Source organism: Cutibacterium sp. LaCa_89 (assembly GCF_058177555.1).
Genome location: NZ_CP190889.1, coordinates 2,012,758 through 2,243,443 on the forward strand (window position 1 = coordinate 2,012,758; position 230,686 = coordinate 2,243,443).

Sequence of the window (230,686 nt, forward strand, 5' to 3'; positions counted from 1 at the left end):
GGGTTCCGAGGCTCTCGGCGTACTCCTCGTCAACCGGGCCGGCACCGATCTCGATGCCCTCGGCGTCGGCATTGAGCTCACGCGTCAGACCGAACAGCTCGACAAGGGTCTTGCCGGCAGAAGCGACGGCGTCGCGCGGCTGAATGCTCGGCTTGGTCTCGACGTCGACGACGAGCTTGTCGAAGTCGGTGCGCTGCTCGACTCGGGTGGCCTCGACCTTGTAGGTGACCTTGAGGACCGGGGAGTAGATGGAGTCGACGGCGATGCGACCGATCTCGGAGTTCGGGTCGTCGTTGAGGGCGCTGGACACATAACCGCGTCCACGCTCGACGATGAGCTCCATCTCGAAGCGACCATCGTCGTTAAGGGTGGCGATGTGCAGGTCCGGGTTATGGATGGTCACACCGGCCGGCGGGTTGATGTCAGCAGCGGTGATCTCGCCGGCGCCGGACTTGCGCAGGTACATGGCGACGGGCTCGTCCTCCTCAGAGGAGAGGACCAGGCCCTTGAGGTTCAGGATGATCTCGGTGACGTCCTCGACACAGCCCTCGATGGTGGAAAACTCGTGCTGGACTCCCTCGATCTTGATGCTCGTCACAGAGGCGCCCGGGATGGACGACAGCAGGGTGCGACGCAGCGAGTTGCCGATGGTGTAGCCGAAGCCGGGCTCCAGGGGCTCGATGATGAACTTTGAGCGGAACTCGGAGACGGACTCCTCGGTGAGGGTGGGACGCTGTGCGATGAGCATGTTTTCTACCTTTCGCGCCGACCGCTATATGAAGGCGCAGAGGGGAACAGGATGACGGGAACTCCCCGCCGCGAGGTTATTCAGTTGTTGCATCCCCGGGCCGACCGAAGTCGGCCCGGGGAAAGCTGGGCTGCAAGGGGTCACCCCTCATCAGCTTCCAGGTGGCCTCAGAGCAATGCGCAATCACCGAGCCGGTGAAGATACGCAGTAACTTGGCCCCCTCGGGGATCCAAGGGGGTGACCTCTCGGATCACTTGGAGTAGAGCTCGACGATGGCCTGCTCGTTGACGTCGACGACGATCTGCTCACGGGTGGGCAGCTGGTGGATCAGGATGCGTCCCTTGTTCGGACGCACCTCCAGCCAGGCCGGAACGTCGCGGGTCTCGAAGGTCTCGCGGGCGACGACGATCGGGTAAAGGTCCTTGGACTTCTCGCGAACGTCGATGATGTCGTGGGTGCTCACGCGGTAGGAAGGAATGTTGACCTTCTTGCCGTTGACCAGGAAGTGGCCGTGGCTGACCATCTGGCGAGCCTGACGACGGGTGGCAGCAAGTCCGGCGCGGTACACGACGTTGTCGAGACGCGACTCGAGGATCTGCAGCAGGACGTCACCAGTCTTGCCCTGGGCGCGATCCGCCTCCTCGTAGTAACGACGGAACTGCTTCTCCAGCACGCCATAGGCGTAACGAGCCTTCTGCTTCTCGCGCAGCTGCAGCGAGTACTCGGAATCCTTGGTACGACCGCGACCGTGGACACCCGGAGGGTACGGACGACGCTCGAAGGACTTGTCGTTGCCGACAAGGTCAGTCCCGAGGCGACGGGACTTCTTGGTGAGGGGGCCGGTGTAACGGGCCATTGTGTATCAGTCCTTTGCTCTCGGAGTGGGTCAGACGCGGCGGCGCTTCGGCGGGCGGCATCCGTTGTGCGGAACGGGGGTGACGTCGGAGATCGGACCGATCTCCAGGCCGACGGCCCCGAGGGAACGGATGGCGGTCTCACGGCCGGAACCGGGACCCTTGACGAAGACGTCAACCCGCTTCATGCCATGCTCCATGGCGCGACGTCCAGCGGCCTCGGCGGCCATCTGAGCGGCGAACGGGGTGGACTTACGAGAGCCCTTGAAGCCGACGGTGCCGGCAGAGGCCCACGAGATCACCGCACCGGAAGGATCGGTGATGGCGATGATGGTGTTGTTGAACGTGCTCTTGATGTGCGCCTGTCCGGCGACGACGTTCTTCTTCTCCTTGCGGCGCACCTTGGTCTTGGGTGCAGCCTTGCGGCCTGCAGTAGCCATGTGATGTCTCTCCTGAAATCAGTGTGATCTGCGCATCGATGAAGGTTGGTGAGTGCCCGATGGGCAGTGACTCACTTGGCCTTCTTCTTGCCGGCGACGGCCTTCTTCTTGCCCTTGCGGGTACGGGCGTTGGTGCGGGTGCGCTGACCACGGACCGGCAGTCCGCTGCGGTGACGACGGCCCTGGTAGGTGCCGATCTCGATCTTGCGGCGGATGTCAGCGGCCACCTCACGACGAAGGTCACCTTCGACGTGGTAGTTGGCCTCGATGTGGTCACGCAGAGCCACGAGCTGATCGTCGGTCAGCTCGTGGACGCGCAGGTCACCGCTGATTTCGGTGGCCTTCAGAGTCTCGGTGGCGCGAGTGCGGCCGATTCCGTAGATGTAGGTCAGGGCGACCTCGAGGCGCTTGTCGCGCGGCAGGTCAACTCCGATGAGGCGTGCCATGTGGCATCCCTTTCTTGTTCGTTCGACCCGAACGAAGTCGAGCCGCGAAGGTGTCCGGCGTGGAGCGTCCTCGTCATTCCTGGGAACGATGGGCGGTGTCTGACCGTCCGACGAGGCCCCGGCCTTCGTCCGGGGGTGGTGGCCCAGATCCGTGCTCGATGGTTTCGAGCGGGGCTCCGGGACGTGCTTCCACGGTGTCCCGGGCAATGCCCGGGAGGTCTGCACCAGCGTGTGCAACCGGTGCGTTTTCTGTTGTGCAGTTCAATTGTTCACCGCTCCCACCTGGCGGGTGGGCCTGACGGTGGACCTCAGGGGTCGAACCCCTGCATTCCTGCTGACCGTCGCGTGGACGATCTGCGATCCCGTCGCGGCGTGGGCTCAGCCCTGACGCTGCTTGTGGCGCGGGTTGTCGCAGATGACCATCACGCGGCCGTGGCGACGGATGACCTTGCACTTGTCGCAGATCTTCTTGACGCTCGGCTGAACCTTCATGAGATTCTCTTTCGCGTAACGATCCCCTGGCGGGAACCTGGGTGGTGCGCCGTTAAGCGCTTGGCAATGAGCCGCAGCTCACTTGTGGCGGTAGACGATCCGACCGCGAGTGAGGTCATAGGGCGACAGCTCAACGACGACACGGTCCGACGGCAGGATTCGGATGTAGTGCTGACGCATCTTGCCGCTGATCGTGGCAAGAACGCGGTGCCCGTTCTTGAGTTCGACACGGAACATGGCGTTGGGCAAAGCCTCAACGACAGTTCCCTCCAGTTCGAGTGCTCCCTCTTTCTTGGCCATTACGTCCCATCTGTCCGCTGGCCGTACCCCCTGCGGGTACGGCTGTTGGCTCCGCACAGAAGGAGCCAACAGCTAACGATACCTGCTTGATGCCGTCGCCCCAAATTGGCGGCGGCGTCACCACCAGGCCGTGCCGGTAGAGAACCGAGACGAGATCAGAACCGCGGTGTCAGGCCCGTGAACTCAGCGATGAAGGCGAGTTTGTCAGCGGACGCATCGATGCGGGAAGCACGGGGACGCCCGGCACCATGCCCCACCGACTGGTCGATGCGGGTGAGGATCGGGGCGTCCCCTCCCTGGGCTCGCTGCAGGGTGGCGGTGAACTTGTGGCTGTGGGCCGGCACGACGCGATCGTCGTGGTCACCGGTCATGACGAGGGTCGCCGGGTAGTGGCGTCCCTCCCCCACGTTGTGCAGCGGCGAGTAGGCCAGCTCGACCTCGAAGTCGTGGGTGTCCTCCGGGTTGCCGTAGTCCGACATCCATGCAGCCCCCGAGGAGAACTTGTGGAACCTCAGCAAGTCGAGCACTCCGACCTCGGGAACTGCCGCAGCTAGTAGCTCCGGACGCTGGGTGAGCACGGCACCGACCATCAGACCACCATTGGAACCACCACTGATTGCCAGGGTGGCTGGGGTCGCCAGTCCGGCCTCGACGAGGTCAAGGAGAACGGCGATGTGGTCGTCGAAAACGTGCTGCTTGTTGTCGAGAACACCGTCGCGGTACCACTCGGATCCGAACTCGCCACCGCCACGAGCGTTGACGAGGGCGACCGCACCGCCGGCCTCCATCCACGCCTGCCACAGAGGGGAATGGGTGTTGGTGATGGTGATGTCGAATCCGCCATATCCGTAGACGATGGTCGGCAGCGGCCCGGTCGCGTCGTTGGACTCGTCGCGCATGTACCAGTAGGGCACCTGGGTGCCGTCGACACTCGTGGCATGACGACGCTCCACACCGGCATGGAACTGGCCAACCTCGGCGGACTGAATCTTCTCCAACTCACCGGATGCGGCGTCGAGGTGGTAAACGACGTTCGGGCTGCTCGGGCCCGTGGCGTGAATGAATACGTCGGGTTGGTGCTCGTCGGGAGCGGTGAGATGGACGTCACCAGCCTCGATGTCGACGTCACCGAGATGCTTCCCTGAAGTAGACCATCGGCTAATGCGCGGCGAGACGTCAACCATGTACACGGCGACGAGGGTCTCCCCGGCCAGGACCACCGTCGACAACGGGTACTCCGAGGACGCAATGACCTCGCTCGGAGTTGGTTCGTCCGCCGCAAGGTCGATGGCGACGAGTCGGTAGGTCGGGGTGATGTCGTCAGTGAGGACAAAGAACGTTGAGCCGACGATGCCGACGGGATGATGACTCGCGTCAGCCTCGGCAATGCGACGCCCTTTCTCGACCACGGAGTGTCCGTCGACGAGGTGATGACGGAAGACCGTCAGCCCGCTGTTGTGGGAGGTGCCGATGATGTCGCTGACGACCACCCAGCCCTCCCCGGTGCGATCGCCGTTCTCGTCGGTTTCGTGACTGATCCCACCCCAGTAAAAGGTCCCCTCCGGGCCAGCCGGAAGCACCTCGGTCCGCTCACCAGTGTCGGTGCGGACCATGACAAGACGTGGGTCGCCCGCGGCCTTGGTGACCGCGGTCTCGCCAGTTTCCTTGTCCGGGAAGTCCAGGACGAGCAGGCTCACTGAATCTGGGAACCAGCTGACCGTACTGAACTTGGTACGGATTCCGGGGTCGCGCTCCTCGCCGGTGGCCACGTTGCGGAGGGTGAAGGAGGTCCAGTCCGAGCCGGCTACCGAGCTCGCCCACGCCAGGGTCGAGCCGTCGGGGCTGATGGCCGCATCCTTGAGGGAGGTCGTACCGTCCTCGGACCAATCGTTGGGATCGAGGAGAGTGATGGGACGATCGAACAGGTCGCGCCAGTCCTCGGCCGCCTGAACCACTGGCTGGGCGGCATCACCGTCGTCGTGCCACATGAGATAGCGACCGCCACAGTGCTTGTCGATCGTGTCGCCAGGAAGGGAGTACAGCTCAGTGAGTCGGTTGCGGAACGCCTCCCGGGTTCTCAGCTTGGTGAAGGCTTCCTCGGTGAAGGCTCGCTGTCGTTCCACCCAGTCGACGGTGTCGGGGGAATCGGCGTCCTCGAGCCAGCGGTACGGGTCTTCGATGGTGCGCCCGTGGAGGATCTCGACAACGTCGTCACGGCGAGTCTGTGGGGCAGGGCCTATGGCAAAGCTCATGGCAGACATACAACCACCCTCGTCAACCCCTGTTGTCAGGCTGCCCGGACACGACCCAGGTGGTCACCGGCACCGACGATCTCCAGAATGTGCTGCTCGACGCACTCCCAGTCGTACATGACTTGGTGCCAGGTGATCCGGACGACGAGATAGCCGCGGGAAACGAGTTCAAGATCACGACGACGATCGTTGGAATATGCGAAGGCATCCGTGTGGTGTGCCACCGAATCGACTTCGATGACGAGCCGGCTCCCCACCAGCATGTCGACTCTCCCCACGCCACCGATGCTGGCCTGAGTTCTCACTGGGAGACCGACGCGGCGTAACCGGCATCGGACGAGGGACTCGGCACCTGAGTCGGCCCAGCCGAGGTCGGGAAGGATGCGCCGACCCGCCGGTATCGGCGAAAGACACTCCTCAAGCCGTTCGCGAGTGAGTACCCCTTTCCGCAGCACAGAGTCGAGGACCGCCACGGCTTCATCATGATCGAGGCAGCGCACGACTGACTGCACGGCAATGTCGGGCGGATCGACCGCCATGATGGGGGCAGCGCGACGAGGCGCGGGACAGGAACGAACAGCCGGGTACAGTGGTTCGCGGTGGCCCCGGCAATGGATCTGCGAATCGAGCGGCGACCAGACCCCGATCATCTTCAGAGCACTGACACACCCCAGGACGCCTCCTGCCCTCACCGCGGTGACGACGTCGTGGTCGGCATCCGGTAGGGCCCACCAACCCATTCTCAGCCAGCTGAGTTCACCCCTCTTCTTCGCTGACCGGATCGCTTCACGATCGAGGCCGAAGCACGAAAGCACACCTGTGGACACCACACCGCCGGGGCAGAGCTCGGATGGCACACCATGGCTCGCAACATCAGAAGTTCTCACATTGACAGTTATCGTCAACGCAAGCCAGATCCTTCACTTGTCCACAGGTATTTTTTGGTGCGGCGGTTGGCTGTTACGTGGGGACAACTACACGGAGCTGCCAAAAATTAGGGCAAATACACGATGGTCACGTTACCAAGCACAGTTTTTGGCAGCTCCGTGTAGTAACGACGAGTTCCGAACCTGGTTGAGCCGCAGAGAATCCCAGATAGGGCGTGTCGACCCTCTACCCCCACAAAACAATGGTCGCCGGGACCAACGTCCCGGCGACCACCACAAGAACTCAATCTCAATCAAGAGGCCCGAATGGCACTCCGCGCTTCTCGAGTTCGGCCTTGCCGCCATCGGGTTCGGACAACACCCACAGACCCTTGCTGGTCACGGCAACGGTGTTCTCCCAGTGGCTGGCCCACGAGCCGTCCACCGTGACAACCGTCCACTCGTCGTCCAGGGTGGCAGTGTCCTCCATACCGAGAGTCGCCATCGGCTCGATGCACAGCACCATACCTTCGACGATCTTCGGGCCACGTCCAGCTCGGCCCCAGTTGGGGACGTCCGGATCCATGTGCATCTCGGTGCCGATCCCGTGGCCGGTGTACTCACGGATGATCCCGTAATCACGGTCGTGGGACTCCAGGGAGGCCTGTACAGCAGCGGAGACGTCACCGATGCGAGCACCGGCCGCGACCTTGGCAATGCCGGCCCACATGGACTCACGGGTCACCTCGGACAAGGCCCTGGCCTCCTCGCTGACGTCTCCCACCAGAACCGTTCGGGCGGCATCACCGTGCCACCCGTCGACGATGGCTCCGTAGTCGATGGAGACGATGTCGCCGTCCTTAAGCTCGCGATCACCGGGGATGCCGTGGACGATGGTCTCGTTTGGGCTCACACATGCCACGCCCGGATAGGGCGGCAGGCCCCAATCTCCCCCGTAATTGAGGAAGTTAGAACCCGCGTTGTGACGCTCGAGCACCTCGCGGCCGGCCCGGTCGATGTCAGCGGTGGTGGCCCCCGGCACGGCAACCGCTCTCATAGCCTCCAAGCCCTCGGCGACGACCAGTCCCGCCCGACGCATCTTGCAGATCTGGTCGGGTGTCTTGATCTGGAATCGATTGCGGCCCAGCACGTCAGTTCTTCGAATCGAGAGCAGCGAAGATGCGCTGGCGCACCTCGTCGATCTCACCGACGCCGTCAACCGGAACGAGAATGCCGGCCGATCGGTAATGCTCGAGGAGCGGCTCGGTCTGGGAGGAGTAGACCTTCATACGGTTGCGGATGGTCTCCTCGTTGTCGTCGGTACGCCCCTCGATCTCAGCACGCTTCAGCAGACGCTGGGTGAGCAGCTCGGGGTCGACGTCGAGGCTGATGACTGCGTCGAGCTCCTGACCGTGCTCCTTGAGATAAGCGTCGAGGGCCGCGACCTGATGCATGTTGCGGGGGTAGCCGTCGAGCAGGAAGCCGTTGGCGGCGTCGTCCTGGTGGAGGCGATCGACGACGATGGCATCGGTCAGCTCGTCGGGGACGAGGTCGCCGGCATCCATAATGGCCTTGACCTTCTTGCCCAGCTCAGTGCCGTTCTTGATGTTGGCACGGAACATGTCGCCGGTGGAGACCGCGGGCACGCAGTAGTGCTCAGCGATGGCGGTGGCCTGAGTTCCCTTGCCTGCGCCCGGGGCGCCCATGATCAGCAGTCTCATGATGACAGGAATCCTTCGTAGTGTCGTTGCTGCAACTTGCTTTCAACCTGTTTGACGGTGTCCAGCGCCACACCCACGATGATGAGGATGCTCGTACCTCCGAACGGGAAATTCTGGTTCGCCTTGAGGTACACGAACGCGAGCGTCGGGATCATCGAAATGAGGCCCAGGTACAAGGACCCAGGTGCCGTCAGCCTCGACAACACATAGGCCAAGTAGTCCTCGGTGGGCTTCCCGGCCCGGATGCCGGGAATGAATCCACCATACTTCTTCATGTTGTCACTCATCTCGACGGGATCGAAAGTGATGGCCACGTAGAAGTAGCAGAAGAAGATGATCAGCAGGAAATAGACGATGTTGTAAATCGGGTGATCACCACGCTGGAAGTAGTGACCAATCCATTTCGCCGCGCCGGTCTGCGGTCGGAAGGTGGCGTAGAGCACCGGCAGGTACAGGATCGACGAGGCGAAGATGACCGGGATGACGCCGGACTGGTTCACCTTCAGCGGAATGTAGGTCGTGGAGCCGCCGAACATCCGACGCCCGACCATCCTCTTCGCATACTGCACCGGGATTCGCCGCTGACCCTGCTCGATGAAGACGACGGCTGCCATGACGAGCAGACCGATGACGATCACCAAGCTAAACACGAACCAGGCGTGGGCCTGACCAGCACCGTTACGAGCAACCTTGATGGACCACAGGGAATCGGGGAAGCGGGCAGCGATCTGGGTGAAGATCATGATCGACATGCCGTTGCCGATACCGTGCTCGGTGACGAGCTCACCCATCCACATGACGATTGTCGTGCCTGCCGTCATCGTCAGGATCATGACGATGATCTCGAAGATCGAGGTGGAGTACACGACCGGCAGGGCGCAGCCGGTGAACAGACGTCCCGAGGTTGCCAGGGTGACGAAGGCCGTCGCCTGCAGCAGGCCGAGCACCAGGGTGAGGTAACGGGTGTACTGAGTGATCTTGTTCTGGCCGGACGCGCCCTCCTTCTTGAGGGTCTCCAGCTTCGGGATGACGACGGTCAGCAGCTGCAGGATGATCGACGCCGTGATGTAGGGCATGATGCCGAGCGCGAAGATCGCCAACTTCAGCAGGGCGCCACCCGAGAACAGGCTGATCATCGAGTACAGACCGGCAGAGGACCCGGAACTCGCCTGGCTGACGCACGTGTTGATGTTAGACACGTTGACGTTCGGGACGGGGATGACGGACCCGAGCCTGAAAACCGCCAGGATGAAGAGCGTGAACAGGATCTTGCGGCGAAGATCCGGCGTTCTAAAGGCATTGGCGAAGGCGGAAAGCATCCGGGCCCTCTCCCATCTCGTGGACTACTGACTACGCAGATCCAACCCCCATGACGCGCTGCAGGCAAACGTCTGGGAGCATGGACACAGCGGGGGTAGCCTATCAACTCACGACGGGAATACCCACGTCGCCGCACACCACCACTTGTCTGACCCCGTCTGGAGCGCCATGAGACCGCCGATCATCATCTCCTCGCATCGAGGACGAATCGGCGTCGGGACCGTCCTCGCGGTGATCATCGTGCTGACGATTCTCGACCTCATTCGATCCGGTCTGGCTGGATTGACGAACCTGCCCGCCCTGCTGCTTTTCGTGTGGCTGACGTGGATCATTTGGGGAGTTGCCGAAATTCGGATCAATGACGATGGAGTGACCGTCGTCAATCAATTCCGAATTTGGGACGTTCCCTGGCGTCGAATCACCGAGGTCACCGGGCGTTGGGGGCTGGCGCTGACGGCCGAGCGTCGTCCTGACGCCGAGGGGATACGCAAGCCACGCACGATCTCGGCGTGGGCTGCCCCGGCACGCGGCACGGCCACCGCGATGAAGGGCAATGCCGACCACGTCCCGCAGGTCATCGTCGGTTCCGAGCTTCCGATGAGGTGGTCGCTGGATTCCCACTCGACGGCTCGTCTCATCGAGATGGAGAGGATCGAGCGTCGTCCCGTGGCCAGGGCGACGGCTGCGACGCAGACCAAGCAGGGGCCGGTCCAGAAGAAGCCCAGGGACGGGATGTCTCGTGACGGAGAAATTCAGGTTCACCCGAACTGGATGACGATCTGCATCACGGTTGTGCTCGTCGCTGCCGTCATTATCATCTGACGGGATCTTTCCCCCGATCAGGGCCCTCGAAGCTCGTCAAGTGGCCGAGGTCGCACCCCAGAAGCTCACGCTGTAAACTAAGGGCCGTCCGAGGCCGTGTGCCCCGGGACCGACAACTGTGACGGAGAAGCCGGTGAGAGTCCGGCGCTGTCCCGCAACCGTGATGCCGTATGGCTGAGCCGGATCGCCGAATCAGTTGAGCGTTGATGCCATGTCGTGGGTTACGTGGCGTGACGATCCTCTCGTTCGTCGCGGCGACCCACCGAGAGGAGCCTGATGGGTCGCCGCCCAGTCACCATTGCGAGCCTGCTGACATTCACGTGTGCTGCGGGGTCGATGGTGGTCGCCCCCATCAATGCCGAGGGGGCGGGATTCCACGAGGGGTGGTGTCAGAAGGACGAAGGTTTCGCGGTAGTCCTGTACTGGCCGGCCAAACCCGCGGACGTCAAGCCCGAGGTTCCGGGCAACCTCAACTCGAAGACTCTCGTGCGATGCATCATCGGATCGCACAACGTTTCTGGTCCCGACGGCAGGGCGGACGCCCTGACCCTGGCTGGTTTCTCGCATGATGGCGGCACCGGTCAGATCGTCAACAGGATAAACGATATCGAGGCCGACCCCTACGCCGAAATCCCAGCGACGTGGTGGTACCACACCGGCACCTGGGAGGAGGGTTCCGGTGGCCGCTGGGACGAGACTCCCCGTTGGGATCCGAATCTCAAGATCAACGGGTTCAGCGTTGTTGTGTTCTCCTCCGACAACGAACAACTCCCTCCCATCACGCCCACATTCGCTAAGGGCGGTGACCACGGCGACGAACCAGGGCCAGGTCCCGGCCCGGGCCCCGGACCATCGACCGGCCCGACCGGCAAACCCAGTCACGGACCAGGGCATGGCGGAGACAAACCGTCCCACGAGCCTGGTCACGGCCACGGTGGGGACCATCACAACCGTCCTAACCCGACGGCACCGAAGCACAGCACCGGACCGAAGCCCGGCAAGAACCACGACAATACGGACAGCCGCCCCAACACCATCGCGACCGCCCGTCCGACCACCACGTCACCTACGCCGTCTCCTCGCCCGTCGTCCCCCTCGACCACCCCGAGCTCGCCGACCCCGACCCCCAGCGCGTCCTCTCCCGCTGCGAGTGCCGGCTCCTCGCTGGCCCCGCAGTCATCCTCCTCCCCAGTGTGGGGACGTGAGGACCGCACGCGTCGCTCTCCCAACAAGGGTGAACACGAAGGTGCCCCGTGGTGGGTACCGGTCGGTGTCGGAGTCATCACCCTGGTTGGCCCGGCTTTGGCGGCCATCGGTCGTCGTCACTCCCGTCGTCCTGATCGGGAGGACGAAGAATGAGCCACATCTCCACAATGAGTGCGGCGGCGGTCGCCCTTCTGACGATCTCCGTCAGCGCTGTGGCCGGGGCCGCGCCCGCCCACGCCGAGCAGAGCGCCCAGACGACCAGCCTGTGTTCTGGAGCGAAGGTGTGCAGTCTGACCACTGATCGATGGCTACGTGAGGGAACGACCCCAAGGGTGATCGTACGCGGGAATCCGAATGTCCGTGGCACGGTGCGAATATTCCGGGTCTCCATCACGGACAACGCGTTGACCGGATTCGAGCCGATCGGCAAGGGGGCCAATTTCTACACCGATGCACAGGGCGTCGCTGATGTGTTGGTCCCGATCGGCTCCTCCCCGGAAATTGGTGAGGGCGGCTGGGCCTTGGTGAGCCTCTCCGACGTCCAGGGCCTCGACACCACCCGGATGCCGGGCCAATTCGTCCCCTTCGGCTCCCTTATACCGCATTTACAGGGTGACGGTTATTCTGAGCGTAAACCTGCCGGCCAGACCCTCGACATGCAGGCCGTCGGTGCGGTCCCAGGCGAGAACTACCGGGTGCAAGTCAAGCAGGGCAACACTTGGCACGACGCCACCGCGACCGGCGAGATTCCTGAGGCTGCCGCCAATCCCTCACGGATCAGCCACATCCGCTGGACAGTGCCGCGCGGACTAACGGGTACGAAACACGACGTCAGGGTGCAGTCGGTCACTGATCCACAGCGGACGACCTCGTGGACGCTCATTCCGACCGTCGACGGGGTCAAGGCTGCTCGCAGTCCGTTGTTCACTCCTCCGCCGGTCGGCACCAATCTCGGCGTACCGACGACTGATCGGGGCGACCATCCCGAGGGAGCCATCAAGGCTGCCACCGGAGTCCTCTTCGGTGTCGGAGTCGTCTCCGCCCTCGCCCTCACCACCACGTCCCGCCCCAAACGCCGCAGGGGTAAGGACGCCAACCGCGCACAGCAGGCATCCTCCGGCGAGGTGAGTATTTCATGACGGTCTCGCGCATTCACTCCACCTCAGCAACCCCGATCCCGGCCTGGGCATGGGGAGCTGAGCTCCTCGTCCTGGCGGCCATCGCCGTCTCGACGACAAATCTCCTGCTTCTCGCGGTGATGTGGGTGTGCCTCGTGGCCACCCTCGCGATGTTGGGTAACCGTCCGGGAGCGTTTGCCATGGCTCAACGGCTGTCAGGAGTCGTCTGTGTGTGGTGGATCATCATGGCGATCGTCAGCCCCTCGGCGGATCCGACCTTGGGCTCTGTCATGTGGCGGTTGCCGACGTGGAATCCCGGGCCGGGAGTTCGCCTCGGTGGCGTCATGACGGCCTCGGGTCTCCTGCTGACCGCGACGTCCACGCTGAGAGCTCTCGTCCTGGTTGTGATCGCGGGCGTCGGCATATCAGCAGTGCGACCAGCCGATGCATCAGCTGCGGGACGTCGCCTGTTGGGCTCGTGGTCTCCTGCCCTGGAACCCTGCGCTGCCCTACCTGCCGCCTTGGATCGCCACGCTGTCTCCGCGTCGATGCGTCCTGCCGAGATCGCCGCAACGACCCGTGAAGAGGCGTCCGGGCTGGCTCGACGACACCGTCCGCTGGCCGCCTGGACTGCCCCGGTACGCGCGTTGATCCTTGTCATATGCATGACGGTCCCGGTCGTCGCGCTGGTGTCCAAGCATCCGTTACCCGGAATCGACCAGCCCACGACCGCCTTGTTGACCTTGATAGTGGCGATTCTCCTCACCTCCTTGTTGCCGACCGGGGAGCCCATCGGGACGATCTCGGGACCCAGCCTCGTCGTGGCGATCCTGGCCGTCCTCACTCTCGCACTGTGGGTGATCGGCGCCGACAAGTCTGCGGTCGCTCCCCACCCGGGTTGGCCGCCGATCCCGGTCGCCGGCCTCATCTGCGCCGTTGCACTGCCCCTAGTCGTTGCTGTTACCACCCCGCGTCGTCGTCAGGAGGTGCCAGCGTGATTGTTCTCGATGACGTGACGGTGTGGCTGCCCGGCCGAGGTACCGTCGTCAACGACGTCACCTTCTCCCTCGATGCTGGCACCGTGACGTGTCTCGTCGGTCGTCGCGGATCAGGGGCGACAATGCTGCTCCGGCTATTGGCCGGACAATTGCCGGCTGGTGCCCGAGTGCAGGGAAGGGCCCTCATTGATGGCACCGACGTCATGGACCTGGGGCCAGATCTCCTCGCGGAGACGACCCAGATCATCGACACTGACCTGCTGACCTTGGCAGATCTACCAGATTCGGATTCCGTCGAAGTCGGCCCATGGACTCGTCGTCCTCCCGGCACATGGCCACTCGACGTCCGAGCTCAGCTTGCGGCATCCCTCGTCACCCCTGCCGTGGCAAACACGCAGGGAATCATCCTCGTCGACCACCCGACCTCCGGGCTCAATAATTCACAACGCGATGTCCTCACCACACGGTTGCGCGAACTCGCCGATCGTGGCGCAACGGTGCTGTGGGCCGATCACGACCTTGACGCTGTCTGGGCCGGAGCCGACCGCATCGTGGAGATGTCAGCAGGATCCGTCGTGTCCGACTCACCTGCTGGGTCCTGGGTGCCCCAGGGCCTTCCGCTACCGATTGGCCGAGCTCTGGCTTCCTTGGCAGGTCACCAAGACTCTGCTATCCCCGCCGGCACCCTCCCCACCGTCTTCTCGGGCCTACCCCGGCCCCGCCACGACCACGAGCACCGCACCGGGCCTGTCATGACGGTGATCGACTGCCACGATCTCGGTCTGGAAGGTCCTGACATCGTCATCCATGATCGTGAGTCACTGGCCATCGTCCGAGCTGAGGACCTCGCCGACGCCACTGACCTCAAGGCTACTCACGACCCGGACGCCCCAGTCCGTCCGGAACCGGTCGCCTCGCAGTTGTTGCATGCACTCCCCCGACCGGGCCGCTCTCTGTCCTCGGCGTCGCTACGTCCCAGCCAGGACCTGCACAAGCTGGCAGGTACGACTGAGTTAGCGTCGCGACGCCAACGTGACCTGTCCCGCGGTGAACGAGCATGGCTCCGTGTCCACGACCGCTTGAGGTCACTCGATCCACTGTTTCTCGCCCATGCCGACCACGACCTCGACCCAATCGAGAGGTCTCAGGTCTCCGAGAGCCTCTTCGACGAACCGGCCGGTCTGCGCATTGTCACGACCCGAGACGTGGAATTCCTGGTACGAGCCGTCCATCGTGTCATCGTCATCGATGGTCATCGCGTCATTGCAGACCGGTCTCCGCTGGCCCTGGGGCTCGCTCCCCTCACCCGGGTCGGGGCACTCACCGGTTCCCAACACCACATGACCCTGGGTGACGTCATCGACTCCCTCGATCTCGTGGAGGGGAGGACGTCATGACGACCACCAGCACAGCCGCCGCCCGGGCAGAACGTCCTAGCCGTTGGCGCACAATCGGCGCGACCTCAGGCCCCCTCAGCCGCACCATCGCCATCGTCCAGGTCCTACTCGGCGTCATCTGGCTCACTTGGCCGGTGTGGAGTTCCCGTACCACCGCCCTCCAGACCCAGGCCGAGTCAACTGCACCATGGCTCGTCGCCGCCCAGATCGGCGTCAGCGCTGTCCTGACAGTCGTCCTCGTCCGCGAGACCAGGTCCGCCCGTCCTCTCAGCTTGGTGCTGGGTGCAGCCGTCCTCGCGGCCGGGGTCCGTGCCGCCCTGGCTCCGGGGGCCAACGGCATCGAGCCGGTCTTCTGGATTCCCATGCTCGTCGGCGCAGTGCTGGGAGCGCCCGGTGGCGTACTCGCGGGAACTCTCACCTGTCTGGTCTCATCGGCCGCCATCGGCACGGTCGCCACCCCACTCGCAGGGCAGCTCGTCGTCTGGCAGCTGTGGGGGTTGGCCGGAGCTGCCATGGTGCGATTGCGCACCGTCACGACCTGTCTTGCCGGCACCCTGTGGTGCCTGGCCCTCGGCCCGATCACCGGACTTCTGCTCAACCTCATGGGATGGGCGTGGACCGAGGCCGACCCCGGGCAGTCCTTCCTCGCCGGGCTCGGCCCGCTCAAGGAGACACAACGTCTGTGGAGCTGGACGAAAGCAACCTCACTGGCCTTCGACATGACCCGAGCCATCGTGAACGCCGCCGTCTGGCTCGTCGTGATCCCGTTCGTCATTCGTGCCCTGCGTCAGGCGCTGGCCCCGGATCGGCGCGCATCGGCGCGGGTGAGACCCGTCATCTCAGCCGTCGACGCCAAGGCCCTCGACAAACGAGGTCTCAGTGGCCTCACCAATTCCTTCCAGACCATCACTCACCCCTCAGGAGACGACGATGACACACCGCACTGACGCCGACGTCCCGACATGTCCCCCACTCGGTAAGCCGGAGCTGAGCTGGGCCGCGGATCGACTCGGCGCTCTGTCGACCGCATTCAGCAATCGCGTGGTGGGGCAGTCCGCCCTGCGCACCAGCCTGCTGGTGGCGATGCTGGCCCGTGGGCACGTGCTGCTCGAGTCGGTCCCCGGGCTGGCGAAGACCCTCGCGGCCTCCACATTGGCCTCGGCGGTCGACGGGTCCTTCACCCGCGTGCAGTGCACCCCTGACCTGCTGCCGTCCGACATCATCGGCACCCAGGTCTTCGACCAGTCAACGGCAACCTTCCGCACCGAGCTGGGCCCGGTGCACGCCAACATCGTCCTGCTCGACGAGATCAACCGTTCCAGCGCGAAGACTCAGTCCGCCATGCTCGAGGCGATGCAGGAACGTCAGACGTCGATCGGTGGCGTCATCCACCCATTGCCCGACCCCTTCATGGTGTTGGCCACCCAGAATCCCATCGAGGAGGAAGGCACCTACGTCCTCCCCCACGCCCAAATGGACCGTTTCCTGCTCAAGGAGGTGCTCGACTACCCGGACGTCTCCGAGGAACTCGAGGTCCTCAACCGCGTCGAGGACGGATCGATCGACGCACCGGCGACCCCAGCAGTGAGCACCAACGACGTCCTCACCTTGCAAGACCTCACCCGTCGTGTCGTAGTCGACGAGGCCATCAAGCGCTACATCGTCGACATCGTCGCGGTGACGCGTCGCCCCGAGACCGTCCTGTCGGATTCCGCCGCGCGTGCCATCGAGTACGGTGCCTCCCCGCGTGCCTCGATCGCTTTCATGTCCGTTGCGCGTGCTCTGGCCCTGCGGGACGGTCGCGCCCATGTCATCCCGGAGGACGTTGTCACCCTGCGTCACGCCGTGCTGCGTCACCGTCTGGTCCTCAGCTTCGAGGCCCAGGCCCAACGAGTGCGCCCCACCGACGTCATCGACGCCATCTTCGAGGCGGTGCCCACCCCGTGACCGTGACCACCCGCACTTCCGCCAGCGTGCTGAGCAGCCGGGAGCGAGCCCTCATCCAGGCCGTCCGCTCCCGAGTGCCGCTGATGTTGCGGCGCCGGGTGGAGTCCCTCCTCGACGGCGATCACGACTCGGTCCACGTCGGTCGCAGCATCGACTTCAACGACCTGCGCGCCTATGCCCCCGGCGATGACGTCAAGGACGTCGATTGGAAGGCCACGGCCCGCTGCGGGGAGTTGCTCATCCGTCGTCACGTCGCTCAACGACAGGCCACCCTCATGGTCGGGGTCTGCGGTACACCGACGATGCGCGGTTGGTGCGACATGGACGTGACGAAGGCCCATCTGGCGGCGGTGGTGACCGCGATCATGGCCCAGATCGCCATGGACCATGGCGACCGGGTCGCCATGGTCTGCGCCAGGCCTGACAGGACGTCCTCGTGGCGTCCGACCGTCCGCATGCCACAAGTGGAACGGATGCTCCACGAGATCATCAGCCTCGTGGGGGCCAGCGGCTCCCCCGGCCCCCACGTCGTGGAAACGGTGCTCGGGACAGCCACGAATGCCATGCGACGCCCTGGGTTGCTTCTCCTCATCCGTGAAGACGAGGAGTTCACCTCGGCCCAGGCCAATGCATTGAGCCGAGCCACAGTGCGTCACGACGTCATCGTCGTCACCCTCACCGACATGCTGGCCACGGATTCCAGGCTTGCCGGCCGCACCATCATGGCAGCCGATGGTGGCCCTTCCGTGATGCAGGAGGTTCTTGACGACCGTCGGCTCCGCGAGGCGGCCGCTTCCGCCCAGATCGACCTCGCCCGGCGCAGCGACGCCATGCTCGATGATCTCGGTATCGCCCATGCTCGAGCACAGACCGTCTCCGAGGCGCCGGAGGCCCTAGCCCTGGCCCTGTCGCGACGCGGGAGGCGACCATGATTCTCCTCAAGATCAATCCCGCCGTTCCCATCCCCACCCATTGGTGGATCCTCGTCGCCGTCCTTGCTGCCATCTGCATCACCGTCCTGGTTGCTCTCGTCGTGATGTCTCGGCGTCATGACGTCAGCGAGGAGCCCCGCGATGACGTCGCACAGTTGTCATCCGAGTGCCTCAGGGCCCTCGACGACGTCTCCGCCAGGTTGAGCAAGGACCTCTCCCCACGCCAAGCCTGTCAGGAGGCCAGCCAGATCGTGCGTCGCTTCATCGGCCTGGTCAGCACGGAGAATGCCGACTACCTCACCGCCTCCGACCTGTCGCGCGTTGCTCGACGTGAGCCCCGGCTGCAACCAGCCGCTGCATTTTCGGAGCAGGCCCGTGACGCCTGCTTCGGCCCGCAGCCCGACGAGTCCCGTGCTCACGACCTCATCGAGTCTGGACGGGAGGTGGTGACCTCATGGCACTGATGCAATGGCCATTCGCCATCGTCGCTGCCATCGTCATACTTGCGGTCGTCATCGCGGCATTCCTGTGGCCACTCAATCGGCGCCGTCGGATCCAGCACTCGGCAGTCCCACTGGACCACCTGGACCGGCTGCGGGCCCTCCCCCGCTACCAGCACCTCGTTCAGGCTCGACTTCGACGCCACCTCATCCAGGTGGTGTGCGTTCTCGTCGCCGCGACGTGCCTGGCGGCGTTGGTGGGCCGTCCCGCAAAACCCGACGAGGATTGGCAGCAACGTCGCAACCATGACGTCGTGTTGTGCCTCGACGTCTCCGGGTCCATGGCCGACGTCGACCGTGACGTCATCGGGGCCTACCGGAAGCTAGCGGACAGCCTTGGCGGTAACCGGATCGGGCTGGTGGCCTTCGACTCGGCTGCCGTGACGATCTTCCCGCTCACCGACGACGCCGACTACATCGACTCCCAGCTCGCCCAGTTCTCCCATGACCTGGACCGTGGACCCATCCCGGGATCCCGGGCAGGCGCGAGCGGTTCGAGCCTCATCGGCGACGGTCTGGCCTCCTGCCTCCAACGCTTCGACGGTTCTGACGATCGACGCGGGCGCACCGTCGTACTGGCCACCGACAATCAGCTCTCCGGAACACCAATCTTCAGCCTCAACGAAGCGATCCGCCAGGCCGCCAGGGAGAAGGTCCTCGTCCAGGGGATTGCCCCCTCGGAGGCAGATGCCACCGCGGTGTCGGTCCTTCATGATGCCGTGGCACACACGAGAGGCGACGTCACCCTGGTCACCGGAACGAATCTGGAGGACCAGGATCGCATCATCACAGCGGTGAGTGACCAGGAGGCGCGTACAACCGCCGCAACCGCCCGGTGGACCCAGGTCGACGTCGTCCTACCCTTCGGGGTGCTGGCCTTGGTGTGCCTCGTCGCGGCGACGGCGATGGAGATTGCCCCAAGGCGTCGGGGGGAGGACTCATGACCGTCAGTCCCGACTGGATCCTTCTCGTAGTGGCCATCCTGGCAACACTCGCCCTGGCTGCCATTGCGGTGACGACACGACGCCGTTCCTCCCCCCGATCTAACGCGGCGATGTGGTGCCGGGTGCTCGCTGCCCTGCTGCTCGTGGGAGCGGCTCTGTGCCCCGGGAGCGCCGACACCTCACGCAGCAACGAGGCAGCCGGCGCCGAGGTCGTCGTCATCGTCGACCGCACCACCTCGATGGGAGCAACCGACTTTGACGGTAAGCCACGAATGTCTGGGGTGACCGCTGACCTCGTCTCCCTTGCCGCCGCGATGCCGTCAGCACGGGTGACCGTCATCGCCTCGGACAACCAGGCACGGATCGCTCTACCTCCCAGTACCGACCCAGCCGCTCTGCGCGCCCTCGCCGAGACCCTGGGCTGGCGAGAAACGGTGAACGCCACCGGTACGGACATCGGCCTGGCCGAGCCACTGGCCCGCCGGATGCTCGTCATGGCACGAAAAAGCCGCCCCGCCGCGAAGAGGTATCTGGTATACATGGGCGACGGCGAGCAGACGGCGTCCTCGGCTCCACACAGCTTCTCCGACATCTCCGGACTCATCGACGGCGGCTTGGTCCTCGGCTACGGGACGACCTCGGGAGGCACCATGCCCATTCGCCCTCGTGCCACTGAAAAGGTGACCAGGAATGGCTCGGCTGCGGTGTCCCATGCTGATCCGCAGACCTTGCGAACCATGGCCGGGCAGATGGGCGGACGGTTCCTCCAGCGCGATGCCACCAGCAAGGTGGCCTGGTGGGAGAACCCGCTCCAGCAGCCGGTAAATCGACAGCCTGGACGCATTCGCCACTGGGCCTGGTGGTTCGCCGCAACCGCCCTGATCTGCGAGATGGCGGATGCCTGGCTCAGCGTGCGGGCATGGCGTCGGATGCACAAGGAGGTGACGTGATGGCGACCCTGGAAAGACCAGGACGTGGTGGCATGCACGGCGTCAGGACACCGTGGACGCTACGAGTTGGAGCTGGAGTCGTCACCCTCGTCGCCCTCGCGGCAGCAGTTCTTCCCGCGCGGACAATGATCCTCGTTGATCATGGACGAGCGGACCTTGGCCGGGGGGATGCCGCCAGCGCCGAGGGGAAGTTCACGTCCGCCGAGAAGTTGGCGACCATCGACAAATGGATCGCCCCCTATGACACCGGGGTCGCTCGGTACACCCGTGGCAACTACGACGGGGCTGCCAGCAAGTTTGAGAAGGCCGCCGGTCTGGCCCCTGATGAGGAGCAGTGCTGGGTTCGTCTGAACTGGGCGTGGTCATTGGAGGCGTCGGCTGATCGCTATGCCGAGGCCGACAACCGCGACGAAGCCCTCGTGCGGTGGCGTCAGGGCAAGGATGTACTCACTGACGCGAGCTGCACCTCGTCGTCCCAAAAAGCTGCGGCGAGCAACACCAGGTCTCGACTCGATCGCAAGCGCCAGAATGGTGGCGGAGGAGATGCCGGTGAGGAAGCGGATTCCTCCGGTCAGCAGAACAAGAAAGATGAGCTCGAGGATAAGCTCAGGAAGGCTCAGGAACAGCGTCAGAAGGCGCTCGACCAGGCCAATACCTCCCAGAAGGACTCGGGTTCCGGCACTGGAAGGACGTGGTAGCTCACCGGTACGCGTCCATCCCCGGAACTCGAAGCCGTGGCCGCGAACAGATCTCATCGTCTGGCACGACCCGCGCGCGAGATGACGAGGGGCCCCGCCGTAGTGGCGGGGCCCCTCTGTCACCCAAAAATCAGACTCCTGTAGAAGGAAGTCCAAGATGGCGCGTGAGATCGTCCGGGAAGGACGGATTCACCGGGATGTTGCCCTGATGAGGTCCGCGCTTGTCCGGAGAGGTCGACGGAGCCTGAGTCGGTGTTGCCGCAGGGTCGACAGTCGGAGTTCCGGTAGGAATGACCGTGGGAGTCATCGTCGGGGACACCGTGGGCGTCTCGGTGGGGGCGGCAGTCGGCACAACGGTCGGGGTCTCCGTCGACGTAGGGGTCGGAGTCACCGTAGGGGCGACAGTCGGAGTTCCGGTAGGAACGGCCGTGGGAGTCATCGTCGGGGACACCGTGGGCGTCTCGGTGGGGGCGGCAGTCGGCACAACGGTCGGGGTCTCCGTCGACGTAGGGGTCGGAGTCACCGTAGGGGTGACAGTCGGCGCTGGAACCGCAGCCGTCACAGGCTGAATCAACGTCCCGGTGAAGTCCTCGGAGTGGCTGGCGGCGTCCTTGTGCGACCACGTCCAGGTGTAACCATCGCTGGCCTCTGGATAAGTCACTGTGTCACCCGATACCGTCACACCTTCAGGAGCGATGAATTCAGCCTTGGAGCCGTCGGCAGCCTTCGCCATCGGAACCGCAACCTGTTGCTGGGCAAGAACGGGCGCGGCCGTCACAGTCTGCCATCGGGCACGCAGACCCATGAATGCGATGCTCTTCACGGCCGACAGCGGGGACAGGTCGGAGATGTGGTTTGAGCTGAGCCCCACTTTGGTGAGATTCTTCATCCCGGCCAGAGCGGAAACATCGGAGATCTCGTTGTTGTCGAAACCGACCTCAACGAGGTTCGTCAACCCCTTGATAGGGGTCAGGTCGGAGACCTTGTCACCGTTGAGGAACAGCTTCTTCAATGAGGTGGTACCGGAGATCCCGGACAGATCGGCCAAGTTGACATTGTTGTTCGCCACCAAACGGGCAAGCTTGGGAAGCGCGCCCAGCCCGTCGAGGCTGGTGATGCCCGGATACTTGTACTTGCCGCGCCTGTTCTGGTTGATCGTCAGGTCCGTGAGACTCGTCAGCGAGGACAGCGGCTTCACCGTGGTGATGGGGTTCTGATCCAGGCTCATCGTCCTGAGATTCCCCAGACCCGCGAGCGGAGCCAAATCCTTGACGTGGTTGTTGGGCAGGTAGAGCGTCTCGAGCTTCGTCAGACCGGCAAGCGGATCGACGCTCTCAATCTCGTTGGTCGTCAGGTACAGGGTCTTGATGTTCGTCAGGGCCTCAGCTCCGGTGATGTCCTTGATGCCCTTGTCGATGCACTTGACCTCAGTCAGCGCACCAAGATTCTCAGCCGTCAGCGGCTTACCGGCACCTACGGCATCCTGGAGACAGGACTTGAAGTTCGCATCGGGGATATCGACGAGCTTCGGTGGTTCGGGAGCCGCGACGACATGGACAGTGATGGACCCGTTGAAGTACGTCGAGGCGTCACGGAACTGCCACACGTAGTCGCCAGCAGAGGGATAGGTGACGTTCTTGCCCTTGATCTTGACACCCTCAGGCACTTCGCGGTCGGCCACGAAGGTCGTACCGTGATGGTCGACAGCTGTCGGGACGGGGACCTGAACCCCGGCGGTGGCCGAGTCACCGTCAACGGCCTGGAAATTCGAGGTGATGTCGGCGTCACCTAGACCCTTGATGTCTTTGAGCGCGGATAGGTCACGGATGTGGTTCTTGCCGACGTCCAGCCGGGACAGCTTCGTCAAGGACCTAAGAGGCGCGACGTCGGTGATCTCATTGCTGTTGACATCCAGGCTGAAAATGCCAGTCGAGGAGGCCAACGGCTTGAGATCACTAATCTTGTTACCCGACAGAAAGGCTTTTCCCAGACCGGTCAGCCGATCAAGGCCGGTGAGGTCCTTGATTCCCATATTCCGGCAACTCAGGCTCGTCACGCCAGCAAGTTGATCCTTGGAAGGGGTAGTGGTGTCCAACTTGTCAGTGATGCACTTCTGCAGGGCCTTATCAGGAATCTCGAAGGACGCTACCGGAGTCGTCGGGGCTGGATCAACCTTCGGCTTCCAGGTCGGAGGAACCTCCCACGGGCCATCAATGAGCATGTAATGCCAGGCCTCGATCGAGCCAGGCTTCGGGTGGTAGTTGCTGGCACCTAGCTGCGAGTACTCCCATTTTGTCTCGGCATTCCTACCAGCCGGCTGACCATGAAAATAACCCCAATAGGCGTAAAATTTATCGGGGTTCTCCGGATATCCATTGATTGAATCAATGAACATTCCCAGGTCGCCACCGAAATCGGTGCTGCCGATGTCGAAACCGGCTGACTTCAACGCCTCCACCCCAGTGGAGAACTTCGACGCGCAGCCGGTGTCGACATGCCCGTCATCACGCTCGGCATACACGAACACGTGCTTCTGATCGATGCACTTCTGCGCCTCATCGTCGTACGACGTCGCCGGTGCTGCCGACGCCGGAACGAATGACACGATGGCCATCGGTATGGCCATGGCCACAGACAACACCACGGCCAACCCCTTGAACCGTCTCACAGGTCCTGCCTTTCACTGCGTGGACGCTTCGTCGTCATCCAAAGACAGGACCGACCATTCCGCTGTCCACGACGGAATTGAGTACGAGACATCTCAACGACGGTGATCCGACTTTGCCGACATCTCTGTCGAACTACACGGTTGCGGGACAGTCCTGGATTCACACCAGGTTCCCCATCGATGAAACCACCAAGATCCTAACATAAGGTGTTCTCGTCGCCGAACCCGAATGTGGACATGTGGTGGCGCCAAGCCTAGACTGACACCGCGACCGCAGGGGAATTCGGTGTGAATCCGGAACTGACCCGCAACCGTGAGGGGCCCACCCCCGAGTCGGAGTACCTGGGTTGTCGAAGGAATATCACACACCGTCGAGGACTGCGGTGAGTTCGACTCAGGGGCCCTTCCCGTCCGGAGCGCAACGCAGCCTCAGGAAGAAGGCCCGCCACATGACCAGGCTCAATCAATGGGTCGCCGGCCTCGCCGCCGGTGCGCTCGTCGCATCGCCGTTCGCGGCACCAGCGTTCGCTGACCCGCAGCCCGCGCCATCCCATGCAGCCATCACCGCCACCATTGATGACGGCTCTGCTCCCTACTGCTTCGATCCGCCGGCCAACCCGGTCAAGGGTGCCATGTGGGCCGGATCGGTCAACGACACCGCCGCCACCAGCAAGTACGTCGCCAAAGCCGCCGACTGGCTCGCCCAGAAGTGGCAGGAAGACCCGACAAACTACAGACAGGCCGGCGGCATCGCCGACGGCATCATCGCCCTGGTCGGCTCAGACGCCCATCCCGACGTCGTCAAGGAAATGACCACAGCCCTCAAGGAAGCCGGCCCGAAGTACGTCGACAAGAACCCGGCTGGCCTGGCCAAGGTGATCATGACCGCCGAAATTCTCGGCGAGGATCCCACCTATTTCCTCGGCAAGGAAACCGGAAACCTCTGGATCAAGCTCGCCAGCTACATCAACGATGACAGCCCAGGCATGAAGAACCGCGTCACCATGTACTGGGGCCCACACCTCATCACCATCGCACTGACCCGCGCCAACCGCCCGGTACCAACGAAGATCCTCGACAAACTGCTGTCCACCCAAGGCACCCAAGGTGACGATGCCGGCGCTTTCGGATACACCAAACGAAACCAAGACGGCACGAAAACCTTCGTCGGCGACCCCGACTACACCGGCATCGCCCTGTCCGACCTCACCCTCCTCCAACGCAACCCCCACCTCATCCCAGACGGCTACCACACCAAAATCGACACTGCCGCCAACAACGCCACCACATGGGCCATCAACACCAAAACCCACGACGACGGCGACTACTGGGAAACCTACTCCGCAGCCAACTCCACCGGCATGCTCGCCAGCGCCCTCGCCGAGCGTGGCGAGGACATGAAATCCGTCAAGCAATGGCTCATCCGCCAACAAAACCTCACGAAAGTCGGCGCATGGCAAGCCCAACGCAACGACCACGAACCCAACATCATGGCCACCGACCAAGCCATCATGGCCATCACCGGCCACGGCTACGCCTCAACATGGTCCGGCAAAACCCCCAAAAACACCCCAACCTGCACAACCACCCCAACCACCAAGCCCACTGTCACCCCAACCACCAAGCCCACTGTCACCCCAACCGGCAAGCCCGGTGACATGGGCGGCGCCCAGAAGTGCATCGCCGTGGGCCATGTGTGGGTCTACGTTGAGCAGCGCGACGGCACCTCCGAGGGTGCTTGCGCCTCGAAGTTCGGCAATGGTCTGGAGGCGCTTGAGTCCGCCGGATTCATCGTCAAGGCCGAGGGCAGCATGGTCACCATGATCAACGGCTACCCGACGAAAACCGACACCCACGAGGCGTACTGGTCCTACTGGCACGCCACCCCGGCTGGCGCTGACAAGTCGGCGACATGGGAGCACTCGAGGACCGGCGCCGCGAGCGCCCAGCCCAAGGCCGGATCCATTGAAGGCTGGTACTTCAAGTCCTCCGCCGCTGACTGGAATGCTGGACCGAGCTGGGATGCCCGTCTAACACCATACGACCCCTCGGCTACCCCGACTCCGAATCCGAGCGTGACCCCGACCCAGACGCCGAAGCCATCCGTCTCCCCGACAGTGGCCCCGACCGTCACTCCCACCGGCACACCGACGATGACCCCGACCGGATCGGCCACTCCGACGCCATCCGCCACCGAAACGGCCACCGCAACTGGATCGGCCACCGCAACGGCTACTGCCACGGCACCCGCCCCAGTGACACCAGCCCCGGTCGGCCCGTCGAACCGTCCCTCGGATCGTCCGACAGCGCTGCCGCGTACCGGCGTCTGAGACAGCTGCTGGGTCGAATACTCTCCTCTGAGGCATGATCGTCAGGTGAGTATTCCCCGCATCGAGAGTCGGCGAGCACTCCGACCCATGGTTGGAGTGCTCGCCGCTGTGTTGTTCGCCACCCTGACCATCTTCTTCTCGGTCGCCGCGCAGGCCACACCTTCGCCGAGCGCCGATACCGGTCAGGCGAAAGCGATTGACGACTGCCTCAACGCCAAGAAGGTCTGGGTCTTCGTCATCACTGACGACGAGAAGGTACTGGCCAACCAGTGTGTCGACTCACCGTCCACCGGCGCCGACGTCCTCGAGAAGGCCGGAATCACCGTCAGCAAGAACAAGTCGGGTCTCATCTGCACGATGAACGATCATCCCGCTACCTGCCCCAGGACCTTCAACGGCCAGTACTGGGCGTACTACCACGCCTCTGGCGCCGGTGCCGCCTGGGACTACTCGAAGAAGGGCGCCGACCAGTACAAGCCAGCTGCCGGATCCATCGAAGGCTGGTGCTACAACAAGCCAAAGACCAAGTCCTGCACTCCCCCGAAGCTGGCTGCCGGGAGCGCTGCGGGCGTCTCTTACCAGTTGACCAGTAACAGCGCGAAGACGGGTCAGAACGCCGACACCTCGTCTGGCAGATCTACGTCCGGCCCGATTGCCACGGCCATCGTCATTGCCCTCGTGGTCATCGCCCTCATCGTCGCATTCGTCGTGCGTCGCCGCCAGTCCTGACCTGCACCACCAGGCGCAACGGCAGCGGGGGCCGGGGATCATGTCCCCGGCCCCCGCTTCTTACGTATGAGATTTCACCGTCACTTGACGTAGCCGATGTCCTCTGTGTGCACCCTCTGGAAGGTCGCAGCACCGAAGTTCGCCAAGTTTTTCGGGGTGGCGGTGAACATGATGCGACGGTACAACGGCAGCACCATCACATCGTCCCAAATGTGCTTGTCGGCCTCATTGGTGAGCTCGCGTCGCTTGTTGACGTCCATCTCAGTGTCGATCTGCGGGATGAGCTTCTCAATCTCGGGATCGATGATCTGGGTGTAGTTCGACTGCGACGGCTTCTTGGAGCCCTCAGCAGCAGCGCCATAGATCTGACGGACGTTGGCCATCGGGTACTGGGTGCCCTGCCAAGTGAACGCAATGACGTCGAAGGAGTGGTTCGTCAGCACCTTCTGCATATCGCTGGACGGAGTGTTGACGAGGTTGACCTTGACGCCGATCTTCGCCATGTCCTGCTTGAACAGCGCACCCTCATTCTCGGAGGTGGGCACGCCGGTCAGCTGAGCGTAGTTGATGGTGAGGGTCTTGCCGTCCTTGACGCGGTAGTCACCCTGCTTCTTCCAACCGGCCTCATCAAGTTGCTTCTCAGCAGCCTTCGGGTCGTACTTGTAGTCCCCGGAGTTGTCCTTGTAACCAGGCTGGCCCGGCATGAAGAAATGGTTGCCAAGCATCACCGAGTCAGCCTGGACCGGCAGACCGGCAAGGTCAGACTTGGCGATGGCCGGACGGTTGATGCCCTTGACGATGGCCTGTCGCACATTCTTGTCAGACAGATTGGCCGACTCGGCGTTGAAGGTGAAGTGGCGCCACTGCAGCGAACCGGCGGCACGCATGTCGGCGTCATCACGCTTCTCGGCAGTCTGGTACCCGTCCTTGGTGATGATGGTGTCGGCGACGTCAATCTCCTTGTTGGCGAACGCCTTGGTCTTGGCGGCATCCTCCATCTGCTTGAAGGTGACGGTGTCGAGTTTCGACTTCTCGCCCCACCACTTGTCATTACGCTTGACGGTCAGGGTCTTGGAGGCCTGATCCACCTTAGTGGGGATGAACGGGCCAGTGAACCAGTCAGGGTTCGGCTTCTTCCATCCCTCGTTGAAGGTCTTGGCGTCCTTCACTCCCTCCTTCGGCAGGACGGTGCTCATGGTGGAGGTCCAGTCCGGGTAGGTGTTTTTGAAGGTGATGACGACGTCAGTGTCCTTGTCGCCCTTCTCCACCGAGGTGATCTGGTTGAAACCATCGGTGGTGGCGGGAAGGAACTTGTCATCCTCGCCATTACAGGACTTCCAGGTGGCCTGGTAGTCGGTGTAGTCGATGACACGACCGGAGTTCCACTTGGCCTTCGGGTTGAGGTGCAGGGTGACGACCTGCTTGCCGCCCTTGGTCTCCACATCGGTCGAGGAGATGTAGTTCGGATTCGGCTTCGGGGTGCCGTCCTCGGTGTAGTAGAAGCTCTGGGCACCGATGAAGTCCCAGATGGTCGTTGCGAGGTCAACTGAGTTGTTGTCGACCTGCAGCGGGTTCCAGCCGGTCGGCAGGGGGCCGATCGCAAGGCGGAGGGTGCCGCCGTCCTTGATCTGGTCACGGGGCTTGATGTTCAGGGCAGCCAGCGGCGCATTCGCCGAGGTGGTCTTGTCACCCTTGTTCTGGTCGCCACCGGACTGGTTCTTCTGTCCGCAGCCGGTCAGGGCGAGGGAGCCCACAGCCAGAGCAGCCACTGCGGTCGTCAAGGTCTTGCGCACGGTAAACCTCCGCAAAGTTGAGGATCCTGTGGTGGATCATGATGGCTTGAGCTTGGCACTTCTCGCCCGGACCAACCAGCGAAACCAGCCTCAGAAGGCGGTTTCGTTATGAAATCTTGACCTTTCCTTGATCCAACCGTGATTTTCGTCAAGGTCACACCCGCCCATCGGTCAAGGCGCCGATGAGACCACCAGGTGGGCCCTGAACATGACGCGTGGGGTGGTGTCGTCGCAACGGCACCACCCCATGTCAGGGATTCACTGCGGCGGCTCAGAACACCCGGATCTCCTCGGGGAAGTGACATGCCGTGCGCCGGTCGATGTCCGGCTGCGGGTAGAACAGCTCGGGACGCTCCCCCATGCACGTGGCCTGGGAGGCCTCGTCGAGCTCCTTGAACTTCGGGCAGCGAGTGTGGAATGGACACCCGGGCGGCGGCGCGGCCGGTGACGGCAGGTCGCCCTCCAACAAGATGCGGTGGCGGTTGTGCTCCTTGGACGGGTCGGGCACCGGGATGGCCGACAACAAGCCCTGGGTGTACGGGTGCATCGGGTGGTCGAAGACCTCCGAGACCTCGCCCAGCTCAACGATGCGCCCCAGGTACATGACGGCAACACGGTTAGCGATGTGGCGGACCACCGACAGGTCGTGGGCGACGAAGAGATAGGACAACTCCAGCTTCTCGCGCAGGTCCTCCAACAGGTTCAACACACCAGCCTGAATCGACACGTCGAGGGCCGAGACCGGCTCGTCGAGCACCAGCAACTTCGGGTTGAGGGCCAGTGCACGGGCAATACCGACACGCTGCTTCTGGCCACCGGAGAAGTTCCGCGGGTAGCGGTTGGCGTGAGCGGGCTCCAAGCCGACCAAGGCCATCAGCTCGTCGACCCGCTCCGCGATCTTGTTCTTCGGGTAACCGTTGTACTTCAGAGGCTCGGCGATGATGTCGGCAATCGGAAGACGCGGATCCAGGGATGCCATCGGATCCTGGAAGACCACCTGGAGGTCCTGACGGGTCTCCTTGCGATCCTTCGCATTCATCCTGGCCGCGTCACGTCCCAGAACGACGACGGTACCCGCCTCCGGCTTGGCCAACTCGAGAATCGACATGATCGTCGTGGTCTTGCCACAGCCAGACTCACCCACCAGGCCGAGGGTCTCGCCCTTCTTGATCCGGAAGGAGATGCCGTCAACGGCATGGACGGTGCCAACGCGCCTCTTGAAGACCGCACCCTTCATGAGCGGGTAGGTCTTGACCAGGTCTTTGACCTCCAGGACGTCCTCAAGGGCCTCGCGGTCGGAGGTCCCAAGCGCTGCCTTGAAGCGGCTCTTGCGCTCCCCGACCTGCGGGTAGATCTCCGCGTACGTGCGGTCGATGAGCTCGGCGTGCCGTATGCAGGCGGCCTCGTGCTTGTCCAGGTCGGTGGGCGTCAGCTCAGGCTCGGCCTGACGACAGGCATCAATCGCCATCGGGCAGCGTGGCGCGAAAGGACAGCCCGACGGCAGGTTCAGCAGGGAGGGCGGGTTGCCCTCGACCGGGGTCAACGGCTCGTCCTTGTCAAGGTCAGGACGAGGCAGGGATCCCAGCAGACCGATGGTGTACGGGTGACGGGAGCGATAGAACAACTCGTCGACGTTGGCCCGCTCGACGATGCGACCGGCGTACATGACGGCCACCCGGTCGGCCAGACCAGCAACGACACCGAGGTCGTGGGTGATCATGACGACACCGGCGTGGGTCTCACGCTGGGCCACCCGCAGCAGATCGAGAATCTGCGCCTGGATGGTCACGTCGAGAGCCGTCGTCGGCTCGTCGGCGATGATGAGGTCGGGGTCGTTGGCGATCGCCATGGCGATGACGACGCGCTGACGCATACCACCGGAGAACTCGTGCGGGAAGGCCTTAGCACGAACTTCCGGGTTGGGGATGCCGACCATGTCGAGCAGCTCGAGGGCTCGGGCCCAGGCGTCCTTGTCGGACATGTTCGAGTGGACCTGAAGAGCCTCGACGATCTGGTCACCGATCGTGTACACGGGGGTCAGGGCGCTCAGCGGGTCCTGGAAGATCATGGCGACCTTCTTGCCTCGCACGTCCGACATCCAGTTGTCGTCACGTCCCAGCAGCTCGGTGCCGTGAAGCTTGATGGACCCCTCGACGCTGGCACCCTCGTCCAGCAGGCCCATCACCGACATCGAGGTGACGGACTTACCGGAACCAGACTCACCCACCAGGCCGACGACCTCGCCGGCATGAACGGTCAGGTTGACTCCACGCACGGCGTGGACGACGCCGTCCTCGGAGGGGAAGCGGACGTTGAGGTCCTTGATCTGCAGGACCGGCACACCCTCCTGACGTTCGGGAAGGGCGTCGGACAGGTTGGCCGCAGTGGCAGTTTTCTTGCTCATGCCTTACCACCAGACTTGGAGGAGGGATCGACGGCGTCACGCAGGCCGTCACCGATGAAGTTGACGCTCAGCAGCAGGATCACCAGCACACCGGCCGGGAACATGAACAGCCACGGTGAGGTCGTGACCGCCGTCATGCCGTCACCCAGCAGAGTGCCCAGGGAGGTCTCCGGCTTCTGCACGCCGAAACCGAAGAAGGAGAGCACCGTCTCGCTCATGATGGCCGCGACCACACCGAGGGTCAGGTCGATGATGAGGTAGCTGGCGATGTTCGGGATGACGTGCTTAACGATGATCGTGAACGGCGGCACCGACATGAAACGAGCGGCCGTGACGTAGTCGAGATTGACCACCGACAGGGTCATGGCGCGGACCACACGGGCCGACAGCATCCAGCTGAATGCCGACAGCAGAACGATCAGCAGGGCCGTCGAGGTGCTCTTGCCGGAGGTGTGCTGGCTCAGGATGGCGATGATGAGGAAGGACGGGATCACCAACAGCAGGTCGATGAACCACAGGATGATCTTCTCCGCCACCTTGCCGAAGTAGGCCGCGGCCGAACCGATGAGGGCGGCCAGGGTCTCGACGATGAGTGCGACGCAGAAACCGATGATGAGCGACTTGCGCAGACCCTCGACCGTCATGGCGAACAGGTCGAAGCCACCCTGGCTTGTACCGAACCAGTGGTACTGGTCCGGCGGCGCGAGGAAGGCGTTGTCATCAACCACCCAGTAGTCCCAGTTGGCGATGTACGGGCCGATGAGGGCCAGGAGGACGACGAGGGCGAGTCCGATGACACCGATCTTGGAGCCAACCGGACGCCAGAAACGGCGCAGGATCAGACGGCGACGCGACATGTGCTTGCCGTCACGCTCATTGCGTCCCGGCTTGTGCTTCTCGTTGCGCTCGGCAGCACTCAAGGCATCGGGACCTTTGATGGGGGCGCAGGGACCCGTCTTCGGGGTGTTGAGCTCAACGCTGAAGTTGTTGGTGGGTTCAGACATGACGGCTCCTCCTCATCGAGCCCGGACACGCGGATCGATGACCGCAATGAGGATGTCGGACAGAAGGGCACCCGTCAGGGTGCAGAGGCCGGAGAAGGCGACGACCGCGACCGAACCGTTGATGTCGTTCTGCTGAATCGACATCACGGAGTAGGAACCGACACCGTTCCAGGCGTAGACCTGCTCGGAAATGGTGGCACCGACGAAGATGTTGGCCACGCCGAAGGCGAAATAGGTGGCCATCGGGATGATGGCGTTGCGCAGCGCATGGTGACGGATGGCGCGTCCCTTGCGAAGACCCTTGGCACGTGCGGTACGGACGTAGTCAGCACCGAGGGTGTCGAGCATCAGGTTGCGCTGGTACCGCGAGTAGCTCGCCAGGCTCAACGCCGACAGGGAGATCGTCGGCAACAGCAGGTGCTGCATACGGCTGAGCAGCTCGGCCCCGAAGTAATTGCCGTGAGATCCGACCTCACCGATGAACTGGAAGAACTGCGTTCCGGTCGCCTGGTTGATGTGAATGGCACCGAGCTGCAGCAGGACCGCCAACACCATCGTCGGGGTCGAGATGAGCAGCAGACACAGGAAGGACACGATTCGGTCAGCGGCCGAGTACTGGCGGACGGCCGACCAGGCACCGACAGCGACACCGCCGACCATGCCGATAATCGTTCCACAGATCACGAGACGGACGGACACACCGATGCGGGTGCCAATCAGCGAGTTGATCGCGTCACCATGTGGGGTCCAGCCCCAGTTCCAATGCAGGAACACCATCTTCAACCACCGTTCGTACCGCACCCAAATGCTGGTGTCGGGGTTGATGTTGTAGTTGGTCAGTGACTGGTTGATCGCCGTCCAGTTGAGCTTCGGATTCGTCTGGTCGAAAGCGTTGCGCGGGTCCAGGGCGTACGAGGCGAGCAGGTATGCGAAGGAAACCGCAATGAACAACAGCACGACGTAATTGATGAGGCGACGCACCACGTATCTGAGCACGATCGTCCTTTCTCACAGTGTGCAGACCTGCCGGGAGGGCAGGTGGGCCGCCGGCGAGTGTGGCTGGGGAGTGACCCTGTCGGTAGTTTCTACCGCTGCACACGATTCGGCATGGGGTCATCTCGGCACGCAGGCCGTTTTGGTGCGTGTGATCTTACACACACCAAACCCCTGGGTTTGTCTGTTGAGACCAAAAGGGCAACGCATTTCGTCATTGCAAATGCACTGCACGGGCATATGACAGGAGGGACGGGAAACTGTGATGTTTCCCGTCCCTCACACGTCATTCGGTCGTGTTCACGACGTCACTTGATACTTGCAGGTTGACCTCAGCGCTTGGTGACGCTGCCGCCGGCCTTCTCGATCTTCTCCTGGGCCGACTTGGACCAGGCGTCGACGACGAGGTCAACCTTGACGGTCAGCTCGCCGGTTCCGAGAACCTTGACGAGCTCGTTGTCACGGACGGCACCGACGGCGACGAAATCGTCGACGGTGATCTTGCCGCCCTTGGGGAACAGGGCCTCGACCTTGTCCAGGTTCACGACCTGGTACTCGGTGCGGAACGGGTTGTGGAACCCGCCCAGCTTCGGGGCCTGCATGTGAATCGGCATCTGGCCGCCAGCGAAGAACTCGGGCACGTTCTTGCGTGCGCCGGTGCCCTTCGTACCGCGACCAGCGGTCTTGCCCTTGGAACCCTCACCACGGCCAACACGGGTCTTGGCCTTGTGGGCACCAGGAGCGGGCTTGAGATCATGGAGCTCAATAGCCATGTCAGTCCACCTCTTCCATGGTGACGAGGTGACGAACGGTCTGGACCATGCCGCGGAACTCCGGGCGATCCTCCTTGATGACCGTGTCACCGATGCGCTTCAGCCCGAGGCTGCGCAGGGTCTCGCGATGATTCGGCTTCGTGGAGATGCCGGACTTGATCTGGGTGATCTTCAGCTTGCTCATCAGTTGACCCCTGCCTTCTCCTCCATGCGGGCAGCAGCAGCGGCCTCGTCGGCCTCCTTACGGGCACGAAGCATGGCTGCCGGGGCGACGTCCTCAACGGACTTGCCACGGCGACGGGCAACCTCTTCGGGCTCCTCGAGCTGCTGCAGCGCGGCAACGGTGGCGTGAACCACGTTGATCGCGTTGGAGGAGCCAAGAGACTTGGCGAGCACGTCCTGCACGCCGGCGCACTCGAGAACGGCGCGGGCCGAACCACCGGCGATGACACCGGTACCGGGGGAAGCCGGACGCAGCAGGACGACGCCGGCAGCCTTCTCACCAATCACCGGGTGGGTGATGGTACGACCGACCAGCGGCACCTTGAAGAAGTGCTTCTTGGCCTCCTCGACGCCCTTGGCGATGGCCGCGGGCACCTCCTTGGCCTTGCCGTAGCCGACGCCCACGGTGCCCTCGCCATCGCCCACGACGACCAGCGCCGTGAAGCTGAAGCGACGGCCACCCTGGACCACCTTGGCGACGCGGTTGATCGCCACGACGCGCTCGAGATATTCATTCTGATTGCGGTTGCGATCGTTCTGGCCACGACGGTTGTCACGGCCACGACGCTCACCACCTGCACCGCCACCGCGGCGCTGGGTTCCACTCATCGTTGCTCACTTGCCTTTCGTGGGTCAGAAGTCGAGACCGGCCTCGCGGGCCGCATCGGCCAGCGCGGCGATCCGCCCGTGGTACTGGTTCCCGGCCTTGTCGAAGACGACCTTGTCGATGCCAGCGGCCTTGGCGCGTTCACCGATGATGGTGCCAACGCGGGCAGCCTTGGCGGTCTTGTCCCCGGGCATCTCGCGCAGCTCAGCCTCCATGGTGGAAGCCGACACGAGGGTGTTTCCGGCAACATCGTCGATGACCTGGACGAAGACGTGCTTCGACGAACGGGTCACGACCATGCGGGGACGCTCGACGGTCCCGAAGATCTTCTTGCGACCACGGGCCTGGCGACGAGCACGTGCCTTGGCGCGGTCGGACAGGCTCTTGCGAACAGTCAGGGTGCTTGCCATGTCACTTACCTGCCTTTCCAACCTTGCGACGGACGTTCTCGCCCTCGTAACGCACACCCTTGCCCTTGTAGGGCTCCGGCTTGCGAATCTTGCGGATGTTGGCCGCGGTCTCGCCGACGACCTGCTTGTCGATGCCCTGGACCGAGAACCTGGTGGGGTTCTCGACGGCGAAGGTGATTCCCTCCGGGGCGTCGACGATCACCGGGTGCGAGAAGCCGAGGTTGAACTCGAGCTGCTTGGGACCCTTGGACATCACGCGGTAACCCACGCCCTGGATCTCCAGCTTCTTCTCGTAGCCCTCGGTCACACCGATGACCATGTTGTTAATGAGAGTACGGGTGAGCCCGTGCAGCGAGCGGTTCTCACGCTCGTCGTCCGGACGCTCGACGAGGATCTCTCCCTCATCATTCCTGCTCACGGTGATGGGCTCGCGAACGGTGAAGTTCAGGGTTCCCTTCGGACCCTTCACCTCCACGTCCTGCCCATCAAGCTTCACCTCGACACCGGACGGGACGGCGATGGGAAGCCTGCCAATGCGCGACATTGATTACTCCTATCTGTCTCGTCGACGGTCACCACACGTAGGCGAGGACTTCCCCGCCCACGGACTTCTCGTGGGCCTGCTTGTCAGTGAGCAGCCCTTGAGAGGTGGAGATGATGGCAATGCCCAGGCCGCCGAGCACCTTAGGCAGGGCGGTGGACTTGGCGTAGACGCGAAGTCCGGGCTTGCTGATACGGCGAACGCCAGCGATGGAACGCTCACGGCTCTCGCCATACTTGAGAGTGAGGGTCAGGGTCTTGGCGACCTCGCCCTCCTTGGGTTCGTTGACCTTGTAGTCGGCGATGTAGCCCTCCGACTTGAGGATCTCGGCGATTCCGGCCTTGATCTTCGAGTGAGGCATCGACGTCTGGTCGTGGTACGCCTGGTTGGCGTTGCGCAGACGGGTCAGCATGTCTGCGATCGGGTCAGTCATGGTCATGGCTGGTTTGGCCTCTTTCTCACAACGGTTTCCCTGCTGCCGTCCTCCCCTGGGGCGTCCGGCTCGGGGACCTTCTGTGTTGTTCAGGTGTTTGTGGGGCGGGTTACCAACCCGCCGGGGCCTGGTAGGGCCCATGGATCTGCATCCTTGACGGACGCGCGCTGGTCACCAGGAGGACTTGGTGACACCCGGGAGCTGACCGGCGTGGGCCATCTCGCGCAGGCAGATTCGGCACAGGCCGAACTTGCGGTACACCGAGTGCGGACGACCGCAGCGCTGGCAACGGGTGTAAGCACGGACACCGAACTTGGGCTTGCGGGCCGCCTTGACCTTCAGAGCTGTCTTGGCCATCAGATCCTCACTTCTTCTTCTTCTTGGCGTAGTAGGCGGGACCGCGCTTGGTCTTCGCCTTCTTCGAGTCATCCTTCGCCTTGAACGGGAATCCCAGGTGCTTGAGCAGGGCCTTGCCCTCCTCGTTCGTCTGCGCGGTGGTCACGAAGGTGATGTCCATGCCACGGACGCGGTCGATCTTGTCCTGGTCAATCTCGAGGAACATGACCTGCTCGGACAGGCCGAACGTGTAGTTGCCCTTGCCGTCGAACTGGTTCGAGTTGAGTCCGCGGAAGTCGCGGATACGGGGCAGGGCCAGGGTCAGCAGACGGTCAGCAAACTCCCACATGCGGTCACCACGAAGGGTGACGTGGCAACCGATGGGCTGTCCCTCACGCAGCTTGAACTGAGCGATGGACTTGCGGGCCTTGGTGACCTGCGGCTTCTGGCCGGTGATGGCGGTGATGTCGCGAACGGCACCGTCCATGACCTTGGAGTCGTGAGCGGCGTCACCAACACCCATGTTCACCACGATCTTCTCGAGACCGGGGATGAGCATGGGGTTCTTGTAGTCGAACTCCTCCTGCATGGCAGGACGGATCTGCTCGCGGTACTGCTTCTTCAGACGAGGCATCTCGTGCGCGAAGGTGTCGGTGCTCACTTGGCCTCCTCCTTCTTGAGGTAGCGGACGCTGCGCTGAGCGGCGTACTCGGAGCCGTCAGGACGACGCTTGGTGACGTCCTCACGACGGTAGCCGACACGGGTCACGACGTCCTTGCCGTCGATCTTCGTCACGAGCTGGACGTTCGAGACGTGGATCGGGGCCTCGGACTGGATAATTCCGCCCTTGGTGGTGCCGCCCTGCGGGGTGGGCATGTCACGACGATGGTGCTTACGAATGTTCACACCCTCGACGACGACGCGCTCACGGGCCGGGTCCACCGAGAGAACCTCACCGATGGTGCCCTTGTCGTTTCCGGCGATGACCTTGACGCGGTCACCCTTCTTGATGTTGAGGGACTTCACTCAGATCACCTCCGGGGCGAGCGAGACGATACGCATGAACTTCTTCTCGCGCAGCTCGCGGGCGATGGGGCCGAAGATACGGGTACCACGAGGCTCCCCGTCGTTCTTGAGAAGCACGGCGGCGTTCTCGTCGAACTTGATGTAGGACCCGTCGGGACGGCGGTGCGACTTCACAGTGCGAACAACGACGGCCTTGACGACCTCGCCCTTCTTCACGTTTCCGCCGGGGATGGCGTCCTTGACGGTGCACACGATGGTGTCACCGAGGTAGGCGTAGCGACGCTTCGATCCACCGAGAACACGGATGCAAAGGAGCTCCTTCGCACCAGTGTTGTCGGCGACCTTGAGTCGCGTCTCCTGCTGGATCATGTCTTCTCCTTTGTCCCACTGGTTCCCTCCCGGGCCTGGTAGGACTGTTGAACACGAACCCCCTGGATTTTGCCAGGGGGCAACCCGTACCTCAGGGGGTACGCGGCTGTCGTCCGCGAGAGGTCCCGCCACCCTCGGGCGGCGCACGATGGCTTCCGTCTCCGTGGAGTCGGAAGCTCCGTACTGTGCTTGAAGGTGGGCACAGTCGCAAGACAACTTGAGCAGTTTAACTCTCTTCAGCCGGGATAGCGAATTGACGGCGACCTGGTGTAACGGCGGTGGTCTGGCTCCCCCGCCGGATGGCAGCGTGCACGGGATGGCAAGGCGCCGGATGTCCGGTCCTCAGACGGCCTCCTTGGGGCCCGCAGCGCCTGGTTCCTGGCTTCCTCCAGCTGCGCCACCCTTGCTCACCTGCGCCACTGTCGCGCACCTGCGCCTCGGCTCCCTGCTCAACCTGCGCCATTGTTAAGCAGTTGCGCCTCCGTTGCGCGTCCGAGCCGGGCAGTTGCCGACGTGAGGCCATCAGTTGCGCCATGGTTGTGCAGTTGCGCCGGGCAAACACGGCGCAACTGCACGTCCAAGGCGCGACCTGCTGGTGACATGACGCTGCACGGACAGACCCGCCGCCGACGTGCCTGACGTCGCAGTTATCCACAGCCCGGAGCCCCATTCGGCTATTTTGCGCAGGATTCCCATGGCATTCCTGCAATGACCGCGACAATCCCGAGGTTGTCCACAGATTCGCAATTCGCCCCTCCCCTTTTTCGTCTCCGCCGTGGCTGACTGCCTCCATGACGACCAATCGCAGAATTCACACCGTGACCTCACTCGCCGCATCAGGGACATCGCGACGAGCAATCGCCCGAGAGGTGAACGAAGGACGGTTAATCCCACTACGCCCCGGAGTATGGGCCAACGCGGGCGAGACGACGGCACGACAACACCAGTTGGACCTCGTCACGGCAGCCTCCTTCCTCGCGCCAACCTCGGCCCTCAGCCACGTGACAGCGTCCGCGGTTCACGCCCTTCCCTTGCCCTCGAAGGGCCTGGACCACCTCTGGGTGACGAACCCGCGCCCCGGCGGCGGCCACCGACGACGCCTCATGACGACGATCGGCCGAATGCTCCCACCGGAGCACGTCGTCGTCATCGACGGGCACCGGACAACGACCCTTGAACGGACCGTCATCGACATGGCCACTGAATTCGGCTTTGAAACCGGACTGATGACGGCCGATGCGGCGCTACGTCTCGGCGCGGATCCGCAGGTACTCGCTGATGTGTTGGAAACATGCGGTCGGCCTCGCGGGTTGGGCCATGCGCGTCAAGTTGTGGCGTTTGCCGATGGCAGGATCGAGAGTCCCGGAGAATCACTCATACGCGCGAAATGGCACTGCGTAGGCGTGCCGCAACCAGTACCGCAGTTCGTGATCCGGAACTCAACCGGCCAGTTTTTGGGCCGAGGAGACTTCGCATGGCCGGACGAACGCGTCCTGGCTGAATATGACGGTCGGACCAAGTACGGCTCTCTGTTGAAACCTGGCCAGAGCGTCCAGGACGTTATCATCGCCGAGAAGAAGCGGGAGGCTGGGATCGTCGACGCCGGTTGGACGGTACTTCGTTTTACCGTCAAGGACCTCGCCACTACCGATGGTTCGGCGCAGCGCATTCTTCGTGCCCTGGACCGCGCGAAGCGTGCTGCTGGGCCGCAGGCGGGGTGAAACAACGGCTACCGGGGGGCCATCGGAGCCGGTCGTTCTGACGACGTCATCGCGCCAGTCCACGCCACCTGCGCCTTGGACGTGCAGTTGCGCCGTCTTTGCCCGGCGCAACTGCACAACCATGGCGCAACTGATGGCCTCACGTCGGCAACCGCTTCGCCCGGACGCGCTACAGAGGCGCAACTGCTCACCAACGGCGCGGGTCGAGAAGGGAGCCGAGGCGCAGGTGCGCGACAGTGGCGCAGATAATCGGAGGCGGCGCAACGGGACGCCGGTCACTGACGCTACAGAAGACCAAGCCGTCACCCCCCTGTCGCAAGTGAACAGGAATGGCGCAGGTGCTCAACCGCGGCGCAACTGAGCACAGGTGGCGCAGGTAAACAACGACGGCGCAAATGGCCAGAGGCGGCGCAACTGCGCAAACTTGGCGCAGCTGGCTCGGGGCTTCATGGAGAAGTGGCTCACGTCAGTCCCGTGACGCGCATCCGTGCCACGTCCTCACTCCCACACGCGCCCACTCCTCGCGCCCACCAACACAACAAAGCGACCCACCCTCTCGGATGGGTCGCCTTGCAGCAAAACCTGGTGATCAGCTCACCAGTGGGTCACTTGGCCTTCTCGACGATCTCGAGCAGACGCCAGCGCTTGGTGGCGGACAGCGGACGGGTCTCCATGATCCGCACGCGGTCTCCCATGCCAGCCTCGTTCTTCTCATCGTGGGCCTTGAGGCGCACAGACTTGGTCATGACCTTGCCGTACAGCGGGTGCTTGACGCGGTCCTCGACCAGGACGGTGATCGTCTTGTCCATCTTGTCGGACACGACCAGTCCCTCACGGACCTTGCGGCGGGTCGTCCGCTCAGCGGTGTTCTCGCTCATGCTCAGGCCTCCTTATCGTTCTCGGGATTGGCAGCGTCGGGATCATCGACGATGTTGAGGTTGCGCTCCTGGAGCACGGTGTAGACGCGAGCGATGTCCTTGCGGACCTCACGCAGGCGAGCCGTGTTCTCGAGCTGGCCGGTCGCCGACTGGAAGCGCAGCCCGAACAGCTCCTCCTTGAGTTCGCGAACCTTGTTGCGCAACTCTTCACCGGAAAGCTGGCGCAGCTCAGCAGCAGAAAGCTTGGGCATCAGTTGTCACCGCCTTCACGGGAGATGAAACGAGCCTTCATCGGCAGCTTGTGGATGGCCAGACGCATGGCCTCGCGGGCCACGTCCTCCGGCACACCCGACAGCTCGAAGAGAACTCGTCCGGGCTTGATGTTGGCGATCCACCACTCAGGCGTGCCCTTACCGGAACCCATACGGGACTCGGCGGGGTGCTTGGTCATCGGGCGGTCCGGGTAGACATTGATCCACACCTTTCCACCACGCTTGATGTAGCGGGTCATGGCGATACGAGCGGCCTCGATCTGACGGTTGGTCAGGTACCCACCCTCGGTGGCCTGGATGCCGTAGTCACCAAAGGCCAGCTGGGTGCCGCCCTTGGCAGCGCCAGTCCGCTTGGGATGGTGCTGCTTGCGGTACTTCACTCGACGAGGAATCAACATGTCAGGCTCCTGCGTTCTCGGTCTGCGGGGCCGGGGTCTCGGCGGACTGCTGCTTGGCGGCCTCGGCGCGACGACGTCCACCGCGACGGTCGGGACGATCGCCCCGGCCACGACGGCCACCACGTCCACCGCGACCGCCCTGGGCGGCCTGGCGAGCAGCCTTCTGGGCAGCGCGCTCAGCACGGGTGCCAGTGACGTCGCCCTTGTAGATCCACACCTTGACACCGATGCGGCCGAAGGTGGTGCGGGCCTCGAAGAAGCCGTAGTCGATGTCAGCGCGGAGGGTGTGCAGCGGCACACGACCTTCGCGGTAACCCTCGGAACGGCTCATCTCGGCACCGCCCAGACGACCGGAGCACTTGATACGGATACCAAGCGCGCCTGCGTTCATGGCGGACTGCTGGGCCTTACGCATGGCCCGACGGAAGGCGACACGGGCAGCGAGCTGCTCGGCGATTCCCTGGGCGACCAGCTGGGCATCGGTCTCGGGGTTCTTGACCTCGAGGATGTTCAGCTGGATCTGCTTGCCAGTGAGCTTCTCGAGCTCACCGCGCACGCGCTCGGCCTCGGCGCCATTGCGCCCGATGACAATGCCCGGGCGGGCGGCGTAGAGGAAGATGGTCACGCGCTCGGAGCGACGCTCGATCTCGATGGACGAAATACCGGCGCGCTCCAGGTTCTTGTGGAGCCACTCCCGGATCTTGACGTCCTCACCCACGAGCTCGGCGTACTGCTTCTCGGCGTACCAGCGGGTCTTGTGATCGGTCGTCACACCGAGACGGAAACCATGGGGGTTGATCTTCTGGCCCATGTCAGGCTCCCTTCTCGGTCTCGGACTTGGCTGCAGCCGCCGGGCGACCCTTCTTGGCCTTCTTGGGGGCCGGACGGGCGTCCTTGGGCTCGACAACCACGGTGATGTGGGCAGAGCGCTTCAGGATTCGGCTGGCGGATCCCTTGGCGCGGGGACGGATGCGGCGCATGGTGACGCCCTCGTCAACGAAGGCCTGCGAGATGTACAGGTCTTCGGCGCGCAGACCCTCGGTCTGCTCGGCGTTGGCCATGGCCGAGGCGATGACCTTGCGAACCGGCTCAGCCGCGGCCTGCGGCTGGAACTTCAGCATGTCCACCGCGTCAGCGGCGTCCATTCCGCGAACCAGGTCGACGACGCGACGACACTTGCTGGCGCTCATCCGGACGTGACGCGCGATGGCGTACGAGCCGGGGCGATCGCCGAGCAGGGCGGCGCGACGGCTGGGCCTCTCAGTGTTGCTCATGAATCAGATCCCTCTCGTCAGCGCCTGCGCGCCTTCTTGTCGTCCTTCACGTGACCCTTGAAGGTTCTGGTCGGGGCGAATTCTCCGAACTTGTGCCCGACCATCGACTCGGTCACGAAAACCGGGACGTGCTTGCGACCGTCGTGCACGCCGATGGTGTGCCCGATCATGTCGGGGGTAACCATCGATCGACGTGACCAGGTCTTGATGACGTTGTGCGTGCCCGCCTCGTTCTGGGCAGTGACCTTCTTGGCCAGATGCTCGTCGACGAAGGGGCCCTTCTTCAGACTGCGTGGCATGTCTCAGACTCCCAATCAGCGCTTCTTGCCGGACTTGCGGCGACGCACGATGAGACGGCTGCTCGCCTTGTTCTTGTTACGGGTACGACCCTCGGGCTTGCCCCAGGGGCTCACCGGGTGACGACCACCAGAGGTACGACCCTCGCCACCTCCATGCGGGTGGTCGATCGGGTTCATGACCACACCACGGACGGTCGGGCGGATGCCCTTCCAGCGGTTACGGCCGGCCTTGCCCCAGTTGATGTTGGTCTGCTCGGCGTTGCCGACCTCGCCGATGGTGGCGCGGCAGCGGATGTCCACCATGCGCATCTCACCAGAGGGGAGGCGCAGGGTGGCGTACTTGCCCTCGCGGGCGACCAGCTGCACCGACGCGCCAGCGGAGCGACCCATCTTGGCGCCACCACCCGGACGCAGCTCCACGGCGTGAACCGTGGTACCGACCGGGATGTTGCGCAGCGGCAGGTTGTTGCCCGGCTTGATGTCGGCCTCGGGGCCGGACACCACGACGGTTCCCTGGCTGACGCCATCGGGGGCGATGATGTAACGCTTCTCACCGTCGGCGTAATGGAGCAGGGCAATGCGAGCAGTGCGGTTCGGGTCGTACTCGATGTGAGCGACCTTGGCCGGCACGCCGTCCTTGTCGTAACGCTTGAAGTCGATGATGCGGTAGGCCTGCTTGTGTCCACCGCCGATGTGGCGGGTGGTGATGCGGCCAGTGTTGTTGCGTCCACCGGTCTTGGGCTTGGCAACGAGCAGGGACTTCTCAGGGGTCGAGCGGGTGAGCTCGACGAAGTCCGACACGCTCGAGCCGCGACGGCCCGGAGTGGTGGGCTTGTGCTTGCGGATACCCATTGGTACTTCGTTCCTTCTCTCGCGGCTCAGGCGACCGGGCCGGTGAAGATGTCGATGCGATCACCCTCGGCGACGGTCACGATGGCACGCTTGGTATCGGGACGCTTGCCCATGCCGAAGCGGGTACGGCGTGCCTTGCCCTTGCGGTTCATCGTGTTAACCGAGGTGACCTTCACACCGAAGATCTGCTCGATCGCGATCTTGATCTCGGTCTTGTTGGCAGTCGGCTTGACCAGGAACGTGTAGGTGTTCTGGTCGAGCAGGCTGTAGCTCTTCTCGGAGACAACCGGGGCGAGGATGATGTCCCGGGGATCTCGGATCTTCAGCTCGCTCACTTGGCATCCTCCTTGTCGGAGTCAGACTTGACGGCGTTGACGAAGCCAGCGGCCTCAGCAGCCTCGGCGGAACGGAACCACACCTCAGCGATGGTGCGTCCGTACCAGGGCGACGTCGGGGCGTGGAACTTCTTGGAGTCCTCGTTGCCCTTGATGTCGAATCCGGCCGGCGGGTTGTCTCCGCGGAAGGAGTCCTCACCGTAGGGATGCTGGTCCGCAACGTTGGTCTCCGGGACCTCTGGCTCAGCGGCCAGGGCCTGGGTGCTGGCGCTGCGAGCACCGACGAAGGCGTCAAGTCCGGCCTGGCTGAACACGATGGTCCGCGCGTTGACGACGTCGTAGGTGTTGAGCTGATCGGCGGCCAGGACGTGGACCTCGTTGAGGTTGCGCACGGACAGCCAGGCGACCTCCTCGCTGCGATCCAGGACGACGAGCACCTTGCGGAGCTCGGCGAGACCGGAGAGGACGGCCTTGGCCTGCTTGGTCGAGGGCTTGTCACCGTCAACCAGGGAGGTCACGACGAAGATGCGATTGTCGCGAGCCATGTCGGACAGAGCCCCACGCAGAGCAGCAGCCACCATCTTCTTGGGGGTGCGCTGAGCGTAGGAGCGCGGCTGCGGACCGTGAACGGTGCCGCCACCGACCCACTGTGGTGCACGGGTCGAACCCTGACGGGCACGACCGGTGCCCTTCTGACGCCACGGCTTCTTGCCGCCACCGGAGACCAGGCCACGAGTCTTCGTGGCGTGGGTGCCCTGACGGGCAGCCGCGAGCTGGGCGATGACGACCTGATGGATCAGCGGAATGTTGGTGTTCGCGTCGAAGACGTCACCGGGAAGCTCAGCCGATCCGGCCTTCTTACCCTTGACGTCAAGGACGTCGATGGTCTTGGTCTCATTCATGCGGCATCCCCATTCTTGGCGGCCTTCTTGGCGGCGCTGCGGACGACGAGCAGGGACCCCTTCGGGCCGGGAACGGCGCCACGGACCAGCATGATCCCACGCTCGGCGTCGACGGAGTGAACCTGCAGGTTCTGGACAGTCACACGCTCGGCACCCATGCGGCCAGCCATGCGGAGGCCCTTGATGACCTTGCCTGGCGTCGAGCAGCCGCCGATGGAGCCCGGCGAGCGGTGCTTGCGGTGCACACCGTGGGTGGCACGCAGGCCGCCGAAGCCGTGACGCTTCATGACGCCAGCGGTGCCCTTGCCCTTGCTGGTGCCGGTGACGTCGACGAAATCGGACTCGGAGAACACGTCAGCGGTGATCTCCTGGCCCAGGGTGTACTCAGAGGCATCGGCGGTACGCAACTCGACGAGGTGACGTCGAGGGGTCACGCCGGCCTTCTCGAAGTGGCCGGCCTCCGGCTTGGTGACCTTCTTGGCCTTGACGGCTCCGATACCAAGCTGGACAGCGGAGTAGCCATCGGTCTCGGGGGTGCGCACCTGGGTGACGACACACGGCCCGGCCTGGATGACGGTCACAGGAACGAGCTTGTTGTGCTCGTCCCACAGCTGGGTCATGCCGAGCTTGGTGCCCAGCACGCCCTTGACAGTGCGTTCATTGGTCATGGTGCTCAACCTCACGGAAGCTTGATCTCGATGTCGACACCGGCCGGCAGATCGAGACGCATAAGCGAATCGACCGTCTTCGGGGTCGGCTCGAGAATGTCGATGAGCCGCTTGTGGGTGCGCATCTCAAAGTGCTCGCGGCTGTCCTTGTCCTTGTGGGGCGAACGGATCACACAGAAAACGTTCTTCTCAGTCGGCAGCGGCACCGGGCCGGCGACCTTGGCACCCGTGCGGGTCACCGTGTCGACGATCTTGCGCGCCGACGAGTCGATGACCTCGTGGTCGTAGGCCCGCAGCCTGATGCGGATCTTTTGTCCCGCCACAGTTGTTCCTTCTACTCGTCTCTGCCGCGTCCAAGATTCCCTGACATGGGAGTCCGGTACGCCCAGAGGGTTCCGGCGTGAGGAGCGAACTCCTCATTGGTCCCAACCTGACGATTTCCAACTGGTGTGAAAACCGGGAGGTCACATCACCCCTCCCCGACCCACGCGCTCGGGCGTGTCGCGCATCACAAGCCGCAGGACGCCCACCGCTCACCAGTCATCGAGGACCCCGTGAACACTGTGGATTTGTCTGTCGGCTTCCGATGCTGACCCGCTCCCGTGGGCCCGGCAGCGGACTCACCTTGGTGGTGACACCTCTGCCGTCGGGCGTCAGTGGCCGGGCTCGACCTCAAGGGTCACGAGCGTGACGCACTGCAGCCCCGTTCGGAGCAACTTGTACAGTCTGTCACCGATGAACCAACAAGGCAAATCGGAATGACGGCCTCTCTGAACCCCAGGGAATTGAATGGTGTTCAATGTTGAGCGGTCGCCAACGCCGAGGAGTCATCATGTCAGATCCATCGCAAACACCTACTGCCACGCCTTGGTGGAGTGTGCGGATGCGCGCGACCGGAATCATCGACGGGGAGCCGTACCACGTCAGCGGAGCCGAGTCGCTGGTGTCTCCGGACATGATCGGGCAGACGTTGACGGGGCTCACCCATCGCGCGCTCTCCCCTGGTCACACCGTCGAGGCTCGGCAGGTGCGACTCAGCCTGGATCAGCTCGACGTCGATCCCGCTGTCATCCCTATCCTGCCCGCAGACATCAACGAATGTATCGACATCGACTCCGCACATCACCACTTCCTTGACGTCTTGTCCCGATTCGTGCCCAACCCGGAGCAGGTCATGCGCATTCTCACCGCCGGACCAACGATGCGTGGGGCCGCCATGGTCGAGGTGGGCAGTGGACGACGGTTGGAAACCGATCCCTTACGTGGCGTTCGTGTGACTCGATTCGGGGATCTCACGGAATCTGCCCCGGGAACATCCTTGGCTCACAAGAGGCACCACCATGAAGCGGTCCTCCTCGCGAGCAAGGTTGCTGCTGCACCCGGAGTTCTCGCGGAACTCTGCATCTCCGACGATCCCCATTACACCCGTGGCTATGTCTGCGCCGACGGGGTGTACACAACGGTGACGAACGTCAAGGCCGATGGTGACCCCAACGGGGGGCGCGTCATTCTTGTCGACACCTCGTACGCGGATCCCGCCATGATCACGGACTGGTTGGAGAATCACCCCGTTCTCATCGGACCTGCCACCCACTCTCCCAGTACTCACACCACCGCGTCCTGGCATGACCACATTCGATCCCGTCTCGACTCGTGGCGGGCTTCCGGACTCGAGCGCCATCCACGCACCTTCTCGTCGTCTCAGGTTCCTGACGCCGTTACCACCGACGGTCCTGCCCTGCTGTTCTCGTCCTCTGATTACCTCGGCATGTCCACGGAGCCGGCCGTCCAGGAGGCCATGATCAACGTCGTCAGTGAGCTGGGATGCAGTTCTGGTGGCTCACGCCTCACGACAGGAACCTCGGTGGCACACCACCATGCTGAACATGAGATCGCCACCTGGTTGGGGTATCCCCAGGCAGTCCTCATGGCCAGCGGCTACCAGGCAAATGTCACGACCATGCAGCTGGTGGCAGGTCCTGACGTCACCGTCGTCTCCGATGCGGACAACCATGCCAGTCTCATCGACGGGTGTCGGTTGGCTCGGGCGCGCACGGTCGTCGTCCCTCATGCGGACCTCGATGCCATCGACCATGCCCTTGATCACGTCACCACCGAAAGAGCCATCGTGCTCACGGAGGGGGTCTACTCCATGGGAGGTGACGTCGCTCCCATTGCTGACCTCGTCCGGATCGCACGTCGTCACGGCGCTTTGACCATCGTTGACGACGCCCACGGGATAGGCACTGTCGGGCCCACCGGGCGTGGCGTCACCGAAGGTCTGCCCCAGGAACTGCGACCGGACGTCCTGCTGGGAACGGCCAGCAAGGCCCTGGGCGTCGAGGGCGGTTTCGTCTGCGTCTACGAGACCTTGGCAACGCTGATTCGAAACTGCGCACGAGGATACGTGTTCTCCAGCGCCCCCTCCCCCGCCGTCGTAGCTGCCGTGGCGGCATCCGTGCATCAGCTACGAACCGATGCCTCTCCCGTCCAGAGGCTCCAGACCACTGTGGCTCGCGCGCGCCGTGCACTCTTCGGGGCCGGGCTCATTCCCGCCCCTACAGCCAATGATCTCGGTCCGATCATCAGGGTTCCGGTGGGTCCCGAGGATCGTGCCATCGCGGCGCAAGAGGAGTTGGCACGACGGGGCCTCATGGTCGTTGCGGTCCGTTACCCCGCCGTCGCGAAAGGCGACGCAATCCTACGTATCTGCCTGACGGCACGTCACACAGACGAGCACATCAGGATTCTCGTCGCGTCCCTCAGCGAGGTCCTCGACAGCACTCTCAACGACGCACCACGGTGACGTTCTTCGGGAGGTCATAATACTGATGCAGGCCATCGACGACGGATCCACGCTGTCCCGCGTAGTCGGGCAACCAGTCCGGGGCAGGTAACGCCTTCGGGACGACGACCGTGTCGCGCTCCCCGCGACGCGCCAGGTCTACCTGGGCATTTACCTGTCGCCAGACACTGCCGTTGATCGTCGCTCCCTGGAGCATCCCCCACGCTCCCTGCAGGCCGGTGCCCAGGCATGCCGCCGTAGCGATGGTAACCAGAACCATAGCGAGCTGCGACCCCGGTGTCGCAGCCGCGAGTCGTCCACCAGATTCCATGGATGAGGCACCGCCGTCAACCTGGTTCGTGCCTCTCTGCGCCAATCCGACAGCAGCCCATGTCCACACCAACGCACTCATGGTGAAGACCACCAGACTTAAAAAGGACGTTCGTCCCCCTGGGGACCCTTGAATCATCGGGAGCGCGTAATAACCAAACGCCGCGCCCGTCGAAACCCCCACCATGCAGCATCCCGGTATGCGAGCAACCATCACAGTGAGCACCACAAGGATCACCATCACGACGCTAAAGCACACTCCAACCAACAGCCCGGTGGCCGAAAGGTACAGTCGAATATCTCCAACGAGCTTTCGTCGCGCGAGCACCGTAACAACTCGCAGGCTGGTCGCGGCCAGCCCGACAGATGCCACACAGAACAGTGCGAGGAGGATACCGATGGCGCGGCGATGGAATCCGCGTTTCATAACCACCAGGCACATGACGATGACTGACAGCATGATCGCAAAGAACACGACCGGGTAATTTGTGAGCGAATGGCTGACGGAGTGGACGACGAACGACACCCGTTTGGGAATCTCGCCAGTTATTTTCGGGTACGGGTACGGCCCCCCAAGTCGACGGCTACGTGCCCATAAACCGGGCATTCCCATTCTCGCAGTATTTCCCGCGGCCACCATGACCAGCGCCACCGCCCACCGAGTAGTCCATTTCCCTGCGGGTGTGATGAGCGCCATCGCGACGATTGCCCCGACGATTCCCGGCGCATTCAATTCATGATGAATACTTGCCACATAGGACAGCGCCACCGCCACCCACAAAACCCAGCCGTGGTCAACGTTCGGCCCCCGCTGGGACCACAGCAGGAGGATGGATACGATCCCGAGCGCTAAGCCCCACATGTAGCCGATGTTCGCAGCTATGAACATGATCGTGTCCCCACCCATGTTTGGCTCGATACCAATCAGGGTCATCGGCACGAGAAATGCACCTACGCCTGCCAACAAGTCAACACCGGGAGACACCACTCCCCGTAGATCCCGGATGAGGGCCCGCATCATGAGCCACAGTGCCAGCGACGTTGACAGGGATGAGAGCACGAGGGGAACACGAATCCATCCACCCATCGCCATGACGAGTTGCACCATCATGTCCGAGAAACGGCCATTACGCCCACCCAGATCGTATACGGTGAGCCGTGCAAAATCCGCCCAGTCGATACGACCGCTGGGAGTGCCAGATCGGGTGGCGAAATACAGATCATCGATATCCCACACAGGTGTCCGCCACACCAACGCCCAATAACAGGTGACGAGCACCCAGAACCACACTATTGGACGTCGCAGGAGCCCAGGCCTCGTCTCATCGTGTTCAATCACTACTCTGCTCTATCTCAGCCTCAAACCGCTCCATACGACGAAGAGTCGACCCCTTGCCGAGAATCTCCATGGCCTCGAACAGTGGCGGGGACACCCGCGAACCGGTGACGGCGACGCGGATCGGGGCGAAGGCGAGACGCGGCTTGATACCCATCTCGTCGCAGAGCTTGGTGCGCAGCGCCACCTGGATGGCATCGGCGGAGAAATCGTCAAGCCCCTTGAGGACCTCGGTGGACGCCTGCTGGATCTCGTTGGCTCCTGTCTTGAGCTTGGCCACGGAATCCCCATCGAAGACCAGGGCGTCGTCGTCGATCAGCAGGAATGCCAGCTTCGGCAGTGCCTCCGACAGCAGCACCAGACGCTCACGAATGAGTGGCATCGCGGCATGGATGATCTCACGGTCCTCACACGTCAGATCACGGCCGAGCACCTCCTGGGCCTGACCGGTGCGATCGGCGTACTCGAGCACGCGATCGGTGAGGTCCTCGGCGTCAAGACTGCGGATGTACTGGCCGTTGAGCCAGTCAAGTTTGGTGACGTCGAAGACCGGCCCGCCAGTGGAGACGCTCGCCCAGTCGAAGCGGGACACGAAGGAGTCGAGGTCCTCCATCTCCTGACCCTCGGCGATCGTCGGGTATGCCAGCAGCTGCAGGAAGTTGCGCAGCGCCTCGGGCAGATAACCCTGCTCACGGAACCACATCAACCGAGCAGCCGGGTTCTTGCGCTTGGAGATCTTGGACTTGTCGGTGTTGCGCAGCAGCGGCATGTGCGCGAACCTCGGCACCTCCCAGCCCAGCCACTTGTAGAGCAACAGGTGCTTCGGCGTCGAGGAGATCCACTCCTCACCACGAACGACCGTGTCGATGCCCATGAGATGGTCATCGACGACGACGGCCATGTGGTACGTCGGAAATCCGTCGGCCTTGAGGATGACCTGGTCATCGGGACGTGGGGCGTGGACCTTGCCGCGAATGAGATCGTCGAACTCCAGCTCGACGTCCTCAGGGATGAGCATGCGCACGACGGGTGTCTCGGTGAAACCCGGCAGCTTGGCCCGCTCCTCCTTGGACATGCCCAGACACATGCGGTCGTAACCGGTGTCCGGGGACTTCGCGGCCGCGCGCTCCTCGCGCAGTGCCTTGAGCCTCTCCTGGGAGCACCAGCAGCGGTAGGCGTGACCAGACTCGATGAGCTTGTCGACGAGCGGCTTGTAGGTGTCCAAACGCTCAGACTGCCGGTACGGTTCGTACGGTCCACCGACCCGCGGCGACTCATCGGGGGACAGGCCCAGCCAGTCAAGGGTCTCGTAGATCTGTTCCTCCGAACCCTCCACCAGACGGTTGCGGTCGGTGTCCTCGATGCGCAGCACGAACTGGCCGCCGGTGCGCTGTGCCCAAGCCTTGTCGAACAACGCCATGTAGGCCGTACCGACGTGAGGGTCTCCGGTGGGCGAGGGGGCGACGCGTGTGCGCGCGGGATGCAACTCAGTCATGATGCCTCGGAGTCTATCGGGAAGTACCGACAGACTCCGGTAAGGTTCCCGCCATGGCAGAACCCACTGGAACCCCGACTCCCGCCGCCCCGGCCGAGTCCGGCTCGGACTTCATTCATCAGGTCGTTCGCGCGGACAACGAACAGGGCACCTATGGAGGACGGGTCCAGACCCGGTTCCCACCCGAGCCCAATGGCTACCTGCACATTGGCCACGCCAAGGCCATTGTCACTGACTTCGGCGTCGCGGAGGACTTCGGCGGCATTTGCAACCTGCGTCTGGACGACACCAACCCGGGCACCGAGGAGGTTGAGTACGTCCAGTCGATCATCGAGGACATCGAGTGGCTCGGGTACTCCCCCGCCCACGTCGTCCACGCCTCCGACTACTTCGACAAGCTGTACGAGTGGGCCCAGTACCTCATCCGCGAGGACCTGGCCTACGTCGACGACCAGTCCCCCGAGACGATCCGCGAGCAGAAAGGCGGCTACGGCAAGCCGGGTATCGAGAGCCCCTACCGCGACCGTCCCGCAGCGGAATCACTCGACCTGCTCGAGCGGATGCGCAACGGCGAGTTCCCCGACGGCTCCCGCTGTCTGCGCGCCAAGATCGACATGCAGGCGGAGAACATGTGGCTGCGTGACCCGGTCATGTACCGCATCCGCCACCAGGCCCATCACTCGACCGCCACCACGTGGTGCATCTACCCCACCTATGACTGGGCCCACGGTCAGTCCGACGCCATAGAGGGTGTGACCCATTCGCTGTGCTCCCTGGAGTTCAACAGCCACCGCCCCCTCTACGACTGGTTCCTCGCCCATGTGCCGCTCGACGCCCCGGCCCCCAAGCAGCGCGAGTTCGCCCGTCTCGAACTGACCCACACCATCACCTCGAAGCGTCGCCTCAGGTCCCTTGTGACCGACGGCGTCGTCGACGGTTGGGACGACCCCCGCATGCCCACCCTGCGCGGGATGCGTCGTCGCGGCTACCCGGCTGCTGCCATCCGTGCCTTCTGCCAGGCCGTCGGTACCACCAAGAACAACTCCGTGAAGGCCATCGAGGAGTTCGAGTCCTTCGTGCGCCGCGAGCTCAACGCCACCACGCAGCGCCGCATGGCCGTCCTGCACCCGCTCAAACTGGTCCTGGACGGCTGGCCTACTGACGAGAACGGCAACCCGGTCGTCGAATGGTTCGAGCTCGTCAACAACCCGGAGAATCCTGATGACGGCACCCGGTGCGTCCCCTTCACCGGAGAGCTGTGGATCGAGGCCGACGACTTCCGCGAGGACCCGCCCCGCAAGTTCTTCCGCCTCTCCCCCGGTCGTGAGGTGCGTCTGCGTAGTGCCTACCTGGTGACGGCCACTGACGTCGTCAAGGACCCAGACGGCACCATCACCGAGGTTCACGCCAGCTATGACCCGGAGTCCCGCGGCGGCACCGCCCCCGACGGTCGCAAGGTGAAGTCGACGATGCACTGGGTGTCCGCCGCCCATGCCGTGCCGGTAACCGCGAACCTCTATGACCGTCTCTTCACCGCCGAGATTCCCGGATCGGAGAGCGGCGAGGCCCTCGACGACCTCAACCCGAACTCGCGCGAGACCCTCACCAACGTCATGGCCGAACCGGCCTTGGCCGAGGTGGCTCCCGGCGAGGTGGTGCAGTTCGAGCGGCTGGGGTATTTCGCGGCGGATCAGGACACCACGGTGTTCCACCGCACCGTTGGTCTGCGTGACGAATGGGCCCAGCTGCAGAGGCGTCAGGGCTGACCAGGTGTTGTTGACGGTGGTAATCATCAAATTGTCACCCGTCCGTCACTTCATTCGGCAAGGATGGTACCGCTTTCCCATCCCGTTGGAAGGACACCATCCATGCATGACAACCCACTTGGTACGAACCTGTCGCGTCGCGCCGTGCTGGTCGGCACCCTGGGGACAGGGCTCGCGATGACTGCTGTCGGGAATTCCTTCGCGTCGCCGTCGACGTCTTCCGCTCCCGCCACCGCAGGCTCTGCTGCCGGTGCCGCAACGCTGACGGTGCTCGCCACCACCGACATCCACGGTCACGTCTACGACTGGGACTACTTCGCCGACGCTCCCTACCCGCCGTCGGACAAGGGTCGGTCCTCGGCTCCGTTGGGCGTGAGTCGGGTGGCCACCATCGTCAAGCAGCTCCGCGCCGAGAAGGGTGCCGACTCCGTCGTCACGCTCGACAACGGTGACACCATCCAGGGCACCCCGCTGACCTACCTCTCTGCCAAGCAGCCCGAGAAACTTGGCCGCACCGAGGTCATGGCCCGCGCATTCAACCTCGTTGGTTATGACGCGGCCAACATCGGCAACCACGAGTTCAACTACGGACTCAAGGAACTCAACCGCTACAAGAACGACCTCGACGCCCCACTGCTGTGCGCCAACGTCATCGACCTCAAGACCGGCAAGCCGCTGACCCAGGGCACCCTCATGCTCACCAAGACCGTCGACGGCCACCAGGTCAAGGTCGGCGTCGTCGCCGTCACCACCCCTGGCTCGATGGTCTGGGACAAGGCGAACCTCACTGGCAAGGTCGACATCGCTGACCCGGTCAAGACCGCTGCGAAGTGCTCGGTCACACTGCGCAAAGAAGGGGCTGACGTCGTTGTCGTCCTCGTCCACGCCGGACTGTCGGAGGACCAGGCCGCCCCGGTCTACAAGGGTCTGCCAGAGAACAATGCCACCGTCCTGGCCAAGTCCGTTCCCGAGGTCGACCTCGTCGTCATCGGTCACACCCACCAGGACGACCCGGTCGAGATCGTCGACGGCATCTCGGGCCACAAGGTCGTCATCACCCAGCCCGACTATTGGGCCCGTTCAGTCTCCCAGGTGACGATCCCGCTCGACTTCTCCGACGGCAAGGCCTCCGTGCTCCACGACAGGGTCACCGTGAAGCCGCGTTACACCCGTGACGTCGAGGAGGACAAGGAGTTCGCCTCTGACTCCGAGCTGCAGGCCGGCCACAAGGCCACCGTCAAGTACGTCAACTCCGTCGTCGCCACCTCGACGACGAAGCTGACCACCGAGCGCTCGATGGTTGAGGACACCCCGATCCTCGACTTCATCGGCAAGGTCGAGGCCGACACCGTCGCCAAGGCGATCAAGGGTGGCAAGTACGACGGTATTCCGGTCATCGCCCAGGTCTCGCCGTTCTCACGCACCGCTGCCTTCCCGAAAGGCGATGTCAAGATCAAGGACATCGCTGGCCTGTACGTCTTCGACAACACACTGGCGGGCATCCTGCTCACCGGCAAACAACTCAAGGACTACCTGGAGTACTCCGCGAAGTACTTCAAGCAGGTCAAGAAGGGCGCCATCGTCAACCCGGCTCCGGCCAGCGAGGGCGGCGACACCCAGGCTGACTACCAGGGCAAGCCGGTGTGGGACTACAACTACGACGCCGTCACCGGTGTCAAGTACTCCATCGACGTCTCCAAGCCGGTGGGCAAGCGCATCCTGGGCCTGTCCTGGCAGGGCCAGCCGGTCGCCGACGACCAGAAGTTCGTCCTGGCCATCAACAACTACCGCATGAGCGGTGGCGGCGCCTACCCGCACGTCGCGGAGGCCCCGGTCGTCTGGGACGAGATCCTCGAGATCCGTCAGCTGCTCATCGACACCGCCTCGAAGATGAAGACCATCGATCCGAAGGACTTCTTCGATCGCAACTGGTTCCTCACCACGACTGGGGAGACCTGGCCGGCCACGGGCAAGCCCGGCGACGACACCAAGCCCGGCAACGGCTTCAAGCCCGGTTCCGGCGATCGTCCGACCACGTTGCCGCGCACCGGCGTCTGACCGGTTCCGACAACAGTTGAGCCTCGGCCCACCCGACTTGGTGGGCCGAGGCCCTTCTTGTCCTCACGACGTGGAAGAGTGTCCCGTGGCATCTGGCGAGGGCAACCTTCACCACTGACAATGAAAGGACGCAGCGCTGACAACCCAAATCGTTCCACGGAATCCCAGGCATGGACTCCCGGCTCGGCTGGGCAACCGACGTTGGCCGGCAAGGGTGCTGCGCCGTGCCAGCATTGCTGGCCTCGTCTTCGCCCTTTTCGGTCTGTGGACCGCCCTGACACCGTCCTTGGTCCCCCGGACCTGGTGGATGGTGGCCGTCAACGTGTGGTTGTCGACCCTTCTCGCCTATGGGGTCGGAGGGCTCATCGGGCGGATTTCCCGGTGGTTAGCTGAGATCACGCGCTTGCAGGTGATGATCTCAACTCACGCGGTCCGGGGCATCCGACGTAGCTGGTACGCCATTCTCGCCCTGATATCGCTGTGGATGTTCATGTGGTGCACGAGACAGCAGAAGCACGTCTCAGAGGAAGTCGGTCTGCCACGGAAGGTCTGGGTCGCGCAGACCGTTGGCGTGTTCACGGGGCTGATCCTCTTCACCGCGACGGTACTGCTCATCCGCCTCATCGCTCATGGCATCCGAAATCTGTACACCGGCGTACACCGTCTCATCGCCCAGCCGGTACTGGCAATTGTCGTCGTGGTGCTGAGCATCTCACTCCTGCTCTGGGCCACGAACAACGTCATCGTCAGGACGACGGCCAACGGTGTTGCCCACGTCATGGCTGAAACCAATGCGCAGACGGCCGCCGGACGGAAACCCCCGACGTCGCCCCTTCGGTCCGGGTCCCCCGCCTCGCTTCAGACCTGGGACAGCCTGGGCCGGGAGGGCAAGGACGCCGTCACTGACGGCCCCGACGCCGCCATGATCGGAAAGGTCACCGGTCAGTCGGCCAAGGAGCCCATCCGCGTCTACGCCGGGCTCAATTCCCGTCGCGACTACGTCGCCGAGGCGAATGGCGTTCTCGCCGAGCTCATCCGTACCGGGGCGTTCCATCGCAAGGTGCTCGTCGTCCAGAACGGCACCGGGTCCGGCTGGATCGAGGAGTGGTCGGTGTCGGCCGTGGAGTATCTCACCGGCGGTGACTGCGCGACGGCCACGATGCAGTACTCGTACCTGGGCAGCGTCGGGGCCTTCCTCCTGGACCGCGAATCTCCCAAAGAAGGTGCCCAGGCCCTGTTCAGCGTCATCCACGACTACTGGGCCACCCTGGCCCCCGAAACTCGTCCGAAGCTCTACACGAGCGGTGTGTCCCTGGGTTCTTACGGTGGTCAGTCCGCCTTCCCATCCATCGACGACATGATCGCCAAGGTTGACGGCGCCGTGTGGGTCGGAACCCCCGGGTTCACGCCGATCTGGAAGGATTTGGAGGCGAACCGACGAGAGGGGTCCCCCGCCATCGTCCCCGTGATCGACGATGGCCGAATCGTGAGGTTCATGGGTAATCCGGGCGAGATCTACCACGACCATTGGGGAGCCGCCTATCCTCCTTGGTCAGCCCACACACGCATCGCCTATGTACAGCACCCGTCCGATCCGGTGACGTGGTGGTCCCCCGAGATGATCTGGTCAGAGCCCGACTGGATGCGCGAGCGCGCTGGAGACGACGTCAATCCCCACATTCAGTGGACGCCATGGTCGAGTTTCTGGCAGGTCACGGCCGACATGGCCTTGTCGACGACTCCGCCTGGTGGGCATGGGCACAACTACCACAGCGAATTCATCCCCGTTTGGTCGGCGGTCCTCGGCATTCACTGCGATCGTCACATCATGGATGCCATCGCGAAAGCGATCCCCAAGACCTCAGCTCCTCGGTGACAAAGAGGCCCGTCGAAGTCTGTTGCGCGATGGTTCCTGCGAGCCCCTGGGGACGAGAACGGGCCCGTCCCTCACGCCAGTTGCGCCAGTTTTGTCTCACCTGCGCCTGCAAACGGTGGCGCAGGTGAGACAAAACTGGCGCAAGAACGGCTTGGCATGAGGGAGGGATGGACGGACGCCGCTGATCCACGTCATGCCACCGAATCTCCCAGCGGTACCCAGACATGCAACGAGGTCCGCCCCCGTGGGGACGGACCTCGTCAAAAACTCAGATCACATCACTTGATGATCTTGGTGACACGACCAGCACCGACGGTGCGACCGCCCTCACGGATGGCGAACTTGAGCTGCTCCTCCATGGCGATCGGGTGGATCAGGTGGACGGTCATGTCGGTGTTGTCACCAGGCATAACCATCTCGGTGCCCTCGGGGAGCTCAACAGTGCCAGTCACGTCCGTGGTGCGGAAGTAGAACTGGGGGCTGTAGTGCGAGAAGAACGGCTTGTGACGGCCACCCTCATCCTTCTTCAGAACGTAGACCTGGCCCTCGAAGTCGGTGTGCGGGGTGGTGGAACCGGGCTTGCAGAGGACCATGCCGCGAACGACGTCCTCCTTCTTGGTGCCACGGAGCAGAACACCGACGTTCTCACCAGCGCGACCCTCGTCGAGGATCTTGCGGAACATCTCGACGCCGGTGACGGTGGTCTTCTGAATCTTGTCGTGGATACCGACGATCTCGACCTCCTCGCTGGTCTTGACGACGCCGCGCTCAACACGACCGGTGACAACGGTGCCACGACCGGTGATGGTGAAGATATCCTCAATCGGCATGAGGAAGGGCTTGTCGAGGTCACGCTCAGGCTGCGGGACGTACTCATCCACGGCATCCATGAGGTCGAGGATCGACTGGGTCCACTTCTCGTCACCCTGGAGGGCCTGGAAGGCGGAGATGCGAACGACCGGGCAGTTGTCACCGTCGAAGTCCTGCGAGGTCAGCAGCTCGCGAACCTCCATCTCGACGAGCTCGATGAGCTCCTCGTCGTCGACCATGTCGCACTTGTTGAGGGCGACGACGATGGCCGGCACGCCCACCTGGCGGGCGAGCAGGACGTGCTCACGAGTCTGGGGCATCGGGCCGTCGGTGGCGGCGACCACGAGGATGGCGCCGTCCATCTGGGCAGCACCAGTGATCATGTTCTTGACGTAGTCAGCGTGCCCAGGGCAGTCGACGTGAGCGTAGTGACGCTTCTCGGTCTGGTACTCGATGTGGGCGATCGAGATGGTGATGCCGCGCTGACGCTCCTCGGGAGCCTTGTCGATCTGGTCGAACGGCGACTCCTCATTCAGCTCCGGGTACTTGTCGTGCAGCACCTTGGAGATCGCCGCGGTGAGGGTCGTCTTGCCGTGGTCGATGTGTCCGATGGTGCCGATGTTGCAGTGCGGCTTGGTCCGCTCGAACTTGGCCTTTGCCACTGGGGCTCCTTCTGGAATGTCGCCCGCTTGTGCACGGGACGCGTCATGTGGATATTCCTGGGAGGTTCCCAGGAACGTTTCTGGACGGGCCCCCGACCAGAGGTCAGGGAACTTGTCTCATTATTCTGCACGTGCCCAGGGATAGTCAAACCAGGTCTTTCCCTCCTGCTGGCCTCAATGCGCCAGCCGCCGCCACGACTGCACGCCGGATCCATGACCCGACGCGCCCCGTGGCAGCGGGCACCTCCATCGCTGGAGGAAAGGGCGCCTATTGCAGATCGTTTTCTGTCCACTGGCCACCGCCACTGTGGTCAGGCGGGTATCCGCCCGGCGGCGGAGGCACCGGGGCGCCGGGGTGCGATGGCCGCTGCTGATTCTGCTGCGTGTGACCCTGCACAGGAATTCGGTACTGCCCGTTCTGGGCAGCCCGCTGACGCGCGGCCTCAGCACGCTTCTTACTCCGTGCCCGAATAGCATCGCGCTTGAAGTAGGCCAGAACAGCGGCGGCGACAATGAGAACCCCGATGACGACCGCGGCAACGACTGGACCGGTCCGCAGGGTACTCGCACGGGCGCTGAACACCGTAGATTCGCCGGTTGTCCACGTCCTTTCAGAGCTGCCATCGTCGAACTTGCCGTGATCGGTAATGACCTTGAGTTCGCCCCTCGGCATCCAAGCTAAGGGGGTAATGGCGATCATCCAGTGGTTCTTGAACGTCGTCCGCTTCAGTTCGTTCTCTACAACCAGGGGAGAATCACTTCCCGAGTACTTCTTGCTGAAGGTGAGAGGGTCGTCGGCGCTCCCCTTGACCGTGTACCGGGTGGTGCTCTTGTCAGTTTTTTGCTCAACCGACCAGTTCCCGCCTCCCCGGAGCAGTGTTTTGACCTCCTCCTTGTTGTCCCCCAGGACAGCATTGTCGAAGGTCAGATTGGCCTCGTACGAGACCTCTCCCCCCGGGTTCAGGTGCACCGTTGTGCTGGTCTTCTTGGTTTCCAGCGGCACGTCCAACTTCAAAGGCGCGCTGCCCCTGATGATCTGAGTGCGCGTCTCGCCCTCGTCCGATGGCGCAGAAGAGTCCTCATCCACCCATTGCGACGGGTGGGTGACCACCATCACCGGGTCCCCAGCGTCGCGGGAGCAGATGGCCGAGCAGGAGACCTGACCGGTCAAGGACAGCGGAATCACGAATGACGCTGGTGTCCCACTGCTCGGGTCGCTCTGCTTCGCCTGTCCAGGGGTGATCTTGAAACTGCCAGACTTGTTGCCGAGAGCCTGAGCGACCCTCTTGTCGACGTCCTCCAGAGAGCCGGCCTTGATGGTGACCTTCTTGCCGACTGGGTAGGTCGACCAGAGCTGTTGGCGCACATCCTCGGGCAGGTCGTCACTCTTGGCGTCGGCGGCCTCACCATTGCCATCCTTGGTGGCCTGGTCGAGGAAGGCTTTGACCTTATTCTCTTTGTCAGCACCCCAGGCCTGCTCGGAGAAGTACCAGACGACGGCACCGACGTCCTTCATGCTCTTGAAGTTCAGCTGAACGACAACCTGGTCGAAACCGTTGTCAGCCACGTGCTCGACGTCCAGCGGCGTCCGCGAGGTGAAGTTCTTGCCTCCGATCGTCAACGTCATGTTGTTCTCGGAGTCGAGGACGTTCCCTACGTTGCCGGAATCAACGATTCCGTCCTGTTCCAAACCTTGCGGCAACCACTCAAGAAGATCCCGGGACGTGAAGTTCTCCTTGCCGACGACTCCGTTAACCAACGGGGTGTTGATGTTCTGGATGTCAGACGTCGGATCCTTGGAGCCGCCAATGATGGCGCGCACCTTGGTGAGGTAGTCCTGGGGACTGGAAAAGTCGAGTTGGAAGGAGGCAACCATCGACTTTCCCTGCATGTGTAAGCCGTTGTACGTCAGCTGCGAGGGAACATGCTTCTTGATACTTGTGTCGTAGACGCTCAACGGCTTGGCAAACACCTGCTTGGCTTCGTCGGAATCGTCATCGGTGAAGGTCATCGTCAAGCTCCGGGAACCCGAACCATCGTCGTTGACTTTGAGCGTTGTACCTATGACGGCACCGCATCCCGATAACACGAAGGCCATCGCCACGCACAGTGCCACGACACCACGCCGCATTGGCGCGCTGAGACGCCGCCCGCTCATCATCGGACTCATGATGACATGATCCCCCCGCTGACTACGGCGCAGAGCAGCCAGAGTAGGGCAACCACCACGACGTAAAAGCCAGTCCCGATGACGTGCGGGACGAGCGGGGAACGGGAATATGGCGGGAATCCTCCGGTCTTGTTCACGCCAGTGTAGAGGAGTAACTCACCAAGGAACTGGCACATCGCGCCGAGCGCCCACAGCACCACGAACCCTACCGGGACCAGGGCCCCGGAGGGCACAAACCACAGGAGGCTAACGACTGCGACGACGAAGGTGGAGGATAGGGTCGCGACCGAGTTGACGGTGTAGGCGACCTCCCAAGTCTGCCTGGACTGACGCCACGCGTATACCATCTTGATGAAGAGCGGACGTACCGCGAACACCACGGCGACAGCCAGGAACATGGTGAAGAACGCCTTCAGCCACGAACTGAACTCGAATCCGGTGACGTTATAGGTCTGACTGGGGTCGTCCGCACCGAACCAACCAAGGAAGCCGTGAGTCACGCGGTCGGCCCCGTTGTCGATGGAGGACGCCACCCGCCACATCAAGTTGGCGAAGGCGAAACCGGCAAATCCAGCCTGGGCAAGACCAGTCCAGAGCCAGAACTTCCGGGAGGCCGTGGCCAGATCAAAGGCCTCTACGACATCACCTCTCCAGATCCGACGGAGTACTCCCCACGCGTCAGCGAACCAGTTACCAGATGGTTGTACCGCAAGCGCCCCCTGATAGGGCTGCTGCATCATCGGCGCTTGACCAGCGGCGGGCATGGTCGGCAGGGGCTGCGTGGTGGTGTACCCGCCTTGCTGCGGACTCGTCTGGTGAGGGCCCGGGTGCGCAGGGTTCGGCACCATGCCGGGTTGGACGCCGGAACGTTGGCCCGGAGCCTGCGCCGGATAGACAGGGTAAGCAGCCGCCGTACCAGGCTGGGGCACGCTCTGCTGCCCAGGCTGGACACCCGGATGACCCATCTGCTGCCCGGGCTGAGGGCCTGGGGCGTAGGGACCGGAACGACCCTGGGCCTGCCACTCACTCCTCCAGCCTGGTCGAGGGCCATTGGGCTGATCAAAGCGGGGCCCTCCCTGAGGGCCCGGGAATCCCCCAGACTGGTGAAGCTGATTCGGGAGTGGCGGATTCGGCGGCATCGTCTGAGGCTGTTTCTGAGGCTCTCCGACCACGCTCGCCGGACCCGCAGCAAGCTGTCCGAAGCCCCCGTCAGGACGCCCGGGCTGGTCTGCCGGACCAGTGCTGCGACCATCAGCGAGAATCTCCGGCCCCGAGGGTGGTTGCGGCGTCGGCGTCGACGCTGGACGGATCACCGTCTGCGAAGGATCAATGGAATCGTAGGCGTTGTTGGATTGGTTACTGGCAGAAAGCTGATCGTGTTGTTCCTCGCCGTGACCGGATTCATCCGCCATGGAGGTCCCCTTAGTTCATGACAGGGGATTTGAATTCGTCAATCCCCGGTTCGCAATGTCAAATTCCGGCAAAAGTATAGCCCTATCTGAGACAGGTGATTACATGTGTATGCCTTGTTTGGGCTTTCATAACGTTTTGGCCCGGCCCCACATTGTGGAGCCGAGCCAAAACGTTCATGCAAAGTGAGCTTACTTGCCTCCGTTGGCCGCGGCGATGATCTCGTCAGCAACGGTGGACGGGCACTCTCCGTAGGAGTCGAACTCCATCGAGTAAGTCGCCTGTCCGGAGGTCTTCGAGCGAAGGTCACCGACGTATCCGAACATCTCGGACAGCGGGACCAGGGCGCGCACGACCTTGTTTCCGTGCTCCTCGACCATTTCCTGGATCTGGCCACGACGGGAGTTGAGGTCGCCGATGACAGTACCGAGGTAGTCCTCGGGGGTGGTCACCTCAACGGCCATCAGCGGCTCGAGCAGACCCGGGCTCGCCTTGCGAGCGGCCTCCTTGAAGGCCATCGAACCGGCGATCTTGAAGGCCATCTCGGAGGAATCGACCTCGTGGTAGGCGCCGTCGAGCAGGGTGACCTTGACATCCTCGACCGGGTAGCCGGCGAGAACACCGAACTGCATCGACTCCTGGACACCAGCGTCGACCGATGGGATGTACTCCTTGGGGACGCGACCACCGGTAACGGCGTTGACGAACTCGTAGCCGAAGCCAGGCTCCTGGGGCTCGATCGCGATGATGACGCGGGCGAACTGACCAGAACCACCGGTCTGCTTCTTGTGCGTGTACTCGTACTTCTCGACCGGCTTGCGCAGGGTCTCGCGGTAGGCCACCTGCGGCTTGCCGATATTGGCCTCCACGTGGAACTCACGCTTCATGCGGTCGATGAAGACGTCCAGGTGGAGCTCGCCCATACCGGCGACGATGGTCTGTCCGGTCTCCTCGTCGGTGTGGACGCGGAAGGTCGGATCCTCCTCGACGAGACGCTGAATGGCGTTCGACAGCTTCTCCTGATCGGCCTTCGACTTCGGCTCGATGGCCTGCTCGATCACGGGAGCCGGGAAGGTCATCGACTCAAGGATGATCGGGTTGCTCGGGTCGCAGAGAGTCTCACCAGTGGTGGTGTCCTTGAGGCCCATGACGGCGCAGATCATGCCAGCACCGATGCTCTCGATCTCCTCACGCTTATTGGCGTGCATCTGGTAGATCTTGCCGATGCGCTCCTTCTTGCCCTTGGTACCGTTGAGCACCTGGTCGCCAGCGTGCATGACGCCGGAGTAGACGCGCACGAAGGTCAGCTTGCCCAGGTGCGGGTCAGAGGCAATCTTGAAGGCCAGGATCGACAGCGGCTCGTCGTCGGAGGGATGACGCTGCAGTTCGACGGACTCGTCACCAGGCTTGAAGCCGGAGATGGCCGGGACGTCGAGCGGGGAAGGCAGGTAGTCGACGATGGCGTCGAGCAGCGGCTGCACACCCTTGTTTTTGAACGAGGTGCCACAGGTGACTGCAGTGAAGGCGGAAGCCAGCACACCGCGACGAATGGCGGCCTTGAGCTGGTCGATGGTCACCGAGTCCGGATCCTCGAGGTAGAGCTCCATGAACTCCTCGTCGTTCTCGGCGACGGTCTCGAGCATCTCGGCACGAGCGGCCTCCGCCTCGTCCTTCATGTCGGCCGGGATCTCCTCGGTCTCATAATGAGCCCCGAGCTCAGTCTCGCCACGCCAGGTCTTGGCGTTCATCTCGACGAGGTCAACGATGCCCATGAACTTGTCCTCGGCACCGATCGGCAGCTGCAACAGAACCGGGATGGCGTGCAGACGATCCTTGATGGTCTGCACACAGTGATCGAAGGAAGCACCGGTGCGGTCAAGCTTGTTGACGTAGCAGATGCGCGGAACGCCGTACTTGGCGGCCTGACGCCACACAGTCATTGACTGCGGCTCGACGCCGGCGACACCGTCGAACACGGCGACAGCACCGTCCAGAACACGCAGGGAGCGCTCCACCTCAACGGTGAAGTCCACGTGTCCGGGGGTGTCAATGATGTTGATCTGGGTGTCGTGCCAGAAGGTGGTGGTCGCGGCGGAGGTAATGGTGATGCCGCGCTCCTGCTCCTGCTCCATCCAGTCCATGGTGGCGGCACCGTCGTGGACCTCACCGATCTTGTACGACTTACCGGTGTAGTAGAGGATGCGCTCGGTCGTCGTCGTCTTGCCGGCATCGATGTGGGCCATGATGCCGATGTTGCGAACCTTGCTCAGGTCAATTTTGGCCACTGTTCTTGACCTCGAATCTTGGAGTTAGTGGTCTTCGTATGATGCTCGACGCAGATGAACCTGCGGTGAACCGCGAGGTTTTCTGGGCTGGACGTGATGGTGCCCCCTTCCCGACGGAAAGGGGGCCAACAATCACCAGCGGTAGTGGGCGAAGGCGCGGTTGGCCTCAGCCATCTTGTGGGTGTCCTCACGGCGCTTCACGGAAGCACCGAGGCCGTTGGAGGCATCGAGGATCTCGTTCATGAGACGCTCAGCCATGGTCTTCTCACGACGCTCACGGGAGAAGGCAACCAGCCAACGCATGGCCAGGGTGGTCTGGCGAGCGGGCTTGACCTCGACCGGCACCTGATAGGTGGCACCGCCGACACGGCGGGACTTGACCTCCAGGGAGGGCTTGATGTTGTCGAGCGCGCGCTTGAGGGTCTGCACCGGATCGGTGTTGGTCTTGGCGCGGCAACCCTCGAGGGCGGTGTAAACGATGTTCTGGGCGACAGTCTTCTTACCGTCGAGAAGGATCTTGCTCACGAGCTGGGAGACGAGAGGAGATCCGTAGACGGGATCGACCATCACTGGGCGCTTCGGCGCGGGTCCCTTACGAGGCATGGATCACTTCTCCTTCTTGGCACCGTAACGGCTACGGGCCTGCTTGCGGCCCTTGACACCCTGGGTGTCGAGGGAGCCGCGGACGATCTTGTAACGCACACCCGGGAGGTCCTTCACACGACCGCCACGCACGAGCACCATCGAGTGCTCCTGGAGGTTGTGTCCGACACCGGGAATGTAGGCCGTGACCTCGATGCCCGACGACAGGCGCACACGGGCGACCTTTCGCAGAGCCGAGTTCGGCTTCTTCGGCGTCGTGGTGTACACACGGGTGCACACGCCACGACGCTGCGGCGAGCCCTTGAGGGCAGGCGTGTTGTTCTTGCTGATCTTGTCAGTGCGGCCCTTGCGGACCAGCTGCTGGATTGTAGGCACCGGCTGGTATCTCTTTCCGTCTGGTGGGTTCGGAATTCCCTGGCTGTGCACCCCTCCATCGCTGCGTCGGGATCACCGCTGCCCCTCGCTGCAGATTGGGAGTGCCGTGCGAACTCCGCACGGGCAGACCTTCTCGCAGCAACTCGAGTGGTCGTTTGTCGCCATGCCAGGGCACGCACAAGTATCCGGTCGAACCGGACACGCGTTAACAGGGTATCTCCCGGGTTTCAGGGGGTCAAACTCAGCGACGCTGCAACGAGGCACACCGGAGGGGCGCCACAAAACCCCATGGAGGTCAAACTCCACGGGTGAAAAGCGCTGCGTCCGCAGCTCCTCAGGCGCCCGTTCGAGGAAGGGCTACCGGGCGAGACACAGGAGCACCCACGCCGCCCGCAGCCAGGAAGTTGCCATGGCCCTTGCCGTTGACCTGCCCCCTGACCGTTCCGTTGACGCGGAGGCTGCCCATGGCATGCATGGAGGGGAAGACGATCGGCGGGATGCTCACCGTCCCACCCTCAATCTTCGGCAGGACGATGGGACGTCCACTGACGTCGGGAAGGGTGATGGTGCCGCCCTTGACGTCGGGAAGGGTGATCGTCCCGCCCTTGACGGTCGGCAGGATGATGGGGCCAGCACTGACGTCCGGCAGGTAAACGGTGCCGCCACGAATCTCCGGAGGCACGATGCGGCGATGGTGAGTCGGCAGGCTGACGCCGACACTCACATGCACCGATGCACGATGAGTCGGGCGGGCATCCGCAGTGGCCCGGGATGTCGGAACGGGAACGGGAGCAACCTGGTGCGCACTTGCCCCCGGAGCCGTCCCTACGAAAACGGCCAGTCCCAAGCATGCTGCAACCATCCCCGTCAGAACTGTTCGCTTCATCCCGCTATCCCCTCGTAACACAGCAAGCACCTTAGCAGGCGTACCACCGCAGTCTACGCCTCCAATCACGCCTCGCCAGTCCGTCGTAGTACCACCGAACGGCGCACCGATCCGGCCTGCGCTCCAGACGGCTGATCAGTAAACTTGGCAGCAGCCTGGCCCCTCGACGCCCCCGCCGACTGACCACCATGCTGACCACCGGCAACCCAGGTGTCAGTCACAGGTCCATAAACGACGGCCTTGCCAGCGGAGATCGCAGCTTGCCGATCCCCCGCATGAACATGCAGAGATCCTCCCCAGCCCCGTCACCTCGACAAAGTCGAGATCAATAGCACCGATGTCAAGGACAACGGCACCCTGACCGACATTCAGGCCTCATACAAAAGCCTCTCCTCCCCACGTGGGGAGGAGAGGCTTTCGCAGCCGGGTCCTAGCCTCAGCTCAAATCACCCAGATCCAGATCGTCGAGCGGAACAGCCGCGCCCGACCCCGAACCGAAGTCATAGTCGAACGGGTCGTAGTTCATCGTGAACGCAGCAGCCTTGGCTTCCGCGGTCGGCTCCACCCTCATGTTGCGGTAGACCTCCAGGCCCGTTCCGGCCGGGATGAGCTTACCGAGGATGACGTTCTCCTTGAGGCCGACCAAGGTGTCCGTCTTGCCGTTGATGGCGGCATCGGTGAGCACCTTCGTCGTCTCCTGGAAGGAGGCAGCCGACAGCCAGGACTCGGTGGCCAGCGAGGCCTTCGTGATGCCCATGAGCACCGGACGACCCTCAGCCGGGCGACCACCCTCGGCGACAGCCTTGCGGTTGGCGTTTTCGTAGGAGTTACGGTCCACCAGCTCTCCAGGCATCATCTGGGTGTCACCGGACTCGATGACGGTGATGCGGCGAAGCATCTGGCGAATGACGATCTCGATGTGCTTCTCGTGGATGCCAGCGCCCTGGGTGTTGTAGACCTTCTGAACCTCCTTGACGAGGTACTCCTGCACCCGGCGAACACCGGAGATGCGCAGGACGTCCTGCGGGTCGGCGGTGCCACCCATGAGCTGCTCACCTGCGGCAACCCGCACTCCGTCACGAATGACACGGTGAGTGCCGTCGAGGTCGAACTCGAGACGGGCACGGCGCGGCAGCACGTACTCCACGTCCTCCTCGCCGTCGTCACGTACCAGGATGAGCTTGCGACGGTTGTCGGACTCGTCGATGCGGATGACACCAGCGGCCTCGGCCAGCGGCGACTTGCCCTTCGGGCTACGGGCCTCGAAGAGCTCGACGACACGGGGAAGACCCTGGGTGATGTCGTCACCAGCGACACCACCGGTGTGGAAGGTACGCATCGTCAGCTGGGTGCCAGGCTCACCAATCGACTGAGCAGCGATGATGCCGACGGCCTCACCGACGTCAACCAGGTGACCGGTCGACAGTGAACGTCCGTAGCAACGAGCGCAGCAGCCCTGGGCTGCAGTGCAGGTGAGCACCGAACGCACCTTGATCTGCGAGATACCAGCAGCGATGAGCTTGGAGATCTCCTCCTCACCGAGATCGGAGTTGGCCGCCACCACGACATTGCCATTGGCGTCGAGGGCGTCGGCAGCCAGGCATCGGGCGTACACCGCGGTGTCCAGCCCCTCGGCGCGCACCAAGTTGCCGTTGCCGGCGTCGACAGCAATGGTCTTGGGCATGCCACGGGTGGTGCCACAGTCCTCCTCGCGGACGATGACGTCCTGGGACACGTCGACCAGACGACGAGTCAGGTAACCGGAGTCAGCGGTACGCAGAGCGGTGTCAGCCTGTCCCTTACGACCACCGTGAGTGGAGATGAAGTACTCCAGAACCGTCAGGCCCTCGCGGAAGTTGGACTTGATCGGGCGAGGAATGATGTCACCCTTCGGGTCAGCCACCAGACCGCGCATGGCTGCGATCTGACGCATCTGGGTCATACTGCCTCGAGCGCCCGAGTCGACCATCATGTGAACCGGGTTGGTCTGGGTGAAGTTGGCCTCCATGGCGGAGGTCAGCTCAGCAGTGGCCTCGGTCCAGATCTGGATGAGGTCCTGACGACGCTCCTCCTCGGTCACGGCACCACGGTCGTACTCTCGGTCGACCTTGGCGGCGCGAGCCTCGTACCCCGCCAGAATCTCCGGCTTGGTCGGCGGGGTCTGGACGTCGCCGATGGAGACGGTCACGCCGGACAGCGAACCCCACTTGTAGCCGATGTTCTTGAGGTTGTCGAGGACGTGGGCCACCTCGAGCTGGGTCATCCGCTCGCTGAGGTCGTTGACGATCTTGCCAATCTGCTTCTTGCCGACGAGGTAGTCGACGTACGGGTAGTCGTCCGGCAGTACCTCGTTGAACAGGGCCTGTCCCAGGGTGGTGTCGAGGATGACGGAGCCGTCAGCGCGAACCGTCTCGCCGTGCGGCGGCACGACGCCCTTGAGACGCAGCTTGATCTTGGCACCGATCTCGAGCTCGCCGAGATCATGGGCCATGATTGCCTCGGCCAGCGAGGAGAAAGCACGTCCCTCACCCTTGAGGCCGTCAAGGGCCATCGTCAGGTAGTAGGCGCCGATGATCATCTCGTGCGAGGGCAGGGCGACCGGGCGACCGTCAGCCGGTTTGAGGATGTTGTTCGTCGACAGCATCAGGACGCGGGCCTCGGCCTGGGCCTCAGGGCTCAGCGGCAGGTGCACAGCCATCTGGTCACCGTCGAAGTCAGCGTTGAAGGCCGAGCAGACAAGCGGGTGAAGCTGGATGGCCTTGCCCTCGATGAGCTGGGGCTCGAAGGCCTGGATACCCAGACGGTGCAGGGTAGGTGCACGGTTCAGCAGAACCGGGTGCTCCTTGATGACCTCCTCGAGGACGTCCCACACCACGGGACGCTGACGCTCGACCATGCGCTTGGCGGACTTGACGTTCTGGGCGTGCTCGAGGTCGGCCAGACGCTTCATGACGAAGGGCTTGAACAGTTCCAGGGCCATGGCCTTCGGCAGACCGCACTGGTGCATCTTGAGCTGCGGGCCCACGACGATGACCGAACGGCCGGAGTAATCGACTCGCTTACCGAGCAGGTTCTGACGGAAACGACCCTGCTTGCCCTTGAGCATGTCGGACAGCGACTTGAGCGGACGGTTGCCCGGGCCACTCACCGGACGCCCACGGCGACCGTTGTCGAACAGCGAGTCGACGGACTCCTGGAGCATGCGCTTCTCGTTGTTGACGATGATCTCCGGGGCGCCGAGGTCAACCAGCCTCTTGAGGCGGTTGTTTCGGTTGATGACGCGACGGTAGAGGTCGTTCAGGTCCGAGGTGGCGAAGCGGCCACCGTCGAGCTGCACCATCGGGCGCAGATCCGGCGGGATGACCGGGACGCAGTCCAGGACCATGCCCTCCGGCGAGTTGCCGGACTCGAGGAAGGCCTGCACGACCTTGAGGCGCTTGAGGGCGCGGGTCTTCTTCTGGCCGCGGCCGGTCTTGATGATCTCGCGCAGCTTCTCGGACTCTGCGGCGAGGTCGAAGTCATGGAGACGACGCTTGATCGCCTCGGCGCCCATCGAACCCTCGAAGTACTTGCCGAAGCGCGACTTCATCTCGCGGTAGAGGATCTCGTCACCCTCAAGGTCCTGAACCTTGAGGTTCTTGAAGCGATCCCACACGGCGTCGAGACGATCGATCTGGCGCTGGGCCCGAGTCTCAATGTGCTTGAGCTCCTTCTCGGCGCCGTCCTTGACCTTGCGGCGGGTGTCAGCCTTGGCACCGTCGGCCTCGAGCTGAGCCATGTCCTCCTCGAGCTTGACCCGGCGGGCCTCCAGCTCGGAGTCACGACGCTGCTCCATGCGGGAGCGCTCGGTCTGCACCTTGGCCTCCAACGACGGCAGGTCGCGGTGGCGAGCCTCCTCATCGACGGCGGTGATCATGTAGGCCGCGAAGTAGATGACCTTCTCGAGGTCCTTCGGGGCAATGTCGAGCAGGTAACCCAGACGGGAGGGAACTCCCTTGAAGTACCAGATGTGGGTCACCGGGGCGACCAGCTCGATGTGTCCCATGCGCTCACGACGCACGTTGGAACGGGTCACCTCGACGCCACAGCGCTCACAGATGATGCCCTTGAAGCGGACGCGCTTGTACTTGCCGCAGTAGCACTCCCAGTCACGGGTCGGGCCGAAGATCTTCTCGCAGAAGAGGCCGTCACGCTCGGGCTTGAGGGTGCGGTAGTTGATGGTCTCGGGCTTCTTGACCTCGCCGTGGCTCCACGCACGGATCTGGTCGGCCGTGGCCAGGCCGATCTGCAACCGGTCGTAGTAGTTGGTGTCCAGCACGATTGTTCTCTTTCCCCCACCTGGGTGGGTGGTAGCCCCTCCTCGTCAGGAGGGGTTCCAGTCGGGGTGTCTGTGTGGGGCGGGTTGTCCGGGCCCGTCCCCACCCCCGTCAAACGGACTGTGTTCAGGGGGCCGGGGCGACGTCGTCGCCCCGGCAGAATGGGCAGGTCAGTCGGCCATGGCGTTGTCGGCACCGGGGCGACGCCCGATGTCGATACCCAGACCGGACCGGGTGTCCTCGTCGGAGGTGCGCAGATCGATCTCCTGGCCCTCCGAGTTGAGCACCTCCACGTTCAGGCAGAGCGACTTCATCTCCTTGACGAGTACCTTGAAGGACTCGGGGATGCCCGGCTCCGGGATGCTCTCGCCCTTGACGATCGCCTCGTAGACCTTGACACGGCCCGGAACGTCATCGGACTTGATGGTGAGCAGCTCCTGCAGCGCCCAGGCGGCGCCGTAGGCCTCCATGGCCCACACCTCCATCTCGCCGAATCGCTGACCACCAAACTGGGCCTTACCACCAAGGGGCTGCTGGGTGATCATCGAGTACGGACCGGTGGAACGGGCGTGGATCTTGTCGTCGACCAAGTGGTGCAGCTTCAGCATGTACATGTAGCCGACACCCACCTTGGACGGGAAGGGGTCGCCGGTACGACCGTCGAAGAGGGTGGCCTTGCCGTCGGCGTCGACGAGCATGTCGCCGTCGCGGGTCGGGTGACCGTACTGCAACAGACCGGTGATCTCCTCCTCCGTGGCACCGTCGAAGACCGGGGTGGCCAGACGGGATCCCTCGGGGACGTCGATGAGACCGACCTCGCGCAGACGCTCGGCCCAGTCGCCCTCGGCTTGGGTGATGTCCCAGCCGGAGTGGGCGATCCAACCGAGGTGCATCTCGAGCACCTGACCGACGTTCATACGGGAAGGCACACCCAGTGGGTTGAGGATGATGTCAACCGGGGTGCCGTCCGGCAGGAACGGCATGTCCTCGACGGGCAGGATCTTCGAGATGACACCCTTGTTACCGTGACGTCCGGCGAGCTTGTCACCGATCGAGATCTTGCGCTTCTGAGCGACGTAGACGCGAACCATCTGGTTGACTCCGGGGGCCAGCTCGTCACCGTTCTCGGCGTCAAACACGCGCACGCCGATGACGGTGCCCTCCTCACCGTGGGGAACCTTGAGGGAGGTGTCGCGGACCTCGCGGGCCTTCTCACCGAAGATGGCGCGCAGCAGACGCTCCTCAGGAGTCAGCTCGGTCTCGCCCTTCGGGGTGACCTTGCCGACGAGGATGTCGCCGGTACCGACCTCGGCTCCGATGCGCACGATGCCGTTCTCGTCCAGGTTAGCCAACATGTCCTCGGAGACGTTCGGGATGTCCCGCGTGATCTCCTCAGCGCCCAACTTGGTGTCACGGGCGTCGACCTCGTGCTCCTCGATGTGGATCGAGGTGAGGACGTCGTCGGAGACGATGCGCTGGGACAGGATGATGGCGTCCTCGTAGTTGAGGCCCTGCCACGGCATGAAGGCAGCCAGCATGTTGCGGCCGAGGGCGAGCTCGCCCTTGTCCGTTGACGGGCCGTCAGCAAGCGGGGTACCGACCTCGACACGCTGCCCCACCGTGACCAGCGGACGCTGGTTGATACAGGTACCGGCGTTGGAGCGACGGAACTTCTCCAGCTTGTAGGTCTGGTAGGTGCCGTCGTCGCAGGCGATGTCGATGAGGTCAGCACTCACCGACAGGACCGAACCTGCCTTCTCGGCGAGGGTGACGTCACCGACGTCAACCGCACAGCGGTACTCCATACCGGTTCCGACGAACGGAGCCTCGGTACGCACCAGCGGCACGGCCTGACGCTGCATGTTGGCGCCCATGAGGGCTCGGGAGGCATCGTCGTGCTCGAGGAACGGGATGAGGGCGGACGCCACCGACACCATCTGGCGCGGAGAGACGTCCATGTAGTCGACCTCGGAGTTCGGGACCTCGTCGGCCTCGCCGTGACGCTGGCGCACCAGGACGCGATCGTTGACGAAACGGCCGTCGTCATCGACCTTGGCGTTGGCCTGGGCGATGACGTGACGATCCTCCTCGTCCGCGGTCAGGTAGACGACCTGGTCGGTGACCTGCCCGTCGATGACCTTACGGTACGGGGTCTCGATGAAGCCGAAGGCGTTGACGCGGGCGAAGGAGGCCAGCGAACCAATCAGACCGATGTTCGGACCCTCAGGGGTCTCAATTGGGCACATACGACCGTAGTGCGACGGGTGGACGTCTCGAACCTCCATGCCGGCGCGGTCACGGGACAGACCGCCGGGTCCCAGGGCCGACAGACGACGCTTGTGGGTCATCTCGGCCAGCGGGTTGTTCTGGTCCATGAACTGCGACAGCTGGGAGGTTCCGAAGAATTCCTTGATCGCGGCTGTCACCGGGCGGATGTTGATCAGGGTCTGCGGGGTGATGGCCTCGATGTCCTGGGTGGTCATGCGGTCACGCACGACACGCTCCATCCGACCAAGACCGGTACGCAGCTGATTCTGGATGAGCTCGCCGACGGTGCGCAGACGGCGGTTGCCGAAATGGTCGATGTCGTCGGCCTCGACGACGATGTCGTCGCGTCCCTCGCGCGGGAGCATTTCGGTGCCCTCGTGCAGGGCGCACACGTAGTGGATCGCCGCGACAATGTCGTCGATCGTCAGCACCTGTTGGTCGAACGGCAGGGACAGACCGAGCTTCTTGTTGATCTTGTAACGACCAACCTTGGCCAGATCGTAGCGCTTCGGGTTGAAATAGTAATTCTCGAGCAGCTGCTGGGCGGCGTCACGGGACGGCGGCTCGCCAGGACGCAGCTTCTTGTAGATGTCCAGCAGCGCCTGATCCTGAGTCTCGACGCCGTGATCCTTCTCGAGGGTCTGACGGATCGACTCGTAGTCGCCGAACTCCTCGAGGATGCGGTCAGCGGTCCAGCCGAGGGCCTTGAGGAAAACGGTGACGTTCTGCTTGCGCTTACGGTCCAGACGAACTCCGACGGTGTCGCGCTTGTCGATCTCGAACTCGAGCCAAGCGCCACGCGACGGAATCACCTTGCACGTGAAGATATCCTTGTCGGAGGTCTTGTCGGCGGTCTTCTCGAAGTAGACACCCGGGGAACGCACCAGCTGGGAGACGACGACACGCTCGGTGCCGTTGATGATGAAGGTGCCCTTCGAGGTCATGAGCGGGAAGTCACCGATGAAGACCGTCTGGGACTTGATCTCCTCGGTCTCGTTATTCATGAACTCCGCGGTCACGAACAGCGGGGCCGCGTAGGTGGTGTCGCGATCCTTGCACTCGTCGACGCTGTGCTTGGGATCCTCGAAACGGTGATCCCGGAAAGACAAGGACATCGTCTGGGAGTAGTCCTCGATCGGGGAGATCTCCTCAAAGATCTCCTCGAGGCCGGACTTGGTGTTGATATCGGTGCGCCCCTCTGCAAGGGCGGCGTCCACATGGGACTGCCATATCTCGTTGCCAACAAGCCAGTTGAACGACTCAACCTGCAAGTCGAGAAGGTTGGGAACCTCCAACGGCTCGTGAATCTTGGCGAATGAGATTCGTCCCGACTGGGGCGAAATGGCGTTGGTGTTCTTCGACGCAGTGCGCGTGGCGGCCAATGTGCGGTCCTTCCGAGAACTCCTACAACCGACCCGTCGGCCGGCCTGGGGGCATGACAAACCGCCCATGTCAAGCATGGGCGATCGCTGGCTATGGTGCAAAGAATGAGTCTACGACATTATCACAAATAATGCAACCACAATCAGGGCGACCCAACCATCGGAGGAAGACGAGGGGCTCACCCGACGAGTTCTCGCCACAGCCCGAGGAGCAACGGATCGACCGGCGTTCCGACGAACGGGTGATACCACCCTTCGATCACATGACCAGCCAAACAGTTATTCCCGACCTGGCGGGGTGTGTCGTCGCCCGGAGCCCACCACAGGGTCGTTGTGATCGGTGCGTCCCCTCTTTCGCGGCGTACCACGGTGGCACTGTGGTACTCCTGGGCCCGGTCAGCCGGGCGATGTGCCGGCAGCAATGGGCCATGGTCGATGATGACGAGGTGGTCACCCTCCGCACTGAGATGATGCAAGGAGCGATGAGGACGAGCCGTACTTCCCCACCCAGCAAGGATTTCGGCGTCAGTGACGATGAGGGTCGCACCGGGGTCCAGTTGTGCCCGGCCCTCAGCGGTGGACCTGACGGTGAGCAGTGCACAGGTTGGTAGCGCCGGGGCACGGAGGCGACGCAACTGGCCGTTGACGATCTCAGCCACCGGATCACCGGCCACTTCCCCACACAAGATCTTGGCCCCAGCCACGTCCTCGGTGACGAGGGTGGGATGGCCGACGTGGGTCCGACCCAAGGTCACACCATTCCAACCCTCCGGTAGGCCAATCCCCTCGGGAACGCAGTCGACGGCCTCCAGATCAGCGGGGTCCTGCCACCAGTCATCACAGATGCCAGCACATTCGCGCATGACGACACTGCCGCCTCGACGACCGACGACCAGCAGGTATTCTGCCGGGGCTCCTTGCGGAACCGGGATCGGTAGATGGGCACCGGCCCACTCGGGATCCTCGGGAAGGGTGACCGAACCCTGACTCTCGGGCAGGTCCTCGGAGGACTCCTGGCACCACTGACTCGGCACGGCACGGATGAGGGCTGCCAGTATCTCCGCGAGCTCCCCCTCGGGTTCGACGACCAGCCACGGCAGGGCCGGGCACCCGGACGGTAGGACCCGCACACCGGATCTGTCCCACACGACGAGGATCGGCCCTTCCCCACCCAGCAGGACTCCCCCACAGCCCAGATTTCCGTCGCTGGACCGCCAGTCGTCCAGCGGGCCAAGGACGACAAGATCTCGGCCACCAGCAGTGACCACCCCAATGGGATCAGCCCCACAGACGCCAGACCCGCGCAGCCAGTCGACCTCAGGGCCACCAGCCCAAGGCCATTGCTCAATCCTTGTCCCGGTCATGACGTCACCCCGCAATCGCGATCATTTTCCCGCGTAGTGGAACACCGCTCGCGGTAACAGACACCACGAGGTCAGACTTACCACGTGGATCACCCTCTTTGACGTTCCACGCGCTGCCACCGTGGCCAGCGGTGTCCTTGTCAATCCAGTACTGCTTCTTGGGCTCTTGGTAAGCTGTCCGCCCCTTAACCTTGACCGAGAACTTACCAACGTCTACTCGATTAACTTTGCCAGGGACCACCAATCGCATGGGCAAAACAACCGACCCGCCCCCAGCGCATGCCGGAAGCACCTGCCCCTGCGTCGATATGGTCCCGGTCCTGGCCACTTCGACCGGTGCTCCGGCCGGATTGCACGGCATCGCCCCAGACGGCACCATCCTCATGGGCTCGCTGCCGATAACCGGAGGCTCGCTGGCTTGAGCCATCGGTATCACTGCTGCGCTCATCGCCAGGACAGCTCTGTAGCAAGCCCTCCAATAATGGTCTTTCGCATTGTCCCGCCATCGCTTATAGACATCACCGAAGCTCCCTGAGCCGGAGCATCGGTCAGCTTGTTGGGAATACATCCCATCTCGGTCAGGGAGAAGACTAAAATACGATTGCGCCGCCCCACAAGGGGGGCGGCGCAAAGTTTTTCAGTCGCCACTTCGGGCGACCCTCACCGGGTCACTTGAGGGTGACGGTGGCACCGGCGGCCTCGAGAGCCTCCTTGGCCTTCTCGGCGTCTTCCTTCTTGGCCTTCTCGAGGACGGGCTTCGGAGCGCCCTCGACGAGGTCCTTGGCGTCCTTCAGACCCAGGCTGGTGAGGCCACGGACCTCCTTGATGACCTGGATCTTCTTGTCGCCGGCCGACTCGAGGATGACGTCGAACTCGTCCTTCTCGTCCTCAGTGGCAGCGGCCTCGCCACCGGCAGCCGGAGCACCGGCAGCAGCGGCGACAGCCACGGGGGCGGCAGCGGAGACGTCGAAGGTCTCCTCGAACTGCTTCACGAACTCGGAGAGCTCGATGAGGGTCATCTCCTTGAAAGCGTCAAGGAGCTCTTCGTTGCTGAGCTTCGCCATGATGGGCGTCCTTTCACTCGTTGGTGTTGTCCTGGGCGGCGGACGCCTCAGGGGTCTCGGTTGTCTTGGGCTCCTGGTCGGAAGCCTCTCCAGCTCCACCGATCACGGACGGATCAGCAGCAGCCTTCTCCTGCAGGGCGCCGAGGCCGCGGGCGGCCTTGGACGGCAGGGCGTTGAAGACCACAGCGGCCTTCGTGAGGTTGGCCTTGAGGCCACCGGCGAGCTTGGCGAGGAGGACCTCACGGGACTCGAGATCGGCAAGCTTCTTGACCTGGTCGGCGTCGAGGACGTTGCCGTCCATCACGCCGCCCTTGATGACCAGGAGCGGGTTGTCCTTTGCGAAGTTCTTCAAACCCTTAGCCACGGAGGCCACGTCACCGTTGATGAAGGCGAGGGCGGTGGGGCCGACGAGCTGCTCGTCAAGTCCCTCGATACCCGCCTCCTTGGCGGCAATGCGGGTCAGGGTGTTCTTCGCAACGGCATAGGTGGCGTCACTCCCCAGTGAACGGCGCAGATCCTTGAGCGCCGACACGGAGAGACCGCGGTACTCGGTCAGCACGGTGGCGTCGGCCGAGGAGAACTTCTCCTTCAGCTCAGCGACCGCGGCGACCTTGTCAGGCCTAGCCATTGGGTCTCCTTCCCACTTCTCGTACGTCATGCTGGCAGCTGGGCTGTCAGCACCGGAGCCGCAGGGAGGACAAAAGAAAACCCCGGGGCACAGGCGCACGACGGGGTAGCAAAGCATCTCGGCGTTCACCTGCGCGGGCCATCCGTCACTCCGGGTGCTTGGCGGGAAACCCGGCCAGCGGTCTACGGCAACTTGCACAGTATAACTGACGGAGAGCGGTGGACCAAATTGAGCGGAAGGCCCCCGTTGCCCGCCCCAGCGACACGGGCCGACCACTCTCGGCATCACCCATGCCGTGCGGGGGAAGGCCTCGTCCAGGTCACGGACGCCGGAGTACCAGGCACAGCCCCGAAGACGGAGTTGGTGCAGTTGTTGTCCGCATCTGGTCCTTTGCGTGACCCCGCCCCCTGACATCACAGAACGGCCCCCGCAGCACCATGGCTGCAGGGGCCGTCGTCAGTCAGTTCGTCACTCAGCGACGCGAGCGGAGGCAGGATCGATCTGCACGCCCGGACCCATCGTCGAGGAGACGGTCACCTTGCGCAGGTAACGACCCTTGGCGGAGTTCGGCTTGAGACGCAGGATCTCGTCGAGAGCGGCGTAGTAGTTCTCAGCCAGCCTCTCCGGTCCGAAGGACACCTTCCCGATGAGGAAGTGGAGGTTGGCGTAACGATCGGTACGGAACTCGATCTTGCCACCCTTGATGTCAGAGACGGCCTTGGCAACGTCCATGGTGACGGTGCCGGTCTTGGGGTTCGGCATCAGGCCGCGGGGACCGAGGACGCGGCCCAGACGACCGACCTTGCCCATCATGTCCGGGGTGGCGACCACGGAGTCGAAGTCCAGGTATCCGCCCTGGACCTTCGCGATGAGGTCGTCGTCACCGACCTCGTCGGCGCCCGCAGCACGGGCGGCCTCGGCCTTCTCACCGGTGGCGAAGACGAGGACCCGTGCCGTCTTGCCAGTGCCGTTGGGAAGGTTGACGGTACCGCGAACCATCTGGTCGGCCTTCTTGGGGTCGACGCCGAGACGGATGGCCACGTCGACGGTCTCGTCGAACTTGGCCGACGCACCGGATGTGACTATGGCCAGACCCTCCTCCGGGGAGTAGAGCTGGTCGAAGTTCACCTTCTCAGCGGCTGCGCGATATGCCTTACTGCGCTTCATGTCTGGTTCCTTTCACCAGGTGTGGTGAGGGCAGCGCGTGCCCCTCCACAAGAACTGTCTGTGGGTTGTGAGCTTCAGGCCTCGACCTCGACGCCCATGGAGCGGGCGGTGCCGGCCACGATCTTCATGGCGGCCTCGACGTCGTTGGCATTGAGGTCAGGCATCTTGGTCTCGGCGATCTCGCGGGCCTGATCCTTGGTGATCTTGCCGACCTTGTGGGTGAGCGGGTTCTCGGTGCCCTTCTTGATTCCGGCAGCCTTCTTGATGAGCTCAGCAGCCGGCGGGGTCTTGAGGACGAAGCTGAAGGTGCGGTCCTCGTAGATGGTGATCTCAACCGGGACGACGTTTCCGCGCTGTCCCTCGGTCTGAGCGTTGTAGGCCTTGCAGAACTCCATGATGTTGACACCATGGGGACCAAGAGCGGTACCGACTGGCGGGGCCGGGGTGGCCTGTCCAGCCTGGAGAGCGACCTTGACGAGAGCCGCTACTTTCTTCTTAGCAGGCATTGATGGGTCCTTCTTTCGGTCGTGACGGCATCGGTTGATACCGCCAGTGCGAGTCCGGGCGTGACGAGCATCCGGACACAGACGCACCGATCAAGTCTAAGCGACTCGGCCGGTGGGTCCAAAATCAAGGGGTCGACGGTATGACCAGCAGGCATCACACCGGTGCTCGGCCAGCCGAAAGACGACGCGAGCCGAACCCATCACGGTCCGGCTCGCGTAGAGAATCGAAAAACTCTCAGATCTTCTCGATCTGGTTGAACTCGAGATCCACCGGGGTGGAACGTCCGAGGATCTCAACCAAGGCCTTGACACGCTGGTTGTTGGTGTTGATCTCGGTGATCTGGGCCGGGACGCCGGCGAAGGGGCCATCGGTGATCTGCACCGACTCGCCGACCTCGTAATCAGCGACCTCGACCTTCGGCTTGGCCTTGGGCGAGGGGGCCTTGTCGGCGTTCTCGTGAGCGACCTTGGCGACGACCGACGGCGTCAGCATCGTGACGACCTCGTCGAAGGTCAGTGGGATCGGGGTGGTCGACTGACCGACGAACCCGGTCACCGACGGGGTGTGACGCGCAATGCCCCACGAGTCGTCGGTCAGGTCCATGCGCACCAGCACATAACCGGGCAGGTACACCCTGGTGATCGTGCGGCGGGTGCCGTTACGGATCTCGACGACCTCTTCGGTGGGGACGACCGTCTCGAAGATGTAGTCCTCCATGTTGAAGTTCTGCACGCGGGCGTCGAGGTTCTGCTTCACCTTGTTCTCCATGCCGGAGTAGGTGTGCAGCACGTACCACTCGCCGAACTTCGAGGACAGTTCGTCGCGCAACTCCTCAATGGCGGCGTCGACGGCGTCCTGGTTGCCGGCATCGGCTGGCTCGTCCTCGTCGGACTTCTCCTCGTCGTCGGCAGCCTGGCCGATACCGAGGTTACGGGCGATGTCGTCATCCGAGGCTTCCTCGGACTTGTCGTCACCGAAGTCGAGGTTAATCTCAGGCTCCTTGGCGGAGTCCTCCTCGCCGAGATCTCCGAGGTCAATGTCGATCTGGTCGTCCTTCTTCTCGGTCTCGTCAGGGGTTAACACGTCGAGGTTGATCTCGACGTCGTCGTTCTCGCTGAAATGGGGGCTGTCAGTCACAGATCAATTCTCCAATGTGATCGTCAGTTGCCAAAGAGCTTGATGATGATCCATCCGAAGAGGACGTCCAAGCCACTGACGTAAGCGATGATGAGCAGAACGAAAACAAGGACGACGAGGAAGTACTGGCCCAGCTCGTCGCCGGTGGGCCACTTGACCTTGCGCAGTTCGGCAACCGACTGTTTCGTGAAGGTCACCGGGCCGGTGCGATGGCTGCCCTGTTCGGCAGCCTTCTGCTTGCTGCTCTGCTTGCGGACGGGAGCCTTGGTCAACTCGCGCTTCGGCCTAGGGCCAGCAGGCTTGGCAGCAGAAGCAGCTGCGGGCTTCCCGTCCACGGCGTCAGCTTCCTTGGCACCCTTGCGCACCGGCTTGCCATGTCGAGCTGGCTTGCCAGCGGCGTCCTTCTTGCGAACCGGACGGCTGGAACGAGCGGAAACTGCAGCCTTCTCGGCTTCCTCGAGCTGCTCGGGATCGTCGACCACCATGTCTTCGGGGTCGGCCTTGTCAGGAGTCTTGTCGACGACATCGTCAGGAGTCGTCAACTCCTCAGCCTCGGGATCGACGACGTCGTACTCCTGCGCCTCCGTAAGGTTGCGGGATGCAAGATCCTCCCCCCTCGGAGACAGCTCGCCCTCGACGGAAGGATCGTCTCCGTCACTGAGGTTTCGCTTCTCGTCGGTCACGCTGTTCCTTCGGGTCCTGCCTGACGGTTGGTGCCGTGGACCAGGACTTCGCCACGGCTGCGCACCAGGGATACGCCCCGCACATGCGTCTCGCAGGGCACGAGGGACTTGAACCCCCAACCTGCGGTTTTGGAGACCGCTGCTCTGCCAATTGAGCTAGTGCCCTTCGGCGCTGCCTGGTGGGCAACGCCAGCACAGGGAGTATAGGAGAGGATTCGGTCTCACGTCGAATCAGACTCGCAGGTCCTCTCCAAAACTCCCCGCCGGTCATCCATCACGCAGGGTGTCTGGCCGCGTACTGGTCCATGGTGTCAGTCCGCATCGCTTGTGCCAACTCCTGCATACCGGCCTCGTCGACGATGTCGTACTGCTGCCCGTCCTTTGACTTGCCGTAACCCTTGATCGGGGCCTGCACGGAGACGATGCCAGCCCCGGAGTCGAACTTGAGGCTGGTGGCCAGCTTGCGCACCTCCTTGTTGGTGAGCGCATCGTCGACCGTCATCGTCGAGCCGACGTCGGAGACCACCTGGGAGAACTTCTTCGGGTTCGTCAGCGTGTCCATCGAAAAGATCTTGTCGATCATCGCGGTGAGGACGGCGCGCTCGTTCGCTGCACGGTCCACGTCACCATGTGTGAGACTCTTGCGTTCGTGGACGTAGGCAAAGGCCGCGTCGCCCTCAAGGGTGACGCTGCCCTTGTCGAAGTGGTGACCGAGGCTGTCAAATTCCTGCGAGTTGTAGACCTGGATGCCGCCGAGGTCCCTGCTGAGCTGTTTGAACCCATTGAAGTCGATGACGACACCGTGGTCCATCTTGACGTTCGTCAGCTCCTCCAACACCTTGATCGTCAGAGGCATGCCACCCCACGAGTAGGCAGCGTTGATCTTGGCCTTGGAATCCTTCTTGACGACGTCATTGGCCGGGATCGTCACCCACATGTCACGCAGGAAGCTGATGAGGTAGAGCTTCTCGCGATCGGCGGGCAGGTAGGCAACCATGAGGGTGTCAGAACGGCCACGATCCCATCCGCGGGAGTCCGACCCGACGAGGACGAAGGTCTGTGCACCGGTCTCGACCGACGGCGGACGAGTGCCCTGAACCGCCACCGGGGCGCGATTGACGTTGTTCATACCAACATTGATCGACCGCAGGTAGTAGGCGATGATGCCGACGACGATGAGCAGCAGCGCCAGGACGATGACGAGGAAGACCTTCGGCCAACGACGCTTGCGTCTGGCCGCCGTTGCCGATGCCGCACGGTCCTCATCATCGTCGTCAGAGTGCTCCTCGAGAAGCTCATCGACGGTGGCGTCCTCCTCGTCCGGGTCATAACCGCGCCGTCCGGCAGTCGGCTCAGCACCCCCGGCGGGGAGTCCACGACGAGGTGCCTCGCTGGCGTCAGGGTCGACGCCGTTCTCGCCCTCGAAATCGTCCGGGTCGTCGAACAGATTGAGTCCGTCGTCGTGAGCCACGGGTATGCCCCCTCCTGCTGAAACTCAGCGGACCAGTAGGCCTTCAGGATACGCAACGCCAACGGCCCCACACACTTCTCGCGCGTGCGAGGCCAGCATACGGGGTTTCGCCGAATTGCAGAAAGGCCTCTCTCAGCTGGCGAAAAGCTTCTCAGCGGCTGCCAGCAGGACGCAGGTCGAGACACCTTCCATGGCCTCTCGCAGCTCGCCCATGCTAGGGAAGGACGGCGCCAGACGGATGGTGCGATCGTGCGGGTCATCGTGCAGCGGGTGAGACGCCCCGGCCGGGGTGAGGGCAATGCCGGCTTCCTTGGCCAGGGCTACCACGCGAGAAGCCGTGCCATCCATGACGTCGAGGGTGATGAAGTAACCGCCGGTCGGATGGGTCCACGTGGCGACCCCACGACCGCCGAGGCGGCTGGTGAGGATCTCGTCGACGAGGGCGAACTTCGGGGCGAGGATCTCGCGGTGGGCACGCATGAGCTTGCGAACACCCTCGGCGTCACCCAGGTACTTCGCGTGACGCAACTGATTGACCTTGTCAGGGCCGATCGAGCGGATCCCCGCATGCCCCAGGTACCAGTCCAGGTTGGCCTTCGAGGAGGCCAGGAAGGAGATGCCGTCGCCGGCGAAGGTGATCTTGGAGGTCGAGGCGAGCTCGAAGACGCGGTCAGGGTTACCAGCCTCCTCGGCCCACTGCAGCACTGGCAGCGGTGGACGCTCGGTGTCGGTCAGGTGATGCAGGGCGTAGGCATTGTCCCACCACATACGGAAATCAGGGGCGGCAGGCATGGACACCAGGGCACGAACGGTCTCCTCGTCGTAGACGACGCCGTTCGGGTTGGCGTACATCGGCACCACCCACATGCCCTTGACGGACGGGTCGGCGGCCAGTTTGGCCACCTCGTCGACGTCAGGGCCGTGCTCCCCCAGTTCCACCGGGATCATCTCGATACCGAGGTGCTCGCAGATGGCGAAGTGGCGGTCGTAGCCGGGGACCGGGGCGATGAACTTGACGTTCTGGCCGAACCACGGCTTCTCACCCGCGATGCCATGGACGAAGGCGAACATCGCGAGATCGTGCATGATCGACAGGCTGGAGTTGTCGGCAGCGATGATGTGATCGACGTCGACCCCCAGCAGTTCACCGAAGATACGGCGAATCTCGGTGAGTCCGCGGTTGCCTCCGTAGTTGCGGACATCCTGGCCGTCCTCGGCGTGGGAAGGGATATCAATCGTCAGCAGGTCCGCGTTGAGGTCAAGCTGTGCCGGGGAAGGCTTGCCGCGGGTGATGTTGAGAGAGACACCACGGGCGACGAGCTCGGCATGCTCATCGCTCAGCTGCTCGTGCAGGGCGGACAGGTCATCGGGGGACAAGTCGGTCAGCGGGGTCAGCATAGGCCAATTATGGCCCCTGGGTCCGCCACAATGACAGGCGACCCTCCACACCCGGCCATACGAGGTTGGAGGGTCGTCGGTCTGGACGAGTTCCATCGACCTCAGATGGCGCAACCGACGAGGCGTGGTTCAGGCACCAAGGTGATGCCGTACGCGTCGCGAACTCCCTCGATGATGGTGCGCGCCAGAGCAGTGAGGTCGTCGGAGCTGGCGCTGCCGCGGTTGGTCAGGGCCAGCACGTGCTTGGTCGACAGGCTAGCCGGGGAGTCCTCGGCCACCATGAACCCCTTGCCGTATCCGGCGTGGTCGATGAGCCATGCGGCGCTGGTCTTCACACGACCATCAGGCTGGACAAAAGCGGGTGCAGCCTCCGGAACCTCGTCGGGAGCCACCAACGGGTTGGTGAAGAAGGACCCCGCACTCCAGGTGTCGTGGTCATCAAGGTTGAGGACCATGCCCTTGCCACCACGCACCTCCAGGACGGTCTCGCGGACCTCGGAGGTGTTGGCCCTCTCTCCTGACTCGACCCCCAGACGACGCGCCAGCTCGGCATAGCGCACCGGGAGCGACCGAGTACCGAGGTTGAACTGCATGGTGACGTCCAGGACGACATAGCGGTCTGGTTCGGCCTTGAACCGGCTGGAGCGGTAGCCGAAGCCGCACTGGTCCGCGGTGAAGGTGCGCTGGGTGTCATCGACACGGTCCCAGGTACGCACCCGGGCGATGAACTCGCAGACCTCCACGCCATAGGCGCCGACATTCTGGATCGGCGTCGAGCCGACGAGACCAGGTATGCCGGAGAGGAACTCCGGGCCGATCCACTCCTGCTCGATGGCGTGGACGACGAAGTCGTCCCAAACCTGACCGGCGGCAACCGTCACCAGAGCACCACCGCATGAAGACACCTCGGCGGACAGTCCCGAGGTCGCGACACGCACGACGGTGCCGTCGAATCCATCGTCGCCGACGAGGACGTTGGAACCGCCTCCGAGCACAAGACAGGGCTCGCCGCGTCGATCGCAGTCGCGGACGGTTTGCAGGAGCTCGTCATTGGTCGTGGCGATGACGAGATGACGGGCCGGGCCACCCACTTTGAACGTCGTGAGCGGGGCGAGCGGGACGTCGTCCCCTCCGATGAGGGTGGTCGTCGCGCCCATCGCCTCGTGATGGATGGTGCTGCATGCCTCGGTGGGGTCGTCGTCCTCGTAGGGGCCGATGACAGTGGTACTCACTGCTCCCCCTGCTTGATGACGACCTCAACTCGTCCGAGAACGGACTGTCCGCCGCACTTGACGTCGACGCCAAGGATCGCGGTGTCATCAACAACCCTGCGAACCGTGGCGGCGACCTCGATGGACGCCCCCTCCTTGGTGTCGGGGACGAGCACCGGGCGAGTGAAGCGAGCTCTCTGGGACAGTACTTGCTCAGGCCCCCCGACCCACTCGATGACGGCACCCAGGGCCGCCCCCATCGTCCACATGCCGTGGGCAATGACGCCGTCCATGCCGGCCTCCCGGGCAGCACGGTCGCTGTGGTGGATCGGATTGAAGTCCCCTGACGCACCGGCATAGCGGACCAAGGTGGTCCGGGTGACACCGATGGCTCGCGGCCCGAATGTCTGACCTTCCGTCAGCTGCGCGCTCATGCATTCGCCTCCGGACGGGTATGCCACAAGGTCGAGGTGGCGTTGCCGAGATGCTCGCCATTGACATGGTCCAAGGAGACGTCGATACCGATGATGTCGGTGTTGCCCCGGGTACGAACCGAGGTGATCCTCAAGGTCGAGGTGACCTCGTCACCCTTGTGGAGAGGACGGATCCAGTTGAAGGACTGATCGGTGTGAATCATGTGCTCCAGCTGGAGGCCAAGCTGCTCGTCGTCGAACAGTGCCTCCCACGCCCGGGACGCCAACACCATGGCAAATGTGGGTGGAGCAATGGGGTCGTCACCCCGGTAGGCCGGAGCAGTGTCACCCAAGGCGGTGGCGAGCTCCCGGATCTTCTCCGCGGTAACGAGGTAAGGGTCTGTCGTCGGATACGTGCGCCCGACGTCATCAGGACTGATCGGCATGTCGTTCAGGCTATCCCAGACCTCCGACGCCACAGAACCCTTAAGAACGAGCGAAAAGACGAGGAGCCACCCTCAGGTGACCCCTCGTCAAAGGTTCTTGGATTGAAAACCCGACGTCAGCGGGTCTCGCGATGCGCGGTGTGCTTGTGGCAGCGCGGGCAGAACTTCGCCATCTCCATGCGATCAGGATTGTTACGGCGGTTCTTCTTGGTGATGTAGTTGCGCTCCTTGCACTCGGTGCAGGCGAGCGTGATCTTCGGGCGAACGTCGCCGGACTTCTTGGCCATCTTTCCTACTTTCGAGCCGTGTGGAGTGTGCGCTCCCGAGTTTCCCCGGTTTGTTTTGGTAGCGGAGGCGGGAATCGAACCCGCGACACAGCGATTATGAGCCGCTTGCTCTACCCCTGAGCTACCCCGCCATGTGATCCTCGGCGCCCATTCGGACCCGGCCCACCGGGCGAGTGGGGCCGATTCACACTCAGAGCCCCCAAGCAGAATCGAACTGCTGACCTTCTCCTTACCATGGAGACGCTCTGCCTACTGAGCTATAGGGGCAACGAATGAGAAAGCTACACGAGCTTCCAGTCGTTGGCAAATTGGAACCCGAATCCCCTGACCCCGGAATGAAACCCCTCGTGGGAACCGGTAATCAATCGAACCAGGTCGTTTCGCCTCCACCGTTTCCTCGACCGAACGAGTCGGCCAAGAATCCTGCCTTGGCGAAACCAACCCCCGAATCCATCCGACCCGGGGGTTGCGTGGCAGGTGTTGGATTCGAACCAACGTAGGCGAACCGACGGTTTTACAGACCGCTCCCTTTGGCCACTCGGGCAACCTGCCTTGCTGGCGCGAGCCAGCGATCGAAAATATTAGCAGGCATGCCGGCGTCGTGACCAATCCGGCCCGTCAACAAGCCCGACGAACCAGCCAGGACCACCGCATGTGGCCCTGTGATGAGGCTCCCCGTCCGCACGCCGAGTTGTACGATGCCGACATGTCAAGCGTCTCCTATGACCATCAGCACCCTCACATCGAAGAATTGATGACCCTGTACAACTCGGTTGGCTGGACCGCCTACACCACCCACCCGTACAAGATGGAGGGGCTGCTCGACCGAGTCGACCAGGTGCGATGTGCCCGGACCGACGGTGAACTCATCGGTTTCTCACGAGCCATCTCTGACGGCGTCCAGGTCGCCCTCATCCAGGACCTACTGGTTCATCCGAAGTGGCAGCGACATGGGATTGGCCGCCACCTGCTGACGTCGATGATGGAGCACTACTCGGGGCTGCGCCAGATCGTCCTACTCTCCGACGACATCCCCGAGATCATCGCCTTCTACGAGTCGTGTGGACTCCATGACATCGCCCGCGAGGAGGGAAAGGCCTTCGTCAGGTACCTCTACGAGTGATGCCGGAACAGTCGTCGCGTCACTGCGTCGTCACCCTGTGACAGACTCTCCCCATGCGCATCGCCAGCTTCAACGTGAACGGCATCCGAGCTGCCCTGAAACGGGGATTCTCCGACTGGATGGAGACCCGTGACTGCGACGTCATCGGCCTGCAGGAGGTGCGCTGCCGTCCCGCCGATCTCCCGGAGGGGGCGTTCGGCGATCGTCACGTCTCCTGGGCGCCGGGTTCGTTGGCCGGGCGCAATGGCGTCGCCCTGCTCACCCGCACTGCTCCGGCCGAGGTGAGATCCTGGGGCACCCACCTCGTCATGACCCCCGGAGAGACACCCAATCTCGACGAGATCCGCACCGGAATCACCGATCGACTACCAGCTGAGCTGCTTCCCTTCGCTGACGAGGGGCGCTACATCGAGGTTGATCTCGCCGACGCACCCGTCACGGTCGCCTGCCTGTACCTGCCCAAGGGAGCCACTCCGGACCCCAAGGACGAGAAGTCCATAGCCAAGCAGGACCGCAAGATGACCTTCCTTGCCGGGTTCCGTGAGTACCTGGCGACCCGACGCCAGGAGTGCGCGGCCCAGGGGCGTCATGTCCTTCTCATGGGCGATTTCAACATCGCCCATGAGAACGCCGACCTCAAGAACTGGAAGTCCAACCAACGCAACGAGGGATTCCTGCCCGAGGAGAGGCAGTGGTTCGACACCATCCTGTCTCCCGAGACCCTCGTCGACGTCGTGCGCGCCCAGCACCCTGACGTCGACGGTCCCTACTCCTGGTGGAGCTGGCGCGGCAAGGCCTTCGTTAATGACGCCGGATGGCGTATCGACTATCACCTGGCCTCACCGGAGCTGGCGAGGAAGGCCGTCACGGCCGAGATCGACCGCGACCCCTCTTACGCCGAGCGCACCTCCGACCACGCGGCCGTCGTCGTCGACTACGACCTGTGACTCAGGACGGGTCGAACATCTCCTCAACACGACGCACGGGGACGTCGGCCAGACTCTCGTGTGACCAGTGGGGGTTGCGGTCCTTATCGACCAGCTGAGCCCGCACCCCCTCACAGAAGTCCGAGTCGCGCATGAAGGAGCGCCCCAAGGCTCGATCAGTCTCCAAGACCTCAGCGAGTCCTGACGCACTCTCTGCCTTGATGACGGCTGCCAGCGCGACGGCCACCGACAACGGGCAGCGGGTCGCGATGTGCTCAGCGGTCTTGCGTGCGGCTTCCTCCGGGCGATCAGCCAGTCGACGACACACCTCGACCGGATCGTCGGTGTCGTAGCACTCCTGAATCCACACCGCGTCGCGGGCCAGCTGGCATGCGACTGGATCGACGTCAGCAGGATTGCCGTCGGCGTCAACGACCTCGTCCACCAGACCAGCCCACAGCGCCGAGGCTGCGTCGATGGAGGCTCCCGTCATGGCCAGGTGGCGCCCGACATGCCGTGGGGCGCGGGACAGCTCGAAAGACACACCGACGTCAGGCCACAGCCCAATACCCGTCTCCGGCATCGCCAGAACGAGGTCCTCTCGTGCCTCGACCTGCTTGAGGCGAAGGGCCAAACCAAGACCACCACCCATGGAGATCCCGTGCAGATGCGCGGTTCCGGAGTGGACCGCCGCGATCGCCGCATCAACGTCGTACTCGAAATCCAACCAGTCGCCGGCAGCCTCGGGATCTTCCAGAGCCAGCGACCTGAGCTCACGGATGTCAGCCCCGGAGCAGTAACCGCGCTCTCCCGCGCCTGACAGGTCGATACTGCGCGGCGAATCCTCGACGGCCTTCCCAATGGCCGCCAGCATCTCGCCGGACAACGAATTGATGGCTCGGGGGCGATCCAGGGTGATCGTCACATCGTCGGTACCGCTGATCTTCACCTCATCCATGACCCCAAGCCTGCCACCTTGCCGAATCACCACCCAGAAAAGCTGGTTGGCGAAGGCGTTCACCGATGGCGGGGACATGTCTCCTGCACCCATCCCACCAGAAACTCACGGTGGCACCTGCCCTCCTCACGATGTAGCCTCGGCTCGAACTTAGGCCCACCGAACTTTTAAGTTTTCACAGCTCAAAGGAGGCCTCCATGCATCGCTCCCTTCACGCCATGGTCATCGGGCTCGTCGCGGCAGTCGCGCTCGCCCTAACTGGCTGCAACGCTGCCAATCCCCCGAAATCGCACGACAAACCCGTCGTCCTCACCACCTTCACCGTGTTGCAGGACATTGCGAAGAACATTGCCGGCGACGACCTGACGGTCGAGTCGATCACCAAGCCCGGCGCCGAGATCCACGACTACGAGCCCACCCCCGACGACATCAAGAAGGCGTCGAAGGCCGATCTCATTCTCGACAACGGGCTGGGCCTGGAGCGCTGGTTCCAGAAGTTCGTGGAATCCGCCGACGTCCCGCACGTCGTCGTCTCCGAGGGCGTCAAACCGATGAATATCGCCGAGGACGAATACGCCGGCAATCCGAACCCGCACGCCTGGATGAGCCCGAAGAATGTCCAGATCTACACTGACAACATCGTCAAGGCCTTCAGCAAATTCGACCCCGACCATGCCAAGGACTACAAGTCCAACGGAGACACCTACAAGGAGAAACTCCAGAAGGTCACCGATGACATGACCCACCAGTTGTCCGCCCTGCCGCGCAATGAGCGTGCCCTGGTCAGCTGCGAAGGCGCCTTCTCCTACCTCGCTCGGGACACCGACCTGACCGAGAAGTACCTCTGGGCCGTCAATGCCAATCAGGAGGGCACACCGAAGCAGATCGCTTCGGCGATCGACTTCGTCAGGAAGAACAAGGTTCCGGCCGTGTTCTGCGAATCCACGGTCTCCCTCAAACCCATGAAGCAGGTCGTCAACTCCACCGGGGCGAAATTCGGCGGCACCCTCTACGTCGATTCCCTCTCCAAGGCCGACGGACCGGTCCCGACCTACCTCGATCTCATCAACTACGACGCCCGCACCATCACCGCTGCCCTCACCGGAAAGAAGTCATGACCGGATGTGTTGACGTCGACCATCTCTCAGTGCGCTACGGGGAGGTGGTCGCCTTGTCGGACGTCACCGTCTCCGTCGAGCCGGGTCGCGTCACCGGTCTCATCGGGATGAACGGGTCAGGCAAGTCCACCCTCTTCAAGGCGATCATGGGGATGGTTCGGCCCGAGCATGGCCGGGTCCTCATCGACGGCGACTCCCCCGCCAAGGCCCGTCGTCACGGCATCGTCGGATATGTCCCACAGGCCGAGGACGTCGACTGGTCCTTCCCGGTGTCGGTGCGCGATGTCGTCATGATGGGCCGCTACGGCCAGCAGGGATTCACCCGACGGCCACGCGCCGAGGATCGCGAGGCCGTGGCAGAAGCCTTGGAACGGGTTGAGCTGGCCGACCTGACGGATCGTCAGATCGGCCAGCTGTCGGGCGGTCAACGCAAACGCGCCTTCGTCGCTCGTGGTATTGCCCAGGGAGCTCGCGTCATGCTCCTCGACGAGCCCTTCGCCGGGGTCGACAAACGCAGCGAGGCGACGATCGTCAGACTCCTGCGTGACCTTGCCGACCAGGGAAGAACCCTCATCGTGTCCACCCATGACCTCCACGCCCTGCCCGACCTCGCCGACGACGCGGTCCTGCTGCTGCGCACCATCCTGTTCCACGGACCGGTCGCCGAGGCACTACGTCCAGAAAACCTCGCGTTGACCTTCGGGGTCGACGTCACCGAATCCGGGAGGATGGCATGAATGCCCTCGTGTGGCTCACCGAACCATTGAGTTACCAGTTCATGGTTCGCGCCCTGACGACCAGCGTCGTCGCGGCCGTCGTCTGTGCCCTGCTGTCGTGCTGGCTCGTGCTGGTCGGATGGTCCCTCATGGGGGACGCCGTCTCCCACGCCGTACTACCTGGAGTGGCTCTGGCCTACATCCTCGACCTGCCCTTCGCCCTCGGCGCCGTGGTCTTCGGCTTCCTCGCCGTCATCCTGATCGGGGTGGTCCGCGGCACCAGCCGGGTCAAGGAGGACGCTGCGATCGGCATCGTCTTCACGACGATGTTCGCCCTCGGTCTCATCCTGATCTCGACGACCCCGAGCCAGACCGACCTCAATCACATCATCTTCGGCAATGTGCTGGGCATCACGAAGGCCGACATGGTTCAGGTAGCGATCCTGGCCGGGATCAGCCTGCTCGTGCTGCTGCTCAAGCGTCGGGATCTCACCCTCTACGCCTTCGACCCCGTCCATGCCCACGCCATCGGCCTGTCCCCGCGCCTCCTCGGGGCTCTCCTGCTCGGGATGCTGGCACTGACGGCGGTCGTCGCCCTGCAGATCGTCGGGGTCGTTCTCGTCGTGGCGATGCTGATCATTCCGGGAGCGACGGCTTATCTGCTCACCGACCGATTCTCACGGATGCTCGTCATCGCGCCGAGCCTGTCAGCGCTGTGCACGGTAGTCGGCATCTACCTCAGCTACTGGTTCGACGTCTCCCCCGGCGGCCTGGTCGTCGTCGTGCAGGGCGTGGCATTCCTGCTCGTCTACCTCTTCAGCCCGCGCCACGGCGTCGTCACGCGGGCGCGTCGCCACAGGCGATCTCAGCCCTCGACGCTCACCCAGACGGCGTCAGTCGCTGAACGGCCCAGCGGTATGGCCCGATCGGCCACGGTCACCTCGATCGAATCGGAGTAAGGGGCACCCGGGCGCGGCTCCATCCGGGTACCAACGCCGATGCCGCATTCAGCCAGGAACTGCAGGAGACCGGGGTCACCGTCAGCCACCCTCTCGACGCGCACGACCACCCCGGGGTGGACGGCCGACAGCTGCACCGCCCCGTCCGGATGCTCAATGTCCCCGGCTCGGCTGGGAATCGGGTCGCCGTGGGGATCCTTGGTGGGGTACCCGAGCAACTCGTCGATACGGTCGACCATGAAGTCGGAGACAACGTGCTCGAGGGCCTCGGCCTCCTCATGGACCTGATCCCAGCGGTATCCCAGGGTTTCTGCCAGGAAGGTCTCGATGAGACGGTGGCGGCGCACCATCGCGACGGCGTGTTGGGCACCTTCCTCGGTCAGGGCAACTGACCCATACCGGGTGTGCTGAAGCATCCCCTGTTCGGTCAGCTTTCGAACGGCCTCGGAGACGGTCGAGAGCCGCACACCCACCTTGGCAGCCAACATCGAGGTGCCGACGGGGTCGTCAGACCACTCCTGGAGATTCCAGATCGCCTTGAGATAGGTCTGGGAACTCGCAGTCAGATTGGTCACAGACATGGCAGCAGAATACCGGTCACGACTGTTCGTGAGCTGTGTGCCGATGCGGAACGTGGACATCCTTGTGCGTCCACCCTTGTCCCAGGCTGCGCTCGTGCCAGACCAGTCGGGCTGCCAGCACCAGGACCAGAGCGACCCCAAGGGCCACCGCACTATTGCGCCACGACAGGTTGACGGCGTCGAAGGACAGCAGGATGACGGTGGTCCACACTGCCGGGCGCACGTACCGGGCGGCTTTGTCGATCAAGGGCAGCAACAGCGCTCCCCACAGCACGTACCAGGAGTGCAGGGCGGGCGCGCACAGTGCGACGGCGAGGAATCCCAGGGCCAGGAAGGACAGCGGCTTGCGGGGCAGCAGACGGATCGCCATGACGACGAGGAGTGCGGCTCCCACGAGCACGCCGATCGCCTGGGCGATGGGGATGACGGCAGCCGCCGCCTGGTGGGCCCCGAAGAGCCCGAGAATCATGCGCACCCCCATGCCGACGAGGGTGAATGGCGAAACCGTCAGCACCATGCCCGGGACATCGACGGCGTGGTACCAGCCGAATCCCAGACCGGATGCCCATGAAATACCCGCGAACACCGCCACCGAGACAGCGAGAGACCACACCGCTCTCCCCAAGGCTGGGAAGAGGTGACGGAGATGCCACGACTCCATGGGATGACGGATGAATGGCAATGCCACCGCGACCATGAGGGCCGGCTGCTTGACGGCCGCCGCCGCCCCGACGAGGACTGCTCCGAGGAGCCACGACCAGCTCGTCATGCATGCCAGCCACAACCCGATGACGACCAGCCCCATCATGAGGGAGTCGTTGTGGGCTCCGCCGATGAAGTCGACGACGAGGATCGGGTTGAGGGTGGAGAACCATGCGGCAAAGTGCGGGTCCCGACCGACTCTGCGCGCCACCCGTGACATCAGCAGGCCAATGGCGATGACGCCGAGAACGGCTGGGATCCGCATGAACACCGCGGACCAGTATGGGTTGTCACCGGTGAGATGGACGATCAGGTGCTGCACGGCCAGAGCCAGCGGGCCATAGGGGGTCTTGGTGTACCGCCATTCCTGGGCCACCTGGTCGGCGAAGGCCCCCGGCAGCAGACCTGGGTACCCCTCATAAGGGCTGATGTCGTTCTCCAGCAGCCACCCCTGCGCAGCGTAGGAGTAGGCGTCGTGACTGAAGATGGGTGGGGCGAGCAGGAAGGGCAGGCCCCATACGCCGAGGACGGCCCACGGGCGCAGCCCGGCGCGGATTCCCGGACGATGCTTGAAGTACCGACGCACATGCTTGGGAAGCGGCTCGGCGCCGAGGTCACGGGGCTCGCGGCCGGGACGCAAGCGAAGCCAGGAATCCACCAACAGACCGACACCGACAAGGACGAGGAGGGTTCCGACGATGCGCCAGGTCGAGCCACGCAGCCCGGCCTCGTCGAGCCGGGACCACCACGGTGAGTTCAACGGTAGATATGCCGGGGTCAGGGATCCGGCCGTGATGAGAATCGTCCCGACCAGTCCTTCCAGGACCGACCGGGACCGCCAGGCGCGCAGGTAGGCAACCCACTTGAGTTGGATGCGTCGACGCCAGCCAACCGGCTGCTTCACCGGCCACCGTCCGATCCCCACGCGCTGACGAGGTCCGTTCTCGTCTCCGAATCCGGTACCCGCTCGTCATTCCATGACAGGGCGTCAAACGGACACGACTCGATGCACATTCCGCAGTACATGCACAGTCCCCAGTCGATGGTGAACTCGTCGAGGACGGCGACGGTGCGGGGACGACGGGCGTCTGAGTCGGGAACGGATTCATTATGGGCGTCGATGGTGATGCACCAGGCCGGGCATGTCCGGGCACAGATGACGCAGGAGGTGCAGGCGTCAACGTCGAGGTCGATGGCGGAATGCCTCATGCTCGCCTCCTTCGTGCGGCCTGCCCTCGTCTGGTTTGTGTGGCTCCGGCATCTCGTCCGGCGCTCGATCGTGGACGTCGCCCTGACATGGCCGCGACGACCTCGACGTCAGAAATGTCCTCGCCGTCCTTGATACGTTGCCAGGTCTCGGGGTCGGGAACACCGGCCGGCAGGGCACGGCGTCGGCTCGCTGACGTCGAGGGGCCCGGGCCGGCCACGCCGGGCCACGTCGTCTCGGCTCGTTGCGCCAACACGACCTCCTTGCGCAGCGGCGGCTTGGGCGCGTCGCGGATGAGGAGGGCACGATTGTCAGCTCCCGGGCCGACGAAGGTCACCCCGAAGGAATCGTGGATCTCTCGCTGATACCAGGCTGCTCCCGCCACGGCGTCGACGACGGAGTCGAGGCTCCCGCCATCGCGTGGCACACGAGTGGAGACGGTGACGTCGTCGCCGTCATGGTTCTCGCATCGACAGACGACGATGATGTCGGGGTCCTGTCCGCGTTCGCCCACCCCGTCGATGGCCGTCAGATGGGCCAGCCACGGATGGGTGGACATCGCCTCGGCGACGGCATCATGCCACCTGTCTGCAGTGACATCAATGGTCGTCATGCTGCCTCCCGGGAAGAGGACAGGAAGCCGGTGAGAGCGTCCGGGGCCGGCGGGCAACCCGGGATCCAGTGATCGGCCTCGACACCGATCGCGGGGAGCCCGTCGACGACTGCCGCCGAGTCCCAATAGGGGCCACCGGCGCAGGAACAGGCCCCGAAGGCCACGACGTCGACCGGATGGTCCTCACGCAAGGTTTCAATGGTCGAGCGCACCACCGGCGCCAACACCGTCGAAATGGTTCCCGACACCACCGCGACGACCGGCGCCCCCGAGGGGGCGTCCTGACAGGTGGGGGCCGCAGTCGGCACTGCCGCCCCGCTCTCGACCCCACAACAGGCGAGGGCGAGGTCGACGACGTACACGGACTTGTCGGCGAACCAGTCGATGAACTTCACCGGGCCATCGTACCGACGATGTCGTCCAGCCAGATCTGTGCCGTGGGTAGGCGCTCAACCCAGACGATGGCCAAGTTCGACGAGCAGCGGCGCAATGGTAGCGTTGGGAGCCGGTTCCGAAGCATCCGGACGCGCCTCGCGGGTACGACCATTCGCCACCACGTGACACGTCCCCACCGGAGTCCCGCGACGAGAAAAGAGGTCAGAGTGCCTTCCACCGACACGGCACATCACACCACTGACGAGCGAGAGGTCCAGTCCCTCGACCGAGTCGTCATTCGATTCGCCGGCGATTCCGGCGACGGCATGCAGTTGACCGGTGACCGCTTCACCGCTGAGTCCGCCATCCATGGCAATGACGTCTCCACCCTGCCGAACTTCCCTGCCGAGATTCGTGCTCCCCAAGGCACCATCCCCGGCGTCTCGAGCTTCCAGGTGCATTTCGCCAATTACGACATCGCCACCCCAGGCGACCAGCCCGACGTCCTGGTGACCATGAACCCGGCTGCCCTGGCCGCCAACCTCGGCGATCTTCGCCGCGGCGGCCTCATCGTCCTTGATTCCGCCGAGTTCACCGCGAAGAACTTGAAGAAGGTCGGATACGCCGAGGATCCGCGTCACGACGGCACCCTGGAGTCCTACCAGGTCGTCGAGCTGGACCTCACCGGTCTGGCCGTGGCCGCCGTCGAGCCCTTCGGCCTGGGCCGCAAAAACTCCGAACGAGCCAAGAACATGTTCGCCCTGGGGCTGCTGACCTGGCTGTACGGGCGTCCGCTCGGTCCCTCCGAGAAGTTCCTGGCCGGCAAGTTCGCCTCCAAGCCGGAGATTCGCGATGCCAACATCGCCGCCCTCAAGGCCGGACATGCCTACGGCGAGACCTGCGAGCTGTTCCGGGTCCGCTACGAGGTGGCCCCGGCACCAATGCCCGAGGGCACCTACCGTCAGATCACTGGCAACCTCGCCACCGCCTACGGCCTCATCACCGGTGCCAACCGGGCCGGGTTGCAACTCTTCCTGGGCTCATACCCCATCACTCCGGCCTCCGACATCCTGCACGAGCTGTCCAAGCGCAAGTCCCACAACGTCGTCACCTTCCAGGCCGAGGACGAGATCGCCGGTGTCAGCTCCGCCATCGGCGCCTCCTTCTCGGGTTCCCTGGGCGTGACGACGACCTCCGGACCTGGTATGAGCCTCAAGTCCGAGGCCATCGGCCTGGCCGTCATGACCGAGCTGCCGCTCGTCGTCGTCGACGTACAGCGTGCCGGCCCGTCGACCGGAATGCCGACCAAGCCTGAGCAGGCTGACCTGCTGCAGGCAATGTTCGGCCGCAACGGTGAGTCCCCCGTCCCCGTGCTCGCGGCCAAGTCCCCGTCGGACTGCTTCGACACCGCTCTGGAGGCTTGCCGGGTGGCCGTGACCTACCGCACCCCGGTCATCATGCTGTCCGACGGCTACCTCGGCAACGGCGCGGAGCCGTGGAAGGTGCCGGACCTCGACGAGATCCCGCACATCGACCCGAACTTTGCCACCGACCCCAACTCCTCTGCTGCCGACGGCTCGCCGCGATTCATGCCGTACCACCGCGACCCGGAGACCCTGGCCCGTCCGTGGGCCTTGCCCGGGACCAAGGGTCTGGAGCATCGCATCGGCGGTCTGGAGAAGTCGGCTCGCACCGGCGCCATCTCCTACGACCCGTCCAACCACGAGGACATGGTCGCCACCCGAGCCGCCAAGGTAAAGGGCATCGCCAAGACCATTCCGCCGACCGTCGTCGACGATCCGTCCGGTGACGCTGACGTCCTGGTGCTGGGTTGGGGTTCCACCTACGGTCCGATCACCGCTGCGGTGCGTCGAGTCCGTGCTCGTGGCCTGTCCATCGCTCAGGCCCACGTGCGTCACCTCAATCCGCTGCCGGAGGACCTGGGCGACCTACTGCATCGTTACCGCCGAGTGGTCGTCCCCGAGATGAACACCGGCCAGTTCGCCATGTTGTTGCGTTCGAGGTATCTCGTCGACGTCAAGACGATCTCGCGGGTGCGCGGGCTACCGATCTCCCCGGTCGACCTGTGTGAGGAACTGTGCCAGTACTGCAACGACGAGACCGAGGAGGCCTGAGATGACTGACATCACCACCGAGGATCGTCCCGCCGGACTTGCCGGTGTGCCGCTGGCGATCGAGCCGCTGAAGCGTCGTGACTTCGCCTCCGACCAGGAGGTGCGCTGGTGCCCCGGCTGTGGCGACTACGCGATTCTGTCCACCTTCCAGGGTGTGCTGCCGGATCTGGGCATCGCCAAGGAAAACGCCGTTGTCATCTCGGGCATCGGTTGCTCCTCGCGCTTCCCGTACTACATGAACACCTATGGCATGCACTCCATCCACGGCCGTGCCCCGGCCATCGCGACGGGGGTGGCAGTGTCTCGCCCAGATCTGGCCGTCTTCGTCATCACTGGTGACGGTGACGCTCTGTCCATCGGCGGCAACCACCTCATCCATGCCATGCGCCGCAACGTCAACCTGACGATCCTCATGTTCAACAACCGGATCTACGGACTGACGAAGGGCCAGTACTCCCCCACCTCGGAGGCTGGGAAGGTCACCAAGTCCTCGCCGATGGGTTCGATTGACGCCCCGTTCAACCCGCTGGCCGTGGCTCTGGGTGCCGGGTGCTCCTTCGTGGCTCGCGCCGTCGACTCCGACCGCAAGCACCTCGCCCAGGTGCTCACCGCGGCCGCCAAGCACCGCGGTACCTCCTTCGTCGAGATGTATCAGAACTGCCCGATCTTCAACGACGGTGCTTTCGACGACTACAAGGGTCCGGAGGCCAGCCAGCACCTCATCCGTCTGGCCGACGGCGAGCCCGTTCTCATCGGGGCAGATGGTTCTCGCGGCGTGGTGCGCGACCCCGTCAGTGGCGAGTTGACGGTGGCTGACGTCGCCGAGGTGGGTATGGACCACGTGCTCGTCCACGACTCCCACCGTGCTGACCCGTCGCTGGCCTTCGAGCTTGCTCACCTGGATGACGGCGTCATCGTCAGCCAGACCCCGGTCGGAATCTTCCGCGACGTCGAGCGTCCCACCTATGACGATCAGGCTCGCGCCCAGGTCACGCTCGCCGCTGGTGACGCCACCGACCAGGAGTCCCGCGACGCCGCTCTGGCCACTCTGCTGGCCGGGAACGACACCTGGGAGGTCGCCGAACGCTGAGACGCCCCACGGTGGGCGAGCCCACTGCGGGAGGAGACTCAAACGGAAAGCATCGTGACGTCATGGCCCCGACTACCCTGGGGCCATGACGTCAATCTCACTTTTCAGTGACCTCGACCCGGACACCGCCGCCGGCCAGGACTTCTACCGCCACGTGAACGGCACCTGGATATCCCGGGCCGTCATCCCTGAAGACCGCGCCGGTGACGGCCCGTTCTACCAGCTCGACGACGAGTCCCGCGAGGCCGTCGATCAAATCCTCGAGGACCTGTCGTCCGGCAAGGGCGAGGACATCCGCGACAAGGCCACCACCCACGAGGTGGAGGTCGCCGTCGAGCTCTACCGCCGCTACATGGACGTCGACGCCGTCGAGAAGGCTGGCGCCGAGCCGCTACATCCCTTCTTCGAGGAGATCGACGACATCTCCAGCGTCGTCGACCTGGTGACCTTCCTCGGCAAGGCCGAACGCCGGGGCATTACGGGACTCTTCGACGTCGCCGACGAGTCCGACCCCGGCGACCCCACCCGCGAGGTGCTGTGGATCGGCCAGGGTGGCATCGGTCTGCCTGACGAGGCCTACTACCGCGACGAGGACAAGGCCGAGATCCGCGACGCCTATGTGCGTCACGTCCAGGCTTCCTTCGAGCTGGCCGGCATTCCTGACGGCGAGCAGGCTGCCCGCACCGTCATGGACTTGGAGACCGAAATCGCTTCCCACCACTGGGATCGAGTGCGCTGCCGCGACCTGCAAGCATCCTACAACCCGACCACCTTCGCCGACCTCGACGAGGCCCACCCAGGTCTGCACCTGGAGGTCTGGCGCAGCAACGCCGACATCCCGATGAAGGTCGTCACGAACCTCATCAACTCCGAGCCGTCTTTCTTCGACGGCGTCGAGACCCTACTCACCGACGAGCGCATCGACCAGTGGCGCACCTGGGCCAAGTGGCAGGTCATTCGCTCCTACTCCGAGGTCCTCAGCTCTGATTTCGTCGAGCGCGACTTCGACTTCTACGACCGCACCCTCAACGGCACTCCGACCCTGCGTCCGCGTTGGAAGCGGGCGGTCGACTTCGTGCAGTCGGCGATGGGGGAAGCCATCGGCAAGATGTACGTAGCCCGCTACTTCCCGCCGGCCTCTAAGCAGCGGATGGACGAGCTTGTCACCAACATCCTGGCCGCCTATCGACAGTCCATCACCCAGCTGGATTGGATGGGTGAGGACACCCGCAAGGAGGCTTTAGAAAAACTCGCGAACTTCCGCACGAAAATCGGCTACCCCGATTCGTGGCGTGACTTCTCCGGTCTGCAAGTTGGCCCGGGCAACCTCGTCGACGCCGTCCAAGAGGTCATCTCCTTCGTCGTCGACCACACCGTCGAGAAGCTCGGCAAGCCGGTTGACCCCGACGAGTGGATGATGTTCCCGCAGACGGTCAACGCCTACTATCACCCGTTGCGCAACGAGATCGTCTTCCCGGCGGCGATACTGCAGCCGCCGTTTTTCAACCCGGATGTCGACGACGCCGTCAACTACGGCGGTATCGGCACCGTCATTGGTCACGAGATCGGTCACGGTTTCGACGACCAAGGTTCAACCTGCGATGGGAAGGGTCTGCTGCGTGACTGGTGGACTGCTGACGATCGCGCGGCCTTCGAGGAGCGCACCAAAGGTCTCATCGCCCAGTACAACGAATTGGTCCCCAAGCAGCTCGGCCCCGACGGCCCGCATGTCAACGGCGAGTTGACCATCGGAGAGAACATCGGCGACCTCGGCGGCGCCGGCATCGCCTTCAAGGCCCTTCAGATCTCCTTCGACGGGAACGAGCCCGAACCCGTTGCCAGACTGACCTGGCAGCAGAGGTTCTTCCTGTCCTACGCCTCGATCTGGCGCGGGGTCATCCGAGACGAGGCCGCTCGACGTCGGATCGCCACGGACCCCCACTCGCCCAACGAGTTCCGCTGCAACCAGATCGTCCGCAATATCGACGCCTTCCACGAAGCCTTCGGCGTGAGCGAGGATGACCCGATGTGGCTCGATCCCGAGAAGAGAGTCGCCATCTGGTGATGACGATCCCCCCGAGTTCCACGAACCCGGGGGCATTCTTCATGTCGATGCCACTGCTCACGCAGCAACTCACAGGGCTTATGTGACCTCACCGAGGCAATGGTGCGCGGCAGGCACCCAACGGCCAGCCCGGGCCGAATAGTCGAACGGGAATGCCTTGATCACCACGCCCAGTTCCCTGAGTACCTCAACAGGTACGCCGATTCGATACTGCACTTGTCCTTGACCGGCTTTCCATTGCGAATGAGCGCCGGACCAAGGTCCTTCCTCGGACATGGCGCATCCGCGAGACTGTCGCCGATGCGTTGCAACTGGGAACGAGACAATGTAGAGACGGTATTCGCCGCCGACAAGGCCATCGCGATAGTCGTACTCGGGCCACTGTAGGTCTCGAGATGGCGCAAATACCCGTCCGAGATCGACTCCCACCCCCATTTCTCGGCGTCCTTAGCATTGCTGAATAGGTCGGCACTGGCCAGCGCCTGCATCGCCCACCGAGCCTCCTCGGAAGAAGTCGTCTTGACCTTCCACGGTGTGAGGCACAACCCGTCGTTGGACAGGCCGATCTCCCGCCTCATCGTCGCGATGGGCAGATCCGTCATCACCGTCTTTCTCGTGATGCAGCCCTTCGGCAGGCGGGTACGTTTGTCGACCTCTGATCTCTCCTTGTCGGACAACGCGTTGAGGGTTTTCAGGGATGACGCCGCCATGAGTTGGGTGACGTGGGCCTGCCGACTGTCTCCACCATTCACCAAATACGGGCGCAAAGCCGCGACCAGATGATCATGAGCGTAGCCATCGTCGTCGGGTAGATCGTGACCGTCGATGAGCCGGAGGTACTCATATGTGCTCTTGAGCGTCCCGTTGACTGACGAATTCGCCGGCTCGCGAATGAGGGAGTTGGAGGGGCTGAGGACCGTCCCGAGGTTATCGACAACGGGCGCCTGCGCATCATCAGCGCACGCAGTAGGCAGGAGAAGCAAGATGGCTGCCACCCCCGCCAAGAATCGTTGAAAAGACATACTGCGTACAATATGACACAATCGGCTTACCTCGACGATCACGACAGCGTCACCGGTGAACGAGCTTGTCATGCCGACGTTGACACTGGGCTGACAGCTGTGTCCCGATGTGCCGAGGTCAACAGAAAAATCGACACCCCGCAGACTGTGACCCGTTGAGGAGTTATCCTGCGGTCAGCTGCGGCCACGGCAAAACCGCGCGACACGATATTCGGTATCAGGGAAGATCACGTCATGCCAGCAACCGCCACCTATGCGACCCTGGAACTATCCCACCGGTGCTGTGACCTCGCGCTCGCCCGAACCCCGTTTCGTCGCGCCCGTCAACCAATCCTTGCAGTGGTGTTCTTCCTCATCGTCCTCGCATTGTGGCAGTCGATGCCCACCATGCTAGCTGCCATCACCTCCTCCCCAGAACCGTTCACCGTCTGGCCCCTCGTCTTCCACGACATCAATCTGTATTACGGCGCTCCAGCAACCACAGGTTGTTTCCTCGCTCTGATCGTGGTGAGTCTCCTGCCGGTCATGGTCTTGCCGACATCACCGTTAGACATACGGCACCGCTTCGTTATGCTTCCCGTCGTCGGCCTCAATGCGTCCTTCTTCAATACGGCGCCCCAGTTCAGGGCTCTCTTCCGCAGCCGGTACACCGGCTCTTCAGGATCCAGGGTGTAGTCGGGGTCTGAATCCTCCGGTCTCCAGGAGGGATCTGGTGATGTAGTGGGTGAGGTTCCGGAAGCCCAGGGCGATGCCGCGGAGGTGTTCGAGTCTGCCGTTGATGGCCTCACTAGGGCCGTTCGAGGTCCCCGGGTGGTCGAAGTAGGTCAGGATGTCGGCGGCCCGTTTCTTCAAGGTGTGGCCCAGGGTGGCCACTTCGGGCAGTGCGGCGGGGACTTTGGTGGCGATCGCGTCGATCAGATGAGCCATGATCGCCCGACCCTCGGCACGGTTTTCGGCGCGGTAGGCGGCCACGACCTCCTGGTAGACGGCCCAGGTCACCTGGACCGGGGCGTGGGCGTCATCGGCGAGCACAGCGTCGAGGCGGGCGGCCTGCCGGTCGGTGAGCAGGTCCCGGCCCGTGTGCAGGGTCAGCCTGACCCCGAACAGGGGGTCGCCCCTGCGGCCCCGATGGCCCGTGGTGTCCTGCTGGACGCGTTGGCGGGTGACATCGAGCTGGTCGCCGGCGAGCTGGACGACGTGGAAGGGGTCCATCACCTCGACCGCGGCTGGCAGTTCCTCGGCGGCTGCGGTCTTGAAGCCGGTGAACCCGTCCATGGCCACCACCTCGATGCGGTCGCGCCAGGCCTGGTCGCGGCCGGCCAGCCAGGTTTTGAAGACCTTCTTGGAGCGGCCCGCCACCATGTCGAGCAGCCGGGAGGCCCCGGTGCCGTCGCGTAGCGGTGTCAGGTCGATGATCACGGTGACGTACTTGTCGCCGTCTCTGGTGTGGCGCCACACGTGCTCGTCGACCCCGATGACCTCCACGCCGTCGAAGCGGTGCGGGTCGTCGATGAGCCGACGGGTGCCCTCGGCCAGCACCGCATCATTGGCGGTGGTCCAGTCCACGCCCAGGGATGCGGCGATCCTCGAGACCGGCAGATGATCGAGTACCAGGCCCTCCAGTGCCCAGGCCAGCCCACCCCGCGACAGTTTCGCCCTCGCCTGGGCGGCAGCACTGGTGTCCTGGCGCCATACCCGCCCGCAGCCGGTGCACCGGTACCGGCGCACCCGCACAGCCAGGATCGTGGGCCGGTGCCCGAAAGGAGTATGGGCCAGGCGCCTGACCACCGTGTCACGAGGGATCCCCTGGCATCCGCACCGGTGGCACCACTCGTCGGTCTCGACGACCCGGCAGGCCAGGACCGCCTCCTCGGCACTGATCAGCTGACCGGTGACCTCCAGACCGAGTTCATCGAGACGGGCAAATGTGGTCAGGTCAGGAGCGCCGAAGGTAGCGTGGTTCATGGAGGACCTTGCGATTCACGAGGACAGATCTAGACACTCCGATCCTCGCGCAGGGTCCTCCCTCCACGCACCCCAGCCCCACAGGGCAACTACAGCAGACTCTCACACAGTCCAGCCACAACTACACCCTCAATCCTGAAGAGCCCTGAAAATGATCTAACAGGATTGTTTAAATGTGGCGAAGTTAACAGAAATACGCCAAAAAGGCACTCAACCTGTGACCCAGGTACGAGTTAACCTGTGATTAGCTGCGGCCGCGGCGAGAATCAAGAGACGTTTTCGACATCAGAAAAGAGAGTCACGTCATGCTCGAATCACAATCCCTTGCCTTACAGTCAACCTCAGAGATCCTGAAGAACAAGTTCGATTCCGCTCTCATCCGTCACGATGCCTGGTGGCTGGTGTTCATCGCTGTGATCATCGGTCTGGGAGCAACGATTCTCGCCGGTATGGCTGTCTGGTGCGTCGTCAACCAGCACGGCAAGTTCACCGGCCACTGGAAGTGGGTGAAGTCCGGCGTCTCCGTGTCCATGGAGTGTGTACGCTGATGCGTCCATCCCATGATGTTGGCCGGCTCTCCTCCTCGCGAGGGGGGCCGGCCCCCACGGGGGCATCGTTGGCCGAGGAACAATCCTCTTCCCACGGGCCCGCCATCGAGATTGAGAACCTAGATTTTCAATACTCCGATCGCCCGGTTCTCAACAACGTCAATATCTCAGTACCCCAAGGGGCCTGCCTCGCGGTGATCGGCCCGAATGGATCTGGAAAGTCCACGCTGTGCAAGATTCTGCAGGGGATCCTCACTCCCCCGAAGACAGCGACAACCCGAATCCTCGGCCACCCCTGCGGTTCCCAAGAAGCGTGCCGGGCAATCTCTTACTGCGCCGACAACGATCACTTACCGCAGTTCCTCACCGGGGCGGAGTTCATCTCGTACTGTCTGTCCCTGCGATCTCCAGCCCCCCTCAAGAACCGAGACCTACGTGAGGCGACCGCTGATATTTTCGAACGTCTGGGGATGGCTGGCCGTCACAACGACCTCATGGAGAGTTACTCCCACGGCATGCTCAAGAAGGCCCAGATCGCGGCGGCTCTTTTGGCGCACTCACCTGTGATCATCAGTGACGAGTCGCTCAACGGTATTGACATCGAGGCCCAGATGACGATCGAGGATGCCCTCCTCGACCACATCCGGCAAGGTGGCACCCAGATCATCTGCAGCCACGATTTCGCCATGTTGGACCGCTGCGCTACCCATGTCGCCATGCTTGACTACGGAAACCTCGTCGAGTTCTCCACCGTCGACCAATTGCGCGCCCGACATGCCACCATCCGCGATCTCATCGTCGGGTACATGGGGCTGGAAGGCGACGGCGATGGTCGCGACTGACACCGCCAGGGTGGCCCAGGCGGACGAGGCTTCAACGGATCGACCCACCGTCGCACCGGCGCCTCGATCCGGGCTCCGCACGGATCTGTCGCGGACCATGACCCTCGTGCACCTCATGGGGGCCTACCTGGTCCGTGTCGTCGTGGGAAAAGGCATCCTGAAGTCACGTGCTGCCCGTCTCGGCGCCTTAGCCTGCATCGTGCTCTTCCTTCTCACCGCGACCATCCTCTCGGTAGTCCTCACCCATGGGGTGAGAGGTGAGGCCACTACCCGAGACCTCGTCCTGACTGTCAATTCTCTGTCCTCGGTACTGTGGACCGCAATCGGCTTCCTTATCGTCAAGGTGCTTATGGCTGATGCCGGCACCATGATGGCGATCACCCACCACCTTCCGATCACAAACCGGGAACGACAGCGCGCTGTGGGGGTCCTCGACGGAGTCACCACCCTGCTCATTGTCATCATCGGAATGTTCGCCACCAGCATCTCGACCCTGGTGAACTTCGGAATTGGAGCTGTGCCGGGGTTCATCACCTGCATCGTGATGCCGGCAATCGCCACGTACACGGTCCTGGAAATGTCACACCGCGCCTGCGACCTGGCTCTCACCCACACCCCGCTGCGCCCCGCCCGCCAACCGATCCTCGCAGTGTTCCTCTTCCTCGTCGTCTTCGCAGTGTGGCGGGCAATGCCCTCCCTGCTCGCTGACATCACCTCGTCACCAGAACCATTCACCGTCTGGACCCTCGTCTTCCGCGACATCGGCCTGCGCCACGGCTCTCTAGCTGTGATCAGTTGTCTCGTCGTTTTGCTCGTCTTGAGTCTCATGCCAGTTACGGTCTTGCCGACGTCACCGCTGGAGGTGCGGCATCGTTTCGTGATGCTTCCCCTAAGTGGCCTCACCAACCACATGGGCAACGCTGCGCCTCAGTTTCGGGCTCTGTTTCGTAGCCGGTACAGCCTGCAAGCTACCGTGCTCTCGGTGGGATTCGTCGTACTCCTGGCGACCCGTGTCGCCGGTCCTTCAGCAGTGTGGGGGGTGGAACCCATGACGATCGGTGGATTCTTCCAGTACGCCACCCTCGCTCCAACTTTCCTCACCCTCGAGCCCCGGCTACCGGCACCTCGCTTCTACCTGCGAATGGTGGCAGCTCAAGCTGCTTTCATCTGTCCGCTACTTGTAGCCGCAGTATTGATCGACGTGTTCACTGGTCAACCGTCTCCCTCCACAGCTATCGCCGTCGCAGGCGTGTGCGGCTCAGCATTGGTCGCTACAGGGGTCGGGATCCTCGTCCCGGCTCGCGACGACAATCCCCTGTCGATCTTGCTCGGTTGCGCGATCGTGTTGACCATTGGAATGGTGCTCGTTGTCTTCAGCGGCATCCTTCATCTCCCCACCGCGGTTTCCATCGGCCTGGGACTCGTGTGCGCCGTTCTCCTCGTCATCCACAGCATCCTCACCATCTCCGATCACCGAAAGGCAGCCCGATGAAGAATCCCAAGGTCTACCTGACAAGCCTCCTCATCACCATCGTCGTGACGCTGGCGCTGGCTGTCGGGACAATCCTCGTCCTCATGTTTTCGGTACATGAAGAATCGGCTTATCGGACCGGGCTATTCGGGTCGGTCTATTTCAAATCCGCCCCCAACGCTCAAGGCAATGTGGACGCGACGATGGGTGTGGCGTCCTTGCCGCGGCTGGGCATCATCGCAGCCGTGATCTTCGCGTTCACCCTCCTGGTTTCATTCATCTATGTCCGGCTCAAGGCCTATCGTGAGTCGCTCATCCAATGAGGTGGCGCACCCCCGAGACGTGAGCCTGTGGCCGTTGGCTAGGCACCTCGTTCTCACCGGATCCGCCCCTGGCGCTGTCCTCGGCTTCGGTTGGATATTCTGCGCAGTCAATGGAGCCAACGGATCACTCTTCGCGAAGCTCCTGGCGATTCTCGTCGTCGGTGTCCTCGGCTCATTCTTCGTTCACGAGTCCGGCCATTTACTGTCGCTGCGCGCGACGAGTCCCGACGCTGTGGCATGCTGGGAAATCACGCTACTGCGGATCTCCTTACTCGTTCGCAACACGTCAAGTCCCCTGGCTGTATCGCTCAACGCTGCTGCCGGCTCCTTGGGATCGGCTGTTGCGGGATGCGCCATCCTGTTAGCCCAGCGCCTGTTCCCTTCCTCGCTCGCCGGCACAGTGCAGCTCATCGGGTGGTTGTATCTTGCCCACATCCTATTTCTCATACCGCCGTCCACCGACGGTCGAACCGTTCTGTTCGGGTTGAGAAAGCATCGCGAGTTGGGCTGACCTGCCACCAGGTCTGGGGCTCACTCCTGGCCGCGTGCTGCAATCGCCTCGGCCATCGCGAGGGCGCGACGAGCGGTTTCGACGTGAAGGTTCTCGATCATTCGTCCCTGATAGGTGACGACCCCGGACCCGTTACCGTTCTCCCAGGCGTCGATGATGCCTCGCGCCTCCTCGACCTGCTCAGCGTCAGGTGCGAAGACCTCATTGGCCGGAGCCACCTGGCCAGGATGGATAAGCGTCTTGCCATCAAAACCCATGACCCGGGCCTCACGACACTGGGCAGTGAACCCCTCGAGGTCACGAACATCGTTGTAGACCCCATCGAGGATGACAACACCTGCCGCACAAGCAGCCAGAATGCACATCTGAAGAGCCGTCGACACCGGAGCCCGGCCAGGGACGTGAGAGGCACGCAACTCCTTGGTCAGATCATTGGTGCCCATGATAAGTACGGCAAGACGATCAGAGGCCCCGGCAATCTCGCAACAGTCGAGCACAGCCCGCGGAGTCTCAATCATGGCCCACAGCTTCATGCCCTCACCAGCACCGGCAGCCTCCATATCAGCGACGATGGTGCGAACTTGCTCACCCGAGCCAACCTTGGGGACAGCAATGGCGTCAGGACCGGCTGCAACAGCAGCCTCAATGTCATCGCGGTACCACTCAGTGTCCATCCCGTTGACGCGGATCGCGACCTCCCGGTGGCCGTAGGGATGTTCCCTGACAACCTCGGCGGCACGCTCCCGGGCCTCGACCTTGAGGTCGGGGGCCACGGCGTCCTCCAGATCGATGATGATGCCGTCGCAGTCAATGCCGCGGGCCTTCTCCAAGGCCCTGGCGTTGGCGCCGGGCATGAACAGAACGGATCGACGGGGACGCAGTGCACTATCCATGTGCCCCATCCTGCCGCACACACCACGGATGTGGCGCGTCGGGGAGGCAGGTTCAGATCGGAATAAGTCCCATGTCGACCGGGCCGGGGAACGCCCCTCAGCGACGACGCAACAGGTAGGTGTCGAAGACCCACCCCAGACGCTTCTCGGCGTCGGCGCGAGTCGCGAGGATCTCGTCTCGGACCTCGGCCAGGTCACCACTGATGAGGATCTCGTCAGGGGTACCGATGTATGCCGCCCAGTAGATGTCGATACCGGTCGGGTCGATGAAGCTGAAGGTCTGGCGACCGTCCAGCATGACGACGACGTCGTCAACCCCCTCGGGCATCCCGTCGGCCAGCAGGCGGGCAGGGGAGATCTGCAGCGGGCGCCCCTGACGGTTAAGCGGGATCTGATGACGCGAGGCCAGGGACAGGGAGCTGGAGATCCCGGGAATGACGTGGAGTTCGACGGGTACTCCCCCGTCGGCGTCAACCGCTGCGATGAGCTTCTTGACGATGGCCAGGGTCGACTCGAACAGGCCCGGGTCTCCCCACACCAGGAATCCACCCCGCTGACCGTCAGCAAGGTTGTCGGCGACGGCGTGGGTCCACTGGTCGAGTCGCTGGCGACGCCACAGGGCGACAGCTTCCTTGTAATTCTCGGCGGTCTTCCAAGGGCGCGGCGGGTCCTGCAGCTCGACGATCCGCAGGCCGTCGGTGTCGGCCTGCGGACGGTGACGGCGCAATACCTGACGTCGGAACTCGACGAGGTCGTCGACATCATGTTCCTTGAGGACGACGAAGAGGACGTCGAGGTGCTGGATGGCGTCAACGGCGGCCAGGGTCAACCAGTCCGGGTTGCCGGGGCCGATGCCGATGAGGTCGAGATGACGGGACACGATGCCTCCTGGGATTGGCGGTTTCGGACGTGGCCTCTGTGTCAGGACGAACGGGACACGACCTCGTCGCAGAGGGCCATGAGGGCCTGCTTGGCATCCCCGTCAGGAAGCGGGGCCAGGTGGGTACGAGCGCGATCGGCGCGACGCTGGATCTCGGCACGAGCCTCCTCGACGACGTGGTTGGCGCGCAGCTTCTCGAGCACGTCGGCCAGCACCGCGTCGTCGGACAGGTCGGCGTCGAGCATCTTCTTGAGCTCGTCGTCGGACGGATCACCAGAGGAACGCAACATGAGGGTCGGCAGGGTCGGAACCTTCTCGCGCAGATCAGTGCCCGGCGTCTTACCGGTCGCCGTCGAGGTGATGTCGATGAGGTCGTCAGCGAGCTGGAAGACCTCGCCGATGTCCTCGCCGAACCGTTCCAGGGCGGCGACGATCTCCGGTGAGGCATGGGAGACCATGCCACCGAATACCGCGGACGCAGCGATGAGGGAGCCGGTCTTGTCGGCCACGACCTGGAGATAGTGGGCCAGCGGGTCCTCGTCCTCGGAGGGTCCACGGGTCTCGGCGATCTGACCCTGCACCAGGCGGGAGAAGGTCCGGGCCTGCAGGCGGACGAAGTCGACGCCCAGTTCGGCCACTGCCAGGGAGGCGCGGGAGAAGAGGTAGTCGCCGACCATGATGGCCACGGAGTTGCCCCAGCGCAGGTTGGCAGAGGGGGCACCGCGGCGCTTGGAGGCCTCGTCCATGACGTCGTCGTGGTAGAGGGAGGCGACGTGGGTCAGCTCCATGACGACGGCAGCACGAACCAGATCCGCATCGTCGACCTCGTCACCGAACTGGGAGCACAGCACCACCAGCAGTGGACGGAATCGCTTGCCGCCGGCGGAAATGATGTGGTTGGCCGCCTCGGTGACGAAAGGCGTGTCGGCGCCGGCCTGGCGACCCAGCTCATCCTCGATGAGGGCAAGTTTGGCGGTCACCAGATCGGTGAACTCGCTGCTGGCGCTGTACGACACAGTTCTCCTCTTCCAACCGGGCGTGTGCTCGGTGCTCGTCCGGCCGTCGTCTCTCCGTGACACGACCGTGTTCCACATTACTGGTTAGACGGGCCTCGCGTCTTGCCGGGATGCGGTTGGGATGGCCCACAGGTGTGACCAGGCCGGAGTCGCAACCCTTCTGAACAGCGACCCCGGCCTCATGAACAACTCAGCGCAGGAAGGTACTCGCCTGGTTGAACAGGTCAATGATCGGCTGCGGGGCAACACCCATGACGATGGTGAAGACCGCGCAAATGATCAGCGTGATCCACCCGGCGATGGACGGCTCTGCGACCTCGACGGGATCGTTCTCATCCTTCGGGTTGCGGAAGAAGACCACGGCGATGATGCGCAGGTAGAAGGCCGCCGCTACGAGGGAGAAGAGCACTCCGAGGAGCACCAGCCAGGCATATCCGCCACGCCATCCGGCCAGGAAGACCACCAGCTTGCCAGTGAAGCCGGCCGTCAGTGGGATGCCGGCGAAGCTCAGCACGAAGATGACGACGAGAACACCGAACCACGGGTGTTTGCGACCGAGACCAGCCCACGAGTCGATCTCCGTCGACTCACCACCGGCACGCCGCACCATGAGGATGAGGAGCCAGAAACCGATCGAGGACAGACCGTAGGCCGTCATGTAGACCAGCACCGAGGAGACCGAACCGGTATGACCCGGGGTCATACCAGTCTGGATCGTCCAGGCACCGACGACGCCCACCAGCACGAAGCCAGCGTGAGCGATCGCGGAGTAGGCCAGCAGACGCTTCATGTCAGTCTGGGCCAGACCGACGACCGCGCCGACAGCCATGGACGCCACGGCGACCACCGCGAGAATGATCTGCCAGTCCCATCTCATGGCGCCCAGACCGACGTAGAGCACACGCATCAGACCGACAAGGGCGACGAGCTTGGTGGCCACCGCCATCCAGCCGCTGACCGGGGTCGGGGCCCCGGTGTAGACGTCAGGAGTCCAGGAGGCAAACGGAACAGCGCCCACCTTGAACAGCAGTCCGACGGCGACCAGCACCATGCCGGCGATGATGAGCCTTGACGAGCCCACCTGGGTGACGCCGACCGCGGCGATGGCGCCCAGCTTGAAGCTGCCTGCGCAGCCGTACAGCAGGACGATGCCGTAGAGGAACAGGGCCGAGGACAGTGCGCCCAGCAGGAAGTACTTCAGTGCGGCTTCCTGGGACAGGAGCCGACGACGACGAGACATCCCCGACAGCAGGTACAGCGGCAGGGAGAAGATCTCCAGGGCGACGAACATCATGATGAGGTCGTCGGAGGCGGCGAAGCACATCATGCCCAGCACCGCGAACATCAGCAGCGGGTAGACCTCGGTGTGCTCGCGATGCTCCTGCTCGGCCTTGGCCTCCAGCGGAGATCCGGGCACCGACGAGGCGCTCGCCACGAAGGCCGTCTGGGTACCACCCACTCGCTCGGCGAAGAGCACCACGGCACCGAGGCTCGTGACGAGCAGGACCATCCAGGTAGCCAGGGTCGGACCGTCGAGGGCCAGGGTTCCCTGACCGGCGACGATCCGGGTGCCCTTGGCGATCGTGGTCAGCGTCGAGGCGATGGCCACGGCGAGGGCGGCTACCGTCAGGATGATCTGGGTCGGACGGCGACCGGAGCGAGGCACGAAGGCCTCCACCAACACTGCCAGGCAGGCGCCAGCCATCAGGGCGAAGATCGGCACCAGCGGTCCATACTCGATGTGCGGGGTCGCGACGTCAAGGGGCGCGAGACACCCGAGCGCGGGAATCAACAGGACGGGATTCACTTGAGGCCCTCCTTGACGACGGGTGCCGGATCGGTGGCGTGAACCTGGGTCATGGTCGCGGCGGCTGCCGGTTCAATGGCGTGCAACATCGGCCGTGGGAAGAAGCCGAACACCAGCAGCAGGATGATGAGCGGCGCGAGCACCAGCTTCTCCCGACCATTGAGGTCGCTGACCTTCTCGGCAACTCCCTGCACGGGACCGGTCATGGTGCGTCGGTAGGTCACCAGGACGTAGACGGCAGCCAGCACCATGCCGATGGTGGAGACGGCGACGTAGATCGGGTGACGCGCCCAGGCTCCTGCCAGGGCCATGAACTCGCTGACGAAGTTCCCGGTGCCCGGCAGTGACAGGGTGGCCAGCCCGGCGAAGAGGAAGGTTCCCGCGAGCACCGGGGCGACCTTCTGGACGCCACCGTAGGCGTCGACCTTCGCCGTCCTGCCGCGACGTACCAGGAATCCGAGCACCAGGAACAGTGCCGCGGTGGAGAAGCCGTGGTTGAACATGTAGAAGATCGAGCCGGTGATCGAGGTTGTCGTCAGGGCGAAGATGCCGATGACCATGAAGCCGAAGTGGCTCACCGAGGTGTAGGAGACGAACCTCATGAGGTCGCTCGAGGTGGCGGCCATCATGGCACCCCACAGCACCGAGATGATCGCCAGGGTGAGCACGAACGGGGTGGCCCAGTCGGAGGCGGCCGGGAACAGGCCCAAGCACAGCCTCAGCATTCCGAAGGTGCCGATCTTGTCGAGCAGACCGACGAGCAGGGCAGACGTTCCGGCGGTCGCCTGTTCGGCGGTGTCAGGCAGCCAGGTGTGCACCGGAACCATCGGGGCCTTGATCGCGAAGGCGATGAAGAAGCCGACGAACAGCTCCTTTCCGATGGCCCCGGAGAAGTTCACCTTGGCCAGGTCGCTCAGCAGGAAGGAACCGCCGTGGACACCGACGCCGATGACGGCGAACAGCATCACCAGGCCACCGGCCAGGGAGTACAGCAGGAACTTCATGGCGGCACGGCCTCGTCGCGGACCTCCCCATCCGGCGATGAGGAAGTACATCGGGATGAGGGTGGCCTCGAACATGAGGTAGAACAGCAGGACGTCGGTGGCGGCGAAACAGTAGATCGCCAGCCCCTCGAGCATGAGGGCCAGGCCGAAGAAAGCTCCGGTTGACCAACGCGCCTTACCTTCGTCGCCCACGTGCCACTCGGCGAGCAGCACCACCGGGACGAGGATGACGACCAGCAGGATCATCGTCAGAGACAGCCCGTCGCCACCCAGGGCGTACCAGGCGCCGATGGCGCGAATCCAGCGGTGGGTCTCCGACAGATCAGTGCCGTTGACCCCGCGGATGAAGGCGTAGACACCCAGCACCAGAGTGACCAGGGAAAACACCATGCCGGTGGTTCGGGCCGCGGCTCCGCGCATCATCATGGTGATGATGCCGCCGACGATCGGCAGCAGGGCGATCACGGTGAGGATCGGGAAAGACATGTCAGCTCCTCCTGCGCTCAGGCCATCCGGCCCAGGACGACGACGAGTCCGACGACCAGCACGCCGACGACCATCATGAGGCCGTAGCTACGTACATAACCGTTCTGGACCTTGCGGACGATCTGGGAGCAGGCCGTGGTCACCGAGCCTGCGCCGTTGACCAGACCGTCAACGACCGCACGGTCGAAGCCCTCGACCCCACCGGCCAGCCAGCGCCCCGGCTTCACGACGACGACGTCGTTGACATCGTCGCCGTAGAGATCGTGACGACCAGCGATGAGCAGCGGATCGTGGGTCGCGGGTTCCTCGCTCGGCACGTCGTGACGGTTGAGCAGCCAACCGGCCAAGATGCCGAGGATCACCACGACGAGGGTGATGATGCCGATCATGCCCATGTGCCACATGCCGACGTGCTCGACCTCAGCACCGGTGGCCGGGGCCAGCCAGTCGCCGATCCAGTTGTTCATCAAGGCACCTGCGAAGATCGACAGGATGGCCAACACGATGAGCGGGATCGTCATGACGGCCGGGGACTCGTGCGGGTGGACGTCCTCACGCCACCGCTTGGATCCCAGGAAGGTCAGCACCATGAGGCGAGTCATGTAGTAGGCGGTGATGCCGGCACCGATGAGGGCCAGCACACCGAAGACCGCGCCCTTGTCGAAGGCGGCCTCGATGATGTGGTCCTTGGAGAAGTAGCCCGAGGTGCCGGGGATGCCGATGATGGCAAGGTAACCGCAGGCGAAGGTCCAGAAGGTGACGGGCATGACCTTCGACAGTGCACCGAAGTGGTACATGTCGGTGTCGTCGCCCGTACCGTGCATCACCGAGCCGGCTCCCAGAAACATGTTGGCCTTGAAGAAGCCGTGGGTGATGAGGTGGAAGATCGCCAGGGCGGCACCGGCCGGGCCGAGGCCCGCGGCCAGCATCATGTAGCCGATCTGGCTCATCGTCGATCCGGCGAGGACCTTCTTGACGTCCTTCTTGGACGAACCGATCCAGGCACCGAACAGCAGGGTGACGGTACCGACGATCGCGACGGCCAGGGAGGCCGCGCCCGTCTCAGCGTAGATGGCATGGGACCGCACGACAAGGTAGACGCCGGCAGTGACCATCGTCGCGGCGTGGATGAGGGCCGAGACCGGGGTCGGCCCCTCCATGGCGTCGAGCAGCCAGGCCTGCAGCGGGACCTGGGCCGACTTGCCGCAGGCGGCCAGCAGCAGCATGAAGCCGAGCAGGGTGGCCCAGGTTGACGTCAGCCCGGAGGCCTTGTCCGAGACGTCGGCGAAACGCACGCTGCCGAACTGGGCGAGCATGGTAAAGATCGCCATCGTCAGACCGAGGTCGCCGATGCGATTCATGATGAAGGCCTTGTTACCTGCGCGAGCGGCGGCCGGACGACCGAACCAGAAGCCGATGAGCAGGTAGGAGGCCAGACCGACGCCCTCCCAGCCGACGAACAGGATGAGGTAGTTGTCGGCCAGCACCAGCGTCAGCATCGCGGCGATGAAGAGGTTGAGGTAGGCGAAGAAACGACGTCGATCGGTGTCGTGGGCCATGTATCCGATCGCGTAGATGTGGATCAGGGAGCCCACGAAGGTGATGAGAAGGACGAACAGGATAGAGAGCTGATCGACCAGTAGGCCAACCCTCAGATCCCACGATCCGACGTCGATGAACTGGTAGACCCCCACCTCGACAGCACGGGACGCGGCATCGCGGCCCAGCAGGTCGATGAAGAGGACCAACCCGATGACGAAGGAGACGATCGGGGCCACGGTGGCCAACAGATGTCCCCAGGCATCGCTGCGGCGTCCGAGCACCAGCAGCAGTGCGGAGACGACCAGCGGCACCGCGATCATGAGCCAGGCCACGTTGAACAGGCCGGTTTCCAGGACAGTCACGGTACCTCCCTCAGAACTTCAGCAGGTTGGTGTCGTCCACCGAAGTGGTGCGACGGGAACGGAAAATGGTGACGATGATCGCCAGACCGACGACCACCTCGGCAGCCGCCACGATCATCACGAAGAACGCCCCGACCTGTCCGTCGAGGGAACCGTGGACGTGGGAGAAGGTCACCAGTGCGAGGTTCGCGGCGTTGAGCATCAGCTCCACCGACATGAAGGCCACCAGGGCATTACGCCTCGTCAGGAAGCCCAGGATGCCGATGGCGAAGAGAATCGCCGAGAGCACCAGGTAGTCATTCGGGTTCATTCGAGTTCTCCTTGCGCCTCGTGGCGGGCGGCACTGATCGAGGCGAAGGCCCGATGGGTCGGAGCCTTCAACTCGCCGGCGTCGATGATGGCGCCGCGGGTGGCCAACGTTCCCGAGATCGAATCCTGGGCGACCGTGCCGTCAGGCAGCAGGGCCGGAGCACCGATCTGGTTGGTGCGGGCGTACACACCGGAGTTCGGACGAACGCCGGGGTGAGCACCGTGCTCGGCGTAGGCCGCCATACGGTCGGTGACCCGCTCACGCTGGGACTTCTTCTTGTCGGCCTCGCCGTGGGCCAGCACCATGGTGCCGACGGCAGCGGTGATGAGCAGGGCCGAGGTGGCCTCGAAGACGATCACATACTTGGTGAACACCAGCTCTGCGATGGACTTGACGTTGTCACCGCCGGCGGCATTGGCCTCTCGCAGACCGATCGACTGATCGGTGCCGATCACGCCGGTCGTCACAGCGTTGCCGACGGCCAGGATGAGCAGCACCAGGAAGGCCAGCGCGGCGATGATGGCCGCCACCTTGTGTCCCTTGAGGGTCTCCTTGAGGGAATCGGTGGAGTCGACGCCGACGAGCATGACGACGAAGAGAAAGAGCATCAGGATGGCACCGGTGTAGACGATGATCTGCACCACGAAGAGGAATGGCGCCTCCTGACTGGCGTACTGAACGGCCAGACAGATCATGACGACGGCCAAGGACAGGGCCGAGTGAACGGGCTTCTTGGCGAAGACCATGACCAGGGCTGCGAGCACCATGATCGGGGCCAACAACCAGAATGCCCACTGGGAAGCCGTCACCATCGGGACGAGTCCACTCGAGGGAGCGGCGAGCAGGGAAACAGTCATCGGGCTGCCCCCTCGTCGTTGCGCTGGGCCTGATGGGCGCCGGTGGGCGGGCCGGTCCGCACGTCGTCCTGCCCAGAGGGAGGAAGACCGTTGAAGTAGTCATCTTCGCCATCACCGAGACGGCGCGGGTGTGGTGGCTGCTCCATGCCCTCCTTGAGGGGAGCCAGCAACTCGTCCTTTGTCCAAATGTGCTTGGCACGCGAGGTGTCGGCCATCTTGAAATCGTTCGTCATCGTCAGGGCACGAGTTGGGCATGCCTCGATGCACATTCCGCACAAAATGCAGCGCAGATAGTTGATCTCGTAAACGCGACCGTAACGCTCACCAGGCGAGTAACGCTCCTCGTCAGTGTTATCTTCCCCCTCGACGTAGATGGCGTCAGCCGGACACGCCCATGCACACAGCTCACAACCCACACACTTTTCCAACCCGTCAGGCCAGCGGTTGAGCTGGTGACGGCCATGCATGCGCGGTGGCATCGGCTTTTCCTTGCCCTTCTCCGGGTATCCCTGGGTGAAGGACTTGCGGAACATCGTCTCGAAGGTGATCCCGAATCCGGACCAGGCTCCCATCACAGACCTCCGTTCTCGTCGTGGTCTCGTCGAGCCACCGTGGTGGCCGTTGCAGCCCCGGCCAATGGGGCCTGCACCTGATGTGGCAATGGCGGTACCGGATAACCACCGGCGAAAGCGTCGAAGGGTTCGTCAGGAGCCTCATCGGCCGTGGAATCGGTCTTACCACCCATGAACGCCCACACGATGAGAGCGACGAGGATGACGCCGACGACCACCAAAAAGACCGGGTTTCGACCCCATCCTTGATTGATGACGGTGCGCCAGGCAGCGACCAGCAGGACCCACCCCAGCGACACCGGGATGAGGACCTTCCAACCCAGATCCATGAAGTGGTCATAACGGAACCTCGGGATCGCGGCACGCACCCACACGAAGAAGAAGATGACGAGCTGGGTCTTGAGGAAGAACCACAACAGACCCCACCAGCCCGAATCGATGACGCCGAAGTAATTCAGCGGCCACGGAGCGCGGTAGCCGCCCAAGAACAACGTGGTACAGACGGCCGACAGGGTAGCCATGTTGATGTACTCCGCCAGGAAGTACATGCCGTAGGGGAATCCGGAGTACTCGGTGATGTAACCACTGACGAGTTCCGACTCGCATTCTGGCAGGTCGAAGGGCAGACGATTGGACTCACCGAACATCGTGATGACGTAGATGATGAAGCTCGGGATGAGCAGGAGCCAGTAGTGCCCGGCGATGTGGGTGTCGAATCCGCCGATGACCAGGTGGCTGGCCTGGGACTCGACGATCCCGGAGGTCGACATGGACCCCGAGAAGATGAACACCGTCACCAGGGACAGGCCCATGGCGACCTCGTAGGAGATCATCTGGGCACTGGAGCGCAACGAACCGAGCAAGGAATAGGTACCTGCCGACGACCACCCGGCCAGCACCACACCGTAGATGCCGATGGACGCCACCGCGAGGATGAAGAGCACGGCGACCGGCACGTCGGTGATCTGCAGCCTGGTGGTGTGACCAAACATCGACACCTCACCACCGAGCGGGATGACGGACCAGGACGCAAAGCAGGCAATGCCTGCGATCACCGGCGCCAGATTGAAGATGATCTTGTCGGCACCCTTCGGGGTGAGCATCTCCTTGAAGATGAGCTTCAAACCGTCACCAACGGCCTGGAACACACCACCAGCCCACGCCGAGTTCATGATCGGGCCGATGCGGTTCTGCATCTTGGCCAGCACCCGGCGCTCGAACCACACGTTGAAGATGGTCCAGGCCAGCAGGATCACGAAGAGGATGACGACCTTGACGATGATGAGCCACACCGGGTCGATGGTGGCCTCGAGGGGACTCATGCCACACCTGCCTCTCGGGAAGTTTCGGATTCAACGGCACTCAGCGAGACGAAGGTTCCAGGAGCGTCGGGGACGGTGGTGCGGCTCTGCGGGGAGGTCGAGCCGCCACGCAGCGACGGGATCCACACCGCCTCGGCCGACATCGTCGCGTCGATCTTGACCGGAAGCCGCAGGCTGATGGGACCAGAGACGTCAATGAGCTGTCCATCGGCCACACCAAGCTGATCTGCCGTCAGCGGGCTGACGACGGCGACGGGAGCCGGTGCGGTCGCCACCAAGGCATCGGCACCCGTGAGGCTCGCCGATCCATCCAGCAGCTGACGCCATGTCTCCAGCACGCGACCGACGGATCCCGACTCGGCCATGGGGGCCTGCGGCACGACCGGGGAGGTCGACTCCATCTTCGGGTGCCCGCCCTGCCACTGACCGAGATCTCGCCAGGCCTTGTGGGCCTGGGCGACGGTGGCGAGTCCGGAGACCGATCCCAGCTGCGAGCTCAGGGCGTCGAGGACGCGGATCTCGTTCATCGGGGTGGCAGCCTGCTTGTTGACCACGCGCACCCGACCGGGGCGATGCTCCCAGTCGAGGAAGGTTCCCGAGGTTTCCTCCAGCAGGCAGACCGGCAGGACCACGTCGGCCCTCTCGGCCACCTCGGAGAACCGCTGCTCCAGGGAGACCACGAAACCACAGTTCTCGACGGCCTCGCGGGCTCCTGCCGGATCGGGCATGTCCGCCAGCTCCACCCCCGAGACGACGAGGGCCGAGAGCTTGCCGGCGCGGGCAGCGGCCAGCATGCCGGCGGTGTCGAGGCCGGGCTTGGTCGGCAGGTTGTCGACTCCCCACGCGGCAGCGATGTCCACGCGAGCCTCAGCGTCGTCAACGAGACGTCCGCCCGGAAGCAGTTGCGGCAGCAGACCGGCCTCGATCGCGCCGATCTCACCGGCACGACGAGGCACCCAGGCGACCCGGACTCTCGAGTCGAGGGAGGCGATGGCAGAGAGGGTTCCGGGCCGGGTGGCGGCCCTCTCCCCCACCAGCACGATGGTTCCCTCGCCGATCGTGCCGTCGGAGACCAGCTGCTCCACGGCCTGGGGCTCCTGACCGGGCAAGCAACGGGCCAACTCGGCCCCCATCTTCGCCGAGCCATTGGACAAGTGGGTTCCGACTGCGGTGATGGCGACCTTCTTACGGCGCCACGCCTTGCGCAGTCGCAAGAAGATCATCGGGCACTCGTCCTCAGGCTCAAGATTCACCAGGACGACCCGCGACGCCTTCTCGAGGTCGGCGTAGGTCACCGACTCCGCGAGGTTGCGTCCGGCGACCGTGGCGGCCAGGAAGGAGGCCTCCTCGGCGGAGTGCGGACGAGAACGGAAGTCGACGTTGTTGGTACCGAGCACGACACGCGCGAACCGCGACCAAGACAGGCAGGTCTCCACCGGGAGACGTCCACCGGTGAGGACGCCGACGCTGGTGCCGGCCTTCTCGAGTCCGGCAGCTGCCGTCTGCAGGGCCTCGGCCCAGGACACCTTCTCGAGGATTCCGTTGTGTCGAACCAGCGGGGTCATCACCCGGTCGTCGCCACGGCCATAGCGGAAGGCGAAGCGGCCCTTGTCACAGTTCCACTCCTCGTTGACCTCGGGCAGGTTGCCGGCATTGCGACGCTTGACCTCGTAGTGACGGTGGTCGGTGCGCAGCTGACAACCGGCGGCGCAGTGCTCACAGGTCGTCACCGTCGAGACGAGGTCGAAGGGGCGGGAACGGAAGCGGTACTCGGCGCTGGTGAGGGCTCCCACCGGGCAGATCTGGATGACGTTGCCCGAGAAGTAGGAGTTGAAGTCGTCGCCCTCGTAGGCCCCGATCTGGGAAACAGCCCCGCGCTCCTGCAGGTTGATGAAGGGATCTCCTGCGATCTGGTCGGCGAACCGGGTGCAGCGCTGGCACAGCACGCACCGCTCGCGGTCCAGCAGCACCTGGGCCGAGATGTTGATCGGCTTGGGGTAGGTGCGCTTGATTCCGCCATAACGGGACTCACCACGTCCGTTGGCCATGGCCTGGTTCTGCAGCGGGCACTCGCCGCCCTTGTCACAGATGGGGCAGTCCAGCGGGTGATTGATGAGAAGGAACTCCAGCATCCCCTCCTGGGCCTTGCGGGCCATCTCGGAGCTGACCTGGGTCTTGACGATCATTCCCTCGGCCACCGGCATGGTGCACGACGGCTGCGGCTTGGGGAAACCACGACCATTTCCGGCGTCGGGAATCTCGACGAGGCACTCGCGGCAGGCACCCGCAGGGTCGAGCAGCGGATGGTCGCAGAACCTGGGGATGGCGGTGCCGATGGACTCGGCTGCGCGGATAATGAGAGTTCCTTTGGGGACGCTCACCTGCTGGCCGTCGATGGTGCAGGTGACGAGTTCGACGGGCTTGTTCTCGCTCATGCTCCGGCCCCCTCCAGGACTCGGCGATCGGCGTCGGTGAAGATCGAGCTGCGCTCGTAGGGCAGGTACTGCCAGGCGGGGATGCCGCGGCAACCGGCCTCGAACTCTTCGCGGAAGTGGCCGATGGCTCCTCGCAGACAGCCCACGGCACCGTCGGCCAGAGCGCAGAAGGAACGACCGCCGATGTTGTCGGCGATGTCCATCAGCTTGTCGACGTCACCCTCCTGACCCTCCCCGGCCTCGATGCGACGCAGCATCTGGACGACCCACCAGGTTCCCTCACGGCACGGGGTGCACTTGCCGCAGGACTCGTGCTTGTAGAACTCCAGCCATCGCAGCGTGACACGAACCACCGAGGTCGTCTCGTCGAAACACTGCAGGGCCTTGGTGCCCAGCATCGACTTAGCCCCCATCATTCCCTCGTAGTCGAGCGGGGTGTCGAGATCGTCGGGGGTGAGGAGCGGGGTCGAGGAACCACCGGGGGTGAAGAACTTCAGCTCGTGGCCCTCGCGCATGCCACCGGAGATCTCGAGCAGCTGACGCAGGGTGATCCCCATGGGGGCCTCGTACTGGCCGGGATGGGCCAGGTGTCCCGACAGGGAGTAAATGGTGAAACCGTCGGACTTCTCGGTGCCCATCGACTTGAACCATTCCTTGCCGTTGCGCAGGACCGACGGCACCGTCGAGATCGACTCGACGTTGTTGATGACCGTCGGGCTGGCGTACAGACCGGCGACAGCGGGGAATGGCGGACGCAGACGGGGCTGACCACGGCGTCCCTCCAAGGAGTCCAGCAGGGCCGTCTCCTCGCCACAGATGTAGGCTCCGGCACCGGCATGGACGACGACGTCGAGGTCATAACCGGAACCAAGGATGTTCTTGCCGATGTATCCGGCCGAGTAGGCCTCGCGCACCGCCTGCTGAACGCGTCGGATGACGTGCAGCACCTCGCCACGGATGTAGATGAAGGCCACCTTCGCCTTGATGGCGTAGGCGGCGATGATGACTCCCTCGACAAGGGTGTGCGGGGAGGCCATCATGAGCGGCATGTCCTTGCAGGTGCCCGGCTCGGACTCATCACCGTTGACGACCAGGTAGGTCGGGTTCGGATTGTCCTTGGGCACGAAGGACCACTTCATGCCGGTGGGGAATCCAGCGCCACCACGGCCACGCAAGTTGGCGTCCTTGACCAGCGAGACGACCTCGTCGGGCTGCATCGTCAACGCCTTGCGAAGTCCGGTGTAGCCGCCCTGACGCTCATAGTTGAGCAGCTTCCAGCTGCGCTCGTCGTCCCAGTTGGCCGACAGGACCGGGGTCAGTGGATCGGTCACTTCTTCTCCTCCTCCACGGGCTCAGCAGGAACGGGCAGGTCGTTCGGGTCCGGAGCCTTCCAGCCGTTCTGCTTGGCCAGTCGCACACCCCGCAGGGACGCTTCACCAGCACTGGGGCCCTCATCAGCCCGACCGTCGGGGAAGCCGGCGAGCACTCGCTCGGCCTCACGCCAACTGGTGATCCTCGCACCGCGGGTGGAGTGAACCTCCTCGTCGCGGGCCAGCGCGTCGAGGATCTCCTCGGCGCGGATCGGGGTCATGTTGTCCATGTACTCCCAGTTGACCATCATGATCGGGGCGAAGTCGCAGGCGGCGTTGCATTCCACACGCTCGAGGGAGAACTTGCCGTCAGGGGTCGTCTCCCCCTCCTTGATGCCGAGCTTCTTCTCGACCCGGGCGAGCACCTCCTCGCCGCCCATGACGGCGCACAGCGCTGTGGTACAGACACCGATGTGGTGCTGTCCGGCCGGATGCTTCTTGTACATGGTGTAGAAAGTCGCCACCCCGGAGACCTGGGCGGTGGTGATGCCCAGTACCTCAGCTGCGGTCTCGATGCCGACCGGGGAGACACGTCCATCCACCGACTGCACCAGGTGCAGGATCGGCAACAGGGCCGAACGGGGATCGGGGTACCGCGAGGCAATCTGGCGCATGTCCTCGATGGTGTGCTCATCGATGTTGGTGGAACGGTCGGACTGGTCGACTCCGCCGGTCCCCGAGAAGTCGGAGTGGAAGGACTCGACGTAGGGGTATCCCAGGTTGACGGGTTCGCGATCGCTCATCGGTCGACTCCTCCCATGACGGGGTCCAGGGATGCCAGGGACGGCACCACGTCGGAAAGCATCCCGCCCTCACACATGGCGGGCAGGGACTGCACGTTGATGAATCCGGGGTCGCGCAGGTGGGAGCGGTACGGCCGCACCCCGCCGTCCGAAACGAGATGGCAGCCAAGCTCACCGCCAGCACCCTCGATGGCCTGGTAAACCTGACCGGCAGGCACCCGAAATCCCTCGGTGACGATCTTGAAGTGGTGAATGAGGGCCTCCATCGACTCGCCCATGATGTGGCGAATGTGCTCGTTGGAGTTGCCCTGACCGTCGGGGCCCAGGGCCAGCTCTGCCGGCCACGCGATGTGCGGGTCCTCCACCATGTGACGGTCGCCCTGGGTGTCCTCGAGACGCTTGAGGCACTGCTTGAGGATGCGCACCGACTGGTCCATCTCCTCGAGACGAATACGGAAACGACCGTAGCAGTCGCAGGTGTCCCACGTGGCGACGTCGAAGTCGTAGGTGTCGTAGTCACAGTAGGGCTGGGTCTTGCGCAGATCCCACGGCAGGCCGGTGGCTCGCAGGGCCGGCCCCGTCACGCCGAGGGCCATGCAGGTGGACAGGTCGGCGTAACCGATGTCCGTGGTACGAGCCTTGAAGATCGGGTTCTCGTTGCAGAACAGACCGATCTCGGGGAGGTACTTCTCCATGCGCTTGATGAGGTCACGCAGCTGGTCCAGCCCGGTCTCCGGCAGGTCACTGGCGACGCCACCAGGACGAATCCAGGCGTTGTTCATGCGCAGACCGGTGACGGCCTGGTTGAACTCCAGGATGATCTCGCGCTCCCTCAGGCCGACCTCGGCCACCGAGGAGGCGCCAAGCTCCAGGCCGCCGGTACCCACCGCGATGAGGTGGGAGGAGATGCGGTTGAGCTCGGTGATCATGACGCGGAGGACCTTGGCCCGCTCCGGGATGTCGTCGGTGACACCCAGCAGCTTCTCGACAGCCAGGCAGTACGCCAGCTCATTGAAGAAGTTCGCGACGTAGTTGCATCGCGTCATGAAGGCCACACCCTGGGTCCAGGTGCGGAACTCCATGTTCTTCTCGATACCGGTGTGGAGGAATCCGATACCGACGCGAAGGTCGGTCACCGACTCACCATCGAGCTCGATGATGAGTCTCATGACGCCGTGGGTGGACGGGTGGGACGGTCCGAAGTTCACGACGACGGTCTCGTCGCCCCTCTCGGCAGCCTCGTCGACGATCTGGGCCCAGTCGCCGCCCTGGGACAAGTACTCGTGGTTCTCGCTCATCAGTTGTAGCTCCTGCGCTGGTCCGGCGGTGGCACGACAGCACCCTTGTACTCGATCGGGATGCCGCCGAGCGGGTAGTCCTTGCGCTGCGGGTGACCGACCCAGTCGTCGGGCATGAGGATGCGGGTGAGGGCCGGGTGGCCGTCGAAGATGACTCCGAACATGTCCCAGGCCTCACGTTCCTGGAAGTCCACGTGCGGGTAGACCGACACGATGCTGGGAACGTGGGGCAGGGAGTCGACGTCGCTGTGACCGGTTCGTGCCACGTCCTCCTGGCCGGGATCAGCCAGTGCGACCTCGAGGCGGATGCGACGGTTGTGGGTCATCGACAGCAGGTCGTAGACGACGTGCATCTCACGACCCTCCATGTGCGGATAGTGCACACAGGTCAGACAGGAACAGCTCTCGAAGCGCAGGGCCGCGTCGTCACGCAGCACCTTGGCGAGCTCCAGCAACTTCTCGGGACGGACGAAGAAGGTGATCTCGCCGCGATCGACGAGGGTCAGGCCGTCCGAGAAGTCCGGGACCAGTTCCTCCATCCGATCAGCGACCTCGTCGAACCAGCCACCGTAGGGACGCTCGGAACTACCGGGCATCTCGACGGTGCGGACGATACCGCCATAACCGGAGGTATCACCCGGCCCGGAGGTTGCCCCCCACATGCCCTTACGGGTGTCGATGCGACGATCCTCCTGGGTCCACTGAGTGCCCTTGGCCGGGGTATGGGCCTGGTCAGGATTGCTGGCATCGAGGAAGTTGCGGCCGTCGGGAATACGGTCCCCGGAGTCCGAGCCGCCAGCGGCACCGCGCGGAGTCGGCTTATCACTCATCGCATGAGCCCCTTCTGCTCGAGGGTAGTCGGGGCCTCGAGGGCCCGCTTCTCCTTGGTCGCCTCGACCTCGGACATGTGACCCATCAGCGGCCAGTGCTGGATCTGCTCACGGATCTTGAACACGGCATCAATGAGCATGTCCGGGCTGGGCGGGCAGCCTGGCAGGTAGACGTCAACCGGGACGATGTGGTCACAGCCCTGAACGACGGCGTAGTTGTTGAAGATGCCACCAGAGGAGGCGCAGGCACCCATCGAGATGACCCACTTGGGCTCGGGCATCTGGTCGTAGAGCTGACGAACCACCGGAGCCATCTTCTGGCTCACGCGACCCGAGACGATCATGAGATCAGCCTGACGGGGAGAGGCACGAAACACCTCGTGGCCCCAGCGGGCGGCGTCGGCACGCGGGCCGCCATAGGAGATCATCTCGATGGCGCAGCAGGCCAGGCCCATCGTCAGGGGCCAGAAGGAGGTCTTGCGCAGCCATCCGACGATGGCCTCCATCGAGGTCATCACGATTCCAGCTGGGACATCGGCGTCGTACTCAGCCATCTCGTGCGTCCTTCCTTTCAGACGTTGACTGACGCGGCAGCGGGTCGCTCGAACGTTGATTGGGCGCGGCCCGCGAGCCGCGACGGGAGATCAGGTCCAGTCCAGGCCGCCACGGCGGCGAATGTAGAGGTAAGGGATGAACACCATCGCGACGAACAGCACCATCTCGACCAGGGCAAAGACGCCGAGATGGTTGAAATCGACGGCCCACGGGTAGAGGAACATGATGTCGATGTCGAAGACGATGTAGAGCATTGCAACGACGAAGAACTTGACAGGGAACTTTCCGCCACCGGCTGGTTGTGGCGTCGGCTCGATGCCACACTCGTAGATTTCATGCTTGGCGCGGTTGGGTCGTTTCACCGCGAGAAGGACGTTGACTGTAATCGTCGCGAGCACGAAGACCGCGCCCAGGACGATCATTCCCACTAGGGGGGCGTATCCGTTCATCTCACCACCTTTGGTCAGCACCGTTGGTCTAGACCTTACGACGCGCGTTGAACGCTCGGGTACTTTGGGTAACCTAAGTTCAGATAATGCGCCATCGGACGGCATCAGCGACCATTGAGCTCATACTGACGGGGCAATCCTCGTCAGAGCGTTGATAATACGGTCGTCAAGGTCTCCGCCCTTGGAATCCGTGAGATTTGCCAACAATTTGTTGACGAACTGCATGAGTCGACGACGCGGAAGGCCGTAGGCCGTGCAGATCTTCATCACCCGTGGATCACCAATGAGTCGGACGAAGATCGTCCCGAGTCGGTAGTAACCACCGAAGCGCTCCCGCAAGGCGGGAGGGTACCCCCGTAGAGCCTTCTCGGCAGCCACCGTTCCGTGGCCGCGGTAGTGGGCCTCAGCAATGGCGTCAGCCGCCATTTCACCAGCCTCCATGGCGTAGTCGATGCCCTCCCCGTTGAAGGGGTTGACCATGCCTCCGGCGTCGCCCACCAGCAACAGACCATTGAGATAGTGCGGCTGGCGGTTGAAGGCCATTGGCAACGCGGCACCGCGGATCGGCCCCTCACGGTGCTCCTCGTCGAGGGTCCACTCGGCGGGCATGTGGGACAGCCAGCGCTTCATGAGGGAGCGGTAATCGGTGTGGCCGAAGGCGTCAGAAGAATTGAGCATTCCCAGACCGATGTTGACTGTTCCGTCACCCTCGGGGAATGCCCAGCCATATCCAGGCAGGAGGTCTGACTTGTGCGGAGCGCCGTCCCACAGCTCCAGCCAGCTCTCCAGATTGCGCGCCTCGGACAGCGGGGAGCGGTAGTAGGCGCGTACCGCCACACCCATCGGGCGGTCATCGCGCTTGTGAAGTCCCATGGCCAGGCCGAGGCGGGAGGAATTGCCGTCAGCTGCGACGACGACGGGTGCCGAGTACACCCTGCCGTCGGCAGTCCGGACGCCGCGGATACGGCCATTGGGGGCAAGAATCGGCTCGGTGACGTTGGCTCCTTCGACGAGGGTGACCCCCTGGGACTCGGCGTGGCGGGCCAGCCGCTCGTCGAGGACGGTGCGACGGCAGACCATGCCGAAGTTCGGGTAATCGGCGAGTTCGGGCCAGGGAAGGACGAAGGGGGCGACGCGTCCACCATGGATCCTCAGCCCCTCGGTGTGCTTCCAGCCGGCCTCCTCGGAGACATCGATCCCCAACCGGATGAGCTGCTTGACGGCACGAGGGGTGAGGCCGTCACCGCAAACCTTGTCGCGTGGGAAGGTCGCCTTCTCCAACAGGGTGACGTGCAGCCCCCTACGAGCAAGGTGCGCAGCTGTGGCCGAGCCACCAGGCCCAGCACCGACGACGACGACGTCGGACTCGATCTGGCTCGTCACGTGGGCCCCTCCTATGAAAACCATGGATATCGTGCCGGGATCCCGGCGATGTGCACCGGCGAGTCTAGACGGTGTGACTCGTGGGAAACTCCGGCCGGGGCCCGAATCCCACACCCTTCTCCATGCCGCAAACAGTAAACACCCCCGACCCGCCGTGGACAGCGCCTACCACACAGCACGCGCTCGGTTATCCTGCGAAGGTGATCCTCAATCCAGGTTCCACGCGTCTACGCGCCCGCACCGTCTCGATTCCGGACCCCGGCCCACTCGAGAACTACATGACGCCCAACGACTCGGTGTGTTTCCTGCACCGCAATTACGGCATGGTCGGCCTGGGAGAGATCACCCGGTTCGAGACCGACTCCCCCACTGCCGCCGACGTCTGGTGGGAGGCTCTCTGTGACGATCTCGAGCACGAGACCGAGATGCCAGGAGCCGAGGCGACCGGCCCCGTCGCCTTCGGATCCTTCGCCTTCGATCCCGACCGCTCGTCATCACGCTCGGTCATGATCCTGCCCAAAACAATCATCGGCCGTTGGCCTGACTACTCCTGGTTGACCCAACTGTCCTGGGGATCGGTTAACGATGATCCACCTCGTCAGCAAACCGTGCCGCACTCCCCCGGCACCATGACGATGCCAGACGGCGTCGTCACCGCGGAGAGCTGGCGTCGCATCGCCCGGCAGGTCCAGGACATCATGAGCCCTGACGACCTCGAGCAAATCGTTCTCATGCGTGACGTCGAGGCCCACGCGGCCTCACCCATTGATCCTCGATGGATCGTCGAGACCCTCCGCCGTCAGTTCCCCAACTCGTACACCTACCTCGTCGAGGGATCAGTCGGCTCCACCTCGAAGCTCACCGTCGGCTTCAGCAAGTCCCTGGTGAGTTCCCGGGTGCTGACCCACTCCCCTGCCACCGACAAGAATCACGAGGCCCTTCTCTCCGCCCTGCAGAACGAGGGACCGCTGGCCGCTCATCACGCCGAGATCGTCACGCGCACCTGCGAGCGCCTGGAACAGTTCTGTGACACCCTCCACATCCCCGACTGTCCGGGAGCGGTGTTCACCGAGGCGTCCAACTACCTCGTCACCGACGTCACCGGCGTCCACTCCCCCGGTCAGGGATCCTGCCTGGCCCTCGTCGATGCCCTGTGCCCACCGGCATTCGTCACTGGCCTGCCGCCGCACCGCGCGAAGTGCGTCCTCGCCGAGGTCGAGCACGTCGATCGTGGCCGTGTCTCCGGACCGACCGGATGGGTCGACTCCTTGGGTAATGGCCAATGGGTGACCGATTGTCGGGGCGGTCAGATCGACGGCACCGACCCGTCCTTGGTCCACATCTTCTCCGGGCACCCCATCGGGCATGACGACGACACCGAGATCCTGTCATCCGAGGCCGAGCACCGCCTCAACATCCTGCGAGACATCTTCCCCATCGGGGCGGACAGCCCCACGGAATCCTGAGGGTGGGAGGGCGTCTCCATGGTTCTCAACGACGCTTGCGCTCGATGACCTTCTTCTCGACCTTGTCACCACGGGCCTCCTCGCGAGCCTCGGCCAGCTGACGCTGCGATTCCTCACGCATCTCCGCCAGATCCTGCTGGTTCATACCTCCCATGCGGAGGAATCCGAACACGACGACGGCAATGAACACCGACACCCACGGCGACCATCCGAGCACCACCGGAATGGTGATGAGGGCAACCATGTCGAAACCACGGATGAGGTTGAACATCAGCCCCGGTGGCATGGCACCGGCCTGGGTGGCAACCATCGGCGAGGAGTAGTCAGCCGGCTTCGCACTCACCCAGCGGATGGCACCCGCCAGACCGGCAGCAGCCGTCACCAAGCCGTCCATGATGGCCTGATCCCATGGCCGCGACGTCGTCGAACCGACACCGTGGAAGGCCGGGATGACCGCGATCGCCCAGATGACAGCAGCGACCGCAGGCACCACTGACGCAGCTGAGATGACCTGACTCGTCGTGAAGGGCAGGCAGCGCACCAGACCCTTGCTTCGTGTCAGCACGCGCAGGCTGGTGAAGAAGGGAACCAGGGCCGCGACGAGCACCAGAGCCGAGACCGGGACCGTCAACGCCCCGAAACCGAGGGCCGACACCGCGTAGGGCACCACGGCCGTCACGACGAGGGTGAACAACGGCTTGGGGAAACGCATGAGACGTTGCACATCGCGCCACACCAGGGAGCTGAGTCCCTCACCACGTCCACGGGTGGGTCGGACCTGACCACGCTCGATGGCCTCGCGCTCCTGAAGGATGTCGCGAATGAGGGCGAAGTCAAGGGCGAAGGCAGCACCCTGCATGCCCGATGCCAGAGAGCCGCCGGCCATGAGACGAGCCCGTCGGATCCGATTGAGACGCATCCGGGCGATGACGTAGGAGACGATCAGGAGCACCGCTCCGCCCCCGGCCACCGCCCAGGCAGATACGAGGTTGGCGTCACTGGACATCGGTACTGCGTACCAGCCCGACGCCGTCGAGATGACTCCCAACAGGACGGCCAGACCAGCCAAACCAGCTAGGGCCTCGACGACCTTGACCGGCCAGGTGCGCTCGGCTCCTTGCTCGGCGGCCGAGAAGGAGACGACACCAGCCGCTCCGAGCGCCGTCGCGAGGGTCCAGGCGATGACGGCTTTTCCGGACCCACCGGTGAGGGCTGCCACCAGGGCCCCCAGGACGGCACCGCCGATGACCGAAACGAGCACCGCCGCACGCAGGCGCTTGGCCAGGAACCGCGCCCGGCTGATCGGCGCGTCCATGAGCCAGAAGCCCTCGGCTGCCGAGGCGAGCACCGGGCCGAACACTCGGGCAGCAGCCAGAGCGAAGGCCAGGACACCGGACAGTGCAGCCCACGGCAGCAGGCCACGAGCGGTCTGACACCCCGTCGAGGTGCAGCCGGATGCCTGGCCCTGGGCCTGCACGATGAGGCTGATGATCATCGCGAGCACGACGACCAGGGAGAAGACGAGCACATAGGCATCGCCGATGGCCTGCCAGATGTTGCGTGTCGTCCGGCCCTTGCGCCAGTCGCCCATGAGGAGGGAGAGCTGACGTTCATCGGCCTGGCCTGCGAAGAACTCGTCGGGACGATGGGTGATGACCAACTCCGGATCGGGGGCGGCCACCGCCTCCGCCATCACGGCCTGCTCCGGCCGCGGATTCCTGGGACGGGGCTTGGAATGCTTGCTGTTGCGCCGACTCATCCGCGCGGGCCTCCCAGCTCGACGATGCGAGCGCCGAGGGTCTGGACGAGAGCTGGCTCGTGGCTGGCCATGATGATCGCCAGACCGTGGTTCATCTCCTCGCGCAGCCTCTTGCCGAGCCAGGCAACCCCCTCGACGTCCAGCCGGGCCTCCGGCTCGTCGAGAACGAGGAGCTTGCGCGGACGCACCAGGGCCGTAGCCAGGCCGAGACGACGTCGTTGGCCGGACGACAGGGTGCCGGGCAGCTGGCCGGACTGCGGAACGAGCTGCACCTCCTCGAGCACCTCGTCGACGAGGGCGTCGGCGTCAACGAGCCCGTGAGCGCGGGCGAGCAGATCAAGGTGCTCGACCACCGACAGATCAGGGAAGAAGTCCAGGTCATCGATGACCGTGGCAACGTTGCGACGAAACTCGGGGTTCGTCTCGGACACCTTTTTGCCGAGCACCTCGATCGTTCCCGAGCTGGGACGATCCGCCCCCACCAGCATTCTCAACACCGTCGACTTGCCAGCGCCGTTGCGGCCGGTGAGTGCGACGGCCTCGCCCTCACGGACGGTGAGGGACAGGTGATCAACGATGGTTCGGTCGCCATAAGACTTCGAAATGTCCTTGGCCACGAGGACGGTGGAGCGAGATGCCATGCTGGCCATTCTCCCGCACCGTCGAGGCCGACCCCAAACCGTGTGGAAGACTGGGCGCGTGTTGACGACCCGAGCCACCCTTGACAAGCACCACGCCGATGTCGCTTCAATGTTTGACGGGGTGGCAAAGCGCTATGACCTCATGAACCAGATCATGACGATGGGGGCGGTCGACACCTGGCGCGACCTCGTCGTCGATGCGGTGGAACCTGAGCCGGGCCAGGTCATCCTCGACCTGGCCGCCGGAACCGGCACCTCCTCAGCCACGTTCGCCGCCCGCGGAGCACAGGTCTACCCCACCGACATCTCCACCGGAATGCTCGTCGTCGGCAAGCAGCGCCAGCCCCATCTGCACTTCGTCGCCGGGGACGCCACCTGCCTGCCCTACGCCGACAACTCCTTCGACGCCGTGACGATCTCCTACGGTCTGCGCAACGTCGAGGACCCACAAAAGGCACTGCGCGAGATGCTGCGCGTCACCAAGCCTGGCGGCCGGGTCGTCATCTGCGAGTTCTCCTACCCCACCTGGGCACCGTTCCGCCACGTCTACACCAAGTACCTGCTGGCGGCGATCCCGGCCATGGCCAAGCTGGCCTCCTCGAACCGGGATGCCTATGACTACCTGGCCGAGTCGATCCTCGCCTGGCCCGACCAGCCTCATCTGGCAGACATGATGGCCGAGGCCGGCTGGCAGGCCATTGCGTGGCGCAATGTCTGTGGCGGCGTCGTCGCCTTGCATCGTGGTTGGAAGGGCAGTGACGAGAAGGAGATGGCCTGAGGTGAAAGGTCCCTCCTCCCCGATCCTCCTCGACGCCTGGGCAGCTCGCAGCTGCCCGGTCAAGACCCAGAACGCCTATGACCCCACCCTGTCAGAACCGGTCGGCGATCCGCGTGACGACGAGCTCTTCGCAGGGGCGGAGGCCCACCTGACGGTCATCTGTGACGCCCTGGCAGCCGTCACGGACGCCGTCGATCTGCGCTCGGTCACCTTGAGCGTGGCCGGTCGCCGGGTCGCCACTCGCAGGGCTATGGACGCCGGCGCACCCGTCATCGTCTGCCCTGAGTTGCCGTCGTCCCCGCAGGAACACCGCACCGGCTCCCCCGACACCTTGGTGCTGGCCGGCAAGCGTGCCGACGGCGGGCCTGGATACTTGCCGGTCATCGTCAAGGACCACCTGGTGCTGGAGAGCCACCACACCCTGGCGGAATTCACCTGGGTGTCCCCCCTGAATGATCCGGATCCTCGCCACGCGCGGATGTCACTGGACCAGACCTTCCGCGCGGGCCGGGAACGCGCCCTCATCCAGGCCGCCCATCACTGGAGGCTCCTCGAGGACCTGGGTCTGGTCGCCACCCCTGACGAGTGCCCCAGCCATCGACGTCTCGTGGGGCTGGTCGGCCACGACGAGGTTGGGATCCTCGACGACAACTTGGCCGTCTCCTGGCTCGATCTCGACCACAAATTCATTCGCACCTTCTCGCGCTCGGCCGCCTCAGGATGGCGTCGCCGCAGCGTGCTGGACCGATACGACCACGAGCACACCTTCCGAGTGTCGGTGGCCGAGCACGTCATCGCCGGCGGCGAGCCGATGGTCGCCCCGATCGTCGTGCGTGAGTGCGAGTCCTGTCAGTGGTGGGCCATCTGTGAGCCACGTCTCGACGATGCCGATCTCTCCCTGCACATCTCCAAGGCTCCCCTGGACGTCCGGGAGATCTCGACCCTGCGTCGTCTCGGGGTTTCCACCGTCGACGACCTGGCCGACGCCGACCTGGACGAGCTGCTGCCGGTCTACCTGCCTGAGGTTCAACACCGTCCCCGACCCGAACAACGGCTCCGGGCGGCCGCCCGTCGCGCGCGCCTCATCCGTCAGGGAGTCCTGCTGGAGCGCAACGATGAGGGACCCATCGAGGTAGCCTCGTCCCGACTGGAACTCGATTTCGACATCGAGACCTCTCCGGATGGTCGGGTCTATCTGTGGGGTTTCGAGGTCAGTGATCCTGAACGCCTGCTCGACTCGACGACCGGCGACGTGCCCTATTACGTCGCCTTCAGCGAGTTCGCTGACATGGGTGACGACGACGAGAACGCACTGGCTGCCCGCGCCATCGCCTGGCTCGACGAGATCGTCTCGGCCCACCCGGAGACGATCGTGGTCCACTACTCCGACTACGAGATCGTCCATCTGCGTCATTTCGGCCACGTCTGCCAGAACGTGGAGACTCGTCAAGCGGTACGTCGGCTGCTGGACTCCGGCTGTTTCGTCGACCTCTTCACCACCATCAAGGCGCACTTCTTCGGGGTCAACGGGATTGGTCTGAAGGTCGTTGCCAACGCCGGCGCCGGGTTTTCCTGGCGTGACCCGGACCCGGGCGGCCTCAACTCCCAGACCTGGTGGGACCTCGCCGTCCATGACCCCGATCCGCAGGTCCGCGAGTCCTCCAGAACCCGAGTCATGGAATACAACGAGGACGACGTGAAGGCCACCCTCGCTGTTCGCCGTTGGCTTGCCGAAGGCCCTCCGGGTAATCCTGGGCCGCCTGGTCACGACGTTTCGCCGTGACGGGTGTCGCTATCGGCATGAGGCCAGGCAAAGATGATCCTGGCATGGCAAAGGTATACGGTTTTGTTGACACGTCCCTGACGATCCCTATCCGCTCATCTGGAGACCCATGCGTTCCTTGACACGAATCCTTCGATTCACCTCGCAGCTGTGGAAGTTCTACCTCGGGGTCGTCATCTCGGCTATCATCGTCGCAATCACTCAGCTGGCCGTACCCTTCATCATCGCCCGGGCCACCGACCTCGCCGTGGCAGGCGTGCGTGGCAACGACCACCACATCCGCGACATCATGCTTCTCGCGGTGGTCATCCTCGTCCTCGACGTCGTCAACTCCCTGCTCACCAACGTCAACGGCTGGCTGGGCGACATCATGAGCGCCAAGATGCGCCAGATCCTGTCGACCCGGTACTTCAGCAAGCTGCTGGAGCTGCCGCAGTCCTGGTTCGACGAGGAGCTCACCGGATCGATCACCTCCAAGCTCACCCGATCGATCACCAATGTCACCGACTTCGCCAAGGCCTTCTCGAACAACTTCTTCACCCTGCTGCTGACGACGGGCGCCGTCCTCGTCATCTCAGCGGTCTACTACTGGCCGTTGGCCGTGCTGTTGGCGATCGTCTTCCCGATATACGTCTGGTTGACGGCCCTGACGTCACGCAACTGGCAGACCCACCAGGACGTCATCAACCACCACATCGACACCGCCGGCGGGCGGTTCCAAGAGGTCGTCTCCCAGATTCGCGTCGTCAAGTCCTACGTCACCGAGGCCAGCGAGCAGAAACAATTCAACAACCACTACGACGCCACCGTCGACGCCACCCGCCAGCAGTCCAACCACTGGCACCTCATGGACACCGTGCGGAGGGTGGTCCTCAACGTCATCTTCTTCGGTATCTACGCCATCATCTTCGTCCGAACAGCCAAGGGATACTTCGGCGTCGGGGACATGATCCTGCTCATCCAGCTCATGACGATGGCTCGCCAGCCGGTGCAGATGATGAGCTACATCATCGACGTCGCCCAGCGCGCCGTGGCCGGGTCCAAGGACTACTTCTCCGTCATGGAGACCCGACCGGCCCACGTACCGCAGACCGCCACGACGACCATCCGCGAGCCCGAGCCGGGCGTCCCGATGATCTCCTTCAACGACACCGTCTTCAGCTACGACGGCACCAATCGGGTCATCGACCATGTCACCTTCGACGTCAGTCTCGGCGAGAAGGTGGCACTTGTGGGCGAATCCGGGGGCGGGAAATCCACCCTGGTGAACCTGCTGCTCGGCCTCTACCCGGTCACCGAGGGCACCATCATGGTGGCCGGCAACGACATCTCCCAGGTGACCCCGGATGCCTTGCGACGCCGTATCGGAGTGGTCTTCCAGGATCCGGCACTGTTCTCCGGATCGATCCGGGAGAACATCGCCTACGGCACCGAGGCCACCGACGCGCAGATCCGCGACGCTGCTCACCGCGCCTACGCCGACCGCTTCATCAAGCGGTTCTCCCAGCAGTACGACACCCTCGTCGGGGAGCGCGGTATCAAGCTCTCCGGTGGCCAGAAGCAGCGCATCTCGATTGCCAGGGCCCTGCTCAAGGACGCCCCGATCCTCGTTCTCGACGAGGCCACCTCAGCCCTGGACACCAAGTCCGAGCGGTGGGTGCAGGCCGGTCTGGAATCCCTCATGGCCGACCGCACCAGCCTCATCATCGCCCACCGCCTCTCGACGATCTCCAGCGTCGACCGGATCGTCACCCTGGACGCCGGTCGCGTCGACGAGATCGGCACCCCGGCCGAGCTGGCCGCCTCCGGAGGTATCTACGCCGAGTTGTTGGCCCTACAGGCATCCAGCTCGAAGGCCGACCGCAAGAGGCTGGAGCGATTCGGCATCAAACTGTAAGTCAGATAAGCGCCCCGACGAACAGTCCGATCGAGCACACCAACTCGGCCAGCCCGGTGTTCTTGAGGACCGGCACCAGGGCCATTCCGGTGGCCTTGGTGACCATGGCCTTCACCGGGGAGACGAGCAAGACGATCATGAGCAGGCCCAGCAGGACCCACCAGGTCGTCAGGGCCGCGACGACGATGACGCCGACGCCGGCCAGGAACACCAAAGCGAGGTAGCAGACGCGGGTCCCCTGGTGCCCCAGTTTGGTGGCCAGGGTGTGCTTGCCACTAGTCCGGTCACCGTCGATGTCGCGCAGATTGTTGGCCACCAGTACCGCGCACGCCAGGAAACCAATGAGGCTGGCCGTCACCCACCCCGCGGCACCAACGTGATCGGTCTGGACGTACACCGTGCCGCCGACGGCCACCAATCCGAAGAAGACGAAGACGAAGACCTCCCCCAGCCCGGCATATCCGTAGGGGTGAGATCCTCCGGTGTAGAACCAGGCCGCAAGGATGCACGCCAAGCCCAGGATGAGAAACCACCAGTGTCCGGTGCTGATGGTGATGACCAGACCGGCCACCGCCGAGACACCGAAACACCGGAAGGCTGCTGCCTTGACGTGGGAGGGCTCGGCCACCCCGGAACCGACCAGCCGCAGCGGACCGACACGATCCTCACCGTCGGAGCCGCGAATGCCGTCGGAATAGTCATTGGCGAAGTTCACCCCGATGACCAGCCCCAGGGCCACCACCAGGCACAGCGTCGCCAGCCCCCAGCGCGCACCGCCGTCGGCGATGGCAATCGCGGTTCCAGCGAGCACCGGTGCGATCGCAGTGGGAAGGGTGCGCGGACGAGCCCCCTCGAGCCATTCGGCTGTTGTGGCCATAGACAAACTCCTGGGATAGACGGTGAAGACGTGAAATTCACGTCATGACGGTGCTGACCCGCAGATCTTCCCGGGACATGCACCATGGGCGACCATATCGCCGCTGCACATTCAGCCCCGCATCAGCAGAAGCTACGGAAGCGGTACATAATCTCTCTTACCCCACAATCCCATCGAGTTTGGCAGGAGTCCCCGTGAGAACCATGTTCGCCAGCCTGACGGTTCCGAACTATCGGATCTACTTCTCGGGCACCCTCATGACGAACATGGGACAGTGGATGGCCCGTACCGCCCAGTCATGGCTGGTGCTCATCATCCTCACCCACGGCAACGCGGCCATGCTGGGCTGGGTGATGGCGGTGAACTTCGCCCCCATCCTCCTCATCACCCCCTGGGCCGGGGCCCTGGCTGACCGGATGTCCAAGCGCCGCATCATGGTGACCGCCCAGATCGTCATGGCCATCGACGCCGCGATCCTGTCCACCCTCGTGCTCACCGGGGCGGTGCAGCTGTGGATGGTCTTCGTCATCTCGGCCATGGACGGCATCGCCGGCGCGTTCTACAGCCCTGCCACCCAGGCCTTTGTCTCCGAGCTCGTCCCGCTGAAGAACCTGCCCAACGCCGTGAGCCTTAACTCGGCCTCCTTCAACGGAGCCCGCCTGTTCGGACCTGGCCTCGGCGGTCTGCTCATCGCCACCGTGGGAGTCGGCTGGGTGATGGCCATCAACGTCCTCTGCTTCATCGGGTTCATCACAACCCTGTTGCTCATCAACGCTGACCGTCTTCACACGTCCCCACCATCGTCCGAGAAGGCACGAGTGCGAGACGGCGTCCGGTACGTCAAGCGACGCCCCGACCTCGTCATCCTGCTGGCGATCGGGTTCATGATGGGAACCTTCGGTTTCAACTTCAACATCTCCGATGCGGTCATGGCGACTCAGGCCTTCGGCAAGGGATCTGGTGAGTACGGTCTGCTCGGTTCCCTCATGGGTATCGGCTCGATGGCCGCCGCACTGGGAGCGGCTCGACGCAAGCCGCGGCTGCGCTGGGTCGAGCTGGCCCTGCTCGTCTACAGCGTCAGCATGGGTCTGTCCGCCCTGGCCCCGAGTTACGGCATCTTCGCCGTGCTCAAGATCTTCGTCGGCTGGGGAGCCATCTCGACCCTCATCACCGCCAACGCCATGGTGCAGACCTCGGTCACCCCGCAGATGCGCGGACGTGTCATGAGCCTGTGGGCCACCCTGGTGATGGGCGGCACCCCGTTCGTCTCCCCCATCGTCGGATGGATCGGCAACGCCATCGGCCCGCGCTCCACCGTCGCATGGGGAGCCATCAGCCTGGGCATCACGTTCGTCGTCATCACCGCCGTCATCATGCACAACGACAAGATCCGGGTGGTCTTCGATCCCTCCAAGAGGGCCCCCTGGCTGCGTCAGGTACGTGGCACGGTGACGATCGACTACGTCCAGCAGACGAAGTGAGCCGTTCAGTGGTGCGACCACAGGTGAACACAGTCCACCTTTCCCTAGAGCCCCCTCTGGAAATTCAGGGCCAAGATGGTTCACTGGTCTCATGAAGAAACTCATCAACGCTGTTGAGGACGTCGTCGTTGATTCCCTGCGCGGCGTGGCAGCCGCCCACCCCGATTCCCTGAAGGTCGATCTCGAACACCGCATCGTGCTACGCGCCGACGGCCCGGTCAGCGGGAAGGTTGGCCTGGTCTCCGGTGGCGGATCCGGCCACGAACCGCTGCACTCCGGCTACGTCGGTCGCGGAATGCTCGACGCCGCCTGCTGCGGCGAGGTGTTCACCTCCCCCGTTCCCGACCAGATCACCGAGGCCACCAAGGCCGTTGACGGTGGTGCCGGGGTGCTCCACATCGTCAAGAACTACACCGGTGACGTCATGAACTTCGACATGGCTGCCGAGCTGGCCTCGATGGAGGTCGGCACCCGCGTCGAGTCCGTCGTCATCGCCGACGACGTCGCCGTGCAGGACTCCCTGTACACCGCCGGTCGTCGTGGCGTGGGCCTAACGGTCCTGGCCGAGAAGATTCTCGGTGCCGCTGCCGAGGAGAAACGCGATCTCGACGCTCTGCTCGAGCTCGCCAAGCACATCAATGACGGTGGCCGCTCCTTCGGCGTCGCCCTCACCTCCTGCACCGTGCCGGCAGCCGGCAAGCCCACCTTCGACCTCGGTGACGACGAGATGGAGTCCGGCGTCGGTATCCATGGCGAGCCCGGTCGCGAGACCGTCAAGCTGGGGACGGCCACCGAGGTCGCTGCCCAGATCGTCGAGCCCATCCTGGCAGACCGTGACTTCACCGGAGCTCCCGTCATCGCCATGCTCAACGGCATGGGTGGAACCCCGCTCATCGAGCAGTACTTGGTGTGGGGAGAGATCGCCAAGATCCTGGAGGGCAAGGGTGTCAAGGTTGCCCGCACCTTGGTCGGCAACCACATCACGAGCCTGGAGATGGCAGGATGTTCCTTGACCTTGCTCTCCGCTGACGACGATCTCCTGACGCTGTGGGATGCCCCGGTGGAGACTCCTGGACTTCGATGGGGATGCTGATGCCTGAAATTTCTGCCGCGACCGTTTCCGAGTGGCTCAAGGACTACTCGGAGGTCATCTCGGAGCACGCGAATGAGCTCACTGACCTGGATCGCCAGATCGGTGACGCCGACCACGGTTCGAACATGGCCCGCGGAATGACCGCAGTTGCCGCCCTTGACCCGAATTCCTTCGCCTCTGCCGCCGAGTTGCTCAAGAAGGCGGGGATGACGCTGGTGAGCACCGTTGGTGGTGCTTCCGGCCCGCTGTACGGCACCTTCTTCCTGCGTCTGTCGACGGTCATCAAGACTGACGGCGAGCCCACTGCTCAGCTGCTTGCCGATGCCCTCGATGCCGGCCTGGCCGGCATCGTGGCTCGCGGTAAGGCTGAGGTCGGCGACAAGACCTTGGTTGATGCGCTGTCCCCCGCCGTTGATGCCGTCAAGAAGGTCGCCGCCGACGGTGGTTCTGCCGCCGAGGCCCTTGCCAAGGCGGCGGAAGCCGCCAATGAGGGCCGCGATGCGACCATCGAGATGGTGGCTCGTCGAGGCAGGGCCTCCTATCTTGGAGAACGAAGTAGGGGACACCAGGACCCAGGAGCCACCTCAATGGCCATGCTCGTGGGGTCCGCCGCACGCTGCCTGTCAGGAGCTGAATCATGAGTGAATCGAACCAGGGCGTTGGAATCGTCATCGTCTCCCACAGCCGACCGCTGGGACGTGCTGCGGCCGATCTTGCATCCCAGATGCTGCCCGGTCCGGATACTCCGCCCATCGAGGTTGCCGCCGGTCTCGACGACACCACCTTGGGCACCGACGCGGCTGCTGTGAGCGCCGCCATCGAGAAGATTGGTAGTTGCGACGGGATCCTCGTACTGGTGGATCTGGGATCGGCGATTTTGTCGGCCGAGATGGCCCTGGAATTCCTCGATCCCGAGATCGCCAGCAAGGTGAAGATCTCCACCGCCCCGCTGGTCGAGGGGGCTGTCGTCGCGGCCGTCATGGCGTCGACGGGGGCCGAGTTGGAGGTCGTCGCCGCCGAGGCGGAGAAGGCCTTGGAGCCGAAGATCTCCCAGATCTCCAACGACTGAGTCCGTTCTCAGGGCAACGGTGGTGTCCGGTTCATCCGGGCACCACCGTCTCGCATTTCTTGAGAGCTTTTCGATTCTGGAGAGCACAACGCCCTGGCGGGGGGCCAGCGCGGCCACGACGCCGTCACAGCTCCCAGTTGACGAGCCCGTCCTGGTCGAGCTCACCGTCCGGCCACACCGCCCTCACCACGCCCGCAGCCGCGAGCGCCTTTCGACATCCCGGGCATGGCTTGTCGGTGACATAGGCCGTCGCCCCGGCGGTGTCGCGGGTGGCGAAGAGCAGTGCATTGACCTCGGCATGGATGGCGATGCAGAACCCCGGGGAACCGGGAACGTCGTAGTCGGAGAAGGCGGGCACCTCCCCGTACCCCAGCCGGCCGCGCGGGCAGGCTCCCTCCAGACAGTCCGGACGACCGGGAGCGGCACCGTTGTAGCCCGTGGCGATGATGCGGTGTTCGTGGACGAGAAGGGCGCCAACACGACGACGGATGCACTTGGCCCGGGCCGCGACGGCCTCAGCTATGCCCAGGAAGTACTCGTCCCAATCAGGCACCGTCACGACCTCGCCGTTGACCTCAGCCATCTCGGACTCCTCTCATTCGTCCGTCGTTCCACGTCTACCAGACGCTTCTCCGGTGAACCACCATGACCGACCCTAGTCATGACCGGCCCCATGGAATCAGACGTCCATATCCTCATAGGAGCGGGGGTCCTCGATCGGTTCCAGATGGCCGCTGACCCGCATCTCAGGCCACTCATCGAGGATTTCGTCAATGAGGTCCTCCATGGCGTCATGACCCTGCTTGACCGTCCAGGATCCCGGCACGAGCATGTGGAACTCGAGGAAACGCCGGTAGCCGGCCTCCCGGGTACGCACCGCGTGGAACTTGACGTGGTCGTTGGAGTGGGCGTCCAGGAAGTCCCGAATTGCCTCGTTGTCCTCCTTGGGCAGGGAGACGTCAAGCAAGGCCGTACCGGACTGGCCGACGAGCTTGGCCCCGGTGACGAGGATGTTCACGCCGACTGCGAAGGCGACGATCGGGTCAAGCCGCTGCCAGCCGGTCAGCCAGACCAGACCAACTCCTACCAGGACCCCGACCGAGGTCCACACGTCGGTCAGCATGTGTTTTCCGTCGGCGATGAGGGTCATGGATCGACGCTGCCGACCATTCTTGAGCAGCACCCACGCGACCAACCCGTTGACGACCGAGGCCAGCACCGAGACCAGCAGACCGATACCGACGTCCTCGATGGGCCGGGGATGGATGAACCGCTGCACGGCGGTGTACATGATGACCGCAGCCGCGATGAAGATCATCATCCCCTCGGCACCGGCGGAGAAGTACTCAGCCTTAGAGTGCCCGAAGGGATGGTTCTTGTCCGGCGGACGGATCGACACCTTGAGGGCGACCAGGGCGATGATCGCAGCAACGAGGTTGACGAGGGATTCCGCAGCGTCCGAGAGGAGCCCGACCGACCCGGTGATACGCCAGGCGAGGGTCTTCAGCAGGATCGTCACAGCGGCCGCAGCGATCGACAGCCATGCGAAGCGGCTGAGATCGTCTGGCGGCCGATGCCGCGGCGGTGCCTCGGAGATGTCGGGAATTGTCGTCACTCAGACATTCTCCCAGCCCATCCTGTGTTCTTCCTGTGTTCTTCGCAAGGAACGGGCATTGGCGAGACACCGCATCAATGAATCGTTCGAGGTGCATCATGGATGGACATAACGAGGACGATCGAAGGGGTTCGCAATGTCCATCAAGCCACACAAGTTGGGGATCATTGGCGTCGGCCGCGTCGGGGAAGCGGTGCTCTTCGACGCCATGGCAAGTGGGCTGTTCGGTCGCATCGTCCTCATCGACATCAAAGAGGGACTGCCTGAAGGCCAAGCTCTCGACCAGCACCACGCCACCGCAGTCCCCAACATGCCCAACACAACGGTGATTGCCGGCGACCACGACGACCTGACGGACGCCGACGTCATCGTCATCGCAGCTGGACCGTCCATCGATCCGTCCAAGGGTCCTGCCACCGGCGCCGATCGCCGCGAGCTGGCCGCCACGAATGGCCGGATCATCCGCGAGATCATGACCGAGATCACCAAGCGCAACCACGACGTCGCGGTCATCATCTGCTCCAACCCGCTGGACGCCAACGTTCACATCGCCAGCACCGAGTTCGACCACCCGCAGGGGCTCGTCATGGGCACCGGCACCCTCCTGGACTCGGCGCGGATGTGCCGTCTCATCGCAGACCACGTCGGTGTGAACCCGGAATTCGTGCGCGGTTACATGATCGGCGAGCACGGACCTTCGGGATTCCCGCTCGTCAGCGGGGTCAATGTCGGTGGCGTGAGCTTCGACGACCTGCCGCAGGTCTTCGGCGTCACTCCGCTGGATCCCGACGACATCGCCACCCGCACCAACAATGCCGGAACCGACGTATTCAACCTCAAGGGCTGGACGAATGCCGGAGTCGGGCAGGCCGCGATGACGATCGCGCAAGCCATCGTACGTGACGAGCGGTCCCTTTACCCGGTCTGCACCACCCTGCACGGCCAGTACGGCCACGACGGCGACGTCTCCATGAGCACCCCGTGCATCATCGGAGCCCACGGCGTCGAGCAGATCATCGAGGTGCCCCTCAGCGAATGGGAGCAGGAACATCTGGCGACGACTGTCAAGGCCATTCAGGACACCGTGGCCATTGCGTCCTGACGCCGGTGGAGCACCACACAGGGACCACTGTGGTCACCGCAACGAGCCAGGCCGTCACGAGATTGATACCTCCCGGGTGAATGATGGGAGCCTTGGTGCGTATTGCACTTCGCGACGACTTCAGGAGGTATCCATGCCCATCAAGCCACACAAGCTCGGGATCATCGGGGTCGGCCGGGTCGGTGACGCCGTGCTCTCCGACGCCATGATGAGCGGCCTCTTCGGTGAGATCTGCGTCATCGACGTCAACGAGGACATGGCTGCCGGGCAGGCTCTCGACCAGCACCACGCCACCGCGCTCCCGAATGTCACCAATGTTGACGTCCATGCCGGCGGCTACGACGACCTGGCCGACGCGGACGTCATCATCATCACCGCCGGCCCTTCCATCACTGCCGGAAAGGGCGGTGCCACCAGCGCCGCGCGCCGCGAGCTGGCCGCCACCAACGGCAAGATCATCCGCGCCACCATGGCGGAGATCACCCGCCGCAACCACGACGCGGCCATCATCATCTGCTCCAACCCGCTGGACGCCGTGGTCCACATCGCCAGCACCGAGTTCGACCATCCCCGGGGCCTCGTGCTGGGTACCGGGACGATCCTCGACTCGGCCCGCATGTGTCGGGTCGTCGCCGACCACCTCGGGGTCGATCCTGACTACGTGCGCGGTTACATGATCGGCGAGCACGGACCTTCGGGCTTCCCGATGTTCTCCGGGGTCAACGTCGGTGGTGTCGGTTTCGACGGCCTGGCGGAGCTCTTCGACTCCGACCCAATGGACCGTGACGAGCTCACCGAACGCATCAACGACGCCGGAACCGACGTATTCAACCTCAAGGGTTGGACGAGCGCCGGCATCGGTCAGTCGGCACTGACAATCGCCCGGTCCATCCTCCTCGACGAGCACGCCGTCTACCCGGTCTGCACCACCCTGCACGGTCAGTACGGCCACGACGGCGACGTCTCCATGAGCGTGCCCTGCGTCATCGGTGTCAAGGGTGTCGAGAGAATCCTCGAGGTACCGCTGGACGACTGGGAACAGGAGCATCTGAACGCCACGATCACAGCCATTCAGGAGACCATCGCAGCCGCCTCCTAAGGGTGACCGTTCGTGCCGTGAATATTGGCTGCGGCCCATAGGATCGAACCATGGAATTCCCCTCATGGCTCGGCATTCCCACTCTCGCCTTCGGGCTCGGAAGCCGGTCCCCCCAGCAGGGGCTCGTCCTCGCTGGGGGCGGGTCCAAGGCCTCCTTCCAGATGGGGGCACTGCGACATCTCTATGACGTCGTCGGCATCGCCCCCACCGCAATGGTGGCGACCTCGGCCGGATCGATCGTGGCCTGCACCCTGGCTCAATGGACGGATCCTGCCAAGCAGGCGGCTGCACTGCGTCATTTGGAAGCGATGTGGCTGGAGATGACCGACCAGTCCGACATGTTCACCCCGCGGGCGTGGTTCGCGAAGCTGTTGGAGAAGGGCCCGGAATGGATGACCCTGCTCAATCGTGAGGCCGCCAAGGCCAAGGGCCCGCGCCCATGGATGAGCCTGCCCTTCCACCGAGGCGGGGAGCAGACGAGGGTCCCCGACCCGGCAGAGCCGGTCGCGGGCCGCGACGACGACCGGCTCACCGGCCAGGCGTGGACTCTGGAGATCGCCACCCGTGACGACCCCATCCCTGCCGACTCCTGGACGCCGGGGGTCATCCTGCAGTTGTTGTCCACCCTGTCGCGGCTGAGCCTGGACGGCGGCGACATTTCCACCATCGTCCGGGGCGCCGAGACCTCCGCGTCGACCTACCGCGCCGGCCCCATCCTCGCCAAGCTTCTCGATCGGGACTTCTTCAAATCAGAGTTGCTGACCACCTCAGGGATGTCGGTCCGCATTGCCACCGTCGCCTTGGAGTCCGGGGAACTGCGCTACATGACCGAGTCCGGAGAGCTCGTCGACCGGGACAACAACCCCATCGGTTCCTCGACCTTCGACGTCTCCCGTGGCGTGCTCGCATCGTGCTCGATTCCTGGGGTGTTCCGTCCGGTCGACCTCGACGGAGAACACTACGTCGACGGCGGTCTGCGGGAGAACGTGCCCGCTGAGATGGCCATCGGTCACCTTGGCGTCACGAACCCATATGTCATCACTTGTTCGCCACAGGGAGCGAGCAGGGAGTCTGATTACGGCTCGCGCAACATGCTTGACCTGGTGACCAGATCGGTGTCGATTCTCACCGACGAGACCGAACGCGACGAGGTCGCTTATGCCCTCAACGCCGGTGCCGTCGTCATCGGCCCGGAATTCTCCGTTCACGACTCCATGACGGTTGATCCTGGTTTGCTACGCATCAACCGGGATTACGGCTGGATGTGCTCGGCCGAGAAGCACGTCAAGGCCAGCTCTGATGACCACGAGCTCATCAAGGATGCGGTTCGCACTCGCGTACGTGGTTGGGAGTTGGAGCAGGCCTGGCTCAAGGAGGAGTCGACCCGCGACGAGATGAACGAGTTGCAGCGCGTCAAGGATCATCTGCGCGACGTCGCGGCTCGAATGTCCATCGACCTGGCCCCCGAGGAGATCGAGACATGGGGATACGTCCTCGAGGGCCACGGGCACCCGGCAGCTCCGGAGGACGTCGTCATCCCCTGGCAGGTGTGAGGACGTTCGGCACGAACGACGCGGCAGCGAACCTGCGGTTCACCGCCATCGCAGTGTCAGATGACCAGCTCAGATGAGCTCGTTAAGGTCCGCCACCGAGTCGAGGATGATGTTCGGGCGGTAGGGGTAGTGGTCAACGTCCTCACGCCTGGTGATGCCCGAGAGCACCAAGACCGTCAGCAGACCAGCCTCCATACCGGCAACCATGTCGGTATCCATACGGTCACCGATCATGGCGGTGGTCTCGGAGTGAGCCTCGATACGGTTCAGGGCAGAGCGGAACATCATCGGGTTCGGCTTTCCGACGATGTACGGCTTGTGCTTCGAGGCAGCCTCGATCATCGACGCGACCGCGCCGGTGGCGGGCAGTGGGCCTTCCTTGGTCGGTCCAGTGGCATCCGGGTTGGTGCAGATGAACCGTGCACCGTCGACGATGAACCGGACGGCCTTGGTGATCGCCTCGAAGGAGTAGGTACGGGTCTCTCCGAGGACGACATAGTCAGGGTCGGTGTCGGTGAGAATGAACCCGGCCTCATGCAAAGCCGTCGTCAACCCTGCCTCACCAATGACGTAGAGGCGGGCACCGGGATGCTGGTCAGCCAGGAAATGCGCGGTCGCGAGCGCAGAGGTCCAGATGTTGTCCTCCGGCACCGTCAGACCCGAAGCTTGCATCCGGGCAGCCAGGTCCCGCGGAGTGAAGATGGAATTGTTGGTCAGGACCAGGAATCGCTTCGAGGTGTCGACCCATCGATTGATGAGATCGCTGGCGCCAGGCACCTCATGGTTCTCGTGGACGAGCACGCCGTCCATGTCGGTCAGCCAGCACTCGATGTCTGCAGGATCTCTCATGAGGCCAAGACTATCGGTGGAGGGCTTGCGCAGGAAGGATGCGGGGCAAAGAGAACCTCTGTGCAGACAGGCGCCATGGGCGCGACACGATGCCCACCACATGGCAACCATCAGATTCGCTGTGAGCCAGTGCCCCCACTGGGACTCGAACCCAGGACCCGCGGATTAAAAGTCCGCTGCTCTAACCAACTGAGCTACGGGGGCTCCCCTAGTGTAGCGACACGCCCATGTCGGTGCGAGGTGGCCGAGGAGCCTGCCGCTGTCCAAGGTCTGTCCAACATGCCTTCCACGAGGCCTGACGATGCCTACTCACAAGCGTCAACCACTACTTCAGAGTTGGCAGAGAATCCTTAGACTCGCCATCCTGCCGACGCCACCCTCCGGCATCCTTGTCAGTACCAACGGCATCATCCCTAGTCAATGCGGATTATGAGACCTTTGACACCTTCCTCAAATCCCAAATAACACCTTTGAGATTCTCAGCTCTTTCTCGGCGTGTCGCGTTGACGTCGACAGAAAATACCTCCAACCGAGTGGACGAAACCGTTTCGGCCGCCTTGAATGTCCTTGTCACGAGAGGCGTTCCTGGTTGGGTCGGTGGACGGATCCGGGGAAGAGTCAGGAGCTCCTCGAATGGAGGCGGGTCCACACGCCGAAAGGAGTCAGTTCCATGGGTGTAGTGCGCCCACTTCGGGCCGGAGTCGCGACTCTGGCCACCGCTGGTCTCGCCATCAGCGGCAGTCAGTTCTTCGCCCCCCAGGCACAAGCCTCCAAGACCGCAGTCATGGCCCGTGTGTCGGCTCGCACCGCCGTCAACATCAGGTCCCAGGCAGGCGTCCACGGAAAGATCCTGGGTGTGCTCGAGAGAGGCCAGCAGCTTAATCAAACCGGCACGCCCGTAAACGGGTGGGTCCCGGTCGCTTACCGCGGCCACACGGCTTACGTTGACCATCACTACCTGTCATCGGTCGCCTGGCGCCCTTCGACCTCAAACCCCTCCGCATCCAGCTCTCCGGTTGGGTTCGCCCAGGCGACGACATACGTCAATGTCCGAGCAGGGCACTCCATGCAGACCACCAAGGTGGGGATGCTCTCCCCCGGCGAGAAGGTCGGCCTCACCGGCCGGACCTCCCAGGGATTCAGCGAGGTCGTCTACAACGGCGTCCATCGCTGGGTGGCTTCCCGTTACCTGAGCACCACCACCGTCAAGCCCACTCCCAAGCCAGCACCAAAACCAGCCCAAACCACGACCGTCTACACGACCGCCAACCTCAACCTGCGCAACGGCGCATCAATGAGCGCCTCGGTCGCCACCACCGTGTCTCGCGGCACCGCCCTCACCACCACCGGACGCACCACTGGCATCTGGACACAGGTCAACTACCACGGCCACAACCTGTGGGCCTCCAGAACGTACCTCACCACCACCAACCCAGCACCCAAACCCAAGCCCACACCAAAACCAGCCCAAACCACGACCATCTACACGACCGCCAACCTCAACCTGCGCAACGGCGCATCAATGAGCGCCTCGGTCGCCACCACCGTGTCTCGCGGCACCGCCCTCACCACCACCGGACGCACCACTGGCATCTGGACACAGGTCAACTACCACGGCCACAACCTGTGGGCCTCCAGCACGTACCTCACCACCACCAACCCAGCACCCAAACCAACACCCACGCCCAGGCCCGCGCCCAGCCCTTCAGTTTCACCCAGTAGCGCCCGGGCCGCCATTGTCAACTACGCCAAAGCGCAGGTGGGTAAGGCCTACATCTGGGGAGGCGAAGGTCCAAACGGCTTCGATTGCTCCGGCCTGGTGTTGAAGGCATACCAGCAGGCTGGAATCTATCTGCCTCACTACTCAGGGTCGCAGATCGCGCGTGGCCATCGCATTTCCTTGGACGAGATCCAGCCAGGAGACCTCCTTGCCAAACCAGGCGGTGGTCACATCGCCATCTACGTCGGTAACGGGCAGATAGTGGAAGCAGCGAATCCACGTGCTGGAGTGCGCCTCACCTCTATCTACTCCTCGTTGTACCCACTTCGCATTGATTCGGACATCCTCGACTGAGCCACCACCACGCCGGCAACCCTCAAAGGGGTTGCCGGCGTGTGTAATTTCTGGCGTGCCGGGACTCCGGCGGTCAGACTTTCGAGCCGCCGATTTCTCGCCTGTGATGTGACCTAGATATGATGGTCCAGTTCGGCGGTCGCCATTGGTGCGCATCCGCTGAGTCCCGGTCGTCCAGAGGCCTAGGACACCGCCCTTTCAAGGCGGCAACGCGGGTTCGAATCCCGTCCGGGATACAAATCCAGAGCCCTGTACCGAATTCGGTACAGGGCCTTTTCATGCTCTACGGACGTCTTCTCACGTGACCACACTCCCTATCGCACCCCACCTCCCTCCTCTCCCAGGCTGTCGAAGTCCTCGACGCCGTCTGGACATCCACTATCTCTAAGTCCATTCGCACCACCTCCACCCCGAAAGCATTTCGTTGTGTTCATCCAGAGTGAACACAACAGCACTGCAGACAGCACCCCAGGGAGCAAGTAACACCCCTAGTCACAGCGTCTTTGAACCCCAATCCCGGACTCGATTTCCCTTCCACCCCAAAACCTTGCTATATTTTTCGAGCTGCCTGAGGCAGCGGTCAGGGCTCGAAAGAGCCAAGGCCCCGTAGCGCAGTTGGTTAGCGCGCCGCCCTGTCACGGCGGAGGTCGTGGGTTCAAGTCCCATCGGGGTCGCTGAAGCGGTGATGAGTTCATCACCGCTTTCGTGTTCATGAGACATTTGCATGGACACGATGGCCGGGTAGCTCAGTTGGTAGCAGCGTTCGCCTGAAAAGTGAAAGGTCACCGGTTCGACCCCGGTCCCGGCCACCCCGAAGAACATTCTGTAATGCTGCAGACCGCTCAGCTTCCGCCTGATCCTTCATACAAGTCATATCTTGACTGACTCTGTGACCTCACAGCTTCCCTGCCAGGATCCTCGGCGCCAACCCCATCGGATTGCGCCCAGCGGGTTCAATGTCGTCCACGAAGGCGGCTCAGGAACCTCGACGACGGTGAATCTCATCGGTTCTGGGCAACTACTACGTCGCTCTTCCCCCCAGCGTCGTCTCTGGCCTCCAGCATTCGAAGTCCTCGGCAGGGCCCGATCCCGAACTCGTGGCCAAGAGCATCTACCGCTACCACTTCAGATCCAGCGCTGATGGCCCCATTCAAGGTTTGACAGCCCGGAGAGACCGCGAGTCATGGAACGTGCACGTTCAACAAGTCGAAGGGGGCAGGCGATAATCTCGCCTGCCCCTCGTCATATCCCCCAGGAGGATACGTCAGCGAATCACTTCACCGATCCACTCATGAGACCGGACACGAAGTACTTGCCCAGGGCGATGTACACCAGCAGGGTCGGCAGGCAGGCGACGAGCACGCCAGCCATGATCTGCGGGTAGTTCGGGTTCTGCCCGGACGCCAGGGCGTTCAGACCGAAGGTGACCGGACCATTGTTCTGGTTCGTCAGGAACAGCGCGAAGAGGAAGTCATTCCATGCGCTGGTGAACTGCCAGATGAGGGTCACGACGAAGCCGGGAATCGACACCGGAAGGACGATCTTGGCGTAGGTCGAGATCGTAGCGGCACCGTCCACACGAGCCGCCTCAATGATCTCCGAGGGCACTGCGGTGGCGTAGTAGTTGCGGAAGATCAGCGTGCAGATCGGGATGCCGTAGACAACGTGACACAAGATCAGGGTGGGAATACCGGCGAACCACGGAGCTCCCTGCTGAATGTCCAGCATCATGCCCGACAACGGGATCATGATGGCCTGGTAGGGAATGAACATTCCGAACAGGAAGAGCACGAAGATGACGTGGGATCCAGGGAACTTCCACTTCGCGAAGACGTAACCATTCAAGGATCCCAGAATGGCCGAGAGGATGGCTGCCAGCACAGCCATGACGAGGGACCGTCCCATGGCAGGAGCCAAGGCGTCCCACGCGGCCTGCCAGCCGCCCACGGACCACACTCGAGGCAACTTCCACGCCGTTGACTGATCGTAGCCAGATGGCGTCTTGAAACTCGTCACGAGCAGGGCGTAGGCGGGAGCGAGAACGAGTACTGCGAAGAACACCAGAAGGACGTAGCGGACCGCACCCATGGTCTTCTGGGCAGGGGTGCGACGGCGACGACGCTTCGGCATGTCGGTGAGGGCGTCACCGGGCGGGGTGGGAGGCACGCTGGCCTCACCCGGAAGCACTGTGGTGGTCATCAGCGTCCTCCCTTCTCGGTGCGGTTGGTGTAGATCAGGTAAGGCACGACGACCACGGCCACGATGACCAACAGGATCGTCGCGTTGGCGGCGGCTGCCGTCGGGTTGTTGAGCTGGAACATCTGGGTCCACATCAAGGTGGCAGGCACCTCAGCCGTGTAGGAGCTCTGGCCGGCAATGGCGTAGATGAGGTCGAACATCTTCATCGACATGTGCCCAACGATGATGAGGGCACTCAGGGCAATTGGCGAGAGCTGCGGGAACAGCACATTCCAGTAGAGCTTGAACTCGGAGGCTCCGTCGACCCGTGCCGCCTCGCGCTGGTCCTCGGAGATGCCACGGAACCCAGCCAGGAAGAGAGCCATGATGTAGCCCGATAGCTGCCAGATCGCCGGGACGGCCATGGCAGCCATGTTGAACTTCCCGGACGAGTACCACGACGACTGCAAGCCGGGCATCCCCAGGTGGACGAAGAGCTGGTTGAGACCGGTGGCCTGACCATCTTTGGCCGGAGAGAGCAGCCACCGCCAGATGACTCCGGCAGCCACGAATGAGACGGCCATCGGGAACAGGAACACCGACCGGAAGAAGCCCTCACCGGTGACGCCCTTTTCCAACAGGAGAGCCCACAAGAGGCCGAAGATCATGGTTCCGGCAACGAAGACCACCGTCAGGACCAAGAGGTTCCACATGGCGTGCTGGTAGCGGTTATCGGCCAACAACTGGGAGTAGTTCTCCCAGCCACCGGGCGCCTTGATGCGTCCCGACTTGGTCTTGACCCGAATCAGCGAAGTGAAGACGGTCTTTCCGATGAAGTCGTAGACGAAGATACCGACGAGGATGATTGACGGCAGTACGAGGAGAAAGCTCGGAAGCCAGCGTCTCACTCTTTTCATGATGAATTCTCCCGGGTTCTGGGGGGTGACAAGTACGACACAGTGCCCTGAAGGCGTGCACGGACTCCCGACGCCGTCTCACCACCAGCACGACGAGATGTCAGGAGCAGCGCCTCCGGCGTGGCGCGGGGCCGGGCAAGCACGGGCCCCACACCAGTCGCGCCAGAATCAGACGGTCAATTGCCGTACTTGTCGTGTGCGGCCGCCAGCGAGGAGGCCAGGTTGTCGGTGTTCTTGTCCTGGTAGAACTTGCTCATCGCGGTGTTGATCTCGGAGCTCCAGGCCAACGAGACAGCAGCACCGTGAGCGATCGAGGAGACGATCGGCAGGTCCTTGAAGTCCTTCATAGCGTCCTGCTGGTACTTGCTGAATCCGTCCGGCTTGACATCGGTACGGGCCGGGATGGATCCCTTGATCTTGTTGAAGGACTCCTGGGCCTCGGCGGAACCGACGAAGCGCAACCAGTCCTTGGTGGCCTCGGAGTTCTTGGTGCCGGTTGGCAGGGTGAAGGAGTCGGCCAGGAAGTCGTAGACGATCTCCTTGCCAGGCACCGCGAAGGCGGTGTAGTCGGTGCCGTACTTCTTGCCCTTCATGTCGAACTCGGCGACGGCCCAGTCACCCATGACGTTGTAGGCAGCCTTCCCAGAAGCAACCATGTCGGTCGCGGCCGGCCAGTCGTCACCGTCGGAGGCGGTGTTGGTGAAGGTGAGAACCTTCTTGTAATCCTCGATGGCGGTCTTGACCTCGGGGCTGTCCCACTTGCCGTCCGGGGTGAACAGCTTGTTGTAGCCGTCGGCACCCAGATCAGCAGCCAGGATGGATTCGAAGAGCTCGGTCTGGGTCCAGGTGCCACCAACCGACAGCGGGGTGGCGACGCCGGAGGCCTTGACCTTCTCCATGTCGGCAATCCAGCCCTTGACGTCCGTCGGAGTCTTGGTGATGCCAGCCTTCTTGAGCAGAGCTGAGTTGGCCCACACGACATTGGCGCGATGGATGTCGACCGGCACCGAGTAGATGTGGCCGTCAACGGTCAGCCGATCGGTGAGGGTCTTCGGGAAGACCGACTCCCCACCGAGCTCCTTGATGATGCCGTCGACGGGCTCGATCTGTTCGTTGTCGATATAGTCGGTCAGCTCAGCACCGGCGTGCCCCTGGAAGGAGCCCGGAGGGTTGCCGTTCTTGAGGTCGGAAGCCAGCTTGGCCTTGGCGTTCGAGCCAGATCCGCCCGCGACGGCCAGATTCTTGAACTTGTCGTTCGGATACTTCTCGGCGAACATCTTCTCGAGGGCGTCGAGACCCTTCGCCTCGGAGCCGTCGGCCCACCAGGTGAATACGCCGACCTCGCCGCCGGCTCCGCCTGCCTTCGGGGTTGACGAGGACGTCGTCGACTCCCTGCTCCCGCTCTCGTCAGTCGTGGTCGAGCTGCAGCCGGCCAGGACGAGCATCGATGCCGTCGCAAGGGCTGCGATCTTCTTCGCGTACATTCCAAACCTCCGTGTGGTTCGGTCAGACCCCATCCCCCGGCCTCAGTGCCGCGGAGTTGATCTGCACCTGCTGGACGACGGTGCCCAGCAAGGGAAGTTTGACACAAAAATGTTAACGACGCTCAAAAACTGGTGGATGTGAGATTTCACGCTAAATATGCGCACACCCACCGCTCTATCTCCGCAAAAACGTTGGCTCGCACTGACGGCGCGGAAAGCACCACGTCGTGCAGCCCACCCCGGACACGGACCAAGGTGAGATGGCGTCCCAAATTGACCGAGGCACGAGCCAACCTCTCGACATCGAGAACGGTGTCGGCTGACCTCATGGACGGCTTCCAGGTCGCAGACAGGTCGCTGCGATCCGAGATCAGCACCAACATCGGGACGTCTATGTGAAGCCCTTGGGCCACCGCCTGATGGCCGTCAAGAATGGCAGCCAACCAGCCGGCACGAATAACGAATGGTGCCCAGGGCGGGTTCTTCACCTCGGGCACATCCCATTCCCCGCCAAATTCACGACGGATGGTGCGGCCGAAGTTGTCCCGTGATGGAATGGGCAGCACTGTGGTGGGCTCCGCGATGCGCACTGACCGGGCCAGCGGTCCAGCCAGAGCCCTGGCGAGGAATGACCCCTGCAGATCGATCCACGGGGAGTTGAGGATGACCCCGTCGACACGTCCCGGATGGCGTGAGACCCACAAAGGTACAGTGAGCCCTCCGGTGGAGTGGCCCATCATCGTCACCGAGTCGTGGTCAGCGCGCAGCAATGACACCGCTGCACTGATTTCCTCGTCGTACTCGGCGAGATCACGCACCCAACCAGCCATCTGGCCAGGGACAAGGTTCCGTCCGTACCGACGCAAGTCGAGACCGAGGAAGTCATATCCCCAGCCCTCCACCGCCTCGGCAAGATGGGCCTGGTAGAAGCAATCTGACCAGCCGTGAACGTACAGCATTGCGCGGCCATGACGTGGCTCACGACGACGCACCACACAGGCAGTCAGGAGTCCGTCGGGGTCGCCGACAGACTTGGCTGCATGTGGGAGCCCGATCCGGGCATATTCAAACCCGTCGATCAGGGGGTCGTTGAGCCACCTCACGGTCGCGTTACCGGCTCAGTCGTCCTCGCCGTAGTGGGCGTACTTCTCGGCAAGATCCGCGTACTCGTCAGACAGGCCGTCCTCGTCATGAGGATCTTCCTGCTGACGATTGTCGCCTCTTAGCTCTCGCTCCAGTGACTCGAGATCCATGTTCACCGAGCGATACTTCAGATCGCGGGCAACCTTGGTCTGTTTCGCCTTTGCACGGCCGCGCCCCATGTGGGTCGACCCCCTCGCTTCATCAATAGCGGCTTTGCCGCCCAAAATCATCAACTGTCGTGGGGCACAGGCTACCCGAGCGATGACCCTGGTACCAAAGTGGGCCACCGCAAGATTCATTTCCGGGCGAACGGTCTAGCCGCGAGAATGGCTCGAAACCAGCACCGCCCCCGGTTCGTCGGGTCCGCCACGACGGGAAACATGACCGCATTGCCATGCGAAAAGACCGCGACCAGCAAGCACCTCGATCGCTTCGGAGATGTTCGCCTCTGGCATGACGACGACCATTCCAACGCCCATGTTGAGAGTTGCCTCGATATCAGGTTGCGAGACGTCGCCCACCTGCTGGACGAGGGTGAAGATCGGAGCAGGAGTCCATGTCGACCGGTCAACAGTCGCGACGAGGTCGTCGGGAAGGACGCGGGCGAGGTTGTTGGCCAGTCCCCCGCCTGTGACGTGGCTCATCGCGTGCACCTCGACCTGACGGATGAGGGCCAGCAGGTCGGATGCATAGACGGTGGTGGGCTCCAGCAATTCCTCGCCGAGGGTGCGTCCCAGTTCGTCGACGTGACGATCAAGGGTCCAACCGGCGTCGGCCAGCAACACCTTGCGGACCAGCGAGTAGCCGTTGGAGTGCAGCCCCGAGGAGGCCACCGCCAGCAGGACGTCACCCTCCTGGACCCGCTGCGGGCCGAGGATCTCGTCGTACTCGACGGCCCCGGTGGTGGCACCTGCGACGTCGTACTCCTCGGGGGCCAGCAGGCCGGGATGCTCGGCTGTCTCGCCGCCGAGCAGTGAGCAGCCCGCCTTGGCGCAAGCTGCAGCGATGCCCTTGACGACATTCGCGATCCGGTCCGGATCGACGCGACCACAGGCGATGTAGTCGGTGACGAACCACGGCTCCGCACCCACCACGACGAGATCGTCGACGAGCATGCCGACCAGGTCGAAGCCAATGGTGTCGTGGACGTCCATGGCCTGGGCGATGGCGACCTTGGTACCGACACCGTCAGTGGAGGTGGCCAGCACCGGATGACGGTACTTCCCCAGCGCAGAGGCGTCGAAGAAACCAGCAAAGCCGCCCAGGCCGCCGAGAACCTCCGGACGACGAGTGGCGGCCACGTGGGCCTTCATGAGATCGACGGCACGCTCACCGGCCTCGATGTCGACGCCGGCACGGGCGTACGCGGACTCGTTGCTCACTGCTTCTCCTCATTGGGATCGGTATGGGTGGCATCGGCGACGACGTCTCGTGCGGATGCAGGCACCTGCACAGGGTAGACACCGTCGAAACAGGCCCGGCAAAGGTTGTCGGCATCGACGTGGGTGGCTCGGACGAGACCCTCCAGGCTGACATAGCCCAGCGAATCAGCGCCGATGGATCGGCAGATGTCCTCGACCTCCAGACCAGGGGCGATGAGCTGGGCACGGGTGGCGAAGTCGATGCCGTAGAAGCAGGGCCATTCCACCGGCGGGGAGGATATGCGCACGTGCACCTCGGCGGCTCCTGCCTCGCGCAACATCCGGACGAGCTGTCGCTGGGTGTTGCCGCGCACGATGGAGTCGTCGACGACGACGATGCGGCGTCCCTCGATGACGTCACGCAGCGGGTTGAGCTTGAGACGGATGCCAAGGTTGCGCAGGGTCTGGGAGGGCTGGATGAAGGTTCTGCCGACATAGGAGTTCTTGACCAGACCCATGCCGTAGGGGATGCCGGACTCGTCGGCGAAGCCGATGGCAGCCGGGGTGCCGGACTCGGGTACCGGGATGACGAGGTCGGCGTCGACGGGGTGTTCCTGGGCCAAGATCTTGCCGATCTTGACACGGACGTTGTGAATGCGCCGTCCGGCAATGACGGTGTCAGGACGGGCCAGGTAGACGTACTCGAAGATGCAGCCCTTGGGACGGGCCTCGGCGAAGTGACTGGTGCGAAGACCGGCGGCGTCGATGGCGATCATCTCACCGGGCTCGATCTCGCGGACGAAGGTGCCGCCGACGATGTCGATGGCAGCAGTTTCGGAGGCGACCACCCATCCGCTGGAGAGGCGACCCAGCACGAGCGGCCTGATACCCTGCGGGTCGCGGGCGGCACACAGGGTGTGGTCATCCATGAAGACGAGGCTGAAGGCCCCCTTGAGGTGGGGCAGCACCTGGGCGGCGACCTCTTCGAGGGTGCCGTCGTAGGTCGTCATGAGGGCGGTGACCAGCGAGGTGTCGTTGCTGGAGTCCATCCGGTCCTTGTGAGGAACATCGGTGTTCGGCGCGCGCTCGACGATGAGGGCCTCGAGGGCGTCGGTGTTGGTGAGGTTGCCGTTGTGAGCCAGGGCGAGACCGCCACCCCCCTGACGAGAGCGGAAGGTCGGCTGAGCGTTGTCCCAGACGCTCGCACCTGTCGTCGAGTATCGGGTGTGCCCGACGGCCATGTGGCCCCGGAGGGAGTTGAGGGTGGCCTCGTCGAAGACCTGGGAGACCAGTCCCATGTCCTTGAAGACCATCATTCGGCGACCGTCCGACACCGCCATGCCAGCGGATTCCTGGCCTCGGTGTTGCAGGGCGTACATGCCGAAATAGGTGAGTTTGGACACCTCCTCACCAGGGGCATAGATCCCGATGACGCCACAGGCGTCCTGGGGCCCGTGGTCCTGGGGGTCGAGGTCTGCGGTAAGCCTTCCGTCTGCGCGCGGCACGAGGCCACGGTATCGCACACTGGCCGATGGTGACTGTGGAACAGGTTTCAGGAGCGTCGGGGCAGCCCGTCAGGAGCAGGCTTCAGCCCCCGACCGGGGTCACCTTCCGGGCCACCAGGACGGCCAACAGGGTCGCCGCGACAGCGACGCCGAACGTCACCGCATAGGCCGGCGTGGCACCTCCCCGATCGGCGAGACGTCCGGCCATCGTCGTCCCGAAGGCATAACCGAGGCTGTTCACGGCCGCCATGAGGGTCATGACGGTACCGATCCGTCCGGCGGACGCCGAGCGCTCCGCGACGCTGTAGAGGGTGATCATGTACGGCGCCGCAGCCATGCCGAGGACGATCAGGGCCGGGACCAGCGGACCGAGGTGATGGACGACGAGCAGCGGGGCTGCGAACACCGCCAGCCCCAGAGCGAAGAGCTTCCACCTTGCGACGAGGTCGAGGCGTCTGGCCAACCTCGGCAGGGCCAGACCGGCAGCCGCACTGCCGACCGACAACAGGGCGTGCAGCAGGCCCGCCAGACCAGGCCGCCCCGCCTCCGTGGCAAGACTGGTGGTTCCGGTCTGGACGGACCCGAAGACCATGCCCATGAAGATCATGCCGACGCAGGTGGCCAGCACACCAGCAGTGAGCAACGGGCCGGGAGCACGACGCTCCAACGGGGTCGAGACCCCCGGACGGTCGGTCCCGCCACGGTGCCCCTCGACGAGCTTTGACGTCGGGTCCAGGGCGAACCAACTGCCCAGCACCAACAACATGGAGCCGGCGACGAGGAGGCCAGGGACGGGGCCCGCAAGCACCGCGAGGATTCCGACCAAGGCCGGTCCGAGGGCGAAGGCGGCCTCGTCAACGGATCCCTCCCACGCGAAGGAGGTCTCCAGCACCCCTGCCTCGATGTTGGGATTCGCCGCTCCCATGGCCCGCCAGCGAACTCTCGCCATGGTGCCGATCTGAGGCATGAAGAATCCCGCGACACCTCCGATGGTGGCCACGATTGGCCAGGTGGCTCCCATCTCGGCAGCCATTCCTTCGGCGATCAGAGCGAATCCACCGACCAAGGACTGCACCAACAGCACTGTGCGCTGACCGTGACGGTCGGTCAGGGCGCCGAAGATGGGAGAGCCGACGGCGATGGCCAGGGCCACGATGCCCGCGGCCAGACCACCAGGGCCCAGTCGTCCTGCCACCTGCGGACTGGAGACGAGCAACAGGGTGCCCAACTGGCTCATCGCCAGGGGCAGACGAGCCAGGGCGGAGACGGTAACGAAAGTGCCGCCTGGCAGGGAGAACAGAGTTCGGTAGCTCACAGAGCCGGACGACATGGGCAGGCCTCTCGATGACGGGAACAACTGGCTGTCCGCGTCTGCCCACCCTTCTGACGCGAGCCCCGGTGACCGTCACTCGGACGGGAGATGGTTCCGTCGGACGTCCCAGGCCCTGCTGACCGGCACAGCGGACAGCAGGGCCATTCTACGCGGAAAGGCCTTTCGGTGGAACTCGCGCCAGCTCACTCCGCCAGGCCGGCGAGCATGAGTGCCTCGGTGAGGATGGCCTTGCGGAAGTCACCCAGGTGCAGGGACTCGTCGATGCCATGCATGCGCGACTCCGGATCGGTGACGGCCGTCACGAGGACGGTCGCCTGCGGGAACGCATTCTGCAGGTCGGTCACAAGGGGAATGGCGCCGCCGGTACCCATCTCGACGGGCTCCTGGCCCCAGGCCAGCTTGAAGGCCTCGTTGACAACCTCGGCCCGCTTCCCGGTGAAGGGGACGATGCCCGGTTGACCGAGCTGACCACGGGTCACCTTGACGTGGGCGCCGAACTCGACGTGGGTCTCCAGATGCTTGACGAGAGCCTCCATGGCCTCGCCGGCGTCCTGGCCAGGAGCGACGCGCAGGCTGATCTTGGCGCGAGCGGTTGCCGGCAGGATGTTGATGGCGTCCTTGACCGGGGTGGCGTCGATGGCGATGACGGTGACCGACGGCTTGGTCCACATCTTCTCAACGGCGCGTCCCCGGCCGACCCACTGGACTCCGTCCAGCACGCCGGTCTCCTCGCGCAGACGATCCTCCGGGTAGTCCAGCTCCGGGCCGGTGAATCCCTTGAGGCCGTCGACGGTAACCTCACCAGTCTCGTCATGCATGGTCGCGATGAGACGGCACAGGGTCGTCAGGGCGTCGGGGACGATGCCACCGAACTGGCCGGAGTGCAGCGCGTGGTCGAGGGTGGAGACCTCCACGACGCAGTCGACGACGCCACGCAGGGTGGTCGTCAGGGAGGGCACGCCCTGGGTCCAGTTGACCGAATCGGCGACGACGATGACGTCGGCGGCTAGCTCGTCCTTGTGCTCGGCGATGATGGCCTCCATAGAAGCCGAGCCGATCTCCTCCTCGCCCTCGACGAAGAGGGTGACGCCGACTGGGGGCTTGCCGTCGAAGGCACGAATGGCAGCCAGATGGGCGGCAACGCCACCTTTGTCGTCGGCGGTGCCACGACCATAGAGACGCTCACCTTTGGCGGTGGCGACGAAGGGTTCGGTGTGCCACTCATCAAGGTTGCCGGTGGGTTGGACGTCACCGTGGGAGTACAGCAGGACAGTGGGCATACCCTCAGGCGCCGGCCAGTGGGCGATGACAGCGGGAAGGCCGTCGTTCTCCGTGACGACGGTGACGTCGGCGGCACCAGCCTCCTTAGCAGCGGCCGCAACGAACTCGGCTCCAGACCTCACGTCGTCGGGCCGCTGGGAACTAACCGACCGGACTGCCACGTGGCGGGTGAGTTGCTCAACGGCATCGGCAAAACCAGAATCAACCTTGGCTGACAGGTTCTTGAAAGTATGAGAAAGATCCATGATCAAAGTGTAGGGCCGCCTCCGCGCCTCATCGTCGGATTATGAGGCGGTTACATACCCGACTGCTCCATGCCTCGGGCAGGCAGGCCCCCACGCAGGCAGGTGGGGCCCAACCGTCCCGAAGTCCAGACCCCTCATCGGTCAATTCCCGTGATCTTTGCGAAGGAGGGGAGCGAGGATATCCATGGGCAATGGGAACACGACCGTCGAGTTCTGATCGGCTCCCAACTCAAGAAGCGTCTGCAAATACCGCAACTGCAGGGAGGCCGGGCTCTTCGAGAGTTCGTCGGCCGCCTGCCGCAACTCATCGGACGCCTGCATCTCGCCGCGTGCGTTGATGACTTTCGCCCGCCGCTCCCGCTCCGCCTCCGCCTCACGGGCCATGGCCCGCTGCATCGCCTCCGGGATCTCCACGTCCTTAATCTCCACGACGGACACATCGACACCCCACGGGTGCGTCTGCACCTCGATGATCTCACGGAGGTCCGTGTTGAGTTCCTCCCGGTGGGCGAGGAGGGTGTCGAGATCCGCCCGGCCTAGGACACTTCGCAACGTCGTCTGAGCGATCTGGCTCGTCGCGATCGCGTAATTCTCCACATTCATGACAGCATCCATGGGGTCCGTCACGTTGAACAGGACGACGGCGTTGACACGAGCCGGCACGTTGTCGCGGGTGATGATCTCCTGCGGCGGGATCGTCAGGGTCACGGTGCGTTGGTCGACTCTGTGCAGCTTGTCGAGGCCGGGGAAGATAAACACGAGCCCGGAACCGTGCAGCCCGCCCAGTTTGCCGAGCCGGAAAACGACGCCGCGCTCATATTCGGGGATGATCTTGAAGCTCGATATCAGGAACCCGATAACGAGGATGACGAGCGCGATCGTGGTGAAGGTCCATTCGAGATCACTCATGTTCTGCTCCTGTCGGCATCGACGTCGTCCACACCTCGGTAGTACCTGCCCCGGTCATACGTGCTCCGCGCCGCGGCCTCGACCGCAGCCGCCTGCTCGACCGAGCGGTACCGCGTCCGTCCGGACCTCCAACGGGACCCGTACCGGGCGATAAGACGGTCGGCCTCGTCACCGGCTCGATCGGTCGTCGCCTGTCCATGAACGCCGAGCACGCGGACACGACCGTCGTCGTGCGCCGTCCCGGTATCCGGCACTGACGCCTCCAGCGGCAGCCCCTCCGGGATGTCCACTGGGCGCCGGCGCATGGACGCAGCGGTGGGAACGAGAGCCAGGCAGACGATAGCGATAGTCGCTATAAGAGTGACCACCTCCGCCACCGTCCGTGCCACGAAGAGCATGCCACCTGGCAGGGCCAGAGCAGCGACCATGACGCACACCGTCATACCGCGATGGAACAGTCCGGCCTCGGAGTACGGCCACGGGTCGACGGGCATGGTTACCTCGCGCGCCGTCATCGTCGGCGAGCACGTGTCCTTGACGGGGCATCGACCACAAATCTCGTGCTGACCGCGGTACCTGACGACCCGCTTCTGCGGATCGAAGCTCGCGGGCCACAGCCAGTGATCCTCATGGCACTTCCATCCGTCCCGATCGTCGTGGTAGACGAAGTTCGTCGTCTTCCACTCCCGACTCATCCGGGCGCTGTGGCGACCCAAGACATCGAGCAACCAGGCCACGGCAAGCAGAAAGAGGGAGTAGCAACAGGTGAGCACCACCTGGAGGGACGGGCTCACCTCGTCGCCTCCGGCAACTGGGCGTGTCCTTGCTCGCCCGAGGCCTCCTCGATGAAGAGCCGCTCCACCGGCAGCTCGTCGACGGTCCGCCCCTCCCGGTGGTGCATCAGTCCCTGGAATGTCATCCACAAGAACGGCAGCACTCCGCCGATGATGAAGACGAGGTCCCCCGGCATGCGGAGCCACTCGAGGACGACATTGCGGTGCTCGGTGATGTAGTTGAGCTGGCGGGCTTCGAAATAGCCTGCGTCCACCGAGTGGTATAGCTGCAGGATGCCAAGCGGTAGCAGGGTGACGAAGACCATCCAGGCGAGCCCGATGTTCGTGCACCAGAACGAGATTTTCGCCAGCTTGTCGTTCCACGCAGGGATGAGGTACCTCAGCGCGAACATCGCCAAAGCCATGGCCATCATCCCGTAGACGCCCATCATCGCCCCGTGGGCATGGTTGGCGGTAAGGGCGGTCCCGATCTCGTAGTAGGACACGATCGGCAAGTTGATGAGGAATCCGAAGACACCAGCACCAACGAAGTTCCAGAACCCGACTGCAACGAGGAACATCACCGTCCAGCGATGCGGGAACGGCGTCGACGACCGCGACTCACGCCGGGCTCCGAGCTGCATGAATCCCCACGCCTCGACTGTGAGGAACGTCAGTGGGATAACCTCCGCAGCCGAGAAGAAGGCGCCGATGGCCATGTGCGCGCTCGGGGTGCCCGAGAAGTACAGGTGGTGCATGGTGCCGAGCACCCCACCGGCCGAGTAGAGGATGACGTCCATGTAGATGACACCCAACGCCACCTTCTCGCGGACGACACCGAGCATGACGAAGATGTACGCCACCATGACGGTGGTGAAGAGCTCGAGGAAGTCCTCGACCCAGAGATGGACCACCCAGAAACGCCAGAACTCGGCTACCGACAGCTGAGTGTGCGTCCCGGCGAGGAGACCCACAGCGTAGAACATTGGGATCGACAGGGCCGAGAAGAAAAACACCCACGGCATATTGCCGACCGATTCGGTCCTCATCCGGGTACGCATGGCACGCCAAATAATGAACACCCACAGGAACATGCCAAGGGTGAGCAGGAGTTGGAACATCTTCGACAGGTCGATGTACTCCCACTGCTGGCCGAAGACCGGACCCTTGACCCACGAGACTCCATAGACCGATAACGCCTCACTGATGAGGGAACCGAATACGACGAAAGCCACTGCTCCAAGCAGCACGTAGGTCAGCACGTGCTGTCTTCTGGGCTCCTTACCTGAGACGAAGGGAGCCAGGAAGATGCCTCCGGCGAGGAAGGCCGCCGCCGTCCAGAACAACGCCAACTGAACATGCCAGGTTCGGGCAAGGTTATAGGGCAACCAGGCCGCCAGATCGAGCCCGAAGAAACTTGAAATATCAGCCCGGTAGTGTTCCGCCGCCGCACCAACAAGGGTCTGGATGAGGAACAAAACAGCAATGACAAAGAAGAACCATGAGGTGGCGCGTTGCGACTTCGTGAGCCCAACCTGGCTGGGACGGATAAAGCTCAGTGACGGAGTCTCAGACTCGTGCCAGCCGATGTTCTTGCTCCAGCGCCCATATATTGCGAACATCACTCCGGTACCACCGATGAGGACGATGAGAGACAGCACCGACCAGACGACCATGTCAGCCGTTGGACGGTTCGCCACGGTCGGGTCTGCCGGCCAGTTGTTCGTGTACGAATAGCTGTGCCCAGGCCGATCTGCGGCCGCCCCCCATGCGGTCCACGCGAAGAAGTCGGTCAAGTGCCTAGCTTGTGCCGGATCCTTGATGTCGTGGGCTAGCAAACCGAGGTTGTGCGAGTTCTTCCCGAAGTACGTCGTGTAGTAGGAAACGAGATGGTGGTATGCGGCAGTCTGCTGACGTGACAGGACGAGCACGCCGGTGCGGGAGTCGTAGCGGTTGGTACGCCAGTCCTTGATATTGGCCTGGTGCGGTTGATTCTCTCTAGCTTTGATTCGAGCGTCCAGGGTCAACGTCGCGGCACGACGCAGATAGTCGGCAGTGAAGTCGGGGCCAAGGTACCCACCGTGGCCGACGATGGACCCATATTCCATGAGGCCTCGGTTATTGAAGGCTTCCTGCCCGGCAACGATGTCGTCATGGGTAAACAGCACCTCTCCGGTGGTGGAGACAACCTTGTCGGGTATGGGTATGGAGTCGTTATAGGTGTGATAGGCGAGGATGCCCATCACCGTGAATCCCAGGATCATCACGAGGGCGATCCCTTGCACCCACCCTTTACTGACGACCATCGGTCGACGACGGGTCTCCTCGGGTTTCTTGCCTTCATCGCCCATGGCGCAAACCTATCGTTTATTGACGAAAATATCATTAATAATGATAAGCGTGTCCTCCCCCACCACGGCACGATGCCAGGACAGCCCGTTTCGGGAAGTGGCCCCTATCCTTGTGCTATTGCTCTTGCACTGCAGCGGATGTCACCGAGGAGGGCCCGTGATCCTGCTGGTTGACAACCACGATTCCTTCACCTTCAACCTGGCACACCTATTGGCCGAAGTCAGCGGGATCGAGCCAGTGGTGGTCCGCCCCGAGGAGGTCGAGCGTGCAGGGATCCTCCGCCGATTGGCTGACGGCGAATTCGACCACGTGGTCATCGGACCAGGACCTGGCACCCCGCACAACGACAAGGATTTTAAGATCGCCGGGCAGATAATCGATGCCTCCAGCAAACTCCCCCTGCTCGGGGTGTGCCTGGGCCACCAAGGCCTCGGGTTACGTCACGGTGCCCAGTTGCAGACCATTCGGCCCCATCACGGCATCGTCAGCCGAATTCATCACTCCAGGCGTGGAATCTTCGCCGGATTACCGCAAGATTTCGAGGCAACTCGGTACCACTCACTGTGCTTGACCACGTTGGGTGACCAGATCGTCGAACATGCTCGCGCCGAGGATGGCGCCATCATGGCGTTCAAGGTTGCCGACCGGCCACATTGGGGCGTGCAATTCCACCCAGAGTCAGTCATGACGCAGGTCGGATGTCAGTTAATGACGAACTTCCTGGCGATCGGCAGCCAGCCACGACACAGCGAAGTACGCGACAAACGCGAACCGCGCAACATCCAGTCACGAAAGTGTCCCCGGACTACGGCACGGTGGACAATCCACCACCAAGCGGTGGACATCGATCTCGACGAAGAAGCCACCTTCAGCCGCCTCGCTGCCGACGGTGACGCCTTTTGGTTGGACTCGGCCACCACGCGTGGCGACACCGGCCGTTGGAGTGTCATGGGCACGGTGTCGGGGGCGGCGTCCGAACTGGTCAGTTACGACGTCGCCACGAACACGTTAACGGTCAACGGGCGAACCCAGTCTGGTAATGTACTGGACTTCTTGGAACGCCGTCTTGCAGATGGAGTACCACGGAGGGACCCGGAACTGGATAACATCCCGTTCGCAGGTGGTTATGTCGGTTTCCTGGGCTATGAGTGCAAAGCGCTGACCTTGGGCCCGAATGCGCACTGCAGCGAACTGCCCGATGCCATGTGGATGCGTCCGGCCAGCTGGATTGCGTATGACCACTACCGACATCACGCTCACCTCCTAGCCTTGGACGACCGTAACACGCCCGGCTGCAATGAGGCCGCTGATCTGTTGGACGCACTGGCTGCGACGCTGGTGGAGCGACCAGGTAGCAGCGAAGGGCCCGCACCGCTAACCGTGCCTGTGGAAGGGTCGTGGCGGCTCAGCCGAGGGGGCTACCAGGACCGTGTTGCCGCAATCCAGCAGGCGCTAACACGCGGTGACTCGTACGAGGCCTGTCTCACCGACACGTGGACCTCCCAGTGCGACGTGGACGGCTGGCAGTTGTACCGCGCACTACGGCGTCGAAACCCAGCCCCCTATGGGGCGTATCTTCGGTTTACCGACCCGCATGTAGAGGTGTGCTCTTCATCCCCGGAACGGTTCCTGCGAGTACGCGACGGCATCGCTGAATCCAAGCCGATCAAGGGGACGATGGCCCGCTGTGATGATCCGGTGGAGGATGCCCGGGGAATTGTCGATTTACACACTGACGCGAAAAACCGCGCCGAGAATCTCATGATCGCTGATCTGGTGCGCAACGACCTGTCGCGCGTGTGCCAACCAGGCACGGTGGAGGTACCACGTCTGATGGCGATCGAGTCATATGCGACGGTGCACCAGATGGTGACCACGGTGCGCGGACGATTGCGTGAGGACGTCGGATTGGTCGACGTACTGCGAGCGACCTTCCCTGGTGGATCGATGACCGGGGCACCGAAGGAACGGTCCGTGGAGATCTTAGACGGTCTAGAGGTCGGCGCCCGGGGAATCTACTCGGGAATCCTGGGATATCTCGGCTTCGATCGCACCGCCGACCTCAGCATCGTGATACGGACGGTGGTCCGAACGGGGTCGCGAGTAACGGTCGGTGCCGGCGGCGCAATCGTCGCAGCTTCCCAGCCCGACGAGGAGTGGCGCGAGAAGAACCTCAAAGCGGCTGCACCGTTGGCTGCGCTGACGGAGGCAGTGCACAACGTTCCACGAGTCTGAAGGCGATCCAGCAAGGCGCGCTTTTTCGCACGGGAAGTGCGCCATGACAACGAGGGAACCGTCAAACCTGCTCAATCACAGAGTCAGCCGGGCCAGGAAACTCCTGTCACTCCCCCATGGCAGCCGGGATCGGCTTGCGCCAGGTGCGCTCGATCTCGTCGAGGGACAGGCTGAACAGCCCGTTGACCTCGAACTCGCCGTGATCGATGACCTCACCAATCCGGGCGACCGGTACACCGTTCTCCTGGCACAGCTCCTTGAACTCGCGGTAGTCGGCACCGGACAACGAGACGACGGCGCGAGCTGGGGACTCCGAGAAGAGCAGCACCGAGGGCTCTCCCTCGGGCAGGGTGACGGAAACCCCGAGTCCGCTCGGCAGGCAGCTTTCCACGAGAGCCTGCGCCAGGCCGCCGTCGGACAGGTCGTGAGCGCTGGAGAGCAGACCGCGCCTGGCAGCCTCCACCATGACCGCGGCCAGGGCCTTCTCGGCGTTCAGATCGGGCATCGGGGGCATGCCGCCGAGGTGACCGGCGTGAATGACGTCGTCGTAGACCGATCCACCGAACTCGCACTTCGTGGTGCCGAGCAGCAGGACAGCGTCACCGTCATGGGCGAAGGCGGAGGGGATGCGGGTGCGAACGTCGTCAATGACACCGAGGACACCGACGAGCGGGGTGGGCCGGATGGACTCGTCACCGGTGCGGTTGTGCAAGGAGACGTTGCCACCGGTGACCGGCACACCGAGCTCGCGGCAGCCGTCGACCAGACCGAGGATGGTCTCGTCGAACTGCCACATGATGTCGGGATCGTACGGGGATCCGTAGTTGAGGCAGTCGGTGACGGCCACCGGGGTCGCGCCGCTGACGGCGACGTTGCGGTAGGCCTCGCACAGAGCCAGCTGGGCACCCAGGTATGGGTTGAGGGTGGTCTGACGACCATTGGCGTCCAAGGACAGCGCGATGCCGAGGTTGGTCTCCTCGTCGACGCGGATCATGCCGGCGTCGTTGGGCTGGGCCAACACCGTGTTGCCACGCACGAAGCGGTCGTACTGGTCGGTGATCCAGGAGCGGTCACACAGGTGAGGAGAACCAACCAGAGCCAGCAGAGCACCTGCCAGGCCCTCTCCAGAGTTGTCGCGCGGAAGGTTGTTGGCGTCATTCCCGTTGAGCTCGTCGATCCACCACGGACGAGCTGCGGGCATGTCGAGGACCGGACCGTCGTGGGCGACGGTGCGCGGATCGACGTCGACGATCCGCTCGCCGTGCCAGTCGATGTGAAGACGGCCGGTGTCAGTGACCTCGCCAATGACGGTGGCGGCCACTCCCCAGTGCTCGCAGATCTCCATGAACTCGTCGAGCTGGTCCGGACGCACGACGGCGGCCATCCGCTCCTGGGACTCGCTCATGAGGATCTCCTCGGGGGCGAGGCTGGGGTCGCGCAACGGGACGCGGTCGAGCTCGACGTGCATGCCACCATCGCCGGCACTGGCCAGCTCCGAGGTGGCGCACGAGATACCGGCCGCACCGAAGTCCTGCAGGGCTTCGACGACGCCGGCATTGAACAGGTCGAGGGTGCACTCGATGAGCAACTTCTCCATGAAGGGGTCGCCCACCTGGACGCTGGGCCGCTTGGACTCCCCCTCGGCGGCGAAGGACTCGGAGGCCAGGATCGACGCACCACCGATGCCGTCACCACCCGTCGCAGCACCGAAGAGGATGACGAGGTTTCCCACACCGGAGGCCTTGGCGAACTGTAGGTCCTCGTGACGCAGCACTCCGACGCACAGCGCGTTGACCAGCGGGTTGCCGTAGTAGGTGGGGTCGAAGAGGGTCTGGCCGCCGATCGTCGGCAGACCGAGGCAGTTTCCGTAGTCGGCGATGCCGGAGACGACGCCGGGCAGTACTCGGGCGGTGTCGGGACGGTCGAGGGGCCCGAAGGCCAGGGCATTCATGACGCCGACCGGGCGAGCGCCCATGGCCATGATGTCGCGAACGATGCCGCCGACTCCGGTGGCTGCTCCCTGATGGGGCTCGACATAGGACGGATGGTTGTGGGACTCCGCCTTGAACGTGACGGCCAGCCCATTGCCGATGTCGACGACGCCGGCGTTGTCACCGATGCCTGCCAGCAGCGGGCCGAGCGGCGTGCGCTGGGGCAGGTTGCCGAAGCGTCGTAGGTACTTCTTGGACGACTTGTACGAGCAGTGCTCCGACCACATCACCGAGTACATGGCGAGCTCGCCGCCGGTCGGGCGGCGTCCCAGGATCTCCCGGATGCGCTGGTACTCGTCGGCGGACAACCCCAACTCGGCCCAGGGCTGTTCGACGTCGGGGGTGCTGACGGCGTTCTCAACTGTGTCTGCCACAGGACAAATCTAGCCGTTGGATGGCGTCATTGCCGCCCCGACCACGTATTGCCGGCTCACTCAGCGCATGGGGAGGACGGAACGTCTTACCATGAGCCACGTGAGTACCGCCCCATCGAACCCTCGTCACCGCGGTGCCATGACATGGGTGGTGTGGATCACCGCGGTCATCGCCTACGGGTTTGCCGTCATGCAGCGAACCTCTCTGGGCGTCATGGGGCTGACGGCCGCAGACCATTTCAACGCCCCGGCGTCCGTCGTCGCCACTTTCATGGTGCTCCAGCTCGCGGTGTACGCCGTTCTGCAGATTCCGGCCGGTGTGGCCGTCGATCGGTTGGGGTCAAGAGTCGTCATCACTGCTGGATCAGTCCTCATGGCCGTCGGCCAGGTCGTCATGGCCCTGGCAGGGAGTGTGGGAGGTGCCATGCTCGCCCGCATCCTGGTGGGATGTGGCGACGCCTTCATCTTCGGTGCTGCGGTGCGTCTGGTGCCTGCTTGGTTCCCGACTCGTCAGATCCCGCTGATGACTCAACTCACTGGTCTGTTGGGCCAGTTCGGACAGGTTGTCTCGGCCGTCGGCCTGGTGGCGATAGTGGAGACCAGCGGGTGGCGTTCGAGCTACTTCCTCGCTGCGGCCGGGGCGGCACTGGCCGCAGTGCTGGCCGTCCTTCTCATCCGTGACGCCCCGCCCGGAGTCGAGCCGGAACGCACCGACGCCAATCTCAAGCAACTCCCCCACCAAGTTGTCGAGGTCGTCAAGCATCCCTCGACGAGGCTGGCCTTCTGGGCCCACATGTCGTCGAACTTCGCCGGCATCGTCTTCTCGCTGATGTGGGGGATGCCCTACCTCACCCACGCCGAGGGCCGATCGACGGCCACTGCCTCGACACTCATGACGGTGTACGTCATTGCCAATGCCATCGCCGGACCAACGGCGGGCATCCTGACCAGCCGACACCCCATTCGTCGTGGCACCCTCGTCGAGGCCATGATCGCCGCCTCCACGGTGGCGTGGCTGATCGTCCTGGTGTGGCCAGGGCCCGCTCCGCTGTGGATGCTCTACGTCCTCGTCACCTGCCTGGGCATCTCACTGCCCGGTGGGGGCGTTGGGTTCGACGTGGCTCGCACCTTCCAGCCCGGCAACCGGCTGGCCACCGCGACCGGTGTGGCCATCACGGGCGGATTCTTCTTCGGCCTGCTGGAGATCGAGATCATCGGTCTGCTTCTCGAGGTACTGTGTCCCGGCGGGCACTACACCCTCAGTGGCTTCCGCTGGGCCATGTCCACCCAGCTCATCATCTTCGCCATCGGTCTCATCGGCCTGGAGGTCAACCAGCGCCGTCTGTACCGGATCATGATCGATAACGGCGTGACGGTGCCGACGTGGCGGGAGGCACTGGCACGCCAGTGGCGGGTCGTCAAGCAGCGTCGCCGCTGAACAACCCGCCACTGTCAGGCGCGATGGGGCTCGTCAGCTGTTGTAGTCGCGGGCCGTCTCCGCACGAGAGGCCGCGTCACGAAGCTCCTTGACCGTCCGCGTCAGGCCACCCGTGGCCGAGGGGTGGTGCGCCAACCAATGATCGGCATCCTCGGCGACGTCACCATCCGGGAAGAGTCCGATGACCAGACGCTGGGCCATCTCGATCGGGAACTCCTGCCAGATCTGTTCGAGGTCGTCGAAGTAGGAGCTGTTGAGGCCCGCAAAGGTCTCGGCTCCCAGCGGGGTGCGCAGACCGTCGAGGAGGGCCAGGCAGTGCTCGTTGGACAGCTCGCCGGGGGTGCGCAGGCGTCGGTAGGCGTCCTGTTTGGCAGCATCGTCGGGACAGGCCGTCATGGCGGCCATGTGATGGGCGACGCCGGTCTTGGTGCGATCACGCTCCAGCTCGGCGTCGAGGTCCTCGACGCTGGCCTGGCCCAGGGCGGCCAAGGCCGTCCAGGCCTGCCACCTCAGCTCAGGATCGACAACCAGATCCGTGACGTTGCCGTCGAGAAGTCCGCGGACCTGACCAGCCGACTCGTGGTCGGCTGCCGACAGAGCCAGGGCGTGGCGGGCCCAGATGCGCTGCAAGTCGCTGCCGGGCTCGGACTCGTCAAGTCCCTGCCATGCTCGAGCGGCCTCGGCTCGACGCGCGTTGTCGCGAGCCGAATCAGGCAGGTAGTTCTCGACCGCCATCCGCAGCTGCTGCAGCACTGTGGTGAGGATGGCCGGTTCAGTCTCCTTGGGGCCGTGCAAGGCGACAGCGTCGAGGTAGTCCTGAACCTTGAGCTTGGCGTCGCGAACCGCATTCCACAGCATCGACCAGACCAGCGCGCGGGCCAGCGGGTTCGGCAGGCCGGACAGGTGGGCCAGCACCGTTTTCGTCCCGGTGGCCCCCAGACGCACCTTGGCGTAGGTGAGGTCGTCGTCGTTGATGAGGATGAGATCCGGGGCAGGCTTGCCGACGGCCTCGCGCACCGGAGTACGCGGCGAGGACAAGGTCACATCGATGAGGTCAGTGCGCACCAGATCGTTTCCCTGCAGAGAGTACAGGCCGACGCGCAGGGTGTGCGGACGACTGACGTCTCGGCCGGTACGCACGTCGATGGAGTCACGCACCACGGCGAGCTCCTGGACGACCCCGTCACGAACGGTGAGTTCCGGCAGCAGAACGTCAGGTCCGGTGGTCTTGAGCCAGGCGTTCACCCAGGAGCTCAGGTCTCGACCGCATGCCTTCTCGAGGTGACGGATGAGATCGTCGAGAGTGGCTGAGGAGAAGGCCAGTTCGCGGAAGTAGTGGCGTGCCGCGCTGAAGAACTTCTCGACGCCGACGTGGGCGACGAGCTGCTTGAGCACCGACGCACCCTTGGCGTAGGTGATGCCATCGAAGTTCTGACGGGCGGCCTCCAGATCGACGATGTCGGCGACGATCGGGTGCGTCGTCGACTGCTGGTCGGCGGTGTAGGCCCAGGCCTTGCGACCGACGGCGAAGTTCGTCCAGGCCTCGCGGTACTCGGTGGCGTTGACCGAGGCATGGGCTCCCATGTACTCGGCGAAGGACTCCTTGAGCCACAGGTCGTCCCACCACTTGGGGGTGACGAGGTCTCCGAACCACATGTGAGCCATCTCGTGGAGGATGGTGTTCGTCCGACCGGCAAGCTCGGAGCGAGTGGCCGGGCCGCGGTGGATGTAGTTCTCGGTGAAGGTCACGAGGCCCGGATTCTCCATGGCGCCGAGGTTGTACTCGGGCACGAAGATCTGGTCGTACTTGCCCCACGGGTAGGGGTAGCCGAAGGCGTCGTGGTAGAAGGCCAGGCCCTGCTTGGTGATCTTGAAGATCTCCTCATGATCCACGTACTCGGCCAAGGATGCGCGAGCGAGAATGCCCAGCGGGATGGACTCCGAGCCGTCGCGGGAGTGCCATTCGTCCTCGAATCGGACGTACGGGCCAGCGGCGATGGCGGTGAGGTAGGTCGACATCCTCGGGGTGAGGGCGAAGTCGTGCAGGATGCCGCCTTCCTCCTCGCGGGTGTCCTCATGGACCTGGTTGGAGATGACGCGCCATCCCTGCGGTGCGAGGACATCGAAGTCGACGTGGGCCTTGAGGTCGGGCTGCTCGAAGACCGTGTACATACGTCGGGAATCAGCGGCCTCGAAGTGGGTGTAGAGGTACACCTTGCCGTCAGCCGGGTCAACGAAGCGGTGCAGACCCTGGCCGGTGTGTTGATAGGGCAGCTTGGCGGTCACGACGACGAGATTCTTACGATGAGTATGGAGTCCGTGAAGCTGGATACGAGAGCCGTCATACTCCGGCTCGACCTCCTCATCGTTGACGATGACCGACTCAATCTCGCCGTCGAGCAAGTCCAGGAAGGTGTCGGGCTCCTTGGTCGAGAATCGCACCCTGGTGCTGGAGGTGAAGTGGGTGGCCCCATCAGCGTCGGCACCGCGCACGTCGATGCGGACGTGGTATCTCTCGACAGTGATGATCTCGGAGCGGCGGCGGGCTTCCTCGCGGGTCAGATTCTTCGTACTCACACCACCAGAGTATGGCAGTGGCGCGTGCCATGGGCGTCTAGACCGAGCAGTTCCTCTGGATGAAGCTGGACCTCGAACCGATCAGGGTGTCTCATGTCCGCTGTTGACGGGTACGAGCCGGCGGGCAAGGGCAGCCGTGTCAGGGTAGGTCATCCAGCGATTCCTTTGGACAATCGACCTGCTGGACCGTCACCCCATGGGCCACGTCGTACACCCGACACGCGACCGAGGAAGCCGATTTTCCCGCGTCAGGTGGCAGCAGGGAGCCAGACTTCATATGCCTATACAGGTCGACACGAAACCGAGTCCCCTCACGACTACGCACAACCCACCAGTCGACGACGTTAACATCCGGCGGGTTGGTCTCGTTGAACCATGTCTGCGCGGCGTCCGCACGTTCAGCCGGGGAGGTGAGCCCATGCGAGTCCAACTCCTTGCGCAACGCGTCGGGCAGGTCGTAGTCAGCTCGCCCAGCAACATCCTCATCCGTCTCAGACTGGATCGTGCTACAACCCGCCCCGCCGAAACAGAGCAACACGCACGAAGCCATGACGACCACGAACCGAGGACCCCTCATCGGCGCCCCCTCAGTTCTCGCCGAGCAACCGCACACCGCTCCGGCAGATACGCATCTATGGTACCAGCACCCCTGGCACATCCACATCGCACAGTCACGATTGCGACTAAAACGCGAAGTTCTAACAAGAAAGGCAGGGCGTCATCACTGCGCTTGGTGAGGAGCTTGCCGAGTCAACCGATGGTGATCAAACGCTGTCCCTCGAACCAATCGGATGTCTCATCTTCACTGTTGACGAGTACGAGCCGGCGGGCAAGGGCAGCCGTGTCAGGGTAGGTCATCCAGCGATTCCTTTGGGCAGTCGACCTGCTGGACCGTCACCCCATGGGCCACGTCGTACACCCGACACGCGACCGAGGATGCCGATTTGCCCCCGTCAGGTGGCAACAGAGAGCCTGACTCCATATGCCTGTATAAGTCGACACGAAACCGAGTCCCCTCACGACTACGCACAACCCACCAGTCGACGACGTTAACATCCGGCGGGTTGGTCTCGTTGAACCATGTCTGCGCGGCGTCCGCACGTTCAGCCGGGGAGGTGAGCCCATGCGAGTCCAACTCCTTGCGCAACGCGTCGGGCAGGTCGTAGTCAGCTCGCCCAGCAACATCCTCATCCGTCTCAGACTGGATCGTGCTACAACCCGCCCCGCCGAAACAGAGCAACACGCACGAAGCCATGACGACCACGAACCGAGGACCCCTCATCGGCGCCCCCTCAGTTCTCGCCGAGCAACCGCACACCGCTCCGGCAGATACGCATCTATGGTACCAGCACCCCTGGCACATCCACATCGCACAGTCACGATTGCGACTAAAACGCGAAGTTCTAACAAGAAAGGCAGGGCGTCATCACTGCGCTTGGTGAGGAGCTTGCCGAGTCAACCGATGGTGATCAAACGCTGTCCCTCGAACCAATCGGATGTCTCATCTTCACTGTTGACGAGTACGAGCCGGCGGGCAAGGGCAGCCGTGTCAGGGTAGGTCATCCAGCGATTCCTTTGGACAATCGACCTGCTGGACCGTCACCCCATGGGCCACGTCGTACACCCGACACGCGACCGAGGATGCCGATTTGCCCCCGTCAGGTGGCAACAGAGAGCCTGACTCCATATGCCTGTATAAGTCGACACGAAACCGAGTCCCCTCACGACTACGCACAACCCACCAGTCGACGACGTTAACATCCGGCGGGTTGGTCTCGTTGAACCATGTCTGCGCGGCGTCCGCACGTTCAGCCGGGGAGGTGAGCCCATGCGAGTCCAACTCCTTGCGCAACGCGTCGGGCAGGTCGTAGTCAGCTCGCCCAGCAACATCCTCATCCGTCTCAGACTGGATCGTGCTACAACCCGCCCCGCCGAAACAGAGCAACACGCACGAAGCCATGACGACCACGAACCGAGGACCCCTCATCGGCGCCCCCTCAGTTCTCGCAAAGCAGCCGCACGCCGCTCGGGCAAATTGGTATCCCACGCTACCAGCGCCTCGTCAACCGCCGACCTCGTTGGTTTTCCCAACGCCCTCGTTGCTGCGAGCCAGGACTTCGAGCCTGAGTGACATCGCCGCGGAAGGTGGAACGCCTGGGATGTCGTATCAGGCGCTGTATCCCTTCGGAGGAATGAGCGTGGCCATCTGATCGAAGCTCAGTTTGTAGGTCGGCGTACCGGCAAATCCGGCCGGATCAGCAACCAGCACCTCCCGGGTGTCGGGGTTGTAGCCGACGATCGTCAGATAGTGGTAGATCGTGCGGTCCGGGTAGCCCGGCGGATGATTGTGGGCCGGGGCAACGATGTTGGCGACGATGGCGTAGCCCTTGTCGATGTCCGTCGTGATGTCGTGCCACAACAGATCCTTCTGATCCTGGGTCGGCGGATCATTGGGCATGTACTTGTTCTCGTACCACTGCGGATTGAGGTGGTTGTTGAGCACGCTCGTCACCAGCGAGATGTCGTTGGTGCCGTTCTCGGTGGTTCCGAGCTCGTTGGCCATCTGCTGCTGACTGACATTGACGCCACGAGCTGACAGCGCGATCCGGGTCGAGGCCGGACCACACCACCAACCGGTGGCCTGGTACTCGAAGCTGATATTGACGGTATGAAATCCGTGCGCGGCGGCATCGGCAATCTGGCCGTTGGCAACATCAGCGGCAGATACCTGGGCCTGGACGGAAGCGACCTTGGCCACCTGAGGCTGGTTGGCCAGTTGCGAGCCAGCCTGGGCCGTCACCGCAGCGGGGCCAGCCCCGACCGCGAGCACCGCCAGACCGACCACGGCACCGCGCCGTAGCCTATTGATCGTGGAGATCATAAGATTTTCCCTTCAGTTGTGATATGTCACAGGAGCGGTTTTCGGCGGGATTCTCCCCGCCGAACAGTCGTCACCGGGGGGCCTCAGCGGCCGGAGCGGTAATCGTTGAGAAGTTCGACGGACAGGTTGTACCAGGTGTCGTAACGGTCAGGGTATGCGGAACGCTGCACGGCCTGGGCCAGCTGACCGGGGTTCATGGTCTGCCAGCCAGGCTGCTGAATGACACCAGGGTTACTTCCGAAGGAGTTGATTCCGTAGAAGGACTGGGCAGCGAAGACCGGGTCCATGATCTGCTCGACGGACCCCCAGCCGGTGGACGGGCGCTGCTGGAACAGACCGACAGAATCGCGGTCACCGTAGTTGAGATTGCGCAGGCTGGACTCCTGCATGGCAGCCATGATCGCGGCGTGAATGGCATTGTCCTTGCCAGCAGGATCGATGGCATTGGATTCTTCAGCGACACGAATGATGGTGTAGGCATTCTGACGTTGCTCAGCGGTCAGGCTCGCAGCCGAGACGCTGGATGTGGAGGCTGCAGGAGCTGCCTGAGCCACCGTGGAGGCGGCTACACCGACTCCCGTCAGCGCCATGGTGAGAGCCGCGGCCGAACCGACCAGTCGTGCCGTTGTTTTCCCGAACATGTCGTCACCTTTCGTCGACGTCAATCAGCACATTACGGTCGCCGGTCTCATCGTCAACGGATCCCCATCAATGAATGACACCATTGTTGTCTTGAGGGCTAGTTCCATTACCAGAGGCACGTATAGCCATGATCACGACCCATGAGGAATTGGGGAAATGCCACCATGAGATTTCCCTTGTCGCCATGATCATAAAGACATTGCACAATTCAGACAAAGAACTTCACACGGCTACGGGTCAGGACATGCCCGAGGATCAACCGTTCGCCGTGAGTGAACCGATACCTGTCCGAAAGGGCATCTCACTCTGTTCGATCGAACTAGGTGATCGTCCGAGTCCCCCGATGGGCATGGTGCCGGCTCTCCCCCATACCCTTGAACCCATGAGTGATGCCGCGCGAAGTGATTCCGCCCCCACCGGTCCCGTCCTCGCCGTCGACGCCGGACAGTCCAGCACCCGTGTCCGCTGCAAGCCGGGCCCTTGGGGTCCAGGGTGGATGGTCACCTCGTCCGGTGTGCGTACTGCTCTCCCCCTCGCCCCGCAGTTCGCGACCGTCATGGCTGACGTCGTGACAGCCCACCCGGAGGTCATCGGGTCAGACTGCACGGTGGCCATCGGGTCGTCGGGAGCCCGCGACGACGAAGACCCCGCTCCCGTCCTGGAAGCTCTCAAACCCTACGGCGTCGCTCGGGTGCTGCTGGCCCATGACTCCATCACCTCCTACCTGGGCGCCCTGGGCGACCAGCTGGGGGTCGTCACGGCAGCGGGAACCGGGGTCATCACGCTGGCCGTCGGCCACCACGATGTCGCCCGCGTCGACGGCTGGGGTTACGTCATCGGCGATGCCGGATCGGCGTTCTGGCTGGGCCGCCATGCCCTCGACGCCGTCATGCGCGCCCACGACGGTCGTGGCGAACAGACGGTCCTCAGCGAGACCATCGGCGGAGATTTCGACGACATCGAGGCCGCCTACCTGGAACTCCACGCGGACCCACTCATGGTCTCGCACATCGCCGCCTACTCCACCAAGGTCACTGCCGCCGCGGAAGAGGGCGATCACGTCGCCCGTGACATCTGCGTGCGCGCGGCCCACGAGTTGGCTCACTCATCCATCACGGGACTACGTCAGACCCATCTGACCGACGAGGACAGCCCTGCCGTCGGCCTGCTGGGAGGCGTCATGAGGTCCCGCCTCATCCATGCGGCGATCGTCGAGAAGATCTCCGTGGCCATGCCGGGAGCGCGCATCGTCGAACCCCTCGGAGAGGGCCTCGACGGGGCCGCAGCCCTGACGGCCGTCAGCCCTGATTCCCCGCTCGGCCAGCGTATCCACGTCGCCCGGTGACGACAGCGTCCGGGACTGCACAGTTCTGACGACACGACGACGGGGTGACCTCATGAGGACCACCCCGTCACACATATCCGGGAAACCCGGACACCCCGCTTACAGCTGGGCTGACAAGAAGGTCAGCAGGGAGCGGAAGAATTCCAGCCCGTCGGTGCCAGCCCCGGTGAGCTCCTCGACGGAGTGCTCGGGGTGAGGCATCAGACCGACGACGTTGCCCGCCTCATTGGTGATGCCAGCGATGTCGTGAGCCGAACCATTCGGGTTGGCGGTGTAGCGGAAGACGACCTGGTTGTTGGCCTCCAGAGCTGCCAAGGTCGCATTGTCGGCAACATAGTTGCCCTCGCCATGCTTGGCGGCGATGTGAATGCGCTGGCTGGGACGGAAGGCGCAGGTCCACACAGTGTCAACGCTGGCGACCTGAAGCTGCTGCACTGAGCAGTGGAAACGCCGCTTCTCGTTGCGCATCAGGGTGCCAGGCAGCAGGTGAGACTCGCAGAGCACCTGGAATCCGTTGCAGATGCCGAGCACAGGAAGACCAGCGTCCACCGCTTCACGAATGGAGGACATCACCGGCGAGGCTGCGGCCAGGGCGCCCGAGCGCAGATAGTCGCCGTAGGAAAAACCACCCGGAAGGATGACGGCGTCAACCCCGGCCAGATCCGTCGAGGCGTACCACAGCGGCACGGGCTCAGCCCCAGCCAGGCGAACAGCCCTTGCGGCATCCTGGTCGTCAAGGGTTCCGGGGAAGGTGACGACTCCGATACGTGTCATCGTCAGTCCTCCACGCGCACGTCGAAGGACTCGATGACGGTGTTGGCCAGCAGCTCGGAGGCGACCTGACGGATCTCGTCGAGACGATCCTCCAGCCCCTCACCGGTGATTTCGAAACGCTTGCCCTGACGCACCGTCAGGCCGTCATGGCCGAGCCGGGCGAGCACCGACGTGATGGCCTTGCCCTGGGGATCGAGAATCTCGGGCTTGGGCATGACCTCCACCACTACACGTGACATGCCACCAATCTTATCGGCACTACGGGGATCCGGCTCGTCGGGGACATCGACTGCGCCAGGAACACTGGCATCGGGAGCAACGACGGGAATCGACATCGCACCCTGGACAGGCCCCACACCACCTTCCGGCGGAAGCACGGAATCAGACGACTGTCCAGCATTCGAGACGGCGACGGTCTCATCCTGGGGCATCTGCCCGCCGGTCAGACGCGCCCACGCCTCCTCATAGCGACGGCTGGTGGCCTCGACGACCTCCTCGGGCAGAGCCGGGGGCTCCTCATCGCTGGACCGATCCCATCCCGACTCCTTGGTGAGCCAGTCACGCACGTACTGCTTGTCGAAAGAGTCGGCACCCTTACCGGGCTGCCAGGTCTCCGCGTCCCAAAACCGCGAGGAGTCAGGGGTGAGAACCTCGTCAGCGAGGACGATGGTGCCATCGGCGCGACGGCCGAATTCGAACTTGGTGTCGGCGAGGATGATGCCGCGCTCACGGGCGATCTCCTCGGCTCGCTGGTAGATCCGCAGCGAGAGGTCGTGCAGTTGGGCGGCGACCTCAGGACCAACGAGTTTCACCAGGTGCAGGTAGTCGATGTTCTCGTCATGCTCGCCCTGGGGAGCCTTGGCCGCCGGGGTGAAGATGGGCTCCTCGAGCCGGGAACCATCTTGCAGCCCCTCAGGCAGTCGGATTCCACACACCGCGCGATTGCGCTGATATTCGGCCCAGCCGGAACCCGTCAGGTAACCACGCACCACGCATTCAACGGGGAACATCTCCAGTTCCTCGACGATCATGGCTCGTCCGGCGACCTCAGTGGGAACATCCAGACTGACGAGATGGTTGTCGACAATGTCGGCCAGATGGTCGAACCACCACAACGACAGGTTCGTCAGGATGGCTCCCTTCCCGGGAACCCCCGGGGTCAGGACGTGGTCGTAGGCGCTGATCCGGTCAGTGGCAACCATGAGGAGGCGGCCCGGCTGATCGGGGAGGCGATAGAGGCGACGGACCTTGCCCTCAGCCAGCAACGGGAGTTCGAGGTGCGGAGTGACCATGGGGGCATCATGCCACGGTTGTGGGCCCTGACGACACAGAGAGAGCCCTGATTCGTCTCCAACATAGGCATTGGCTATGGAGAGCCTTTCAGTGATAGCGTTGAACTATCACTTCGTCGACCAGAGAGGACTCCTCATGAGTCTCATCAACACCAAGATCGTCCCCTTCAAGTCCAACGCTTTTCGCAATGGGGACTTCATTGAGGTCTCCGACGCCGACATCAATGGCAAGTGGGCCATCTTCTTCTTCTACCCCGGTGACTTCACCTTCGTCTGCCCGACCGAGCTGGGTGACCTCGCCGACCACTACGAGGAGCTGCAGGCGATGGACGTCGAGGTGTTCTCGGTGTCCACCGACTCGCACTTCGTCCACAAGGCCTGGCACTCCGACTCCGACACCGTCGGCAAGGTCAACTACACGATGATCGGCGACCCGAACCTCCAGCTGACCCGCAACTTCGACGTCGAGCGCGAGGGAGCCGGGCAGGCCGACCGCGCCACCTTCCTCGTCGATCCCGACGGCGTCATCCAGTTCTACGAGCTGACCGCTGAGGGCATCGGCCGCAACGCCACCGAGCTGGTCCGCAAGGTCAAGGCCGCCCAGTACGTCTACACCCACCCAGGCGAGGTCTGCCCCGCCAAGTGGGAAGAGGGAGCTGACACCCTCGCCCCGTCGATCGACCTCGTCGGCAAGATCTGAGCTCCGACCCGAGCACCTGTCGCAGGGGCGATCGTCCCTGCGACGGATCCCCGGACCGGCACGTCCATATCCCCCTACTTCCCCACCCAGGAGAATCATGCTTGACAACGCCCTGACCACCCAGCTCAAGACCTACCTCGAGATGGTGCGTGAGCCCATCGTCCTGGTGCCCTCCCCCTACCGGGGAGACGACGCCACCAAGGCATCGAAATCGGCCCAGATGGACGAGTTGCTCGCCGAGATCGCTGCCCTGTCGGACAAGGTGAGCGTCGGTGACCCCGTCGACAACGAGCGGACCCCGTCTTTCGCCATCACCTCTCCAAGCTCCCAGAGCGACATCCGCTTCGCCGGTCTGCCGATGGGCCACGAGTTCACCTCCTTGGTGCTGGCCCTGCTCCAGGTCGGTGGCCACCCGGTCAAAGAGGAGCAGTCCCTCATCGACGCGGTGCGGGCAGTCAAGGGGGAGCACCACTTCGTCACCTACATGTCGCTGACCTGCCAGAACTGCCCGACGGTGGTTCAGGCCCTCAACGCGATGGCCGTCCTCAACCCGAACATCCATCACACCGCCGTCGAGGGTGGCACCCACACCGACGAGGTGGAGGCCAAGGGCATCGCCTCGGTGCCGGCCATCTACCTGGATGGCGAGGACTGGGGCTCGGGCCGCATGGACATGGCCGAGATCCTCGAACGTCTCGACGCCAACGCCGCTCAGGGAGCCAAGGAGAACCTGTCCGAGCGCGATCCGTACGACGTGCTCGTCGTTGGCGCTGGCCCTGCTGGTGCCGCAGCTGCCGTCTACGCCGCCCGCAAGGGTATTCGCACGGCGATGGTGGGGTCTCGAGTCGGCGGCCAGGTACTCGACACCGAGGCCATCGACAACCTCATCTCTGTGCCTCACACCACTGGTCCGAAGCTGGCCGAAGCCCTGCGGGCCCACGTCAATGACTACGACATCGACGTCATCGAGCGTCAGACCGCCAGCACCCTGGAGACTGCCGACGGCATGACGACGGTGCGTCTGACTGACGGCGACCTGCGTGCCCGCTCGGTCGTCATCGCGACTGGTGCCCGCTGGCGCAACCTCGGCGTTCCCGGTGAGGAGGAGTACCGCACCAAGGGTGTCACCTACTGCCCACACTGCGACGGCCCCCTGTTCAAGGGCAAGAAGGTCGCCGTCATCGGTGGTGGAAACTCCGGAATCGAGGCGGCGATCGACCTGGCCGGCGTCGTCGACCACGTCACCGTCGTCGAGTTCCTCGACGTTCTCAAGGCCGACGACGTGCTGCTGCGCACCCTCAAGTCGCTGCCAAACGTCGACGTCATCACATCGGCCCGCACCACTCAGATTCTGGGCGACGGCTCCAAGGTGACGGGACTGGAGTACGAGGACCGCACCAGCGGCGAGGTCAAGACCATCGAGCTGGCTGGCGTCTTCGTCCAGATCGGCCTGCTGCCCAACACCGAGTGGCTGGAAGGCGCCGTGGAGCGCACTGGCCGTGGAGAGGTCGTCATCGACGAGCGCGGTGGCACCTCGGTGCCCGGCGTCTTCGCTGCCGGTGACTGCACCACCCAGCCCTACAAGCAGATCATCATCTCGATGGGTGCTGGCGCGACGGCAGCTCTCGGGGCCTTCGACCACCTCATTCGTCAGAACCCCGCGCAGAACTGAGTCCGCGTGAACCTTCGTGATCTGAGATACCTCGTCGCCCTGGCCGAAGAACACCACTTCGGCCGGGCGGCGGCGTCGTGCGGCGTCAGCCAACCGACCTTGTCGACCCAGATCCACCGGCTCGAGAATGAGCTCGGTGTGCCGCTGGCCGTCAGGGCGGGACGACGCATCGAGATCACCCCAGTGGGCGAGCGTATCGCCCAGACCGCCCGGGAAATGCTGGTGTTGGCTGACGACATCCGGACCCTGGCCCTGGAGGAGTCCGAGCGGACGACCCGCCAGCTCAAGGTCGGGGTCTTCCCCACCCTGGGGCCGTTCCTGCTGCCACGCGTCATCGCTCGGTTCGACCAGTACGAACCGGGGGTCAACATCCATGTGGTGGAGAAACGCACTGCCAGACTGCTGGAGGCCGTCAATCAGGGGGATCTCGACGTCGCCGTGGTGGCTGCCCCGGTCGAGGACAAGACCCTGACGGCAATCCCGGTCTTCCGGGAGGAGTTCCTGCTGGTGACGGGGGTTGACGACGAGCTGGCCCACGAAAAGGGGCCGATCGACCCCCACGACGTCTCGACCGATGGGCTCATCCTGATGTCCGAGGGACACTGTTTGCGTGACCAGGTGCTCGAGGTGTGCAGCCCATCTGGCCCGATGCCACCGAATGCCTTGTCGGCAGGATCCCTCACGACCATCCGCGAGCTAGTGTCAGTGGGGGCAGGACGAACGTTAATGCCACGCAGCGCGGTGTCGGCACCCAAGCCGAAGGACCCCCGCATCGTCGTCCGGGAGTTCACTCGACCCCGACCTCACCGAGACATCGTGGTGTGTGGCAGGCCTGCAGCCATGACACGTCCATCAGTCCTGACCTTGATCAGCATCCTTCGGAATCTCCCCGGCGACATCGTCGAGCCGCTGGGCGTCGATGGGGCGACGCTCTGCTCCCATGGTCTGGGGAACTGAGAGGTCGAACCCAACCGCACTCCCCCCACTGCCACTCGTCAACTGCGCCCGATCTTATGGCATAGGTGAGGCCACAACTGGCGCAGATATGAAAGGGAGGGTCGGCTCAGCGAGCCGGCCCTCCCGCAATATTCAGATCACCGCGTCACAGCACCAGACCAGGCAGGTAGCTTGCAGCCTCCGGGTACTCCCGGACGATGTCCTCGACCTTGGCGCACAGCGCCTCGACCTGGTCCTGAGCCCCACCAGTGAGATCCAGCGGCGATGAGACCAGACCGCGCAACTGCTCCTTGGTCAGCGGGATCCGCGGGTCGGCAGCCAGACGGGCGAAGAGATCGTTCTCGGTCCTGCCGGTCTCACGCATCTCCAAGGCGACGGCCACGGCGTGCTCCTTGATGGCCTCGTGAGCGTCCTCGCGACCGACGCCAGCGCGGACGCAAGCCATCAGGATCTTCGTCGTCGTCAGGAAGGGCAGGTAACGCTCCAACTCGGCCTCGATGACGGCCGGGAAGGCGCCGAAGTCGCCGAGGATCGTCAGGAAGGTCTCGAAGGCCCCGTCAATGGCGTAGAAGGAATCCGACAGAGCGACGCGACGCACCACGGAGCAGGAGACATCGCCCTCGTTCCACTGCACACCGGCCAGACCGGTAACCATGGTGAGGTACCCGCGCAGGACGACGAGGAAACCGTTGACGCGCTCGCAGGAGCGGGCATTCATCTTGTGCGGCATCGCCGAGGACCCAACCTGGCCAGGCTTGAACCCCTCGGTGACGAGCTCGTTGCCGGCCATCAGGCGGATTGACGTCGCCAGGTTCGACGGCCCCGACAACACCTGCACCAGCGTCGAGATGACCTCGAAGTCCAGGGATCTCGGGTAGATCTGGCCGGTCGAGGTCAGCACCTGGTTGAAGCCGAGGTGATCGGCGACCCGATGCTCGAGATCGTCAAGCTTGGAGTCATCCCCACCGAGCAGGTCGAGCATGTCCTGGGAAGTTCCCATCGGCCCCTTGATTCCGCGAGCCGGATACCGCTCGATGAGCTCGTTAACGTGCTCCCACGCCACCAACATCTCGTCGATGGTGGTCGCGAACCTCTTGCCCAAGGTCGTCACCTGGGCGGCAACGTTGTGTGACCGACCAGCGATCGGCTGATCCGAGTACTGGGCAGCCAGTCGGGACAGCTGGTTCAGGGTGGCGACCATCTTGTCGCGCACCAGCTTCAGCGACTCCAGCACCTGCATCTGCTCGATGTTCTCGGTGAGGTCGCGGCTCGTCATGCCCTTGTGGATGTGCTCATGACCGGCCAGGGCGTTGAACTCCTCGATCCGAGCCTTGACGTCGTGTCGCGTGACGGCCTCACGCTCGGCGATAGAGTCCAGATCGACGTTGTCGAGAACAGCCTGGTAGTCGGCCAACACCTGCTCGGGATCGTCGCCCCCGAAGCTGACGCCGAGGTCCGCCTGGGCCTCGAGGACGGCCAGCCATAGCCTGCGCTCGGCACGGATCTTGTTCTCCGGCGTCCAGATGGAGCGCATCGCCGAAGAGGCGTAACGGGTGGCAAGGATGTTGGGAACGCTCATGAATTCTCCCCGTCGGTCGGGTTACTGGGATTGTTCTCGGATTGGGGCGCGAGTTCATCGGCCATCTCGTCGACGGCCTCGAGCTCAGCTGCGTGAAGGGCAATGTCAGTGCGGTGGAACCCGCCACTCACCTCGAGCTGGTCAACCCTGCTGTAGGCATCGGTACGGGCCCCGGCAAGGGTCTCACCATGGCCAAGCACCACGAGGACGCGGCCACCGCTGGTGACCAGCCCATCCCCCTCGATACGAGTTCCGGCGTGCAGGACGTCCTCGTCATCGACCGGAGCGACAACTCGGCGTCCCTTCACCGGAGATGCAGGATACCCCTCGCTCGCCATGACGACGCCGACGGCAGCTCCGCGGCGGAACCGCAGGCCATCTGTTCCGGACACGTCTCCGCGGGCGGCGGCCTGCATGATCTGCGCCAACGGGGACTCCACCATGCTGAGCAGTGGCTCGGTTTCCGGGTCGCCGAAGCGAACGTTGAACTCGACGACCTTCGGACCGTCAGAGGTCAAGGCCAGGCCCACGTACAGCAGACCGATGAACGGGGTGCCGCGATCTCGCATGGCTGACAGTGTCGGGGAGATTACCGTGTTCGACACTGTCTCGACAAGGTTGTCAGGCACCCATGGCAACGGCGTGTACGCGCCCATTCCGCCAGTGTTGGGGCCGACCCCGCCATCACCGACCCGCTTGAAGTCCTGGGCCGGCTGCATGGGGAGAGCACGCTCGCCGTCACAGATCGCGAAAAGGCTCACCTCGGGGCCGTCGAGGTACTCCTCGATGACCACCTGGTGGCCAGAATTGAGGCACTGCTCGGCATGGGCCAGGGCCTCGTCACGGTCCTCGGTGACGACAACTCCCTTGCCACCTGCGAGCCCGTCATCCTTGACGACGTGGGGAGCCCCTAATTCGTCGAGGGCTGCCCCCACCGAATCGAGGTCACCGCAGGATCGAGATGCGGCGGTGGGAACACCGGCAGAAGCCATGACCTCCTTGGCGAAGGCCTTCGAGCCTTCCAGCCGAGCAGCCTCGGCACTCGGACCGAAACAATCGATCCCTGCGTCGCGCAGGGCGTCTGCCACCCCCGCGACCAGCGGGGCCTCCGGGCCGACGACGACAAGGTCGGCCGCAACCTCGCGGGCAAGGGCGACGACGGCGTCCTTGTCGCACGGGTCGATGGGATGGTTCGTGGCGAGGGATGCCGTTCCGGGATTACCGGGGGCGACATGGACGGCAGCAACCTGTGGGTCTCGGTGGCATGCCAGAGCGAGGGCATGCTCGCGACCACCAGATCCGAGGACGAGAACAGTCATGCTGGACACGACCTCAAGAGTAGAGGGTGGTTCCGACCGTTTCCCGATCGGCCTTGTTCCTCCCCGGCACCGGAGTGGAACACCGCATCGTCAGCTCTCAGTCGATGAGGTCGTTGAGCATGATGGACTGGTCACGACCGGCACCAACACCGATACCGGAGATCCGCGTACCGACGAGCTCCTCGAGACGACGCACGTAGGCCTGGCAGTTGCGCGGCAGATCCTCGAAAGAACGGGCCTTCGAGATGTCCTCGTTCCAGCCATCCATGAACTCGTAGACCGGCTTTGCGTGATGCAGGTCGGACTGGGTGACGGGCATGACGTCGGTGCGCTCGCCCTCGACCTCGTAGGCCACACAGACCGGGATGCGATCCCAGCCGGACAGCACGTCAAGCTTGGTGAGGAACAGGTCCGTCACCGAGTTGATCATGACAGCCTGCTGCACCAGCGGGGCGTCGAACCAACCACAGCGACGCGGACGCTTCGTCGTCACGCCGTATTCGCCGCCCTCACTGCGCAGGCGCTCGCCGTCCTCGTCAAACAGCTCGGTCGGGAACGGCCCCTCACCAACGCGGGTGGTGTAGGCCTTGGCGATGCCGACGATGCGATCGATGCGCGTCGGCCCGACTCCCGAACCGGTGCAGGCGCCTGCAGCGATGGGGTTGGACGAAGTGACGTACGGGTAGGTGCCGAAGTCGACGTCGAGATGGTGGGCCTGGGCTCCCTCGAAAAGCACGACTTTGCCCTCGTCGAGACCCTTGTTGAGCACGCGCGCGACGTCAACGACATAAGGACGGATGCGCTCGGCATGAGCCAGCAGCCCGTCCGCAACGCGCTCCGGGTCGATGGAGCGCCGGTTGTAGATCTTCACCAAGATCTGGTTCTTCTGATCCAGGGAGCCCTCCACCTTCTGGCGCAGGATCGACTCGTCGAACAGATCCTGGACACGGATGCCCATGCGGTTGATCTTGTCGGAGTAGGCCGGCCCGATGCCACGTCCCGTGGTACCGATACGACGTTTTCCGAGGAAACGCTCGGTCACCTTGTCAAGGGTCTGGTGGTACGGGGTGATGAGGTGCGCGTTGGCGCTGATGAGCGGGTGAGGGATGTCCACACCACGGCTGCGCAGCGTGTCGATCTCATCAGCCAGCACGTCAAGGTTGAGGACGACACCGTTACCGAGGACCGCCGTGGAATTCGGGTTGAGGACACCGGACGGCAGCAGGTGCATGAAGAACTTCTCGGCACCGACGACGACGGTGTGTCCAGCGTTGTTGCCTCCCGAGTACCGCACGCAGTAGTCAACGCGCTCGGACATCTGGTCGGTGGCCTTGCCCTTGCCCTCGTCACCCCACTGGGTACCCATGACGACGATTCCAGGCATCTGTTCCTCCATTTCCTCGCACCGGTGTGCGGGTTGCCTCCGGTTGCAGGGGCACATGCCGCTCTGCAACCAGGCACACTTTACGTGGTCGCTACGACATCAACGGCGTCAGACCGGAGAGCGAAGGGGTTTCCTCCGCTCCACGTGGTCCTTCGTCGTCAATACGTCACGGTCGATCAGGCGACGGTCGCACCGCCCTCACCAATGGCCCCCTCGCCGGCATCGTCGCCGTCATCCGGCAGAACCGGGATCTCCAACAGATCGAGGCTTGCCCCCTCAAGAGGCAGACGCGACGCCAGCGGGCCGAAGTGCGGATCACCACGGTGTCCATCAAAGTTGACGCGCTTGTAACCAGCGTCCTCGGCCCAGCTGATGACCGACGACATCGCCGAGGCGACGGCAGCATCGCCTTCAGGCGTGTCGGCCTGCACGGTCTCTGCCACGACCGTCGGGTTCTCGTCGACGAAGACGAAGGCGACGGCTGCCGGCTGACCGTCGATGAGAGCGACCCGGGTGGCTCCCGCGTCGAGGTCCTCGAGCTCCTGCCGCAGCGCCTCATGAGCGGCCTCGCTGTCATCAACCGGCGACCATGACTCGTGCATCCACACGTAGATCTGTTCCCAGAGCGTCTCGAGCACACCAGGGGCCAGGGTTGCGCCCGAGATGGCACCGCCCGGGCCGACACTGACCTCTGCGAGGGATTCAATGGCCCGGCCGAAGTGACGACGCGGCAACTCGAATGGCGGACAGGAAGCGTAGACCTCACCGCCCAGGGAAAGGATGAAATTCTCGGCGTCCGAGCCGACAATGGCCTTGGTGGCCAGGGGCCGCTTCACCCGCTGCTGAATCTGGCGCACCAGGCGGGTGCCGATACGACGCCCACGGGAATCAGGATGGATCTCCACATCAATGAAACGACGGGTACGATGCACCACTGCGAGCCAGGAAACCGCGTACCCGACGATGCGGTCCTCGTAGAGGGCGACCCGGGCGACGACGTCGGGACGATCAATGCGATCGATCAGCGACCCTGGTTCCCCGAAGGTGATCACCTTGACGTCTTCAGGCCGCATGTCGCGGAAAACAACGTGCTCACTCATGTCGCGCTCCTGACTCTGGCGACGCCCTTGACGTCGCTGTGTCCCCATTCTTTCGCCTTTTGCGAGCCCGCGTCGACCAGAGGGGATTATCCGGCGCCAAGATCATGCAGGTCATGACATGATTAGCGGCATGTCAGACCCGAAGGATGTCGTCCACCTGGCCGATAACCTCAACCCTGCGGCGCAGCGGATGTTTGAGTGGATTCTCTCCTCGGACCTGACCCCCGGAGATCCCATTCCGATCGAGCAGGATTTGGCGACTCAGTTCGGTATGGCGCGCGGCACTGTTCGTGAGGCGGTGCGGGAATTGCGGGCGCTGGGAATCCTCGAGGTCCGACGTGGCTTGGGCACCTACCTGTCGACAGCCTCCGCGTCGACGATTCGTCCGGGGCTCGTGTATCGCGGCGTCAAGCAGGTCAGCGCCGACACCGCCGGGAACAGGGACCTCACGGGGTTGCGAGAGATGGTGGAGGTCCGCGCATTGCTGGAGTGTTCGTTGGCAGCCGAGGTGACCGGCTCCATCAGCGCAGCGACCGGTCGTGAACTGCACGCTCTGGCAGCACGCATGGACGACCCCAGGGACTCCGCGTCGGCAGATCGCCAATTCCACCGGATGCTCTACGCCGGTGTGGACAATCAGCTGGCTCGCGAGCTCATTGACGTGTTCTGGGACTCCCTCAACCTTGCCGATCTGCGACTGCCGCCAACCAACGCTGTCAAGGCCAATCGTGACGCTCACGACCGCATCGCGGATTGCGTCGTCGGCAACGATCCTGAGGTCAGCCGTGACGCCATGTGGCATCACTTCGATGCCATCCGGGAGCGGCTTGCCGGAGCGACCACCCAGCGGTAACACCCACGCACCGCCTTGTCTGGCGCGTGACGAGGGGGCCTGCCTACTGGCAAGCCCCCTGTGATGGCCCACTACTTCAGAGCGTCGCGGAACCATCCCGTGATCGAGGTCGGGTGGGTGATCGCGGTTCCCACCACGACGGCGTGGGCACCCACATCCATCGCGCGACGCGCCTGCTCAGGGGTATGAATGCGTCCCTCGGCAATCAATGGGCGACTGCCGTCAAGCTCCTTGACGAGAGTCTCGATGACCTCGTAATCAGGACCATCCGTCTTGGGACGTTCACCGGTGTAGCCACACAGCGTCGTGCCGATGAGGTCGGCCCCCGCCTCGGCCGCCGCGAAACCGTCGTCAACCGATCCACAGTCAGCCATGACGACGACGTCGTACTCGTCCTTGAGACCTGCAATGGTCTGGGCGAGGCTCAGGCCGTCGGCGCGCTCCCGCCGGGTGCCGTCGAGGGCGACGATGTCGGCACCGGCAGCGGCCACGCAGCGCGCGTGACGAAGGGTCGGGGTGATGTAGATGCCCTCGTCGCCCTCCTTCCAGATGCCGACCACCGGGACGCTGACGCGCCCCTTGACTGCGGCGACGTCGGAGAGCCCCTGGGCTCGCACAGCGACCGCTCCCCCGAACTCGACAGCAGCGGCCATCTGCGCCATGGTCTCCGGGTGCCGGAGGGGTTCTCCTGGGTAGGCCTGGCACGAGACGACGAGGCCTCCCGCCATCGACGCAATGGTCCTGTCGGTGAATGCGCTCATGATCGAGTCCTCCTCGGATTGATACTTGTCCTGGCCATGATCACGCCAGCTGGCCGACTCGACGCAGCACTTCCGCGACCCTCTCGACATTCTCACCCATGAGGGTAGGCAGCGGCACGCACATGGTGTTGGTCTCGATCGTTCCCAACAGCTGCATGGCCGTCTTGAAGGCTCCCACACCAGCAGCCGGACCGACGACTCCCTGCGGGACGAACGCGATCTCCATGAGCTCGGTGGCCTTGTCCTGCTCGGTTCGGACCGTCTCCCAGTCGCCCTCACGATAGGCCTTGTACATCTTCACGTAGTTGGTCGCGTCGACGTTCGCCAAACCCGGGACGACACCGTCGGCACCGGACATGAAAGCTCCGTCGACGACGACCTCGTGGCCGGTGAACAGGGCCAGCGGAGAACCTGCGACGCGGTTGGCCAGGGCCAGACGGCGGAAGGAGACATCGTCGGCGGAGGAGTCCTTGCATCCAGCGATGACACCTTCACGACCCAGTTTGATCATGAGGTCGACGGGCACCTTGACGTGCACGCACACCGGGATGTCGTAGACGAAGAGCGGCAGTTCGGTGGCCTCGTGCAGGGCGCGGAAGTGATTCTCGATCTCGGTCGGGCCGGTGATCGCGTAGAACGGCGCGGTGGCGACGACGGCGTCGACCCCGATCTCCTCGGCCTGACGAATGTGACGAATGACGCGCAGGGTCTCGGTGTCGATGACCCCGGCGAGCAGGGGTACCCGTCCGTCGATGATCCGTTTGGCCTCTCCCAGGACCCGTCCGCGCATCTCGTCGTCGAAGAAGGCGACCTCGGAGGTGGAGCCGAGGACGAACAGGCCGTCAACCCCCTGCTCGATGAGGCGATTGATGAGCCTCTCGTAGGAGGCGACGTCGAGGTCACCGTCGGTCGTCAGCGGGGTGACGACGGGGGGAATGACTCCGTGGAACTTCGTGGTCATGGTGATGTCCTTCATGGTGTTCGAAATTGTTGTGGTGAGTGTCATGCCGACGCCATGGCGTCATGGATGGAGGTGATCATGGCCAGTCGCTGCTCGACGGTGGCGTCGGCAGGGGTCTGGACCTTGATGCCCTGGTAGGACTGCACCCCTCGGGCGGCGGTCATGAAGGAGTCGATGAGATCAGTCGTCAACAGGCTGGTCGGCTCGTCGTCTCGGAGAGGAAGATGCGCGTCTCCCCAGACCGGGCCGTACTGGGTGGCTTCCGGTCCAGCGCCGGAAACCATCGCTCCACCGAGCAGGTCGGCATCGGCAAGGCGGGCAGCCTGACGGGCCGGCAGATCTGGATCATGGGACTCAACCACGCTGCGTCCCCAGTTGATCGTCACATGGACGTCACTGCCAGACACGGCTGCGATCTCGTCATCGAGGCTGAGGAATTCCTTCTCCCCCGGGCCAACTCCGCCCGAAGCATCGCAGTGCTCAATGACGGGAGTGAGCTCGGCATCGGCGAAGAGGCTGGAAAGCTCCGCCAGGGAAGCCTTGAGTGCGGTTGGCTCGGCGTGGTTGCTGGGTGCCGAATGGAGCTCGACGAAGCGGACAACCGGGTGGCCGACCATCTCGTGGAGGGAACGCACATCGTCGACCAAACCAGCGATCCACGTCATTGCTCGCTGACGACCCTCCTCATCGGATGAGGCGAGCCCGAAGTGAGGATCGTTGGCCAAGTGCCCCATCGTCCCGGGAATAGCCGTGACGACGCACTGGGTGAACCGGCCGCGCAGCTGGTCTGCCAGCCAGCGCGGATCGGCGTCGACGCCATCACGATACGGGATCTCGATCCCGTCGACCCAGCCGGTCTCGCCGAGCTCCCGGTAAAAATCTTCGCGATTGGTCATGGTACGCGGCATCGCAGCGTACGCGCCCACGATCGTTGGAATGCTCATGGCATGACTCCATATCAGGATGCCACGACGGCATCGGGGTTGTTGGATGCGGCGAACTCCTCGTCCACGTGATCCATCCGGTCAGCGGAACGGACATGATCAGGGCGGAACAACTTCTGCATCTGGTACGGGAAGTTGACGGCAATCAGGATGATGATCACTGCGGTGAAGGCGAAGGACAGGATGAACAGCGTCCATCCCAGACCCCAGCTGGACGGCAGAGCGCCACCGATGCCAGTCGCCGGATCACCCGCCAGCGCGATGCCGAGAACCGGGGCAATGGCACCGCCGAGGGCACCCACGTTGTACGAGAAGCCCAGACCAGCGGCGCGCTTCTCAACCGGGAAGTAGTTGGAGATGAACTTCGGCAGCAACCCGGAGATGCCCTGTCCGAACATCTGCTGGACGAAGATAAAGACACCCAGCAGGACGACCCACACCGTCGAGGAGTGCACCATGTCACGGCTGATGAGGAAGACCGGCAGCACAAGGAACTCCGAGATGAGCAAAGACGTCCAGTAGGCCTTCCGGGTACCGAACTTGTCACCGATGAACCCCGCCATGATGCAGCCAGCAGCGGCGCCGAAAGAGGTTGCGGTCACGAGGTTCGACGCAGTGTCACTGCCCAGCCCCAGAGTCTGACGGTAATAGGTCGGCAGCAGGGCCTGCAGCGGCCACGAGTAGAGGAAGGCGACGAACACCGTGATCATCACTGCGACGCCGGTCGGCCACCGCGGCCCCTCGAACTGCACCATGAAGCTCACCATGACGGCTGTAACAACGATCCACAGGAGGGCCAGGACAAACCCCGGAACTCCACTCTTAAACAGGTAGATCACGATGAGACATCCGAAGGCGACCAGAGCCAGCACGATGTTGATGACGCTGCGCTTCAGGTTACGGGCGAAGAGCATCGTGAACATGTCCGTCTTCTCGACGACTTCACCAGCCGCAGCTCGGGCAGCCTGTTCCTCCCGCATCTTCGCGAAGTCGGCGGCCTCCGGCAGAGCACGCCGCAGCCACAGCGCCAACGCGATCGGAATGATTCCCAGTGCGAAGAGGATTCGCCAGGTGTATGGCTCCGCTGATGTGCCCCGTGTGAGGTGTTCGATCAGGGCATACACCTGAGCCGTCACACCAGCACCGACCGAGAACCCGGAGATGAGGAATCCTGAAGCCTTGTTGCGCAGGCGGACAGGCCACGACTCAATGACATACGTGGCGGAGGATCCGTACTCGCCAGCCATGCCCATGCCGATACAGACACGGGCGACGAAGATGACCCAGAAGGCCGGGGCGATGGCACAGACGACCGATCCGCCCGCGTACAGCAGGATCGATATGACCATGGCCTCCTTGCGACCCAATCGGTCACCGATGGCTCCCAGCAGCAAACCACCGAACCACCGAGCGATGAAGGCAGCCGAAACCAATGTGGCCGTCGCTGCCGCGCCGACATTGAAGGTGCGCCCAATTTCAGTGAGGACCAGAGTGATCATGACGAAGTCGAATCCGTCCAGCAGATATCCGATCCATGCTGCCCAGAAAGACTTCCACTGCGTGCCGGTCAGCTCATCACGCCATGACTTCTTGGCCGCCGTGGCCTCGACGTTGCTCATACGCCCATCTCCATTGATTGGTCGGGATAGCCCCGTGCGTTACATTGGACATCGGATGTCCTACATCAAGGATGAATGCGGCAGATCACAATGTCAATCTCATGAGCTCACCTTGACGGCGAAAGGTCACTCCTGGTGATCGTTCTCCTGATCACCGTCGGACTCATCCTCGCTGACCTCGACGTCAACAGCGCCATCGGTGGGCACCTCGTCGCCACGCAGCGCTCGCCAGGCCTCATCGCTCAACTCGCGCAGCAAGGTGTCGGCGTCATCGGACTCGTCACCAAATCCCAGCCTCTCAGCCGCCATCGCGAGGGCATGGAGACAGCGGAACACCCCCTGGTTCGGGAGGTAGCCCCAGTCGACAGCGCCCTCGCCGTCCCAGCCCGCATCTCTCAGCTGCTCCAGGCCGAGATCACGCCCGGTACGTGCATAGGCATAGGCCGCGACATCGGCAGCATCGGTACCGCACAGCAGGGACCCCTCAGCCAGCAGAGCCCAACACAACGTCGAGGACGGATGTTCCTTGACGACCGACATGAACTCACCGCGTCCCCGCTTGGCAAGTTTGCGGATGGCCGGGTCGGGCGGCAAGTGGACGCCGTGGTCCTGTTCCTCGATCTCTGTGGTCGGATCGGTGTTCTGCTCCTCAGCCATACTCCCAAGCCTAGGGCGAAACGCGCCGAGGCGCTCGCTCGGGCCGTCTGCAAGGGCATGTGACATAAACTTGTTCCAGCCAAATGAAAGGATCACCACCATGTGCCGACCCATCAGATGTGACGTCTGTGGCAAGACGACGTGGGCCGGATGTGGCCAACACATCGACCAGGTCAAGGCACAGGTGCCACCTTCTCAGTGGTGCGACGGCAATCACACTGCCGCCGAGAAGTCAACACACCAGCCACTGCGTCGGCGCTTCGAAATGCGGCGCTGATTCGCTCATTCGTAGCTCAACCCTGCACTGACCTACACTTCACGGTGGTGCGTTTTCGCCCGCCGAAGTCCCGCGGCCTCGTCGCGGTGTCCACATCCTCGATCTGAACCGGAGTTCTGCATGCCCGTACGCAAGGATCTGCGCAACATCGCCATCGTGGCCCACGTTGACCACGGAAAGACCACGTTGGTCGACGCGATGCTGTGGCAGTCGGGAGCCTTCCGTGAGGGCGCCGAGGTCGAGAAGCGCGTCATGGACTCGATGGACCTCGAGCGCGAGAAGGGCATCACCATTCTCGCCAAGAACACCGCCGTCAAGCACGTCATGAGCGACGGCGAGGAGATCACCCTCAACATCATCGACACCCCTGGACACGCTGACTTCGGCGGCGAGGTCGAGCGTGGCCTCGAGATGGTCGACGGCGTCATCCTCCTCGTCGACGCCTCCGAGGGCCCCCTCCCCCAGACCCGCTTCGTGCTGCGCAAGGCCCTGGCCAAGAAGCTTCCGCTCATCCTCGTGCTCAACAAGGTCGATCGCCCCGACGCCCGCATCGACGAGGTCGTCGAGGAAACCTACGACCTGTTCATGGATCTTTCCGACGACGACGATGTCTCCCTGCTCGACGTCCCGGTCGTCTACGCCTCCGCAAAGGCCGGACGTGCCTGCCTCAGCAAGCCCGCCGACGGAGAGATGCCGGACTCCCCCGACCTGCAGCCTCTGTTCGACTGCATCCTCGAGAACATCCCGGCTCCCACCTACGAGGAGGACGGGGTGCTGCGCGCCCACGTCACCAATCTCGACGCGTCCCCCTACCTCGGACGTCTGGCCCTGTGCCGCGTCGCATCCGGTGAGATCTCCAAGGGACAGACGGTGGCCTGGTGCAAGCGTGACGGCTCGGTCCAGAACGTCAAGCTCTCCGAGCTGCTCATGACCGAGGCCCTTGAGCGCGTCCCCGCCGAGAAGGCCGGCCCGGGCGACATCGTCGCCATCGCGGGCATCCCCGACATCACCATCGGTGAGACCCTCTCCGACCCCGACAACCCGGACCCGCTGCCCCTCATCCACGTTGACGAGCCGTCAATGTCGATGACGATCGGTATCAACACCTCTCCGCTGTCGGGTCGGTCCGGTGACAAGCTCACCGCGCGTCTCCTCAAGGCCCGCCTCGACCAGGAACTCATCGGCAACGTCTCCATCAAGGTGGCCGACACCGACCGACCGGACATGTGGGAGGTGCAGGGCCGCGGCGAGTTGCAGCTGGCCATCCTCGTCGAGCAGATGCGTCGTGAGGGATTCGAGCTCACCGTCGGCAAGCCCCAGGTCGTCACCAAGGCCATCGACGGCAAGCTGCACGAGCCCTTCGAGCGCGTCACCATCGACGCCCCCGAGGAGTTCATGGGCGCCGTCACCCAGATGATGGGCCTGCGCAAGGGCCAGATGGTGCACATGGTCAACCACGGCTCCGGCTGGGTGCGCATGGAGTTCGTCGTCCCGGCCCGCGGTCTCATCGGCTTCCGCACCGAGTTTCTGACCCAGACCCGCGGTCAGGGCATCATGAACCAGGTCTTCGAGGACTACCAGCCCTGGGTGGGCGAGTTGCGCACCCGTCAGAGCGGCTCGATGGTGGCCGACCGTCAGGGGGTCGTCACCTCCTATGCCCTGTTCAACCTGCAGGAGCGCGGCACGATGTTCGTCGCCCCCGGTGACGACACCTACGAGGGCATGGTCGTCGGCGAGAACTCCCGCCCCGACGACATGGACGTCAACCCCACCAAGGAGAAGCACCTCACCAACGTACGGTCCTCGACCGGTGATGAGCTGGAACGCCTCATCCCGGCCACCAGGCTTTCCATGGAGCAGCAGCTCGAATTCTGCCGTGAGGACGAGTGCCTCGAGGTCACCCCGGACGTCGTCCGCATCCGAAAGACGGAGCTGAACGCCCACGAGCGCGCCAAGACCCGCACCCGCGCGAAGAACAGTTGACGAGCACCTGGCCACATGTCAATGGCGCCACGGTTCCTGCTGACTCGGATGCTGCGGCGCCATCCCAGGGCGATGATCCTGCCACAACTGCACCGGAGCTCACAGGAACCACGTCGGAGTCATTGCAGAAATGGCGTACCATCTTGTCGTCCACATCCCCGAAAGGTGTTTGATCCATGCACTCCGCTCGCGCTGCCGGCCTGGCAGCCACTCTGGCCATGTCCTTGCCCGTCGGGATCGTCGGTACTGCCAATGCGGAGCCCTCGACCCCGCCAACCACCACGGATTCCCCTTCGCGGCCTGCGTCCACCGTCAACGCTCCTGAGGCTCCCGCTGCCCCAGCGACGACCCCCGCCGTTGTGGAGGGTTCCTCCGCCCCGGAGACCGCCCCCGCGACAACTGAGCCGGATACTCCGAGCCTTCCGGCCACCCCCAAGGTTTCCACCGAGTCGATTCCCTCGGCGAAGAACTCCGCGGCCACGAATCCGACCAAGATCGAGGAAACCGCCTGGATCTACGTCGCCACCGATCTGCGTACCGGAGCCGGCACGCAGTTCCGTTCCATGGGCAGGATCTCGGCGACCACCCGGGTCGTCATCCATGGCGAGGAGCGCAACGGCTGGGCCCCAATCCGCCACGGCGACACCAATGCCTGGATCCCCACCAGCGCTCTCACCACCGACCAGCCGCGAGCCCTGTGGACCTACATCTCCACCGACCTGCGCACCGGCGCATCGTCCAGCTTCCGCTCCATGGGACGGACGCGGGCTGCAAAGAAGATCGTCATCCGTGGCCCCGAGCGCAACGGCTGGGCCCCAGTTCTCTACGAGGGCAGCCAGGCATGGGTTCCCACCAACACCATGACGACGACCTACCCGCAGACCATGTGGGTGTACCTCTCCTCCGACCTTCGCACCGGTGCCTCCAGCTCCTTCCGCTCCATGGGACGCACGGCTTCCACCCATGCCCTCATCCGTCGTGGTCCGAACTACAACGGCTGGGCCCCGGTGCTGTACAGGAACACTCAGGGTTGGGTTCCTGCCAGCACGGTGACAACCTGGCATCCCCAGACTCAGTGGATCTACGTCGAGACCGAGCTACGCACTGGCGCCTCGACCTCCTTCCGTTCCATGGGACGTACCCATGCCACGACCGCCATGGTTCGCCGCGGCCCCAACCGCAACGGCTGGGCCCCGGTCTTCTACCAGGGCAAGCAGGGCTGGCTGCCGGGCAACACCGTCACCTCCACCCGTCCGCAAACCTTCTGGGTGAAGAAGGACCAGACGATGCGAACCGGCGCCTCGAACTCCTTCCGCTCGATGGGCACCGCCTACCAGGGCACCCGCGTCGTCCGTCGCGGTCCGAACCACAACGGCTGGATGCCGGTCGTCTTCAACTCCATGCAGAGCTGGATCCCGGTCTCTGCGGTGTCTTCCAAACCCGTCTCGGCACCGGTGAGTCTCCCGATCAACAACTCCGGTGCTCGTCTTGACCGTCGCTGCATGACGGGAACCGTCATCTGCGCCTCGAAGAACCAGCGCAAGCTGTGGATGGTGCAGAACGGGCGCATCCTCATCACCTTGGACGCTCGTTACGGTCGTCCCAGCATGCCCACCCAGGAAGGCGTCAACACGATCTACTGGAAGGACAAGAACCACTTCTCGACCTCCTACGGATCCCCGATGCCATACTCAATGTTCTTCTACAAGGGCCAAGCCATCCACTACTCGTCGGGATTTGCCCGCGACGGCTGGAACGGTAGCTCGCATGGCTGCATCAACATCCGCAACATGTCGGGTCTGAAGTGGCTGTGGGATCACACCCCGACCGGACGCAAGATCATCGTCTTCAAGTGATCTGAATCACGTCCGGCCCGCCTCTTCAGGGGGCGGGCCGTTTCTCGTCACGGCCTGCAGCCATCGTTCTTGCGGGCGACGCGACTGGTGACGAACGGCCTCACGAGCTCAGTCGCAGGACACCCGTGGCACATGGCAGTGGCGCCGCACCCGAAGATGCGGCGCCACTGCGGTCTGCGTGCCGGGGATCAGCCCAGAGCCACCAGGCCCTGACCACCCTGGACGGCGTCACCAACAGCCACCAGAATGCCCTTGACGGTTCCATCCGCCGGGGCGCTGATCTCGGTCTCCATCTTCATGGCCTCGAGGGTCAGGAGCACCTGACCAGCCTTGACGGCATCACCCTCGGCCACGAGGATCTTGGCAACAGTGCCAGCGAGCGGAGCGGGAACTTCGCCCTCGCCGGCCTTGCCAGCGCCGCCACTGGACGACTTCATCGGGCCACCGGAGCCGCCTCCGAAGAGGATCGGCGCCATCGGCGCATTAGGGGTCTTGTCAACGTCAACGTCAACGTCGTAAGCGACGCCATTGACGGTCACCTTGAGTTTCATGTCAGTTTCTCCAGGTCAACGAATCGAATGGTTCTGCTGAGCCCTGCGTCCCTGACGGACCCAGGTCTCACTCGGGGCAAAACGGACAGCCTGAACCTTGCCGTCGTTGCCCAGGTAAGCCGACACGGCGGCGGAAATAACGGCGAGCACGTCCTCAGGAACGTCCTTGCTGGTCTTCGTCAGCCGGGAAACCTCGGCCTCCAGCGCCGCGAGTCGCTTGTTCAGCGTCTCGATGACGAGTTCATTATTCTCACTCATCTTGTCCTCCCATCAGCCTTCTTCACTCAGCACGGCATGACGCCGTGCTTCTTGGCCGGACGGGACTGACGCTTGGTGGCGTAAATCTCCAGTGCGGCGGTGATCTTGCGACGAGTGTCAGCGGGATCGATCACATCATCAACCTGTCCACGGGCGGCAGCCACGTAAGGCGTGTTGAAGGCGTTGCGGTACTCCTCGATCTTGGCGGCACGCGTGGACGCGGGATCCTCAGATTCCTTGATCTGGCGACGGAAGATGACGTTGGCAGCGCCATCGGCACCCATCACCGCGATCTCCGCGCTCGGCCAGGCGTAGACGGCGTCGGCACCCAGGTCACGGTTACACATGGCCAGGTAGGAGCCGCCGTACGCCTTGCGCAGCACCACGGTGATCTTCGGGACGGTGGCCTCGGAGTAGGCGTAGAGCATCTTCGCGCCGTGGCGAATGATGCCGCCGTACTCCTGCTGGACACCGGGCAGGAAGCCAGGAACGTCAACCAACTGCACCAACGGGATGTTGAACGAGTCGCAGAAGGTGATGAACTCGGCGGCCTTGTCGGAGGCGTTGATGTCGAGGCAGCCCGACATGACCTTCGGCTGGTTGGCCACGATGCCGACGGTGCGACCGTTGACACGAGCGAAGGCGGTGACGATGTTGGTCGCCCAGCCAGCCTTGACCTCCAGGTAGTCGCCCCAGTCGACGATCTTGGCAATGACGTCGCGGACGTCGTAGCCCTTCTTTCCATCCAGCGGGACGATGTCGCGCAGCTCAGGCTGCGGGGAGACGTCGTTGTTGGGGTTGGAGATCTGGGCGTCCTCGGTGTTGTTCTGCGGCAGGAAGCTCAGCAGCTTCTGCGCGATGAGCACCGCGGCGTCGTCGTCCTCGGCCACGAAGTGGATGTTGCCCGAGGTGGACATGTGCGCGTCGGCACCACCCAGGTCATCAGCGGTGACCTCCTCGCCAGTGACCGACTTGATGACTCCGGGGCCCGTGATGAACATGTGGGCCTTCTTCGTCATGATGATGAAGTCGGTGAGAGCCGGGGAGTAGGAGGCGCCACCGGCGCAGGGGCCAGCGATGATGGCGATCTGCGGCACGACGCCCGACAGCTTGACGTTCGCGTAGAACATCTTGCCGTAGCCGGACAGCGAGTCAATGCCCTCCTGGATTCGGGCACCGCCCGAGTCGTAGAAGAACAGGAACGGGGTGCCGGTCAGCAGGGACTGCTCCATCGTCTCGACGACCTTGGTCGACTGGGTCTCACCAGCGGAACCACCCATGACGGTGAAGTCCTGGGAGGCGACGTGCACCGGGCGACCGTGAATGGTCGCGCGACCGGTGACGACACCGTCGGCGGGAACCTCGGCCTTGTCCATGCCGAAGAGGGTGGTGCGGTGCTTGCGGAACGCACCCACCTCGTCGAAGGAGTAGGCGTCGACGAGGTTGTCGATGCGCTCGCGGGCAGTTTGCTTGCCCTTATCACGCTGCTTCTCGAGTCGAGCCTCGCCGCCTCCGAGCTCCACATTGTGGCGCTCGTCGGCAAGCTGCTCGATTCGGCCGGCCATGGTGTCGGCCAGCTTGATTGGTTTCTTCTCAGCCATGGTTGGCGATCATCCTCACGCAGGCTCGACGGTCACCTGGTGGCTGTTGCCACCGACCGTCACGTTGTAGTTGACCGGTCCGGCGATGCCGGCAGCGCCGGTGCCTTCCTTCTCGGCCTTCAGCTGTGCCTCGGTCATCGCGACGCTCTTCGGGCCCTCCGGACGCTCCTTGAGGAACTTCGGGGCGACTCCCGGGAACAGGGCGTTAGTGAGAACGTCCTCGTCGGTGCCGTCGAAGCCCTCGAGGCCCTTGGCCTGCTCAACCAGCTCATCCCACTCGGGCTCGAGCAGGTCGGCGGGACGGCAGTCGATCGGCTCCTTGCCGGTCTGCTTCTTGGCCATCTCGACGATGTCGGGGTTGAGCTCACCAATCGGCTTGCCGTAGTAGCCGAGCATCAGGTCGGCGAACTCGGCGGTGAGGTTCTTGTACTCGCCATTGCCCATGAGAACGTTGAACACGGCCTGGGTTCCGACGATCTGGGAGGACGGGGTGACCAGCGGCGGGTAACCGGCATCCTTGCGGACGCGCGGCACCTCCTTCATGACCTCGTCCATGCGGTCGCCAGCGCCCTGCGCCTCGAGCTGGGACTCCATGTTGGAGAGCATTCCGCCCGGGATCTGGGACTGGAAGATGTTGGTGTTGACCAGCGTCTTCGACTCGAACTTCTTGTACTTCGGACGAACCTTCTTGAAGTGGTCACGGATCTTGAGGAGGCGATCCATGTCGAGGTCAGTGGTGTACTCGGTGCCCTCGAGCATCTCGACGAGGGACTCGGTCGGGTTGTGGCCCGGACCGAGCGACATCGAGGAGATGGCGGTGTCGACGACGTCGACCCCAGCCTCGATGGCCTTCTGCAGGGTGACCAGGGTGACACCCGTGGTGGAATGGCAGTGCAGGTTGATCTGCACGTCGGGGTGGTTCTCCTTGATGCCCTTGATGATGTCGAAGGCGGGCTGCGGCTTGAGGAGGGCCGCCATGTCCTTGAAGGCGATCGAATCGGCACCCATGTCGATCAGGCGATCGGCCTGCTTGATGAAGCTCTCCGGGGTGTGAATCGGGGAGGTGGTGTAGCAGATGGTGCCCTGAGCATGCTTGCCGGTCTTCTTGACGGCAGACATGGCGTGCTCGAGGTTACGCGGGTCGTTCAGTGCGTCGAAGACACGGAACACGTCCATGCCGTTCTCGGCCGACTTCTCGACGAACTTGTCGACGACCTCATCGTTGTAGTGACGGTAGCCCAGGAGGTTCTGGCCACGCAGCAGCATCTGCAGCCGGGAGTTCGGCAGCAGTTTGCGGAAGGTGCGCAGACGCTCCCACGGGTCTTCGTTGAGGAATCGGATGCAGGAATCGAAGGTAGCTCCACCCCAGCACTCAACGGACCAGAAGCCTGCCGCATCAATGTCGGCACAGGCATCGACCATGTCCTCCATGGCCATGCGGGTGGCAAGCAGGCTCTGATGCGCGTCGCGGAGCACGAGCTCGGTAACGCCAATCTTTCGCGGACTCATGGCTCCATGATTCCACTTGCCGAGAGCGTTTGGGACAGGTGGGCCCCTTTTTCACACTTGAACCGTGTTCAACTGATCAATTGCCCGTTGAGGATATCTCTGGGTGGAATCGTCGGTGACATGATGCAACTATGGCTGAGACCTTGTGCCCCACTCCCATGGTCCATCCGCAGGCCCTCATGGAACTACTCGAGAGCTCTGACGCCGCCCGCATCGTCATCGTCGATGTGTCCCCTTGCCGCCCTGGCGTGCCGCATGTCCCTGGAGCCCTTCCCTTCGATCTCGACGGCCCCATGAGCGACCAGTCGACCGGACTTCCCCACACGATGCCATCGGTGCCCCAGTTCCAGGCACGACTGCGCGAGCTGGGCGTCAATAATGACTCCCACGTCGTCGTCACCGAGGACGAGTTCCTCTTCGCCTCCACCCGCCCGTGGTGGATGATGCACGCCTGCGGCTTCGACAATGTGTCGATCCTGGAAGGTGGAAATGCCGGCTGGGTGGCCGCTGGCGGACGCCTGACGACCGAGATCACCCCGACCCCCAAACCCGGGAACGTCAGCCTGACTGCCGTCCCCGGCGCCATCGTCGACCAGGAGGAGGTACTACGCATCATCGCCGCCTCGGATGACCCGAACTCTCCTCGCATCGTCGATGCCCGCTCCGCCGAGCGGTTTGCGGGAACGGTCGCGGAGCCCCGCGTCGGGCTGCGTGCCGGTCACATGCCGACGGCAACGAACTTGCCTTACACCCAAGTCATCGACGACGGCCGGATTCGCCCCGTCGAGGACTTGCAACAGCTAGTCAACGATGCCGCGGGCGATCGTCCCATCGTCGCGACGTGCGGCTCCGGTGGACAGCTTGCGTCATCGCGCTGGCCGCAACCCTGGCCGGACGCAAGGACGTCGGCATCTATGACGGCTCGTGGAGCGAGTGGGCGCGGCCCGGAGACACCCCGGTCGTCACCGAGGAGTGAGTCACCGCCACGGTCGCTTCGAGCACCGCCCTCATTGAGATGACGGCTCAACAGCAACCACACCGCGCGGAGCGCCACACACTGACGTGCGCCACCCGACGTCTCATCAGGCTGGAACGTGTGATCGCACCCCCAAATCCTCATATCAATAGCATCGCGCAGCACCCGGTACTCAGCGCATGTTAATCTCTTCTTACATACTACCAAGATCCATCATGGGGATACACTTCGAGCCCAGAAGAAGACACCGTGGCCATCCACAGAAGAACCTTCCTCGCCCTAGCGGCAGCCACCTCAATAGCTACCACTCATGCCGTCAACGCCGACGCTAGCCCCGTTCCCCACACACCCCCGGGGGAACCACTCACGGGCCCATCCGACTATGCCGAGGCCATCACCGAAGCGATGCGCGAAATTACGCGCAGCTCGTTCGGCAAGACGAATGATACCTCAGCCATTCGAGGGTGCGTAAAAGCTATCGATCGTCTCGCCAGAGATGTGCCACTCGGAACTGAGGCAAGACAGTCACTTAACGACTATGCATCCATCCAAACATCGATTGGCACTGAGGCACCGGATGTTCTGGGACAATTCCTAGGACGCAACGAAGTCGTTCTTACAGGAAGCCAGGATGCTTCCACCCACCAAGGTCGTTTCCAAATAGTCACACTCACCCTCCGGTACGCCATCGACGGCAATCACACCTGGGTCGAGACTATTCCCGTCATCCTGGCGCTCCAGGGACCCCAGATCCAAAACATCATCATCCCCTCATCCGATGACGTCGGCACATTGCCAGAGCCTCTTCGCCAAGCGATCCTTGCACCACAAAAAGATATTCACCGCGGCGAACTCCCCGATCCAGCACCGTCAACTGCCGAACTATACGAGATGGAGGCGCGAACCAATCCGGAGCTAAACGAAAGATCAGCCGGAAAATCAGGCCGTTTCAAAGCAGCCGCATACGCCAACAAATACTGGTCGCACTACAACGGCGCCTATCGCCGCTTTGATGGCGCCGGACGGGGAGGCGACTGCACGAACTTCGTCTCTCAATGCATGGAGGCATCTGGTTGGGGATACACAGGGAACCTAGCATGGAAGAATACAGACAGATCGTGGTTCTACCTCAAATGGCCTCACTACACCTCAGCATCATGGGTCAACGTCGGAAAATTCCGATCATTCGCGTTAGCGAATAAACGCACTAGGCTTGCATCGCACTACTACGATATGTGGCACGGAAACGTCGTCCAATACGGATACAATGGTGCGTGGTATCATAGCATGATCGTCACAGGAAGAAGCGGAAAACAGCCGCTCCTGACCTATCACAGCACCAACACCCACAACATACCATTTTTTGCGCTTCAAAAGAGAGTTAATTCAACTGGGAAAAAGAACCACCTGGGACGGACAATATGGGCACTTCACTTGACATGAATTCAGCTACTGACCGGAGAGATCAATGAACATCAAAGCTGTTCTAACGTATCTGATATGTGCTATCATGTCCGCTGCCGCCGGGATTGGAGGCACACTTCTGGTGCAGCATCACGATGACGAACTTCAGCCAAGTGATGTCGCCATAGCGGCCTACTTCGCCGAGGCCATATCAACCCCTGACGCTATTGACAACGGCCGCGTTCAGAACCTCGTCGCACCCAATACCGGCTGGGATGGTCATTCCAGGAAAGCCGAAGAGTGGGGCCAAGCCATTTTCAAGGCCTACCACGATGACAACGCCGGGCCAAACGAAGGAATCCTTATTTCCGAGGGGCCTCTTCCAACACGATCAGCGGACATCTATTCACGTTCGACAGCAGAACCAATCATGACCGTCATCATGACCTCCGTTGATGGAAAGTGGCTCGTCGACTGGAACGCAACAGTGCGGGCCAACGACACTCCACCTCCACCACTGCCATCGCACCGATGACCGCAAGAATCCCGGCCAATCCTCACCATAGGACTGGCCGGGATTCTGCACAGGCATACTCAGGCGTTGACCGAGGTGCCCTTCGAGCCAAGACGCTCACAGGCCTCGATGACGCGGGCAGCCATGCCAGCCTCGGCCTTCTTGCCCCACGAGCGCGGGTCGTACATCTTCTTGTTGCCGACCTCACCGTCGATCTTCAGCATGCCGCTGTAGTTGGAGAACATGTGATCGACAACCGGGCGGGAGAAGGCATACTGGGTGTCGGTGTCCACGTTCATCTTGATGACGCCGTAGGACACCGCGTCAGCGATCTCCTGAGCGGTGGAGCCGGAGCCACCGTGGAAGACGAGGTCGAACGGCTTGTCCTTGCCGTACTTCTTGCCGCACTCGTCCTGGATCTCCTTGAGGATCTCCGGACGCAGCTTGACGAAGCCGGGCTTGTAGGCGCCGTGGACGTTGCCGAAGGTGAGGGCGGTGATGTAGCGGCCCTTCTCCCCCAGGCCGAGGACCTCGAGGGTACGCATGCCGTCGGCGACGGTGGTGTACAATTTCTCGTTGATCTCACCGGTGACGCCGTCCTCCTCGCCACCAACAGCGCCGACCTCGATCTCGAGGATCAGCTTGGCCTTCGAGGTGCGAGAGAGCAGCTCCTCGGCGATCTGCAGGTTCTCCTCGACCTCGATGGCCGAGCCATCCCACATGTGGGAGTTGAACAGCGGGTCCTGACCCTTGTCGACGCGCTCCTGCGAGATGGCGATGAGCGGGTTGACGTACTTGTCCAGCTTCTCCTTCTGGCAGTGGTCAGTGTGCAGGGCCACGTTGATCGGGTAGTTCTTGGCGACGACGTGGGCGTACTCGGCGAGAGCAACCGCGCCGGTCACCATGTCCTTGACCTTCTGACCCGACAGGTACTCAGCACCACCGGTGGAGATCTGGATGATGCCGTCGGAGCCAGCCTCGGTGAAACCCTGGAGGGCGGCGTTGAGCGTCTGGGAGGAGGTCACGTTGATGGCCGGGTAGGCGAAGCCCTTCTCCTTCGCGCGATCGATCATCTCGCCGTAGACCTCGGGTGTTGCGATGGGCATATTGCGCCTTCCTGTATGAACTCGCGATGACGAGAGTTCATTCTTCCGCATCCACCCGGATGATGTCAGTCCGGGACTCCAGCACGCTCAAAGGTGCTGCGCAACGCACATCAGTCGGCGGTGTCAACCCCTGCCTGCTCGACGCACACCCGGCCGCCCGACGCTGTTGAGACTGCGGCGTCGATGTCTGTTGGCGGACAATCCAGCCAGGACAGCGGGACTTCCCACTGACGGCCATCGTCAGCATGGACGACGAGCCCGGGGCCCGACCCGATGGACGACCCACCCACCTTGATGGACGCCATGCCCTTCCAGCTGATCTCGTCCATGGTCGGTGCGGCGAAGTCCTCCTCCCCGGTGCGCAGTATCCGTCGCACGCTCAAACCGTCGGAGTCGACGATGAGGGCTGGCCCTTCCCCGACGTCAAGGAGATCCTTGCGCGCGGCATGCAGGCGCAGATTCTGAATGACGAAGAGCACCAGGAACAGCACCACCCAGGCACCGAACATCCACATCACGGTGGACAGTTCAAAGGCGTCAGCCGTCAACGCCCACAGCAGGCCACCGATGATGACGACGACGAGGGCTTGCACGGCAAGACGGAATCTCGTCGCGTGATGGTGGGCAACCCGGGAGGCACTCGGCACTGGATTGAACGCCACCACCAGTCGTCCTGGGTCCTCGGCGGGTTGTGTGCTCATGGCACGAGCCTAGGGGGTCGCGGTTTCCCTGTTCAGTCGGTGGGTGGGTTTGGGGCCTCGCACCACTGGGTCGTCCAGGCGTACATGGCGATCGCGGCAGCGGCTCCGGCATTCATCGAACGAGTTGACCCGTACTGGGTGATGGCCACCAACTGGTCGCAGCCTGCGACGACCTCGTCGGTCAGTCCAGAGCCTTCGGAGCCGAAGAGCAGGCAACAGTCCTGCGGGAGTCTTGCCGTTTCCAGCGGCACCGATCCGGGCAGGTTGTCCACGCCGACAGGGGTGATGCCGTGCTCGTCAAGCCACTCCAGGAAGGTGGGGACGTCCGGGTGGTGATAGACGTGCAAGTACCGATCGGTCACCATCGCACCGCGTCGGTTCCAGCGTCGTCGTCCCAGAATGTGCACAGCCGCGACGTTGAAGGCGTTTGCGGTGCGCACCACGGAACCGATGTTGAAGTCGTGCTCCCAGTTCTGGATGGCCACGTGCAACCGGGACCGTCGGGTGTCGAGGTCAGCGACGATGGCTTCCATCGTCCAGTATCGATAACGATCGATAACATTGCGTCGATCCCCCGATGCCAACAGTTCCCGATCGAGTCTTGGGTCGTCAGGCCACGGTTCGGGCATCGGCCCGACACCTACGACTGTGGTCGTCTTCTGACCGGGAATCTGCAGTGAGGGGGCCTCTGCGAGGCCGCCATCGGTCGGGGCACACACGAACCAAAGATAGTCTTGGCCCATGCCGACTCTCCTCATGACCCTCCCTGCCCTGCTCACCCCCGCCTGGATGGACCCACAGGCCATCATCCAGGGCGCCGGTGCTGCAGCCCTGTGGATCGTCGCGCTGATCGTCTTCGTGGAATGCGGCCTGGCCGTGTTCTTCATGCCCGGAGACTCTCTGCTTTTCGCCCTCGGAATGTTTGCTGCCGTGGGCGTCAACTCCTCCGTCCCACTGGTCCATTACGGGCCCCCGGCAACGACCCTCGTCGTCGTCAACCTCGGCCTCATCATCTGCGCCATTTCCGGAAACATCTGCGGTTACTGGATCGGCTACGTGGTGGGCCCCAAGCTCTTCCGGGAGCGAGAGGGGTTCATGGGCAAAGTGTTCTCGCCCAAGCACGTCGACACCACCCACGACTTCTTCCGCAAACACGGGTCGGTGGCCCTCATCCTTGCCCGATTCGTGCCGATCGTCCGTACTTTCGTCACGATGATCGCCGGCGTGGGCCGGATGAACTTCCGCAAATTCATCACCTACACCGCCATCGGCGGCGTCCTCTGGGTGCTCATCGCCGTGCAGGCCGGTTACTTCCTGGGACAGATCCCCGTCATCCGCAACAACTTCGAGGCGGCTCTGCTCCTCATCATCGTGGTATCGGTGCTGCCGATGCTCTTCGAGTGGCTCAAGGCCCGCCGCAAGGGCCAGGCCAGCCGACCTCAGTCGGCGGAACGTTCCCGCGTCGAGTGACGCTCGGCTCACAATGTGACGCGGGGCTGGCCAGCATCATGCTGACCAGCCCCTCTCGCGCTCATCGAACTCGTCTGCCACCCACCGCGGTCTGCCATGGCTGGCCCTGCCCTGGTTCGAGCCACCCTTCCTCCGGCGGGTTGGCAATGACCTTGTCACGTTCCGCGACGGCCTTGATCCACGCGTTGACGGGACCACTCCAGACCGTCGCCAGCACGGCAGCCACCGTCATGACTCCGATGACGTCAAAACCTCTCATGAACTCGTTGCCTCGCGAGAGTCTCCACATCCACACCAAGGACAGCACGGTGAACAGATAACGGTCGATGGCATGGCCACGACCCATAGTCACAGTCAGAACACAACCCGCCAGGGGGATGAGCAGGTACTGCACCCAACCTCCCGAATCCATGCCCAGGGCGAACGACGTCAGGACCGGACCAAGTGTCGTCTGACTCTCGCTGCGCCCGGCTGCCCACATGCCACAGACGACGAGGGCCCACAACACCGAGAAGCCGATGACGATGACCCGTGCCACGACGATGGCTGATGGCATGTCTGGCAACGAGGGCACATGGCCGTACTTAGGCTTGCTGTCAGGGGCGGAATTGGCCATGCCGCCATCATGTCACCCGAAACCGACGCGGGGGAGAGCCGTCCGGGTGTCTCAGGAGAAGAAGGTCGCCCCTCGGGGTGGCCCTGGAGAGGGCTCGACGTCGTCGTCACGGAACGGTGCGGCGTCTGCGAGAAGCTTCGTCAGGGCTTCCCCGCTGATGAGCCGGAAGGGGAAGGCGGCCCCGCTGCAACGTCGCACCAGTTCCTGCTCGTGCAGCGGTCCGTTCGAGCCCGCCAGGATGATGTTGCCGTAGCGACGTCCCTTGAGGGTCGACGACTCTGCGGCCAGACAGACATTGGAGAACACGTCGCCAGCGGCCCTGACGACCCTCTTAGTCCAGGTCAGAGGGGCCGAGTCGGCCAGGTTCGCCACGACGATGCCGTCAGCGTGCAGGATGCGCAGGACGTCGGTGAAGAACTCGACGGTGACCAGGTCAGCGGGCACTCTCGCACCGTCAAAGGCATCAAGGATGACGACGTCAGCGAAGTCCTCGCGCATGGCGGCGATCCCAGAGCGTCCGTCGACGGGCCGCACCTTGATCCCGGAACGAGGCGGAAGCGGGGCCTTGAGCCGCACTTCCTCGGTGAGCTCGGTATCCGGCTCACAGACGATCTGCGGGCTCGTCGGACGGGTGAACGCCACGTACCGTGCCAGACACATTCCCGCCCCACCGACGTGAATGACGCGCATCCTCTCCCCCGCTGGACGGTGGACGTCAAGGTGATCAGCGATACGTCCCATGTAGTCGAACTCGAGCCGAGTGGGATCGTCAGGGTCGATCCATGACTGATCAGCCCCACCGACGCGGACGATCCACGCTCCTGGGGTGTCCCGATCCGGGACGAGACAGCTCACCGATCCCCCAGTCTTCCGGCCTGCCAGTCATCCACCCAGTCGGTGTTGTTCTTCATCCATGCCGCGATGGCGGTGCCCTGTTGTCCGCCCCTGTCCGTGGTCTCGACCATGAGGTGTTCCAAGCTGGACAGGTGAGCGTCATCGATCGCGAGGTTTCGGACGAGCTGGGCGGCCTTGGGATGGTCCTTCTCGAACCCGGGTCGACCGAAACTGTAGATGAGCTCGGCGTTGGAGATGGCGTTCTTGGGATCGTCGAGATCGCGCACCGGATAGGCGTCGTAGGCCCAGTGCGGTCGCCACAGCGTCACGGCGACGTCGTTACCAGCCTTGGTGGCCTTCTTGAGTTGGGCCAGCATGGCCGGGGTCGAGGAGGTCTTGAGGGTGATGTTCGACAGCCCGTACATCGGCAGCGTCTGGTTCGCAATGGTCTTGGTCATCTCGGCTCCCGGCTCGATGCTGTAGATGACGTTGCCGTAGGAGTTGCCCATCGTCTTCAGATCGGCGATCGAGTGCGCTGGCGAGTTCTTGTTGACGGCGATCGTGAGTTTCGCGTTGTCGTACCAGCATCCAAGGTTCTCCAGCTTCGGGCCGTACTTGCGGATGTATCCGGCCTGGGTCACCGGCAGCCAGGAATCGGTGATGAGGTCGATGCCCCCACCGGCAGTGGCCTGGTATCCGACGCCGGCATCAAATCCCTTGATGGTGACGGTGTAGCCGTCCTTCTCGAGCACCTGCTTGATGAGGCCGGAGGTCGCCCAGGACTCATCCCAGCCGTTGAAGGCCCCGATCGTCAGATGAGTGTTCGTGTCGGGCTTCATCGAGGCGATGTCCGCCGAACGTGATCCGGGCGCGCAATGGGTCCACTTCTGGTCCGGGGTTGCACCGGAGTGGGCCTCAGGGGTGCCCTCACCGCCTGAGGACCGCGATCCGTTGGTGGCATCCTCACTGTTGTTGTAGACACCGGCTGTGCCGGAGCATCCTGCGGCGCCCAGCCCGATGAGAGCAGCCAAGAGCGCCCCGGCCATCATCCTGTGCGACATTATTCTCCTTTCGCGCGCCCACGACGCGTACCTGCCCCGCATGAGGGGACGCCATGACTGTAGTCGGTCGGCTCCTGGCGTCTCGCAGGACGGTGGGATGCTTGGGGCATGGCCCCATCATGTCCCTGCGGATCAGGACTCCCTCTCGACCAGTGCTGCCGCCCGGCGCTCGACGACCCCCGTCGCGCCGAGACGGCCGTGGCCCTCATGAGATCGCGGTACACCGCCAATGTCCTGGGTCAGTGGAACCACCTGTGGGCGACGTGGCATCCGCGCACCAGACCGAACGTCGTCGATTCCACCGGTATCGAATGGACTGGTCTGACCATCCTCGCGACCGAGAACGGCCATCCAGGCGACACCACAGGGGTCGTGGAGTTCCGGGCAACCTACCGCTCCGGCGGACATGATGACGTCCTCCACGAGGTCTCACGCTTTCAGCGTCGCGCTGGTCGCTGGATGTACGTCGATGGGGACGTCGACTGAGACTCAGGGCGCTTCCGGAGCGGCAGCAGAATCGTAGCACGGTCCCGGTTGAGTGAATCGCGGAGTACCCACCACCGATGCCTGCTCCGGCGATGAACCGGCACAGGCCGGGGGCCAGATCGAGAAGGAGGATCCAGCGACATCGGACCCGAGCAGGTTGAGGTCTGAACCTTGACCCGTCACGACGCGGTCACATTGTCACGCTCACCTTCAGAGGATGACAATCCCGTCCCTGTCCTCGTTGCCGTCAAAGATCACGGTGTCACCCTCAACCACCTCGCCAGCGAGCACCTTGCGGGCCAGCTGGTCCTCGATGGTGGTCTGTATCAGACGACGCAGCGGTCGGGCACCGTACACCGGATCGAATCCCGCAGTCGCGAGCCACTCCTTCGCAGCATCAGTGGTCTCGACGGTGATCCTGCGATCAGCGAGCCTCGAGTTCAACTTGGCCAGGTTCGTCTCGACGATCCGAGCAAGATCCTCACGGGAGAGCGGGTCGAACATCACGACGTCGTCGAGTCGGTTCAGGAACTCGGGACGGAATGCCGCACGCACCGCATTCATGACGGCCTCGTGCTTGGCCTTGTCATCGAGGTTCGGATCCGACAGGAACTGGCTACCGAGGTTGCTCGTCAGCACCAGGATGGTGTTTCGGAAGTCGACCGTACGACCCTGACCGTCGGTGAGACGGCCGTCATCGAGCACCTGCAGCAGAATGTTGAAGACGTCCGGATGAGCCTTCTCCACCTCGTCGAGGAGGATGACCGAGTATGGACGACGCCGCACGGCCTCGGTGAGCTGACCTCCCTCCTCGTATCCGACGTAGCCCGGAGGGGCACCGACCAGGCGCGAGACGGAGTGTTTCTCCATGTACTCGCTCATGTCGATGCGGACCATGGCGGTCTCGTCGTCGAAGAGGAACTGGGCCAGGGACTTGGCCAGCTCGGTCTTGCCGACGCCGGTCGGTCCGAGGAAGAGGAAGGATCCGGTGGGCCGGTTCGGGTCGGAGATGCCCGCCCGGGAACGACGCACCGCGTCCGACACCGTCTTGACGGCGCGCTCCTGGCCGATGAGGCGTTCGTGCAAGCGCTCCTCCATGTGGAGCAACTTCTCCTGCTCGCCCTGCATCATTCGACCGACGGGGATGCCGGTCCACGAGGACACGACCTCGGCGATGTCGGAGGTGCCGACCTCCTCGGAGACCATCCGGGAGCCGTTCTCCTCGGCCTTGTCAGCCGCCTCAGCCTCCTTCTCCAGGGCCGGGATCTGGCCGTAGAGGATCTCGGAGGCCTTGCCGAAGTCACCCTCACGCTGGTACTTCTCGGCGGAGGTGCGCAACTGATCGATGCGGGTCTTGAGCTCGCCGACCTCGTTGAGGCTGGCCTTCTCGGCCTCCCAGCGGGTCTCGAGCCCACGCAGGGTCTCCTCCTTGTCGGCCATCTCGGCGCGCAGCCTCTGCAGACGCTGCTTGCTGGCCGGGTCCTCCTCCTTCTCGACGGCGAAGATCTCCATCTTCATGCGGTCGACCTCACGACGCAGGGTGTCGATCTCCTCCGGGGAGGAGTCGATCTCCATGCGAAGACGGGAGGCAGCCTCGTCAATCAGGTCAATGGCCTTGTCAGGGAGCTGACGCGCGGTGATGTACCGGTTGGACAGGCTAGCGGCCGCGACGAGGGCACCGTCGGTGATCCGTACCTTGTGATGGGCCTCGTAGCGCTCCCGCAGACCACGCAGGATGGCGATGGTGTCCTCCACCGAGGGCTCACCGACGAAGACCTGCTGGAAACGACGCTCCAGGGCGGGGTCCTTCTCGATGTGCTCGCGGTACTCGTCAAGGGTGGTCGCGCCGATCATCCGCAGCTCACCGCGAGCCAGCATCGGCTTGAGCATATTGCCGGCGTCCATCGCGCCTTCGCCAGAAGCTCCGGCACCGACGACGGTGTGCAGCTCGTCGATGAAGGTGATGACGTGCCCCTCGGCCTCCTTGATCTCGTTGAGGACGGCCTTGAGACGTTCCTCGAACTCGCCGCGGTACTTGGCGCCCGCGACCATCGAGGACAGGTCCAGGGAGACGACCCGGCGACCCTTCAGGGAGTCGGGGACGTCCCCGGCCACCACTCGCTGGGCCAGCCCCTCGACGACGGCGGTCTTGCCGACACCGGGCTCGCCGATGAGGACCGGGTTGTTCTTGGTACGTCGCGCCAGGACCTGGACGACGCGACGGATCTCCTGGTCGCGACCGATGACTGGGTCGAGCTTGCCGGAGCGAGCGCGCTCGGTGAGATCGACGGAGTACTTGGCCAAGGCGGACTCTCCGCCCTCGGACTCCTCGGAGGTGACGCGACGGTCACCACGCCCCTCGTTGAAGGCGGACGCCAGGGAATCGGGCTTGAGGCCGAGACCCGCGAGACCGCTCTGGACGTCGGAGGGAACCGCCGTCAGGGAGATGAGGAGGTGTTCGGTGGCGACGAAGGAGTCACCCATGGCCTCAGCACGGTTCTGTGCGTCGGCAATTACCCGAGCAAGGGCACCCGAGAGCTGCGGCTGGGCGACGGATGCCCCCGAGCTCGACGGCAGGGCGCGCATGGCGGTAGTTGCGACGGCGTCAACCCGTTGCGGATCGATGCCCAGGCCAGCCACCAGGGGGCCGACGGTGTTGTCCGGGATGGTGAAAAGAGCATGAAGAAGATGCGAGGGCTCCACGGACGGATTCCCGTGGGCCAACGCGTGCCGAGTGGCGGCGGTGACCGCGTCACGGCTCATTGTGGTGAGATTGGTGTCCATTACCTGCCTCGCTGAAGTTGAGTTGCTATGACTCAAGTATGGACCTTCATTCGGCGCAGTCAAGTAGGGTTGAGCTCCATCGACTCAACTATGCCGACAGCAGAGGAACGCACCTCGTCACAACCACCAAATCCCCTTGTCACCGACAAAATACGGCGACGCCGCACCTCACAGCACGGCGTCGCCAATTGTCATCGCTGCGACAGCGGCGGCCTCAGAAGCCGTCGAGACGCGATCACAGGTGGGGTTTCACCTGAGTGTTGTAGATGTTCTCGAGGGTGGAACGCAGCTTGGTCATGGCCGGCTTCAGCTCAGCACCCTGCTGGATGACCGAGGCGATGGCCTTGGCGATCTCCTGATCGCCACCGGGCAGGAAGACGCGCGCGTAATCCTGCGGACGGGTGGCGTCGAGCTGCTTGATGGCCTCACCGATGAGCGGGTTCTCCTTGAGCAGCTTGGAGGTGTCGGAATCGTTGCAGACCGGCATGTAACCGGTGGCAGCGGAGAAATCGACGGTGTTCTCGGCATTGGTGAGGAAGCCGATGAACTTGGCGGCGGCCAGCTGCTTCTCCTTGCTGGAGCGAGAGCAGATGGCCACACCGGCACCACCGGTCGGGCAGACCGGCTTCTCGACGGCAGGTCCACCGGGCAGGAACCCGACGCCGACCTCGAACTTGTTGCCGACGGCCTTCTGGACGCCGACGAGCGAGCCGGTGGAACCGATGGTGGCCGAGCAGGCGCCGGCAGCCATGTCGTCGGTGGACTCGTTGGAGGAGACTCCGGCCCACTTCTCCTTGAGGACCGCGTCACGAACGACCGTCAGGGCCTTGATGGACTCGTCGGAGTCACAGATGATGTCGAAGGAGTCCTTCTTGGACCAGCCACCGCGGTATCCCCACAGGATGTTCTGCAGGGTCCAGCCGGCGTAGTCGGTGACCGACGGGAACTGGTAGGCGTGCTGAGCTCCGGTCTTGGCGTCCTGCAGCTTCTTGGCCCAGGTCCTCCACTCGTCCCAGGTCTTCGGAGCGCGGTCGGGCAGACCGGCGGCCTTGAAGTGGTTCTTGTTGTAGTAGAACAGCGGGGTCGAGCGGGAGAAGGGCAGGGCGTACAGGTTGTCCTTGTAGCGGTAGTCGTCGATGAGCCCCTTGCGGTAGGCCGAGACGTCAATCTTGGCAGCCTTGAGCAGGTCGTCCAGCGGAGCGATGGCGTCCTGCATGTAGTAGCGGAACCACCAGACGTCGGAACCGATGATGACGTCAGGGGTGTCCTTGCCGGTCAGCGCGGTCTGGAACTTCTGCGCAACCTCCTCATAGGAGGAGCCGGCCGGGACAATCTTGACGGAGATCCCTTCCTTCGCCTTGAAGTCGTCGCAGATCTTCTTGGTGACGTCACCGGACCCGCCTGGATTGTTGGTCCAGAAGGTGATGTCGGTGGCGGGCTTGACGTCGGCGTAGTCAACCTTCTCGGCAGCCTTGGAGGCTCCCTTGCTGGAGGAGCTGACGGCGGAGGGGCCCGAGCACGCGGCCAGGCCCAGGGTTCCGGCCCCGAGGGCCGCCATGGTCAACAGCCGACGACGGCTGATGGGGTTGAGGTCGGACACGGTGATGCTCTCCTTGTGGATCGAGTCGAACGTGAAATGGGGATGGATGGGAACTCGCGCCGGAAGGAAGACCGGCAGCGTCACTGGACCAGCGGACGCAGGTCACTTGACCGCGCCCTGGGTGAGTCCAGCGACGAGGTATCGCTGGAGTAGGACGAAGATGAGGAGGACCGGGAGGATGACGAACACGGCACCAGCCATGAGGATCGGATAGACGCCGGCGTCGGAGTCGACGGCCTGCAAGGCGGTGAGCCCCACCGGGAGCACCATCCGTGAGGTGTCCGAGGTGATGACCAACGGCCAGATGTAGTTGTTCCACTCGTCGACGATCGTCACCAGGCCGACCGTGGCGATCGCGGGAGCTGACATCGGGATGACCATCCTGAACAGCCGGGTCATGTGGCCTGCACCATCGACCTCGGCAGCTTCCATCACCTCGCCCGGCAAGGACAGGAAGTGCTGACGTAACAGGAACGTCCCGAAGGCCGTACCCAGGCCGGGGAGAATGATGCCCCAATAGGTGTTCACTCCCCCGAGCTGGGAGATGAGGACGTAGTTCGGGACCAGGGAGACCTGGGCGGGAACCATGAGGGCAACGAGAACCAGGATGAAGATGATCTTGCGTCCCGGGAAGTGCAGGAAGGCGAAGGCATAGGCGCTGGTGCAGGCCAGGACGAGCTTGACCGTCGCGCCAATGGCGGTGACGATCACGGTGTTGAGGAAAAGCTGCGGGAAGTCGATGGTCCGGGAGGCCTGACGGTAGGCGTCGAAACTCCAGTGATGAGGCCACCAGACGACGTCCTGGCCGACGATCTCGGACGGGGTCTTGAAGGATCCCAGCACCATCCACAGCAGCGGCAGGACGACGATGAGGGCGGCCAGGATCATCGGCAGGTAGCCCGTGAAGGCCTTGGAGACACCGGACTCGGCCCCCACGACCGACTCGTCGACCTTGTGGGAACGGCGGATGTCGGCGCGACGAACGGCTGCATTCAAGCTCACGAGTAGTGCACCCGCCTTTCGAGGAAGCGCATCTGGATGACGGTGAGGATGAGCAGGATGACTACGAGGACCGTCGACTGAGCGGCCGAGTAACCGGCGCGGTTGTACGTCCCGAAAGCCTGGATGTACGAGGAGTACATGAGGGTCGAGGTGCCCTGACCCAGCGGGGTCATGATCTTGATGATGTCGAAGGCCTGCAGGGAGGACAACATCGTCGTCAGGGTGAGGAAGAAGGTCGTCGGGGACAGCAACGGCCAGACCACCGAGCGGAAGGTGCGGCGACGGGAGGCGCCGTCGAGTGCTGCCGCCTCGAGCAGGTCGCGCGGAATGCCCTGCAGGGCTGCCAGGTAGATGACCGCGCAGTAGCCGAGGTTCTTCCAGACGTAGACGATGATGACCATCGCCAGGGCCAGATGCGGGTTGTTGAACCACTGCGGCACCGGAAGGTGCATTCCCCGCAGAATCGCGGAGAGGACGCCGGTGACGGGGTCGAAGATGAACATCCACACCATGCCGATACCCACACCGGAAAGGACGTACGGTGCGAAGACGACGGCTCGGGCGACGTTGCGTCCCACCAGTTGACGGTTGAGGACGACGGCCAGCCCGAGGCCGATGAGCATGGAGAATCCGACGGTGGCGACGGTGAAGATGAGGGTCGTCGTCAGGACAGTGCCCGCGTCGCGAGTGAAGAACTCGACGTAGTTCTGCAGCCCGACCCAAGTGGCATTGGCCGAACCGAGGGTCCAGTCGAGAGCCGAGTAGTAGATGTTCAGGAAGAACGGTCGGTAGACGAACAGTGCAATGAGGATCGCGTTCGGGGCCACAAAGGTCAGGAAGAGCAATCCCTCCCGCCGCATTCTGCGGCTCAGGCGGCGTTTGGGTACTCGACATGCCGTGGACGTGACTTGTGACGACCTGACCTGCAGCGCAGGATCCGGTGACGGTGACGCCACCACTCCAGACGACGTCGCGCCCACCGGCACGGCTTCGTCGACTCCGGTGTTCACCCGTCCTCCTCAGGATTTCATTGCCGCCCTCTCACAGGCAGCGCCGAGGAAGGACACTAGGAAGCCGTGGTGTCGTCATCCCAATACTCAGGTGACACCGACGAGACCCCAAGATGAACTCTTGTGTCACAGTGTTGGTACGACCACTGGAACGACCCTCTTGTGCGATACAAGGGGGTCTTCATGTGGCGATATGACGCTGTGTGATGCTCGTGTGAAAACAGTTTCGTGAAGGAACGGAACGTGTCAGTCAGACAAGAGGGTCTCAAGTTTGTCGGCCGTGTCCTGCCAATCCGTGACGGCGACGCACGGGATGCCCATGACCTTGACGGGGTAGTCGTTACCGTGCTCGTCGAGGCGATCCCCGTAGAAGAGCACGTCCTCCTTGGACAGGCCCGTCACAGCGAGCAACTTGCCCATCCCGAAGGACTTGTCGCGGCCGACGCGGGTGATGTCGACGGAGGTGGATCCGCCGGCGCGCACCTCGAGGTCCGGAAGCTTCGCCGCCACGACCTCGCGGAGCTTGAGCTTCTTCTCACCGCTGGGATCCCACGCCTTCTTGGCATCGACGGGGGCCTGCTGGCCCAGGGCGGAGAAGGTGATCTGGGATTCTCGATCCTCCAACCTCGGCCCCCAGGCGCGCTCCTCCCACAACCCCAGGTTACGGGCGCAGGTCTCGACGGCATCGATGGCGCGGGACTTCTCGTCCTCGGTCAGCGCCTCGACGTAGATACGCTGCCATTCTCCTTCAACACAGCGGAAGTACTGGGTGCCGCAGGCGGGCAGCAGGTGGAGATGATCCAGGTGAGGGGCATTGACGTCATCAAGGGCCTCGACGACCTGAGTACGGAACTGGCCGAACTGACCGCCGGAAATGACACAGACGCTGGTGTGATCCAGCAGCCGCGACATGATGTGCGCCATGGGCTCAGGGAGACGGGTCTTCGAGGGGGCCAGGGTGTCGTCCAGATCGAACGCGACGAGTTTGGGGATCACAGGAGCATTCTACAAGGCAGACAGCCCTCCACACCACCGTTCACCCTGTTCCGAAGCCGTTTGCGTCCAACCGGAGCCACTCTGCGTGACGAGGCGGGGCATCCATCCCATGACACGACGACGGGCCCGCGAGTTCCTCGCAGGCCCGTCATACGACGAAGGGTCAGGACACCGAAGCAGCGTATATCGAATCGATGGAGCTGCGGAGGGTCTCGTCGAACTCCTCCTGGGACTGGCCGTGACTCAGCCCCTCGGCGAGAGCACGCGAGAAACTCGCGATCAGTCCGTGGTTACGAGCCAGCTTCTCATTGGCCTCCTCACGGGAGTAGCCACCGGACAGAGCCACGACACGGAGAACCTTCGGATCCGCAATGAGATCGGTGTACAGGTCATCGGTCGTCGGAATCGTCAGCTTCAGCATGATCCTGGCGTCGAGAGGCAGAGCGTCGATGTGCTCACGAATGAGGTTGTGCAGCCTCTCCTCCGCCTTCTGCTTGTTCGGTGCATGGATGTCGACCTCAGGCTCGAGGATCGGCACCAAGCCAGCGGCGCGGACCTGCTCACCGAGCTCGAACTGCTGATCGACGATCTTCTTGATGCCGTCCTTGTCGTCATCAAGAATGACCGAGCGCTCCTTGGTGCCGAAGATGTGCTTCTCCTCGACAGCGCGATGAAGGAGCTCGTCAAGACCGGGGATCGGCTTCATGACGCGGACGTGGGACTCCTCGTCGGCCAAGCCCTTGTCGATCTTGAGGAAGGGGACGATGCCCTTCTTCTGCCACAGAAAATCACCGGTGGGAATTCCCTCGATCTCACGATCCATCGTCATCTCGAACAGAATCGCGGCAAGAATGTGGTCGCTGGTGAACGACGGGCTGGTGATGATCCTGGTCCGCATCTCGTGGACCAGATCGAACATCTTGTCCTTGTCGTCGCCGTAGACCTCGGGCTCCACCCCGTACGCCTTGAGAGCCTTCGGTGTGGAGCCTCCGGACTGGTCCAGAGCGGCAATGAATCCGGGCGCAGTTCCCATACGTTCAGTCTGCTGGGCGCACGCATCATTAGCTGTCATAGCGACATCTCCTTCGACTTCGATGGCGTCTTCCAACGTACCCGAAAAAGCGGGACAAAAAAGTCTAGCGAGGTATTTCGTGCCATCCTCGCGCCATCCTCACCAAACCGGGAGCGCGACGGTTTCCAATGTCGATCCGATCAACGGTGACGGCGATGAGCGTGGCCGATCCGGTATCGGTCATCGCCTGGACGAAACCGTGCAAAACCGGACCTGGGACACTCAGTTGCGGCGCTCCCTCGGTGCTGGGTATCCACTCAGTTCCGACGAAGTGGTCCGCACCGGGTACCGCGAACGCATCTGCCAGATCGGTTCGGTCCGCATCAAGCATGTGGACGACGACGCGGGCCCCCTCCTTCAGAGCCGCCAAGGTCGTCGAGCCATTACCCATCGACACCGAGACGACGGCAGGCACGACTGACACTGATGCCAGGGAGGACACCGTCAGCCCCTCCGGACCACCTGCACCCATCGTCGTCAGGATTGCCACGCCGGCAGGATGTCCGCGGAAAGCGGTCGCCAGCTCAGTGGCCAGTTCGTGAGTTGGACTCGGTGTGGGGTTCGGCGTCGTCACGCCCTGAGTTTGTCACCAATCTCACGAAGGACGCCAGACAGTCTCACTCAGGGATCATTTACCTCATGATCGTCGCGACGACGAGGACGACGTTGAGAGCTGACACCGCAACGACGACCGTCCACGAGATGACGGACATGACTCGACCATTCGCCCATTGACCCACCAAGCGTCGGTCCCCCGTGAACCGCGCCAATGGCACGAGGGCCAGCGGCAACCCCATGCTCAGGAGGACCTGGCTGAGGACGAGGGCTCTGGTCGGATTCGCTCCCGACGCCAGGATGATGAGGGCCGGGATGATCGTCACGAGTCGGCGGACGAGCATGGGCACTCTCATGTGGAGCAGCCCTGCCATGATCTCAGCCCCGGCATAAGCACCTACCGACGTCGAGGCCAACCCCGACGCAAATAGTCCGATGGCGAAGATGACCCCGATCGTCGACCCCAGGGAGGAGCTGATGGCCGCGTGGGCCTCGGCGATGCCGTCAATCCCCTCGACTCCCTGCAAGCTCGCCGCTGCCAGCAGCAGCATCGCGATGTTCACCGATCCGGCCAACACCAGGGAGACCACGACGTCCCATCGCGTCGCCTTGAGAAGTCTGGAGATCTGGCTCGGCCGATCATTCACCCCGTGACGATCTCGCACCAGTGAGGAGTGCATGTACACCGCGTGTGGCATGACGGTGGCGCCCAGCATCGATGTGGCCAACATGACCGTTTCGGTGCCTTCGAACCTCGGAACCATGCCGGAGGCAATCCCGCTCCACGACAGGGGCGAGAAGGCCAGTCCTGCCGTGAAGCCAATGGCGACGACCACGAGCATCCCGATGATGACGAACTCGAAAGCACGCTGCCCGTGACGAGACGGGATTGCCAGGATCGCCAGGGACAGCGCCCCAGTGATGAGACCTCCGACGAGCAGAGGTAGGCCGAATAGCAGCTCCAAGGCCACTGCTCCACCGATGACCTCGGCCAGGTCCGTCGCAGCCGCGACCAGCTCGGCCTGGAACCAGAAGGCCAGCCGACTGCTTCGACGTGGTAGAGCGTCCCCGACGAGCTCAGGAAGGGAATGGCCCGTGACCAGTCCCAACTTGGCCGACAGATATTGCACCAGCATCGCCATGACGTTGGCGATGACGAGCACCCACACCAGCAGGTAGCCATAGCCAGCCCCTGCCGAGAGGTTCGCGGCGACGTTCCCGGGATCGACATACGCCACGGCCGCGACGAAGGCCGGGCCCATCAGGCGTATCAGTCGGGAACGGTTCTGCACACCGCAATCATGTCCCCTCGGCCGCGGACCTCCCAGCGGAGCCACAGCCAACGGCCATGTTTTCGGAGAGAGCTGAACGGTCACGGCCGGTCGAATTCTCCTTAAATCCATCGACGGAAGGATGTGACTCATCCGTTCTGGCCGTAGGGTCAGAACGGTGAGCAGCACTTCCGTCCCCACACGTCGTCCCCCGGGACGTCTGCGTCGTGGCTATCGATGGTTGCGCGCGCACCCCATGATCCTCGACTCGGTGTTCGCCTTCGTCGTCGTTGTGGTCACCGTGATGTCCTGGGCTCAGCAAGACCATGTCACTGCCCATGAAATATGGATGCTCGTGCTGGTCCTAGCGGTTGCAGCCTCCTGGGTGTGGGCCCGCACCAGGCCGGAGATCACGGCGGCAGTACTGGTCGGCTCACACCTCGTCCAGCTTGCGATGACGACCGACCCGTGGCCGCAGAACGTTCTGGTACCCATCATCCTGTACCAACTCTCGCTGAAGACCGAGAGACCACGGCGCAGCTTCTGGCTCGCACTGTGCTTCGTCGCCCCGAGCGCCGCCGCGGTGAGTTGGGGATTCGACCCCAGGTCCGATCTGAACACGCATACGAAGCTGCTGCGCTCCGGCATCATCGCGATCGGGTGCATGGCATGTTGTCTGGCAGCCTGGTTCGCCGGAAGTGCGGCTCGGGATCGTCGCCAGACCATGGAGGCGTTGCGCCAACGCGCCATCGACCTGGAACGCGAACGCGACCAGGGCATCCGTCTTGCCACTCAGGAGGAACGCGCCAAGATCGCCCGGGACATGCACGACATCGTCGCCCACTCCCTGTCGGTCATCGTGGTGCAGGCCGACGGTGGCTCCTATCTCGCCCATCACGAGGAGGTCGGCGACGCCGAGACCCGTCTGGCGGCCAGCGCCCAGGCTCTCGACACGATCGCCACGACCGCCCGTCACGCCCTCGACGAGACCCGCCGTCTCGTCGGGGTGCTGCGCGACGACGACTCCGACCCCGAACTCGCACCCACCCAGGGCCTTGACGACATTCCTCGTCTGGTCGAGGAGATGAAGGGAGCGCTGTCCATCGACCTCAGGGTCGAAGGAGACCCGGAATGCCACGAACCCCTCTCCCAGGGCGCCCAGCTGGCCTGTTACCGCGTTGCCCAAGAAGCCCTCACCAACGTCCTCAAGCACGGTGGTCCTGCCGCCACTGCCCAGGTCATCGTCAGCCATCACCCCGACGACGTCACCCTGGAGATCCTCGACGATGGCCGAGGAGCCGGAGTGACTGGCATCGAGCGGGCCGACGGGGCAGGGCACGGCCTGGTGGGAATGCGCGAACGTATGTCCGCTTGGGGTGGCACCCTTGAGGTGGGGAGTCGCCCGGACCACGGGTTCCGAGTCCACGGCGTCATCCCCACCCATCAATCATTCAGTAATCGTCAGTCCGAGCCCCGAAGGACCATGCCATGACCGACCCGATCCGACTCCTCCTGGCCGATGACCAGCAGATGGTTCGTGCCGGATTCCGTCTGGTCCTCGACGCCCAGCCCGACATGACCGTCGTCGGCGAGGCCAACACCGGCGCCGAAGCCGTCACCCTCGTCGATGAGCTGTCCCCCGACGTCGTCCTCATGGACATCCGAATGCCCATCCTCGACGGCCTGGGCGCCACCGAGAAGATCATGGCCGCCCACACTGAGGCCAGGATCCTCGTCTTGACGACCTTCGACCTTGACGAGTACGTCCATGCTGCCCTGCGCGCCGGAGCGTCCGGATTCATGCTCAAGGACGCCGGTCCGACGGAACTGCTGGCTGCCATCCGAGCGGTTCGTGACGGCGACTCGGTCGTCGCCCCGTCGGCCACCCGTCGTCTCATCGAACGCTTCATCCCTCGTCAGGGGGAGGGTGCGCCGACGATGACCGACCCCAAGCTCATAGATTCGCTGTCCGACCGGGAGCGCGAAGTGCTCACCTGCGTCGGCGAGGGGCTGACGAACACCGAGATCGCCGAGCGGCTCTACCTGGCCGAGACAACCGTCAAGACCCACGTCGGGCACATCCTGTCCAAACTCAACCTGCGCGACCGGGTCTCCATGGTCATCACTGCCTACGACGCCGGACTGGTTCGGCCCGGCCGCTAACCTTTCGGACATGAGGGGCCTCAGCCCGGTCCTTCTGCGGACGAGCTGGGTCCTCCTGCAGTAGGAGAGCGGGAACCGTTCCCGGGACTGATGTGTGACGAGGGACAACGCCCATAGCGTCAAAGGCGTTGTTGCACCTCGACACAGGAGTTCTCATGTCTGCCTCAGCGCCGGCCGCGCCGACCACATCCTCGACGACCGCCCCCAGCGCGGTCCGCACCCTTGACCTCACCAAGACCTACGGCTCGGGAGCCACCCTTGTGCGGGCGCTGCGCTCCGTGACCCTCGACATCCCGGCCGGGCGCTTCACCGCCATCATGGGAGCGTCGGGTTCGGGCAAGTCGACCCTGCTGCACTGCATGACGGGTCTGGACTCCCCCACCTCCGGACGGGTGTGGATCGGTGACACCGAGATCACTCACCTCGACGACGACGCCCTCACCCGGCTGCGTCGCGACCACGTCGGATTCGTGTTCCAGTCCTTCAACCTCATGCCGACGCTGACGGCCTCCGACAACATCATGCTGCCGTTGAGGCTGTCCCACCGCAAGGTCGACAAGGAGTGGTTCGATCACATCACCGGAATGCTCGGTCTCACCGAGCGTCTTCGCCACAAGCCGTCGGAGCTGTCAGGCGGCCAGCAGCAGCGCGTTGCCGTCGCCCGTGCCCTGGTGACCCGCCCGGACGTCATCGTCGCCGACGAGCCCACCGGCGCCCTCGACTCGGAGGCCAGCGACGACCTGCTCGACTTCCTGCGCCACTGCGTCGACGACCTCGGCCAGAGCGTCGTCATGGTCACCCACGACCGCGACGCCGCCGCCAGGGCCGACGACATCGTCACCGTCGCTGACGGCCAGGTGTCCACCACTCGTGGGCAGGAGGTGTTGGCATGATTCATGAACGTCGTCGTCTCATTCCCACGATGATCGCCGTCATCATCGGGGTGGCCTTCATGGCCAGCACCCTGATGTTGATGGATTCGATCAAGGCTTCCGCGTTGCGGACCCAGGCGGCAGCCGTCGGGGATGCCGCCGTAGTCGTGACTGGCAAGGACAAGACCATTGCCCAGACCACCGTTGACAACGTCGCCAAGGTCGATGGTGTGACCTCGGTCGAGGCCACCCGCAACGTCTTCCTGCAGCGCACCGACAACGGGCAGTCCGCCTATGTCACCGGTCACCTCATGCCAGCCCACCCCGACATGGTCGAGGGACGCGCCCCGACGGGGGCGAACGAAGTCGTCGTCAACCAGAGCACTGCGGGCAACAAGGCCACAGTCGGTTCCCGGATCACGGTCAGTGACATGTCCCAGAAGAAGCTGAAGTCCACCAACCTGACCGTGGTGGGCGTGCTCAATCCGAATGCTCGGACCACGAGCACCCCGACCTCTTCGGAGATCTACCTGCCTACCGCCACCCTGGCCAGCATCAGTGGTCAGGGGGGTGCCGACGTCCTGTACGTCAATTCCGACCGCCCAGCCTCCGAGGTCGTCAAGGATGTCTCCGAGGCCGTCGGCAGTACCGCCGCCGTCCGTACTGCCGACGACGAGCGGGCCCATCAGGCCGAGCATGCCTCCGACGGATTCGCGGCCATGACGACCTTCATGGGTGCCTTCGCCGTCATCGCCCTGGCCGTCGCAGCGATGGTGATCGTCAACACCTTCACCATCCTCGTCGCCCAGCGCACCCGCACCTTGGCCTTGGCCCGCTGCATCGGTGCCACCCGCAAACAGGTGCGTCACTCGGTGGTGAGCGAGGCCCTCACCGCCGGCCTCATCGGATCGGCCGTCGGAACGACTCTTGGTATTGGCGTCACCCAGCTCATGCTCATGGGGCTCAAGGCTGCGGGCTCCCCGGTCGACGCTTCGGTCAGCGTCACCATGATGTCATGCATCATCCCACTCATTGTCGGAATCGTCGTGACGACCTTGGCCGCCCTGCCACCGGCACGTCGCGCGACCAAGGTCGCCCCGGTCGCTGCTCTGCAGCCCATGACCAAGACGCCCACCCGCAGGATCGGTCGAGTCCGCATCATGCTCGGTGCCCTGCTCTTCATCGCCGGTGCCGCCCTCGTCATCGCCTGCGCGACCGCTGACATAGAAACCAATGTCGCCGTGCTGTGCGGGGTGGCCGGTGGATTCGTCAGCTTTGCCGGCGTGCTGGTGCTGGCTCCCGTTCTCATCGGCGGGCTGAGCCGAGCCATCGGTGCCGCCCACCTCGGTGGGGTTCCGGGAGAGTTGGCTGTCGAGAACACCCAGCGCAACCCGCGCCGTACCGCCACGACGACGTCTGCCCTGCTCATCGGTGTCACCCTCATCGCCACCGTCGCGACGGGAGCTGCCACCGGACGGGCCTCCATCGACAAGGCCATGAACGGTCACTTCCCCGTCGACGCCACCGTGCAAGCCCAGGGCCCGCTCGACAAGGCGACCATCCAGGACGCCAGGAAGACCGACGGAGTCGCCAAGGTCGCTCCTGTGACGACAGCCACCGGAACCATTGAGGGCGGCGGAGATGCCAAGCAGACCACTATCCAGGGTGTCTCGTCGGAGTTCTCCCAGGTCGTTCGCAACGATTCCGCCACCAAGGGGCTCGACAGCACCCACGCCGTGGGCTCCGTGCCGGGTGCCTCCGACGGCGACAAGATCACCGTCACCGTCAAGGGCAACAAGGTCAACCTGACCCTGGTCGGACATGGTCAGGACACGCAGGGCATCGTCGTCACCCAGGATGTCATGACCAAGCTGGCTCCGAAGGCCGAACCCACCCAGCTGCAGGTCCGCTACAAGGACGGCGCCGATCAGTCCAAGACGACCCAGGCCCTGTCCAAGTCCATGTCGGCCCACCAGGGAGTGACGGTCGCCTCGACCGCTGACCAGAAGGCCCAGATGGACAAGGTGATCAACATCCTGCTCGGCATGGTCGTCGGTCTGCTGGTGATTTCGGTCATCATCGCAATGGTCGGTGTCGCCAACACCCTTGGCCTGTCGGTGGTGGAGCGCACCCGCGAGATCGGGTTGCTGCGCGCCCTCGGACTGACGCGGAAACAGGTGCGGTCGATGTTCGGCACGGAGGCGCTCATCCTCTCGGGCATTGCGGCAATCCTCGGTATCGCGCTGGGTATCGGGTACGGCATCGCCGGATCCCACGCCCTCTTCAGTTCGATCATGACCGTTCAGGCGTCCGTGCCGTGGGTTCAGATGCTCGTGGTGGCCGTCGTCTCGGTGCTGGCCGGATGGATAGCCTCCGTGATACCCGGTCGCCGTGGAGCGAAGATCAAGCCCGCCGTCGCCCTGGCTGAGGAGTGAGCTCAAGGGCTGGCGACACCATGAGGTTCACAGCAGGCCTCGCTGTTGCAGGGCCGGGATGACCCGGTCGAGCAGCAGCGGGGCCTGTCTCACGTCATCGTGGCAGTGATCGAGGTCGGTCCACTCGTACTCGACGATCTCGGAATCGGGGACGGGCTCTGGCCAGGAGTCCTGCCAGTCACAGATGTAGACCGCGCAGCGAATGCCATCGGCGTCACCGTTGGCGGCAGGGGCGTCGAAGGTTCCCAGGTGGGTGAGGTCTGCGGGATCGAGGACCAGACGGGTCTCCTCCCGGGCCTCGCGGATGGCGGCATCGAGAGGGGTCTCGCCGGGCTCGATCTTGCCACCGGGAAGGATGACGTGATCGGCTCCCCGTTTTCGGACGTTGAGACAGGTTCGCCCTCGCATCAGGCACGCGGCGGAGAGGTTGAAGATCACCTGGTCAGGGTACCGATACCCCGACGCCACCCCACGGAGCTGCCAAAAAGTGGCCCGGATCAGGCATGTACACGTTTTCATCTCGATTTTCTGGCAGCTCCGTGGGGTGACCGGCAAGTATCGGCACCTCGGCGTCGTCGTGACCTCTCGCCTGCGCGAACGCTCACCCCTCGATCACCGCCGCCTCCTTCTCGGACCCGCCCCTAAACTCACCGGCGTGACCGAACCTGATCAGCAACTGCACCGCAGCCTGAGAAACCGACACATCCAGCTCATCGCCCTGGGTGGCGCCATCGGAACCGGCCTGTTCTACGGAGCTGCCGACTCGATCTCCGCCGCTGGCCCGGCCATCGTCATCAGTTACCTGGTGGGGGGCGCGGTGATCTACCTCATCATGCGTGCTCTCGGCGAGATGAGCGTCCACCACCCGACCTCGGGCGCCTTCAGCGAGTACGCGCACCGATGGTGGGGGGACCTGCCCGGCTTCATCTCCGGCTGGAACTACTGGTTCAACTACATCTTCGTGTCGATGGCCGAGCTCTCGGTGGTCGGAATCTACGTCAACTACTGGTTCCCGGCCGTGCCCCGCTGGCTGTCAGCGGCGGTTCTCCTCGTCATCGTCACCACCGTCAACCTGCTCCACGTGCGCGCCTACGGCGAGGTGGAGTTCTGGTTCGCCATCATCAAGGTCGTCGCCATCGTCGCGATGATCATCCTGGGGCTGTGGATCATCCTCTTCGGATCTCCCTCCACCCCGGCGACCGGATTCAGCAACATGTGGCGCAACGGCGGGTTCATGCCCCACGGCGTCACCGGGATGCTCGCCGGCATCATCATCGTCATGTTCTCCTTCGGCGGCACCGAGCTCATCGGCATCACCGCCGGCGAGGCCGAGGACCCGCAGCGTTCCATCCCGAAGGCCATCAACCGGGTCGTCGGGCGGATCCTGATCTTCTACGTCGGCGCCCTCGTCGTCATGCTGGCCATCGTCCCGTGGACCAAGATCGACGGCACCGCCAGCCCCTTCGTCCAGATCTTCGACCTCGTCGGCATCCCGGGAGCGGCCGCCATCCTCAATCTCGTCGTGCTCACCGCGGCGATGTCGGCGTACAACTCCGGTCTCTACGCCAACGGTCGGATGCTGCACGCCCTGGCCCACCAGGGTGACGCCCCCAGGGTTCTCGGCAAGGTCAACAGGGCCGGCTCCCCGTGGGTCGGTGTGCTGGTCTCCAGCGCGGTGACGGCCATCGCGGTGGTCGTCGTCGGGCTGCTGCCGGAACAGGCGTTCATGTACATCATGTCGATCGCCACGATCTCCGCCATCATCAACTGGGCGACGATCATCATCACCCAGATGCTCTTCCGTCGTCGTCTGGCCCCCGAGACTCACGCAAACCTCAAGTTCCAGATGCCGGGAGCACCGGTGACCAACTGGATCGTCATCGCCTTCCTGGTGCTCATGGTCGTCGTCATGCTGATCATGCCGCCCTTCCGGATCGCCGTGGCGATCGGCCCGATCTGGCTGGCCGTCCTGACTCTGGGGTGGTGGCTGTCTCGTCGCCGCAATCAGTCACGGGGCTGATCAGGTCCCCTCACCGACATGACGGGGGCCGGACGGTTGCACAACCGACCGGCCCCCGTTCCGGAAGAACTCACACCAGGACGATGACCTGCACCAGGAGGATCTTGACGATGGTTCCCAGCGCGAAGAGGGCACCGTAGGCCGACTCGATGCGCTCGTCGTTGACCAAGGAGTTGGCGTAGCTGAGGATGGCCGGCTGGCCCACGAAACCGGCGAAGGCACCGGTGGCGCGCTGGGCCGACAGTTTCATGAACCAGGCCGCAGCAATGACGATCACTCCACCGAGGACCAAGGTGACGGCTGAGACGCCGATGACTGCCAGACCGGTCCAGCTGGCGGCCTGGGACAGGAAGGCGGGACCGGACGCCAGCCCGACGCAGGCCAGGAAAATCATGAGACCGAGCTGACGCAGAATCGCGTTGGTGGCGTGTGGCAGCTGCCACCGCAATGGACCCGTACGATGCACCGACCCCAGGATCATACCCATGACGAGCGGTCCGGCTGCGGTTCCCAGCTCGAAGCGCAAGCCGCCGGGCAGGGCCACCATGAGAGCCCCGAGCAGCAGACCAAGGGCGGCGCCGAGCCCCAGGGACAGGGCGTCGACCTGGGAGACGCGGGCCTCGGAGTCACCGAAGAGGTCGGCGGCGTCGGACAGACGATTCGCCGGCACCACGCACAGCACGCGGTCGCCCGGCTGCAGGACGATGTCATCGCGGGCCAACATGTCGAGGTCGCCACGACGCACCCGAGTCACCTTGCCACTGGTACGGCCGCGCACATCGATGCTGCCGAGGGTGTGCCCGACCAGGGCAGGGTTGGACACCAGGAAGCGGCGGAAGTCAATCTCGTGGCGCTCGTCGGTGAGGGCGCGATCAGAGACGTGGCCCAAGTGCTCGACGGCACGGTTGACGTCGTCAGGGTTGCCGACGACGAGAACCTGGTCGCCGACATGGAGGTCGTCGTCCGGGGTGGCCAGCCGCATCTCGCCGTCGCGCAGCAGGTAGGACATCCGGATCTGGTCGTCGTTGAAACCTGGGGTCTCGCGAATGGAGGTCTCGCGATCGACGACCGTTGACACCGAAGTCAGCCCGGCCTCGGCCATGGAGGTGTTGTCCTTGGTGGCCGGCCAGTGCCGCTTGGCGACGAGGGCGACCATGACGAGCCCGACGACAACGCCGACCGGATACGACAACGCATAGCCAACGAGGGTGTCCCCGGCGCCGTGGGTGGCCGTCGATGCGGCGTCGATGGCCGGTGAGGTGAGGACACCGGCGTACAGGCCGGCGACGTGGGCCGGGCTCAGTCCGAACAATCGTCCCAACCCGAGCCCGGCGGCTGCCATGGCGGCAAGCCCGACGATGCCGGCGAACATGAGGCTCCACTGACGTTTGAGGTCGGACAGGAAGGTCGATCCAGCAGCCAGGCCGACGGTGTAACAGAACAGCACGACGCCGAAGCCCTTGATCATGCCCAGGTCCTGGCCGAAACGTGGGTCGAGGGCACCCACGACGAGCCCCATGAAGAGGGCACCAGCAGCACCGAATCTCAGTGGGCCGAACTTGATCTGGCCCAGCAGGGCACCAGAAGCCAGGACGATGAGGATCGTCAGCAGTTGATGCGTGGCGAGAAAGTCGGTCAGTACTGTCATGAAACTCCTGACGTCGTGCCGGCGTTCCCGCCCCGACGGCGGGATGCGTCGTCGCAGCAGTCCCGGGAGGTCCGGGGTTCAATCCTTGGATTGTAGGACCCCGCTCGGACAGAGACGATCACGCCCGTGGCGTTGCAGGCTCGCACGGCAACGTCCGTGGTCTCATACGTACGAGTGCCGACGAGACGAATCGCGACGGCACCCAGTGTGTGTCGAGCCTGTGCGCTGAACGTGTGCGTTGA

The 230,686-nt window shown here is 63.6% G+C and carries 207 protein-coding genes, 8 tRNA genes, 2 pseudogenes and 1 riboswitch (1 of these 218 cut by a window edge); of the genes and pseudogenes, 69 read left to right on the forward strand and 148 right to left on the reverse strand.

Annotated features, from left to right (window positions below):
- From ACP8LP_RS09235 to secY, 11 genes are all read right to left on the reverse strand, one after another.
- Window positions 1-748, reverse strand: the 5' portion of a protein-coding gene (locus tag ACP8LP_RS09235; protein WP_016666075.1) for a DNA-directed RNA polymerase subunit alpha. The gene continues 272 nt to the left of window position 1, outside the view; 748 of the gene's 1,020 nt are visible here — the first part of the coding sequence; its start codon is at window positions 746-748; its stop codon lies beyond the left edge, outside the window.
- A gap of 250 nt (window positions 749-998) precedes the next feature.
- Complete coding sequence (gene rpsD, locus ACP8LP_RS09240; RefSeq protein WP_016666076.1) at window positions 999-1,604, reverse strand: 30S ribosomal protein S4; 606 nt, start codon at window positions 1,602-1,604, stop codon at window positions 999-1,001.
- Window positions 1,605-1,634: 30 nt separating this feature from the next.
- Window positions 1,635-2,042 carry a 30S ribosomal protein S11 gene (rpsK, locus tag ACP8LP_RS09245; RefSeq protein WP_004809011.1) on the reverse strand — a complete coding sequence of 136 codons (408 nt, stop codon included), beginning with the start codon at window positions 2,040-2,042 and terminating at the stop codon, window positions 1,635-1,637.
- Window positions 2,043-2,113: 71 nt separating this feature from the next.
- A complete protein-coding gene (gene rpsM, locus ACP8LP_RS09250) occupies window positions 2,114-2,488 on the reverse strand; it encodes a 30S ribosomal protein S13 (protein ID WP_004809012.1) in 375 nt (124 codons plus the stop codon).
- A gap of 378 nt (window positions 2,489-2,866) precedes the next feature.
- On the reverse strand, window positions 2,867-2,980 hold the full coding sequence (gene rpmJ, locus ACP8LP_RS09255; protein WP_002514836.1) for a 50S ribosomal protein L36: 114 nt from the start codon (window positions 2,978-2,980) through the stop codon (window positions 2,867-2,869).
- A 78-nt stretch (window positions 2,981-3,058) separates the two neighbouring features.
- Window positions 3,059-3,280 (reverse strand): translation initiation factor IF-1, encoded by a 222-nt coding sequence (infA, locus tag ACP8LP_RS09260; RefSeq protein WP_002514837.1) that lies wholly within the window; start codon window positions 3,278-3,280, stop codon window positions 3,059-3,061.
- Window positions 3,281-3,435: 155 nt separating this feature from the next.
- Window positions 3,436-5,532 (reverse strand): prolyl oligopeptidase family serine peptidase, encoded by a 2,097-nt coding sequence (locus tag ACP8LP_RS09265; protein WP_484483118.1) that lies wholly within the window; start codon window positions 5,530-5,532, stop codon window positions 3,436-3,438.
- Between the two features lie 35 nt (window positions 5,533-5,567).
- A complete protein-coding gene (locus tag ACP8LP_RS09270) occupies window positions 5,568-6,272 on the reverse strand; it encodes an endonuclease domain-containing protein (RefSeq protein ID WP_063280069.1) in 705 nt (234 codons plus the stop codon).
- A 436-nt stretch (window positions 6,273-6,708) separates the two neighbouring features.
- Complete coding sequence (gene map / locus ACP8LP_RS09275; RefSeq protein ID WP_021107845.1) at window positions 6,709-7,548, reverse strand: type I methionyl aminopeptidase; 840 nt, start codon at window positions 7,546-7,548, stop codon at window positions 6,709-6,711.
- A 1-nt stretch (window position 7,549) separates the two neighbouring features.
- Window positions 7,550-8,119, reverse strand: coding sequence for an adenylate kinase (locus tag ACP8LP_RS09280; RefSeq protein ID WP_021107846.1), 570 nt, complete (start codon window positions 8,117-8,119; stop codon window positions 7,550-7,552).
- Complete coding sequence (secY, locus tag ACP8LP_RS09285; protein ID WP_021107847.1) at window positions 8,116-9,438, reverse strand: preprotein translocase subunit SecY; 1,323 nt, start codon at window positions 9,436-9,438, stop codon at window positions 8,116-8,118. Before secY ends, ACP8LP_RS09280 begins: the two co-directional genes overlap by 4 nt.
- 169 nt (window positions 9,439-9,607) lie before the next feature.
- Between secY and ACP8LP_RS09290 the strand changes: the two genes are divergently transcribed.
- The 12 genes from ACP8LP_RS09290 (at window position 9,608) to ACP8LP_RS09345 (ending at window position 20,951) form a co-directional block, all read left to right on the forward strand.
- The gene (locus ACP8LP_RS09290) at window positions 9,608-10,261 is read left to right on the forward strand and encodes a hypothetical protein (RefSeq protein ID WP_063280068.1); all 654 of its coding nucleotides are present in this window, start codon (window positions 9,608-9,610) and stop codon (window positions 10,259-10,261) included.
- Between the two features lie 276 nt (window positions 10,262-10,537).
- Window positions 10,538-11,620 (forward strand): hypothetical protein, encoded by a 1,083-nt coding sequence (locus ACP8LP_RS09295; protein ID WP_063280067.1) that lies wholly within the window; start codon window positions 10,538-10,540, stop codon window positions 11,618-11,620.
- The gene (locus tag ACP8LP_RS09300) at window positions 11,617-12,606 is read left to right on the forward strand and encodes a hypothetical protein (protein WP_016666084.1); all 990 of its coding nucleotides are present in this window, start codon (window positions 11,617-11,619) and stop codon (window positions 12,604-12,606) included. Before ACP8LP_RS09295 ends, ACP8LP_RS09300 begins: the two co-directional genes overlap by 4 nt.
- Entirely contained in the window at window positions 12,603-13,583 is a 981-nt protein-coding gene (locus ACP8LP_RS09305; RefSeq protein ID WP_016666085.1) for a hypothetical protein, read from the forward strand. The genes ACP8LP_RS09300 and ACP8LP_RS09305 overlap by 4 nt, the downstream gene beginning before the upstream one ends.
- Window positions 13,580-14,980 carry an ATP-binding cassette domain-containing protein gene (locus ACP8LP_RS09310; RefSeq protein WP_016666086.1) on the forward strand — a complete coding sequence of 467 codons (1,401 nt, stop codon included), beginning with the start codon at window positions 13,580-13,582 and terminating at the stop codon, window positions 14,978-14,980. Before ACP8LP_RS09305 ends, ACP8LP_RS09310 begins: the two co-directional genes overlap by 4 nt.
- Complete coding sequence (locus ACP8LP_RS09315) at window positions 14,977-15,927, forward strand: hypothetical protein (RefSeq protein ID WP_016666087.1); 951 nt, start codon at window positions 14,977-14,979, stop codon at window positions 15,925-15,927. The genes ACP8LP_RS09310 and ACP8LP_RS09315 overlap by 4 nt, the downstream gene beginning before the upstream one ends.
- Window positions 15,911-16,927: an AAA family ATPase gene (locus tag ACP8LP_RS09320; protein ID WP_016666088.1), complete on the forward strand. Its 1,017-nt coding sequence runs from the start codon at window positions 15,911-15,913 to the stop codon at window positions 16,925-16,927. The genes ACP8LP_RS09315 and ACP8LP_RS09320 overlap by 17 nt, the downstream gene beginning before the upstream one ends.
- A 2-nt stretch (window positions 16,928-16,929) precedes the next feature.
- Window positions 16,930-17,859, forward strand: a complete 930-nt coding sequence (locus ACP8LP_RS09325) for a DUF58 domain-containing protein (protein ID WP_147612071.1) — start codon at window positions 16,930-16,932, stop codon at window positions 17,857-17,859.
- The gene (locus ACP8LP_RS09330) at window positions 17,856-18,323 is read left to right on the forward strand and encodes a DUF4381 family protein (RefSeq protein WP_016666090.1); all 468 of its coding nucleotides are present in this window, start codon (window positions 17,856-17,858) and stop codon (window positions 18,321-18,323) included. The genes ACP8LP_RS09325 and ACP8LP_RS09330 overlap by 4 nt, the downstream gene beginning before the upstream one ends.
- Window positions 18,314-19,303 (forward strand): vWA domain-containing protein, encoded by a 990-nt coding sequence (locus ACP8LP_RS09335; RefSeq protein WP_016666091.1) that lies wholly within the window; start codon window positions 18,314-18,316, stop codon window positions 19,301-19,303. The genes ACP8LP_RS09330 and ACP8LP_RS09335 overlap by 10 nt, the downstream gene beginning before the upstream one ends.
- Window positions 19,300-20,253 (forward strand): VWA domain-containing protein, encoded by a 954-nt coding sequence (locus ACP8LP_RS09340; protein WP_016666092.1) that lies wholly within the window; start codon window positions 19,300-19,302, stop codon window positions 20,251-20,253. Before ACP8LP_RS09335 ends, ACP8LP_RS09340 begins: the two co-directional genes overlap by 4 nt.
- On the forward strand, window positions 20,253-20,951 hold the full coding sequence (locus ACP8LP_RS09345) for a tetratricopeptide repeat protein (RefSeq protein WP_016666093.1): 699 nt from the start codon (window positions 20,253-20,255) through the stop codon (window positions 20,949-20,951). Before ACP8LP_RS09340 ends, ACP8LP_RS09345 begins: the two co-directional genes overlap by 1 nt.
- A gap of 130 nt (window positions 20,952-21,081) precedes the next feature.
- Here ACP8LP_RS09345 and ACP8LP_RS09350 read toward each other — a convergent pair whose 3' ends face one another.
- The gene (locus ACP8LP_RS09350) at window positions 21,082-23,619 is read right to left on the reverse strand and encodes a leucine-rich repeat domain-containing protein (RefSeq protein WP_252906159.1); all 2,538 of its coding nucleotides are present in this window, start codon (window positions 23,617-23,619) and stop codon (window positions 21,082-21,084) included.
- Between the two features lie 223 nt (window positions 23,620-23,842).
- A riboswitch (cobalamin riboswitch) is annotated at window positions 23,843-24,083 on the forward strand.
- Between ACP8LP_RS09350 and ACP8LP_RS09355 the strand changes: the two genes are divergently transcribed.
- Together ACP8LP_RS09355 and ACP8LP_RS09360 are read left to right on the forward strand one after the other, a co-directional pair.
- Complete coding sequence (locus tag ACP8LP_RS09355; RefSeq protein WP_016666096.1) at window positions 24,069-25,949, forward strand: prenyltransferase/squalene oxidase repeat-containing protein; 1,881 nt, start codon at window positions 24,069-24,071, stop codon at window positions 25,947-25,949. Its footprint overlaps the riboswitch before it by 15 nt.
- Before the next feature lie 45 nt (window positions 25,950-25,994).
- Entirely contained in the window at window positions 25,995-26,678 is a 684-nt protein-coding gene (locus tag ACP8LP_RS09360; protein ID WP_252906158.1) for a hypothetical protein, read from the forward strand.
- An 80-nt stretch (window positions 26,679-26,758) separates the two neighbouring features.
- On the opposite strand, the gene ACP8LP_RS09365 is transcribed toward ACP8LP_RS09360, so the two are convergent.
- From ACP8LP_RS09365 to rplN, 14 genes are all read right to left on the reverse strand, one after another.
- Window positions 26,759-28,471 (reverse strand): ABC transporter family substrate-binding protein, encoded by a 1,713-nt coding sequence (locus ACP8LP_RS09365; protein WP_016666098.1) that lies wholly within the window; start codon window positions 28,469-28,471, stop codon window positions 26,759-26,761.
- 271 nt (window positions 28,472-28,742) lie between these two features.
- Window positions 28,743-30,875, reverse strand: a complete 2,133-nt coding sequence (locus ACP8LP_RS09370) for an ABC transporter ATP-binding protein (RefSeq protein ID WP_484483119.1) — start codon at window positions 30,873-30,875, stop codon at window positions 28,743-28,745.
- Window positions 30,872-31,879: an ABC transporter permease gene (locus ACP8LP_RS09375; protein WP_004809037.1), complete on the reverse strand. Its 1,008-nt coding sequence runs from the start codon at window positions 31,877-31,879 to the stop codon at window positions 30,872-30,874. The genes ACP8LP_RS09370 and ACP8LP_RS09375 overlap by 4 nt, the downstream gene beginning before the upstream one ends.
- Before the next feature lie 12 nt (window positions 31,880-31,891).
- On the reverse strand, window positions 31,892-32,875 hold the full coding sequence (locus tag ACP8LP_RS09380; RefSeq protein WP_004809038.1) for an ABC transporter permease: 984 nt from the start codon (window positions 32,873-32,875) through the stop codon (window positions 31,892-31,894).
- Between the two features lie 329 nt (window positions 32,876-33,204).
- Window positions 33,205-33,645 (reverse strand): 50S ribosomal protein L15, encoded by a 441-nt coding sequence (rplO, locus tag ACP8LP_RS09385; protein WP_004809039.1) that lies wholly within the window; start codon window positions 33,643-33,645, stop codon window positions 33,205-33,207.
- A 1-nt stretch (window position 33,646) separates the two neighbouring features.
- Window positions 33,647-33,829 (reverse strand): 50S ribosomal protein L30, encoded by a 183-nt coding sequence (rpmD, locus tag ACP8LP_RS09390; RefSeq protein WP_004809040.1) that lies wholly within the window; start codon window positions 33,827-33,829, stop codon window positions 33,647-33,649.
- Window positions 33,829-34,476: a 30S ribosomal protein S5 gene (gene rpsE / locus ACP8LP_RS09395; protein ID WP_004809041.1), complete on the reverse strand. Its 648-nt coding sequence runs from the start codon at window positions 34,474-34,476 to the stop codon at window positions 33,829-33,831. Before rpsE ends, rpmD begins: the two co-directional genes overlap by 1 nt.
- Before the next feature lie 24 nt (window positions 34,477-34,500).
- A complete protein-coding gene (gene rplR, locus ACP8LP_RS09400; RefSeq protein WP_021107855.1) occupies window positions 34,501-34,884 on the reverse strand; it encodes a 50S ribosomal protein L18 in 384 nt (127 codons plus the stop codon).
- Window position 34,885: 1 nt separating this feature from the next.
- The gene (gene rplF / locus ACP8LP_RS09405) at window positions 34,886-35,428 is read right to left on the reverse strand and encodes a 50S ribosomal protein L6 (RefSeq protein WP_016666104.1); all 543 of its coding nucleotides are present in this window, start codon (window positions 35,426-35,428) and stop codon (window positions 34,886-34,888) included.
- Between the two features lie 28 nt (window positions 35,429-35,456).
- Complete coding sequence (gene rpsH / locus ACP8LP_RS09410) at window positions 35,457-35,864, reverse strand: 30S ribosomal protein S8 (RefSeq protein WP_004809044.1); 408 nt, start codon at window positions 35,862-35,864, stop codon at window positions 35,457-35,459.
- A gap of 165 nt (window positions 35,865-36,029) precedes the next feature.
- Entirely contained in the window at window positions 36,030-36,215 is a 186-nt protein-coding gene (locus ACP8LP_RS09415; protein WP_002515981.1) for a type Z 30S ribosomal protein S14, read from the reverse strand.
- Between the two features lie 7 nt (window positions 36,216-36,222).
- Complete coding sequence (gene rplE / locus ACP8LP_RS09420) at window positions 36,223-36,855, reverse strand: 50S ribosomal protein L5 (protein WP_016666106.1); 633 nt, start codon at window positions 36,853-36,855, stop codon at window positions 36,223-36,225.
- Window positions 36,852-37,220, reverse strand: coding sequence for a 50S ribosomal protein L24 (gene rplX / locus ACP8LP_RS09425; RefSeq protein ID WP_004809046.1), 369 nt, complete (start codon window positions 37,218-37,220; stop codon window positions 36,852-36,854). Before rplX ends, rplE begins: the two co-directional genes overlap by 4 nt.
- Window positions 37,221-37,589: a 50S ribosomal protein L14 gene (rplN, locus tag ACP8LP_RS09430; protein WP_004809047.1), complete on the reverse strand. Its 369-nt coding sequence runs from the start codon at window positions 37,587-37,589 to the stop codon at window positions 37,221-37,223.
- A 1,103-nt stretch (window positions 37,590-38,692) separates the two neighbouring features.
- Between rplN and ACP8LP_RS09435 the strand changes: the two genes are divergently transcribed.
- Entirely contained in the window at window positions 38,693-39,310 is a 618-nt protein-coding gene (locus tag ACP8LP_RS09435; RefSeq protein WP_252907507.1) for a hypothetical protein, read from the forward strand.
- 605 nt (window positions 39,311-39,915) lie between these two features.
- Here ACP8LP_RS09435 and rpsQ read toward each other — a convergent pair.
- Genes rpsQ through rpsJ form a run of 11 tightly spaced genes read right to left on the reverse strand, consistent with a single transcriptional unit; the run spans window position 39,916 to window position 45,511 of the window.
- Window positions 39,916-40,188, reverse strand: coding sequence for a 30S ribosomal protein S17 (rpsQ, locus tag ACP8LP_RS09440; RefSeq protein WP_004809048.1), 273 nt, complete (start codon window positions 40,186-40,188; stop codon window positions 39,916-39,918).
- A gap of 2 nt (window positions 40,189-40,190) precedes the next feature.
- Window positions 40,191-40,439 (reverse strand): 50S ribosomal protein L29, encoded by a 249-nt coding sequence (gene rpmC, locus ACP8LP_RS09445; RefSeq protein ID WP_004809049.1) that lies wholly within the window; start codon window positions 40,437-40,439, stop codon window positions 40,191-40,193.
- Window positions 40,439-40,858, reverse strand: a complete 420-nt coding sequence (gene rplP / locus ACP8LP_RS09450) for a 50S ribosomal protein L16 (RefSeq protein WP_002516060.1) — start codon at window positions 40,856-40,858, stop codon at window positions 40,439-40,441. Before rplP ends, rpmC begins: the two co-directional genes overlap by 1 nt.
- Window position 40,859: 1 nt before the next feature.
- On the reverse strand, window positions 40,860-41,669 hold the full coding sequence (gene rpsC, locus ACP8LP_RS09455; RefSeq protein ID WP_021107860.1) for a 30S ribosomal protein S3: 810 nt from the start codon (window positions 41,667-41,669) through the stop codon (window positions 40,860-40,862).
- A 1-nt stretch (window position 41,670) separates the two neighbouring features.
- On the reverse strand, window positions 41,671-42,132 hold the full coding sequence (rplV, locus tag ACP8LP_RS09460) for a 50S ribosomal protein L22 (RefSeq protein WP_021107861.1): 462 nt from the start codon (window positions 42,130-42,132) through the stop codon (window positions 41,671-41,673).
- 17 nt (window positions 42,133-42,149) lie between these two features.
- Entirely contained in the window at window positions 42,150-42,431 is a 282-nt protein-coding gene (gene rpsS, locus ACP8LP_RS09465; protein ID WP_002544164.1) for a 30S ribosomal protein S19, read from the reverse strand.
- A 15-nt stretch (window positions 42,432-42,446) separates the two neighbouring features.
- Window positions 42,447-43,283, reverse strand: a complete 837-nt coding sequence (gene rplB, locus ACP8LP_RS09470; RefSeq protein WP_015582163.1) for a 50S ribosomal protein L2 — start codon at window positions 43,281-43,283, stop codon at window positions 42,447-42,449.
- 26 nt (window positions 43,284-43,309) lie between these two features.
- Complete coding sequence (rplW, locus tag ACP8LP_RS09475; RefSeq protein WP_004809053.1) at window positions 43,310-43,618, reverse strand: 50S ribosomal protein L23; 309 nt, start codon at window positions 43,616-43,618, stop codon at window positions 43,310-43,312.
- Window positions 43,615-44,520 carry a 50S ribosomal protein L4, sunset domain variant gene (rplD, locus tag ACP8LP_RS09480; RefSeq protein ID WP_021107862.1) on the reverse strand — a complete coding sequence of 302 codons (906 nt, stop codon included), beginning with the start codon at window positions 44,518-44,520 and terminating at the stop codon, window positions 43,615-43,617. Before rplD ends, rplW begins: the two co-directional genes overlap by 4 nt.
- Window positions 44,517-45,188 (reverse strand): 50S ribosomal protein L3, encoded by a 672-nt coding sequence (gene rplC / locus ACP8LP_RS09485; protein WP_015582162.1) that lies wholly within the window; start codon window positions 45,186-45,188, stop codon window positions 44,517-44,519. The genes rplD and rplC overlap by 4 nt, the downstream gene beginning before the upstream one ends.
- An 11-nt stretch (window positions 45,189-45,199) precedes the next feature.
- Entirely contained in the window at window positions 45,200-45,511 is a 312-nt protein-coding gene (gene rpsJ, locus ACP8LP_RS09490; RefSeq protein ID WP_002520595.1) for a 30S ribosomal protein S10, read from the reverse strand.
- 560 nt (window positions 45,512-46,071) lie between these two features.
- Here rpsJ and ACP8LP_RS09495 point away from each other — a divergent pair.
- Window positions 46,072-47,994, forward strand: coding sequence for a 6-carboxyhexanoate--CoA ligase (locus ACP8LP_RS09495; RefSeq protein WP_484483120.1), 1,923 nt, complete (start codon window positions 46,072-46,074; stop codon window positions 47,992-47,994).
- On the opposite strand, the gene ACP8LP_RS09500 is transcribed toward ACP8LP_RS09495, so the two are convergent.
- Both ACP8LP_RS09500 and gltX read right to left on the reverse strand, forming a co-directional pair.
- Window positions 47,975-49,237 carry a hypothetical protein gene (locus ACP8LP_RS09500; protein ID WP_171023538.1) on the reverse strand — a complete coding sequence of 421 codons (1,263 nt, stop codon included), beginning with the start codon at window positions 49,235-49,237 and terminating at the stop codon, window positions 47,975-47,977. The genes ACP8LP_RS09495 and ACP8LP_RS09500 overlap by 20 nt on opposite strands.
- Window positions 49,238-49,634: 397 nt before the next feature.
- Entirely contained in the window at window positions 49,635-51,059 is a 1,425-nt protein-coding gene (gene gltX / locus ACP8LP_RS09505) for a glutamate--tRNA ligase (RefSeq protein WP_249360403.1), read from the reverse strand.
- A 128-nt stretch (window positions 51,060-51,187) separates the two neighbouring features.
- On the opposite strand from gltX, the gene ACP8LP_RS09510 reads away from it, so the two are divergent.
- The 3 genes from ACP8LP_RS09510 to ACP8LP_RS09520 all read left to right on the forward strand — a co-directional run bounded on the left by ACP8LP_RS09510 (window position 51,188) and on the right by ACP8LP_RS09520 (window position 56,834).
- Complete coding sequence (locus tag ACP8LP_RS09510) at window positions 51,188-52,900, forward strand: glutamine--tRNA ligase/YqeY domain fusion protein (protein WP_004809060.1); 1,713 nt, start codon at window positions 51,188-51,190, stop codon at window positions 52,898-52,900.
- 102 nt (window positions 52,901-53,002) lie between these two features.
- Window positions 53,003-54,958: a bifunctional metallophosphatase/5'-nucleotidase gene (locus ACP8LP_RS09515; RefSeq protein WP_004809061.1), complete on the forward strand. Its 1,956-nt coding sequence runs from the start codon at window positions 53,003-53,005 to the stop codon at window positions 54,956-54,958.
- Window positions 54,959-55,172: 214 nt separating this feature from the next.
- Window positions 55,173-56,834, forward strand: coding sequence for an alpha/beta hydrolase (locus ACP8LP_RS09520; protein WP_484483121.1), 1,662 nt, complete (start codon window positions 55,173-55,175; stop codon window positions 56,832-56,834).
- 278 nt (window positions 56,835-57,112) lie between these two features.
- Here ACP8LP_RS09520 and tuf read toward each other — a convergent pair whose 3' ends face one another.
- The 26 genes from tuf to ACP8LP_RS09650 form a co-directional block, all read right to left on the reverse strand.
- The gene (gene tuf, locus ACP8LP_RS09525) at window positions 57,113-58,306 is read right to left on the reverse strand and encodes an elongation factor Tu (RefSeq protein WP_462575091.1); all 1,194 of its coding nucleotides are present in this window, start codon (window positions 58,304-58,306) and stop codon (window positions 57,113-57,115) included.
- 268 nt (window positions 58,307-58,574) lie between these two features.
- A complete protein-coding gene (locus tag ACP8LP_RS09530; protein WP_484483373.1) occupies window positions 58,575-60,437 on the reverse strand; it encodes a hypothetical protein in 1,863 nt (620 codons plus the stop codon).
- Between the two features lie 35 nt (window positions 60,438-60,472).
- On the reverse strand, window positions 60,473-61,441 hold the full coding sequence (locus tag ACP8LP_RS09535) for a hypothetical protein (RefSeq protein ID WP_484483122.1): 969 nt from the start codon (window positions 61,439-61,441) through the stop codon (window positions 60,473-60,475).
- 636 nt (window positions 61,442-62,077) lie between these two features.
- Complete coding sequence (gene fusA / locus ACP8LP_RS09540; protein WP_484483123.1) at window positions 62,078-64,171, reverse strand: elongation factor G; 2,094 nt, start codon at window positions 64,169-64,171, stop codon at window positions 62,078-62,080.
- A gap of 132 nt (window positions 64,172-64,303) precedes the next feature.
- Complete coding sequence (rpsG, locus tag ACP8LP_RS09545; protein ID WP_004809065.1) at window positions 64,304-64,774, reverse strand: 30S ribosomal protein S7; 471 nt, start codon at window positions 64,772-64,774, stop codon at window positions 64,304-64,306.
- A gap of 3 nt (window positions 64,775-64,777) precedes the next feature.
- Window positions 64,778-65,149 carry a 30S ribosomal protein S12 gene (gene rpsL, locus ACP8LP_RS09550; RefSeq protein WP_004809066.1) on the reverse strand — a complete coding sequence of 124 codons (372 nt, stop codon included), beginning with the start codon at window positions 65,147-65,149 and terminating at the stop codon, window positions 64,778-64,780.
- Between the two features lie 334 nt (window positions 65,150-65,483).
- Entirely contained in the window at window positions 65,484-66,035 is a 552-nt protein-coding gene (locus ACP8LP_RS09555) for a hypothetical protein (protein WP_016666119.1), read from the reverse strand.
- 436 nt (window positions 66,036-66,471) lie between these two features.
- Window positions 66,472-70,353 (reverse strand): DNA-directed RNA polymerase subunit beta', encoded by a 3,882-nt coding sequence (locus ACP8LP_RS09560; protein WP_016666120.1) that lies wholly within the window; start codon window positions 70,351-70,353, stop codon window positions 66,472-66,474.
- Between the two features lie 168 nt (window positions 70,354-70,521).
- Window positions 70,522-74,001, reverse strand: a complete 3,480-nt coding sequence (gene rpoB / locus ACP8LP_RS09565) for a DNA-directed RNA polymerase subunit beta (protein WP_147612072.1) — start codon at window positions 73,999-74,001, stop codon at window positions 70,522-70,524.
- Between the two features lie 179 nt (window positions 74,002-74,180).
- Window positions 74,181-75,365 carry a hypothetical protein gene (locus tag ACP8LP_RS09570; protein ID WP_016666122.1) on the reverse strand — a complete coding sequence of 395 codons (1,185 nt, stop codon included), beginning with the start codon at window positions 75,363-75,365 and terminating at the stop codon, window positions 74,181-74,183.
- A gap of 668 nt (window positions 75,366-76,033) precedes the next feature.
- On the reverse strand, window positions 76,034-76,429 hold the full coding sequence (gene rplL / locus ACP8LP_RS09575; protein WP_016666124.1) for a 50S ribosomal protein L7/L12: 396 nt from the start codon (window positions 76,427-76,429) through the stop codon (window positions 76,034-76,036).
- Between the two features lie 13 nt (window positions 76,430-76,442).
- Window positions 76,443-77,057 (reverse strand): 50S ribosomal protein L10, encoded by a 615-nt coding sequence (rplJ, locus tag ACP8LP_RS09580; protein WP_015582149.1) that lies wholly within the window; start codon window positions 77,055-77,057, stop codon window positions 76,443-76,445.
- Between the two features lie 468 nt (window positions 77,058-77,525).
- Window positions 77,526-78,224: a 50S ribosomal protein L1 gene (gene rplA, locus ACP8LP_RS09585; RefSeq protein ID WP_063280054.1), complete on the reverse strand. Its 699-nt coding sequence runs from the start codon at window positions 78,222-78,224 to the stop codon at window positions 77,526-77,528.
- A 74-nt stretch (window positions 78,225-78,298) separates the two neighbouring features.
- A complete protein-coding gene (rplK, locus tag ACP8LP_RS09590; protein WP_016666126.1) occupies window positions 78,299-78,730 on the reverse strand; it encodes a 50S ribosomal protein L11 in 432 nt (143 codons plus the stop codon).
- 235 nt (window positions 78,731-78,965) lie between these two features.
- Entirely contained in the window at window positions 78,966-79,868 is a 903-nt protein-coding gene (gene nusG, locus ACP8LP_RS09595) for a transcription termination/antitermination protein NusG (protein WP_016666127.1), read from the reverse strand.
- A gap of 23 nt (window positions 79,869-79,891) precedes the next feature.
- Window positions 79,892-80,551, reverse strand: a complete 660-nt coding sequence (gene secE, locus ACP8LP_RS09600; RefSeq protein ID WP_016666128.1) for a preprotein translocase subunit SecE — start codon at window positions 80,549-80,551, stop codon at window positions 79,892-79,894.
- 93 nt (window positions 80,552-80,644) lie between these two features.
- Window positions 80,645-80,717 (reverse strand) — tRNA-Trp (locus ACP8LP_RS09605).
- 108 nt (window positions 80,718-80,825) lie between these two features.
- Window positions 80,826-82,022, reverse strand: a complete 1,197-nt coding sequence (locus ACP8LP_RS09610; RefSeq protein ID WP_016666129.1) for an LCP family protein — start codon at window positions 82,020-82,022, stop codon at window positions 80,826-80,828.
- A 132-nt stretch (window positions 82,023-82,154) separates the two neighbouring features.
- Entirely contained in the window at window positions 82,155-83,420 is a 1,266-nt protein-coding gene (locus tag ACP8LP_RS09615) for an aspartate aminotransferase type Ic (protein ID WP_016666130.1), read from the reverse strand.
- Between the two features lie 101 nt (window positions 83,421-83,521).
- Window positions 83,522-84,652, reverse strand: a complete 1,131-nt coding sequence (locus tag ACP8LP_RS09620) for a UDP-N-acetylmuramate dehydrogenase (RefSeq protein WP_016666131.1) — start codon at window positions 84,650-84,652, stop codon at window positions 83,522-83,524.
- The gene (locus ACP8LP_RS09625; RefSeq protein ID WP_016666132.1) at window positions 84,649-85,065 is read right to left on the reverse strand and encodes a MaoC/PaaZ C-terminal domain-containing protein; all 417 of its coding nucleotides are present in this window, start codon (window positions 85,063-85,065) and stop codon (window positions 84,649-84,651) included. Before ACP8LP_RS09625 ends, ACP8LP_RS09620 begins: the two co-directional genes overlap by 4 nt.
- A complete protein-coding gene (locus ACP8LP_RS09630; RefSeq protein WP_036975495.1) occupies window positions 85,062-85,490 on the reverse strand; it encodes an FAS1-like dehydratase domain-containing protein in 429 nt (142 codons plus the stop codon). The genes ACP8LP_RS09625 and ACP8LP_RS09630 overlap by 4 nt, the downstream gene beginning before the upstream one ends.
- Before the next feature lie 116 nt (window positions 85,491-85,606).
- Window positions 85,607-85,777 (reverse strand): 50S ribosomal protein L33, encoded by a 171-nt coding sequence (gene rpmG, locus ACP8LP_RS09635; RefSeq protein WP_004809087.1) that lies wholly within the window; start codon window positions 85,775-85,777, stop codon window positions 85,607-85,609.
- 56 nt (window positions 85,778-85,833) lie between these two features.
- Window positions 85,834-85,908: transfer RNA gene (locus ACP8LP_RS09640), tRNA-Met, on the reverse strand.
- 63 nt (window positions 85,909-85,971) lie between these two features.
- Window positions 85,972-86,044, reverse strand: a tRNA-Thr gene (locus tag ACP8LP_RS09645).
- Between the two features lie 204 nt (window positions 86,045-86,248).
- Window positions 86,249-86,329 (reverse strand) — tRNA-Tyr (locus tag ACP8LP_RS09650).
- Window positions 86,330-86,483: 154 nt separating this feature from the next.
- Between ACP8LP_RS09650 and ACP8LP_RS09655 the strand changes: the two genes are divergently transcribed.
- Window positions 86,484-86,900, forward strand: a complete 417-nt coding sequence (locus tag ACP8LP_RS09655; RefSeq protein ID WP_252906167.1) for a GNAT family N-acetyltransferase — start codon at window positions 86,484-86,486, stop codon at window positions 86,898-86,900.
- Window positions 86,901-86,953: 53 nt separating this feature from the next.
- Window positions 86,954-87,847, forward strand: a complete 894-nt coding sequence (locus ACP8LP_RS09660) for an exodeoxyribonuclease III (RefSeq protein ID WP_016666135.1) — start codon at window positions 86,954-86,956, stop codon at window positions 87,845-87,847.
- Between the two features lies 1 nt (window position 87,848).
- On the opposite strand, the gene ACP8LP_RS09665 is transcribed toward ACP8LP_RS09660, so the two are convergent.
- The gene (locus ACP8LP_RS09665; RefSeq protein ID WP_279187071.1) at window positions 87,849-88,784 is read right to left on the reverse strand and encodes an enoyl-CoA hydratase/isomerase family protein; all 936 of its coding nucleotides are present in this window, start codon (window positions 88,782-88,784) and stop codon (window positions 87,849-87,851) included.
- Between the two features lie 197 nt (window positions 88,785-88,981).
- Here ACP8LP_RS09665 and ACP8LP_RS09670 point away from each other — a divergent pair, with 197 nt between their 5' ends.
- The 3 genes from ACP8LP_RS09670 to ACP8LP_RS09680 are packed head-to-tail and all read left to right on the forward strand — an operon-like array spanning window position 88,982 to window position 91,577.
- Window positions 88,982-89,902 carry a metal ABC transporter substrate-binding protein gene (locus tag ACP8LP_RS09670; protein WP_117189698.1) on the forward strand — a complete coding sequence of 307 codons (921 nt, stop codon included), beginning with the start codon at window positions 88,982-88,984 and terminating at the stop codon, window positions 89,900-89,902.
- The gene (locus tag ACP8LP_RS09675) at window positions 89,899-90,639 is read left to right on the forward strand and encodes a metal ABC transporter ATP-binding protein (RefSeq protein WP_016666138.1); all 741 of its coding nucleotides are present in this window, start codon (window positions 89,899-89,901) and stop codon (window positions 90,637-90,639) included. Before ACP8LP_RS09670 ends, ACP8LP_RS09675 begins: the two co-directional genes overlap by 4 nt.
- Entirely contained in the window at window positions 90,636-91,577 is a 942-nt protein-coding gene (locus tag ACP8LP_RS09680) for a metal ABC transporter permease (protein ID WP_015582141.1), read from the forward strand. The genes ACP8LP_RS09675 and ACP8LP_RS09680 overlap by 4 nt, the downstream gene beginning before the upstream one ends.
- Here ACP8LP_RS09680 and ACP8LP_RS09685 read toward each other — a convergent pair.
- From ACP8LP_RS09685 to ACP8LP_RS09705, 5 genes are read right to left on the reverse strand one after another with little or no spacing between them, the layout of a single operon-like run.
- Window positions 91,484-92,158 (reverse strand): metal-dependent transcriptional regulator, encoded by a 675-nt coding sequence (locus tag ACP8LP_RS09685; protein ID WP_202711852.1) that lies wholly within the window; start codon window positions 92,156-92,158, stop codon window positions 91,484-91,486. The genes ACP8LP_RS09680 and ACP8LP_RS09685 overlap by 94 nt on opposite strands.
- A 16-nt stretch (window positions 92,159-92,174) precedes the next feature.
- On the reverse strand, window positions 92,175-93,764 hold the full coding sequence (mptB, locus tag ACP8LP_RS09690) for a polyprenol phosphomannose-dependent alpha 1,6 mannosyltransferase MptB (RefSeq protein WP_065673183.1): 1,590 nt from the start codon (window positions 93,762-93,764) through the stop codon (window positions 92,175-92,177).
- Window positions 93,761-94,069 carry a 4Fe-4S binding protein gene (locus tag ACP8LP_RS09695; RefSeq protein ID WP_065673174.1) on the reverse strand — a complete coding sequence of 103 codons (309 nt, stop codon included), beginning with the start codon at window positions 94,067-94,069 and terminating at the stop codon, window positions 93,761-93,763. The genes mptB and ACP8LP_RS09695 overlap by 4 nt, the downstream gene beginning before the upstream one ends.
- Window positions 94,066-94,680 carry an NADH-quinone oxidoreductase subunit C gene (locus ACP8LP_RS09700; RefSeq protein WP_202711851.1) on the reverse strand — a complete coding sequence of 205 codons (615 nt, stop codon included), beginning with the start codon at window positions 94,678-94,680 and terminating at the stop codon, window positions 94,066-94,068. Before ACP8LP_RS09700 ends, ACP8LP_RS09695 begins: the two co-directional genes overlap by 4 nt.
- Entirely contained in the window at window positions 94,677-95,075 is a 399-nt protein-coding gene (locus tag ACP8LP_RS09705) for an NADH-quinone oxidoreductase subunit B family protein (protein WP_270236276.1), read from the reverse strand. The genes ACP8LP_RS09700 and ACP8LP_RS09705 overlap by 4 nt, the downstream gene beginning before the upstream one ends.
- A 162-nt stretch (window positions 95,076-95,237) precedes the next feature.
- Here ACP8LP_RS09705 and ACP8LP_RS09710 point away from each other — a divergent pair, with 162 nt between their 5' ends.
- The 3 genes from ACP8LP_RS09710 (at window position 95,238) to ACP8LP_RS09720 (ending at window position 100,345) form a co-directional block, all read left to right on the forward strand.
- Window positions 95,238-97,190, forward strand: a complete 1,953-nt coding sequence (locus ACP8LP_RS09710; RefSeq protein ID WP_334353513.1) for a 2-oxoacid:acceptor oxidoreductase subunit alpha — start codon at window positions 95,238-95,240, stop codon at window positions 97,188-97,190.
- 1 nt (window position 97,191) lies between these two features.
- The gene (locus ACP8LP_RS09715; protein ID WP_484483124.1) at window positions 97,192-98,280 is read left to right on the forward strand and encodes a 2-oxoacid:ferredoxin oxidoreductase subunit beta; all 1,089 of its coding nucleotides are present in this window, start codon (window positions 97,192-97,194) and stop codon (window positions 98,278-98,280) included.
- Between the two features lie 85 nt (window positions 98,281-98,365).
- On the forward strand, window positions 98,366-100,345 hold the full coding sequence (locus ACP8LP_RS09720) for a M13 family metallopeptidase (protein ID WP_484483125.1): 1,980 nt from the start codon (window positions 98,366-98,368) through the stop codon (window positions 100,343-100,345).
- 161 nt (window positions 100,346-100,506) lie between these two features.
- On the opposite strand, the gene ACP8LP_RS09725 is transcribed toward ACP8LP_RS09720, so the two are convergent.
- Window positions 100,507-101,439: a hypothetical protein gene (locus ACP8LP_RS09725; RefSeq protein ID WP_002522014.1), complete on the reverse strand. Its 933-nt coding sequence runs from the start codon at window positions 101,437-101,439 to the stop codon at window positions 100,507-100,509.
- Between the two features lie 159 nt (window positions 101,440-101,598).
- On the opposite strand from ACP8LP_RS09725, the pseudogene ACP8LP_RS09730 reads away from it, so the two are divergent.
- Window positions 101,599-102,018, forward strand: a pseudogene (locus ACP8LP_RS09730) (hypothetical protein); the annotation flags it as partial.
- Window positions 102,019-102,024: 6 nt separating this feature from the next.
- Here ACP8LP_RS09730 and ACP8LP_RS09735 read toward each other — a convergent pair.
- On the reverse strand, window positions 102,025-103,332 hold the full coding sequence (locus ACP8LP_RS09735; RefSeq protein WP_004812041.1) for an ISL3 family transposase: 1,308 nt from the start codon (window positions 103,330-103,332) through the stop codon (window positions 102,025-102,027).
- A gap of 305 nt (window positions 103,333-103,637) precedes the next feature.
- Here ACP8LP_RS09735 and ACP8LP_RS09740 point away from each other — a divergent pair, with 305 nt between their 5' ends.
- The 5 genes from ACP8LP_RS09740 to ACP8LP_RS09760 all read left to right on the forward strand — a co-directional run bounded on the left by ACP8LP_RS09740 (window position 103,638) and on the right by ACP8LP_RS09760 (window position 107,027).
- Window positions 103,638-103,880, forward strand: a complete 243-nt coding sequence (locus tag ACP8LP_RS09740; RefSeq protein WP_004809110.1) for a hypothetical protein — start codon at window positions 103,638-103,640, stop codon at window positions 103,878-103,880.
- Complete coding sequence (locus tag ACP8LP_RS09745) at window positions 103,880-104,722, forward strand: ABC transporter ATP-binding protein (RefSeq protein ID WP_016666142.1); 843 nt, start codon at window positions 103,880-103,882, stop codon at window positions 104,720-104,722. The genes ACP8LP_RS09740 and ACP8LP_RS09745 overlap by 1 nt, the downstream gene beginning before the upstream one ends.
- Before the next feature lie 97 nt (window positions 104,723-104,819).
- The gene (locus tag ACP8LP_RS09750; protein ID WP_171023515.1) at window positions 104,820-106,214 is read left to right on the forward strand and encodes an ABC transporter permease; all 1,395 of its coding nucleotides are present in this window, start codon (window positions 104,820-104,822) and stop codon (window positions 106,212-106,214) included.
- On the forward strand, window positions 106,211-106,516 hold the full coding sequence (locus ACP8LP_RS09755) for a hypothetical protein (protein WP_004809113.1): 306 nt from the start codon (window positions 106,211-106,213) through the stop codon (window positions 106,514-106,516). Before ACP8LP_RS09750 ends, ACP8LP_RS09755 begins: the two co-directional genes overlap by 4 nt.
- Before the next feature lie 19 nt (window positions 106,517-106,535).
- Window positions 106,536-107,027 carry a hypothetical protein gene (locus ACP8LP_RS09760; protein ID WP_004809114.1) on the forward strand — a complete coding sequence of 164 codons (492 nt, stop codon included), beginning with the start codon at window positions 106,536-106,538 and terminating at the stop codon, window positions 107,025-107,027.
- 20 nt (window positions 107,028-107,047) lie between these two features.
- Here the strand turns inward: ACP8LP_RS09760 and ACP8LP_RS09765 are convergent, their stop codons facing one another.
- The 18 genes from ACP8LP_RS09765 to ACP8LP_RS09850 all read right to left on the reverse strand — a co-directional run bounded on the left by ACP8LP_RS09765 (window position 107,048) and on the right by ACP8LP_RS09850 (window position 127,156).
- On the reverse strand, window positions 107,048-107,920 hold the full coding sequence (locus ACP8LP_RS09765) for an HpcH/HpaI aldolase/citrate lyase family protein (protein ID WP_004809115.1): 873 nt from the start codon (window positions 107,918-107,920) through the stop codon (window positions 107,048-107,050).
- Between the two features lie 97 nt (window positions 107,921-108,017).
- Window positions 108,018-108,800: a precorrin-6A synthase (deacetylating) gene (gene cobF / locus ACP8LP_RS09770; RefSeq protein WP_004809116.1), complete on the reverse strand. Its 783-nt coding sequence runs from the start codon at window positions 108,798-108,800 to the stop codon at window positions 108,018-108,020.
- A gap of 41 nt (window positions 108,801-108,841) precedes the next feature.
- On the reverse strand, window positions 108,842-109,816 hold the full coding sequence (locus tag ACP8LP_RS09775; RefSeq protein WP_202725844.1) for a polyprenyl synthetase family protein: 975 nt from the start codon (window positions 109,814-109,816) through the stop codon (window positions 108,842-108,844).
- A 190-nt stretch (window positions 109,817-110,006) separates the two neighbouring features.
- Window positions 110,007-111,623 carry an NADH-quinone oxidoreductase subunit NuoN gene (nuoN, locus tag ACP8LP_RS09780; RefSeq protein ID WP_334353287.1) on the reverse strand — a complete coding sequence of 539 codons (1,617 nt, stop codon included), beginning with the start codon at window positions 111,621-111,623 and terminating at the stop codon, window positions 110,007-110,009.
- Window positions 111,620-113,113, reverse strand: a complete 1,494-nt coding sequence (locus ACP8LP_RS09785; protein ID WP_334353288.1) for an NADH-quinone oxidoreductase subunit M — start codon at window positions 113,111-113,113, stop codon at window positions 111,620-111,622. Before ACP8LP_RS09785 ends, nuoN begins: the two co-directional genes overlap by 4 nt.
- Window positions 113,114-113,130: 17 nt before the next feature.
- Window positions 113,131-115,017 (reverse strand): NADH-quinone oxidoreductase subunit L, encoded by a 1,887-nt coding sequence (gene nuoL / locus ACP8LP_RS09790; RefSeq protein WP_138237658.1) that lies wholly within the window; start codon window positions 115,015-115,017, stop codon window positions 113,131-113,133.
- A gap of 10 nt (window positions 115,018-115,027) precedes the next feature.
- Window positions 115,028-115,327, reverse strand: coding sequence for an NADH-quinone oxidoreductase subunit NuoK (gene nuoK, locus ACP8LP_RS09795; RefSeq protein WP_003866464.1), 300 nt, complete (start codon window positions 115,325-115,327; stop codon window positions 115,028-115,030).
- The gene (locus ACP8LP_RS09800; RefSeq protein WP_063279680.1) at window positions 115,324-116,184 is read right to left on the reverse strand and encodes an NADH-quinone oxidoreductase subunit J; all 861 of its coding nucleotides are present in this window, start codon (window positions 116,182-116,184) and stop codon (window positions 115,324-115,326) included. The genes nuoK and ACP8LP_RS09800 overlap by 4 nt, the downstream gene beginning before the upstream one ends.
- Window positions 116,181-116,756, reverse strand: coding sequence for an NADH-quinone oxidoreductase subunit NuoI (gene nuoI, locus ACP8LP_RS09805; RefSeq protein ID WP_484483126.1), 576 nt, complete (start codon window positions 116,754-116,756; stop codon window positions 116,181-116,183). The genes ACP8LP_RS09800 and nuoI overlap by 4 nt, the downstream gene beginning before the upstream one ends.
- Complete coding sequence (gene nuoH / locus ACP8LP_RS09810; RefSeq protein WP_484483127.1) at window positions 116,756-118,078, reverse strand: NADH-quinone oxidoreductase subunit NuoH; 1,323 nt, start codon at window positions 118,076-118,078, stop codon at window positions 116,756-116,758. Before nuoH ends, nuoI begins: the two co-directional genes overlap by 1 nt.
- Window positions 118,075-120,513 carry an NADH-quinone oxidoreductase subunit G gene (locus ACP8LP_RS09815; RefSeq protein ID WP_334353289.1) on the reverse strand — a complete coding sequence of 813 codons (2,439 nt, stop codon included), beginning with the start codon at window positions 120,511-120,513 and terminating at the stop codon, window positions 118,075-118,077. Before ACP8LP_RS09815 ends, nuoH begins: the two co-directional genes overlap by 4 nt.
- Window positions 120,510-121,844, reverse strand: a complete 1,335-nt coding sequence (gene nuoF / locus ACP8LP_RS09820) for an NADH-quinone oxidoreductase subunit NuoF (protein ID WP_063279684.1) — start codon at window positions 121,842-121,844, stop codon at window positions 120,510-120,512. The genes ACP8LP_RS09815 and nuoF overlap by 4 nt, the downstream gene beginning before the upstream one ends.
- Window positions 121,841-122,626 (reverse strand): NADH-quinone oxidoreductase subunit NuoE, encoded by a 786-nt coding sequence (gene nuoE, locus ACP8LP_RS09825; RefSeq protein ID WP_063279685.1) that lies wholly within the window; start codon window positions 122,624-122,626, stop codon window positions 121,841-121,843. The genes nuoF and nuoE overlap by 4 nt, the downstream gene beginning before the upstream one ends.
- Window positions 122,623-123,924 carry an NADH-quinone oxidoreductase subunit D gene (locus tag ACP8LP_RS09830; RefSeq protein WP_016666149.1) on the reverse strand — a complete coding sequence of 434 codons (1,302 nt, stop codon included), beginning with the start codon at window positions 123,922-123,924 and terminating at the stop codon, window positions 122,623-122,625. The genes nuoE and ACP8LP_RS09830 overlap by 4 nt, the downstream gene beginning before the upstream one ends.
- A complete protein-coding gene (locus ACP8LP_RS09835; protein ID WP_065673486.1) occupies window positions 123,924-124,754 on the reverse strand; it encodes an NADH-quinone oxidoreductase subunit C in 831 nt (276 codons plus the stop codon). The genes ACP8LP_RS09830 and ACP8LP_RS09835 overlap by 1 nt, the downstream gene beginning before the upstream one ends.
- Window positions 124,751-125,308: a NuoB/complex I 20 kDa subunit family protein gene (locus ACP8LP_RS09840; protein ID WP_004809129.1), complete on the reverse strand. Its 558-nt coding sequence runs from the start codon at window positions 125,306-125,308 to the stop codon at window positions 124,751-124,753. Before ACP8LP_RS09840 ends, ACP8LP_RS09835 begins: the two co-directional genes overlap by 4 nt.
- 90 nt (window positions 125,309-125,398) lie before the next feature.
- Window positions 125,399-125,758 carry an NADH-quinone oxidoreductase subunit A gene (locus tag ACP8LP_RS09845; protein ID WP_334353290.1) on the reverse strand — a complete coding sequence of 120 codons (360 nt, stop codon included), beginning with the start codon at window positions 125,756-125,758 and terminating at the stop codon, window positions 125,399-125,401.
- Between the two features lie 120 nt (window positions 125,759-125,878).
- On the reverse strand, window positions 125,879-127,156 hold the full coding sequence (locus ACP8LP_RS09850) for a geranylgeranyl reductase family protein (RefSeq protein ID WP_334353314.1): 1,278 nt from the start codon (window positions 127,154-127,156) through the stop codon (window positions 125,879-125,881).
- A 263-nt stretch (window positions 127,157-127,419) separates the two neighbouring features.
- On the opposite strand from ACP8LP_RS09850, the gene ACP8LP_RS09855 reads away from it, so the two are divergent.
- Entirely contained in the window at window positions 127,420-128,607 is a 1,188-nt protein-coding gene (locus tag ACP8LP_RS09855; protein WP_004809132.1) for an isochorismate synthase, read from the forward strand.
- Between the two features lie 25 nt (window positions 128,608-128,632).
- Here the strand turns inward: ACP8LP_RS09855 and ACP8LP_RS09860 are convergent, their stop codons facing one another.
- Both ACP8LP_RS09860 and ccmA read right to left on the reverse strand, forming a co-directional pair.
- Entirely contained in the window at window positions 128,633-130,366 is a 1,734-nt protein-coding gene (locus ACP8LP_RS09860; protein WP_063279318.1) for a DUF6297 family protein, read from the reverse strand.
- The gene (ccmA, locus tag ACP8LP_RS09865) at window positions 130,363-131,016 is read right to left on the reverse strand and encodes a heme ABC exporter ATP-binding protein CcmA (RefSeq protein WP_171023514.1); all 654 of its coding nucleotides are present in this window, start codon (window positions 131,014-131,016) and stop codon (window positions 130,363-130,365) included. The genes ACP8LP_RS09860 and ccmA overlap by 4 nt, the downstream gene beginning before the upstream one ends.
- On the opposite strand from ccmA, the gene ACP8LP_RS09870 reads away from it, so the two are divergent.
- The 3 genes from ACP8LP_RS09870 (at window position 131,006) to ACP8LP_RS09880 (ending at window position 135,465) form a co-directional block, all read left to right on the forward strand.
- Complete coding sequence (locus ACP8LP_RS09870; protein ID WP_051128948.1) at window positions 131,006-131,785, forward strand: demethylmenaquinone methyltransferase; 780 nt, start codon at window positions 131,006-131,008, stop codon at window positions 131,783-131,785. The two genes, ccmA and ACP8LP_RS09870, sit on opposite strands and share 11 nt — an antisense overlap.
- 1 nt (window position 131,786) lies before the next feature.
- Complete coding sequence (locus ACP8LP_RS09875) at window positions 131,787-133,568, forward strand: TM0106 family RecB-like putative nuclease (RefSeq protein WP_484483128.1); 1,782 nt, start codon at window positions 131,787-131,789, stop codon at window positions 133,566-133,568.
- Between the two features lie 109 nt (window positions 133,569-133,677).
- Complete coding sequence (locus ACP8LP_RS09880) at window positions 133,678-135,465, forward strand: ABC transporter ATP-binding protein (protein ID WP_484483129.1); 1,788 nt, start codon at window positions 133,678-133,680, stop codon at window positions 135,463-135,465.
- A 1-nt stretch (window position 135,466) separates the two neighbouring features.
- Here the strand turns inward: ACP8LP_RS09880 and ACP8LP_RS09885 are convergent, their stop codons facing one another.
- Window positions 135,467-136,342, reverse strand: coding sequence for a 1,4-dihydroxy-2-naphthoate polyprenyltransferase (locus ACP8LP_RS09885; protein ID WP_021107900.1), 876 nt, complete (start codon window positions 136,340-136,342; stop codon window positions 135,467-135,469).
- 203 nt (window positions 136,343-136,545) lie between these two features.
- Here ACP8LP_RS09885 and ACP8LP_RS09890 point away from each other — a divergent pair, with 203 nt between their 5' ends.
- The 4 genes from ACP8LP_RS09890 to dhaM all read left to right on the forward strand — a co-directional run bounded on the left by ACP8LP_RS09890 (window position 136,546) and on the right by dhaM (window position 139,985).
- Window positions 136,546-137,823, forward strand: coding sequence for an MFS transporter (locus ACP8LP_RS09890; RefSeq protein WP_036976256.1), 1,278 nt, complete (start codon window positions 136,546-136,548; stop codon window positions 137,821-137,823).
- 91 nt (window positions 137,824-137,914) lie between these two features.
- Window positions 137,915-138,916, forward strand: a complete 1,002-nt coding sequence (gene dhaK, locus ACP8LP_RS09895; protein WP_016666161.1) for a dihydroxyacetone kinase subunit DhaK — start codon at window positions 137,915-137,917, stop codon at window positions 138,914-138,916.
- Window positions 138,904-139,557, forward strand: a complete 654-nt coding sequence (gene dhaL / locus ACP8LP_RS09900) for a dihydroxyacetone kinase subunit DhaL (RefSeq protein ID WP_004809144.1) — start codon at window positions 138,904-138,906, stop codon at window positions 139,555-139,557. Before dhaK ends, dhaL begins: the two co-directional genes overlap by 13 nt.
- Complete coding sequence (gene dhaM / locus ACP8LP_RS09905; protein ID WP_004809145.1) at window positions 139,554-139,985, forward strand: dihydroxyacetone kinase phosphoryl donor subunit DhaM; 432 nt, start codon at window positions 139,554-139,556, stop codon at window positions 139,983-139,985. Before dhaL ends, dhaM begins: the two co-directional genes overlap by 4 nt.
- A 124-nt stretch (window positions 139,986-140,109) precedes the next feature.
- On the opposite strand, the gene ACP8LP_RS09910 is transcribed toward dhaM, so the two are convergent.
- Window positions 140,110-140,568 carry a deoxycytidylate deaminase gene (locus ACP8LP_RS09910; RefSeq protein ID WP_063279320.1) on the reverse strand — a complete coding sequence of 153 codons (459 nt, stop codon included), beginning with the start codon at window positions 140,566-140,568 and terminating at the stop codon, window positions 140,110-140,112.
- 96 nt (window positions 140,569-140,664) lie between these two features.
- Window positions 140,665-141,600 (reverse strand): cation diffusion facilitator family transporter, encoded by a 936-nt coding sequence (locus ACP8LP_RS09915; RefSeq protein ID WP_021107903.1) that lies wholly within the window; start codon window positions 141,598-141,600, stop codon window positions 140,665-140,667.
- Window positions 141,601-141,736: 136 nt separating this feature from the next.
- Here ACP8LP_RS09915 and ACP8LP_RS09920 point away from each other — a divergent pair, with 136 nt between their 5' ends.
- The 3 genes from ACP8LP_RS09920 to ACP8LP_RS09930 all read left to right on the forward strand — a co-directional run bounded on the left by ACP8LP_RS09920 (window position 141,737) and on the right by ACP8LP_RS09930 (window position 145,354).
- The gene (locus ACP8LP_RS09920) at window positions 141,737-142,702 is read left to right on the forward strand and encodes a lactate/malate family dehydrogenase (RefSeq protein ID WP_016666163.1); all 966 of its coding nucleotides are present in this window, start codon (window positions 141,737-141,739) and stop codon (window positions 142,700-142,702) included.
- A 133-nt stretch (window positions 142,703-142,835) separates the two neighbouring features.
- Window positions 142,836-143,801 (forward strand): L-lactate dehydrogenase, encoded by a 966-nt coding sequence (locus ACP8LP_RS09925; RefSeq protein WP_004809149.1) that lies wholly within the window; start codon window positions 142,836-142,838, stop codon window positions 143,799-143,801.
- A 50-nt stretch (window positions 143,802-143,851) separates the two neighbouring features.
- Window positions 143,852-145,354 (forward strand): patatin-like phospholipase family protein, encoded by a 1,503-nt coding sequence (locus ACP8LP_RS09930; protein WP_016666164.1) that lies wholly within the window; start codon window positions 143,852-143,854, stop codon window positions 145,352-145,354.
- 69 nt (window positions 145,355-145,423) lie between these two features.
- Here ACP8LP_RS09930 and ACP8LP_RS09935 read toward each other — a convergent pair whose 3' ends face one another.
- Window positions 145,424-146,203 (reverse strand): HAD-IIA family hydrolase, encoded by a 780-nt coding sequence (locus ACP8LP_RS09935; RefSeq protein ID WP_004809151.1) that lies wholly within the window; start codon window positions 146,201-146,203, stop codon window positions 145,424-145,426.
- A 130-nt stretch (window positions 146,204-146,333) separates the two neighbouring features.
- Window positions 146,334-146,407 (reverse strand) — tRNA-Lys (locus ACP8LP_RS09940).
- A 466-nt stretch (window positions 146,408-146,873) separates the two neighbouring features.
- Here ACP8LP_RS09940 and ACP8LP_RS09945 point away from each other — a divergent pair.
- From ACP8LP_RS09945 to ACP8LP_RS09960, 4 genes are all read left to right on the forward strand, one after another.
- Entirely contained in the window at window positions 146,874-148,277 is a 1,404-nt protein-coding gene (locus tag ACP8LP_RS09945; protein WP_484483130.1) for a C40 family peptidase, read from the forward strand.
- 163 nt (window positions 148,278-148,440) lie between these two features.
- Window positions 148,441-148,513: transfer RNA gene (locus ACP8LP_RS09950), tRNA-Glu, on the forward strand.
- A 364-nt stretch (window positions 148,514-148,877) separates the two neighbouring features.
- Window positions 148,878-148,951 (forward strand) — tRNA-Asp (locus ACP8LP_RS09955).
- 61 nt (window positions 148,952-149,012) lie between these two features.
- Window positions 149,013-149,086: transfer RNA gene (locus ACP8LP_RS09960), tRNA-Phe, on the forward strand.
- Window positions 149,087-149,549: 463 nt separating this feature from the next.
- On the opposite strand, the gene ACP8LP_RS09965 is transcribed toward ACP8LP_RS09960, so the two are convergent.
- From ACP8LP_RS09965 to ACP8LP_RS10020, 12 genes are all read right to left on the reverse strand, one after another.
- Window positions 149,550-150,476, reverse strand: a complete 927-nt coding sequence (locus tag ACP8LP_RS09965; RefSeq protein WP_016666167.1) for a carbohydrate ABC transporter permease — start codon at window positions 150,474-150,476, stop codon at window positions 149,550-149,552.
- Window positions 150,476-151,372, reverse strand: a complete 897-nt coding sequence (locus tag ACP8LP_RS09970; RefSeq protein WP_016666168.1) for a carbohydrate ABC transporter permease — start codon at window positions 151,370-151,372, stop codon at window positions 150,476-150,478. The genes ACP8LP_RS09965 and ACP8LP_RS09970 overlap by 1 nt, the downstream gene beginning before the upstream one ends.
- A 176-nt stretch (window positions 151,373-151,548) precedes the next feature.
- Window positions 151,549-152,856 (reverse strand): ABC transporter substrate-binding protein, encoded by a 1,308-nt coding sequence (locus ACP8LP_RS09975; protein ID WP_016666169.1) that lies wholly within the window; start codon window positions 152,854-152,856, stop codon window positions 151,549-151,551.
- A 146-nt stretch (window positions 152,857-153,002) separates the two neighbouring features.
- On the reverse strand, window positions 153,003-153,959 hold the full coding sequence (locus tag ACP8LP_RS09980) for an alpha/beta hydrolase (RefSeq protein WP_016666170.1): 957 nt from the start codon (window positions 153,957-153,959) through the stop codon (window positions 153,003-153,005).
- 15 nt (window positions 153,960-153,974) lie between these two features.
- A complete protein-coding gene (locus ACP8LP_RS09985) occupies window positions 153,975-154,178 on the reverse strand; it encodes a DUF3073 domain-containing protein (protein ID WP_023033181.1) in 204 nt (67 codons plus the stop codon).
- Window positions 154,179-154,313: 135 nt separating this feature from the next.
- Window positions 154,314-155,381: a phosphoribosylformylglycinamidine cyclo-ligase gene (gene purM / locus ACP8LP_RS09990; protein ID WP_016666172.1), complete on the reverse strand. Its 1,068-nt coding sequence runs from the start codon at window positions 155,379-155,381 to the stop codon at window positions 154,314-154,316.
- Entirely contained in the window at window positions 155,378-156,865 is a 1,488-nt protein-coding gene (gene purF, locus ACP8LP_RS09995) for an amidophosphoribosyltransferase (protein ID WP_016666173.1), read from the reverse strand. Before purF ends, purM begins: the two co-directional genes overlap by 4 nt.
- Before the next feature lie 82 nt (window positions 156,866-156,947).
- Window positions 156,948-158,195, reverse strand: a complete 1,248-nt coding sequence (locus ACP8LP_RS10000; protein WP_016666174.1) for an MFS transporter — start codon at window positions 158,193-158,195, stop codon at window positions 156,948-156,950.
- A gap of 185 nt (window positions 158,196-158,380) precedes the next feature.
- A complete protein-coding gene (locus tag ACP8LP_RS10005) occupies window positions 158,381-159,724 on the reverse strand; it encodes a dipeptidase (protein WP_016666175.1) in 1,344 nt (447 codons plus the stop codon).
- A 141-nt stretch (window positions 159,725-159,865) separates the two neighbouring features.
- Window positions 159,866-160,633, reverse strand: coding sequence for a slipin family protein (locus ACP8LP_RS10010; RefSeq protein ID WP_016666176.1), 768 nt, complete (start codon window positions 160,631-160,633; stop codon window positions 159,866-159,868).
- A complete protein-coding gene (locus ACP8LP_RS10015; protein ID WP_002522045.1) occupies window positions 160,630-161,427 on the reverse strand; it encodes a hypothetical protein in 798 nt (265 codons plus the stop codon). Before ACP8LP_RS10015 ends, ACP8LP_RS10010 begins: the two co-directional genes overlap by 4 nt.
- Window positions 161,424-163,757: a nitric-oxide reductase large subunit gene (locus tag ACP8LP_RS10020; protein ID WP_016666177.1), complete on the reverse strand. Its 2,334-nt coding sequence runs from the start codon at window positions 163,755-163,757 to the stop codon at window positions 161,424-161,426. The genes ACP8LP_RS10015 and ACP8LP_RS10020 overlap by 4 nt, the downstream gene beginning before the upstream one ends.
- A 157-nt stretch (window positions 163,758-163,914) precedes the next feature.
- Between ACP8LP_RS10020 and pabB the strand changes: the two genes are divergently transcribed.
- A complete protein-coding gene (gene pabB, locus ACP8LP_RS10025; protein ID WP_021107915.1) occupies window positions 163,915-165,993 on the forward strand; it encodes an aminodeoxychorismate synthase component I in 2,079 nt (692 codons plus the stop codon).
- Between the two features lie 106 nt (window positions 165,994-166,099).
- Here the strand turns inward: pabB and purL are convergent, their stop codons facing one another.
- Complete coding sequence (gene purL, locus ACP8LP_RS10030) at window positions 166,100-168,358, reverse strand: phosphoribosylformylglycinamidine synthase subunit PurL (protein ID WP_016666178.1); 2,259 nt, start codon at window positions 168,356-168,358, stop codon at window positions 166,100-166,102.
- A gap of 139 nt (window positions 168,359-168,497) precedes the next feature.
- Between purL and ACP8LP_RS10035 the strand changes: the two genes are divergently transcribed.
- Window positions 168,498-169,796, forward strand: a complete 1,299-nt coding sequence (locus tag ACP8LP_RS10035; RefSeq protein ID WP_036910141.1) for an MFS transporter — start codon at window positions 168,498-168,500, stop codon at window positions 169,794-169,796.
- Between the two features lie 33 nt (window positions 169,797-169,829).
- On the opposite strand, the gene pepN is transcribed toward ACP8LP_RS10035, so the two are convergent.
- From pepN to ACP8LP_RS10065, 6 genes are all read right to left on the reverse strand, one after another.
- Window positions 169,830-172,373 carry an aminopeptidase N gene (gene pepN, locus ACP8LP_RS10040; RefSeq protein ID WP_023033183.1) on the reverse strand — a complete coding sequence of 848 codons (2,544 nt, stop codon included), beginning with the start codon at window positions 172,371-172,373 and terminating at the stop codon, window positions 169,830-169,832.
- A gap of 139 nt (window positions 172,374-172,512) precedes the next feature.
- Window positions 172,513-172,950 (reverse strand): hypothetical protein, encoded by a 438-nt coding sequence (locus ACP8LP_RS10045; RefSeq protein ID WP_484483131.1) that lies wholly within the window; start codon window positions 172,948-172,950, stop codon window positions 172,513-172,515.
- A gap of 267 nt (window positions 172,951-173,217) precedes the next feature.
- On the reverse strand, window positions 173,218-173,655 hold the full coding sequence (locus ACP8LP_RS10050; protein ID WP_484483132.1) for a hypothetical protein: 438 nt from the start codon (window positions 173,653-173,655) through the stop codon (window positions 173,218-173,220).
- Window positions 173,656-173,922: 267 nt separating this feature from the next.
- Window positions 173,923-174,360, reverse strand: coding sequence for a hypothetical protein (locus tag ACP8LP_RS10055; protein ID WP_484483132.1), 438 nt, complete (start codon window positions 174,358-174,360; stop codon window positions 173,923-173,925).
- 180 nt (window positions 174,361-174,540) lie between these two features.
- The gene (locus ACP8LP_RS10060; RefSeq protein WP_484483133.1) at window positions 174,541-175,254 is read right to left on the reverse strand and encodes a C39 family peptidase; all 714 of its coding nucleotides are present in this window, start codon (window positions 175,252-175,254) and stop codon (window positions 174,541-174,543) included.
- 83 nt (window positions 175,255-175,337) lie between these two features.
- Window positions 175,338-175,895 carry a cell wall hydrolase gene (locus ACP8LP_RS10065; RefSeq protein WP_484483134.1) on the reverse strand — a complete coding sequence of 186 codons (558 nt, stop codon included), beginning with the start codon at window positions 175,893-175,895 and terminating at the stop codon, window positions 175,338-175,340.
- A gap of 383 nt (window positions 175,896-176,278) precedes the next feature.
- Between ACP8LP_RS10065 and ACP8LP_RS10070 the strand changes: the two genes are divergently transcribed.
- A complete protein-coding gene (locus ACP8LP_RS10070) occupies window positions 176,279-177,241 on the forward strand; it encodes an N-acetylglucosamine kinase (RefSeq protein ID WP_036976264.1) in 963 nt (320 codons plus the stop codon).
- 99 nt (window positions 177,242-177,340) lie between these two features.
- Here ACP8LP_RS10070 and purQ read toward each other — a convergent pair whose 3' ends face one another.
- The gene (purQ, locus tag ACP8LP_RS10075) at window positions 177,341-178,015 is read right to left on the reverse strand and encodes a phosphoribosylformylglycinamidine synthase subunit PurQ (protein WP_221268340.1); all 675 of its coding nucleotides are present in this window, start codon (window positions 178,013-178,015) and stop codon (window positions 177,341-177,343) included.
- A 2-nt stretch (window positions 178,016-178,017) separates the two neighbouring features.
- Window positions 178,018-179,307, reverse strand: a complete 1,290-nt coding sequence (locus tag ACP8LP_RS10080; protein WP_484483135.1) for a phosphoribosylaminoimidazolesuccinocarboxamide synthase — start codon at window positions 179,305-179,307, stop codon at window positions 178,018-178,020.
- 136 nt (window positions 179,308-179,443) lie between these two features.
- Here ACP8LP_RS10080 and ahpC point away from each other — a divergent pair, with 136 nt between their 5' ends.
- From ahpC to ACP8LP_RS10095, 3 genes are all read left to right on the forward strand, one after another.
- The gene (gene ahpC, locus ACP8LP_RS10085) at window positions 179,444-180,007 is read left to right on the forward strand and encodes an alkyl hydroperoxide reductase subunit C (protein WP_021107927.1); all 564 of its coding nucleotides are present in this window, start codon (window positions 179,444-179,446) and stop codon (window positions 180,005-180,007) included.
- A gap of 97 nt (window positions 180,008-180,104) precedes the next feature.
- Window positions 180,105-181,679 carry an alkyl hydroperoxide reductase subunit F gene (gene ahpF, locus ACP8LP_RS10090; protein WP_016666188.1) on the forward strand — a complete coding sequence of 525 codons (1,575 nt, stop codon included), beginning with the start codon at window positions 180,105-180,107 and terminating at the stop codon, window positions 181,677-181,679.
- A gap of 6 nt (window positions 181,680-181,685) precedes the next feature.
- The gene (locus tag ACP8LP_RS10095; RefSeq protein WP_016666189.1) at window positions 181,686-182,636 is read left to right on the forward strand and encodes a LysR substrate-binding domain-containing protein; all 951 of its coding nucleotides are present in this window, start codon (window positions 181,686-181,688) and stop codon (window positions 182,634-182,636) included.
- Between the two features lie 145 nt (window positions 182,637-182,781).
- On the opposite strand, the gene purB is transcribed toward ACP8LP_RS10095, so the two are convergent.
- From purB to ACP8LP_RS10115, 4 genes are all read right to left on the reverse strand, one after another.
- Entirely contained in the window at window positions 182,782-184,215 is a 1,434-nt protein-coding gene (gene purB / locus ACP8LP_RS10100; RefSeq protein ID WP_016666190.1) for an adenylosuccinate lyase, read from the reverse strand.
- Window positions 184,212-185,534: a phosphoribosylamine--glycine ligase gene (gene purD, locus ACP8LP_RS10105; RefSeq protein ID WP_016666191.1), complete on the reverse strand. Its 1,323-nt coding sequence runs from the start codon at window positions 185,532-185,534 to the stop codon at window positions 184,212-184,214. The genes purB and purD overlap by 4 nt, the downstream gene beginning before the upstream one ends.
- Window positions 185,535-185,631: 97 nt before the next feature.
- Window positions 185,632-186,930 carry an adenylosuccinate synthase gene (locus ACP8LP_RS10110; RefSeq protein WP_051128949.1) on the reverse strand — a complete coding sequence of 433 codons (1,299 nt, stop codon included), beginning with the start codon at window positions 186,928-186,930 and terminating at the stop codon, window positions 185,632-185,634.
- 164 nt (window positions 186,931-187,094) lie between these two features.
- Window positions 187,095-188,066, reverse strand: a complete 972-nt coding sequence (locus ACP8LP_RS10115) for a GNAT family N-acetyltransferase (RefSeq protein WP_171048624.1) — start codon at window positions 188,064-188,066, stop codon at window positions 187,095-187,097.
- 70 nt (window positions 188,067-188,136) lie between these two features.
- Between ACP8LP_RS10115 and ACP8LP_RS10120 the strand changes: the two genes are divergently transcribed.
- A complete protein-coding gene (locus tag ACP8LP_RS10120) occupies window positions 188,137-188,871 on the forward strand; it encodes a FadR/GntR family transcriptional regulator (RefSeq protein ID WP_334353297.1) in 735 nt (244 codons plus the stop codon).
- Window positions 188,872-188,942: 71 nt separating this feature from the next.
- On the opposite strand, the gene ACP8LP_RS10125 is transcribed toward ACP8LP_RS10120, so the two are convergent.
- The 5 genes from ACP8LP_RS10125 to ACP8LP_RS10145 form a co-directional block, all read right to left on the reverse strand.
- On the reverse strand, window positions 188,943-189,632 hold the full coding sequence (locus tag ACP8LP_RS10125; protein WP_484483136.1) for an N-acetylmannosamine-6-phosphate 2-epimerase: 690 nt from the start codon (window positions 189,630-189,632) through the stop codon (window positions 188,943-188,945).
- Window positions 189,633-189,672: 40 nt separating this feature from the next.
- Window positions 189,673-190,638 carry a dihydrodipicolinate synthase family protein gene (locus ACP8LP_RS10130; RefSeq protein ID WP_334353300.1) on the reverse strand — a complete coding sequence of 322 codons (966 nt, stop codon included), beginning with the start codon at window positions 190,636-190,638 and terminating at the stop codon, window positions 189,673-189,675.
- Entirely contained in the window at window positions 190,635-191,537 is a 903-nt protein-coding gene (locus ACP8LP_RS10135; protein WP_334353301.1) for a DUF4862 family protein, read from the reverse strand. The genes ACP8LP_RS10130 and ACP8LP_RS10135 overlap by 4 nt, the downstream gene beginning before the upstream one ends.
- A gap of 14 nt (window positions 191,538-191,551) precedes the next feature.
- A complete protein-coding gene (locus ACP8LP_RS10140; protein WP_016666198.1) occupies window positions 191,552-193,156 on the reverse strand; it encodes an MFS transporter in 1,605 nt (534 codons plus the stop codon).
- A 126-nt stretch (window positions 193,157-193,282) separates the two neighbouring features.
- On the reverse strand, window positions 193,283-193,813 hold the full coding sequence (locus ACP8LP_RS10145) for a DUF3151 family protein (RefSeq protein ID WP_016666199.1): 531 nt from the start codon (window positions 193,811-193,813) through the stop codon (window positions 193,283-193,285).
- Between the two features lie 100 nt (window positions 193,814-193,913).
- Here ACP8LP_RS10145 and ACP8LP_RS10150 point away from each other — a divergent pair, with 100 nt between their 5' ends.
- From ACP8LP_RS10150 to ACP8LP_RS10165, 4 genes and pseudogenes are all read left to right on the forward strand, one after another.
- Entirely contained in the window at window positions 193,914-194,090 is a 177-nt protein-coding gene (locus ACP8LP_RS10150) for a DUF8730 family Cys-rich protein (RefSeq protein WP_016666200.1), read from the forward strand.
- Between the two features lie 120 nt (window positions 194,091-194,210).
- Window positions 194,211-196,073: a translational GTPase TypA gene (gene typA, locus ACP8LP_RS10155; RefSeq protein ID WP_484483137.1), complete on the forward strand. Its 1,863-nt coding sequence runs from the start codon at window positions 194,211-194,213 to the stop codon at window positions 196,071-196,073.
- A 563-nt stretch (window positions 196,074-196,636) separates the two neighbouring features.
- Window positions 196,637-196,687 (forward strand): annotated as a pseudogene (locus ACP8LP_RS10160) (hypothetical protein); the annotation flags it as partial.
- Between the two features lie 888 nt (window positions 196,688-197,575).
- Window positions 197,576-197,929, forward strand: coding sequence for a L,D-transpeptidase (locus ACP8LP_RS10165; RefSeq protein WP_036976266.1), 354 nt, complete (start codon window positions 197,576-197,578; stop codon window positions 197,927-197,929).
- Between the two features lie 188 nt (window positions 197,930-198,117).
- Here ACP8LP_RS10165 and ACP8LP_RS10170 read toward each other — a convergent pair whose 3' ends face one another.
- Genes ACP8LP_RS10170 through ACP8LP_RS10185 form a run of 4 tightly spaced genes read right to left on the reverse strand, consistent with a single transcriptional unit; the run spans window position 198,118 to window position 201,848 of the window.
- Window positions 198,118-198,480, reverse strand: a complete 363-nt coding sequence (locus tag ACP8LP_RS10170) for a biotin/lipoyl-containing protein (protein ID WP_484483138.1) — start codon at window positions 198,478-198,480, stop codon at window positions 198,118-198,120.
- Window positions 198,481-198,495: 15 nt separating this feature from the next.
- Window positions 198,496-198,738, reverse strand: coding sequence for a hypothetical protein (locus tag ACP8LP_RS10175; protein WP_252923449.1), 243 nt, complete (start codon window positions 198,736-198,738; stop codon window positions 198,496-198,498).
- 26 nt (window positions 198,739-198,764) lie between these two features.
- On the reverse strand, window positions 198,765-200,339 hold the full coding sequence (locus ACP8LP_RS10180; RefSeq protein WP_252923450.1) for an acyl-CoA carboxylase subunit beta: 1,575 nt from the start codon (window positions 200,337-200,339) through the stop codon (window positions 198,765-198,767).
- Window positions 200,340-200,354: 15 nt separating this feature from the next.
- The gene (locus ACP8LP_RS10185; protein ID WP_063279340.1) at window positions 200,355-201,848 is read right to left on the reverse strand and encodes a methylmalonyl-CoA carboxytransferase subunit 5S; all 1,494 of its coding nucleotides are present in this window, start codon (window positions 201,846-201,848) and stop codon (window positions 200,355-200,357) included.
- 131 nt (window positions 201,849-201,979) lie between these two features.
- Here ACP8LP_RS10185 and ACP8LP_RS10190 point away from each other — a divergent pair, with 131 nt between their 5' ends.
- The 3 genes from ACP8LP_RS10190 to ACP8LP_RS10200 all read left to right on the forward strand — a co-directional run bounded on the left by ACP8LP_RS10190 (window position 201,980) and on the right by ACP8LP_RS10200 (window position 204,763).
- Window positions 201,980-202,867 carry a sulfurtransferase gene (locus ACP8LP_RS10190; RefSeq protein ID WP_484483139.1) on the forward strand — a complete coding sequence of 296 codons (888 nt, stop codon included), beginning with the start codon at window positions 201,980-201,982 and terminating at the stop codon, window positions 202,865-202,867.
- A gap of 206 nt (window positions 202,868-203,073) precedes the next feature.
- Window positions 203,074-204,267: an amidase domain-containing protein gene (locus ACP8LP_RS10195; RefSeq protein WP_334338407.1), complete on the forward strand. Its 1,194-nt coding sequence runs from the start codon at window positions 203,074-203,076 to the stop codon at window positions 204,265-204,267.
- Window positions 204,268-204,331: 64 nt separating this feature from the next.
- Window positions 204,332-204,763: a hypothetical protein gene (locus ACP8LP_RS10200; protein WP_334338418.1), complete on the forward strand. Its 432-nt coding sequence runs from the start codon at window positions 204,332-204,334 to the stop codon at window positions 204,761-204,763.
- Between the two features lie 59 nt (window positions 204,764-204,822).
- Here the strand turns inward: ACP8LP_RS10200 and fbaA are convergent, their stop codons facing one another.
- The 3 genes from fbaA to ACP8LP_RS10215 all read right to left on the reverse strand — a co-directional run bounded on the left by fbaA (window position 204,823) and on the right by ACP8LP_RS10215 (window position 207,178).
- Window positions 204,823-205,848, reverse strand: coding sequence for a class II fructose-bisphosphate aldolase (gene fbaA / locus ACP8LP_RS10205; RefSeq protein WP_065673526.1), 1,026 nt, complete (start codon window positions 205,846-205,848; stop codon window positions 204,823-204,825).
- Window positions 205,849-205,958: 110 nt separating this feature from the next.
- Window positions 205,959-206,441 carry a hypothetical protein gene (locus ACP8LP_RS10210; RefSeq protein ID WP_063279970.1) on the reverse strand — a complete coding sequence of 161 codons (483 nt, stop codon included), beginning with the start codon at window positions 206,439-206,441 and terminating at the stop codon, window positions 205,959-205,961.
- 140 nt (window positions 206,442-206,581) lie between these two features.
- Window positions 206,582-207,178: a TrmH family RNA methyltransferase gene (locus ACP8LP_RS10215; RefSeq protein WP_334338419.1), complete on the reverse strand. Its 597-nt coding sequence runs from the start codon at window positions 207,176-207,178 to the stop codon at window positions 206,582-206,584.
- A 112-nt stretch (window positions 207,179-207,290) separates the two neighbouring features.
- Between ACP8LP_RS10215 and ACP8LP_RS10220 the strand changes: the two genes are divergently transcribed.
- The gene (locus ACP8LP_RS10220) at window positions 207,291-208,019 is read left to right on the forward strand and encodes a DedA family protein (RefSeq protein ID WP_334338409.1); all 729 of its coding nucleotides are present in this window, start codon (window positions 207,291-207,293) and stop codon (window positions 208,017-208,019) included.
- A gap of 61 nt (window positions 208,020-208,080) precedes the next feature.
- On the opposite strand, the gene ACP8LP_RS10225 is transcribed toward ACP8LP_RS10220, so the two are convergent.
- From ACP8LP_RS10225 to ACP8LP_RS10235, 3 genes are all read right to left on the reverse strand, one after another.
- Window positions 208,081-208,575, reverse strand: a complete 495-nt coding sequence (locus ACP8LP_RS10225) for a hypothetical protein (protein WP_174266651.1) — start codon at window positions 208,573-208,575, stop codon at window positions 208,081-208,083.
- A 111-nt stretch (window positions 208,576-208,686) separates the two neighbouring features.
- Entirely contained in the window at window positions 208,687-209,490 is an 804-nt protein-coding gene (locus ACP8LP_RS10230; protein WP_004809260.1) for a spermidine synthase, read from the reverse strand.
- Complete coding sequence (locus ACP8LP_RS10235) at window positions 209,487-210,530, reverse strand: glycine betaine ABC transporter substrate-binding protein (protein ID WP_016666208.1); 1,044 nt, start codon at window positions 210,528-210,530, stop codon at window positions 209,487-209,489. The genes ACP8LP_RS10230 and ACP8LP_RS10235 overlap by 4 nt, the downstream gene beginning before the upstream one ends.
- 108 nt (window positions 210,531-210,638) lie before the next feature.
- On the opposite strand from ACP8LP_RS10235, the gene ACP8LP_RS10240 reads away from it, so the two are divergent.
- On the forward strand, window positions 210,639-211,016 hold the full coding sequence (locus ACP8LP_RS10240; protein WP_256998261.1) for a YchJ family protein: 378 nt from the start codon (window positions 210,639-210,641) through the stop codon (window positions 211,014-211,016).
- A gap of 210 nt (window positions 211,017-211,226) precedes the next feature.
- On the opposite strand, the gene clpB is transcribed toward ACP8LP_RS10240, so the two are convergent.
- The 8 genes from clpB to ACP8LP_RS10280 all read right to left on the reverse strand — a co-directional run bounded on the left by clpB (window position 211,227) and on the right by ACP8LP_RS10280 (window position 221,507).
- Window positions 211,227-213,800: an ATP-dependent chaperone ClpB gene (gene clpB, locus ACP8LP_RS10245; RefSeq protein ID WP_016666210.1), complete on the reverse strand. Its 2,574-nt coding sequence runs from the start codon at window positions 213,798-213,800 to the stop codon at window positions 211,227-211,229.
- A 235-nt stretch (window positions 213,801-214,035) separates the two neighbouring features.
- Complete coding sequence (locus ACP8LP_RS10250) at window positions 214,036-215,400, reverse strand: ABC transporter substrate-binding protein (protein WP_016666211.1); 1,365 nt, start codon at window positions 215,398-215,400, stop codon at window positions 214,036-214,038.
- A 102-nt stretch (window positions 215,401-215,502) separates the two neighbouring features.
- Window positions 215,503-216,402 carry a carbohydrate ABC transporter permease gene (locus ACP8LP_RS10255; RefSeq protein WP_004809270.1) on the reverse strand — a complete coding sequence of 300 codons (900 nt, stop codon included), beginning with the start codon at window positions 216,400-216,402 and terminating at the stop codon, window positions 215,503-215,505.
- Complete coding sequence (locus ACP8LP_RS10260) at window positions 216,399-217,412, reverse strand: carbohydrate ABC transporter permease (protein ID WP_252923456.1); 1,014 nt, start codon at window positions 217,410-217,412, stop codon at window positions 216,399-216,401. Before ACP8LP_RS10260 ends, ACP8LP_RS10255 begins: the two co-directional genes overlap by 4 nt.
- Before the next feature lie 246 nt (window positions 217,413-217,658).
- Window positions 217,659-218,408, reverse strand: a complete 750-nt coding sequence (locus ACP8LP_RS10265) for an HAD-IIB family hydrolase (protein ID WP_484483140.1) — start codon at window positions 218,406-218,408, stop codon at window positions 217,659-217,661.
- Window positions 218,409-218,571: 163 nt separating this feature from the next.
- Window positions 218,572-219,516, reverse strand: a complete 945-nt coding sequence (locus ACP8LP_RS10270; RefSeq protein ID WP_004809276.1) for a fructose bisphosphate aldolase — start codon at window positions 219,514-219,516, stop codon at window positions 218,572-218,574.
- A 28-nt stretch (window positions 219,517-219,544) separates the two neighbouring features.
- Window positions 219,545-220,054 carry a flavin reductase gene (locus ACP8LP_RS10275; protein WP_434285704.1) on the reverse strand — a complete coding sequence of 170 codons (510 nt, stop codon included), beginning with the start codon at window positions 220,052-220,054 and terminating at the stop codon, window positions 219,545-219,547.
- A gap of 58 nt (window positions 220,055-220,112) precedes the next feature.
- Window positions 220,113-221,507, reverse strand: coding sequence for an Nramp family divalent metal transporter (locus tag ACP8LP_RS10280; RefSeq protein ID WP_484483141.1), 1,395 nt, complete (start codon window positions 221,505-221,507; stop codon window positions 220,113-220,115).
- Window positions 221,508-221,562: 55 nt separating this feature from the next.
- Between ACP8LP_RS10280 and ACP8LP_RS10285 the strand changes: the two genes are divergently transcribed.
- The 4 genes from ACP8LP_RS10285 to ACP8LP_RS10300 all read left to right on the forward strand — a co-directional run bounded on the left by ACP8LP_RS10285 (window position 221,563) and on the right by ACP8LP_RS10300 (window position 226,776).
- Window positions 221,563-222,798 carry a sensor histidine kinase gene (locus ACP8LP_RS10285; RefSeq protein WP_004809281.1) on the forward strand — a complete coding sequence of 412 codons (1,236 nt, stop codon included), beginning with the start codon at window positions 221,563-221,565 and terminating at the stop codon, window positions 222,796-222,798.
- Window positions 222,795-223,469 (forward strand): response regulator, encoded by a 675-nt coding sequence (locus tag ACP8LP_RS10290; RefSeq protein WP_004809284.1) that lies wholly within the window; start codon window positions 222,795-222,797, stop codon window positions 223,467-223,469. The genes ACP8LP_RS10285 and ACP8LP_RS10290 overlap by 4 nt, the downstream gene beginning before the upstream one ends.
- Window positions 223,470-223,624: 155 nt before the next feature.
- A complete protein-coding gene (locus tag ACP8LP_RS10295; RefSeq protein ID WP_016666217.1) occupies window positions 223,625-224,362 on the forward strand; it encodes an ABC transporter ATP-binding protein in 738 nt (245 codons plus the stop codon).
- Window positions 224,359-226,776 (forward strand): ABC transporter permease, encoded by a 2,418-nt coding sequence (locus ACP8LP_RS10300; RefSeq protein WP_484483142.1) that lies wholly within the window; start codon window positions 224,359-224,361, stop codon window positions 226,774-226,776. The genes ACP8LP_RS10295 and ACP8LP_RS10300 overlap by 4 nt, the downstream gene beginning before the upstream one ends.
- Before the next feature lie 27 nt (window positions 226,777-226,803).
- Here ACP8LP_RS10300 and ACP8LP_RS10305 read toward each other — a convergent pair whose 3' ends face one another.
- The gene (locus ACP8LP_RS10305) at window positions 226,804-227,184 is read right to left on the reverse strand and encodes an NUDIX hydrolase (RefSeq protein ID WP_036976280.1); all 381 of its coding nucleotides are present in this window, start codon (window positions 227,182-227,184) and stop codon (window positions 226,804-226,806) included.
- 247 nt (window positions 227,185-227,431) lie between these two features.
- On the opposite strand from ACP8LP_RS10305, the gene ACP8LP_RS10310 reads away from it, so the two are divergent.
- Window positions 227,432-228,796, forward strand: a complete 1,365-nt coding sequence (locus tag ACP8LP_RS10310) for an amino acid permease (RefSeq protein ID WP_484483143.1) — start codon at window positions 227,432-227,434, stop codon at window positions 228,794-228,796.
- Window positions 228,797-228,866: 70 nt separating this feature from the next.
- Here the strand turns inward: ACP8LP_RS10310 and ACP8LP_RS10315 are convergent, their stop codons facing one another.
- Window positions 228,867-230,444, reverse strand: a complete 1,578-nt coding sequence (locus tag ACP8LP_RS10315; RefSeq protein ID WP_015582051.1) for an aspartate:alanine exchanger family transporter — start codon at window positions 230,442-230,444, stop codon at window positions 228,867-228,869.
- Window positions 230,445-230,686 lie beyond the last annotated feature (242 nt).

Excerpts from the sequence above, each read along its gene's own strand:
- ACP8LP_RS09965 (WP_016666167.1), bottom strand. The coding sequence starts at position 150,476 with ATGACCACCACAGTGCTTCCGGGTGAGGCCAGCGTGCCTCCCACCCCG.
- ACP8LP_RS09625 (WP_016666132.1), bottom strand. The coding sequence starts at position 85,065 with ATGAGCGCGCAGCTGACGGAAGGTCAGACATTCGGGCCGCGAGCCATC.
- ACP8LP_RS09970 (WP_016666168.1), bottom strand. The coding sequence starts at position 151,372 with ATGAAAAGAGTGAGACGCTGGCTTCCGAGCTTTCTCCTCGTACTGCCG.
- ACP8LP_RS10115 (WP_171048624.1), bottom strand. The coding sequence starts at position 188,066 with ATGGGGACACAGCGACGTCAAGGGCGTCGCCAGAGTCAGGAGCGCGAC.
- ACP8LP_RS09925 (WP_004809149.1), top strand. The coding sequence starts at position 142,836 with ATGCCCATCAAGCCACACAAGCTCGGGATCATCGGGGTCGGCCGGGTC.
- rpsC (WP_021107860.1), bottom strand. The coding sequence starts at position 41,669 with ATGGGCCAGAAGATCAACCCCCATGGTTTCCGTCTCGGTGTGACGACC.
- nuoH (WP_484483127.1), bottom strand. The coding sequence starts at position 118,078 with ATGAGTCCCCTCGAGGCCACCATCGACCCGGTGTGGCTCATCATCGTC.
- ACP8LP_RS09510 (WP_004809060.1), top strand. The coding sequence starts at position 51,188 with ATGGCAGAACCCACTGGAACCCCGACTCCCGCCGCCCCGGCCGAGTCC.
- secY (WP_021107847.1), bottom strand. The coding sequence starts at position 9,438 with ATGCTTTCCGCCTTCGCCAATGCCTTTAGAACGCCGGATCTTCGCCGC.
- rplC (WP_015582162.1), bottom strand. The coding sequence starts at position 45,188 with ATGACCAATGAACGCACTGTCAAGGGCGTGCTGGGCACCAAGCTCGGC.
- purB (WP_016666190.1), bottom strand. The coding sequence starts at position 184,215 with ATGAGCGTTCCCAACATCCTTGCCACCCGTTACGCCTCTTCGGCGATG.
- fbaA (WP_065673526.1), bottom strand. The coding sequence starts at position 205,848 with ATGCCCATCGCAACACCCGAGGTCTACGGCGAGATGATCGATCGCGCG.
- ACP8LP_RS09670 (WP_117189698.1), top strand. The coding sequence starts at position 88,982 with ATGCATCGCTCCCTTCACGCCATGGTCATCGGGCTCGTCGCGGCAGTC.
- dhaK (WP_016666161.1), top strand. The coding sequence starts at position 137,915 with ATGAAGAAACTCATCAACGCTGTTGAGGACGTCGTCGTTGATTCCCTG.
- ACP8LP_RS09885 (WP_021107900.1), bottom strand. The coding sequence starts at position 136,342 with ATGGCCACAACAGCCGAATGGCTCGAGGGGGCTCGTCCGCGCACCCTT.
- rpsG (WP_004809065.1), bottom strand. The coding sequence starts at position 64,774 with ATGCCTCGTAAGGGACCCGCGCCGAAGCGCCCAGTGATGGTCGATCCC.
- ACP8LP_RS10295 (WP_016666217.1), top strand. The coding sequence starts at position 223,625 with ATGTCTGCCTCAGCGCCGGCCGCGCCGACCACATCCTCGACGACCGCC.
- clpB (WP_016666210.1), bottom strand. The coding sequence starts at position 213,800 with ATGGACACCAATCTCACCACAATGAGCCGTGACGCGGTCACCGCCGCC.
- purD (WP_016666191.1), bottom strand. The coding sequence starts at position 185,534 with ATGACTGTTCTCGTCCTCGGATCTGGTGGTCGCGAGCATGCCCTCGCT.
- nuoI (WP_484483126.1), bottom strand. The coding sequence starts at position 116,756 with ATGGGAGCCTGGTCCGGATTCGGGATCACCTTCGAGACGATGTTCCGC.
- ACP8LP_RS10225 (WP_174266651.1), bottom strand. The coding sequence starts at position 208,575 with ATGCCATCAGCCATCGTCGTGGCACGGGTCATCGTCATCGGCTTCTCG.
- ACP8LP_RS09375 (WP_004809037.1), bottom strand. The coding sequence starts at position 31,879 with ATGTCTGAACCCACCAACAACTTCAGCGTTGAGCTCAACACCCCGAAG.
- ACP8LP_RS09295 (WP_063280067.1), top strand. The coding sequence starts at position 10,538 with ATGGGTCGCCGCCCAGTCACCATTGCGAGCCTGCTGACATTCACGTGT.
- ACP8LP_RS09750 (WP_171023515.1), top strand. The coding sequence starts at position 104,820 with ATGACCCTCGTGCACCTCATGGGGGCCTACCTGGTCCGTGTCGTCGTG.
- ACP8LP_RS09515 (WP_004809061.1), top strand. The coding sequence starts at position 53,003 with ATGCATGACAACCCACTTGGTACGAACCTGTCGCGTCGCGCCGTGCTG.
- typA (WP_484483137.1), top strand. The coding sequence starts at position 194,211 with ATGCCCGTACGCAAGGATCTGCGCAACATCGCCATCGTGGCCCACGTT.
- ACP8LP_RS10180 (WP_252923450.1), bottom strand. The coding sequence starts at position 200,339 with ATGGCTGAGAAGAAACCAATCAAGCTGGCCGACACCATGGCCGGCCGA.
- ACP8LP_RS10125 (WP_484483136.1), bottom strand. The coding sequence starts at position 189,632 with ATGAGCGCATTCACCGACAGGACCATTGCGTCGATGGCGGGAGGCCTC.
- ACP8LP_RS09715 (WP_484483124.1), top strand. The coding sequence starts at position 97,192 with ATGACTGACATCACCACCGAGGATCGTCCCGCCGGACTTGCCGGTGTG.
- ACP8LP_RS09835 (WP_065673486.1), bottom strand. The coding sequence starts at position 124,754 with ATGAGTGATAAGCCGACTCCGCGCGGTGCCGCTGGCGGCTCGGACTCC.
- ACP8LP_RS10235 (WP_016666208.1), bottom strand. The coding sequence starts at position 210,530 with ATGTCGCACAGGATGATGGCCGGGGCGCTCTTGGCTGCTCTCATCGGG.
- ACP8LP_RS10135 (WP_334353301.1), bottom strand. The coding sequence starts at position 191,537 with ATGAGCATTCCAACGATCGTGGGCGCGTACGCTGCGATGCCGCGTACC.
- rplB (WP_015582163.1), bottom strand. The coding sequence starts at position 43,283 with ATGGGTATCCGCAAGCACAAGCCCACCACTCCGGGCCGTCGCGGCTCG.
- ACP8LP_RS10315 (WP_015582051.1), bottom strand. The coding sequence starts at position 230,444 with ATGACAGTACTGACCGACTTTCTCGCCACGCATCAACTGCTGACGATC.
- ACP8LP_RS09975 (WP_016666169.1), bottom strand. The coding sequence starts at position 152,856 with ATGTACGCGAAGAAGATCGCAGCCCTTGCGACGGCATCGATGCTCGTC.
- ACP8LP_RS09270 (WP_063280069.1), bottom strand. The coding sequence starts at position 6,272 with ATGGGTTGGTGGGCCCTACCGGATGCCGACCACGACGTCGTCACCGCG.
- ACP8LP_RS10120 (WP_334353297.1), top strand. The coding sequence starts at position 188,137 with ATGATTAGCGGCATGTCAGACCCGAAGGATGTCGTCCACCTGGCCGAT.
- rplF (WP_016666104.1), bottom strand. The coding sequence starts at position 35,428 with ATGTCGCGCATTGGCAGGCTTCCCATCGCCGTCCCGTCCGGTGTCGAG.
- ACP8LP_RS09655 (WP_252906167.1), top strand. The coding sequence starts at position 86,484 with ATGTCAAGCGTCTCCTATGACCATCAGCACCCTCACATCGAAGAATTG.
- infA (WP_002514837.1), bottom strand. The coding sequence starts at position 3,280 with ATGGCCAAGAAAGAGGGAGCACTCGAACTGGAGGGAACTGTCGTTGAG.
- ccmA (WP_171023514.1), bottom strand. The coding sequence starts at position 131,016 with ATGGCCAGCATGGCATCTCGCTCCACCGTCCTCGTGGCCAAGGACATT.
- rplR (WP_021107855.1), bottom strand. The coding sequence starts at position 34,884 with ATGGCAAGCACCCTGACTGTTCGCAAGAGCCTGTCCGACCGCGCCAAG.
- ACP8LP_RS09555 (WP_016666119.1), bottom strand. The coding sequence starts at position 66,035 with ATGAAGCGAACAGTTCTGACGGGGATGGTTGCAGCATGCTTGGGACTG.
- ACP8LP_RS09725 (WP_002522014.1), bottom strand. The coding sequence starts at position 101,439 with ATGACAAGCTCGTTCACCGGTGACGCTGTCGTGATCGTCGAGGTAAGC.
- rpsK (WP_004809011.1), bottom strand. The coding sequence starts at position 2,042 with ATGGCTACTGCAGGCCGCAAGGCTGCACCCAAGACCAAGGTGCGCCGC.
- ACP8LP_RS10240 (WP_256998261.1), top strand. The coding sequence starts at position 210,639 with ATGGCCCCATCATGTCCCTGCGGATCAGGACTCCCTCTCGACCAGTGC.
- ACP8LP_RS09415 (WP_002515981.1), bottom strand. The coding sequence starts at position 36,215 with ATGGCCAAGACAGCTCTGAAGGTCAAGGCGGCCCGCAAGCCCAAGTTC.
- dhaM (WP_004809145.1), top strand. The coding sequence starts at position 139,554 with ATGAGTGAATCGAACCAGGGCGTTGGAATCGTCATCGTCTCCCACAGC.
- ACP8LP_RS10175 (WP_252923449.1), bottom strand. The coding sequence starts at position 198,738 with ATGAGTGAGAATAATGAACTCGTCATCGAGACGCTGAACAAGCGACTC.
- ACP8LP_RS09855 (WP_004809132.1), top strand. The coding sequence starts at position 127,420 with ATGACGCCCAACGACTCGGTGTGTTTCCTGCACCGCAATTACGGCATG.
- rpsD (WP_016666076.1), bottom strand. The coding sequence starts at position 1,604 with ATGGCCCGTTACACCGGCCCCCTCACCAAGAAGTCCCGTCGCCTCGGG.
- ACP8LP_RS09355 (WP_016666096.1), top strand. The coding sequence starts at position 24,069 with ATGACCAGGCTCAATCAATGGGTCGCCGGCCTCGCCGCCGGTGCGCTC.
- ACP8LP_RS10110 (WP_051128949.1), bottom strand. The coding sequence starts at position 186,930 with ATGGAGGAACAGATGCCTGGAATCGTCGTCATGGGTACCCAGTGGGGT.
- rplP (WP_002516060.1), bottom strand. The coding sequence starts at position 40,858 with ATGTTGATTCCTCGTCGAGTGAAGTACCGCAAGCAGCACCATCCCAAG.
- ACP8LP_RS09890 (WP_036976256.1), top strand. The coding sequence starts at position 136,546 with ATGTTCGCCAGCCTGACGGTTCCGAACTATCGGATCTACTTCTCGGGC.
- ACP8LP_RS09305 (WP_016666085.1), top strand. The coding sequence starts at position 12,603 with ATGACGGTCTCGCGCATTCACTCCACCTCAGCAACCCCGATCCCGGCC.
- rpsM (WP_004809012.1), bottom strand. The coding sequence starts at position 2,488 with ATGGCACGCCTCATCGGAGTTGACCTGCCGCGCGACAAGCGCCTCGAG.
- rplN (WP_004809047.1), bottom strand. The coding sequence starts at position 37,589 with ATGATCCAGCAGGAGACGCGACTCAAGGTCGCCGACAACACTGGTGCG.
- rpmD (WP_004809040.1), bottom strand. The coding sequence starts at position 33,829 with ATGAGCAAGCTGAAGATCACCCAGATCAAGTCCGGCATCTCCACGAAG.
- ACP8LP_RS09675 (WP_016666138.1), top strand. The coding sequence starts at position 89,899 with ATGACCGGATGTGTTGACGTCGACCATCTCTCAGTGCGCTACGGGGAG.
- ACP8LP_RS10065 (WP_484483134.1), bottom strand. The coding sequence starts at position 175,895 with ATGTTCGGGAAAACAACGGCACGACTGGTCGGTTCGGCCGCGGCTCTC.
- ACP8LP_RS10055 (WP_484483132.1), bottom strand. The coding sequence starts at position 174,360 with ATGAGGGGTCCTCGGTTCGTGGTCGTCATGGCTTCGTGCGTGTTGCTC.
- ACP8LP_RS09435 (WP_252907507.1), top strand. The coding sequence starts at position 38,693 with ATGACGACGATCGGCCGAATGCTCCCACCGGAGCACGTCGTCGTCATC.
- ACP8LP_RS09685 (WP_202711852.1), bottom strand. The coding sequence starts at position 92,158 with ATGTCTGTGACCAATCTGACTGCGAGTTCCCAGACCTATCTCAAGGCG.
- ACP8LP_RS09340 (WP_016666092.1), top strand. The coding sequence starts at position 19,300 with ATGACCGTCAGTCCCGACTGGATCCTTCTCGTAGTGGCCATCCTGGCA.
- ACP8LP_RS10070 (WP_036976264.1), top strand. The coding sequence starts at position 176,279 with ATGAGTGATGCCGCGCGAAGTGATTCCGCCCCCACCGGTCCCGTCCTC.
- ACP8LP_RS09280 (WP_021107846.1), bottom strand. The coding sequence starts at position 8,119 with ATGAGACTGCTGATCATGGGCGCCCCGGGCGCAGGCAAGGGAACTCAG.
- ACP8LP_RS10190 (WP_484483139.1), top strand. The coding sequence starts at position 201,980 with ATGGCTGAGACCTTGTGCCCCACTCCCATGGTCCATCCGCAGGCCCTC.
- ACP8LP_RS09330 (WP_016666090.1), top strand. The coding sequence starts at position 17,856 with ATGATTCTCCTCAAGATCAATCCCGCCGTTCCCATCCCCACCCATTGG.
- ACP8LP_RS10170 (WP_484483138.1), bottom strand. The coding sequence starts at position 198,480 with ATGAAACTCAAGGTGACCGTCAATGGCGTCGCTTACGACGTTGACGTT.
- ACP8LP_RS09745 (WP_016666142.1), top strand. The coding sequence starts at position 103,880 with ATGCGTCCATCCCATGATGTTGGCCGGCTCTCCTCCTCGCGAGGGGGG.
- ACP8LP_RS10140 (WP_016666198.1), bottom strand. The coding sequence starts at position 193,156 with ATGAGCAACGTCGAGGCCACGGCGGCCAAGAAGTCATGGCGTGATGAG.
- ACP8LP_RS09735 (WP_004812041.1), bottom strand. The coding sequence starts at position 103,332 with ATGAACCACGCTACCTTCGGCGCTCCTGACCTGACCACATTTGCCCGT.
- rplV (WP_021107861.1), bottom strand. The coding sequence starts at position 42,132 with ATGAGCAACACTGAGAGGCCCAGCCGTCGCGCCGCCCTGCTCGGCGAT.
- rplO (WP_004809039.1), bottom strand. The coding sequence starts at position 33,645 with ATGGCTATTGAGCTCCATGATCTCAAGCCCGCTCCTGGTGCCCACAAG.
- ACP8LP_RS09495 (WP_484483120.1), top strand. The coding sequence starts at position 46,072 with ATGCGCGCGACCGGAATCATCGACGGGGAGCCGTACCACGTCAGCGGA.
- ACP8LP_RS09840 (WP_004809129.1), bottom strand. The coding sequence starts at position 125,308 with ATGGCTGAGTACGACGCCGATGTCCCAGCTGGAATCGTGATGACCTCG.
- ACP8LP_RS09765 (WP_004809115.1), bottom strand. The coding sequence starts at position 107,920 with ATGGATAGTGCACTGCGTCCCCGTCGATCCGTTCTGTTCATGCCCGGC.
- ACP8LP_RS10285 (WP_004809281.1), top strand. The coding sequence starts at position 221,563 with ATGATCCTCGACTCGGTGTTCGCCTTCGTCGTCGTTGTGGTCACCGTG.
- purQ (WP_221268340.1), bottom strand. The coding sequence starts at position 178,015 with ATGACACGTATCGGAGTCGTCACCTTCCCCGGAACCCTTGACGACCAG.
- ACP8LP_RS09785 (WP_334353288.1), bottom strand. The coding sequence starts at position 113,113 with ATGTCTTTCCCGATCCTCACCGTGATCGCCCTGCTGCCGATCGTCGGC.
- ACP8LP_RS09880 (WP_484483129.1), top strand. The coding sequence starts at position 133,678 with ATGCGTTCCTTGACACGAATCCTTCGATTCACCTCGCAGCTGTGGAAG.
- ACP8LP_RS10060 (WP_484483133.1), bottom strand. The coding sequence starts at position 175,254 with ATGATCTCCACGATCAATAGGCTACGGCGCGGTGCCGTGGTCGGTCTG.
- ahpC (WP_021107927.1), top strand. The coding sequence starts at position 179,444 with ATGAGTCTCATCAACACCAAGATCGTCCCCTTCAAGTCCAACGCTTTT.
- ACP8LP_RS09300 (WP_016666084.1), top strand. The coding sequence starts at position 11,617 with ATGAGCCACATCTCCACAATGAGTGCGGCGGCGGTCGCCCTTCTGACG.
- rplJ (WP_015582149.1), bottom strand. The coding sequence starts at position 77,057 with ATGGCTAGGCCTGACAAGGTCGCCGCGGTCGCTGAGCTGAAGGAGAAG.
- ACP8LP_RS10045 (WP_484483131.1), bottom strand. The coding sequence starts at position 172,950 with ATGAGGGGTCCTCGGTTCGTGGTCGTCATGGCTTCGTGCGTGTTGCTC.
- ACP8LP_RS09930 (WP_016666164.1), top strand. The coding sequence starts at position 143,852 with ATGGAATTCCCCTCATGGCTCGGCATTCCCACTCTCGCCTTCGGGCTC.
- ACP8LP_RS10150 (WP_016666200.1), top strand. The coding sequence starts at position 193,914 with ATGTGCCGACCCATCAGATGTGACGTCTGTGGCAAGACGACGTGGGCC.
- ACP8LP_RS09815 (WP_334353289.1), bottom strand. The coding sequence starts at position 120,513 with ATGAGCGAGAACAAGCCCGTCGAACTCGTCACCTGCACCATCGACGGC.
- ACP8LP_RS09535 (WP_484483122.1), bottom strand. The coding sequence starts at position 61,441 with ATGGGTCATCCGGGTGTCCAGCCTGGGCAGCAGAGCGTGCCCCAGCCT.
- ACP8LP_RS09615 (WP_016666130.1), bottom strand. The coding sequence starts at position 83,420 with ATGCTGACCCCGCTGACCGACTTGTCCCCCGATGACCTGTCCGCCCTG.
- ACP8LP_RS09945 (WP_484483130.1), top strand. The coding sequence starts at position 146,874 with ATGGGTGTAGTGCGCCCACTTCGGGCCGGAGTCGCGACTCTGGCCACC.
- rpsH (WP_004809044.1), bottom strand. The coding sequence starts at position 35,864 with ATGACCATGACTGACCCGATCGCAGACATGCTGACCCGTCTGCGCAAC.
- ACP8LP_RS09370 (WP_484483119.1), bottom strand. The coding sequence starts at position 30,875 with ATGAGCAAGAAAACTGCCACTGCGGCCAACCTGTCCGACGCCCTTCCC.
- rpsS (WP_002544164.1), bottom strand. The coding sequence starts at position 42,431 with ATGCCACGCAGTCTGAAGAAGGGCCCCTTCGTCGACGAGCATCTGGCC.
- rpmJ (WP_002514836.1), bottom strand. The coding sequence starts at position 2,980 with ATGAAGGTTCAGCCGAGCGTCAAGAAGATCTGCGACAAGTGCAAGGTC.
- ACP8LP_RS10185 (WP_063279340.1), bottom strand. The coding sequence starts at position 201,848 with ATGAGTCCGCGAAAGATTGGCGTTACCGAGCTCGTGCTCCGCGACGCG.
- ACP8LP_RS09320 (WP_016666088.1), top strand. The coding sequence starts at position 15,911 with ATGACACACCGCACTGACGCCGACGTCCCGACATGTCCCCCACTCGGT.
- ACP8LP_RS10010 (WP_016666176.1), bottom strand. The coding sequence starts at position 160,633 with ATGAGTGATCTCGAATGGACCTTCACCACGATCGCGCTCGTCATCCTC.
- ACP8LP_RS09935 (WP_004809151.1), bottom strand. The coding sequence starts at position 146,203 with ATGAGAGATCCTGCAGACATCGAGTGCTGGCTGACCGACATGGACGGC.
- ACP8LP_RS09680 (WP_015582141.1), top strand. The coding sequence starts at position 90,636 with ATGAATGCCCTCGTGTGGCTCACCGAACCATTGAGTTACCAGTTCATG.
- gltX (WP_249360403.1), bottom strand. The coding sequence starts at position 51,059 with ATGGCGTTGTTCGACAAGGCTTGGGCACAGCGCACCGGCGGCCAGTTC.
- ACP8LP_RS09500 (WP_171023538.1), bottom strand. The coding sequence starts at position 49,237 with ATGACCCTGATTGGTATCGAGCCAAACATGGGTGGGGACACGATCATG.
- ACP8LP_RS09740 (WP_004809110.1), top strand. The coding sequence starts at position 103,638 with ATGCTCGAATCACAATCCCTTGCCTTACAGTCAACCTCAGAGATCCTG.
- ACP8LP_RS09265 (WP_484483118.1), bottom strand. The coding sequence starts at position 5,532 with ATGAGCTTTGCCATAGGCCCTGCCCCACAGACTCGCCGTGACGACGTT.
- ACP8LP_RS10000 (WP_016666174.1), bottom strand. The coding sequence starts at position 158,195 with ATGTCGTCCGGCTCTGTGAGCTACCGAACTCTGTTCTCCCTGCCAGGC.
- ACP8LP_RS09845 (WP_334353290.1), bottom strand. The coding sequence starts at position 125,758 with ATGAACGGATACGCCCCCCTAGTGGGAATGATCGTCCTGGGCGCGGTC.
- ACP8LP_RS09920 (WP_016666163.1), top strand. The coding sequence starts at position 141,737 with ATGTCCATCAAGCCACACAAGTTGGGGATCATTGGCGTCGGCCGCGTC.
- rplA (WP_063280054.1), bottom strand. The coding sequence starts at position 78,224 with ATGAAGCGCAGTAAGGCATATCGCGCAGCCGCTGAGAAGGTGAACTTC.
- ACP8LP_RS09910 (WP_063279320.1), bottom strand. The coding sequence starts at position 140,568 with ATGGCTGAGGTCAACGGCGAGGTCGTGACGGTGCCTGATTGGGACGAG.
- ACP8LP_RS09800 (WP_063279680.1), bottom strand. The coding sequence starts at position 116,184 with ATGACTGTTTCCCTGCTCGCCGCTCCCTCGAGTGGACTCGTCCCGATG.
- ACP8LP_RS10050 (WP_484483132.1), bottom strand. The coding sequence starts at position 173,655 with ATGAGGGGTCCTCGGTTCGTGGTCGTCATGGCTTCGTGCGTGTTGCTC.
- ACP8LP_RS09755 (WP_004809113.1), top strand. The coding sequence starts at position 106,211 with ATGAAGAATCCCAAGGTCTACCTGACAAGCCTCCTCATCACCATCGTC.
- ACP8LP_RS09290 (WP_063280068.1), top strand. The coding sequence starts at position 9,608 with ATGAGACCGCCGATCATCATCTCCTCGCATCGAGGACGAATCGGCGTC.
- ACP8LP_RS09335 (WP_016666091.1), top strand. The coding sequence starts at position 18,314 with ATGGCACTGATGCAATGGCCATTCGCCATCGTCGCTGCCATCGTCATA.
- ACP8LP_RS10215 (WP_334338419.1), bottom strand. The coding sequence starts at position 207,178 with ATGCCCGAACCGTGGCCTGACGACCCAAGACTCGATCGGGAACTGTTG.
- ACP8LP_RS10165 (WP_036976266.1), top strand. The coding sequence starts at position 197,576 with ATGACGGGAACCGTCATCTGCGCCTCGAAGAACCAGCGCAAGCTGTGG.
- ACP8LP_RS09570 (WP_016666122.1), bottom strand. The coding sequence starts at position 75,365 with ATGACCGGGACAAGGATTGAGCAATGGCCTTGGGCTGGTGGCCCTGAG.
- ACP8LP_RS09700 (WP_202711851.1), bottom strand. The coding sequence starts at position 94,680 with ATGACGACCATTGATGTCACTGCAGACAGGTGGCATGATGCCGTCGCC.
- rplL (WP_016666124.1), bottom strand. The coding sequence starts at position 76,429 with ATGGCGAAGCTCAGCAACGAAGAGCTCCTTGACGCTTTCAAGGAGATG.
- ACP8LP_RS10220 (WP_334338409.1), top strand. The coding sequence starts at position 207,291 with ATGCCGACTCTCCTCATGACCCTCCCTGCCCTGCTCACCCCCGCCTGG.
- rpsE (WP_004809041.1), bottom strand. The coding sequence starts at position 34,476 with ATGAGTGGAACCCAGCGCCGCGGTGGCGGTGCAGGTGGTGAGCGTCGT.
- rpmG (WP_004809087.1), bottom strand. The coding sequence starts at position 85,777 with ATGGCCAAGAAGTCCGGCGACGTTCGCCCGAAGATCACGCTCGCCTGC.
- ACP8LP_RS10305 (WP_036976280.1), bottom strand. The coding sequence starts at position 227,184 with ATGCGAGGGCGAACCTGTCTCAACGTCCGAAAACGGGGAGCCGATCAC.
- rplK (WP_016666126.1), bottom strand. The coding sequence starts at position 78,730 with ATGCCTGCTAAGAAGAAAGTAGCGGCTCTCGTCAAGGTCGCTCTCCAG.
- ACP8LP_RS09660 (WP_016666135.1), top strand. The coding sequence starts at position 86,954 with ATGCGCATCGCCAGCTTCAACGTGAACGGCATCCGAGCTGCCCTGAAA.
- ACP8LP_RS10290 (WP_004809284.1), top strand. The coding sequence starts at position 222,795 with ATGACCGACCCGATCCGACTCCTCCTGGCCGATGACCAGCAGATGGTT.
- ACP8LP_RS10020 (WP_016666177.1), bottom strand. The coding sequence starts at position 163,757 with ATGGGCGATGAAGGCAAGAAACCCGAGGAGACCCGTCGTCGACCGATG.
- nuoE (WP_063279685.1), bottom strand. The coding sequence starts at position 122,626 with ATGAGCGATCGCGAACCCGTCAACCTGGGATACCCCTACGTCGAGTCC.
- ACP8LP_RS09530 (WP_484483373.1), bottom strand. The coding sequence starts at position 60,437 with ATGCGGCGTGGTGTCGTGGCACTGTGCGTGGCGATGGCCTTCGTGTTA.
- rplD (WP_021107862.1), bottom strand. The coding sequence starts at position 44,520 with ATGAATGAGACCAAGACCATCGACGTCCTTGACGTCAAGGGTAAGAAG.
- ACP8LP_RS09870 (WP_051128948.1), top strand. The coding sequence starts at position 131,006 with ATGCTGGCCATTCTCCCGCACCGTCGAGGCCGACCCCAAACCGTGTGG.
- ACP8LP_RS09985 (WP_023033181.1), bottom strand. The coding sequence starts at position 154,178 with ATGGGGCGCGGCCGTGCAAAGGCGAAACAGACCAAGGTTGCCCGCGAT.
- ACP8LP_RS10145 (WP_016666199.1), bottom strand. The coding sequence starts at position 193,813 with ATGGCTGAGGAGCAGAACACCGATCCGACCACAGAGATCGAGGAACAG.
- ACP8LP_RS09630 (WP_036975495.1), bottom strand. The coding sequence starts at position 85,490 with ATGCCGATCAGTCCTGATGACGTCGGGCGCACGTATCCGACGACAGAC.
- ACP8LP_RS09665 (WP_279187071.1), bottom strand. The coding sequence starts at position 88,784 with ATGGATGAGGTGAAGATCAGCGGTACCGACGATGTGACGATCACCCTG.
- ACP8LP_RS09720 (WP_484483125.1), top strand. The coding sequence starts at position 98,366 with ATGACGTCAATCTCACTTTTCAGTGACCTCGACCCGGACACCGCCGCC.
- ACP8LP_RS09860 (WP_063279318.1), bottom strand. The coding sequence starts at position 130,366 with ATGAGTCGGCGCAACAGCAAGCATTCCAAGCCCCGTCCCAGGAATCCG.
- ACP8LP_RS10130 (WP_334353300.1), bottom strand. The coding sequence starts at position 190,638 with ATGACACTCACCACAACAATTTCGAACACCATGAAGGACATCACCATG.
- ACP8LP_RS10080 (WP_484483135.1), bottom strand. The coding sequence starts at position 179,307 with ATGGTCACTCCGCACCTCGAACTCCCGTTGCTGGCTGAGGGCAAGGTC.
- rpmC (WP_004809049.1), bottom strand. The coding sequence starts at position 40,439 with ATGCCCAAGCTTTCTGCTGCTGAGCTGCGCCAGCTTTCCGGTGAAGAG.
- ACP8LP_RS10300 (WP_484483142.1), top strand. The coding sequence starts at position 224,359 with ATGATTCATGAACGTCGTCGTCTCATTCCCACGATGATCGCCGTCATC.
- ahpF (WP_016666188.1), top strand. The coding sequence starts at position 180,105 with ATGCTTGACAACGCCCTGACCACCCAGCTCAAGACCTACCTCGAGATG.
- ACP8LP_RS10005 (WP_016666175.1), bottom strand. The coding sequence starts at position 159,724 with ATGGATCTTTCTCATACTTTCAAGAACCTGTCAGCCAAGGTTGATTCT.
- dhaL (WP_004809144.1), top strand. The coding sequence starts at position 138,904 with ATGGGGATGCTGATGCCTGAAATTTCTGCCGCGACCGTTTCCGAGTGG.
- ACP8LP_RS09345 (WP_016666093.1), top strand. The coding sequence starts at position 20,253 with ATGGCGACCCTGGAAAGACCAGGACGTGGTGGCATGCACGGCGTCAGG.
- ACP8LP_RS09315 (WP_016666087.1), top strand. The coding sequence starts at position 14,977 with ATGACGACCACCAGCACAGCCGCCGCCCGGGCAGAACGTCCTAGCCGT.
- ACP8LP_RS10035 (WP_036910141.1), top strand. The coding sequence starts at position 168,498 with ATGACATGGGTGGTGTGGATCACCGCGGTCATCGCCTACGGGTTTGCC.
- ACP8LP_RS09695 (WP_065673174.1), bottom strand. The coding sequence starts at position 94,069 with ATGAGGCATTCCGCCATCGACCTCGACGTTGACGCCTGCACCTCCTGC.
- ACP8LP_RS09830 (WP_016666149.1), bottom strand. The coding sequence starts at position 123,924 with ATGAGCGAGAACCACGAGTACTTGTCCCAGGGCGGCGACTGGGCCCAG.
- rpsQ (WP_004809048.1), bottom strand. The coding sequence starts at position 40,188 with ATGAGCGAGAACACCGCTGAGCGGACGACCCGCCGCAAGGTCCGTGAG.
- nuoK (WP_003866464.1), bottom strand. The coding sequence starts at position 115,327 with ATGAACCCGAATGACTACCTGGTGCTCTCGGCGATTCTCTTCGCCATC.